The organism is Rhodococcus sp. 06-470-2 (assembly GCF_002258235.1).
In the GTDB taxonomy this organism is placed as follows: domain Bacteria; phylum Actinomycetota; class Actinomycetes; order Mycobacteriales; family Mycobacteriaceae; genus Rhodococcoides.
Genome location: NZ_NOYB01000016.1, coordinates 169,556 through 396,935, shown reverse-complemented (window position 1 = coordinate 396,935; position 227,380 = coordinate 169,556). Strand labels below are relative to the sequence as shown.

The following is a 227,380-nucleotide window of genomic DNA, read 5'->3' as shown; positions in this document are numbered from 1 at the left end:
GTTCGAGCACGGCGTCATCGTCGATCAGGGCACCGTGACGATGGACGAGACCGTCCTTGCAGCAGCCGAATTGGGCTACCGCGAACCGGGCAGTTCGACGCTCGATCTCCACAACCCGACCCGAGAGCCGGTGCGACTGCTGCTGCTCGGTGGACCGCCGTTCGGCGAGCAGATCGTCATGTGGTGGAACTTCGTCGGCCGCAGCCACGAGGACGTCGTCGAGTACCGGGCCGCCTACGAGCGCGAGAGCGAGCAGTTCGGCACCGTCGAGGGGTATCCGGGATCTCGACTGCACGCGCCACCTCTGCCCAACAGCCGGATGCAACCTCGCGGCTGAATCACATTGCTATGCAGCAGGAGCCGTGGGTAGTACCCGCTTGATGACGTCGGTGAGCGTGACGATGCCGAGGAACCGTCCACCGGTCTCCACGACCGCGAGCTGAACGCTGCGGTTGCGCATCTGCCGTAGCAACTCGTACACCGGTGTCGATCCGTCGACCGTGTAGGCCTCCCGCGCGTAGTCGGCCGCCGGCTCCCCGACGTCGGCCAGCAACGTGTCTCTCACGTGGACGACGCCGGGCGTCGCGCCGGAGCTGTCGGTGAGCAGTACCCGAAGGTGACCGGAACGCAGCGCGGCCGCCTGCACATCGGAGACGGTGGCACCGTGCGGCACCGAGGTCGCCTCGGAGTCGGGCACCGTGATCGTCTCGACGGCCAGTGTCTCGAGTTCGATCACCCGGGTGATCTGAGTTTGCAGTTCCGGTTCCAGCACACCGACCTGCGACGAGTACTCGACGAGATTGCGGATCGTCTCGGCGTCGCGTCCGCCGACCGCGGCGCTCTCCACCGGCTCCACTCCCGACCGCTCGACGAGCTTGTTGGCAATCTTGTTGACCCACACCAGGAACAGCCGGAAGGGGCGGATGAACGCCCGAGACGGTAGCCCGATGATGGTGGCAGCGAGTTCGGGATGCGCGATGGCCCAGGACTTGGGAGCCATTTCACCGATCACCAGATGCAGGAACGTGACGAGCAACAGCGACAGCGCGAACGCGGCGGTTCCGGCCAACCAACCCGGCACACCCCACGAGGTGAACATCGGCCCCAGCCAGGAATCGACGGCGGGCTTGGTGACGGCACCGAGAGCGAAGGTGCAGGCCGTGATGCCCAGCTGCGCGCCCGCCAACATGATCGTCAACTCGTTCATTCCGCGCAGCGCCGCCCGCACCGATCGGCTCGTTCCGGCTTTCTCCTCCAGTCGGTGCCTTCGGGCACCGAGCAGAGCGAACTCGATGACGACGAAGAACGCACTCAGCGCGATGAGCGCGACCGTCACGGCGACGACGACCCATGCGTTCATCGGTCCGTCTCCTCGTCCGACTCCGGCGAATCCTCGCTGCCGTCCGGCGAATTCTCGTGGAGTCTGATTCTCAGCTCACTCGGCACGTGCCGATCGACCTCGAGCACCTCCACCTCCAACGACGGACGCGGCGGCACCTCTTCCATGAGGTCGGCCCCGAACACCGCGAGGTCGATCCGCACCGTGTCTCCGACCTCGGGCAGATTTCCGCCCTCTGCGATGAGCAGGCCGGCAAGTGTCTCGTAATCGCCTCGCGGCAACAGCATGTCGCGACCGATGGTGCGTTCGACCTCGTCGACATGGACGTCGCCGTCCATGAGCCACACTCCGTCTTTCCGAACCTCAACGCCGACGATGTCCTCGTCGTGCTCGTCGGTGATCTCGCCGACCAGCTCCTCGGCGAGATCCTCGATGGTCAGCACACCGGCGAATCCGCCGTATTCATCGATCACGCATGCCAATTCGTTCTTCGTGCTCGACAACAGCTCCAAGGCATCCTCGAGCGGCATCAGCTCCGGCACGATCAGCGGTGCTCGCATGATCTCGGTGACCGAACGCCTGTCGTCGGGGGCAGCGGCCAACACCTCGGCCAGCTGCACCACACCGATCGGCTCGTCACGGTCGCCGATCACCGGGTATCGCGTGTGCGCACGCACCATCCGCGCCCGCATCTCGCCGATGGCGGTGGCGGGGGTGACTGCGTCCACCCGACTACGCGGGATCATGGCGTGCTCGACGTCGCGTTCCGGAAAGTCCAGGATGCGGTCGAGCAGCAACGACAGATCCTCGGTGAGATCTCCGCTGGCCCGGGAATCGTCGATGATGCTCTCGAGATCCTTGGCGGTGGCACTGCTGTCCACGTCGTGCACCGGTTCGACGCGCAGCAGACGCAACATCGCGTTGGAGGACTTGTCGAAGAAGGTGATCAGCCAGCCGAACGCGGCCAGGTAGATCAGCGTCGACCGGGCGAGGCGTCGGGACAGCGGATCGGGGTTCGCGATCGCGAGATTCTTCGGATAGAGCTCGCCGAAGATCATCTGCACGACGGTCGCGAGCACGAGGGCAGCCACCGTGCCGATCGAAATTCCCACCGCGATGGGAACTCCGGCGCTGCTCAGCAGCTCGCCCAGCGATTCGCCGATGAACGGCTCGGCCACGTAGCCGACCATCAGACCGGTGACCGTGATGCCCAGCTGCGCGCCCGACAGCATGAACGAGGTGCGCTTGGTGACCTTCAGTGCCCGCTCGGCCGACGCGTCGCCCTTCTCGGCTCCGGTACGCAGCGTCGCCCGGTCGACGGACATGTAAGCGAACTCCTGAGCCACGAAGTATCCGTTGGCCGCGATGATCGCGGCGGTGAGTACGAAGCCGAGGAGCAACGACAACAGCGCGGTGATCACCATGCGATCACTCGAAATCGGACGGCCGAAGCAGTGACCTCTGATGGAGCAGCGGCCACGGGCGGCCCAGGGGGATCTATGGAGTGCACAGTGCTCTCGACGCCTCCGGTATCGGACAATCCCGAAATGAGTGGAATGTCGTGATCCTACCGAGTACCGGTGGACGATTCCGACGTCCAGGCGAATGAGCGATCAGAACAGAGTGGGAACCGCGTCGTCGGACGTCGACGTCTTGCGCGCAGCCGGGGCCTGGACCGGAGACGACGGAACTGCATCCGCCGGGGCCGGTGTCGATTTGTCGGTCGCGTTCTTGGCCGGCGCTGTCGGACCGCCTGCGGCCACGGCGCGTGCCGCCTCCCCTGCCAAGGCGTCGGCTGCTTCGTTGAAGTGATTGCCGACGTGTCCGCGGACCCACCGGAACCGGACCGGACCTTCGCGTTCGGTGATGGCTCGCTCGATGCTCTGCACGAGCTCGAGGTTGCGTACCGGGGAACCGCCCGCAGTTTTCCAGCCCTTGCGCTTCCAGCCTGCGAGCCACTCGGACGCGCACTTGATGGCGTATTGCGAGTCGGATTCGATCAACAGCGGCTCGGGGCCGGGGTGCGCCAGCACCGCCTCCAGCAGGGCCCTGAGCTCGGCGACCTGGTTGGTGCCCGAGGGCTCACCGCCGGAGTTGCTCGGCCCCGTGTGGTTGACCCACGCCCACCCGATTGCTCCGCCGGGGTTACGCAGACACGAGCCGTCCGTACTCACGATGATCACGGTCTCAGACCCTACGTCGGGGCACCGACAAAGCCCGGGTGACTCGCGCACGAACGCCGCGGGACTTGCCCGATGGGTCCGAGGCACGACCGACCCCGCGTATCAGGGCACGCGAGCGGCCCGCGGTTTCCTACCGTCCACGGTGAGCAACACGAACGCCAGTCCTGCCAACACGGCGATCACGGCCGAGAACAGCACCCCCGCCGCCACCAGTCCCCACTCGCTCGCCGCAGCTCCCGCGCCGATGACCGGGACCGAAATGGCGACGTAGAGCACCACGAAGAACGTCGACGTCACTTCTGCTCGACGGTGCGGCGGAAGTTCCGCGTCGACGGCCGACATGCCGTTGCTGAACGTCACACCCTGCCCCACTCCGCACAGCACAGCCGCAACGATCAGCATCGTCAGCGACGCCACCAGCAACGACACTGCCAGGCACACCAATCCGAGCATCAGGACCACGCAACCCCACCGCTGCGCCGACGTCGGGTCGGCCTTGCGCACGGTGATCTGCGCGGTCGCCGATGCGGCGAAGACTGCGAACACCACGGCACCCGTCACCGCGTGGTTGTCGATCTGCAGCACGCCGGCGATGAATCCCGGTGAGACCGCGGTGAACAGTCCGAGTACCGCGAACCCGGCGAAGCCACCGATCGAGGCGCGCAGAAACGTGCCGCGGACATCCGCCGGTACGGACAAGCGCTGCATGTGCGGCCGGGCACCGCGTGCGACCCTGACGGTCTCGGGCGCGAGGAACACCGCCACCGCTGCCACGACGAGCAGGACGATATCGACGAAGAACGTCAGGCGCAGCGGTTGGGGAAGGTACTCGGCCAACAGTCCCGCAACCAACGGACCGAGGCCGAGTCCGCCGATGTTGGCCGCGGTGGCGATGGCCGGGGCTCGGTCGCGCCACTTGTCCGGTACCAGTTCGATCAAGGTCACCGTCGCGGTGCCCACGAAGATGCCTGCCGATATTCCGGACAGCAGGCGTCCGATCACCAGGGCTGTCAACGACTCGGCGAACACGAACACCACGGCGCTGACCAGTCCGAAAGCGATGGCGGCCAACAGCATCGGCCGACGCCCGAGCGAATCGGACCAGCGGCCGAAGGCCAGCAGGGCACCGAGTACACCGACCGCGTACGCCGCGAACACCAGGGTGACGACGAAGACGGAGAAGCCGAACTCGATCTCGTACAGCGCATAGAGCGGCGTCGGCATCGTCGTGCCCATCATCGCCACGACGAACGCGTAGGCAACTCCGACGAACGCGGCTGCGCGCGATCGAGTCACGAAGAACCTCCTGATGGTGTCGATGGAACCGGACGCGGCGAGGGAGTCCGTGCGGTGATCCCGCGTTCCGCGGGGCACTATGTATCTTGCCGTCGGTACTGCGATCGTGCCGATCGACGCCCCGCCGAGGACCCATTCGGGCCACACGGCCACGACCCTTCGGAGGTGAAGAACCGATGCCCGACGACGCCGGTTCCGACGGGGTGGTCCGACTCGTCACCTCCGAACAGCGGATCGACGTTCGGATGTCGGTGTCGCCGCTGCGTCGAGGCCGAGGTGATCCCACGTACGAGTCGACGCCGGACGGCGGGATCTGGCGCACGTCGCGCATGAGCTCCGGTCCGGTGACGTACCGCCTGACCCAGACCTCGCCGACGAGTGCCCAGGTTCGAGCGTGGGGCCCCGGTGCACCCGACCTGTTGGACGCGGCACCCGCGCTCCTCGGAGTGGACGACGATGCCTCCACGTTCGCACCCGAGCACCCGATTCTCCAGGAAGCCCACCGGCGGCTGCCGCACCTGCGACTGGGTAGAACGGGGCTGGTGCTCGAGGCCCTGATCCCGGCGATCATCGAGCAACGAGTACACGGACTTTCGGCCTTCGGGTCGTGGCGTTACCTGGTGACCAAGTTCGGCGAGAAGGCACCGGGTCCGACGCCGAAGCCGATGTTCGTCTTCCCGACACCCGACGTGTGGCGCCGTATCCCGTCGTGGGAGTACCACCGCGCCAACGTCGACCCGGCCCGGTCCAAGACCGTCGTCCGCGTTGCCTGCGCGGCCGGTCGTCTGGAGGAGGCGTCGGGAATGACACCCGAGGACGCTGCGCGCAGGCTGCGGGCCATCCCGGGCGTCGGCGTCTGGACGGCGGCCGAGACCGCGCAACGCGCCCTCGGGGATCCCGACGCATTGTCGGTGGGCGACTATCACTTGGCGTCGGTGGTGGGCTGGTCGCTGTTGGGTAGGCCGATCGACGACGCGGAGATGGTCGAGTATCTCCGACCCCTGGCACCGCACAGGCATCGCGCGATTCGGCTGCTGTATCTGAGCGGCAAGGCCACCAAGCCCAAGTTCGGTCCTCGCACCGCGCTGGTGGATCACACGTGGCACTGAGCCTTCGCTGCTCGTACAGTCGAGTTGTTCGCCAACGTAAGGGGTTTGTCTGTGGTTGCCATCGGTAGTTCCGATCTGGAGATCTTTCCGCTCGCACTGGGCGGGAACACGTTCGGCTGGACCAGCGACGAGGCCGAGTCGTTCGAGATCCTCGACGCGTTCACCGCAGGCGGAGGCAACTTCGTCGACACCGCAGATTCGTACTCGGCATTCGCCGACGGCAACTCCGGCGGTGAGTCCGAAACGATCATCGGCAAGTGGACCGGAGCCCGCGGAAACCGGGACGATGTCGTCATCGCCACCAAGGTCAGCCAACATCCCGAGTTCCGCGGACTGGCCCCGGAGAACATCCGTGCCGCCGCAGACGCGTCGCTGGCTCGGCTGCAGACCGACCGAATCGACGTCTACTACGCGCACTACGACGACGAGAAGACTCCGCTGGTCGAGTCCCTCGCCGCGTTCGACGCATTGGTCCGGGCAGGCAAGGTGCGGTACGTGGCCATCTCGAACTACACCCCGGCGCGGGTGCGTGAATGGCTCGACCTCGCCCGAGACAACGGTTTCTCGGCACCGATCGCACTGCAGCCGCACTACAACCTGGTCGCCCGCCGTGACTACGAAGGCGAGCTGCAGAATCTGGCCGTCGAGAACGATCTCGGCGTGTTTCCCTACTTCTCCCTCGCCGCCGGATTCCTCACCGGTAAGTACCGCACCCGAGAGGACCTGGCCGGCAAGCAACGCGAACGTCTGACCACGGGGTACTTCTCGGACGCCGGTCTCGACGTGGTGCAAGGCCTACGTGAGATCGCCGACTCACGTTCGGCGGAGATTTCGAGCGTGGCCCTCGCGTGGCTGCTCGCGCGACCGGGCGTCACCGCCCCGATCGCCAGCGCGAGCAAGATCTCCCAGCTACCGGCTCTGCTCGACGCACCCGCATTGGCTCTGACCAGCCAGGAAGTGGAGAAGCTGACCGTACTGTCCGACGCCGTGGCATAGGACACGAAAGTTGTAGTCAGCAACCGGGAACAGAACGAGTACCCCGGTTGCTGAACGTCGGGTGGCCCAAGCACCGAACACGACAGCAGCCGAGACACCCGTAGCACCAGCGACGAACACCTCTCCCGAGCCGACGTCGAAGGAACGCCTGCGGGTGATCCTGGTTCTCGGCGCACTCATCGCGCTCGGTCCGCTGACCATCGACATGTATCTGCCGGCTCTTCCGGCCATCGCCGACGACCTGAACACCCCGTCGTCGGCGGTGCAGCTCACCCTCGCAGGCACGTTGATCGGCCTCGCCCTCGGACAGCTCGTCATCGGGCCGCTCTCGGACATCGTCGGCCGACGACTACCGCTCATCGTCGGTACCGGAGTGCACATCCTGGCCTCCGTCGCCTGCATCGCGGCTCCCAACATCGCCGTTCTCGGTGGCCTACGCGTGGTGCAGGGTCTCGGTGCCGCCGCCGCTGCAGTGGTCGCGATGGCCATCGTGCGAGACCTGTTCAGCGGCCGCGCGGCCGCAACCGTGCTGTCCCGGCTGATGCTCGTCATGGGCGTCGCACCCGTGCTGGCGCCCTCGCTCGGCGGTGCCGTGCTGCTGGTGGGATCGTGGCGTCTCGTGTTCGCCGCGCTGGCAATCATGGGTGTCGCCCTGATGACACTGGCGATCGTGTCGCTACGCGAGACGCTGCCGCCCGAGCGCCGTCGCGCGAGCGGAGTCATGCCGGTGTTGCGCACCTACCGCTCTCTGCTGCGCGACGCCCAGTTCGTGGTGCTCGTTCTCGTCGCGGCCCTCGCGATGTCCTCGTTGTTCGCGTACATCGCCGGCTCGTCGTTCGTTCTGCAGGAGGAATTCGGCCTCGACGAGCAGCAGTTCGCCATCGTCTTCGCCGCCGGTGCGATCTCGCTCATCGGTGCATCTCAGCTCAACGTCCTCCTGCTCGGACGCTTCGCTCCGGTGCAGATCGTGCTGGCCGCGCTGTCGTTCGCCGTGCTCGCGGGCGGAGTCATGGCCGTGCTGGCGATCGCCGAGATCGGTGGGATGGCCGGCTTCGTGATTCCGCTGTGGTTCGTGCTCGGTGCCGTCGGATTCGTCATGCCCAACGCACCTGCGCTCGCGCTGTCCAGGCACGGTGAGGCCGCAGGCGGTGCCGCTGCCCTACTCGGAGCAGCTCAGTTCGGGCTCGGTGCCATCGTCGCGCCGATCGTCGGTGCCCTCGGCAACGACGCCGTTGCCGTGTCCACCACGATGGTCGCGACCTCTGCCGCCGCACTGGCAGCTCTGGGTGTCATCACCGCACGCACGTCGTCGCGACTGTGAGCTCGGAGCGGGCCACCACCCGCTAGGGTTTCCGCCATGGCCGAACGTGAACGTGATGCGCACGGTAAGCCCCTGAACGCCAGGCCTCGGGACGGTCTCGGGCGGCCCCTCGCTCGCGGCGGCAACGGAACTCCACGCGTGCCCGACGACCTCCGGCTTCCGCCCGCCGCCGCACTCGTCGAAGCCCAGAGATTCCTCGACGCGAACATGCCGTTCCATGCGCACGAGGTACTGGAAGGCACGTGGAAGAGCTGCTCGCCCGACGAGCGTCCGTTGTGGCAGGGACTGGCCCAACTCGCCGTCGGGTTGACCCATCTGATGCGTGGCAACCGCGTCGGTGCCGGTTCGCTGCTCCGGCAAGGACACGACCGGCTCATCGGTTTCGAGGCCGACCCTCCGCATCGTGTCGATGTCGCCGGTCTGCTGACCTGGTCCGAGGGCCTGCTCGGCGAGCTCGAGACCGGAAGGTTACCGGCCTCTCCCGGCATTCCGGCGCTGCGCACCACCGACCGAACCGATCCCGACGGGGGCGTCCTGGCGTCCGATTCCGGCTCGAGTTAACCTGAGCAAGGTTAGGTAAGGCTAGGACAATCCGATCGGAAGTGGGGTCGCCGGCATGAGCGTGTTCGGACCGCTGAGACTCGTGCACCGCGAGACGATCAGCCCGGCCCAGCTCGGACGCACTCTCTGCACCGAGGTAGCCGAACAGGTCCCGTACTGGGTCGCCGTCCTGACCCCGGCGGAGCGACCGTTGCTCACCGAACAGTTCACGACATTCGAGCAGACGTCGATGACGTTCGCACTGCCCGACGGTCCGCATCGCCGCCGCGTTCTGCTGCTGGCCGCCCTGGGCTCGGCCGTATCCACGTGGCAGAGAAACAACCGTCGCGGCTCCTCGGCCGGCGCGTTGGTCGACCTCGATCTCGATCGCACCGGTGCCGTTCACCCGGTCCGACTCCCCGCGGTCCACACCGACGCCCTCACCGTGCCCTCCCACGCCGAACACCTTCTCGACGATGTCGCGAGGCGGCTCGCCGCGGTGCCGAACGCCGGCCGCGACTATGCGCTGACCCGCAACTATCCCGCGCTGGCCTGCCGCGCGGGAGCGCAGATCATCGTCCGTGACGCTGCCCTGGCCGAGCCCAGCCGCGACCACGCCATCGACATCGGAATCACAGTGACGGACACAGGCATTGCCCTGGCACGAATCACCTGGGCGCACGGCCTGCAGGGAGCCGACGAGCTGATCCGACTGTGGTCGGACACCGTTCGCCAGTTGGCGACGACGACGCCCGCCGCTACAGGCTCTTCAGCAGCCTGACGTCGTCTTCGATCCCCTCGGGCGGAGTCTCGAGGATCACCGGCGCGTCGGCCGCCAGCGCGACGGCCGTCAGGATCTCGGCGTCGATCGTTCCGGTGCCCAGATTCGCGTGCCGGTCTCGCGCCGAATCGAACTCGTCGCGTGAATTGTTCAGATGCACCAGATCGATTCGTCCGGTGATGGCCTTGATTCGGTCGACCACGTCGACCAGATCCTCGCCCCCGGCCCACGCATGGCAGGTGTCCAGACAGAATCCGGCACCGAATTCACCGATCGCGTCCCACAACCGGGCGATGTCGTCGAAGTGGCGTGCCATCGCGGAGTCTCCGCCCGCGGTGTTCTCGACGAAGATCGGCACGGCGAAGCCACCCTGCTCCGCCTGGCGCTCGAACAGCTTGCGCCAGTTGTCGATTCCCTTCGCGGTGTCCTCGCCCTCACGAACGTGGCCGCCGTGGACGACCAGACCGATGGCCCCGATCTCGGCCGCGGCAGCAGCCTGCTCGACGACGGCCTTGCGCGAGGGAATGCGGATCCGATTGTTCAAACTCGCCACGTTGAGCACGTAGGACGAGTGCACCACCACGTCGACGTCGCCGGTCAACAGCGCCTCGCCCTGGGGGTGCGGGGAAAGTTTGTTCCACTTCTGCGGATCGGTGAGGAACATCTGGACGAGGTCGACGCCGAGCGCCTCGGCGGTACCGAGAGGGTCGCTGCTGTCGCGGACGTGGGCTCCGATGCGCATGACGCCCATCATAGGGGTGGTGTTCAGGGTCTCCCCTGATAGCGACGGGCGCGGAACGCTGGAACACTGGCACGCATGAGCGACATTGCCGCACGTGCGGTCGACGTATCGAAGGTTTACGGATCCGGGGACACCCAGGTTCACGCACTGTCGGGGGTGAGCGTCGACTTCGCGCGCGGCGAATTCACCGCCATCATGGGACCGTCGGGTTCGGGCAAGTCGACGCTGATGCACTGCCTGGCCGGATTGGACAACGCATCCTCGGGCACGGTGACCATCGGCGACACCGAGTTGACGGCACTCTCCGACAAGGAGATGACCGGATTGCGCAGGGACCGAATCGGATTCGTGTTCCAGGCGTTCAATCTGGTGCCGACACTGACCGCGCTGGAGAACATCACGTTGCCGCTCGACATCGCGGGCCGCGCAGCGGACCAGGCCTGGCTCGACACCGTGGTCGACAAATTGGGCCTGCGCGACCGCCTCGATCACCGTCCCAGCGAACTCTCGGGCGGGCAGCAGCAGCGAGTGGCGTGCGCGCGTGCGCTGGCGGGCAGGCCCGACATCGTGTTCGGCGACGAGCCGACCGGTAACCTGGATTCTCGCTCGTCCGGCGAGGTGCTGTCGATTCTGCGCACTGCCGCAGACGAATTCGACCAGACCGTCGTCATCGTCACGCACGATCCACGCGCGGCCAGCTACGCCGACCGCGTCGTGTTCCTCGCCGACGGTGCGGTCATCGATCAGCTGAACTCGCCCACGGCCGACGCCGTACTCGAACGGATGAAGAAGCTGGAGACGGTCCGATAATGGCGCATTCCGTTTCCAACAAACCTCCTCGACAAAAGCCGTCGGGCAATCCCATGCGCAAGGTGTCGTTGAGAAACCTTGCAGCACACAAGGTTCGGTTGGCGTTGACCGTGCTGTCCGTCGTGCTCGGCACGGCGTTCGTCGCGGGTTCGTTCGTCTTCACCGACACCCTCCAGCGCACCTTCTCCTCGCTGTTCGCCGACACCGCACAGGGCGCGGACGTTCGAGTGAGCCCCGAGGACGCGCGCTCTTCCGGCGTGCCGAACGAGGACATCGCAGCAATCTCGGCGTTGCCGAACGTGCGCGCCGTGTCCCCGTACGTCGGCGGACAGTTGGTACTGCTGGGCTCGGACGGTGCCGCCGTCCAGTCCGGCGGCGCACCGACCATCGGTGAGTCGTACCTCCCGGACGACCAACGACTCGGCGATCCGACCACCTTCGTCGACGGTTCGGCTCCCACCGCTCCTGGTCAGATCGCCATCAATGCCGGTGGCGCCGAGCGCGCAGGCCTGAAAGTGGGTGACGCAACCCAGGTCCTCGTGCCGTCCAAGGGCATCACCGACGTCACCGTCAGCGGAATCTATTCCACGGCAACCGAATCCGGCGGCTACATCGGAATCCAGTTCGTGCAGAGCCAGGCGAACGAGCTGTTCACCGACGGCGCTCACGTGCAGTACATCGACGTCGCGGGCAACGATCTCGCCGCACAGGGATTGGGTCAGAGCGATCTTCGCGACGAGATCGCCGCGGCATTTCCCGATCTGAAGGTCCAGACCGCCGCGGACGTACAGGCCGAGACTCAGGCCGAGGTCGAGTCCGCGCTGTCGTTCATCAACTACTTCCTGCTCGCCTTCGGCGGGATCGCCCTGCTGGTCGGCACCTTCATCATCTACAACACGTTCTCGATGATCGTCGCGCAACGCGTCCGCGAACTGGCACTGCTGCGCGCCATCGGAGCCAGCCGCGGACAGGTCAGCCGGTCGGTCGTCCTCGAAGCCCTCGTCGTGGGCGTCATCGGCAGCGTCCTGGGCTTCGTCGGCGGAGTCGGGCTCGCCTACGGCCTACGAGCACTGCTGAACGCCTTCGACCTGGGCCTGCCGTCGGGACCGCTGGCACTGGAGCCGCGCACCGTTGTCGTCGCCTTCGCCGTCGGAATCCTCGTCACCGTGCTGAGCGCGTACGCACCGGCCCGACGAGCGGCCAAGATTCCGCCGGTCGCCGCGATGCGAGAGGAGTTCGCCTCTGCGGGCGACACCCTGCGCACCCGGACTTTCGTGGGCGTCGGCCTGGGAATCGCAGGCGCAGCCGCACTGATCATCGGCGCGCAGTCGACCGGCGGGGCTGCCGCTGCCACGGTCGGCGCGGGAGCCGTCGCGCTGATCGTCGCCACCGCACTGGCCGCACCGTCGCTGTCACGGCCGGTGGTCGGCGCGCTGGGTGCCGTCATCACCCGTCCGTTCGGCGCGATCGGACGCTTGGCCAGGACCAACTCGGTACGCAACCCGCGACGCACCGCGGCCACCGCCTTCGCCCTGATGCTCGGACTCATGCTCGTCACCGTCATCGGCGTGCTCGGATCCACCGCCAAGGCCAGTGTCGACTCCCTCGTGGACACCGGCGTCGAGGCGGACTACATCCTGTCCGGTCCGCAGTCGATCGGTGTTCCGACCGGTGCAACGACTGCAGCACAGCAGGTGACCGGCGTGGACCGCACAGCGGTACTGCACCCTGTATTCGTCACCATCGCCGGCCAGGAGGAGTACGGCGCCGCCATCGACGGCTCACCCGAGGGACTGCTCGAGCTGTCGATGGTTCAGGGCACTGCAGACCTCGACAGCGAGGGATTCTCGGTGTCGGAGACCGAAGCGGCGACGCGCGGGTGGACGGTCGGAACCGAGGTCACCTTCGACACCGTGGACGGGGCGTCGGTCCCGGTGACCGTCACCGGCGTGTTCACCGACAATCCGCTCATCGGGAGTTGGATCGTCTCGGGCGACATCTACCAGGAGGTGACGCCGTCCATCACCCGGTCCGACATCCTGGTTCTGGTCAAGGCCACGCCCGGAACAGACCTGGACACGCTGCGGTCCGACCTCGAGGCCGCGACCAAGCCGTTCGTCGTCGTCCAGGTCCAGGACGTGGAGGAGTTCAAGGGTAGCCAGGGTCAACAGATCGACACCCTGCTCGCCGTTCTGTACGGATTGCTGGCACTGGCCGTCGTGATCGCCGTGCTCGGCATCGTCAACACGCTGGCCCTGTCGGTCGTCGAGCGGCGTCGGGAGATCGGCATGCTGCGCGCGATAGGCATGCAGCGGCCTCAGGTACGACGCATCATCTATCTCGAGTCGCTGCTCATCGCACTGTTCGGCGCGATCGTGGGCGTCGTCCTCGGCATCGCGTTCGGGTGGGGATTCGTGCAGACTCTCCGCGACGAGGGCCTGGGCACCATGACCGTGCCGTGGGGCCAGGTGGTGGCGATGCTGCTCGGATCCGCTGTCGTCGGTGTGTTGGCGGCGCTGTGGCCCGCCGTTCGAGCAGCACGCACGAAGCCTCTCGAGGCCATCGCGGACCTGTAGGGGCGTACCCGAAACCGACCGGACATTCCGCAACGTCACCCGATTGTTGTGGAATGTCCGGTTTTCCGCTTGCGTAAAAAGGCTGTTCACGTCTACCTTTGGAGCGGTAAAACAGTCTCGGAGCCGGTTTAGAGGTATCAAACCGACTTCGCAATCACGGGTCGGGCTCGTGCAAGGAGAATCATGTCTATTCAGGACATCGATGCGCCGACCCGACTGTCGCTGGCCCCGCTGTGTCGGCCGGAACGTCGCGACACCCTGATGGCCCGCTACCGCGAGGTGGCCCACGCTCTGCCGCACGCCATCGCACTCGACGTCGACGGCACCTCACTCACCTTCGACGAGCTCCTGCATCGCGCCTACTCGTCGGCACGGAAGATCGCCACGCTCTTTCCCACCGATTCTCGGCCGCTCGCCGTGGAGACCGACGCGACGACGCATTCGATCGAGTTGATGCTCGCCGTCGTCGCAGCGGGCCATCCCCTGGTTCCACTGGACCCCATGCTTCCCGCCGAGCGTCGCGCCACGATCATCGACCAAGCGGGCGCGACAGCGTTGGACCCCGCCACCGTCGCCGCAGCCATCGACTCCTGTGTTCCACTGCCGACGCTGTCGGGCGACCACACTGCGGTGATCAATTACACCTCGGGATCCACCGGCACCGCCAAGGGTGTGATCCTCAGCCACCGCATGTGTCTGACCAAGACATACGAGGTCGCCACCGCGTTGGCACTGAGCCCACACGACCGCGTCGGAAACTCCCTTCCGGTCAGCTTCGGTGCCGGCTTGAACACCCTGTTCGCGGGGTTGCTCAGCGGTGCCGCCGTGTACTGCCGCGACCCCAGGTCCGGTGTCCCCAGCAGCACCGTCGAGTGGGCAGCCGAGCATTCCCTGACCACGCTGCACTGCTCGTCGTCGCTGCTGCGCGCAGTCTCCGGAGCCGATCACGGACCCATCGGGCGCGGGGCCGTGTCCACGCTGCGGGTGGTCGTCACGTACGGGGAATCCCTGCACTCCGACGATGCCGACGGCTTTCGGCGGCGATTCGACAGCCGCGCCACGGTGGTCAACTGGTACGCGACCACCGAAGCCGGTGCCGTCGCGTACAGCGAATACCCGCCCGAACGAGCGCTGCCGTCGGGCTTTCTCCCTGCAGGCAGACCCATCACGGGCAAGCTCGTCGAAGTCGTGACCTCCGACGGTTCCACGTGTGCACCGGACGTGATCGGCGAAGTACGGGTGACGGCGAGCTGCCTGGCCGACGGCTACCTCGGCGGCGCCGGTCTGGACTCCCAACGATTCACCGCCCTCGGCGACGGTCTGTTCCGGTATCGCACCGGCGATCTTGGCCGACTCGACGACCACGGGACGCTGCACCTGGCCGGACGCATCGACGACGCGGTCAAGGTGCGCGGATACCTGGTGGAGCCGGCCGAGATCGAGGCAGCACTGCGCGCCATGCCGGAGATCGGCGACGCAGCGGTGATCGGTCGGACCTCCGGCACGGACACCGACCTGGTCGCCTACGTGTGCTCGGCTCGTTCCGGTCGGCGACCGTCCGTGGGCGAGATTCGAGCGTCGCTGCGCCGGACGCTGCCGGAATGGATGGTCCCCACCCACATCGTCGCGCTCGACGCGATGCCGCGAAACGAGCGCGGCAAGCTCGACCGAAGTGCACTGCCCGAGCCCGCCGATCGACGCGTCGAGCGCACGGCGGTCGGCCCGACCGAGTACATCGTGGCCGAGGCCGCGCGCACCGCGATCGGGCTGGACACCATCGGCCGGGACGAGGATTTCCTGGCGCTGGGCGGCAACTCGCTGACCACAACGGCGATGCTGGCTCACCTTCGTGAGAGCCTGAAGATCGATCTGACGCCGGAGGACGTGTTCACGGCGACCACCGTTCGAGCATTGGCCGTGACAGTCGATGCTCGCCTGGAGGAAGCAGCGACTGCGCGTCGGCGTACAACCGGCGAACACGATGTCCTCGTGCCGCTGCGCACCGAGGGCAGCAAGGCACCGATCTTCCTGATCGGCGGTGCAGGCGTCGGTGCGATGGCCTTTCTCAACCTCGTCAAGCACATCGACGATGACCGCCCGGTGTATGCGCTGCAGGCGCACGGCCGAGGCAAGCGCGGACGCCCGGACCGAACGATTCGGCGAACCGCGAAGCGCTACGTCGACGCTGTTCGGACGGTCCAACCCGAGGGCCCGTTCCATCTGGTCGGTCACTCGCTCGGCGGCTGGATCGCCATCGCGATGGCGGAGGAGATCCGAGACTCCGGCCTCGGCTCCCCGCACCTGCTGCTTCTCGACACGCGGCTGTTCCGGCATCTGCTGGACAGGTTGCCCGGTGGTACCGAGGTTCCGGCTGCGCCGCCTGCTCGTACGCGAGAAGAAGCAGGCTTCCACCTCGGTCGCATCGGCACCGCCGCCCTCTGGGTGCGGATGCAGTTCGCCGGGCTGCTGCGGTACCCGACGACAATGGAATGGTTGGTCTTCGCAAGCATCGGGTACGTGGCGTTGAACAAGCACGTGCCGACACCGTGGTCGGGTTCGATGACCGTGGTTCGCACAGCGGAGAACGTGAAGGATCTCAGGTCGTGGCAGGCGGTCGGCCGTGGTGAGCTGAGTTTCGTCGACATCCCCGGAGATCACGTCGACATGTTGCGCGAACCGATGGCCGAACACTTGGCCGAGACGATCGCGAACACCTTCGACGAGGCGGGGCTCGCGCGCTGACCGAGGGTCTGTCGCAGTGTCGGCTCAGCTTGTACGTTTGTGCCAGCGGCTCGCCGAGCCACGCGACGATCCGGGAATCACACGACGAGGAGGTCGACCATGAGTTCATCGTACGAATTGCAGTCGGTAGAACTACACAAGGACGTCCTGCGATACGTGGACATGGGCGACGGCCCTCCCGTGATTCTGGTGCACGGCCTGCTCGGATCGCATCAGTCCTGGGGCACGCAGCTCGAACGTCTGTCGCGGAAGTATCGGGTCGTCGCGCCCGACCTGTTCGGCCACGGTGAATCCGACAAGCCCACCGGCGACTACTCGCTGAGTTCGCACTCGGCCACCATTCGCGACCTCATGGATCACCTGAACATCGACTCGGCCCCGATGGTCGGTCACTCGCTCGGCGGCGGCATCGTCATGCAGCTGACGTACCTCTTCCCCGAGCGGGTCGATCGCCTGGCGCTGGTCAGCAGCGGCGGCCTCGGCCCGGAAGTGAGCCTGCTCCTCAAGGCCGCGACGCTGCCCGGCAGTGAGCTGGTACTGCCACTGCTCGCATCGGACTGGTTCCGCAAGAACACCGAGGGCGCGCTTGCGCAGCTGGGCAGATGGGGTCTGCCGGTCAAGCCGGGTCCCAGCATGGCCGAGACCTGGCGGTCGTTCCGGTCCGTGGCCGACCGCTCCACCCGCGGCGCATTTCTGGCATCGACGCGTGCCGTGGTGGGCCCGCGTGGTCAGACCGTCAGCGCCAAGCAACATTTCGAGAAGTTCGAGTCGATTCCGTCGCTGCTCGTCTGGGGCGGCAAGGACCGGATGATTCCAGCCAAGCACGCCGACAACATTCGACGCGAGGTCCCGAACAGTCGCGTCGAGATCTTTCCCGACGCCGGCCACTTTCCCCAGCTCGACGAGCCGGACTTCTTCTTCCGACTGCTCGACGAATTCCTGGACTCCAACCGGACCGAGAAGAGCGCAGCCGAGGCGATCGCCCCGGCGGCTGTTCCGTTGCAGCACCCGTGAGCGTGACCCCGATGTTCCCGCTCGGCAGCGTGCTGCTCCCCGGCGAACGTCTGCCACTGCACATCTTCGAGCCGCGCTACCAGGCTCTGGTGCACGACTGCCTGAAGCAAGAAGATCCGAGCTTCGGTGTGGTGCTCATCGCGCGTGGGCACGAGGCCGGCGGCGGCGACGTACGGCACGACGTGGCGACGACCGCACACATCATCGGGCACGAGTCCATCGGCAACGGCCGATATCTGCTCGAGTGCGTCGGCGGTGAACGGATCAGAATCGACGCCTGGCTGCCGGACGATCCGTACCCACTGGCCGACGTCCGAGCGTGGCCGGACGAGGACACCGACGCGGTGATCGCCGACACCGAATTCGACGCCACCTGGGCGCGGGTCGAAGATCTCTACGAGCTGATCGGTCGACTCGAATCGGCGGAAAGCGTTGTCACACCCGGTGTTCCGGACTTCCTGGGCCTGCCCATCTCGGCCGCCGAGAAGATCTGGTCGCTGGCAGCACTGATTCCGATGGGGCAATCCGATCGACTGGACATCCTGTCTGCGCCGGACGCCCGAGCACGCATGACCGCTCTCGACGACGCCATCGAGAATGTGACCGCTGTCGTGCAGTTCAGACTGCAGCCCTGATCGACGAACCCCGCGGCACCACAGACGAGGGCACCACAGACGAGTCAGGCCCGACATCATCGATGTCGGGCCTGACTCGCGTAGTAGCGGGGACAGGATTTGAACCTGCGACCTCTGGGTTATGAGCCCAGCGAGCTACCGAGCTGCTCCACCCCGCGTCGGGTGTTCACCACGCTACATGCCATCTCGGCAGTCTCCCAATCGCCTGGTCAGCCGCACGCTCTACGGTTCAGGTATGCCCACCGAGCCTTCTCCTGTCCTGACCTTTCCGCACGCGGCGGTCGCCCAGATCACCTTGAGCAACCCGCCGGTGAACGCGCTGACCCGACCGGCGACGCGTCGACTGCGCGCCGTCCTCCGAGAGTTGGCCGACGATGCCGCGGTTCGGGCGGTCGTTCTCACCGGCGACCGGGTGTTCAGCGCCGGTTCGGACATCACCGAGATGCCCGAGATGCAGAACGACGGTGACGTGCTGGCCCGCAAGAGCAATCTCGAGAACGCCACCCTGGAATTGCTCGACGATCTGCCGCTGCCCACCGTCGCGGCAATTGGCGGATTTGCGTTGGGCGGCGGTCTCGAGCTGACACTGTGCTGCGACCTCGTCGTCGCCGACGCGGGAGCTCGACTCGGATTCCCGGAGATCGACCTCGGTGTGATCCCCAGCAGCGGCGGCTCCATGCGTGCGCTGCGTCGGGTGGGTCAGGCCCGCGCCGCCGAGCTGGTGTTGCTCGGCGAGCCCGTATCGGCCGAGACTGCTCTGGAGTGGGGCCTGATCAATCGCGTCGCTCCGCGTGGACAGTCCTTGTCGATGGCCCTGGACTTGGCGCAGGCGCTGGCGCGAAAATCCCGCTCTGCTGTTCGGGCGAACAAGCAGGCCCTCGCGCTCACGTTCGGAGAGTCCCCCGGCCTACCGGCGCGACGGGCGTTGCCGGTGTTCGAGGAGGCGTTCGAGTCGGCGGACGGCAGGGAGGGTGTGCGCGCCTTCCTCGCCAAGGAGTCACCCGACTTCGGATAGGCGGCGCTTGGCCAGAACCGTTGCGCCGGTGACGATCTCCCATCCGATGATGGTGTAGACCGAAATGCGCTCGAATGTTCCGCCGCCGAGGATTCCGGTGTCGGCGAGAAACAGGGCCAGCCCCACCAGGCCTGCAACTCCTGCGGTCGCACTGCTCACGGTGTACCAACGCGGCGCGCAGACGCGGCCGCCGTATCGGCCCGCCGCCAGCAGTACCAGATTGCCGCCGACGATCGCCATGCCCGCACCGACCGCATGGGGCGTAGAGGCCCCGTCGACGGAGGCGTGAGCGAGCCCGACGACGATGCTGCCGACACCGTGCACAACGGAGGTGCCGGCCACGATCCACCGCGCGCGGCCCTCGAAGAGAACCGCCAGTCCCAGCCCCGCCAGGACGAACAACGTGCCGTCGACGACGAAGCCGGTGTTCATCACTGCGTGCAGCGGCGAGATGTCCGGGATACCGAGGTCGCTGATGTTGTTGCGGGCGTAGCTGTACGGCCGATCGGTCCACCCCAGCGCGGCGACGGCCTCGGCGGCCAGATAGGTCAACCCGCCGACGAGGAACGCACCAGCGGCCAGGACGGTCGTTCTCTTCACAGCTGTACGACCCATCTCGGCTCGACCCCGATGGGTCATTTCGCAGGCTTCACTCCCGGAGCCCCGATACACCTGGCGTGTACCGATTGGTACAGTACCGGCTCATGAGCGATCGCCACAACGTGGTGCCGATACTCGCAGGGGTGTTCCGCGACCACGGATTCGACGGATCGTCCCTCGCGGTCATCAGCAAACGGACCGGCCTGGGGAAAGGCAGCCTCTACCACTACTTTCCGCGGGGAAAGCAGGAGATGGCCGAGGCTGTCCTCGACGACGTCGAACTGTGGTTCCACCACAACGTGTTCGAGCCGTTGCGACACGGCACCGATGCCGCGTCGACCACCCACGAGATGTTCGAGCAGACCGCCCGATACTTCCGGTCCAATCGACTGGTGTGCCTGTTCGGAGCGTTCACACTCGGTCTCGACCGTGCCGTGTTCTCGGGCCGCGTCGCAACGCATTTCACCCACTGGATCGACGCACTCACTCCGGTACTGAGCCGTCTGGGACACGGCGACTCGGCCGCCGAACTGGCCGAGGAGATCGTGGCCGGAATACAGGGCGCGTTGGTGCTCTCGCGCGCCTCCGACGACGCCACCCGGTTCGATCGACTGCTGGCGCGCCTGGAAGCCTCGGCGGCGCGGGTTCCTGCTGGGGTGAACGCATGACGCCCGAGCCCCTGACACCGAAGCCGGCACCCGAGCTGAGGAAGTTCGGGGTACGAGAACTGTTGCGGCTCATCGTCATCGGCTCGGTGTTGGCGTACTTCCAAGTCGTCGCGATCGGCCGCTGGGTGCGCGCGCCGCGGCGCGGGTGGCCGCTGCACGCCTCGGAGGCCGTCGTCGACGCCTTCTTCGTTCTCGGTCCCACCTTCGTCAAGGTCGGGCAGTTGATGGGGTCCTCACCGGGGCTGTTTCCCAAGGTCCTCGCCGACACCTGTCTGCGCTGCCTCGACGAGGTGCCACCGTTCCCCGGGGCACAGGCGCGCGCCGTGATCGAGGCCGATCTGGGCCGCGGAATCGACGAGCTGTTCTCCTCGTTCGACGACGTGCCGCTCTCGTCCGCCTCGGTCGCTCAGGTGCATCTGTGTGTGCGCCGCGACAACGGCCGTGAAGTGGTCATGAAGGTGCAACGACGAGGCATCTACCACCGAATGAAGATCGACCTGCGTATCGCGTACCTCATCGCCCGCGGACTCGAGAACTTCATTCCGTTCTTCGCCACGGCCAACGCGTCGGCCATCATCGTCGACCTGCACGCTGCCACCTTCGCCGAACTCGACAGCGCCGTGGAAGCCAAGCGTCAGGACAGCTTTCGCGCGGCAATCGGCGCGTTCGGCGACAACGAGCACGTCACCGCTCCCGAGGTTTTCCTCGACTACTGCGGTGGCCGTGTCATCTGCATGGAGCGCATGCACGGTTCCCCACTCGACCGCTACGAGCCGGGGGATCAGTCCGAGCTCATCGTTCGTCGCGCAGCCAAGGTCTGGATGGAAGCCCTTGTGCTGCACGGCCTGTTCCACGGCGACGTGCATGCGGGCAACGTCTGGGTTCTCGACGACGGCAGGGTGGCGTTCCTCGACTTCGGAGTCATGGGCGAGGTGGACGAGCAGTGGCGCGCGCTACTGCTCGACCTGTTCCACGCCACCGTGATCGACGGCGACTTCACCCGACTCGCCGGCACCGTCAAACGCCTGGGAATCGTTGCCCCACAGATGGGTTCGGACGCCGAAGTCGGTGCGATCCTACAGTCGGTCTTCGCTCCGATGCTCTCGGCAACCCTCGCGCACTTCAGCCTGGCGGACTTCATTCGAGCGCTGGTCGGCATGGGCAAGCAGTACAAGACGTCGAGCCCGGAGGAGTTGATCCTGGTGGCCAAGCAGCTCGGCTACTTCGAGCGGTACGCAATCGAACTCGCGCCCGACTGGGCTCTGGGAACCGATCCGTTCGTGTTCAAGAACGTCTTCCCTGCCGAGATCGCAGCCCTGGCCGAGGCAAGAGGCGTCGAGCTGCCGGAGTGAACCGGCAGCCCGACCGCAACTCAGCGCGTGAAGTCGAGCACCACTTTACCTGCGGCAGTGCGGTTCTCCAGTGACGCGATAGCGGCGGCAGCGTCGGCGGCCGGGAACATCGACGGCTCGGGTGCGCTGAGCGATCCATCGGCGAGCAGCGGTTCGATCTCGGCCCACTGCGTGGCGAGGTAGCCCGGGCGCGTCATCCACCATGCACCCCAACCGACTCCGACGACGTCGACGTTGTTGAGCAGCAATCGGTTGACCTTGACCGTGGGGATCTCGCCACCGGTGAAGCCCAGCACCAGGATTCGGCCCGACGGAGCGAGCGAGCGAATGCTGTCGGTGAACCGGTCACCGCCGACCGGGTCGACCACGACGTCGACGCCACGGCCGCCGGTCAGTTCCTTGACCGCGTCCTTCCACCCGTCGACGAGCACCACGTCGGTGGCTCCGGCGGAACGGGCGATGTCGGCCTTGGAATGCGAGCTCACGACGGCGATGACGCGAGATGCCCCGAGTACCGGAGCCATTCGCAGTGCGGAGGTTCCGATGCCCCCTGCTGCGCCGTGCACCAGGACCGTCTCGCCCGCAGCCAGACGGCCGCGTTCACGAAGTGCGAAGTGCACCGTCAGGTCGTTGAACAACAATCCTGCCCCCGCGGACAGGGACACCGACTCGGGTAGCGCGAAGACGGTGTCGGGTGAGACCACGGCGACCTCCGCCATACCGTCGCTCAGTCCAGTCAGCGCCGCGACGCGATCCCCGGCCGAGAAGCCGGACTCCGGCGGTGCCGACCGAACGATGCCGGCGATCTCGCTGCCGGGGACGAACGGCAACTCGGGCTTGTACTGGTAGAGGCCGCGGGTGAGCAACGCGTCGGGAAAGGCGACGCCGGCGGCATGAACCTCGATGACCACCGATCCGTCGCGCGCGGCAGGCTCGTCGACGTCGACCACGGTCACCGAATCGGGTCCGTCGAGGCTGGAGATCTGTACCGCACGCATGAGTTGTCCTCTCGGTCGGGATCGTTCCCTGCACGCCACCGTACAAAACAGCGAGTCCGACCGACGCTACCGGCATGTACTACGTGCGGTGTGCTCCAATCGAGGGATGAACACCACTCCCCTCACCGTCGTTCGGCCCGATGGTGATGCCCGCGGCGGCGTCATCGTCATCCAGGAGGCCTTCGGGGTCACCGACCACATCGTCGACGTCTGCAATCGCGTCGCGGCCGCAGGGTGGGTCGCGGTCGCCCCGCACCTGTTCCACCGGCAGGACGGCGTCACCGTGGTCGACTACTCGGACATGGATTCGGCCATGGCGGCCATCGGAGAACTCGAGGCGGACGAGGTGGACGCCGACGTGGACGCAGCGGCGACCGCACTGGCCGAACTCGGCTTCGAGCCCTCGTCCATCGCGATCGTCGGCTTCTGCATGGGTGGCAGTGTGGCGTTCCAGACTGCTGTTCGACGCCCACTCGGTGCGGCCGCGACGTTCTACGGCGGCGGAATCACGCAGGGCCGCTTCGGCTATCCCGCGATGACCTCGGTGGGCGACGCACTCCAGACGCCGTGGCACGGGTTCTTCGGGGATCTGGACGAGGGCATCCCGTTCCAGGATGTGGAGACGCTGCGCGAGATCACCGCGACGGCACCGGTGGCCACCGAGATCACTCGCTACGCCCATGGCAAGCACGGATTCCACTGCGACGACCGCCCTGCCGTGTTCGACGCCGACGCCGCCGCCGATGCCTGGGGCAAGACTCTCGCGTGGTTCGACGCCCATGTCGCACGCTGAGCCGCCACGCTCCGACGCCGAACTTCTCGACGAGACCGAACGGATCGTCGCCTTCTGGACCGAGCTGTCCCTGCCCGGCCTCTTCGACGTCCACACGCACTTCATGCCGAAGAACGTGATGGACAAGGTGTGGAGCTATTTCGACAGTGCCGGTCCACTGACCGGCAGCGTCTGGCCCATCTCCTACCGGTTCGCCGAAGAACAACGACTGGAGGTCATTCGGGGGTTCGGAGTACGGCGGTTCACGTCGATGATCTACCCACACAAGCCGTCGATGGCGGCCTGGCTCAACTCGTGGGGTGCCGACTTCGCGGCCCGGACCCCCGACTGCCTGCAGACCGCCACCTTCTATCCCGAGGACGGGGCCACCGAGTACGTCGAGCAGGCGTTGACGAACGGTGCTCGAATCTTCAAGTCGCACATCCAGGTCGGCAACTACTCACCGAACGACCCCTTGCTCGACGGTGTCTGGGGTGCCATCTCGGACGCGCAGGTACCCGTGGTGATCCACTGCGGTTCGGGCCCGGCACCGGGCACCCATACCGGACCGGAGCCCATTGCCGGACTGCTGCAGCGGTTCCCGACGCTTCCGCTGATCATCGCGCACATGGGCATGCCGGAGTACAGCGACTTCCTCGATCTGGCCGATCGCTACCGGAACGTGCGGCTGGACACCACGATGGCGTTCACCGACTTCTCCGAGGCGGGCGCACCGTTCCCCGAACACGAGCGGCCACGGCTGCTCGAACTGCAGGATCGCATTCTGTTCGGCAGCGACTTCCCCAACATCCCGTACCCGTATCTGCATGCGCTGCAGGCCGTGAGCCGACTCGATCTCGGTGACGACTGGGTGCGTTCGGTCTGTTGGGGAAACGGCGCTGCACTGTTCGGCTAGAGAGGTCCTCTAGACCCAGAACTCGGCGATGCGTTCTGCGATGGCATTGCCCTGCGCTCGTCCGGCCACGGCTGCAGCCGATCGAACTGCGATGTCGGTGGCATCGGGGCCGATGGCGGCCGACGAATCGGCGTCGGGGGCAACGACCTCCACCTTCGAGCCACCCTTGATCAGCCGCTCTCGTTCGACGTCGAAGGGGTCGTGCTCCAGATCGAGGGCACCGACCCTGAACACCAGCACCTTCTCGAAACCGACTGCCAGATCGGCGTTCTCGCTCGCCCGGATACCGCCGTCGACATAGCGGTGATCGCCTATGGTCACCGGCGGCCACATTCCCGGGATAGCGCAGCTCGCGGCCACTGCGTCGATCAGCTGGACGCCCGAGCCACGATCGAGTACCCGATGCCGACCGGTCACGGCATCGACGGTGACGATCCGTAGATCGCGATTGGGCCACGTGTGCGACGGCAGCCGGCGTTCGATGATCGCTCTGCGCTCACGCTCGGAGATCGTCGAGGCCGCCAGAGCTTCGGTGCCGATACGCCGACGCGTGTCGATGGCACTGCCGTCCGAGTTGTGGGCCGCCCGAGCCAGCATGGCGACCAGCTCGTCGATCGTCGCCTCGGCATGCGGTTCGTGGTCCTGCTTGGCCTCGTCCGCCTGACGCTCGAACAGCTCGGCCAACGTGGCTCCGCTCGAGATCTGGGCTGCGACCGAGGACCCGGCCGAGGTCCCCAGCAGCATCTCGGCGTCGCTGACGTCTGCTCCCGATTCGGCCAATCCCAGTAGGACACCCGTCTGCCACGCAATACCTGCGACTCCGCCGCCGCCCAATACGAGTGCTCGCCTGGTCATGGTCGTACCCCCTTCTTCGAAAGATCCGTCAGGAACTTACAGCGCCGGTGTGTACACGGGGACGTAGCCAAGCGATGAGGTCGTCGAGTACGCGCTCCTTCTCCGGTTCGTTGAACACTTCGTGGAACAGTCCGTCGTACTTCTTCAGGGTCAGGTCGTCGGATCCGGCGCGCTCGGCGATCAGTTCACTGCCCGAGACATCGGCCAATCGGTCTGCAGTTCCGTGCTGCAGCAGCACGGGAATTCTTAGCGCAGGCAGTCGCGTCGGGAAGGTCTCACCGACGCCCAGCATGGCTGCGGCCAGGCCGGCCGAAACCGCGCCGTGGTAGCCCAGCGGATCGGCGACATAGGCATCGACGACGTCGCGATCGCGGGAGACGAGAGCGGGGTCGAGCTTCAGCACGGGAACTGCCGGTACGAAACGTCCGAGGACCTTACCCACGGCCACCAGGGCTTTCGGCTGACCGACACTGGGGGCCACCGCGGGCCCGGACAGCATCAGGCCGTCGAGGTCGTCTTGGTGGTCGAGGGCGTACGACAGTGCGATGGCGCCACCCATGCTGTGGCCGAGCAGGAAGGTGCGCTGATTCGGATGCTCGGCGGCGGCGATGCCGAACAGTGTGTGCAGGTCGTCGGTGAAGTCGGACCACTTCTCCAGCGACACCCGTTTGCCGCCGGATCGTCCGTGGCCGCGGTGGTCGGGTGCATAGACTACGAGCCCGAGGGAGCCGAGTCGTTCGATGACGTGCCGGTACCGGCCGGCGTGCTCGGCCAGGCCGTGAGCCAGCACCACGATCCCGGTCGACGTGGTCTCCGGTGTCCAGACGTCGTAGACGATTCGGGTTCCGTGAACGCCGACGAACGACGACTCGACATGCTTCATTCGGTCACCGTACAAGGGCGGCGGGGCCTTCGACGGCTCATCGGCGAACCCACAGATTTTTGCTTGGGTAACTATCATCGTGGAACGGGCGATGTAGTTGTGACACGCCACTACCGATCAGTCCTCGCACCCCGGGGGCACGGCACCGACCAGGAGTGAAGAATCAAGAATGCGTGACGAGTCCGCCACGAGCACGTCGCCGCGGTGGCGCGACCCCAAACGCTACCTGTGGCCGCTGGGGTTGATCATTCCTCTGAGCCCGTTCCTGGCCTGGGGGCTGGTATCTCTCCTCGGCCCCGGGGCGTTCTGGACCCTCGGCCTGATGATCATGGGTGTCGCCCTACCGCTGGTGGACAGGTTCGCCGGGGTGGATCGCAGCAATCCTCCGGACGAGGCGATCGCCGCGCTGGAGAACGATCCGTACTACCGCTGGTGCGTCTACCTGTTCCTGCCGCTGCAGTACGCGGGGCTCGTCGCGGCCTGTTATCTGTGGGCGCACGGGCCGTTGGGAGTTCCCGAGCGAACCGGCCTCGCGATCACCGTCGGAATCGTCGGTGGAGTGGGCATCAACGCCGCACACGAACTGGGTCACAAGCGGGCGCGCCTCGAACGTTGGCTCTCGAAGGTGACGTTGGCGCAGACCCTGTACGGCCACTTCTACGTCGAACACAACCACGGACACCATCTGCGTGTAGCGACCCCGGAGGACCCGGCATCGGCGAAGTTCGGCGAATCGTTCTGGAAGTTTCTGCCGCGCACCATCGTCCACGGTCTGCGCTCGGCCTGGACGCTGGAATCCCGACGCCTCGCCCGGCAGGGCCTGTCACGGTGGTCGTACCGGAACAATCTTTTCAACGCCGGGGCGATGAGCGTCGCCCTGTTCACCGTACTGATCGCCGTCTTCGGCACCGTGATCGTTCCGTACCTGCTGATTCAGGCCGCGATCGCCATCGTGCTGTACGAGGCAGCGAACTACCTCGAGCACTACGGATTGCTGCGACAGAAACGGCCGAGCGGCCGCTACGGAAAGCCGACCCACCGGGACAGCTGGAACAGTGACCACCTGTGGAGCAACCTGTTCCTGTACCACCTGCAACGACACAGCGACCATCATGCGAATCCGGTGCGCCGATACCAGTCGTTGCGCACCGTCGACGAATCCCCGCAGCTACCGGCCGGCTACGCGGTGATGATCTTCTGCGCGCTGGTTCCGCCGCTGTGGCGCACGGTGATGGATCAGCGTCTGGTCGACTTCTACGACGGTGACGCAGACCTCGTCAACGTCGATCGGTCCGACCCGAGGGCAGTGCGGAAGCTCGAGCAGCTGTGTGTCGAGCGAGCCGAGGCCAGATTCCCCGCGCCCTGATAGGCCCGCGGGTCGAGGGACAGCGGCTCCTAGCCGAAGTCACAGGCTGAAATCACACTCGGTAACGGGGCAGTGCTACCTTGACGTGATGGTTGAGCGGACGACACGTGAGCAAATCGCCGCATTCGTCGCCGAGCGCGATTGGTCCCAATTTCATAGCCCGGAGAACCTCGCCAAGAGCATTGCAATCGAAGCCGGCGAACTTCTCGAGTGCTTTCAATGGAGCTCCGAAGCAGATGAGGCCGATGTTCGCGGTGAACTCGCTGACGTCTTGACTTATTGCCTACTCTTGGCCGACAAGCTCGGAGTGGACCCTGATCAGATCGTCCAGAACAAGCTGGCCATCACCCGTGAAAAATATCCGGTTGATAAGGCCTTCGGGCGCAGCGAGAAGTATGACGCCCTTTGAGATCCAGCGCTTGGACTTCACTACGGCCTCGATAGTCGACTGGACACCGCCGAACCCTCGGTACAGAAACTGGCCAGTCGTGTACGTCATCGACGGTGACGCGCTCCCAGGCCGAGGCGAACTGCTCCGCAATGTGTACGTCGGCGAAACCCTGAATGCCGTCAGCAGGATGAGACAACACCTCGAGAATTCAGAGAAACGACAACTCAGCAGTGTGCGAATCATTCTCGATGACAAGTTCAACAAGTCAGTATGCCTTGACCTTGAGTCCTACTTAATTCGCCTACTTGCGGGCGATGGAACCTTTCGAGTACTTAATCGGAATAGTGGCGTCGTCGAGTCGGATTACTTCGAACGTGACTCATACCGGACGAGCTTCAAGGATGTCTTCCAGTCACTTCGCGACGATGGAATGTTCACGCGATCGATCGCTGAGATCGAAAACAGCGACCTTTTCAAGCTGTCGCCATTCAAAGCCTTGACGCACGATCAGGCCGTTGCCGTCGAGGGAATTGTCGAAGGGCTACTCGAAGATCTTGAGTCGCCCAAGTCGAACAGCATGAGTGTCGTTCAGGGATCGCCCGGGACCGGCAAGACCGTCGTCGCAATCTATCTACTGAAATTGCTTATGGATATCGCTTTCTCACGCCCCGAGGACATAGTGGGCAACAACTCGATATTCTCAGAGTTCTTTGTCGACGAAAATCGGGAACGACTCAGCCAAGTCAAAATTGGTCTCGTCGTACCGCAGCAGTCTCTGCGTACATCGATTCAACGCGTGTTCGGAAAGACCCCCGGCCTACGACCCGACATGGTGCTGACGCCGTTTGATGTGGGAAAAGCGAAAGGCAGCTACGATGTCTTGATAGTTGACGAAGCACACCGGTTGAACCAGCGAGCGAATCAACCGTCAGGTGGCCAGAACAAGCTGTTCTCAGAGATCAACATCGCATTGTTCGGGTCCGACGATCCCGCCAAGACCCAACTCGACTGGATCAAGGCCAAAAGCGATCATCAGTTGCTACTCGTCGACGGCGCGCAACGTGTGCGACCCGCAGACCTGCCACTCGCGAGACTGCAGGCGTTGACGATCGATGCGGAAAAAGATATGCGGCTCTACAAACTCATGTCGCAAATGCGAGTCCGCGCGGGGGAAGACTACGTGTCGTACGTCCGCAGAATTCTCGGAGCAGAAACCAACCTCAAACAACTACGGCCAGAATCCTTTGCCGACTATGACTTTCAACTCTTCGATAGCCTTTCCACTATGCGCGAAGAGATCCACAAGCGCGATGCAGAGGTAGGGCTCGCTCGACTCGTCGCCGGCTACGCGTGGAAGTGGAAGTCCAAAAGAGACAAAGCGGCTTGGGATATCGAGCTGGATGGGGAGCAGTTGCGTTGGAACGGGAAGCAGGTCGATTGGATTGCGTCTCCCGGTTCATTAGCCGAGGTCGGCTCAATCCACACCGTCCAAGGCTACGACCTCAACTATGCAGGCGTCATTGTCGGCGCAGACCTGCGATACGAACAGGGCAGGGGACTATTCATCGATCGCGACTCGTATTTTGACTCGAAGGGCAAGGAGAATAACGCCAAGCTCGGCATCGAGTACAGCGACGATGATCTTCTGCAGTTCATCACGAACATCTACGCAGTACTGCTGACACGCGGAATGCTGGGCACGTACGTCTACGTTGTAGATTCGGGTCTACGCGAATATTTGGCTCGCTTCATCCCGCCGCACAGCCACGAATAGTCTGGATCGGGTTGGGCCACTTGTTGCGCAGTTGCACTGACAGCTCACACCGCTGCAGGTTCGTCGGTCTGCGCGCGCAGGTAGCGGCCGAAGTGCGGCACCGTGAAGGCGATGGTTCCTCGTTCGGCCGAGTAGATCAGGCCCTTCTTGATCAGTCCGTCCCGCGCAGGCGACAGTGACGCCGGCTTGCGCCCCAGCTCGGTCGCCACGGCCGAGGTCGGTACCGAGCCGTCGTCCACCGACAGTTCGGCCATCGCACGCATGTATTCGCGCTCGGCCGGCGTTGCCCGTTCGTAGCGAGAACCGAAGAATCCGACGGCCAGTTCCTCCTCCGCCGTCGGGGCGGCGACGCGCACGTCCTCGACGGTGATCGGGGTGTCGGCCGCGAGGTCCCACGTCGCCTTGCCGTACGCCTGGACGAAGTACGGGTAGCCGTCGGCGGCCGCGTACAGCGCATCCAGAGCGTCCGGAGTGAATTCGACATCCTCCCGGTCGGCCGGGGCGATCAGGGCCAGATCGGCCGCCGCTCGTTCGAGTCGGCCGATCCGGTGGTAACTGAACAGGCGCTCCGAGTAGCTCTTGGACGCCGACAGCACCGCGGGCAAGTGCGGCAGCCCGGCCCCGACGATGATCAGCGGCGCGGTGTCCTGGCTGAGCTCGTGGCAGGCAGCACACAGCGCGGAGATATCGGCTGGTCCCAGATCCTGCATCTCGTCGATGAAGATGGCGATGCCCACGCCCACGTCGCCGGCCAGCGCGGAGGCGTCGAGCAGCAGTTCCACGAGGTCGATCTCGATGTCGCCGGAGTCGGCGCGGCCGGTCTTGGCCGGGACGTCGATGCCGGGTTGCCAGCGTTCCCGCATGCCCTTGTCCGCGGTGGCGCGCAGTGCGAAGGCCTTGAGCACGCCGAGGAACTCGTCGACGCGTTCGGGATCGCGGTGCGAGGCCGCAATCCCACGAACCGCCATGTGCAGCGCCGACGACAGCGGTCGACGCAATTCCTGGTCGGGGCGAGCCTCGATCTTGCCGGTGCCCCATCCGCGGGCGATCGCGGCGGAGCGGAGTTGGTTGAGCAGCACCGTCTTCCCGACGCCTCGCAGCCCGGTGAGTACGACGCTGCGTTCGGGTCGGCCGCGGGTGATGCGTTCGAGCACGACGTCGAAGGCGTCGAGCTGCTTCTTTCGGCCTGCGAGCTCGGGTGGGCGCTGGCCGGCGCCGGGAGCGTAAGGGTTACGCACGGGGTCCATGGGGCCAAAGTTACAACGAATCGTGCGATATATGCGGACATCTAGCTCGTGTCCTAGAGATCTGTATTCGCTCGATACTTGCGCGCCAGTCCAGGTCGCGGCTAAGTTCGTCGCTGTGAAGCGCATTCTCGTAGTACGCCGCCGTAGCGGGGTCTGATTCGGACCGACCCCTCGCTGCGGGTCGTCGTGCTATCTCGGTCCTCCCTTCACACCCGGAAGACCACTCCCATGAATGCACTTGCTTCTTCTTTCGCCACAGATCCTTTCGACGCCCGTTTCGGCTGCGCTCTGCCGCGCACGATGCGGGACCAGATCGCCGAGTCCACCTGGCACTCCATGACGTGGACGGCCTTCACCGACCGCTTCTCGCCCACCACCGGGCCTCTTCGGCTCGGATCGTGGACCGGGACGAAATCCACCGGTTGCAAGATCGAGTTCGACGCCACCTTCGGCATCGGCGACACGATCATCGCCTGTGCTGCAACGACATACGGTCCGATCGAGGCGTTGACGTCGATGCTCCACGACGCCGGATTCCGGATCGAGATCCTCTCGTTCCACCAGCAGATCATCGGCGACGAGACGGCAACCTTCATCCTCGCCGAGCACGACGGTCGTCGCGAATGGTCGATGGGCATGGCTGCCGACGCCGACCTGTCGTCGATCAGGGCCGTCCTCGCCGGGGCGAACATCCTTTATCGGTAGCGCTTTCTTCCCCTGTCTAGCGCTCGTGCTAGACAGGGGAAGATCTCGCTAGGGCATCTCGATCGTCTCGGCTCGGTGGACTTCGGCCAGTGCACGGCGCAGATAGGTCTCGGCGCGACCGCGACGCACCGCGAGTAGGTCCGCGACCACCAACAATGCGTGCGCAGACCTGGGCTTCGTACGTGATTGCTGTTCGACGTCGGCGACGCCCAAGGCTCCGGTGAGCACCTCGACGAATCCCGCGATGTCCAGATTCGGCAGCCAGTCCGCGCCGCGCACGGTCCGGCCCAGTACCTCCTGGACGTTCTCGCCGGTCAATCCATCGCTATGTACCTCTTCGAGCAACGTGCGTACCATTTCGGCATGCACGTGCCCGGCCTGCGCCGAGTCCGAGCGGCCCAGTAGTTCGACGGCGTCGTCGAACGCGATCGGATCCCGCGCCGCAACGGCGGCGAGGGCATCGTTCGTGGCATCGGCGATTCTTCGGACCTCGACGGGCCATTCGGCAGGCCAGGCGATGGGGACGCGACTCGGGGGAGTCGACGCCGGGGCAGGGGGAATCGACACGGGGGAGGAGTCGGTCATCACAGCAGTCTCTCACTCGACTCCGACACGGTTCCTTTTACCTGTAACTGGTGTTTATACTAAAGCGCGCACTGTGGCATCGGCCACACATGCGGATGTGGAGGAAGTGGCTCGATGAACGAACGGAACACCGTCGCCTCGGATCCCGGCGAAGTGATGCTGCAGGCCAGGAACGTGAAGTTCGACTGGACCGATCTGCCGATGCACTGGGTGCCGGGTGACCCGTACACCACGCACGTTCTCAACGTGCTGCACCTGTTGCTGCCTGCCGGTGAGCACTGGTTCGTCGACACGTTCAAAGAGGCCCTGCCGTACATCGACGACGAGAAGCTGCGCGACGACGTCATCGGCTTCATCGGCCAGGAGGCCGTGCACGCCGAGGCCCACACCGGCGTACTCGTTCACCTCGAGGCCAAGGGGCTCGACCCCAAGCCTTTCACCGATCAGATGGAATGGACCTTCGGCAAGGTACTCGGAGCCGATTCGGTGACGAGTCTGCGGGCGAAGAACAACCTGGTCGAGCGCTTGGCCCTGATCGCAGCCATCGAACACGTGACGGCGTTCCTCGGCGACTGGGTGCTCAACGCGGACGGTCTCGACCGCGCGGGCATCCACCCCACCATGCTCGATCTGCTGCGCTGGCACGGTGCCGAAGAAGTCGAGCACCGCTCGGTCGCCTACGACACGCTCCGATACTTCGACAAGCGCGAGGTCCGTCGCCTCCGAACCTTCGTGCTGGTCGTGCCGTTGATGGCGTACATCTGGATGCGCGGGATCATCTTCCTGATGAAGAACGACCCGGAGCTGCAGTCCGCCCCGAGATCCGTGCGCAAGCCTCGGTCGGCTCTGTGGCGGAAGTCGGTCAGACGCGGCACCCTGCCCGCGTTGACGCACGTCGGTCGCAGCATGTCGCGCTACCTCAGGAAGTCGTACCACCCCAGCCAGGAGGGCTCGACAGCGCAGGCCGTCCGATACCTCGCGTCCTCGCCGGCCGCGCAGGCTGCGGCGAGGTGAAGCTCACCTCGCGTCGCGTCCCGCGGCTGCTTCCCAAGGATGCGCCGCCCGATCTGCGCGGACGGGCACATCCCGATCGGTCGATGCAGCTTCTCGGCACGTTTCTCAACGGATACATGCGTGCGGCTGCCGGTGCGGAGTACGACGAGGCCGTCGCCGGCCACAATCCCGATTCCGCGTTGACGTTGGTCGTCACCGAACGCGAGATCGTCGCCGAGGACAACGATGTCGCGGCCATCACGCTCGCCTCGCCGACGGGGGATCAGCTGCCGATCTGGCATCCGGGCTGCCATCTCGATCTGCACCTGCCCTCCGGCCGCCGCCGCCAGTATTCGTTGTGCGGCAACCCGGCCGATCGCAGCTCCTACCGAATCGCGGTACGTCGAATCCCCACCGGCGCAGGTGGATCCATCGAGATGCACGGGCTCGAGCCGGGCACCGAGGTCACTGTTCGCGGGCCGCGCAACGGTTTTCCCTTCGTCGGCGAAGGCAGTGCCCTGTTCATCGCCGGCGGGATCGGCATCACTCCCATCATCGCGATGGTCAGAGCTGCACGAATTCTCGGCATGGATTGGCAGTTCGTGTACTGCGGTCGATCTCGCGACACGATGCCCTTCCTCGACGAGATCGAGAGCTGGGAGTCGGACCGCGTGTTCGTCCGCACCGACGACGTGCACGGCTACCCCACCGAGGGCGAACTACTCCAGCGTGCACCCGCAGGAGGTGCCGTCTACTGCTGCGGCCCCACCCCGATGCTCGACGCCGTGCGCCGCGATTTTCGCCAGTGCCCGGCCACGGCACTGCATTTCGAGCGTTTCGGCCCGCCGCCCATTCTCGACGGCACTCCGTTCGAGGTGCAGCTGATCAGCACCGGTACCGTGCTCGACGTCGCGGCCGACGCGTCGGTGCTGACCGCGGTCAAGGAACAGAAACCGAACATCGCATACTCGTGCCAGCAGGGCTTCTGCGGTACCTGCAAGGTTCGGGTGCTCTCGGGTGAGCCCGAACATCTCGAATCTCGGCTCACTCCCGAAGAACAACGTGATCACATGCTCATCTGCGTCTCCCGGGCACGCAGCGGGCGTCTCGTACTCGATCTATAGAACGGAAAACACTGTTGAGCAGCAACGCAGTTCGGACGACGGTCGTCAACGAGGGGATCCGCCTGGCGGTGTTCGAGAGCGGCAACCCCGACGGTGATCCCATCGTCCTCGTCCACGGGTGGCCCGATACCCACGATTTGTGGAGCCACATCGTGCCCCAGCTGGAGGACCGCTTTCGGGTGATCAGCTACGATTCCCGCGGAGCAGGCGAGAGCACGGTTCCCACCGAGCAGTCCGCCTACAAGCTGGCGCGTCTGGCCTCGGATTTCTACGCTGTCGCCGACGCCGTCAGCCCCGACGCCCCGGTACACGTGCTCGCCCACGACTGGGGTGCCGTGGAGGTATGGGAAGCCGCGGCCCAGCCGCGTGCGAAGGACCGAATCCGCTCGTACACATCCATTTCCGGCCCGAACCTCGATCACCTCGGCAAGTGGTCGCAGTCGCGGCTGCGCAAACCCACCCTCACCGGTATCAAGCAGGTGCTCGCCCAGGTACGCGCGTCGTGGTACACCGTCACCTTCCACATCCCCCTCCTCGCCAAGCTGCGGATCAAACGGCAGTTCGCCAAGGGATGGCCCGCGTTTCTCGAAGAGTTCTCGGGCGTCGATCCCTCCCTCGTCACCCAGAACCCCACGCTGTGGTCCGACGCCACCAACGGCACCAATCTGTACCGCGCGAATATTCTTCCCATTCTGGGCAATCCACGCGACCGACACATCGACATCCCGGTCCACCTCATCGTCAACACCGAGGACGTCGCCGTGCGGCCGTACCACTACGACGACACCGGCAAGTGGGTGAAAGACCTGACCCGCAACGACATTCCGGCCGGACACTGGTCGCCGATCTCCCATGCCGACGACATCGCAAGGTTGACGCGAGAATTCATCGACTCGCTGGACGCGCGAGCCGGTCAGGGGACCAATATCAGTTTGTGACGGGTGAGTGGGGCTCGCTTCCACGCGCTCGCCACCTCGGCCAGCGGGACGTTCTCGTACTCCACGGTGATCTTGCCTGCCACGGCCCACTCGGTCAGGGTTCGGTAGGCCTGCGCCGTGGCATCGGGCCCGTAGTGCAGCGGCATGAAGCCGACGACGGTCGCCCCGAGCGATCGAAGGAGCTGCGCTGGTAGGGTGACCTCCGCACCGGCTCGGTCGCCGACCTGAACCAGACGAACGAGCCGATTTCCTGCGCGCAGTGCGGCCAGAGCGACTGTGCCCCAGGTGTAGTCGACCACGACGTCCGCGCCGGAGGATGCGTGCCGAATGGCGGACGACAGTTCGTCGACGCTCTTGTCGCCGACGGCCACCGTCGCTGTGGCACCGAGTTCTCGGGTGGCGTCGAGTGCACTCTCGTCGCGGCCTACCACGGTGATCGATCCGGCCCCGAGCAGCGTGGCGGCCTGCACGGCCAATCGTCCGACGACCCCGGTGCCACCGAGAATCACCACGCTCTCCCCGTCCTTCATCCGGCCGCCGTGGGTCAGCGGCATCAGCGCTGCCAGTCCGGCGTTGCCGAGCGTCGCGGCGGTCGAGAAATCCAGCCCATCGGGTAGTTCCACGAGCGACGCCGTCGGTACCAGCGCCTGCTGGGCCATCGAACCGTAGGGCGGGACCGGCGGGCAGAAATAGACTCGGCGACCGTCCTGCGTGGTGCCCGTTCCTTCGATACCGCTCACGGTCGGCAGTGACTGCGGGCTGAGGTAGTGGGTGCCCGCGGCGATGATGATGTCGACGGCATTGAGTGTCGCCGCCGCAACGTCGATCACCTCCATGCCGGGTGCCGGTTCCGGGTCGGCGTGGTCTGCGTACGTGGGCACTCCGAATTCGGTCAGAACTGCGGCTTTCATCCGTCCCCCTAGGAAGCGAATCGATATTCACTGAATCAATATTCAGTGTGTATCGTGACGGCAGAGGTGTCAACAGGGAGGGTGTGACGATGGCGGCCACGAGCCGGGCGCAGCAGGCCGAACAGACGCGCATCGAGCTGGAGAACGCTGCCCGCGTCGTGTTCGCCCGGTCCGGTTACCTCAACACCAAGATCGTCGACATCACCCGGCAAGCCGGCCGCGCAGCGGGGTCGTTCTACAACCATTACTCCGGCAAGGACGAACTACTGCTGGCGTTGGCCGAGCAAATCGGTGTGGATGCCGACATCATCGTCGCCACTCAGGATCCGACGGCCCGCGACCGCCCCACGATGCGGCCACACGTGGAAGTCTTCTGGCAGTTGATGACTCGACACCGCGTGGTGATCGATGCCCTCCGCGACGCCGCACTCGTCAATGCGGACTTCGCCGAGCGAGTGCACCGATTCACGCAGGTCCAGTTCGAGCCGTGGGTGAACCGCCTCGCGAATTTCGAGAAGGCGGGCGTCGAGCTACCGGCATCCCCGGCCACCACCGCGATGCTGATCGGCGGTGCGGCGGAGAACTTCGCCCGGCTGTGGCAGGGCTCGCCCGAGCAAGGACTCGACGCTCTGGTGGCGTTCGTCGATCGGGGTGTCTTCGGCGCTCGGTGAATCCACTCAGTGAGCCAGGTGCCCACGCAGCGTCGACGCGGTGTACTCCGATCGAAAGAGACTGCGCTGCTGCAATATAGGGACCACCTGATCGACGAAGTCGACGAGCGAGTCCGGGTAGCGAGGGCACATCAGATTGAACCCGTCGGCACCGCGACCGATCCACGACTGCATCTCGTCGGCGACCGACTCCGGTGTACCGATCATCGTGGCGTGTCCACCACCCGCCGCGAGGGTGCCGAGCAACTCTCGGACCGTGGGGGCATCCTTCTCGATGATCCGCAGAATCGTCTCGTAGCGCCCCTGCGGTCCGGTGAACTCCGCTGCCGGTGGCAGCGTCGGTACCGGAGCATCGAGTTCCCAAGCAGCGCAGTCCTGCCCGGTGAATGTCGACAGCATCGCCAACGACTGCTCGGTGGGGAGCAGCCGATCCAGTTCGGCTTTCTTGCGGCGGGCTTCGTCCATGGTCGAGCCGATATAGGTCACCAGACCTGGCATGATTCCCACCGTCGCGCTGTCGCGACCCGCACGGTCGATCCGCGTCTTCACGTCCTCGTAATAGCGTTGCGCTGCCACGAGATCGTAGGCGACGGCGTAGATCGCCTCGGCATACTTGGCCGCCAGTTCGCGGCCCGGTCCCGACGCTCCGGCCTGAAACAGGACCGGACGACCCTGCGGCGACCGCGGTACCGTCAACGGACCGTCGACCCGAAAGTGCTTGCCGTCGTGATCGATCGAGTGCACCTTGGCCGGATCGGCGTAGTTGCCACACCGATCGAGTGTCAACGCGTCGGCATCCCACGAATCCCACAGCGCCAGAGCCGTATCGACGAATTCCTCGGCGCGCGCGTAGCGCTCCTCACGAGCCGGAATGACGTCCATTCCGTGATTGCGGGCCTCGGCGTCGAACATGGAGGTGACCACATTCCAACCGGCCCGGCCGCCGCTGATGTGATCGAGCGACGCCAGCATTCGCGCAGCATGGAACGGGGTGTAGAACGTCGACGACACCGTGGTGACGAGCCCGATGCGCGTGGTGGCCCTGGCCATGGCCGACAGCGCGGTGATCGGCTCGAGGAACCAGGTGCCGGCCCCGGCGGGATCGCGAACCGAATGTCCGTCGGCGAAGAACACGGCGTCGAACATTCCCCGTTCGGCGAGCTGCGCGAGTTCCTCGTAGTACGAGATGTCGCCCAGGTCCTCCACCCGCGAATCGGGGTGCCGCCACGCCGCACTGTGGTGCCCGCAACCGTAGAGAAAAGCGTTGAGGTGCATGTCAGTCCTTGACCAGGCCGCCGTCGACGACGAGGTTCTGACCGGTGACCGACCGCGCCCACGGCGAGGCGAAGAACAGCAGTGCATCGGCGAATTCCTCGGGGGTGGTGACGCGTTGCAGCGGAGTCGACGCAGCAATGAAGTCGAACACTTCGGCCGGAGTGGCCGCGCTGGCGTCGGTGGTGCGCAGCAGTCCACCCGAGACCATGTTGACGGTGATGTTGTCCGCGCCCAGATCGGCGGCAAGAGTGCGGGTCAGGGAGAGCAGAGCCGCCTTGGACGCCGTGTAGTCGTGGTACGGCACCACCGGATTCTGGAACAAGTTGGTGCCCACGTTGACGATTCGGCCGAACCCGGTCTCGCGCATACCCGGCAGTGCAGCTTGGGTGGTGAGCAACGCCGCGCGGACGCTGCCTCGCAGTTGCGCGTCGAAACGCTCCCAGGTGATGGTGTCGGCCTTGGGGCGGGCATCTCCGTCGAAGGAGAAATCGGCAAGTGCGTTGTTGACGACGGTGGTGATCGGGGTGCCGAAGTGCTCACGTGCAGTGCCGAACAGCGCGGCGACGGCCGACTCGTCGGTGACGTCACCCTGCACTGCGATCGCGTTCTCGCCGAGCCGGTCTGCCAGCGCCTCGGCAGCATCTTTGCTGTTGCGGTAATCGATCACCACACGTGCACCCTCACCGGCGAACGCCGCGGCGATCGCTGCTCCCAGTCCGCGTCCACCGCCGGTGATCAACACTGTCTGCTCGTCGAATTTCATGCGCCTCGCCTCTCGTTCGAGGTCGGGACCGTCACGAGGGGACAGGAATACCGAACGTCACGACATTCCCTTCGCTGGTCCTAACCAGATCAGGTTCGACGGGTGTGTTCTCAGCCCCTGGGGGCACCCCGTGTCGCGCTCGACTGTACCCACCGGTCTTGGCAGGACGCTGCATTGCCGTCGATACGGCTCTCTAGCTCAGTTGATAGATACCCGAATACGACGATGACAAGTTACTGTGCCGCCATGGCCGAACGCGTCTACCTGGAGTATCGCCTCGACGAGAACGTCATCTTCGTTCTCGACCACCGCACCGTCGAGGTGTTCGACGCCGCCGTGAGGATCGCATCGGGCGGGCGCTGTCGGTGGCATGTGGATCAGCTCGGCGTGGACGCGAAGCCGACCCGGGACGGCACCAAGATCGTCCTCGGTCTGCGAACATCCGACGGCAGCATCGGCTACTCGGGCGACCGAATGAAGTTCACTGTCACCGACGAGCAGTTGCCGCACCTGCTGGCATTCTTCGACCGCGCGAAAGCGGCCAGGGCCCTCAACCGATGACCGCCCAGCCGTGCGGCGGAACGTTCACCCGCCCGTCGTTCAGGCCCGCTTCCCCGGCCAGCACCTCCCTGCCCTCGACCGCGTAGTCGATCGCGTCGTCGCCGAGATTCAGTGCCACGGTGATCGACTCGCCGTCCGCAGAAGCTCGGTAAACGAGTGCGGTGTTGGTGAGCTCGAGAGTTTCGGTGCGGGCGGAGTACAACCACGGGCTTCGGCGTCGTAACCCGATCAGCTCCTGGTGAATTCGGAACACGGGCCAGCCGTACGGGGCCAGATCGTCCGGGGATTCGGGGTACTCCGGACGCACGTCGTCATCGCCGCCGACGCGGTCTTCCTTGATGCCGCGGAACGCTTGCTCGTCGCCGTAGTAGATCATCGGCATACCGCCCACGGTGAACAGAACCACCAACGCGTGCAGCAGATGTCGCTCGTCCTCGATGACGCTCGCGATGCGATTGACGTCGTGGTTTCCGACGAATGTGGCAGGTACGAAGGCGTCGAGCCAGCCGTTGTGCCGCTCCAATGCATGCGAGAGCTCGAAGAAGTTCTTCTCGCTCAGACCGCTCCAGATCGCCTTCCACAGCTCGTACTGGGTGACCGAATCCAGCGTGGAGGCCGAGACGATTCGGTCGTAGTCACCGTGAATCACCTCGCCCAGAAAGTATGCGTCCGGGTGCTTTTCGCGAACCTTCGGCAGTACCGCCGCCCAGAAGCGCGGCGACACCGCATAGGCCGCGTCGAGTCGCCAGGCGTCGACGCCGCGTTCGAGCCAGTGCGAGAGCACGTCCACGACGTACTGCTGCACGTGTGGGCTCTCGTGGTTCAGCGCAACCAGTTCGTCGTGCCCCTCGAAGTTGCGATGCGTCGGCTCGTCGCCGGACCAATCCAGATGGAACCACCCTGCGGCCTCGGAGTCCGGCCCCTCGGCCAGGGCCTGACGGAACTTCGGAAAGCTCTGTGCCACATGGTTGAAGACGCCGTCGAACATGATCTTCAGGCCACGGGAGTGCGCTGCGGCGATCAGTGAGTCGATGTCCTCGTCGGTGCCGAGCCTGCCGTCGACGTGGTGGTAGTCGACCGTGTCGTAGCCGTGCTTCTCGGATTCGAAGATCGGACCGAGGGCGATGCCCGACGCGCCGAGCTCGAGTGCGTAGTCGAGCCACTTCTCGATTCTGTTCAGCCGGTGCAGCTCCGCTTGGGACTCCCCGTCCCAGCCGTGGACCGGTGCGCCGGTGAATCCGAGTGGGTACAGATGCCACCAGATGGCGTGCTTCGTCCACTCCATCAGGACTCCATGATCGAGTCGCGGCCGAGCTCGCCCGCACCGGTGTGGCCGGACAGGCTGGTCACCAGGTCGAATTCGGCCAGCAGGCAACGCAATACGTGCGCCACGCCCTCCTGTCCACCGAGTGCGAGTCCGTAGAGGAACGGTCGGCCGAGCAGTACCGCATCGGCCCCGAGCGCGAGGGCCTTGGCCATGTCGGCTCCGGTGCGCACGCCCGAGTCGAACAACACTGTCAGTTGCTCGCCCACGGCGTCGACGATCGAAGGCAATGCGTCCAGTGATGCTCTGGCCCCGTCGATCTGACGACCGCCGTGATTGGAGACGACGATGCCGTCGACTCCGTGTGCGGCCGCCTCCCTGGCGTCGCCCACGGTGCAGATCCCCTTGAGCACGATCGGGCCGCTCCAGTGCTCCCGCAGGAACGTCAGGTTCTTCCACGAGAGACCGGGGTTGGGGAACATCTGCGCCCAATGCATCGCGGCGGCAACGGGGTTCTCCTCGACGGGCTGGGCCAGCCCGGCCTGGAACGCCGGATCGCTGAGGTAGTTCTCGATGCCGAGGTTGGCCAGGAAGGGAAGATACCCGCGGTCGAGATCGGCGGGCCGCCAACCCAACAGGGTCGTGTCGAGGGTCAGCACCAGGGCGGTGAAGCCGGAATCCTTGGCGCGCTGCAGGAAGCTCAGCAGCACCGATTCGTCCGTGGGCCAGTACAGCTGGTACCAGCGGGGAGCGTCGCCACCCGCCTCGGCGACCTGCTCGAACGAATGCGATGCCTGCGTCGAATGTATGTACGGCACACCGAGTTCCGCAGCTGCGCGGACGGTGGCGAGCTCGCCGTCGGGGTGGGCGAGGGTCTGGATCCCCACCGGTGCGATCAGCAACGGAGCGGGCATGTCGGTGCCGAGCACGGTGCACGCGTGGTTGCGGGCCGCTGAGCTCCGCAGCATTCGCGGCGTGATGGCCCACCTGTCGAAGGCGACCCGGTTCGCACGAGCCGTCGAGCCACTGCCCGCACTGGCGACGATGTAGCCGAGAGCCTCGGGCGAGAGCTTCTCGGCAGCCTGATCCTCCAGCCGCGCCAGGTTGGTGGTGATCGACGGTGTCTGCTGCGCGAACATCCCGGCGGCGTAGATGCCGAGTTGGTGATCGCTGAAGTTGCTGGGCCTGGCCTCGGTCATCGTTCGACCCTACCGGGGCACCGCCGAGGCTCGGGCGAGAAACGAGTCCAGCAGAGCCGAGCACCGCAACCGAGCTGCAGGTTCGGCGTCGGCGATGGCTCGGCGAATCTCGTGCACGTCCACCTCGTGTTCGACGCCGTCACGGTCCCATGCGGCCGCCCACGCGTCGTACGTGTCGAGGTCTATTTCGGGGTGGAACTGCAGTCCGAGGTGCGGTCCGTGTACGAACGCCTGTTGTGCGGCCCCGTTGCGGGCGATCACCGTCGCCTCCGGGGGAGCGACGAAGGTGTCTCCGTGAAACTCCATCCACGGGCCGACGGCGACGAGCTCGGGATCGGACGACTCGACGTCGACGAAACCGTACTCGGGATGCTCGGACTTGCGCACGCTTCCGCCGAGCACCCGAGCGAGCAACTGACCTCCGAAGCAGACACCCAGGATCGGGACCTGCGCGTCGACGGCCTGCCGTACGTATGCGATTTCCGGCGCGAGCCAGGTCAGCGTGTCGTCGTACGCAGCGTCCGGCGAGCCCATGACCACCAGCAACTGCGCCTCGGACAGCGACGGCGGCGCGGTGTCGGGGCTGTGATCGAAGGAGTGCACGTCCAACTGGAAACCCCTGCTGCGCAATTCGGCGTCGAGGGTGCCGATGTCGCGTCGCGCGAGAGCCGGGTCCCGGTCGTGGACGAGTACTACGGCGCGTGGGTCGTTCGTGTATGTCACAGGGCTCCTTTACGGTGTTCGTGCACACCGTACGACAGACTGGATCCGATGCCACCTCGTAGACGCACAGCCCGATCCACCACTGCCCGCACCGTCAAGGCCGGGCAGAGCAGCGCTGCGCGAAAGTTCGCGGCCGCGAAGAACGGTGAGCCGGCACCGAAGAAGGCCGCTGCTCCGAAAAAAGCCGCACCACGCAAGCGGGCCGCTCCGCGCAAGACCTCGCCGCGCAAGACTGCTGCCCCCGATCTGCGGGTACCCGATCCCGGTGAGCGCGTCTGGGTGCTGGACGTGCCGTTCGAGGATCGGTCGGCGGCAGGCGCTGCCGGAGCGCGCTGGTATCCGGGCCCTCGGGTGTTCGCGTACTACGGCACCGAGTTGCCGGAGTATCTGCAGCCGTACGAGTCGATGCCGTACAGCCTGCAGCGGTGGCTCGAGGACGACGCGAACGAGAATTGGCGTGACGAAGCTGTGCGAGAGCGGGCGATGCAGCCTCGCGACACCCAACTCGAGTCCGTCGGGCGCCATCTCGCCGCCCTCGAGGCCGGTTTCCCGTACTTCGCGCAGATGGATTCGACGGGTCTGGGCAAGACGCTCGCGGTGTGCGAGGCCGTCCGGCAGATGTCGGCGGCCGAGATCGGCACGGTGCTGGTGGTCGCACCCAAGGGCGCGCTGCCGGGGTGGCGTCGCACCATCGCAGACAGCGAGGCAGACATCGAGCCGTCCGAGCGCAAGCGTTGGCTGCTGATCACCTACCAATCGACGAAGAAGCTCCTGTCGGTTCCGCCGGAGACCGATCTGGGCAAACGCAAACGGACACAGAACAAACGGACCATCTCGCTCGGTGAATTGCGGTTCGACATGGACGTGGTGATCGCCGACGAGTCGCATGCGCTGATGAACATCGAATCCCAACAGTCGCAGATTCTCTGGCGGTATCAGGAGGCGGCCCGTTCGGTGGTGTGGATGTCTGCCACGCCCGGCTATCAGCCGCTGCACTTCGCGTACATGGCTCGGGCGGTGGAGCGCAGTCGCGGCGTCGAGATCCTGGGCGACGAGGAGTACCTCGGGTACGCGGTGACGATGAAGTGGGCCGAGTTCCTCATCGAATCCGGGTTCGCCGTGAAGGCGGGCAAGGCGACGACGGGGTTGACGACGTGGCGCTGGGAGCCCGAGGACGCGGCCCGCCGCGCACGTGACATCGCGGCCGTACACGGCTGGCTGTCGGGAGGCACTGTGCCGTGGTCGATTTCGCGTCCCTCGCCACCGACGCCCCGCGAACCGCTCGGACAGGAACTCACTGCCGCCCAGAAGCGGCTGTACAACTCGGCATGGGTGGACTATCGCAAGGAAGTCGGGCTGCCGATCTGGAAGGCCGTCGGCGGAAAGCGCGTGCTGCAGAAGAACCCGAGTACTCGCGCGGCGACGCTGCGGTTTCGCCAGAAGTGCTCGTACTTGCGCATTCCCGCGTCCGCGGACCAGGTACGGACGTGGGTCAAGGCCGGCAATCAGGTGTTCGTCTCGATGTTCTACCGCGAGTCGGTCGCCGCGCTCGCGCAGACTCTGCGGGACGAGGGTCTCGATGTCGCCGTGGTCGACGGCTCCATGAGCAGCCCCGAGCAGGAGGCATCGATCAGACGTTTCCAGACCGGGGCGGCGTCGGTCATCGTGTCGACCACCACCAGTGCAATCAATCTGCACACCAACGAGTTACTGCTGCCCGAGGGGACGGTCTCGACCCTGGCCCCGCGCGTGACGCTGATTCACGACCCGAGGTGGACACCGATCGACATTCGCCAGATCGAGGGGCGTGCGAACCGAATCGACAAGGACCACAACCACACGACCTCGACCTGTTACTACGGTTACGCCGAGGGCACGGTCGAAGAAGAGATGGTTCTCACCGGCATCGAGCGCATAGCAGACCTGGGATCGATCGTGGGGCAGGCGGATCTGATCGACCCGGAGGCCTTCCTCGCGGCGAAAGTCGACGCCGGAAAATAACGGCAATCGTGATCGATCCTCCACCTGACGCGGGTACGTTCGGTCCCATCGGCATTCGTCGGTAGCGGGCTCACAGATGCACCAGGAGTAGTCATGATCGTTCTCGGAATCATCCTCGCACTCATCGGTTATTTCGCCGGCATATCCATCCTGACGACTATCGGCATCATCCTCGTGGTCGTCGGCGCGGTTCTGACACTGCTCGGTTCGATGGGGCGCGCAGTCGGTGGCCGCAAGACGTGGTTTTGACCCACACGTTAGAACACACGTTCGATTTCTGTTAGTCTGAGCGTGCCCCCGGAGTTGGCGATGCGGCCAGCGGAGCCACTTCGGGCGGTCCAGAGCGGACTGTACGGATTCTCGAAGGCGGTCGCACGCAATGGCAGTCGAACCCGAGCCTGCGGCCGGCTCGCTCTATCGCGTCGGGGATCGATGGGCCGAGAGAGCACCGAAGCGTTGTGGCAACGGTCATCGGCTCGTCGCAGGGTCGGTTCTCGTCGGTTCGCGGGCATGTTCGTGTGAACTCGGACATCACCGGACGCATCAGTGCCAGTCCTGTGGCGTCGTGAGATTCACCCCCGAACTGGGCCCGTCGTGCAGTGATGCAAGCTTCGATTCGCGCGCCGCGCGCGCCCGACCTGCCGTCGTGGACAATCGTGTTCATGAACGAGGTCATGAAGAACAGTGAAACCGCGGTCGACCTGGGTCGACTCAGGCACGATTTCACGCGATTCATGATGAGCTACAAGTTCGGGATCGACGAGCTGATCACCAAGATCAACATCCTCAAGCAGGAATTCACCCACATTCACCGCTACAGCCCCATCGAACACGTCTCGTCGAGGTTGAAGACGCCCGAGAGCATCATCGACAAGGCGCAGCGCAAGAAGTGCTCGCTCAATCTCGACGCGATCCGCGAGAACATCTTCGACGTCGCGGGTGTGCGCATCACCTGCAGCTTCATCTCCGACACCTACCGCATTGCCGACATGCTCAGTAGCCAGAGCGATGTGCGCGTCGTCGAGACCAAGGACTACATCGCAAACCCGAAACCAAACGGCTACAAGAGTTTGCACCTGATCGTCGAGATTCCGGTGTTCATGTCCGACCGCGTCCAACCGGTGCTCGTCGAGCTGCAGATCCGAACCATCGCGATGGATTTCTGGGCAAGCTTGGAACACAAGATCTTCTACAAGTACCGCGGAGAAATTCCGCCCACTCTGCTGGCCGAACTGACCGAGGCCGCCGAGAGCGCGAACAAGCTCGACGAGAAGATGGAAAGACTGCACGACGAGGTGACGGAGCTCAACGGCGATGCCGAGAACTCCATCACTCTCGGTTCGATGCCACCGTTGGCATTGCCGCCGGAGTTGTTGCACATGCTGCTCACCGCGCAGGCCGACGCGATCGACCCGGAGTAGAGACCCGCACTACGACAAACCCCGCTGCTCGACGGGTGAGCAGCGGGGTTCGTCCTGCGTGACCTATCCGATGTGCACCGGGGTGTCGCCGACGGGCAGGTCGTCCTTCTTCGCGCGGACGAGCACCAACACGACCGGGCACACCAGCGCGACGAGGATCGCGGCGGTCCCGAAGGCCCAGGCGTAACCCGAGACCTCGGCTGCGAAGGCGTGGTCGATGGTGGCCAGCACGAAGTTTCGGATCGGCTCCGGCAACGCGGCCAGTACCTCGTCGCTGGGGATCTCCTGGCTCGCGAGAGCCTCGGCAGGAACTCCGGCAGGCGGAGTCGGTGCGGGGTTCTCGGCCAGGTACGTGGACTTGGACGAGGTGTACACCGTGGTGAACACCGCCGCGCCGAGTGCGCCGCCGACCTGCAGTGTGGCGTTGATCAGCGCGGATGCGGCACCTGCGTCGTGATCGGGCACTCCGATGAGCGCGACGTTCTGCATCGGCACCATCAGGAGGCCGAGACCGAGGCCGAGCAGCACGACGCCCGGGAGGACGTGCGTCCAGTACGAGGTGTCGACACCGATCTGCGTGAGCAGCAGCAGGCCGATCGCGGAGACGACGGGACCGACGGTCATCAGCGGCTTGGGCCCGATCTTCGGCAACAGCGCGGAGGCGATTGCAGCGGTGATCAGGATTCCACCGGTCATCGGCAGCGACGCGACGCCGGCGATCACCGGGCTCATCTCGAGCACGATCTGGAAGTAGAACGTGAGGTACAACGTGCCGCCGAGCAGTGCGGCACCGATGACGGCGGATCCGATGTACGCGGCACCGCGGTCCCGATCGAGCAGCACACTGAGCGGAAGCAACGGGTTGTCCGACTTCGACTCCACCACGACGAAGGCCGCGAGAAGAGCGAGGCCGAGGGCGATGAAGGAGATGGTCGGTACCGTCGCCCAGCCGTCTTCGGCTTCGGTGAAGCCGTAGACCAGCGATGCCAGCCCGAGTGCGACGAGGATCGCGCCCGGCAGGTCGTAGCGAGTGTCTCCGTGCGCCTTGCTTTCCTTGACCAACGGCACCGCGGCAGCGATGGCAACCACAGCGACCGGAATGTTGACGAGCAGGCACCAGCGCCAGTTCGCGTATTCGGTGAGCACTCCGCCGAGAAGCAGGCCGACGGCTGCGCCGCCACCGGCGATCGCTCCGAACACACCGAACGCCTTGGCGCGTTCCTTGGTGTCGGTGAACGTGACCGTCAGGATGGCCAGTGCTGCCGGTGCGAGCAGTGCGGCGAAGACGCCCTGGCCGGCGCGCGCGATGAACAGCTGCCAGCCCTCCTGGGCGAGTCCGCCGATTGCGGAGGCAACTGCGAAGCCTGCCATGCCGACGATGAACGAGCGCTTGCGTCCCCAGTAGTCGGCGATGCGTCCGCCGAGCAGCAGAAGTGCGCCGAACGACAACGCGTAGGCGGTGATGACCCAGGCGCGGCTGCTGTCGCTGATACCCAGGTCCAGCTGAGCCTGCGGCAGCGCGATGTTGACGATGGTGCCGTCCAGCACGATCGTGAGCTGCGTGATGGCGACGATGCAGAGCACCAGCCATCGGCGCTCGTAGTTCGGGTTGAGATCCGGCGATTCTCGCTCGGAGAGCTGCGACATGTTTCTACCCCACTCGTACTCGTCGATTCTCGGGCACGAAAATGTCCCGATCGAAAAGGTAGGCGATGCCGTCCGAGGTGTCAAACGAACTAGTTGGTAGGCGGTATCGTGGCCTTCATGAAGCCTGACGCCAGCGCAACCCGCGCCCGCATCGTCGCCGCCGCTCGCGCAGAATTCTCCGAGCACGGACTGGCCGGAGCACGAGTGGATCGCATCGCCGTCTCCGCCAAGGCCAGCAAGGAACGCCTGTACGCCTATTTCGGCGACAAGCAAGCTCTGTTCCGAGCCGTGATGGAGGACGGATTCACCCGATTTCTCGAATCGGTTCCGTTCACCGCCGACGATCTGGGGCGATACGCCGCCCGCGAGTATCTGCACTTCGCCGCGCACCCCGAGGAACACCGATTGCTGCTGTGGACGCAACTTCAGGGCGGCAAGGGCGCGGCAGGCGTGGAGAAGGTCCGATCGGTATTCGCCGAGCGACGAACGGCTGTGGCCGCGGTACAGAAGAAGGGGACGATCTCGGACGCGTTCACCGTCGACGACCTGTTCACCATGATCTTCGGCATCACCTCGTCGTGGATGACCGCGCCGGGTAACGACTGCGGAGCCGTCGACGACACCGAACACCAGCGTCGGGCGTCGATCATCGAGGGCGCAGTACGACGACTCTGCGCTCCGTAGCGTTGTCTATCGTTCTCTAGCTTTGGGTCGAGAGTGGCAAATAGTGAGGTAGCGGGGCCGGTTTCCCCGCAAACGCGCGCGCGTTTGTCAGACGCGCGCGATTTCGACACCGATCCTGTGGCAATTCCGAACGCGTCCGACGATTCCGCGCGCGTCTGCCGAGTTCACCGCCCCGCCAGAATTGCCGCCTCACGCTCGGCCGAGAGTCCGACGGGCGGCCGATCGTCCCTCATCGGCGTCCGTCCGTTCAGCGACTGCAACCACATCCACGTGTCGGCGATGGTCTCCTGAATCGGACGAGTCCGGAGCCCCGCAGCGAATGCCTTCGAGACATCGGATGCATGCAACGAATCGTGATCGACCCCCGGCGGAATCCAGATCGGGAGCTCCGTCCACGGCTGCACGCCTGCAGCGCTGAGTACGTCCGGCTCCACCCAGCACAGCCGAGCATCGGAGCGGGTGGCTTGGATGCAGGCCTGCAGAACGTCGTCGATCGTGGCATGACCTGGCCGGCTCACCACGTCGTACGCGCCCCCGAGACCCCGGGCCGCTGCATCCAGACTCCAGGCAACGAGATCGCGGGCATCGACATATTGCAGTGCCAGGTCGGCGGGACCGGGCGCGAGCACATCGCCAGCGCGCTCGATTCTGTTCAGCCACCAGGGAAGTCGGCCGATATTTTCGTAGGGTCCCAGGATCAGCCCGGCGCGGACCAGCAGCGCTCGAGCGCCGAACGCTGCAGCAGCGGCCTGCTCACCGCCGAGTTTGCATCGCGCATAGTCCTCGCCAGGCCCGTGGACCGTCGGCCAGGTCTCGTTCGCTCCTGCCTCGGGCGCGTCGTACACGGATCGGCTCGAGACGTAGATGTAGCCATCGACTCGACCGACGAGCGTCGCCGACGACCGCTCGACGGCGCTCGGCTCCCATGACCAGGTGTCGAACACCATGTCCCAGTTACCTTCTCGAATCGCATTCAGCCCACCGGTCGCGCGTCTGTCTCCACGGAGTTGGTTGACCCGGGGATCCGACGGGGTCGTGCCGCGATTGAGTACCGTGACGTCCCACTGCAGATCGAGGGCGTGTTCGACGGCGCATCGCCCCACGAAGTCGCTTCCGCCGAGGACCAATAGCTTCATGTACCCAGTGTGCCGGTCATCCGGTCCGCGCTGCCGTCGACCAGCCTGATGGGATCGCTGCTGACAGCAGAGCAGCTCCAGCTACACGGGGAGCGTGCTGTGTCCCGTCTCCTTGATGGTCAGCACCGTCGCAACACCGATGGCGCACACGCCCATCACCCAGTACGCCGGTGACATCGCGTTGCCGGTCGATTCGACCAACTGTGCGGCGACGTACGGCGCAGTTCCGCCTGCGGCGATCGTTCCGATGTTGAAGCCCAACGACACTCCGGTGTAGCGAACCGATCGCGGGAACAGTTCGGTGAACAGCGGGAACGCCGGAACCTGTACGACGCCATTGAGCACCATGTAGACGAAGTAGACGACGCCGACGATCAGAATGCTCGACGTGGCACCGAGAATCATGAAGACCGGTAGCGCGATGATCACGTAGGCCACATAGCCGAACAGCAGTACCGGTTTGCGGCCGAATCTGTCGGTCAGCATCCCGCTCAACGGAAAAGTGGCGCAGGCCAACGCAATTGCCACCGCCGACGTCCAGTACACCGAGTCCTTCGAGAACCCGAGGTCGTTGATCAGGTACACGCTGAAGTAGGTCAGTCCGATGTATCCGGATCCGTTCATCGCGATCGCGATGCCGACGACGCGGAGCACCGACCACGGTTGCTTCCTCACCACGTCACTCAACGGGCTCTTGGCTACCTCGTTCTTGGCTGCCATTTCCTCGAACTCCGGGCTGTCCTCCAGCTTCAGCCGGACACGGAGACATACGAACGCCAGGGGCAGAGCAAGCAGGAACGGGATGCGCCATCCCCAGGACGACATTTGTTCGTCGGTCGTGATCAGAGCGACGACCCCGACGACGGCGGCAGCGACGGCGAAGCCGAGTGTCGATCCCACCGGCGTGAACGAACCGAAGAATCCACGACGGTTCGGCGGTGCCGATTCGGCGATGTAGGTTGCGGCACCGCCGATCTCACCGCCCGCCGAGAACCCCTGGGCGAGCCGGACGATGACCAGCAGAACCGGGGCCAGCACGCCGACGCTCGAGTGCGTCGGCAGCAGGCCGAGAATGCCGCAGGCGACGCCCATGCACACCACGGTGATGACGAGGGCGTGCCGACGACCCTTACGGTCTCCGAGTCTTCCGAAAAAGATTCCGCCGAGCGGACGGGCGACGTAGGCGACGCCGAAGACCGCCAAGGTCGCCAGTATCGATACGCCGGGGCTGGTGGATGGGAAGAACAGCGGTGCGATGACGACGGCGAGGAAGCCGTAGACCGCGAAGTCGTAATACTCGATGAGCGTGCCGACACCTCCGGCGAGCGCAGCTCGGCGCGCGGTCGTGGTGTCCGCCTTGGGCGGTGCGACTCCTGCGCGGGAGTGTTCGGTGTTCGTCATCGCGCTGATCCTTCTGTGAGTGGTTGCTTGCTTCGGTGTTCGGAGAGAAGCAGTTCGTACGACCCTCCTGCTTCGATGACGGCGACGGTGCGGGCATTGGGTGGATGACCGGTGATCGTGGTGCCGTCCGCCTTCGACACCTCGGCCCGACGCCAGTCGAGTCCGACTACGTCACCGACGGCCACCGCGTCCGATATTCCGGGGACGGTGATCAGGGGCATACCGTTGAAGGTCTCGCCGCGCCAGAATCCGGGCGAGAACGATTCCGCCACAACGGCACTGATGCCCAGGTTGCGCAACGCCACCATCGGCGGATAGTGCGGATGTCCGTAGCCGAAGTTCCGCCCACCGACGATGATGTCTCCGGGGCGAACTCGATCGACGAAATCCGGGTCGTACGCCGCCATGCAGACCGATCTGAGGTGATCGGGGTCGTAGGACTTGATGTTCGCGACACCCACCACCAGATCGATGTCGAAGTCGTCGCCGAATATCCACGCGACTGCACCGTCGATGACGTCGGGCGGGGGCGGGTATGCGCTCATGACCCCACCTGCGCGATCGTCCCGGCGAGGGCGCTGGCCGCGACGGTGAAGGGTGAACCCATGTAGATGTTGGCGTCGGAGCTACCCATTCGCCCTGAGATGTTCAGCACCCCGGTGGAAATACAGTTCTCGCCTGCCGCGAGGGGCTTCTGGTATCCGAAGCAGAAGTCGCAGCTCGACACCGCGATATGCGCGCCCGCCGAACGCAGGATGTCCAGCAGCCCTTCGCTTTCGGCTTGATCGTGCACCTTCTGCGAGGTCGGCACCACGTTCAACTCGACCCCGGGTGCGACCGTCCGCCCGTCGAGCACCAGAGCCGCCGCGCGCAAGTCTTCGATGCGGCCGCTGGCACAGGACCCGATGAACGCCTTCGTGATCGGTATTCCGGCCAGATCGGCGGCGGTATGCGTGTTGGCGGCACGGGCCGAGCCGGGCTGCACCACCTGCGGAACGATGGTGGACAGGTCGATGGTGTGGCGGGCCGCGTAGGTGGCGCCCTCGTCGGGGAGCACGGGGCTGAACGCGTGCCGGGCGACGTCGTGGGCGTAGGCGAGCGACAGCTCGTCGGGTTCGAAGATCGCCGAGACCGCTCCGGTGAACATCGCCATCCCGCACAGTCCCTGGCGGTGGTCGATCTTCATCGACCGCGCTCCGGGACCACCGAACTCCATGACCTGGTGGGCGCACCCGTCCGCACCGACCAGGTCGATGATCGTGTGGACGAGATCGCGACTGTCGACGCCGGGGCCGAACTCACCCACGAGGTCGAACCGGGTGGTGGCCGGGATGTCGACGTACAGCTGTCCTGTCACCCATGCCTCGATCAGATCGCGCCGGATGCCCCAACCGAGTGCGCCGAACGCACCGATTCCGCTGATGTGCCCGTCGAAGTGGACGAGAAAGTCTCCTGGCGTTGCGAGTCCGAGTTCGGCGGTGAGTTGATGACCGATGCCGCGGCCCTCGTGCAGTTCGATGCCGTAGAACTCGCACCAATCTCGCGTGATCTGGTGCACCTCTTGTTCTTTGGCGTTCTTCTTGGTGAGCATGTGGTCGATGAAGACGACGTATCGCGCCGGGTCGTCGAGTTCGGTGATGCCGAAGTCCTCGCGCATCTGCCGGAACATCACGTCGGTGTAGCCCGGGAAGTCGTAGGCGATCATCCGAGCGGGTCGCACGGCATGATTCTCTCCGGCGTGCACCACATCGGCATCACAGGTTCGGCCGAGGATCTTCTCGACCATCGTCAGTGCGTCGGGACTCATACCGATCACACCTTCGAGTCGGCGGGAAGGTACTTCCGTTGCGCTGCTTCGACTTCCGGAAAACCGATGAGATCGACGAACTCGTGGTGCTGCAGCGCGTCGGCGCTCACCTCGGCCGGGGCTTCTCCGCCTGCGAGTCGGCGCAGAGCCTCACGAGCAGCTCCGGTGGCAGCCATCAGCACCTGGGTCGGCAGTAGAGCGAGTCGAACGCCGATCTGCTGCAACACCTCCGGGGTGAACTCGCGCTCGGTCCACGTAGACGCGGTCAATGTCGCCATCAGTGGGACACCGACGGCGTCGTGACAGCGAGCCCACTCGTCGGCGGTCTCGAAGGTCTTCGTGACCGGCATGATCATGTCGGCACCGGCGTCGACGTATGCAGTCGCGCGTCGGATCGCGTCGTCGCCACGCGCATCGGTGCGGGCAATCATCAGGACGTGGTCCGGCAGCGAATCCCGCACTGCTCTGACCTTTCCCGACGCTTCCTCGATGCTGATGAGGTCCACGGGCTCGCCCACGCAGATGGGGCACTTCTTGGGCGAGAGCTGATCTTCCATGAAGACGCCCTGGACACCTGCGACGGCGAATCGACCTGCGGTCCGCGCCGCGTTGACGGCGTTTCCGTAGCCGGTATCGATATCCGCGACCAACGGTAGTGACGACGCCTCGCCGATGGTGCGCACCGCCTGGAGGTTCTCGGTCATCGTGTACAGCTCGGCGTCGGGGAGTCCGAGTGCGGACGACACGGCGAAGCCGGAGGCACACAGGGCCGAGAACCCGGCTTGTTCGGCCAGCTTTGCCGTCAGTCCGTCCCATACGCCCGGGGCGTACACCAGGCCCTGTTCGGTCAGATCTCTGAGTGTCGCGGTCATGAGCACCATCCATTTCGTAATGCGGAACGTATTCCGAATTTAGAGTGGCTCGGATCACAAGTCAACACCGGTCGGTGCACTCACCGGTTCCGATCGCTTCGTAGGATGGCGTCGACGCTTCAGCCGACCGGAAGGAACAACACGTGGACGTTCCCACCGAGTCCGATACCCACGCCGGCCGCGACATCGTCGGCGCCGTCGTCAAAGCCTGCACATTGCTCGATCACTTCGATACGACGCATCCGGTGTGGACGCTCAACGACCTGACGACTGCAAGTCGAATGAACAAGACGACCGTGCACAGACTGATGACCACGCTGATCCATGCCGGTTGGGTGGATCGAACGGCCGAAGGCTCGTATCGAATCGCCATGCCCGTGTTCGAGATCGGGTCGTCGGCACTGACCCAACTCGACATCCGCGGTGCGGCGCAACCATACCTGTCGGAGATTGCCGAAAAGTTCGGCGACACTGCATATCTCATGGTCCCAGCGGACGAGGGCGCCGTCTGCATCGATCGCCACGAAGGAAGCAATCCCCTGGTGGTTGCGGGCATTTCGATCGGTTCGGTACTGCCGTATCACGCCACTGCAGGCCCGATGGCCATGCTGGCGTTCTCCGCCCGGATACGCGACCGGTGGCTCGCCGATGACCTACCTGCGTTCACGGATCGAACACCGACCGCGCCGGAAGAGTTGCTCACCCGTCTCGAACAGATCCGGTCTCAGGGGTACGCACTGAGCAACTCGGATTACCTCACCGGTGTCGCGGCCGTCGGAGCACCGATCCTCGGACGAGACGGTGCGGTCGTTGCATCGATCAGCGTGGGCGGCCGAGCGGAGACCTTCGAGGGCGATGCCCTGCGAGAGAAGGTGGCGACGGTTCTGGCCTCCGCACAGAGCTTGTCCCGTGTGGCAGAAGCGCTACCTGTGCCAGGACGAGAACATTGAGCTATTCGCATCTCTACTCGATCAGCTAGAGAGCCGAATACTCATCTACCGATTCGCTCGATCAGTCTCATGGCATCGAAGGGTGCGTGTCCCTTGATGTCGTTGTCGAAATACACGTGGACGTCTCGGCCCGTGGCCGTCCAGTCCGAGATCCTCGCAGCCCATCGGTCGAGAGCATCATCGGTGTAGCCGCTCGCGTACAGCTCCTGGTCGCCGTGCAGGCGGGCGTACATGAAATCGGCCGTCGGAGTGTCGACGTACGGATACTTACCGGCAGTATCGGCGACGACGAACGCAATATCGTTCTCTCGCAACAACTCCACGGCTTCATCGGTGGCGAAACTCTGATGCCGAGCTTCCACGCAGTGCCGAAGCGGCCGAGACGATGGCGGAGGCAGCAACACTCGATCCTCGGCGAGTTTGTCGTCGCGAGAATGGGCCAGAGTGACTGCAGCAGACACTGTTCGGGGCAACACGGCGAAGAAATCCGCCATCTTCTGCGCGTCGAATTCGAGGTTCGGTGGCAACTGCCACAGGAACGGTCCGAGCTTGTCGCCCAGCGTCAACACGCCGGTGGCGAAGAAGTTCGCGAGCGCTGCCTCGACCCCGACGAGCCGTTTGATATGGGTGACGTAGCGACCGCCTTTGATCGAGAACACGAAGTCGTCCGGGGTCTCGTCGTGCCATTTGGTGAAGCTCGACGGCTTCTGCATCGCATAGAAGGTGCCGTTGATCTCGATCGACGACAGTTTCTCCGACGCGTACCCGAGCTCCTTGCGATGGGCCAAGCCCGCCGGATAGAAATCACCTCGCCACGGCGCGTACGTCCACCCGGAGATACCGATCAGAACTCGAGGTCGATGCGACGCGGACATGAGCAGACTGTAGACGGGCAGTTCCCAGACGTTCGGCGCAATCAGCTGCAACCAGCTGGCACCACCATCACCGTCGGACCATAATCGGTTCCTATGCGGTCGGGTGGACGAGCGGTGGTGCTGACGCTGGTCGCTGCCGGCGTGTGGCTCTTCGCGACGCCGCAACTCGATCCAGGAACCGCAGACTTCGTGGCCACGCCGGAGCCCATCGCGCCGGCTGCTCCCGCCGTCGAACCGCCGCCGCTGACGCTCGACGAGCTCTCGGCTCGGGTCGATCCCACCGTTGTCACACTGTCGGCATCGGCCGGCTTCACCGGGGTCGCGGGCACCGGCTTCGTCGTCGCGCCGGATGGAATCGTGGTCACCAACTTCCACGTCGTCGAGAACGCCACCGAGATCAGCGCAGTGCACATGGGCAACGGACTGATCTACGACGCCACCGTGCTGGGTTACGACAAGTCCCGTGACGTGGCGGTCGTGCAGTTGATCACCGCGGCCGACCTGCCGGTGGTCGAGCTTGCCCCGGACCCACTTCCCGAGGTGGGTGATGCGGTGACAGCCGTCGGGAATGCCTCGGGTGCAGGGGTACTGGTGCCTGCGCCGGGAGCGGTGACCGCCCTCGATCAGCAGGTGCGTACGCGCAGTTCGGTGGACGGCTCACGAAATACGTTGGAGCGGATGATTCGCGTCGATGCCGATGTGCGAGCGGGGGATTCGGGTGGGCCTCTGTTCGACGCCTGGGGCCGTGTGGTGGGCGTGAACACCGCCGGGTTGTCCGACGAGGCCCGCAACGGCACCGAATTCTCGCCCCCACAGGCACCCGAGGCGTATGCCGTCCCCATCGCCGAGGCGGTCTCGGTACTCGATCAGGTACTCGCCGGGCAATCGGGCGGCACGGTCCACGTAGGCCCCACACCGTATTTCGGGGTCTCGGTACGCGATGTGTCGGTCTTCGAGAACAGGCCGGCGATCGGAGCGGCCGTCGTCTCGGTGACCTCCGATTCCCCAGCCGAGTCCCTGGGGTTGTCCGCCGCGGACGTGATCGTGACGTTCGACGGCACGCAGATAGAATCCTCGTCGGACCTGTCGCAGGCACTCATCGGACGACGCCCAGGCGATTCCGCCGTCGTCGAATGGGTCGACGATGCGGGTGTCACCAGCTCCGGCACAGTCACTCTCGACGCCGGATTGCCGACGGCGTGAGGTCGTTCCGCAGGCTCCACTCCCGACGGCGTGAGGTCGTTCCGCAGGCTCCACTCCCGACGGCCCGAGTTCAGCCCTGCAGCACCGACAACACATTGCCCGCCGGGTCGGTGAACCATGCGATGAGCGGGCCGCCGTGTCGAAAGATTCCTTTCTCGTCGGTGCCCATGTCCGGATACTGCTCGAACACAATCCCTTTGGCGATCAGTGTGTCGACCGCACTGTCGATGTCGGCAACCGGGAAGTTCAGAATCGTGTACCGAGCGGGCACGTGCCCGGGACGTGGATAGATCAGCACGATCGCCCCGGCGGCGAGGTGCAGCTCGAGCATGCCCATCTCGTTCTCGGTGACCGTCAGTCCGAGGGTCTCGCCGTAGAACGCGCGCGCCGCCTGTAGGTCGTCCACCGCGAACCCGGAGAACGGCTGCCTGGTCAATTCCAAGATTGTCATCGTCGAATTATCGCGCTCTCACGCGTGCCAGGGGCCGATATCCGAGTAGCGTGGATCTCGTGACTATTCGCCTCGGTTACCAGATGCCCAACTTCAGCTACGACGGTTCGGTCGCAGAGCTCTTTCCCCAGGTCATCGCGCAGGCGCGCGAGGCCGAAGCGGCCGGGTTCGACACCGCATTCGTGATGGATCACTTCTACCAACTTCCCGGAATCGGCAAGCCCGACGAGCCGATGCTCGAGGCCTACTCCGCGCTGTCCGCCCTCGCGACGGCCACCGACACCATCCAGCTCTCCGCGCTGGTCACCGGAAACACCTATCGCAATCCCGCGATCCTGGCCAAGACCGTCACCACACTGGATGTCGTCAGTGGCGGTCGCGCGATCCTCGGTATCGGTGCCGGCTGGTACGAGCTCGAGCACCAGAGCTTCGGACTCGAGTTCGGCACCTTCACCGACCGTTTCGAGCGACTCGACGAGGCCCTGCAGATCATCGAGCCGATGCTTCGCGGCCAGCGCCCCACGTTCGACGGCCTCTGGTACCAGGTGGAGGACGCGATCAACGAGCCTCGCATCCGCGACGATCTGCCGATCATGCTCGGTGGCGGCGGCGAGAAGAAGACGTTCGGACTGGCCGCACAATTCGCCGACCATCTCAACATCATCTGCGACGCAAACGAATTGCCCCGCAAGATCGCTGCCGTCCAAGCGCGCTGCGAGGAGGTCGACCGCGACCCGAAGGACCTCGAAACGAGCTTCCTCGCGTTCGTCATCGTCGACGAGGACGGCGACAAGGCCAAGGAACTGCAGCGCGAGTTCGTGCTGAAGCAGGGCCTCGACCTGACGAACCTGTCGGAGGAGGACGCGGCGAAGGCCACCGATCGCCACTTCTGCGGAACCCCCGACGACGTAGCCGAGCAGGTGCAGAAGCGCGTGCTCGATCACGGCATCGACGGCATCATCATCAACCTGATCACCAACGGACACCAGCCGGGAGCCGTCGAACTGGCAGGTAAGGCCCTGAAGCCGCTCGTCTAGATTTTTCTCCAGCGGTAGCCGCGGGGGCGCGTGCAGTGGCATAGTTCCCCCGTGGCTCAGCTGAGGATGAACGGGCACCGTGTCTTGGTCGCCGACCTGACCGGCGATTCCCTGCGCGCGATGTCGGGTTCCATGGTGGCGTACGAGGGTGACGTCACCTTCAAGAACGCAGGCATGGGCGGCGGCGGCGGATTTCGCGCCGCACTCAAACAGAAGGTGACCGGCGAGTCGCTGTCGCTGATGGACGTGTCGGGCAAGGGCACCGTCTACTTCGCCGTCGACGCTCAGGACATCACTCTCGTCGAGGTCCAGGGCGACAACCTCCACGTCGAATCCTCCCAGTTGCTCGCTCTCACAGGGCAACTGCGCACCGACGTCAAGTTCTCCGGCCTTCGCGGTGCATCGTCGGGGCAAGGTTTGTTCACCACCGTCGTCAGCGGATCGGGAACGGTGGCATTGCTGTCGAAGGGTGGGCCGATCATCGCCCTCGCCGTCGACCCCCAGTATCCCTTGGTCGTCGATCCCGACGCGTTCGTTGCCCACCGCGGCCAACTGAATCAGAGCTTCGTCACCGACGTCACGTGGCGCTCCGCCATCGGCGGCGGCAGCGGCGAGGCGTTCTCCCTCCGTTTCGACGGCCAGGGCGTCGTCTACATCCAACCCGAGGAGCGCTGACGTGCCGCTCGAACTCGTCAACAGCAAAGTCGTGAAATCCGTTCTGGCACCCAATCAGAGCGTGCTCGCGCGTCGTGGATCGATGCTCTACTACACCGGCGACGTACGGTTCGTTCCGCACTCGATGGGCGGTTCGGCCGGAGCCATGCCGGGCATGGGCGGCATGGCGGGGATGGCAGGCCGGATGATGGCAGGCGAGCACGTGGCGATGATGGCCGCCGAGGGTCAGGGTGAGGTCTTCTACGGCCACGCCGGGCTGTACATCGAGGTGATCCATCTCGACGGGTCCTCGATGCTCACCGTCGAAGCCGATCGACTTCTGGTGCACGACGGCTACCTTCAGAGTTCCATCGTGGCCCTGACCTCACAGGGCGGTGTTCGCGGAGCGGTGCGCGGCGCGATGACCGGGCAGGGTTTGTTCACGACCCAACTGACGGGTCAGGGCAGCGTCGCGGTTCTCTCGCACGGCGGCGCGACGCCGCTGCAGGTCGGACCGAATCACCCTCAGGTCGTGGTGGATCCGCAGGCGTACGTCTGCCACATCGGCAACATCAACGTCGACATCTCGGCGAACGTCGGGTGGCGAGACGCCGTCGGCAAGGGCAGCGGTGAGGCGATTCAGCTGAAGATGACCGGTATGGGCACCGTGTGGGTGCAGGCGTCCGAGCAGAAGTTCTGAGGAGCAATCTCATGGGTCTCGAAATCCACACCCCGTACACGCTGCCGGTCAACGACAACGTCCCCGGCAACGACTACGCATTTTGCGTCGAACTGGCAGGCCAGCCGTGGTTCACCTCGAAGGGCGCGATGATCGCCTACTACGGCAACGTTCGCTTCGAGCCGCTCGGGCAGACCTCCATGCCCGCCATCGTCGCGGCACGGTTCTCGTCTCCGCTCTACTCGAACGACTGGGTACTGGCGCAGGGCCAGGGCAAGCTCATCCTCGGCGACCGAGGATTCAACATCAACAGCTACGACCTCGACGACGGCAACCTCACCATCCGGGCGTCCAATCTCCTTGCGTTCGAGCCGACTCTGGATCTCAAGCAGTCCATCGTCCCGGGATTTCTCACTCTGCTCGGAACCGGCAAGTTCCTGGCCTCGTCCAACGGCACCGTCATGTTCGCCGAGCCGCCGCTGCGCATCGACCCGGAAGCGCTTGTGGGATGGGCTGATTGCCCGTCACCCTCGCATCACTTCGACGCCGACTGGATGCAGAACTTCCTCGGCGCGGCGCGTGGATTTCTCGGTGCCAACAGCGGCGAGGAGCGCCAGTTCGACTTCACCGGTGCCGGCACGGTTCTGATCCAATCGAGTGAGAAGGTTCTCGACGATTCACATCTGTTGCGGTACGTCGAGTCGCAGACGGTCTCGCTCGGCCAGAACTCCCTGAGATCTCTGCACAACTCGATCGGAGCACGACTACAGCAGGGCGGCGCGTAGTACCTCGACCACACCGGCAGGGTTGTCGGCCATCATGACGTGCCCGGCATCGGCGACTCGTACGACCTCGACTCCAGCGCTGATCAGTTCGGCCTCCCGACTCGGCGGGCCCGTGCGATCTCCGTACACGAATACCCTCGGACCAGTTGCCGACTCGAGCATGGACCGAATCGTCGGCTCCGGTCCCACACACAGCCCGACCGCAGTGCGGTGAAGGGCGACCGGATCGGCAACGCGCAGGGTGGACGCCCACTCCGGATCGGCGTCGACGATCAGCTCGGCCACACCGGTGTCGACGAACTCGCTCTCCGACTGCCGGGCGATCTCCACGCTCGCGGTGCCGTCCCACGGCAGCAGATTGGGTTCGAGCACGATCAGTCGACCCACCAGATCCGGCCTCCGGTACGCGAGCACGGTGGCGATCGATCCACCCAGGCTGTGGCCGACAAGGTCGACCGAGGTCAGATTCCGCTGATCGAGCAGGCCGGCAACGGCAGCAGCATGGTCGTCGAGAGAGTAGCCGATGTCGTGCGGACGGTCGCTGAATCCGAACCCGAGCAGATCCGGCAGTACCCGTTCCCTGCCCTCGAAAGCAATGTCCGCGGCGATCGCCCCGAACGCCGGGACGCCCGCCGAGCCGAGCCCGTGCAGGAACACCATGGCCGGATCGGTGCTGCCCGGCAAGGTGAACGTTCGGACGCTCGGCGGCTGTTCGGGAAAAACGCGCATACTGGAGTATCACCTGAGGAGGTACAGCCATGGCCAACCAAGGACCCTTCGGATTCGGATCCGACGACTTCGACAAGTTCGCCCGTGAGGCAACCGAGGGCCTGCGTGAGGTGGTCGGCTCGCTGTTCGCCTCCGGCACCGGGGCACCCAAAGCTCCGCCGGAGCCCGAAACCACAGGTCAGAAAGGTGACGGAGTCTGGGCGATCTACAGCGTCGACGACGCCGGCTCACCGCAGATCGATCAGCTCTACGCCACCGAACTCGATGCCCTCCGTGCACACAAGGACAACACCGACCCGCGTCGACGCGTCCGATTCCTGCCGTACGGCGTGAGCGTCAGCGTTCTCGAGGACTGAATCGGGTGCATCGGGCCGCGCTAGGCGCGGCTGGCTGCACCGGATTCACGCAGGCTCGACTCCAGCGAAGCCAACGACGCTTCGAGGAACTCGGCTGGTACCGCCGGAAGTCCACCGACATGGGCGCGGACGGCCTCCGGGGTGTCGGTCCAGTCGTAGGTGAGAGTCACCGTCGTTCCTTCGTCCGCCGCCGCCAGGTCGTAGCGCCACCACCACCCGCCATGGTCGACGGACCCATCCTCCCTCCGCGCTCCCGGCAACCACGCGATGGTTCGATCCTGCACGTACGCGATCACCAGGTTGTGCACCACGTAGTGGCCACCCGCAATCTCGTGAAACATGTTGACCGCGAAGACTTGTCCCATTGCCGTGATGCGACCGACATCCACCGCCGACCGCACCCAGTCGCCCGGTTCGGTGTCCTGATGTCGGTTGGGGTCGGTCAGCACGGCAAAGATCTCGGCGGGGCTCGCGGCCATCGTTCGGCTCACGACAAGACGCTCCCGGACGGCGTTCATGCGAGCCCCTCGCGCAACGCCCTCGCGAATTCGCCGGGATTCTCACCCGTGAAGGCGGAGTGGTCGCCAGGAAGCACCGCCGCTTCGGTGCCGAGGAGTGCCGCGACGGCGTAGGCGGCGCGAGCAGCGATCTCCTCGTTCGATTCCGCACCGACCGCGATGACGACGCGGGTGTTCGCGGCCTTCACAGCGTCGACGTCGGGCAGGAAACTCACGACCCCGCCGCGCATGTTCGCCATCAGCGGGTCGGTACGGTGGCCGTCGTCCTCGGTGGGCAACCCGAACTCCGACGGATCGGGCGCAGGGCGCTCGAGGTACTGCGAATCCAGTTCTCCTCGGTGCATCACCAGTGCGATGAACTGGGCCATCGCCGGTCCGATGCCGGAGGCATCGTAGGTGGCGACGATCCTCTCACACACCGCGTGCAGTGCATCGTGGTCCGGAAGTGCTCCTCCCGCAGGCGGTTCGTGCGCTACCAACGTGCGCAGATCTCTCGGGTAGCGCGCGACCAGGGCAAGTGCGTTGACCGCCCCTCCGCTGGAGGCGAACATATCGACCGGCCCCACTCCCAGGTTCTGCAGAAGGACGTGGAGATCGTCGGCGTGCTGCGCCGGCGTCACCGCCGACGTGGGATCGTCCCGCGTGCTTCGACCGGTGTTGCGCGGGTCGTACGTCACCACCGTTCGATCCTGGAACTGCGCGGCGAGAGCGGCGAAGCCCCCGGCATCCATCGGCGACCCGATCAACACCAGTGGAACCGAACCGGCAGACAGGTCTCCATGAACGTCGTAGGTGACGGTTGCCCCGGGAACATCGATTGTGAATGTGTTCATGCAGAGACAGACCACTCCTGGGCCTGAATCTCATCGGTACCGATCGCCGACGCAAACCGCGATCCGGCAATGCGAGTCGCTCTCGAACGGAGGATTCGCAGGTTTCCCGATTGCGTCTGCGGCTCTGCGCCCGAAAAGTGCCAAACGGTCTATTTTGAGGCAGACTCTGATCCGAACGATGCCACTCGACGACGAGGATCCTTCATGCGAACGACATTGCGCACCTTGACCATTGCTTCGGCCTGTGCAACCCTGGCCCTTGCTGCCCCTACGTCGGCCCTTGCCGCCGAGCCCGGAGACATCACGTTCTCGTTCGCTGTCGACGGAACCAGCGTGACCAACACGATCACCAACACATCGGGCACGGTGATCGGTTGCGGAACATCCTTGGCTCCCGCCCCGAACGGCATACTGCCTCCGGTCGGCGAGGTGATCGGAAACGGTCAGTCGCTGTACACCAACGGGGACACTCAGCCGGGCACGACGGTTCAGACGATCGCCGATGTTCCGGCGGGCTCGTATGTCGCCCTCGCATCCTGCACGTCCACCGAGGGCGAGACCACAACCGCGTGGATCTCCGACTACCCCGGGCTCGACGAATTCTTGACTCCGCTCCCGTGGACCTCGTACAAGGTGCAACAGGAATCCACCGTGGTCACCGTCGAGACCGCCTCGTCGTTCCCCGGCAGCGGCAGCGCGTTCGACTGAGGTCAGCCGAGGAAGGCCTCTACCGCATCCGCGGCCTGGTCGACGCCTCCGTGTGATCGCACCTCCGCACTGATCTCGGCTGCGCGCGAGGTCAATTCGCGCGCGCCCGCGACAGCGCCTGCGAGGCTCGCGGCGGTCACCTTCTCGAATTCGAGGTGTACGCCGACGCCGAGTTCGGCGAGCATCGCCGCGTTGCCGAATTGATCGACCGCCTGCGGGACCGCCACGGTCGGTACGCCGAACCACAGGGCCTCGGTGCACCCACCCATGCCGGCGTGGGTGATGAACACCGTGGCCGAATCGAGCACGGCGAGCTGCGGAAGATGTTCGTGCAGTTCCACATTGGCAGGAATCTCGCCGAGCGCGGCCGGATCGACGCGTCGGCCGATGGAGATCACCACGTGCCAGTCGGTGTCGGCGAAGGTCTCGATACACAGTCGGTAGAAGTCGGGTCGCTCGTTGTAGCCCGTACCGAAGGAGATGTACAGGATCGGTCCTTCGGGCGCGGTCCAGCTGCGGTCGTTCAGGCGTACCGGATCCAGGCACGGTCCGACGAACTGCACCGAGTCGGCCACCCGATCCGCGTTGGGTTGCATCACTCGTGGAATCAGTGACAGGCAGTGCGTCGGATAGGTGATCCAATCCCAGGGATCGGCGTCGATGTCGTTGTCTCGCAACCACGATGCGTAGGTGTCGCGATACGCAACGCCCGTTGTCGACTCCCGAACAGAGGTCATCGCATCACCGAGATCCGCGACGTATCCGTCCCACGCCACGTAGGTCGGCGAGAGTTGTACGGCCTTAACGCCGTAACGCACGCCGAGTACGGGAGCGGTCATTCCGCCGATGTCGTAGAGGAACAGATCCGGCTGATCGTCGTCGTAGAACGCGGTGAGCACGGGATACGACGCAATGGCCTCGTCGAGGAAGACCTGCATCGCCGCCGCCGGATCGTCCGGCCACGAGCCCTCTCCGTCGGGAAGTATCGAGGAGAACGGCACCACCTCGACGCCCGCGGGTTCGACCACATGCCGCAGAGAGTCACCGACGGCATAGGTGACGCGATGCCCTCGCCGGACCAGCTCGGCAATCACGGCCAGCGATGGGTAGATGTGACTGGGGGCAGTCGTGCCGATCATGGCGATGTGCATGATTGCCACCGTAGAGCCCACTCGGGGCAGCGAGCTAGTGGATTTCGTTGGCGATCAGATCCAGCAGGCCGGGGAATCGATCGTTGAGCTCCTGGCGTCGCAGCGTCACCTTGCGACTGTTGCCGCGGTCGACCTGGAACACCAGACCCGCTTCGCGCAGCACGCGAAAGTGATGCGTCAGAGTCGATTTCGTGACGCCGAGCTCGAACGACATGCAGGTGCGCTCGGCACCGTCGTCGTCGCCGACGAGTTCGGTGACCACCTTGCGGCGCAGTGGATCCGCCAGTGCAGACATCACTGCACCGAGTTGCATCTCGTCGGGTTCGGGGTGCCCGTTCTCGTCCGCCATCGACGCCACCTTTCGCTAGGTACGACTTGCGTCGTACCTTCAAACCTGTTCTAGTACGAAAGTCATCGTACCTACGTCAGCGCAGGGGGATCCATGAGAGCGGTTCTGCCGGTCGTACTCGCGGCACAGTTCGTCGTACCGATGTCCATCTCGGGCACAGCCATCGCGATCCCGGTGATCGCTGCCGATCTCGGCTCCGACCCGACGCAGCTCCAGTGGGTCGTCAACGGCTTCAACGTCGCGTTCGCGCTGTTCACCGTCGTCTGGGGTGCGGTCTCGGATCGCATCGGACACCGCACGTCGTTTCGCATCGGCGTCGTGCTGACCGCCGTCGCCAGCCTGGTCAGCGCTCTGGCGTCCTCGCTGCTTCTGCTCGACGCCGCGAGGGTCCTCGCCGGCACGGGTGCCGCGGCTGTCCTGGTGGGCTCGACGTCGATTCTCTCGCTCCATTTCCAGGGGACCGAACGAGCAACCGCGTTCGCCCTGTTCGGCACCGTGAACGGACTGGGGTTGGCACTCGGGCCGACCATTTCCGGACTGCTGATCGCCGTGCTCGATTGGCGAGGAGTGTTCGCAGCTCAGGCCCTCGTTCTGCTCGTCGCGGCCGTCGGGACGCTGGCTCTTCCTGCCGTGCGAAGCACATCCACACCATCGAAACTGCCGGATTTCGGCCTGCTGCGAAACCGCCGCTTCCTCGCCCTGTGCCTGGTCCCGGTCGCCGGAGCCATCGGATTCGTCACCCTGCTCACCTACTTGCCCACCGCGCTCGGTGCCGTCGCGTCCCTGACTCCCGGACGAGCCGGACTGTTCATGCTGGCGATGACGATTCCGGTGCTGATCGCTCCGCTGGCGGTCGCCAGGTCCATCGTCGTCTTCGAGGCCGTCACCCCCGACCGTGTGATCCTGACGAGCCTCGGCTTCCTGGTTCTCGGGAATCTCGGCATGCTGGCCCTGCAACCCGGCCTGTCGCTGGCCGCCGTCGTGGTCCCGATGATCGTGTTGGGGCTCGGTTTCGGGCTCCCGATCGGTCTGGTCGACGGCGAAGCGCTCGCGGCAGTTCCGCCGCACAGCAGCGGCACCGCAGCAGGAGTACTCAATCTCTTCCGCATCGGTGGCGAGGCCGTGATGGTCGCCGGCTACGCCTGGCTGCTGGCGATCTTCGTCCGGGACCGGGTGCCCGACGACGCCGACGCCGAGGCAGCGGCGGCCGGCAGGCAAGGGTTCGCCGACGCCTACGCCCATGCGTTCACCGAAGTGATCGCCCTCGTCGTGGTGGCCGTTGCCGTCACAGCAGCACTGATCTTCGCGCTTTCCCGGACGGGCAGATCCGACGTATCGTCGGCGAATGTCCTTTCTGCAGCCGGTGACCCTCACTGACGATCTCGTGACCCTCGAGCCGCTGAGCCACGATCACCTCGAAGGTCTGTGCGACGCCGCGCGCGACGGCGAGCTGTGGAACCTCTGGTACACCAGCGTCCCGAAGCCCGAGGAGATGGCGGCCGAGATCGACCGTCGACTCGGGCTGCTCGACGCGGGCACGATGCTTCCGTTCACACTGCGCCGCAACGACACCGGGCAGATCATCGGAGCGACGACATTCTGCAACGCCGACGCCACCAACCGTCGCGTCGAAATCGGATACACCTGGAATGCCCGCTCCGCGCACGGAACCGGCACCAATCCCGCGAGCAAACTGCTGCTGTTGACGCATGCGTTCGAGGAACTGGGATGCATCGCCGTCGAATTTCGTACCCACTGGATGAACCTGCAATCGCGGACGGCGATCGCGAAACTGGGTGCCAAGCAGGACGGGATTCTGCGCAATCATCAACGCATGTCCGACGGTTCGTTGCGTGACACCGTCGTGTTCTCGATCATCGAATCCGAATGGCCAACCGTCCGCAACGAACTCCGCAGGCGTACCGCACGGTAGGTTGACCCCATGCGTGTGGATGGGCGGGACATTCCCGTAGCGGGAAGCCTGCTTCAGCCGCTGGTGCGAAGAACCAGCGACATCATTCGGGTCGTGTCGGCCTCGGCTCTGCTGGGCGTGGTGATCGCCGGTTCGCTGATCACCAGAAATCAGTGGGATGCGCTCGAGCAATCGGTGTCGAACATCGTCGGTGTGCTCAGCCCCGACCAATCCAATGCGGTCTACATCGTCTACGGGGTCGCCATTCTCGCGCTTCCGTTCGGCGTCCTGATCGGACTGATCGCGGGCCGCAAATGGAAACTGCTCGCCGGGTACGCGGCCGCGGCACTGCTGGCCGCGCTGGCGCTGTCGATCACCGGAACCGGGATCTCCACTCCCACCTGGGACCTCGACGTTCCCGAGCGGCTCGACACGTTCCTCGCGCAGTTCCTCGACGATTCGCGCTGGATCGCGATGTTGGCTGCGGCGCTGACGGTCTCCGGCCCCGGTCTCCCCGCGAAGTGGCGTCGGGCATGGTGGACGCTGTTGCTCGCGTTCGTACCGATCCACCTGGTCGTCTCCACCGTGGTTCCGGCTCGCTCGATGCTCGGACTCGCGGTCGGCTGGCTCGTCGGAGCCGTCATCGTGTTGCTCGTCGGCACACCGGCGCTGGAGGTTCCGCTCGACGCGGCGGTTCGTCTGTTCCACAGCCGCGGTGTCACCGTTCGCAGCTTCACCGTCGTCCGTCCGGCCGGTCCCGGCCCGTTGGTGCTGAACGCGCACACTCCCGACGCCGATGTGGTGGTCGAGTTGTACGGGCAGAATCAGCGCAGCGGCGGTGCCCTGCGCCAGTCCTGGCGGTGGATCACGCTGCGCGGCAGCGAGACTGCGCCGTTGCACGCGTCGATGCGTCGGGCAGTCGAGCATCGCGCCCTGATGGGTCTGGCCATCAAGGGGTTGGGAGCGGCAGGCAGTCACCCGTTGGCAGTGGCAGCGCTCGACAGAGGATGGACCCTGTACGCGCACAGTCTGCCCATCGGTGATCCGGTCGAGGCCGAGCACGACGACGCCACCCTGGGCGCTCTGTGGTCGGCCCTGAACACCTTGCACGAGAATCAGATCTCCCACGGTGACCTGCACCGGGGCGAGCTGAGGATCCACGACGGCAAGGCCCTCTTCTGCGGTTTCGGCCACGCCGAACTGGGTGCGTCTGATTCCCAGATGCAGTCCGACGTCGCGCAGTTGTTGCTCACCACGGCAGACCTCTTCGGTTCTCAGCGCGCCGTCGCCACCGCCGTCGACGTACTCGGCTTCGACACCGTGATCGCGGCCTCGGGTCGATTGACCAAGTCCGCCATCCCGCCTCGTATTCGCCAATCGGTGCTCGACGCCGACAAGACGATGAAGGCGGTTCGGCTCGAGGTCCTCGAACAGACCGGCACCGCCAAGATCGAGGCCGAGCAGGTCACCCGATTCAGCCGCAACCAGATCATCTCGCTCGTGTTGTTGATCGGATTGGTCTACGTCGCATATCCGTTCATCAGTGCGGTTCCCGCGTTCGTCACCGAACTCGGTTCGGCCAACTGGTGGTGGGCTCTGCTCGGTCTGTCGGTGTCGGCACTGACGTACGTCGGTGCCGGAGCCGCGTTGTGGGCGTGCGCACTGGGCAAGGTCAGCTTCTGGAATCTGACGGTGATGCAGGTCGCCAACACGTTCGCGGCAACCACGACTCCCGCGGGTGTCGGCGGACTGGCCCTGAGCGTTCGGTTCCTGCAGAAGGGCGGGCTGGGAACGGTCCGCGCGACGGCTGCCGTGGCGTTGCAGCAGTCCGTCCAGGTGATCACGCACGTGAGCCTGCTGATCTTCTTCAGCGTCGTCGCAGGCACGTCGTCCGGGCTGTCGAACATGGTGCCGGGCAACACCGTGCTGTATCTCCTCGCGGGTGCGGCCTTCGGTGTCGTCGGTACGTTCATGTTCGTACCCAAGCTGCGCCGCTGGCTGAAAGTGGCCGTCCGACCGCAGATCAAAGAGGTCCTCGGTGAACTGGGCGAACTCGCCCGCGACCCCAAACGCTTCTCGATCATCATCCTCGGCTGTGCGGCGACGACGTTGGGTGCCGCGCTCGCCTTGTGGGCGAGCATCGAGGCCTTCGGCGGCGGCACCACGTTCGTCACGGTCACGGTCGTCACCATGATCGGCGGGACTCTGGCTTCCGCAGCGCCGACGCCGGGCGGTGTGGGTGCCGTGGAGGCAGCGCTCATCGGCGGTCTCGCGGCCTTCGGCGTTCCCGCCTCCATCGCCGTCCCGTCGGTCCTGCTCTATCGCGTCCTGACCTGCTGGTTGCCGGTGTTTCTCGGGTGGCCGACCTTGCGGTGGCTCACTAAGCGAGACATGGTCTGATTGGTCCGATTCGGGGTGCGTGTACATAGCGAGTGCTAGCGTTCATGCAGGTGGGGGGGCCTTATTCGACGGCGGGCGTTGCGATTTCCGATCTGGGAGAGTTCATCCCCACCGCCGAGGAGCGTTGGGTTCGTCTTTTCATCAGCGGAATGACGCTGACGTTCGGACTGGCCGGGGTGCTGATGATCCCGGCGGGGCAGTTCTCCGGTTCGGCCTCGATCGCGGTTCTCCTCGCGTCGGCCACCACGGTGCCCGTGGCCATCGCCTGGTACCTCCGTCCCTGGACATCCCCACGCCTGGCCATGGCCTACATCCTGTACGCCGATGTCGGCATCGCCTCGGTTCTGTTCGCCTTTCGGACCCACTTCGACGCGATGCCGGGTTGCGCGATGTTCGCGATCGTCGCCGCCTTCATCGTCGTCGGAAGTTCCTACCGGATGATGATGCTGCACCTCGCCGTCGCGACCGTCACTCTGCTGACGCTCGGTGTCCTGGCCGTCGTCGATGGTGCCGATCCATGGTCGGCTGCGTCCCGCATCGTCACCATCGGTTCCCTGTACGCCGCCCCCTTCATGATCAAGGCCTACATCGGGCAGCTCCGACTCAAGGCCGCACGGGCGCTGCGCGACCCGTTGACCGGCCTGTGGAATCGCCGCGGTCTGCTGGACACCGTGGACACCCTCGGCGTCTCGCCTTCCGAGGCAGGCGACGCCGTGGGGGTGACGGTCCTCGACATCGACCGTTTCAAGCAGATCAACGACAGATTCGGGCACCCCTCGGGCGACGCCGTCCTGATCGAGGTCGCCCGACGCCTGTCCGAGGCCGTGGGCGATCGGTCGGCGGTCGCACGACTGGGCGGCGACGAGTTCGTGGTTGTCCGAGCCGGAACTCGCGAGGAGATCATCCAGTCGGACAACAGGATTCGAGCCGCCCTGGAGGAGACGTTCGACGGACCTCGGTTCACCACCAGCCTCGGATCCGCGGTCGAAGCACTCGATTCGGAGACCAGCATTCACGTCCTTGTCAGACGATTGATCGCACTGGCCGACATAGAGATGTACCGATTCAAGTCGCGAACCTCCGGGAACGCGGTGTCGTCCGATCGTCTTCCCGAAACGAACTCGCACGAGCAGACGCGGATCCGGATCGACGAACTCATCGCATCCGGCGGCCCCGATATCTTCTTTCAGCCCATCTGCGAGACCGTCACCGGATCCGTGGTCGGCTTCGAGGCGCTCTCGCGCTTTCCCTTCGGTGCCGGATCTCCGCTGTCGTGGTACCGCGACGCCACCGAGGCCGGCATCGGCCCCCGCCTCGAACGAGCCGCACTCGACAGGGCGCTCGACGCGATGCACGAGTTACCGCCGGGATCGTTCGTCTCGCTCAACGCATCGGCCGACACCATCCGGACGACGAACCTGCTCGATCGACTACGTCCGCACCTGGCGTCGCGGACGTTCTATCTCGAGATCACCGAGCACGAGCGTGTCGACGACTACCTCGCGGTCACCCGAGCCATCGACACCCTCCGCGCTGCGGGAGTGCAGATTTCCATCGACGACGTCGGTGCCGGATTCGCCGGTCTACGTCACGTGATCGAACTGCGCCCGGACATCCTCAAAGTGGACTACGCGCTGGTCCACGGAATCGACCGTGATCCCCTGCGGCGAGCGGCCGCGGCCGCGATCATCGACTTGGCCCGGAAGATCGACGCCGCCGTCATCCTGGAAGGCGTCGAGACCGAAGGGGAACTGCAGGTGGCGAACGAACTCGGGGCCGAGATGGTCCAGGGCTTCCTTACCGGCCGACCGGAACCGGCGTCCGCGCACTCCCACCGACGAGTGGCGACGTGACCGAACCTTCCCGGGATCAGATCGACGAATCGACGGTGAACTTGGTCAACGACGGCGCTGCGGCGAGCAGCGGCGGCAATTCGACGATCTTGCCCGGACCCGCGCGGAACTCGCGGTACTTCGCATCGGCCTCGACCGACTCCCACGTCTCGTAGGCAATCACGTGCGCCTCGTTCTCCTCGTCGACCCACACCTCGACTCCGAGGCAGCCCTCGAATGCGCGAGTATCGGCGAGTACCGTCCGCAACAACGAACGGGCCTCGGCGACGGACTCGGGCTTGAACGTCAGATCCAACAATGCAATGAGAGCCATGACCCCAGTCTATGGGTCGTTCCGCAGGCTCCACTCCCGCCCACACTGGTCATCTGAGCCGAAGTGCCAAGTAGAACTCGATTCTGTCCTCCAGCCGCGACAGATCACGACCGGTGAGTTCCTCGATGCGCTGGATGCGATATCGGACGGAATTGACGTGCATGTGCAGCTGTTCGGCACAACGCGTCCAGGCACCGTTGGTGTCGAGGTACACCGACAGTGTCTCGACGAGATCGCTGTTGTGTAAGTCGTCGTAGTCCACCAGGGGAGTCAGCAGCCGCGAAGTGAACATGCGTCGCACGTCACCCGGAACGTTGGCGAGAAGTATTGTCAGCGTTGCCAATTCGTCGTGTCCGACGACACTGCAGTCCGAGCCACGGCGCTCGGCGAGCCGGCGGGCGTAGCGCGCTTCCTCTATCGCACTTCGGATGTCGGCGGGCGCGGTCGGTGCGCTGACACCGATCGAGGTGCCGCTACCGATCAGTCCGGGCGCCAGCGTGTGGACGGCTCGCCGAACGGAATCGGTTCGGTCGGTTCGCGCCTCCACCAACGCGATGGCCTCGTCGTCGACGATCCCGACCGTGATCTCCCACGGTGCCAACACTTCTCGCAGCAACGGACGTAGCTCACCGAGCCGCAACGGCTCGCCGGATGTGGCCACAGCCACTGCAGCGTAGCGTGTTTCGGTATCGAGTCCGATGACGTCCATCTGGGCGAGGACGTCGGCGGGCGTCGCGCCCCCGACGATCGCGCGCACGAACTCCTGGGCCAGAATTCCCGACCCCGTGAGACGGTCGTCGACGCGACCGCGCTCCACGGCCACGATCGACGCCAGCTGCCCGGCCAGAGACAGCCTCGGTGCATCCCATGTCTGCCAATCGCTTTCGAATGCCACGAACCAATCCACGACCCGCGGTGCAGACTCTCCATCGACGGCGAACACCGACACACGCTGCTCTCGGCAGTACCGCGGCAGCCGCACCGACGTCATGAATTCCTGCGCCACGGCCTCGGTGTCCGGCGGGTTGTCGGATCCGGCGAGTACCCGTCCCGACGCAGTGACCACCCAGCAGTTCATGCCCAGATCGGAACTGACCATCTCCAGCAGCGGGCCCAGTCCGCCGCCCGGGCCTGCGCTCGCCACGAGGCGTCGATGCCGGTCGAGCACGAGACTCAGGTCCGATGCTCTCGCCGTCGACAGTTGTCGAACGACACTCTCGGTGACCGTGGCGAAAGCGATGTCGGCCGGAACACGAAAGAGCGGTAGCCCGTGTTCGAGGCACGCGTCCACCAGATCGTCGGGTACCACGCCGTCGTCGGATGCCGCGAGCGCTGCGATGCCGGCCTTGGACACCGCCCGCACGAACGTCATCGAGTCCTCGGGGCCCGTCCGCCACATCAGACCGGTCAGCACCAGCTCGCCGCCGCTGAGATAGCGGCTCGGATCGAGCATGTCGGTGGTCACGACCCATCTGATCGTCGGATCGAAGTGCTCGGGGGTGACGATCGGCTGCAGTTCCAGATCGGGAAGATCAGCCAGATCACGCAGCCGCACGGTGAATCGACCTCCTCTTCGTAGGATCCTCCAAAACCTACACTGTGATCGGCGTCATACTTCGTCGTTCCTGTCTCTCGCTCGTATCGCGCCCGGCGGCTGTACTGGGTGAACTTGATATGCAGACAGCGAGCGGAGAGCAAAGATATGCAATTCCTGCGACCACAGACCTGGGGCGACGCGTTGGCCGCGAAGGCCGACGACGTCGACGTGGTGCCCATCCAGGGCGGCACCGACGTCATGGTCGAGATGAACTTCGATCTGCATCGTCCGGGGGGATTGCTGGACCTGAACCCGATCACCGAGCTGACCGAGTGGGAGCAGCTTCCCGACGGCACTCTGCGGGTGGGAGCCGGCGTTCCGTACGTACGGATCATCGCCGAGCTGGGAGACAGGCTTCCCGGCATTGCCCAGGCGTCCCGCACCGTCGGCTCGCCGCAGATCCGCAATCGCGGCACCGTCGGCGGCAACCTCGGAGGCGCGTCCCCCGCAGGCGATCTGCACGCACCCCTGCTTGCGGCGGGCGCAACCGTCGAGGTCGAATCGGCCGAGCGCGGCGTGCGCATGATTCCCGCGACCGAGTTCTACCTCGGCGTCAAACGTAATTCCTGCCTGCCCGACGAACTCATTCGCGCCTTCCACGTGGCACCGGCAGCAGGGCCGCAGTACTTCTCGAAGATCGGCACCCGCAATGCCATGGTCATCGCCGTCTGCTCGTTCTCGATCGCACTGTTTCCACAGGAGGGTCGCGTCGGTACCGGTCTCGGCTCCGCTGCGCCGACGCCGCGCCGGGCTTACGATGCCGAGAACTACCTCGCGGCCGAACTCGAGTGGGACGGTGCTCTCGATCCTCGGGTGTCGGAGGAGTTCGGCCGATTGGTCAGTGCGGCAGCAAGTCCCATCGATGACGTACGTGGCACCGCCGATTACCGCAAGCACGCCCTGTCCGTGATGGCCCGGCGAACACTGGGTTGGGCATGGCGGGACCTCACAGCCGCACGGAAGGTGGCCTGAAACATGCGAGTCAATTGCACCATCAACGGTAAAGACATGGAAGCCGACGACGTCTGGGAGGGCGAAAGTCTGCTGTACCTGCTCCGCGAGCGCATGGGACTACCCGGGTCCAAGAACGCGTGCGAACAGGGTGAATGCGGTTCGTGCACCGTCTATCTCGACGGCATTCCGGCCTGCGCCTGCCTGGTGGCGGCCGGTCAGGTAGAGGGCCGCGAGATCCGTACCGTCGAGGGTCTCGCCGAGGGCGACAAGCTCGACCCGATGCAAGAGGCGTTCGTCGAGTGCGGAGCCGTTCAGTGCGGCTTCTGCACCCCGGGACTGGTGGTCCAGGCGCACGACCTGATCGAGCGCGTTCCCAACCCGTCGGACGTCGAAATTCGCGAATCTCTCGCTGGAAACCTCTGCCGCTGTACCGGATACGAGAAGATCCTGGATGCAGTTCGGCTCGCTGCTACACGAAAGGCCGAAGCCGAATGACCACGGTGATCTCGGGTGCGTACATCGCACCAATCGTCGGGGACGAAATCCCCTCCGGATATCTCGTTGTCGAGGGCACCACGATCAGCGCCATCGGCTCGGGCCCCGCACCGGTGATCGCCGGGGCCGAGACGATCGACGCGACGGGTTGCCTCGTCACCCCAGGCCTGGTCAACACCCACCACCACCTGTACCAGTGGGCGTCCCAGGGCCTGGCCAAGGACAACACGCTCTTCGAATGGCTTGTCGCCCTGTACAAGCCGTGGTCGAAGATGGACGCCGAGGTGGTCGGGGGAGCCGCAGCCGCCGGTCTCGGATGGCTCGCCAAGTCGGGCTGCACCACCAGCACCGATCACCACTACATCTTCCCCAAGGGCCGAGGCGATCTGTTCGCCGCCGAGATCGATGCCGCACGACGCATCGGCGTCCGATTCCAGCCGTGCCGCGGCTCGATGGACCGAGGCGTGTCCGACGGCGGGTTGCCGCCGGACGAGGTGGTCGAATCGCTCGACGACATCCTCGCCGCGACGGCCGAGGCCATCGACACCTACCACGACGCGTCCTTCGGTTCGATGCTCCGCATCGCGGTCGCACCGTGCTCGCCGTTCTCCATCAGCAAAGAACTGCTCGTGGAGTCCGCGGGCCTCGCCCGCGCGAAAGGTGTTCGCCTGCATACGCATCTGGCCGAGACCCTCGACGAGGAAGAGCACTGCCTCGCTCAGATGAACTGCACCCCGGTCGAGTACATGGAGCAGGTCGGCTGGCTGGGTGACGACGTGTGGTTCGCCCACGCGGTACACCTGCACGATTCCGATATCGCGAAGATGGCGGCCACCGGTACCGGTACCGCTCATTGCCCGAGCTCGAACGCACGACTCGGCGCGGGCATCGCTCGTATTTCCGACCTGCTCGCCGCAGGCGCGCCCGTCGGCCTCGGCGTCGACGGCTCCGCATCGGCCGAAATGGTGCCGTTGGCCGGCGAAGTCCGTCAGGCGATGTACATGCAACGAGCCAAGTACGGGCCGACCGCACTGACGGCGCGTCAGGCACTCGAGATCGGAACACTGGGCGGAGCAACGGTGCTGGGACGGCAGAGCGAGATCGGTTCGCTCGAGGTCGGCAAGCTGGCCGACATCGCGATCTGGCGCACGGACGGTTTCTACTCGGCCGTGGACGACCCCGTCGTCGCGTTCGCCTACGGACAGACACCACCGCTCGCGCGGTTGATGGTGGGCGGTCGCACGATCGTCGAGAACGATGTCCTGACCAGCGCACCGCAGGACGAAATAGGCCGCGCCGGAGCCGATGCGCACCGTCGCCTGATGAAACTCGCGGAGGACGTGCTGTGAGCGCCCCGACCACCACACCCCGGCAAGCTCCCGCCGACATCCCCGCACCGGGACGCGGTCGCGTCGGAGACAGCCCACTGCGACCCGACGGCACCCTGAAGGTCAAGGGCGAGTTCGCATATTCGTCGGACCTGTTCATCGACGGCATGCTTTGGGGCGCAACGCTTCGCAGCCCTCATCCCCGGGCGAAGATCGTCTCGGTCGACATCTCCCAGGCTCTGGCGACTCCCGGCGTCGAGGCCGTGCTCACCCACGACGACGTGCCGGGACGCAAATGCTTCGGACTCGACCACACGTGGGACCAGCCGGTGCTGGCCTTCGACGAGGTGCGGCACGAAGGCGAACCGATCGCACTCATCGCCGCCGACCATCCCGAAACTGCCAGGCGTGCAATGGAAAAGATCGTCGTGGTCTACGACGTGCTCGAACCCCTGACCGATGCCCGGCGCGCAGCCCTCGACCCGAACTACCCGAAGGTGCAGGAACGCGGCGGAGTTGCCCGCCATCAGCCGGTTCGCGTCGGCAACGTCGCAGCCGCTCGGGCGACCGCGGACGTGATCGTCAGCAGCGACTTCGCCGTCGGCATTCAAGATCAGGCGTTCCTGGGACCCGAATCGGGACTGGCTGTTCCGGCCGAGGACGGCGGCGTCGACCTGTACGTGGCGACCCAGTGGATGCACAACGACCTCGCGCAGATCGGGCCCTGCCTCGGACTGCCCGAGGAGAAGATCCGGATGACGCTCGCCGGCGTCGGAGGAGCATTCGGTGGCCGCGAGGACCTGTCGATGCAGATCCACGCGGCGATGCTCGCCATGCACACCGGCAAGCCCGTCAAGATCGTCTACAACCGCTACGAATCGTTCTTCGGACACGTGCACCGCCACCCCGCGCAGATGCACTACGAGTACGGTGCGACTCGCGACGGCAAGCTCGTGTTCGCCGATGTCGAGATCATCCTCGACGGCGGCGCGTACACCTCCGCCACCCTCAACGTGGTCGGCAACGCCGCCTCTCTGGGCGTCGGACCGTACGTCATTCCCAACATCGAGATCGACGCGTACGGGGTGTACACCAACAACCCGCCGTGCGGCGCTATGCGTGGATTCGGCGCAGTACAAGCATGTTTCGCGTACGAGTCGATGATGGACAAGCTCGGCGAGGCCTGCGGCATCGGTCCGGTGGCAATCCGGCAGATCAACGCCGTCAGCCAGGGATCGATCCTGGCGACCGGCCAGGTCATCGAGGCACCTGCCCCGCTCGCCGAGATGCTCGCCCGAGCCGAGGCGATGGAACTGCCTGCCCCCGTGGACGCGTCGGACATCCGTAATCTGCCGGGTGGGGCATCGCAGACCACCCACGGCGAAGGCGTCGTACGCGGGATCGGTTACGGCGTCGGCATCAAGAACATCTGCTTCTCCGAGAACTACGACGACTACTCCACCGCGCGCGTTCGACTGGAGGTGATCGGTGGCGAGGCAACAGCATTGGTGCACACCGCTGCCGCCGAGGTCGGGCAGGGACTGGTGACGTTGGAGGCGCAGATCGCACGCACCGAGCTCGGCGTCACCAAGGTCGTCATTCACCCCGCCGACACCAAGGTCGGCAACGCCGGATCTTCCTCGGCGTCACGGCAGTCGTACATGACCGGCGGGGCGGTCAAGACCGCCTGCGAGGCCGTGCGCGAGGCGGTATTCGTCCTGGCCGGCCTCTACCTGGGTCGCGCGGTGGCAGACCTGAGCCTCGACGGCGGCAAGATCGTCTCGGCCACCGACGGTGTGCTGGCGACGATCGAGGATGTGCTCGGCGACCGAGTCATCGAGCAGACCCGCGAATTCCACCATCGCCCCACCAGCGGAATGGATCCGGTCACCGGACAGGGCGCGAGCCACACCCAGCTCGCACTGTGTGTCCATCGCGCCGTGGTCGACGTCGACGTCGAACTCGGTCTGGTCAAGGTCGTCGAGATGGCGGCCGTGCAGGACGTCGGCAAGATCCTCAACCGACTTTCGCTCGAAGGTCAGATCCACGGCGGCACAGCGCAAGGACTCGGTCTCGCGGTGATGGAAGAAATCGTCGTCGTGGACGGTCTGGTGAAGAACCCGTCGTTCACCGACTACCTGATTCCGACCATTCTGGACATGCCGCCCATGAAGCTGGACATCCTCGAGAACCCGGATCCCCTGGCACCGTACGGTCTTCGCGGTGCGGGTGAGCCACCCACCCTCTCGTCGACGCCCGCAGTGGTCGCAGCCATCCGCAATGCCACCGGGCTCGCGCTGAACCGCGTGCCCGTTCGACCCGAACACATCATCAACAGCTGATCCGAGTTCCATCACCATTCGACGAAACCTTATCCGGCACAACCGCACCGACGCCAACTCCCCCGGCTCGTCGGCCCGGCCCCACGCTCGACGAGGTTGATCACGCCCTGGGAGGGCCGATCATGACCGACGTACGCACATCCAGCACTCGCCAGAGTGGACGAGGTCGATCCCAGATCGACAAGTTCTTCGACATCACCGGCCGCGGTTCGACGCTCTCACGCGAAGTTCGCGGTGGCGTCACCACATTCGTGGCCATGGCCTACCTGATCGTCCTCATTCCGCTGATCATCGGTGATGCCCGCGATGTCACCGGTGCCACGCTCGATCCGGCTCAGCTGTCGACCATGGTGGCATTGTCGGCCGGTCTGACGACCATCCTGATGGGGGTCGTCGGAAACGCGCCCCTCGCCATGGCGGCCGGCCTCGGGGTGACGCCCATCGTGGTGTTCCAGGCAGCCCCGTACATGACCTGGCCGCAGGCGATGGGACTGGTGGTTCTCGAGGGCGTCGTCATCGTGGTCTTCGCTCTCACCGGCGTGCGGCAACTCATCATGGATGCCATACCTCTGGTCCTCAAACAGGCGATCGGTGTCGGAATCGGTGCATTCATTGCGCTCATCGGACTGGTCGACGCCGGGTTCGTCGGGCACCACGAGTCAGCAGCCACCGCGGTCACCCTCGGCACGTTCGGCAAGCTCGCCGGCTGGCCCGTGTTCGTCTTCTGTGTCGGCCTGATCCTGATGATCATGCTGTTCGTACGCAAGGTGCCGGGTGCGATGCTCATCGGAATCTTCGTGGCCACCAATCTGGCGATCGTCCTGAACTCGGTGTTCGACATCGCACCGGAGGCCTGGGGACCGGTTGTTCCGAAGGTGCCCGATTCCATCGTCGCCACACCACAATTCGACCTGCTGTTCAACGTCGACCTGTTCGGCGGGTTCGCTCGGGCCGGAATCGTCACCGCGTCGGTCGTTCTGTTCACTCTCGTTCTCTCGGGCTTCTTCGACGCGATGGGTACCATCCTCGGAGTCGGTGAAGAGGCCGGACTGGTCGACAAGCAAGGCAGGATGCCCGGCCTGAGCCGCATCCTCACCGTCGACGGCATCGGTGCCATCGTCGGTGGTGCGATCAACGGATCTGCGAACACGGCCGTCGTGGAGTCCGCGGCGGGGGTCACCGAGGGTGCGCGAACGGGTCTCGCCAGCGTCGTCACCGGCGGATTGTTGACGAGCCTGATCTTCTTCACTCCGCTGGCCGGCGTGGTTCCGGTCGGTGCCGCGGCCCCGGCCCTGGTTCTGGTCGGTGCGCTGATGATGACGCACGTACGCAAGATCGACTGGGAGAACACCGAAATCGCGATCCCGGCCTTTCTGACCATCGTGCTGATGCCCTTCACGTACTCGATCACCGTCGGAGTCGCGGCGGGTGTCATCGCGTACACCCTCGTCCGCCTCGCCAAAGGCAAAGCGCGTCAGACGCATTGGCTGCTGTATCTGATGTCGGGCATCTTCCTGATCTACTTCGCCCTGCACCCGATCGAAGAAGCGTTGGGAATCTCGTAACGTGAAAGAGATCGTCGATCGTCTGACCGCCTGGGACCACGCGGGTGTTCCCTACGCGGTGGCGACAGTCATCGCGGTGTCCGGAAGTGCTCCACGACTTCCGGGTGCCGCGATGGCGGTCTGCGCCGACGGTGAGGCCGTCGGCAGCGTCTCCGGCGGCTGCGTCGAAGGAGCCGTGTACGAATTGTGCCAGCAGGTTCTCGAGACCGGCGAGTCCAAGCGAGAGTCGTTTGGCTACAGCGATATCGACGCGTTCGCGGTCGGCTTGACCTGCGGGGGTGTGATCGAGGTCTTCGTCCGCCTCGGCCCTTCGCGGGCGGTGCTCGCGGCCATCGCGTCGGATACTGCAGTCGCCACGGTGACGATGCTCGACGGCTCCGGACAGTCACTTGCGGTCTCGTCTTCGGCAACAATGGGCACGACCGGTTTCGCCGACGTCGACGCGGTGGTCGTCGGCGAAGCGCAGGCGATGTTGGACTCCGGCGGCACCGGCATTCGGTCGGTGCGGTGCAGGCCGGATCTCGACGTGTTCGTGCAGTCGTACGCCACCGCCCCGCGCCTGCTGATCTTCGGAGCCATCGACTACGCCGGCGCACTCGCTCGGGTGGGCAAGTTTCTCGGCTACCACGTCACGGTCTGCGATGCCCGGCCCGTATTTGCCACTGCTGCACGGTTTCCCGACGCCGACGAGGTGGTGACCGAATGGCCGCACAGCTACTTGGCCCGGACTACGGTCGATTCGCGAACGGTGATCTGCGTGCTCACCCACGACGCCAAGTTCGATGTGCCGCTGCTCGAGGTAGCTCTGCGACTGCCCGTCGCATTCGTGGGGGCTATGGGATCGCGCCGGACTCACGACGATCGCGCGGCCCGGCTGCGTGACGTCGGATTGACCGAGCAGGAGCTCGCACGCTTGAAGTCGCCGATCGGCTTGGACCTGGGAGCCAGAACACCCGAGGAAACTGCGCTGGCCATCGCGGCGGAATTCGTCGCCGTGCGACGCGGGGGTAGTGCGCTGCCACTGACACGTACGGCCGGTCCGATTCACCACGACGGGGCGGACGCCAAGTACGCATAGTTCGATGCGCCAGGGCTCGGAGCCACATGCGGTATCGCTGCCGCGGTTCATCGACCGTCTCGCCAAGGCCGCTCGGCCCATTCCTGATTCGGGGCATCCGTAAGCCGACTCCTCGATTATCGGGCTCCGCTCGGCGATCAGAGGTTCTGGTTGTAAAAGTTCGAGAGCCTGTCGACTGCCTGATCCACATACCTCGGCTCGTCGTACATTTCGTAGTGGCCGGCACCGTCGACGATGAGCAGGTCGACGGGGTTCGGGGCCATGTCCCACAATGCCATTCCTGCTTCGTACTGGCCGGTGTTGCCCTTCCGACCGGCGATGATCACTTGGAGGGGTTGGGTGAGCAGCGGATCGACGAGGTGAAATGCGTCGTAGCCCATCAGAAGTGAATCGCTTCGTGACAGTCGGCGGTTGGTAGAACGTTCGTGGCTGCCGCGCGGGGTCCGGTAAAAGGCGATCGCCTGAGTGCTGTCGATGTCCGTGATACCAAGTGCAACGGCATCTTCGGGAGTGTCGGGCAGCCAGTTCACGCGCTCGACCGTACCTGCGGCCACGTGCGCTGATCGGGCCGCGGCGAGTTCGTCGAGGGCTACGGCTGGGCCGTTGAGGGCTGAGCCCGCGCGCCAGGCCGCTCCGATGTTGCTCGCGACGACGGTGCCGACGGCTTTGATGCGGTGGTCGGTGCGGGCCGTGTGGACTGCGTATCCGCCTCCAGCGCAGATCCCGAGGGTTCCGATGCGTTCGGCATCGATCATGTCGAGTTTCGTTACTTCGTCGATCACGTACGAGATGTCCTCGCCCCGACGGTAGGGATCTTCGAGATCGCGTGGTTCGCCGCTGCTCTCGCCTTGGTAGGCGGGGTCGAACGTGATGGCTGCGATTCCCCGGCGGGCGAGCGCTGCTGCATAGTTGGCACCGATCTGCTCCTTGACGCTGCTGCCCGGCGTGGACAGCACGATGAGTGGATGCGGCTGCGTCTGATCGAAATTGCTGGGTAGGTGGAGATCGGCTGCCAGGGTGAGGGTGCCTCGAGGGATGGATAGATGCTCGATCATGAAAGCGTCGCTCGTATTCTTGTTCAGCTTCGCAATGCATGCAAAGCATGAATGTTCGATATGAAACTAGTACGAAACTGTACCAGTTGAGGAGGGCGCATGCAGTCGACCGATTCGGCACAGTTGTGGAAATTGAACCACCGGCTCTTGACGCGAGTGATGAACGCGGCAGCGCCGCAGTTCGACGATCTCGGGATCGAGACCAAGGAGTTCTTCGTTCTCGACGAGGTGGACAACTGCAAACACCCCGCCGAGCTGGCCGCACAATTGATGCTGCCCAAAGCCAGTGTCACGGTCTATCTTCGTGCACTTGTCGCCAAAGGCTTAGTTACCCGAGAGATCGATGAAACCGATCTACGTCGTCATCGACTATCGACAACGACGGAAGGCCGGCTGGTCTTGGAGCGTGCGCTTGCTGCTCTGGCGAAAGAGTTCGGCGCGATGATGGACAAGTTGGATGAACAAGACAGAGCCGACTTTCGGAGGATCCTGCTGTCGATCGTTACGAACGACTAGTCGAGCCAGTCTCGTCAGGAGAACTGTCCGACGCAGTCGGCCCGGGTTGCCTCGCGAGTTCGCTCGGCTTGCGAGACCAGCGCTGCGTGCCGTTTCAGCCGCCGGAGCCGATCACTGGTCTCGGAAGTGCTTGTAACGCAGGGTTTGTTGGACTCAGCGGCGCTCATACAAGCTTTCTGGTGAGCCCCTCGGTTGCCTCGGCTGTGTACGACATCGTGATCCTTGGCGTGACGCCGATCGATCGACCCACTCTCGTGACCAATACGGTTCAGAGATCCAGGAAGACGACGCCCGGTCGTAACCTGATCGCCTCCGGCACGGATCACTTCGCCGGACCCTGCACGAAACAATGCATTCAGCGGCCTTGAACCGCGGGCTTTCGTTTCTTGTCGGAGGGTCGCGATACTCTTTGTTCAGTTCGAACATGCGTTCTGAATTGTTGCTCACCGGGGGGTGAATGGGGATGGCAGTACCGACCGTGTCGCTGGAGGCGTTGACCGCGGCCGCGTGTGAGGAGAATCGGCAGGCGGCCCGCAAGATCACCGCCTGTTACGAGGTTCATCGGAGCTGGATCACCCTCGACGCCGAACACAAGCATTACAGCCGGTACGGACGCACCGAAATGGCAGTCGCGTTGGGGTGCTCGGCGACGGTCGCCGAATCGTACGTCTCGATCGCCGTCGCTTTGCACACCCGATTGCCACTGTTGCGCGCGGCGTTCGAGACCGGTGAGGTCGACCTTGCGCGGGTTCGGACGGTATGCCGGATCCTCGACAACCTGAGCGACGACATCGTGAAGAAGGTCGAGGACGAGGTCGTCGAGGCAGCCCACCGGTTGTCGCCGGGTCCGCTCGAGAAGGAGATCTGGGACATCCTGCTGCGGGTCGCCCCGGAAGAAGCAGCAGCACTACGCGAATTCGCGAAGAGGTTCCGCACCGTCACCTACACCCCGGCCGGGGAACTGGCCCGGATCCGGGCGGAGTTGACCGCCCCGGAAGCTGCCGCTGCGTGGCAGTTGCTCGAGGAGATGGCCGACACCTTGTGCCCGAAAGACCCGCGCGGGAAGAAGGAACGCCTGTGCGATGCGTTCATGGCCCGCATGCACGGCGAACCCCGACTGGCGTGCCTGTGCCGACGGGAGGACTGCCCGAAAGCGGATGCGGTGCTGCCCGATCGGCGGGTGCCGTTGACGATGGTCACCGTCGACATCGCCACCCTGATCGGGCTGCTTGCGAACCCGGCGTATCTGGCCGGGCACGGTTCCATCGACCCCGACCTCGCCCGGGAACTCGCCCGCAACAGTCAGTGGCAGGTCCTGCTGACCGAAGCGATCACCCTCGCCGAATCCCTCGGCCTCGCCGTCCAGAACCCGGAGACAGGGGAATGGGAACGAACACCGACAGAGCAAGAGCAGGAGTCGGACCCAGGGTCGGCAGCGACATCGGACACGGACACCGACAGGTCAGCGCCAGCGGGCGCCGTTCCGGGCACGGCGGCAGGGGCGGTACCGGATTCGGATGCGGATGCCTCTGCGGGTACCGACACGACTGCCGAGACACCCACGGACGCGAACGCAGGTGCAGGTGCAGGTGCACAGAGTGCATCGACGGCTGATTCGAGTGCGGAGACAGCTTCGGCGTCGGAACCAACCGGGCCCAGTTCTCCTGCACCCGAACACAGCTCGCCGGCAGGAGATAGGGTCGATCAGGTCGACAATCCGGTGCCTATCACCGAGCCCGCGACCGACCCGGCAGCAACTACCACCCCAGGCTCAGGCCCAGCCCACAAGCACGCAGCAACAACCGCTTCGGCGGCTATAACCACGCCGCTACCGGAGCCGTGTAAGGCGACCGGCCCAGAGCCAGTGGCGGCACCAGCACCCGCACCGACTTCGTCGACACCTGTCCAACAGAGGCCGACCGCTGATCCAGCGCCAGATACGAACGAAAACCAATCTCCCACTGCACCATCCGATACCACCAGGAACCACGAAACCGGCAGTGACGAGGAAACTATCAGTGGATCCGAGCCCACACCGATCGGTAGTCCGGCACCGAGTACTCGCCCGGATGCGGGTACCGATACCGAGGATCGACCTCCGCGCCGCCTGCAATCGTTGACCTCCGCCGCAGCGCTGTTCTGCACCCACACCCCTGTCGGCAGGGGTACACGGCACAGCTCTGCCCTCGACCTGGCCTCTGCGATCCGGCGCAACAACCGAACGATCCCCACTGCAAGCCACACTCCCTCCGGCCTCTATATCGGCAACGCCTCCCTTGCCGCCGCACTCGAAGCCGCTATCGCCGCCGACCCCACCCTCGGAAAGTCGGTCTCCCGCGACCCCCTGACCGACCGGGCCCTGATCTACCGCCCCGACACTCTCACCACCGCAGCGGTCCGACTCCGCGACAAACACTGCCGCTTCCCCGGCTGCCACCGCCCCGCCGCCCGCTGCCAACTCGACCACATCAACCCGTTCGACCACACCAACCCGCTCGGCGGCGGCTGGACCACCGTCAACAATCTGCAGTGCCTCTGCGAATACCACCACACCGTCAAAACCGCCGGCTACTGGAAAGCCGTCATGCTCCCCGGCGGAGCGATCCTGTGGACATCGACATCGAAGACCACCCGAATCACCCTTCCCGCCAACGGCACCGCCGTCCCCATCCTCGGCAACGACCTCAGACCACACATCCCCACCCAACCGAGAAACTCCGGCATCATCGCCTACCCCAACCCACCCGACAACCAACGGCCCGAGACAGACGACACGGCAGCACCGCCGTTCTAGGCGCGCGCCAACAAACGCCCGGTCGAGGATTCCGATCCCGCGATCCAGGACCGCCGCACCACACCCGACAGCCCGAGTCGGTCGTACGCCGTCACCGGATTACGGTGGTACAGCTGCGCTACGTCGACGGTGAACCGTTCGTCGGGTGCGAACACCACAAGATCTGCAGCGCAACCGATATCGATGCGTCCGCGATCGGCCATACCGACCTGATCGGCAGTATTCGTGGCCATCCACCGCACGATGTCGGTCAGTGCGAACCCACGGGCACGCGCCTCCGTCCACACCGCAGCGAGCGAGACCTGCAACGACGCGATCCCGCCCCACGCATCACCGAAGTCTCCGGTGTCGAACCTCTTCAGATCCGGCGTACAGGGGGAGTGGTCGGTGACGATGGTATCGATTGTGCCGTCGGACAAACCCTGCCACAACAACTCTCGATTGCCGGCCTCGCGGATCGGCGGGCAACACTTGAACTGGGTGGCACCCGCCGGCACTGCTTCCGCATCGAAACACAGGTAATGCGGGCAGGTCTCGACGGTCACCCGCACCCCGTCGCGCTTCGCCGCCGCAATCATCGGCAACGCATCTGCACTCGACAGATGCAGAATATGCACCCGGCACCCCGTCCTCCGCGACAACTCGATCACCTGCTCGATGGCCCGGTTCTCGGCGGCACGTGGACGCGATTCCAAGAATCCCGAGTACTCACGACCCGTCGCCGACGGTGCCTCGGCGATCACCTCGGCGTTCTCGGCGTGCACGATCATCAACCCGTCGAACGACGCGATCTCGATCAGAGCTTTCTCGAGCTCCGTAATCGTCAGCGGCGGAAATTCGTCCACGCCCGACGCGAGCAGAAAGCACTTGAAGCCGAATACCCCCGCCTCGTGCAGCGGCCGCAGCTGCTCGACATTTCCCGGAACGGCACCACCCCAGAAGCCGACGTTGACGACCGACTGATCCGCCGCCACCCGCCGCTTGATCTCCAACGCCGCGACGTCCACTGTCGGCGGGATACTGTTGAGTGGCATATCGACGATGGTCGTGATGCCTCCCGCGGCCGCGGCTCGGGTCGCGCTGGCGAACCCTTCCCATTCGGTGCGCCCCGGCTCGTTGACGTGCACGTGGGTGTCCACCAACCCCGGCAGCAGCACCTCGTCCGGCCCCAGCTCGACCGCCACCTCCGCGGACACGCGGGCATCCACGGAGTCGATGGCCACGATTCGGCCGTCACGAACGGAGATCGAGGCCGCAACCTCCCGTCCGACGATCACCGCCCGCGACGCGCGAACAACCAGATCAGACTGCACTGGAGACACTCTGGAGCTCCGAGGACTTCCACGCGATGTCGGCCGCATCGAGAGCTTCGGCGTCGAGCTCACCGAACAACCGCAACCGGGACAGTCCGCCATCGGGGTACACGTCCAGTCGCAGGTGCGTGTACGCGTCGGCCTCGTTCAGCAGGAACCGGTGGCGCGTATCCGGTTGCACGGCGGTGCGGGGCAGAATCTCGGTCCATGCCGTCGGATCCGTGATGTGTCGGCGACGAGAATCGATGGCGCTGAGCCGAATCCACCCCGGCGCGTTCCCGACGTAGTAGCTGGTGTCGACCTCCGCGTGGCGTGGGGCACCGGGCGATGCGAGAGCGAACACTGCGAAGTCGTTGCCGCCGTTGCGTCGTCGAGAGTTCTCCCAGCCCTCGCCCATGTTGCGAGCACGCCCGGGCAGGATGATGTTGGCCGGCGAGGAGTAGAAGGCGTCGGAGCAATCGGTGAGCCGAGCGCCGTTCTCCGCGGCCAGCAGGTCGACGGTGCCCGCGAGGAACCGCGGATCCTGCACCACCTGGCCGTGCACACGGAACCGGGCGACGCCGCCGTCGGGGTAGATCGACAGACGCACATGCGTCCACCGGTGCCGATCGGCCACCTCGTACCTGTTCGCGGTGTCTCCGGTTGCGGGAGACCTGTCGACGATGCTGTGCCACTCCGCATTCTGCACATCCTCGATGGACGGATAGCCCTCGATCGACGCAGCCTCGACGGACACGAACGGCGGGTAGTTGCCGGTGAAGTGAGCGGTGTCGACCACGACGCCGTGCACGATGCCCGGAGAGCCCAGTCGCACGATCGCCCAGTCGTGACCGCCCTCGTCACGGCGACGGCGAGTCTCCCACCCGTCGTACACCTTTCCCTTGTGGCCGAAGTCCGCTGGATCGAACAGCGGAGCATCGGGCTTGATCAGGTTCTCGCGCTGGGCGAACAATTCGTCGTTCGCTGCGGAGACGCTGCCGCCGAGCGCCCGAGAAGCCAGATCGGTCAGAGTGGTGAAATCGGTTCCGGTCATGAAGTTCCTTCCAAAATGTGTGTGGTGGTCAAGGTTCGGCCCACCTCGTGCAACAGCCTGGCCGCGTCACGCATCGAGATCCGAGGGTCCGGCTCCAGGTCGGTCAGTGCATAGGAGGCGGTGATTCCGTAGGGACGCAATCGATCCAAACCGACGGTGCTCCGTCCGGCGACGGTCATCACCGGGACACCGGCTGCACGTGCGGTGTTCGCGACACCGATCGGTGCCTTGCCGTGCAGGCTCTGCTCGTCCAGCGAGCCCTCACCGGTGACGACCAGATCGGCCGACGCCAGAGCGCTACCGAAGTCGATCAGTTCGAGCACCGTCTCGATCCCCGGCTTGGCCGCGGCACCGAGTACGGCCATGGCACCGAAGGCGGTTCCGCCGGCCGCCCCTGCGCCCGCCAGGCCGCTGAGGTCACGGCCGATTGCGTTGCGCACCAGATGCGACCACTGCCGCATCCCGTGCTCCAGATACAGCAACTCCTGCGGTCCGGCACCCTTCTGCGGGCCGTAGACCGCCGCGGCTCCGGTGACACCGAGCAACGGATTGTCGACGTCACACGCCAGCTCGAACACCGCGTTCCGAGCCGACGGCAGCAATCCGCTCAGATCGAGGTGGACTGCACCGCGCAGCGGACCACCACCGCGCGCCACCTCGCCTCCGCCGGCATCGAGGATGCGCGCACCGAGCGCGACGAGCATGCCCGCGCCGCCGTCGGTGGAGGCACTGCCCCCGAGCCCGACGACGATACGCCGCGCACCCGAACCAGACCCGGCACCTGACTCGAGTGCGTGCGCGATAACGGTACCGAGACCGAATGTACTCGCTCCCAACGCATCCGGCTCACCGCCGGGCAGGAGCTCGAGCCCGACCGCCGACGCCAGCTCGACAACAGCGGTGTCACCGCGACGGGCATACGACGTCTTTACCGGCTCACCCGTCGGCCCCGCACACGTGACGGCCACTCGATCCCACCCGGCGGTGACGGCAGCGTCGACGGTGCCGTCACCCCCATCGGCGACGGGCAGGCACACCGTCTCGAGGGACGAGTCGACCGAGAGCATCCCCGACGCCAACGCCCGCGCGACCTCGGCCGCCGACAGCGAGCCCTTGAACTTGTCCGGAGCGAGCAGAATGCGCGTCATCTCTAGTCCAGCAGAAGCAACGCGGTCGGCGCGTCGGACGAGGTGGTTGCCAGCTCCTCGAACTCGCCGACGTTGTCGATCTCGGTGCCCATCGAGATGTTGGTGACCCGCTCGAGGATGATCTCCACGACGACGGGAACCTTGTGCTCGTTGGCCAGAGTCCTGGCCCGCACCAGCGTCTCGCCGATGAGGTCGGGATCGGTGACGCGAAGCGCTTTGCAGCCCAATCCTTCTGCCACCCGAACATGGTCGACGCCGTAGCCCTTGGGGATACCGGGCTGCGTGTCCTGTGATTCCTGAGTATTGATGTTGTCGAACCCCAGCTGCACGCAGAAGTCCATGTCGAACGCGCGCTGCGCCTGCCGGATCAGCCCGAGGTACGAGTTGTTCACCACCACGTGCACGTACGGCAGGTTGAACTGCGCGCCGACAGCGAGTTCTTCGATCATGAACTGGAAATCGTAATCTCCCGACAGTGCAACGACATTCGCCTTGGGGTCGGCTGCCACCGCACCCAGTGCCGCGGGAATGGTCCAACCGAGCGGGCCCGCCTGCCCGCAGTTGATCCAGTTGCGTGGGGAGTAGACGTGCAGGAACTGACCGCCCGCGATCTGCGAGAGCCCGATGGTGCTGACGTAGCGGGTGTCTCGGTCGAAGACCTTGTTCATCTCCTCGTACACGCGCTGCGGCTTGATCGGCACGTTGTCGAAGTGGGTGCGGCGATGCATCGTCCGCTTGCGGGTCGCACAGTCCTCGACCCAGCCCGAGAGATCACGCACCGTGCCTGCCGCCCGACGTTCTTCGGCAACGGCCACGAACTGCTCGAGGGCGGCCTTGGCGTCGGAGATGATGCCGTAGTCCGGTGCGAAGACGCGTCCGATCTGGGTCGGCTCGATGTCGACGTGGACGAACTTGCGGCCCTTGCGGTACGTGTCCAGTCCGCCGGTATGCCGATTGGCCCAGCGGTTTCCGATGCCGAGCACGAAGTCCGAGGCCAGCAGGGTCGCGTTGCCGTACCGGTGCGCGGTCTGCAGCCCGACCATGCCTGCGGCGAGACGGTGATCGTCCGGGATCGTGCCCCAGCCCATCAGGGTCGGGATGACCGGGACGTCGAGTATCTCGGCGAGCTGGACGAGCAGGTCCGAGGCATCGGCGTTGATGATGCCGCCGCCGGCCACGATCAACGGGCGCTCGGCCGCGAGGAGCATGTCGATGGCCTTCTCTGCCTGTGCGCGCGAGGCGACGGGCTTGTGCACGGGCAGCGATTGGTAGGTGTCGGGATCGAAGTCGATCTCGGCCAGCTGCACGTCGATGGGCAGGTCGATCAACACCGGTCCCGGACGGCCGGATCGCATCAGGTGGAACGCCTGCGCGAACGCACCGGGAACCTGCGCCGGTTCGAGCACGGTCATCGCCATCTTGGTCACCGGTGCGGCGATCGCCGCGATGTCGACGGCCTGGAAGTCCTCCTTGTGCAGCCGCGCAACCGGGGCCTGGCCGGTGATGGCGAGGATCGGAATCGAGTCGGCCATGGCCGAATACAGCCCGGTGATCATGTCGGTACCGGCCGGGCCGGAGGTTCCGATGCAGATGCCGATGTTGCCCGGTGTCGCTCTGGTGAACCCCTCCGCCATGTGCGAGGCACCCTCGACGTGGCGGGCCAGCACGTGGCGGATCCCACCGTGATCGCGCATCGCCGCGTAGAAGGGATTGATGGCCGCACCGGGGAGACCGAATGCGGTTGTGGCACCTTCGAGTTCGAGTATCTTCACTGCGGCATCGGCCGCGCGCATCCTGGGCATATCAGTTTCCCTTACCGGAGAGCCGAGCGACGCCGCGGTACAGCGCCGAATGATCCAGTCCACCATCACCATTGGCGCGGGCCGAGGCCATCAGCTGCGCCAGCACCGCGCCCATCGGGATCACGACCCCCGCCTCACGCGCAGCCGAGGTGACGATGCCGAGATCCTTGTGGTGCAGGTCGATGCGGAACCCGGGCTCGAACGAGCGGTCCAGCATCTTCTGCGCCTTCTGGTTCAACACTGCCGAGCCGGCGAGGCCGCCGCCGAGAACCTCGACCGACGCTGCCAGGTCCACGCCGTACGCCTCGAGGAACGCGATGGCCTCCGCGAGCACCTGAATGTTGCCTGCCACGATCAGCTGGTTGGCCGCCTTGACGGTCTGCCCGGACCCACTCGGACCCACGTGCACGACGGTCTTGCCGACGACGTCGAGAATCGGCTTGGCCGTGGCGAAGTCGTCCGCGCTGCCACCGACCATGATCGACAGGGTCGCGTTCTCGGCACCGGCCTGGCCTCCGGAGACCGGGGCATCGAGGATCCGGAAGCCGCGCGAGATCGCGTCGGCGGCCAAGGTGGCGGTGACATCGGGGCGGATGCTGGAGAAGTCGATGATCAGCGCGTCGCGTCGAGCATTGTCGAACACACCACCCTCACCGACCAGGACGTCCTGCACATCGGGGGAGTCGGGAACCATGATCGCGATGACATCCGCGTCGTGGACGGCCTTGGCGATGGAGTCGGCGGCCGTGCCGCCCGCTTCGACCAGGGGCCCGGTGCGATCGGGAGTCAGGTTGTAGCCGACCACCTGGTGGCCCGCCTTGGCGAGATGAACGGACATGGGGCTGCCCATGATCCCGAGGCCGATGAATGCGATGGTGCTCATATCAATCCCTACTTGGTAGTGGTGCCGGTGGAAAGAGCCAGCTCCAGCCAGTCGAACGTGTCTTGGCGGGTGGCTTTGTATTCGAGTCCGACGTAGCTGTCGTAACCACGTTCGGCGAGGCCGGCGAGCGGTCCGCCGAGGTCGAGCGATCCGGTGCCCGGTTCTCCGCGGCCGGGGGAGTCGGCGATCTGCACGTGCCCGATCAGGTCGTGGTGGGCCTCGAGCGCTGCGGGCACGTCGTCTCCGTTGACGGCGAGGTGGTACAGGTCGGCAAGCAGGCGCAGATTGTGGACGTCCTGTTCACGGGCAACTCGACGGATGGTGGCGACGGCTCCGGCAGCGGACTTCAGCGGGTAGGCGGGTGCGCCGCTGACGGGTTCGACCAGTACGACCGCACCGATTTTCGCTGCGGCCTTCCCGGCTGCGGCCAGGTTCTCGATCGCGACCTCGTCCTGGTCGAGCGGGTCGACTCCGTCGATGCGGTTTCCGTAGAGGGCGTTGAACGTCTTGGTGCCGAGTTGTTCGCCGATTCCGACGGTGGCGTCGATGTTGTCGCGAAAGGCCTGCACCTGCGCTGGATCGGACAGAATCCCGCGGTCGCCTGCCGGCATGTCGCCGGCGGCGAAGTTCAGTCCGGTCAGCTGTACCCCGGCATCGCGGATCGAGGACACGAACGCAGAGACATCGGCGTCCGACGGCACCGGGCCCCCGAACGGCCACCAGAATTCGACGGCGTCGAAGCCGGCATCTCGGGCGCGCTGCGGTCGATCGAGCAGAGGCACGTCGGTGAAGAGAATGGAACAGTTGACGGTGTAGTGAAGCCTGGAATCAGCGAAGGTGTTCATGCACAGTGCCTTTCAGTTCTGAGGTTGCGGCAGGCCGCGGTACCTGCGCCAGCTGCCGGTGTAGGTGATGTCGGTCAGCTCGTCCGGTTGTGCATCGAGCACCCCGGGGCGGAGGCCGACGCCGAGGACCGAGCGCCCGTCCTCGAGCGCGACCACGGTGAGTTCGAGCTCCGGCGGTTCGTCCGGCAGGAACGCCGTGCGGATGTCGTCGAGCGGAATGTCGTAGAGCTCGCCCTCGATGGCCGCACCTGCGGTGTGATCGAGCAGCAGCGCCGGGAATTCGTCTCGTACCGAGAAGAAGCGGTAGTTCGGTGTGGTGCGCACTGTCCCGACGAACGGGTGGGACGAGACGTTGTGGTGCAGGCTGCCGCCCCGCATCGCACCACCGTTGCAGAAAAGCTCCGTCATGAAGTCGTTCCTCTCGGGCTCGATCGGATCGGACTCAAAGTCCGTCATACGGAATAGTGATTCCGTTTTGTGATTCGAGTGTGGCGTGCACCACGTGGATCTGTCAAGACCCGCTCACCCGGACTGCCCGGCCGAAGCGCCGAATGCCGCAGTGCGGCAACACCGAAAGACTCGACGCGGACAGCCCGAGATCAACCCTTGACAGTGGATGTGATCGGTGTCACGCTCGTTTGGTGGAATCAACATTTCGTATAGCGGAATCAGAAACCGACGCTGCAGTCGTCGAGCTGAACGCGGCCTCCGACGCCGATGCGGCACGCAGGCTGTCACTGTGCCTGGACGTACCCCGCTGGATCGAGGGGGTTCTGAGCGCCCGCCCGTTCACCGACACCCAGGCCCTGCGTCACGCCATCCGTCGCGCTGCCCGACCTTTGGCGGCCGAGGAGGTGGCGCGAGCTCTCGCCGTGCATCCGCGGATCGGGGAAAGACCCGACGGCCACGACGCAAGTTCGGAGTACGCGAGCGCCGAGCAATCCGGCGTCGACATCTCCGACGCGAGCATCGAACAACGGCTACGAGCAGGAAACGTGGCCTACGAGAACCGATTCGGACAGGTGTTTCTGATCAGGGCCGCAGGCCGGGATGCCCACGCGGTTCTCGACGCTCTGCACGGCAGGCTCGGCAACGACTCCGAGACCGAGGCCGCCGTCGTCGAACACGAGCTTCGCGAGATAGCCGAGATTCGCGCGACAGGAGGCCTCGGCGATGCCTGAGTCGACGAGCCACGTGACCGCTCACGTGCTCGATGCGGCGAGAGGCGTTCCTGCGCGGGGTGTCTCGATCGTACTGTCCGATGTCCACGGCACCCCCGTCGCCGACGCGGTCACCGACGAGCAAGGACGCGTCGCCGCGCTCGGTCCCAGCGAACTCGAACCGGGCGTCTACCGCCTCACTTTCGCAACCGGCGCGTACTTCGCCGCCCAGCACACCGAGTGCTTCCACCCCGAGGTTCTCGTCACTTTCGAGATCACCGCATCCGACCAGCACTACCACATCCCACTTCTGTTGAGCCCGTTCGCTTTCACCACCTATCGAGGGAGCTAGAACCCATGACCATCGTGCTCGGAGCAAACCAGTACGGCAAAGCCGAATGCAGACTCGTCCGCATCGACCGCGAGACGCCCCGCCACCGCATCACCGACGTCAGCGTCACCTCGCAGCTGCGCGGAGATCTCGAGGCCGTCCACACCGAGGGCGACAACGCCCACGTCGTCGCGACCGACACCCAGAAGAACACCGTGTATGCCTTCGCCCGCGACGGCATCGGCGCGATCGAGAACTTCGCACTTCGTCTCGGGGCGCACTTCACCGGCAGTTTCGACTGGATCACCGGCGGCCGCTGGGAGATCGAGCAGTACTCCTGGTCGCGAATTGCCGACGGTGAAGACGGATACGACCACTCGTTCGTCAAGGCCGGCGACGAGAAGCGGAACACGATCGTGACGGTCGATGGCGACAACATCTCCATCGTCTCCGGAATCAGCGATCTCGTGGTCCTCAACTCGACGGCGTCGGAGTTCTGGGGGTACCCGAAGGACCGCTACACGACGCTGAAGGAAACCACCGACCGCATTCTGGCCACCTCGGTCAGCGCCCGCTGGCGGTATCTCACCACCGAGCTCGATTTCGACAAGACCTTCGACGACGTCCGCTCGATCATGCTCGACGCCTTCGCTTCCACTCACTCTCTTGCGTTGCAGCAGAGCCTGTTCCAGATGGGCAAGCAGGTTCTCGAGGCACACCCGGAGATCGGGGAGATCAAGTTCTCGATGCCCAACATCCATCACTTCCTCGTCGACCTCGAGCCGTTCGGACTCGACAACCCCGGTGAGGTCTTCTACGTCGCGGATCGCCCCTACGGTCTGATCGAGGCCACGGTGCAGCGCGACGATGCCCCGGACGCAGGCCGCGCCTGGGATACCGTGCCCGGATTCTGCTAGGAGCGAGCCGACATGAAGCTGACGAAACGCACTGCGGCCAAGACCCATGCACCACACGACCCCGCCCGTCCCGAGGACGAGCGATTGTCGATCGGTAGGTCGTATCTCTACGGATTGCAGCACATCCTGACGATGTACGGCGGCGTCATAGCACCACCTCTGATCGTCGGCGGCGCAGCGGGGTTGACCGGCACCGAGATCGCGCTGTTGGTCTCGGCCGCGTTGTTCGTCAGCGGAGCGGCCACCCTGCTGCAGACCTTGGGAGTGCCGTACTTCGGCGCAAAACTCCCTCTGGTGCAGGGCATTTCGTTCGCCTCGGTGTCGACGATGGTGGCCATCGCAAGTGGGCCGGGCGGATTGAACTCGGTGTTCGGAGCCATCATCGCCGCCGGTGCCATCGGCATCCTCATCACCCCGTTCTTCAGCAAGATCGTTCGCTTCTTCCCACCGGTGGTGACCGGCACGATCATCACCGTCATCGGTATCTCGCTACTGCCCGTTGCGGTTCGGTGGGCGATGGGCGGTGATCAGCAGGCCACCGACTGGGGCTCGATGTCCAACATCGGTCTCGCGGCCTTCAGCCTCGTGGTGGTTCTGCTCGTCAGCCGACTGGTGCAGGGCACACTGTCGCGGCTGTCGATCCTCATCGGCATCATCGTCGGCACGGTGTTCGCGGTCCTGGTCGGCAAGGCCGACTTCTCCGGTGTCGGTGACGGTGCCATCTTCAGCTTCCCCGAGCCGTTCGCGTTCGGAGCTCCGACCTTCCAGGTGGCGGCGATCCTGTCGATGGTGGTCGTCATCCTCGTCATCATGACCGAGACCACCGCGGACATCCTGGCCGTCGGCGAGATCGTCGGCACCGACGTCGATGCCCGACGCGTCGGCGACGGGTTGCGTGCGGACATGGTGGCCACCACCATCGCTCCCGTCTTCGGCACGTTCCCCGCCAGTGCGTTCGCCCAGAATGTCGGTCTGGTGGCGGTCACCGGAATCAAGAGTCGCTACGTCGTCGCCGCCGGCGGCTCGGTGCTGCTGTTCCTCGGACTCTTTCCCATCCTCGGTCTGGTCGTCGCATCGGTTCCGTTGCCGGTACTCGGCGGCGCGGGCATCGTGCTGTTCGGCTCGGTGGCCGCCAGCGGCATCAGGACTCTGTCCAAGGTGGAGTTCGACGGCAATCTCAACCTCGTCATCGTGGCCGTCGCCATCGGCTTCGGCGTCATCCCCATCGCGGTACCGGGCTTCTATGCAGCCTTCCCCGACTGGGTCCACGTGGTACTCGACTCGGGCATCAGTGCCGCGAGCATCGTCGCGGTCCTGCTGAACATCGCCTTCAACGTCGTCACGATCGGCCAGAAGGCCTCACCCTCGGTGGTGACCGCGGCTCCACCGGTGGCGACGCGGCATCACCAGTAGTGTTCTACCGAGATCGGTGGAAGCTACGAGCATGCGAGGTGGGACTGTGGCGGCAGGTGGCGGGGTGCAGTCCGTGGAGCGCGCATTCGAGCTGCTCGACATCATGGCCGCCTCGGGCGGATCCATCGGGATCAGCGAACTCGCCGAGGGAACCGATCTGCCGATGCCGACCGTGCATCGACTGATCGGGACCCTCGTCTCGCTCGGCTACGTCAGGCGGCTGCCGTCCCGTCGATACGCATTGGGCACCAAGCTCATTCGGCTCGGTGACAGCGCCTCCAAACTGATCGGCGGATGGGCCAAGCCGTACCTGGCCGAGCTGGTCCGGATCACGCACGAGACGTCGAACATGGCATTCCTCGAAGACGACATGGCGGTCTACGTCGCGCAGGTGCCGTCCGAACACGCCATGAGAATGTTCAACGAGGTGGGACAGCGGGTGCTGCCGCACTCCACCGGCGTCGGCAAAGCTCTCCTCGCGCAGTTGGACGACGACGCCGTCCGCGCGATCGTCGGCCGCCTCGGTATGGCACCCCGTACCGTCAACACCATCACCACGCTGGACGCGTTACTCGAAGATCTTGCGGTGATCCGCCAACGCGGCTACGCGATCGACGACGGCGAGCAGGAAGTGGGCGTGCGCTGCTTCGCCGTACCGGTGATCGGTGCACCCACGCTGACGGCGATGTCCATCGCCGGACCCACCGCGCGAGTCACGCTCGAATCGGCCGAACAGTTCGTACCCCTGCTGATCTCGGCCGCCGAGCGACTGGCGAAAGATCTCGCGGGCAACAACCCCGCACCCTAATCTTTCAGAATTCTCGCATCGCGAGCGAAGGACTCGACCTGCTCGGTCAGCCACACATGAGCCGGAACCGCGCCGCCGAGCAGTTCGCGAGCCAACGAGGGGGAATCCCCGATCTGCACATCGCTGCCCGCGATGATGATGTTGCCGTAGCGCCTGCCCTTGAGCATCGCCGGATCGGCGACGATCGCCAGATGCGGAAAGACACTGCGAAGAGTCGACGCCTCCTGCTTCGCGAGCGAAAGATCGCGTCGATCACCGCAATTGACGACGTACATGCCGCCGGGCGCGAGGACGCGTCGAACATGGGCGGTGAACTCGGCAGTCAGCAGCGGGGCCGGAGTGACCGCCCCGGCGAACACATCTCGCACGATCAGGTCGCGACTGTTCTCGCTCAAGGTCTCGGTGACCGCCCGCGCCTCACCGACGCGGATGCGGAGCAGCGGTGCTCGCGGGAGGTCGAACCATTCGCGTACCAGCTCCGAGAGCTTGCCGTCGAGTTCCACGACCACCTGACGCGCACCGGGGAATTCGGCGGTGAAGGAACGCGCCAGTGTGCACGCCCCACCCCCGAGGTGCAGCGCTCGTAGCGGGAAGGTCGAATCCCACTGCGCGCGAACCAGTCCGGAGATCCAGCGCATGTACTCGAATTCGAGAACGGTGGGGTCGTTCATGTCGATGTGCGAACTCGGGACGTCGTTGACATTGACGACCCAGCCGTCGTCGGAGAAGGCGTCGCGGACCAGTTCACAGGTGCCCGAATCGATCTCGAACACTCCGGGTTGCAAAGAGCCGGCCGGTGCCGACGCGCGCTTCCTACCCATTCGCGGGCCCGTCGAGCCGAAAGTCCTCGAAATCGAATCCCGGCGTGACGGTACAGCTGACCAGACTCGGCTCGTCGCCCACCGGACGCGCCCGCTGCCACACCGAGGGCGGCACGATCTGCTGCGGCGCGTCCGGTGCGACCAGCAGCGAAGTCACGGTTCCCGGCTCGTCCCCTGCGCCGCCGAGGTCGAGCTGCACCGGACTACCGCGGTGATACAGCCACATCTCGGTCCCGCGGACGGTGTGCCACGCCGACTGCTGGCCGGGCATAAGCAGGAACAGGATCGCCGTGCCTGCCGCGCGCGGACCGGGATAGCCGTCGGGCAGGAACTCCTGCGGGATGGTGACCTCGCTGCGCCAGGTCTCGCGGAACCAACCACCCTCGGGATGGGGTGCGAGGTCCAGGCCAAGAGCCCAGTGAGGCAGCGACGTCATGGACGCAACCCTAATCCGTAGCGATCTGAACCCGGAACTTGTCGCGCCCGGTGTGCAGGCTCCACAGCTGCTCGGCGAGAGCCTCGGGGCTCTTCCTCGGGTCGCTGCCGTCGATGGCACCACCGATGATCAACTGCGACACCTGGATTCCCTCTTCGGCCAGCTCCTCGTTGAGCAGCTGCGCGTAGGCTGCCTGGCCGGCGAACGCGATGGACGTGCCGGTGACGGTGCGACCCGGCTTGACTGCGGAGCCGCCGTTGACGAACAGGATCGTGCCCTTGTTCTCGCCGAGAAACCGCATGCCCGGGAGCACCTGGTGGACGGCGGCGATCGGTCCGTAGATCGAGAACTCGACCGGGCCGACCATGTCGGCCGGGGTGGTCTCGAGCACCGGCCGCATGAAGTCCTTCTGCGGAAGGGGGCTGTACTGCAGCACCTCGATGGGCCCGAGCGTTTCGGTGACCTGCTCGAGCGCTGCGGCGATCGAGGCCGGGTCACGCACGTCGGCGACGAAGCCCTTCGCGGAGATACCGTCGGCGGCGAGCTGATCGGCCAGAGCGTCGACACGGGCCTGGTTTCGGGAGATGAGGCCGACCGAGAAACCCTGCGCGCCGAACTTGCGCGCCACCGCTGCTCCGAGACCTGCACCTGCTCCGACAATTGCTATGGAAGTCATGACCTGTGCAAGGCGAGTCCATCCTCGACTATTCCGACGACCGACTCGAGCAGGGCCTCTGCGCTCTCGTGCAGCGCCGTGACATCGCCGGTCCAGCCGAGCACACGCAGTGCGGCTGCGGCGATACCGGCGGCATCGGCTGTCGGGTCGCTCCGGCCGTTCTCACGATCGGCCCGCGCGTTCACCACGGTCTCCACCAGTCGAAACGGCAGGTCCTCCGTCCCCGGACGGCGTTGAGAGCCCAGTTGGTCCAGCGTGTCCGACGCGATGGCCGCATACAGGCCCATGAGCAAGTATCGATGGTCGCGGAAAGTCTCGAAGCGTTCGCTGCGCAGCTCGGGCAGCAGATAGAGCGCGCCGAGATTCCAGGTGGACGCACCGAGTTGGCCGGAGTCGAAGTAGGCGAGTGCGTACATCTGGGTCGCGGGCTCGGCCTGTGAGTCTCGGATGCGCTGCGCGACGGCCAGCGGTGCGTCGACCGTTCCGCTGAGCAGTGCGTCGAGGATGTCGTCCTTGGTCGCGAAGTGGTGGTAGAGCGAGGCCTGACGTAATCCGACGGCCTCGGCGATGACGCGAGTCGAGGTGTTGGTGAAGCCGCGAGTGGTGAACAGTTCGGCCGCGGCGTCGAGTATCTCCTCGCGAGCGGTGTCGCCGGGCCGCTTCTTCGTACTCAGCCTTGGCCTGCCTGCTCCGGTCATGACTGCATCTTGTCAGGTCGATATGACGGTGAGATTTCTGTCATCTGATCGACATAGACGAAACGAGCTTGTTGCACGACGGACACGATCCGGGAACGACCGTGCCGAAAACTATCAACTGACAGAAAACCCGCCTCGGCGATGCAGCGGGGTCACTCATCCACCCACCTCGCCCGTAGGAGATCACATGAGCTCGACCACACTGCCCGCGTCGGGTCAGGGGTCCGAATCACCCGCCACCTCGGATCATTCGGACCTGGCCGCCCTGGGCTACGACCAGCAGCTCCATCGCAGCCTAGGCAAGTACGCGTCCTTCGCGGCCGGCTTCTCGTTCGTCTCGATTCTGACCACCATCTTCCAGCTCTTCGGCCTCGGCTTCAGCTTCGGCGGCCCCGCCTTCTTCCTCACCTGGCCGCTGGTGTTCCTCGGCCAGTTCATGGTGGCCCTGAACTTCGCCGAACTCGCTGCCCGCTATCCCATCTCGGGCGCGATCTACCACTGGTCGCGGCGCATGGGTGGTGAGCTGGTCGGGTGGTTCGCGGGTTGGTTCATGATCATCGCGCAGATCGTCACCGCCTCGGCCGCCGCCATCGCCCTGCAGGTGGTACTTCCCAGCATCTGGGGCGGATTCCAGCTGATCGGCGAGGACACCGCACTCACCTCACCGAGCGGTGCCGCCAATGCCGTTGTGCTCGGCTCGATTCTGCTGGTGCTCACCACCACCATCAACTGCATCGGCGTGAACTGGATGTCGCGGATCAACAGCATCGGCGTCACCTGTGAGATCGTCGGAGTCATCGCCCTGGTCCTGGTGTTCTTCACCCACGCCGAACGTGGACCACAGGTGGTGTTCGATACCGGAAGTGCCGGGGCCGATCCCGGCTACATCGGGGCTTGGATCGTCTCGGGCCTGATGGCCGCCTATGTCATGGTCGGCTTCGGCTCGGCAGGCGAACTGGCCGAGGAGACCCGCAATCCCCGACGCGTCGCGCCCCGCACCATCCGCCTTGCACTGTCCGCCTCGGCACTGGGCGGTGGCCTGATGATCGTCGGCGCCCTGATGGCCGCACCGAGCCTGACCGACGGTCAGCTTGCGACACAGGGGCTTCCGTACGTCATCGACTCGATCCTCACCTCACCGTGGGGCAAGGTCCTGCTGATCGACGTCGCCATCGCCGTGTTCATCTGCACCCTCGCCATCCAGACCGCGGCATCGCGGCTGATGTTCTCCATGGCCCGGGACGGACGACTGCCCGCATCGGCAGCGCTGGCGAAGGTCAACTCGCGCACCGGAACTCCCATCGCACCGTCGGTTCTGATCGGCGTGGCCTGCGTGGCGATCCTGGCCGTCAACGTCGGCAACTCCGCGATCTTCACCACGCTGTCCAGCGTCTGCATCGTGTTGATCTACCTCGCCTACATGATGGTGACCGTCCCGTTGCTGATCCAGCGGCTCAAGGGATGGCCGCACGGCGGAGTGCAGAAGGACAGCGACGGCGAGAAGCTCTTCACGCTCGGCCGCCTCGGCCTGCCCGTCAACATCGCAGCGGTCCTCTACGGCGGACTGATGGTGATCAACCTGTCGTGGCCCCGCGCCGAGATCTTCGACCCCACCGGCGAATTCCCCATCCTGCGATGGGCCGCACCACTGACCGTCCTTGCCGTGATCGTCGTGGGCATCGCCTGCCTGCCCCGCGGCAAGGCCCACCCCAAGCCCGTCACGATCGGAGCCTGAATCACCATGAGCACGGCAACCGCAACCACCCACTCGGCCAAGGAACACGCACGCTCCCAGGCCACCGTCGCGCCTGCACCCACTGCGCCGGAGGGCATCTCGGAACTCACCTGGGCCGAGTCGGTCCCCGGCGGCAGCTACACCACCAAGGTCCTCGCTCGCGGAACCCGGCTGCGCCTCGTCGACGTGAACGGTGACGCCTGCGCCAATCTGCTGCTGTACCGCGCCGACGCACCTTGGGAACGGCTCAACACCGCCGACACCGTCAAGGTGCCGTGGCAGGCGTATCTGAGCTCGGGTCATCCCCTGCTCTCGGACCAGGGCCGCGTTCTGGCCACCGTCGTCGGCGACACCTCCGGCCGCCACGACGCACTGTGCGGCACCACCTCGACCGCTACCAACGTCGCCAAATACGGAGACAGCGGACCACATTCGTCGGCTCCGGCCGGTCGAGAACTGTTCACCCTCGCCGCGGCCAAGCACGGACTCGAACCCCGGGACGTCGCGCCGTCCCTGTCGTTCTTCCACGGCGTCACCGTCGCCGCCGACGGCGCTCTGGTCAGCACCGGATCCGAAGGAGCGGGCAAGTCGGTGGATCTGCTGATCCACCTGCCGGTGATCGTGTTGCTCGCCAACACCGCTCACCCACTCGACCCGAGGTCCGAATTCCCCACCACCGCCCTCGACGTGTTGGCCTGGCGGGCACCGGAGGAGCTGCTCACGCTCGACAACACCGAACCCGAATATCAACGCGCAGTGCAGAACACCGAGGACGCATGGAAGGCAGCACAGTGACCACCAGTGCAGTGATCGTGAAAGACGAGATCGCCCCCGCTTTCGGTCCGTGGTCCGCCGTGGTCGAAGCCGGTGACATCCTGACGATCGTCGACCTGTACGGCAATCAAGCCGTCGACACTCTGCTGTATGGCGCGCACGATCGTTCCATCCGATACTCCGCCGCCGCGACGGTCTCCGCGCAACAGAACCTGTTCCTCACCACCGGTTCCGTTCTGCGCAGCGATGACTCGACGCCGCTGATGACGATCGTGGACGACGAGGTCGGCAACCACGACACCGTCGGCGGTGCCTGCTCCAAGGAGTCGAACACCCTGCGCTACGGCCACCACACTCAGCACCAGCACGCCTGCGTCGAGAACTTCCTGATCGAGGGATCCAAGTGGGGCCTCGGCAAGCGAGATCTGGCACCCAACATCAATTTCTTCATGAACGTGCCCGTCGACGCCGACGGGACCCTCGGCATCGTCGACGGTCTCTCGGCTCCCGGGAAGAAACTCTCACTGCGTGCCGAGATCGACACCCTCGTGCTCGTCTCCAATTGCCCACAGATCAACAACCCCTGCAACGGATTCGACCCCACTGCGGTCCGGATGATCGTGACGCGAGAGTCGGCGGGGGCATGAACGCGACCAAGATGACAGTCCACCGGCCGGGAATGCTCACCACGGTGCAGGACTGGCCGGGCCGCATCGGGTACTGGAAGGTGGGCGTACCGCCATCGGGACCGATGGACGACCTGTCGTTCCGGCTCGGCAACGTCGCCCTGGGCAACCCCGAGGGCACTCCGGGACTCGAATCCACCATGGCCGGGCCGGCATTGACGTTCGATGCCGACACCTACGTCTGCGTCACCGGTGCCGCGGTACCGGTGCGCATCGACGGCCGCGCGGCCCCGCAGTGGAAGCCGGTCCTGGTACCCGCCGGTGCCACCCTCGATGTCGGCACCACCACCGGTGCGGGTCTGCGGGTCTACGTGCTCGTCCAGGGCGGCTTCGATGTCGACGACTACCTCGGCAGTGCAGCGACGTTCACACTCGGCAAGTTCGGCGGACATCGCGGCGGCGTGCTCGGCGAGGGCGACGTCATCGCACTGGCCGGCCGCTCCGACAACTCCGCCGTCCTCGGTCCGATTCCCATGGAACACCTGCCGGTGCTGCCGTCGAGCTGGGACATCGCCGTCACCGAGGGCCCACACGGCGCACCGGAGTTCTTCACCCGCGAGGACATCGACACCCTCTACGCCACCCGCTACGAGGTGCACTTCAACTCCGATCGCACCGGAGTCCGACTGATCGGACCGAGGCCGCAGTGGGCTCGGCCCGACGGCGGCGAGGCCGGACTGCACCCGTCGAACATCCACGACAACGCCTACAGCGTCGGGGCGTTGGACTTCACCGGCGATACCCCGATCCTGCTCGGACCCGACGGTCCGAGCCTGGGCGGCTTCGTCTGCCCCGTCACCGTCGTGGCCGCCGAACGCTGGAAGCTCGGTCAACTGAGGCCGGGCGACACCATCCGATTCGTGCCCGTGAAGGCCGCGTCCACGGCGCCGCTGGGTTCACTCGGTCTCGCTCGCCGCGCGTCTCTGCCCGCGGTGTTCTCCGCAGGCGGCGACGGCGACGACGGAGTGATCGCTCGACGCGACGCCGATACGTGCGTCACCTACCGTCGCTCGGGCGACGACAACGTGCTCGTGGAGTACGGCGACATGAAACTCGATCTGGCCCTGCGCGCCCGGGTGCACGCCCTCCATCAGCGCGTCGAGGCCCTCGCGCCCCGTGGCCTGGTGGACCTGACTCCCGGGATCCGCTCGTTGCAGGTGAAGGTGAATCCCGATGTACTGTCCATCGATTCGTTGATGGGTCTGCTGTCCGAGGTCGAGGACGAACTACCCGCGGCCTCGGAGCTCGTGGTCCCCAGCCGCCAGGTTCGGCTGCCGCTCTCGTGGGACGACCCCTCGACCCGCGAGGCCATCCAGCGCTACATGCACGGTGTGCGCGCCGACGCCCCGTGGTGCCCCTGGAACATCGAGTTCATCCGGCGGATGAACGGACTCGATTCGGTGGCAGAGGTGTTCGACACCGTCTTCGCCGCCGACTACATGGTCCTCGGTCTCGGTGACGTGTACCTGGGCGCACCGGTGGCGACACCGTTGGATCCGCGGCACCGACTGGTGACGACCAAGTACAACCCGGCGCGCACGTGGACGCCGGAGAACGCCGTCGGTATCGGCGGAGCGTACCTGTGCATCTACGGCATGGAAGGTCCCGGCGGCTACCAGTTCGTCGGACGAACCACGCAGGTGTGGAACCACAGTGCCGCCTACAGCGGCGGACCGTTCGAGGAAGGCACCCCGTGGCTGCTCCGGTTCTTCGACCGAATCTCCTGGTACCCGGTCGAACCCGAGGAACTGATGGACCTGCGCGCAGATCTGGCAGCCGGCCGCGGCGGCGGAGTGCAGATCACCGACGGTGAGTTCTCCCTCGCCGAGCACGAGAACTTCCTGGACACCAACGCGGACTCCATCGCCGATTTCCGCGCGACGCAGGCCGTCGCCTTCGGTGCCGAACGCGACGCATGGTCGGCAGCAGGCGAATTCGATACGACGAAGGGCAGGACCGATGCAGCCTGAGGTACGAGAACGAGTTCTGCAGGCATACAAGCGAATTGCCGAGTTCGATCGGCCGGAGGTGTGGATCACCCTGCGTGACGAGGACGACGTGCTGGCCGAGGCCGTCGCCCTCGACGAGGCGGTCGCGGCCGGTGCGGATCTACCGCTCGCCGGAGTACTCGTCGCAGTCAAGGACAACATCGACGTCGCCGGCCTGCCCACCACCGCAGCATGCCCCGAATTCGCCTACACACCCGGCATTTCCGCCGTCGCCGTCGAGCGACTGACGAGCCAGGGCGCACTGGTGCTCGGCAAGACCAACCTGGACCAGTTCGCCACCGGACTGGTCGGCACCCGCAGCCCCTACGGCGCGGTCCGCTGCGCCTGGGATCCGACACTGATCTCGGGAGGCTCGAGCTCCGGTTCCGCCGTCGCGGTGGCACTGGGCATCGCGGACATCGGAATCGGCACCGACACAGCCGGATCGGGTCGAGTGCCCGCAGCCTTCCACGGCCTGGTGGGCATCAAGAGCTCACTGGGTATCGTGCCGAACACCGGCGTCGTGCCCGCCTGCGCCGACTACGACTGCGTCACAGTTCTCGCGCGCGATCTGGACAGTGCCACTGCGGCGATGAAAGTCATGACCGGGCCCACCGCCACCGATCCACGCAGCCGGGCCTGGCCTTCCGACGTGCGGCTCGCCGCGTCCCCGCAGCCCCGCGTCGCCGTCCCACGAGGTGAGGATCTGACATCGCTGAGTCCGGCGTACCGTCGGGCATTCGAGGAGACGGTGGCCGGCCTGGCCGAGAAAGGTATTGCCCACGCCGAGGTCGACATCTCGACGCTGCTGGACGCGGCAACACTGCTGTACGACGGAGCGATTGTGGCCCAGCGGTATTCGGCCGTCGGAGAGTTCCTCGACACCGCGCCTGCCGGCGCCGATCCCACGGTGTCCGCGATCGTTCGCTCGGCGGCAACGCCGTCCGCACACCGGTACGTCGACGATCTCGCCGCTCTCGCCGGAGCCGAGACCGCGGCCCGCGCACTCCTGAACGGGTTCGACGGCCTGCTGTTGCCCACCACCACCGAGCATCCGAGCATCGCTGCGGTGCAATCGGATCCGGTCGGCATCAACCGACGCCTCGGTACGTTCACCAACTTCTGCAATCTGCTCGACATGGCCGCGGTGGCCGTTCCCGGAGCCTCGACGCACGACGGCAACCCGTTCGGCGTCATGGTCGTGGTGCCGGCATTCGAGGATCAGATCGCGATCGACCTCGCTGCACAGCTGAGCGGCGTCGCGTCACCCTCGCTGATCGACGACGGTATCGAGGTGTTGGCCGTCGGAGCGCACCTGCGCGGCTTTCCCGTGCACCACCAGCTGACCGATCGCGGTGCACGCTTCATCGGCGAGGTGACGACCACGGCGGACTACCGACTCGTGGATCTGCACACCACCCCGCCCAAGCCCGGTCTCGTACGGCGTGCGGGCCACGGCGCTCCCATCTCGGGAGAGTTGTATCGCATGTCCGCCGCCGCCCTCGGAACGTTCCTCGCGGGATTGCCCGCGCCGATGGGTCTGGGTCCGGTCGAGTTGTCCGACGGTCGCTGGGTCACCGGATTCTGCTGCGCGCACGACGCAGCCGAGAACGGCACCGACATCACCGAATTCGGCGGCTGGCGCGCATACAGGGCTCAAGCCGGGACCGGTCTGCCTCCGTCGGTCGCCACGCGCACGGCGAGCAGTCCGAGTACCGTGCCCATGACGTAGCGCTGGACCCTCAGCCACGTGGGGCGAACGGCCAGGAACTGAGCGATCGATCCGGCCAGCACCACGATCGCCAGATTGACCGCGACTGCCACGGCGATCTGTACGCCACCGAGCGTGAATCCCTGCAGCAGAAGGTGTCCGGCCGCGGGATCGACGAACTGCGGGATGACCGAGATGTACATGATCGCGATCTTCGGGTTCAGCAGGTTGGTCACCAACCCCATCGTGAACAGCCGACGGGTCGAATCCTGTTGCAGCTCGGTCGGTTCGAAGGCCGACACCGAACCGCGCAGCGCCTGCACAGCCAACCAGGCGAGGTAGGCGGCACCGGCGAGCTTGACCGCGGTGTACAACGTAGGCACGGCCGAGAAGACCGCTGCCAAGCCGAGATTGGTGGCGGTGAGATAGACCAGGAAACCGAGCGCGACGCCGGCCAACGACACCAGTCCCGCCCGCTTCCCTTGCGAGATGCTCCGCGAGACGAGGTAGATCATGTTGGGCCCCGGGGTCAGAACCAACGCGAGAGCCACGGCGAACACTCCGAGAACAGCAGAAATCGAGACCATGCGGACAACTCTTCACGCCGACGTACCGACCGAGAAGAGCCAGTTACGGTGTCGTGGTCTCTATCCGGCACGCACGAGGGTGGCCACCCTGTCGGCGATCGCTGCCATCCCGGCTGCCGTCGGGTGCAACGGGGCCGCGGGATTCTGCGGGACGACCCCCTCGAAGTACCGCTGATCGGGGGCCACGCACACATCGTGGCCGACACTCAGCGCCTCGGTGTCGACGAACTCGGCACCGTGCTCTTCGGCCTGGGTCCGCAGGGCCTCGTTCATCGCGGTGATGCTGCCCTGGATGTAATCGGCGTCCTCGGGGAGCATCGGTTGGGTGGGGAAGCAGCCGCCGTCCGGCAGGTAGGTGCCGTAGCCGACCACGAGAATCCGCGCATCGGGCGCACGCTCGGCCACCGCGTCGAGCATCGCACCCCAGCTCGGTGCGCTGTCGGCGATCGCCGCGGCCACGGTGTCGACGCCGCCTGCGGTGAGGCGGTCCCTGCAGACGTTGGTGGCCGAGGTGTCCGCGAACGTCAGGCACTGCACGGCCGTCGAGACCAGCCCGATGTCGTTGCCGCCGATCGTGACCGTCACCAGATCGGTGTCCGGGCTCAGTGCATCGAGTTGCACCGGTACCTCACCGCTGGACGTGCCCTGCGGAGTGGAGACGATGTTCTCGGTGACGGCACCCGAGCAGGTGACGTCGTCGAAGGAGCCCACGGCCAATTCCTCGGCGAGCACGTGCGGATAGTTGGCGTCGGACTGCTGACAACCCGGTGCGCCGACCTGGTCGGGGATCCGTGGGCCGGACGCGGCCGAATCACCCAACGCGACGTAGTTCACCGGCACCGCCGCATCGAACGACCCAGCGGATGCTTCCGACGATCCAGCGGGCGCTTGCGATACCGGTGAATTCGAGGAGCAGCCCGCCAGTACGCAGGCCGACACAGCAAGACCGACGATAGTTCCCTGGCTCCTCACAGCTTCGACGCTACAGCTGCCGGTAATCTCGACCGGGTTGTCCGGGACATACAGTCCATCGCATCGAACAGAGGAATTACATGATCACCGCGTTCATCAACCAGATCCTCAGCGGCTTCGGCTCCATTTCCGCTGGTAGCAGCGGCTTCGAGCTGGCACCGGGAACGCTGCCCTTCGGGCTGTAGAGACCACCGGAACGCTCGCCCGCGCGGGGCCGACGATTGTTTCGGTGCCGCGCGGGTACCCCCGCATCATGACTACCCAGAACGACGACCAGAAGAACGCCGACACTGCCCCCGAGGCAAAACCGGATGTGACGTCCGATCCGGCCGCAGCGGCCGAGGACAACGATTGGTCGAGCGAAGGCGGAGCCGTCGAAACCGGTCCCGCGACCGACGACGAGCGAACCGCCGGCAACTAGCCGATCAGACGGCGGGGAGCGGCCCGCAGCGTGCGAACGTCGCCGTCGGCAACGATGTGTTCCACCGTCTCGCCTCGGGTGCGCATCGACTCGTCGACGGCGAAGTTCACGCGAGCATCGCCGAGCCAATCGACGCCGACGACGATTCCCACCGTTCCCTTCGGGATTCCGCTGCGCCACCGCACGTGGCCCAGATTGCGGACCGTGATCACGGTCTCCCCGATCTCGAAGTGCCCCATACGCCCCCCCGGCTCGATTCTTGCCGACCAGTAGACCTCGAGCGAACCCCCTGTTCAAGCGGTGCATCCGCGCTTACATCGACCTCTCACAGCCTCGACGCCAGTCGGCACGATCACAATTCGGCGATGTACCGATTTCGGGCGATCTTTCACGCCGAGCGGTATTTTTCGCTTTCACCATTTGCTGCTACGGCAATATTTCTTGCCAACCGACAGCCTCTGTCGGACACTGTCCACATGACTACAGACACCGATCGACACACTCCGGTCGACGCGATCATCATCGGCGGCGGAGTCGCCGGACTCAGCGCCGCCGTGACTCTCGGCCGTTCCCGACGCTCCGTTGCCATCGTCGACGCGGGCGATCCCCGCAACGCTCCGGCAGCGCATTCCCACAACTACCTCACCCGCGACGGGGAGTCGCCTCTCGAGCTGGTTCGACTCGGCCGAGACGAGGCGCGGCACTACGGCGCGCGCATCGTCGAGGGCATCGCGACGTCCGCGAATCGCACCGACACCGGGTTCGAGGTGAGTCTCGCCGACGGTTCCGTCGTCCGCGGCGGCCGCCTCCTGGTCACCACCGGTCTCACCGATGTCCTGCCCGACATACCCGGCCTGGCCGGTCGCTGGGGGCGCGACGTGTTGCACTGCCCGTACTGCCATGGCTGGGAGGTACGCGATCGCAGGATCGGCATCATCGGCAGCGCCATGGTCGGGCACCAGGCCCAGATGTGGCGTCAGCTCACCGAGCACGTCACCGTGTTCGCGCACACGGCAACGGAATTGGCGCAGGCAGATCTCGAGCGACTTGCCGCCCGTGGCATCGAGGTGGTCGACGAGGAGATCGCTCGGGTCGATGTCGACAACGACGCCATCGTCGGAGTGACCCTCGCGAGCGGCACGCAGATCCGGCTGGACGCGCTGGTCGTGGGCCCCAACTTCACCTCCCGCGCAGACATCCTGGTGTCGCTCGGGATCGGCACGACCGAGATGGTCATGAACGACCACGTCCTCGGCACGTACGTCGAGGCCGATCCTGTCGGTGCCACATCGGTGCCCGGGGTGTGGGTTGCAGGCAACGTGGCCGCGCCGATGGACACCGTGGTGGCGGCGTCCGCGGCCGGAGTCAAGGCAGGTGCCGCGATCAACGGTGACCTGATCGAGGAAGAGGTCCGCATGGCCGTCGAACGAGCGAAGGCCATCGCTTCCTAGCTACCGAGGGCCGCCGCCAGGCCCTCCTCGATCGCCGGCTTGCGAACTCCGAGCTCGGCGAGGGTGGCGTCCTCGTTCTCCAGCAGTGCCAGCAGAATGTGCTCGGTACCGATGTAGTTGTGCCCCAACCGAAGCGCCTCGCGGAAGGTCAGCTCCAGAGCCTTCTTCGATCCCGCGTCGAACGGGATGAGGGCGGGCAGCGGATCCGCCGGTTCCGGTAGCGTGGCAGCCACGGCCGTGCGGATCCGTTCGGGCGTGAGGCCCTGAGCGCCCAGCAGTTTCACGGCCACTGCCTCGGGTTCACCGAGCAGGCCGAGAATCAGGTGCCCGGTCGTGATTCGGTCGTTCGCTGCGGCCCGCGCCTCGTTCTGCGCGCCGACGACCACGTTGCGAGCCCTCGGGGTGAAGCGCGAGAAACCCTGATCGGCATCGATATCGGCGGGATCGTCGCCCCCCCTTGGCGACGAAGCGCTTCTGCACCGCCTGCTTGCCGACCCCCATGAACGCACCGATGGCAGTCCAGGACGCCCCGGAGCGACGCGCTCGGTCGACGAAATGTCCGATCAGGTGATCGGCAACCTCACCGAGGGCCGGTGAAAGCACAACATCTGTTGAAGTTCTTCGCCCGCCAGGTCCGACTTTGTACCCGAACACGCTGCGCAAAGACGTATATTCACCGATGAAGGTGCCGCGAACAGCCATGCGAACGCCACGCGCGAGAAGGAAGTAGGTCCTTCGATGAACACGAAGGTCGCTGCGCCCTTCGCCATGCACACCAAACGGATCGCCGGACTGGTGGCAGTGGTCGTCGTCGCGAGCACCGTCTTCGTTCTCGGCGACGCCGGAGTGCGGGCCGGTGTCCTCGCGACCGTCGCCGTCGGTTCGGTACTGGCCATCAGCGCCGCGATCCGTCGATACCGTCCCGACGACTCGCGCTGTTGGTGGGCACTGTTCGGCGCCTCGGTGCTGTTCATGTTCGGGGTCTCGCTGCGCAGCGATCCCACCGCACTGAGTCATTCGTTCCCGCTGCTGCCGGATCTGTTCACACTGACCGGGTACGCACTCGTCGGGTACGCACTCTCGCGGTGGATCCGAGATCGTCAGTCGATCGACGACATCACTCCGCTCGTCGACGCCGGCCTGATCTTTCTCGGCACTGTGTTCCTGTCGTGGTTGCTGTTCATCTCCCCGGCCCTCGAATCTCCTCGTTCCTCGGCATCGACGGTGGTCAACGGGTTGTATCCGGCGATCGACGCAGCGCTGATCACCTTGACCACCTACCTGCTGTTCTCGTCCAAGCCCCGTACCGTTGCGCTGCAGTGGGCCCTGATCGCACTCGTCGCGACACTGGTCGGCGACGTCTCGTACGCCTTCGCGGCCACCACCGACGACGCACCGTCCTCGGGATTGCTCGACGGCATCTACCTCTTCGCGTATCTCTCCCTGGCGATGGCCGCCCTCGATCCGTCGATGCGCACCGTCTCGCAGCGGCAGACTCCTGCACCGGCGCACAGCAGCCGCCGCGTCGTGTTCGTGGTGACGCTGCTGGTCGTCTGCGCCACGGTGCCGCTGCTGGGCTCGGCAGTGTCCACCGGAGATCTGATCGTCCGGTCCCTGTTGCTCGCATCGATCCTGGTGGGCGCATTCCTACGCGGCGAGCGTGCGCTGACCCGAGTGCAGGTCGGCGAGGAGCACGCGAAGTACCTGGCCGCTCACGACCTGTTGACCGGCCTACCGAACCGCACGATGCTCGACGAGGAGTTCACCCGGCTCGAGCGGACCCAGACTCCGGGACGCACGTGCGTCCTGTTCGTCGACCTCGACAACTTCAAGATGGTCAACGACTCGTACGGCCACCGCGTCGGCGACGAACTCATCGTCGCCGCAGCGGGACGCATCCGCGCCGCAGTCGGTGCCACCGACACCGTGGTCAGGTACGCCGGTGACGAGTTCGTCGTGCTGACCCGCCGCGATCGCGGTGGAGCGGAAGCGTTGGCCCGACGCATCATCGATCGGACGAACGAGCCGTTCCCCCTGAGCGCCGCGACGGCATACGTCACGGCCTCGGTGGGAATCGCAGACGCGGACCGATTGCACGACGCCATCCGCGAGGCCGACACCGCGATGTATCACGCCAAATCGCTCGGTGCGGCGCGGTACGCGTTCTTCGACGAGTCGCTGCGTGCGCGAGCGACGTCCGCGATCGAGACCGCCACCGCATTGCGCGGCGCGATCAGACGCGGCGAGCTCGAGGTGTACTACCAGCCGATCATCGAGACCACCTCGCGTACCACCGTGGTCTACGAGGCACTCGTGCGCTGGAACTGGCAGGGGCGAGTGCGCACCCCCAACGAGTTCATCCCGATCGCCGAATCGACCAATCTCATCAAGGAGATCGGCGAATGGGTGCTGCGCACCTCGATTTCCGATCTGGTGACACTGCGTTCCAACGGGCAGAAAGTCACCATGTCGGTGAACGTGTCCCCGCTGCAGCTTCGAGACGATTCGTTGCCGGTCATCGTCGCCCGACTGCTCGACACGTACGGCCTCCACGGAGCAGATCTGGCCCTCGAGATCACCGAGAGCGTCCTGATCGACGACATGGGCACGGCGAAGAGCGTTCTCGACCGACTCGCCGCGATGGGTGTGCTCATCGTTCTCGACGACTTCGGTATCGGCTACTCCTCGCTGAGCAGGCTGCGCGCGATGCCGATCGCGCTGCTGAAGATCGACAAGTCCTTCGTTCACGAGATCGGCAGTTCGGAATCGGACACTCAGCTGATTCGCGCCATCGTCGCCATGGCGTCGGCGCTGCCGGTGGCCACGGTGGCCGAGGGCGTCGAGACCGAGGAGCAGGCTGCGATCATCGAGGCTCTCGAATGCCGCTTCGCGCAGGGCTTTCTGTTCGGTAGACCTGCACCCGTCGCACACTGGCTTCTCGAATCCGCCGAGACCCGTCCCGGCAGGTGATCCGGATGTTAGCGTCGGGCGGTGTCTGCAATAGGAGTGCACCGCTCGACTGTCCTTGCCTGTGCCCTGCTGCTGGTGCCGCTCGCCGCGTGCAGTAGCGGCGAGAGCACCGATCCCGACTCCGCGGCCGAGAACAGCTGTGTCCTCGGTGCCAGTGGAGGTACGCCTGTGAACGCGACGCCGAGCGCGAGTCCGGGCGACATCTCCACCAATCCCGAAGTGGCGACCGGGTATCGATCGAACATGAGCCCGGTGGAGACGCCTTCGTACTCCGTCTCGACCGCCAACCCGGTCTCCACCGAGGCCGCGTGTGCGGTTCTGCGCGACGGCGGCACCGCGGCCGACGCCCTGATCGTTGCGCAGACCGTGCTCGGCCTCGTCGAGCCGCAGTCCTCGGGCATCGGCGGCGGAGCCTTCCTGATGTACTACGACTCGGCCACCGGCGAAGTACAGAGCTACGACGGCCGCGAGACCGCTCCGATGAGTGCCACCGGGGACTATCTGCGGTACATCGACGACGTCAATCGCACTCTGCCGCAACCCGATGCCCGTTCCAGCGGGCGGTCGATCGGCGTTCCTGGAGTGCTGCGCATGCTCGAGCAGGCCCACGACGATCACGGGACCAAGCAGTGGGGCGACCTGTTCCAGCCCGCAATCGGTCTCGCCGACAACGGAATCGAGATCAGCCCGCGCATGGCGTCCTCCATTGCCGACTCGGCACCGAAGCTCGCCCTCGATCCCGCGTCCAAGGAGTACTTCCTGCAGCCGGACGGCACCGGCAAGCCGGCCGGGACGGTTCTGAACAACCCGGCGATGTCGAAGACGCTCTCCGCCATCGCAACCGGTGGTGCCGACGCCTTCTACACCGGTGACATCGCGCAGGCCATCGTCGATGCGACCGCCGACACCACCGCAGGCCGTACCCCCGGACAGATCACGCTGGAGGATCTCGCCGCGTACGAGCCCAAGACCCGTACGGCCGTGTGTACCGAGTACCGCGATCACGACATCTGCGGGATGCCCGGACCGTCCTCGGGCGGTATCGCGGTGGCGTCGACGATGGGCATTCTGTCGAACTTCGATCTGGCGCAGTACGCGCCGACGGGGATGGACGCCAACGGCGGAACCCCGACGGCCGAGGGCGTGCACCTGATCGCCGAGGCCGAGCGCCTCGCCTACGCCGATCGTGACAAGTACGTCGCCGATCCGGACTTCGTTCCCCTGCCCGGTGGGTCGCCCGATGCACTGCTCGATCCCGAATACCTCAGCGAGCGAGCAGGACTGATCGACGAGGGCAGGTCCATGGGCACAGCGCAGCCCGGCGACTTCGGCCCGGTGCAGTTCGCCTCGTCCACCGATCCCGAGTACGGCACCAGCCACATCTCCGTCGTCGACAGCCAGGGCAACGCGGCCTCGATGACGACGACCGTCGAGTCGGCCTTCGGCTCGTTCCACATGGTCGACGGCTTCCTGCTGAACAATCAGCTCACCGACTTCGCGGCATCACCGGTGGCCGAGGACGGCACGCCGGTGGCCAACCGCGTCGAGCCGGGCAAGCGTCCGCGCAGCTCGATGGCTCCGACGCTGGTCTTCGACCGGGGTGACGACGGTGCGCGCGGCGATCTGGTACTCGTCGCCGGCTCTCCCGGTGGTTCGGTGATCATCCAGTTCGTCGTCAAAACATTGGTGGGACTGCTCGATTGGGGCATGGATCCGCAGCAGGCGGTGTCGATGGTCGACTTCGGTGCGGCCAACACACCGTCGACCAATTACGGCGGCGAACACCCGAACGTCTCGGGCGAGAACGACCCGGTGGTCGCGGCGCTGCGCGAGATGGGCCACCAGGTGTCGGTCGCAGATCAGTCCAGCGGACTGAGTGCGCTACAGCGAACCGACGGTGGCTGGATCGGTGGAGCCGACCCCCGCCGCGAGGGTGAGGTACTCGGCGGATAGCCGCGAGCGCGGGTAGCGCTCAGGGCACGAATCGGTAACCCATACCGGTTTCGGTGATGAGGTGCACCGGGGAGGCCGGGTCACGTTCGAGTTTCTGTCGCAGTTGGCCGAGATAGATTCGTAGATAGTGCGTTTCGCGCTCGTGGCCGGGTCCCCAGACGGTGCGCAGAATGTCCTTCTGCGACACCAGCTTGCCCTCGTTGCGTACCAGCAGTTCGAGTACACCCCACTCGGTGCGGGTCAGGTGCACGTTCGCACCATCTCGCACAACGGTTTTCGTAGCGAGATCGACGGTGAAGTCCGCGGTGACGACGACGGGGTCGGCGACGGAGTGCGGTCCGCGGCGCAGTGCTGCGCGCAATCGGGCCAGCAGCTCGTCCATGCCGAAGGGCTTGGTGACGAAGTCGTCGGCACCGGCGTCGAGCGCTTCGACGGTATCTGCGGAATCGGTGCGCGCCGAGAGCACCAGGATCGGTACGTCGCTCCAGCCGCGGAGCCCGGCGATCACGTCGATTCCGTCGATGTCGGGCAGTCCGAGGTCGAGAATCACGATGTCCGGGTGGAAGTTCGCGGCCACCCGCAGCGCCTCACCGCCGCTCGCCGCGCTGACCACCTCGAACCCACGCACATTGAGATTGATTCGCAACGCCCGCACGATCTGCGGCTCGTCGTCGACGACGAGCACCCGCACCTTCACCTGCCCGCCGCCTTCAACTCGACCGTCATCGTCAGCCCGCCGCCGACGGTGTTCGATGCCGTGACGGTACCGCCCATCGCACGCACGAATCCCCGCACCACCGACAATCCGAGCCCGACGCCCACCGAGTTGTCCCGATCACCGAGACGTTGGAACGCGTCGAACATCGTGTCCTCGGCACCCTCGGCGATGCCGGGTCCGTGGTCGGCGACGGAGATACTGGCCCACTCACCGTGCGCGGCGGCACTGACGGTGATGTCGCCGACGGGGGCGTAGCGGGCACTGTTGTTCACCAAATTCGCGAGCACCCGTTCGAGCAGGCCCGGGTCGGCCAGTACCTCCACATCGCCCACCTCGACACGCACTCGGTCGTCCGCTCCGACCAGTGCGCCACCGAGCACGTCGTCGACGAACACCGGACGCAGGCTCGGCTGCACGACGCCTGCCTGAAGCCGCGAGGAATCGAGCAGATTGCTCACCAGAGCGGTCAACTGATCGGCCGATTCGTCGATGGTCGCGAGCAATTCGTCGGTGTCCTCGGGCGAGAACTGAACGTCGGTGCTGCGCAGAGACGAGGATGCCGCCTTGACCGCCGACAGTGGTGTCCGCAGATCGTGGCTGACGGCCGAGAGCAATGCTCGACGCAACGCGTCGGCCTCGGCGAGAGCGTTGGCTCGGCTGGCCTCCTCGGCGAGACGGCCCTGCCGAACCATGCCGGCGGCCTGGTTGGCCACTGCCGCGAGTACCCGCCGATCGTGCGCGTGTGTGCGTTCGCCGACGAGCAACAACGTGAAGTCGCCCGCGTCGACCTCGGTGTCGGCCCCGGCACGATCGACGGGAGCCTGCGCACCTGCGCTACCGACGATGGACCCGGACTGGTTGTCCCACAGAGCCACTCCGCTCTGGCGGTACGTTTCGCGGGCGCGTTCGAGCAGGGCGGTCAGGTCGGCTCCGCGCAGCACCGATCCGGCGAACAGCGTCAACAGTTCGGCTTCCTGGGTCGCCCGCCGTGCCTGACGCGTGCGTCGGGCTGCCGCGTCGACGAGGGCAGCGACGGCGACGGCGACGAGGAGCAGCACGACGGTGACGACGAAGTTGTCGGGCTCGGCGATGGTGAGGCTGTATCGGGGGGTGGTGAAGAAGTAGTTGAGCAGGAAGCCCGCGATCAGCGCCGACAGTGCCGCCGGCGCAACCCCTCCCAGCAGTGCGACGCACAGCACCACCATGAAGAACAGAGCGCTCTCACCGCTCGAGTCGAAGTCCGGACCGACCGTGCTCAGCACTGCCGCGGCCAGGCAGGGCACCAGAACAGCGGCGACCCACGCCAGAATGCGGCGCCGTCCCGAGTCGACCTGCACCCCCCATCGCCGGGCCTGCTCGTCGTGAGTAACCATGTGCACGTCGATCTTTCCCGAGTTCTGCACCACTGCCGCGCCGATGCCCTCGTCCAGGATTCGGGCGGCACGTGACCGTCTCGAGGTGCCGATCACCAGCTGGGTCGCGTTGACACCGCGGGCGAAGTCGAGCAGGGTCGACGGCACGTCGTCGCCGACGACGCTGTGAACGCTGGCCCCGAGACCGGCGGCGAGCTTGCGCACCGAACCCATCTGCGGTGCCGACACACCCATCAACCCGTCACCTCGGACGATGTGCAGCACCATCAGCTCCGCACTGGACTTCGAGGCGATCCGACTCGCTCGGCGGAGCAGCGTTTCCGATTCCGGGCCTCCGGTCACCGCCACCACCACGCGCTCGCGTGCCTCCCACGTGTCGGTGATGCGATTGTCCTTGCGGTACTTCACCAGTGCCGCGTCGACCTGATCGGCGATCCACAGTAGTGCGAGCTCACGCAGGGCGGTGAGGTTGCCACCGCGGAAGTAGTTGCTCAGTGCGGCGTCGACCTTCTCGGCAGCGTAGACGTTGCCGTGTCGCAACCTGCTGCGCAGCGCCTCGGGGGTGATGTCGACCAACTCGACCTCGTCGGCGGCTCGAACGACGCTGTCGGGCACCGTCTCCCGTTGCGGCACTCCGGTGATCTGCTGCACCACGTCGTTGAGCGATTCGAGGTGCTGCACGTTGAGGGTGGAGATGACGTCGATGCCCGCGTCGAGCAGTACCTCGACGTCCTGCCACCGCTTGCCGTGCACACTCCCCGGCGTGTTGGTGTGCGCCAGTTCGTCGACGAGCACCACCTGCGGCTGTCGGGCCAGGACGGCGTCGAGGTCCAGTTCCTGCGCCGAGGACCCGCGATAGTGGACGGTCGCCATCGGCAGCACTTCGATGCCGTCGAGTGCGTCTATCGTCCGCGCGCGGCCGTGGGTCTCGACCACCGCGGCCACGACGTCGCAACCACGGCTCCGCAGTCGGTGCGCCTCGCCGAGCATGGCGTAGGTCTTGCCGACGCCGGGTGCCGCGCCGAGGTAGATCCGCAGCTCACCCCTGTCCGCCACAGCCTGTCTCCTCACCCGGCCGGTATGTGTCCCGTAGTGCCAGGTTCAACTCCGGAACGTTCACCGCTTCGGCACCGAGTACACCGTACTGCGGTCCGTGGGTGTACTCGGCGACCAGAGCCTCGACATCGGTCACCGACGCTCCGTTGACCTGCGCCACGCGCGCGACCTGGATGGCCGCATACGCGGGACTGATGTCGGGATCGATACCCGAGCCGGAACCTGTGACGGCGTCGGGCGGTACCGCCGACGGGTCGACGTTCTCGCGGTCGGCGATGGCGACGCGGCGTTGCTCGACGAACGACGCCAGGACCTCGCTGGACGGTCCCTGATTGGTCGGCAGCGCAGCCGCGGGATCCCCGGGGGCGAACGGGTCGTCGTCCGACACCGACCCGGTGACGCGGGTGTGGAAGTACGGATCCGGCTCTCCCGGAGCGACCTGCGGATCGACGCCGATCAGCGAGCTTCCGACGACGCAGCCCTCGGCGTCGCGCAGCGGCGAACCCTCGGCGGAGTCGGTGCCGATGCGGCTGATGCCCCAGACCACGGCCGGGTAGCCGATGCCGAGAATGACGGTCAATGCCAGCAGCACTGCGAAGCCTGCCACGACCTGGCGGAGAAATCCCTGTACGAAGCGCATGGTCAGCCTATCCCTGGAATGTGTCGAACGAGTAGATCGATGAGCCAGATCCCGACGAAGGGGCTGATGACGCCGCCGACGCCGTACACCAACAGATTTCGGCGCAGCAGTGCTGCCGCCGAGGCCGGGGTGTACCGAACACCTTTGAGCGCCAACGGAATCAGTGCGACGATCACCAGCGCATTGAAGATCACCGCCGACAGGATCGCCGATTCCGGCGTCGCAAGATGCATGATGTTCAGTCCACCCAGCTGCGGATAGACGGTGGAGAACATCGCCGGCAGAATCGCGAAGTACTTCGCCAGATCGTTGGCGAGGGAGAACGTCGTCAGCGCGCCACGGGTGATAAGGAGCTGCTTGCCGATCTCGACGATCTCGATCAGTTTGGTCGGGTCGGAATCGAGGTCGACCATGTTGCCGGCTTCCTTGGCCGCAGAGGTGCCGGTGTTCATCGCGACACCGACGTCGGCCTGCGCCAGAGCCGGGGCGTCGTTGGTACCGTCGCCGGTCATCGCGACCAGCCTGCCGCCCTCCTGCTCCTGCCGGATGAGCGTGAGCTTGTCCTCGGGGGTCGCCTCGGCCAGGTAGTCGTCGACGCCTGCCTCGGCGGCAATGGCCTTGGCGGTGAGTGGATTGTCGCCGGTGACCATCACCGTCCGAATACCCATGGCGCGCAGTTGAGCGAACCGCTCGGCGATGCCCGGCTTGACCACATCGGAGAGTTCGACGACGCCGAGAGCGCGGGCAGCAGAACCGGTTTCGCGGATGGCAACCACCAGCGGGGTACCGCCGTTCTGGGCGATGTCGTGCACGGTGGCGTCGAGGTCCGCTGTGCCGCCGCCCTCACGGATCCAGCCGTAGACCGAATCTGCTGCACCCTTGCGGATCTCCATGCCCGGTAGATCCAGACCGCTCATCCGGGTCTGCGCGGTGAAGGCCACGAACTCGCCGCGCTCGGATTCGCTTTCTGTCGTTACGGATTCGAAGTCACGCTCGACCAGTTCGACGATGCTGCGCCCCTCGGGGGTACCGTCGGCCAACGACGACAACCGGGCGGCGCGCGCCAGCTCGACGGCATCGATGCCCGTAGCCGGGTGCAGTCCGGTCGCGCGCCGATTACCGAAGGTGATGGTTCCGGTCTTGTCCATCAGCAACGTGTCGATGTCGCCTGCCGCCTCGACGGCACGGCCGGACATCGCCAGTACGTTGCGTTGCACCAATCGGTCCATTCCCGCGATGCCGATGGCCGAGAGCAGTGCCCCGATGGTCGTCGGAATCAGGCAGACCAACAGCGCGATCAGCTGGATGGGATCCTGCTGCTGCCCTGCGTAATCGGACATCGGACCGATGGCCACCACCGCGAAGAGAAACACGATCGTCAGCGAGGCGAGCAGGATGTTCAGAGCGATCTCGTTCGGCGTCTTCTGCCGAGCCGCGCCCTCGACGAGGGCGATCATCCGATCCACGAACGTCTCACCCTGGGCTGCAGTGATTTTCACGACGATCTCGTCGGAGAGCACGATGGTGCCGCCGGTGACGGCGGATCGATCGCCGCCGGACTCGCGGACCACGGGTGCCGACTCGCCGGTGATTGCTGATTCGTCGACGGTGGCGATGCCCTCGATGACGTCACCGTCACCGGGGATGACCTCGCCTGCCGAGACGATCACCTCGTCGCCGACATTCAGTTCCGCACCGGCCACCTCGGTGACGACGAATTCGGCACCGGAGGGAGTGCGTCGTCGAGCAACGGTGTCCTGCTTCACTTTACGTAAGCTTGCTGCCTGAGCCTTGCCGCGCCCTTCGGCGACGGACTCGGCGAGGTTGGCGAAGAGCACGGTGAACCACAACCACCCGGTGACGAACCACGCGAACACCGACGGTTCGGCGATGGAGAGGACGGTGGTGACGATGGAGCCGAGGAAGACGACGAACATGACCGGGTTGCGGGCCAAGTGCCGTGGATCGAGTTTGCGGAACGCTCCGGGTACGGCCGTTCTCAGTGACAGGTTCATTGCATGGCCTCTGCTATGGGTCCGAGAGCAAGTGCGGGGAAGAAGGTGAGGGCGGCGACGAGGATCGCGGTACCGATCAGCAAGCTGCCGAACAGCGGACCGTCGGTGGGGAGGGTTCCTGCGTTCGGTGCGCTGCGTTTGGTCGTCGCCAGTGAGCCGGCCAGCGCCAGTACGAAGACGATCGGCAGGAAGCGGCCGAGCAGCATGGCGATGCCGAGGGAGATCTGGAACCAGTCGCTGGTCACCGTCAGTCCACCGAAGGCGCTGCCGTTGTTGTTGGACGCCGACGCATACGCGTAGAGCACCTCGGTGAACCCGTGGATGCCGGGATTGCCCTGATAACTCGTGGTGGATTCGAGAATCACGGTGATGGACGTGCCGACGAGCACGAGGATCGGCATCACCAGTACCGACAGCGCGGCCATCGTGATGGCGCGTCGGCCCAGTTTCTTGCCGAGGAATTCCGGGGTCCGGCCGACGAGGAGCCCACCGACGAAGACGGCGATGACCGCGAGCACGAGCAACCCGTACAGACCGGTGCCGACACCGCCGGGAGCGATCTCGCCGAACAGCATGTTCAGCAGCACGGCACCGCCGCCGAGCGCGGACATGCTGTCGTGCGCGGAATTGACTGCGCCGGTGGATGTTCCGGTGGTGGAGACGGCGAACAACGCCGAGGCCGGAATGCCGAAGCGTACTTCCTTGCCTTCCATCATCGCGCCTGCAGCCGTTGCCGCGGCTCCGCGAGTACCGGACTCGGCATAGAGGGTGACCGCCAGCAGGACTCCCCACAGTGTTGCCATCACCGCAAGCAACGTCAGACCCTGCTTGCGGTTGCCGATCATGGTGCCGAAGGTGCGGGTGAGTGCAACCGGGATCAACAGCAGAGAGATGATCTGCACGATGTTGGTCAGCGGGGTCGGGTTCTCGAACGGATGCGCGGAGTTGGCCGCGAGAATGCCGCCGCCGTTGGTGCCGATTTCCTTGATCGCCTCCTGGGAGGCAACGGGCGCAAGCGCATTGGTGACCGTCTGTCCGTCCAGGCCGGTCGAGGTGAAGCCGGTGGAGAAGGACATGATGGTGCCCTGCGTCAGTAGGATGACGGCCACCAGCAGCGAGAGCGGCAGCAGAATGCGCAGCGTTCCGCGGGTGAGATCGACCCAGAAGTTGCCGAGTTCACCGCCTGTGGACACACGTACGAAGCCGCGGATGACGGCGATCGCGACGGCGAGACCGACTGCGGCGGAGACGAAGTTCTGCACCGCAAGGCCCAGCGGCTGCGTCAGGTTCGACAGCGTGGTCTCGGGGACGTACGACTGCCAGTTGGTGTTGGTGACGAACGACGCCGCGGTGTTGAAGGCCATCGCCGGGCTGACCCCCGACAGGCCCCCGTTCAGCGGCAACACGCCTTGGATCCGCTGGAGTACGAACAGGAACACGACGCCGGCGAACGAAAACCCGAGCAGGCTGGTGGAGTAGCCGACCCACGTCTGTTCCGAGGACGAATTCACCCGGGCCACCCGATAGAGCAGACGCTCGACACGCGTGTCGTGGGACGAGTCGAACACCCGGGCCATGTAGTCGCCGAGCGGCACGTACGCCACGGCCAGGACGACGATCACAGCGCAGATTTGGAAGAACCCAACCACGTCAGAACCTCTCCGGATCGAGGAGAGCGACGAACAGGTACACCGCGACGAACGCGGCCACCGTGAGACAGAGCAATTCGGTCATTGCTCGATCCTGGATCCCGCTACCGGCCACAGCCGGTTTCCTTACGCTTTCTTACGACCGCAACCAGCGGCTATGACGCAATATTTACGCCTACCGCTCCTCGATGTCGTCGACGCGTATCTCCACCACATCGCGATCGAGAGTGACGCCGAGCAGATCCGAGACGACATCGATCGCGATGGTCGCCAGCTCGTCTCCCGCAGCCTGCAGGTCGTCGCCGTACACCCCGATCACCGCGACGAACAGACCGATGCAGGCGTGGTCGTCGAGATGGAGGTCGATCTCGGTCGGCTGCGCACCGTGAACGTCCGCCAGAGCACGACGGAGCGTGGTCTTGACGATGTGGTCGCTGACCTGCAGGGAGTCCTGCGGATCGGCGCCGGAGCCGGCAGGAAAGGCGCTGTCGACGGGCCACGTACGCCTGGTCGTATTACGGACCTTCGAGATGATGGATGCGCTGATATCCACCCAATTCGGTTCCTGAGGTGCGTCCCGAAGTTCGGTGGCAGCACGCGCGAGAACCGAATCCGGCTCTACTGGGTTCGCCATGTTGCCAACCTTTCGCTCAATGTTGCTCGTGCTCTGGTCAACTGACCACGTACCGCTCCTGCGGACAACGTCATGATCGCGCCGATCTCCGGGTGAGTCAGGCCCTCGACCTCGCGGAGCAGCCAGCAGGCTCGCTGGCGGTAGGGCAGTTCGGCCAGTGCGACTCCGAGTTCGGTCATGAAACTGTCGGCCTCGACATCCGCCTCGGGATCACTGCCCGCCCCGGTGCTCTTTCGCTCGAATACCCAATCTTCTGCGGGAGGAACGCTGCGACGTCGTCGATGATCGATCACTTTGTGCGACACCAACGAGAACAACCATGTTCGCAGAGCCGAGTCGCCTCGAAAGTTGTCCAGCCCCTTCCACGCTGCGACGAACGCGTCCTGCACCACCTCCTCGGCCGCACCCTGATCGGACAGCATGTTTCGCGCGTACCGAAACATCTCCGGACCGTAGCGCCGGACGATCTCCTCGAACGCATCCGTCTCGCCGAGCGCGGCTGCGCCGACGAGTACGCGGTCCGATGCATCAACCCACTCCATCGGGCCCCCAGTTCACGTAGCGGTCATCGATCACGCATGTCTTCGATACCGGTTTACCAACGGACGTAATCTATGACGTAGATCACTTTATTCGGACGTGCGTTTCGACCATCGAGCTACGACCAACTCCTGTCACACACTCTGCACGACATCCAACGAAGAGAGGCATTCATGAGCTCCACGACGGACACCAAGGCAACCGTATCCGCAGCAGGCGAGGGAAAGACCGACATCACCACCAAGTCGGATTCCGTGCTCGTCAGCTCGCAGGGCCGCACCACCATTGCCGACACCGTCGTCTCCAAGATCGCCGGTATCGCCACCCGTGAGGTCCAGGGCGTCCACGCCGTCGGCGGCGGAGCGAGCCGCGCGATCGGTGCCCTGCGCGAGCGCATCCCCGGTGCCCGCGTCAACCAGTCGCAGGGCGTCTCGGTGGAGGTCGGCGAGCGTCAGGCCGCAGTCGACATCGACATCGTCGCCGACTACGGCGTCTCCATCGCAGACCTCGCAGCGGGCATTCGTCGCAACGTCATCAACGCCGTCGAGCGTATGACCGGTCTCGAGGTCACCGAGGTCAACATCGTCGTTCACGACATCTACCTCGACGACGGCTCGGACGACGAGGAGACCACCGAGGCTCCCTCCACCCGAGTGCAGTGACCGATCCGCACATGACGGAGCGTGACAGGTCCGAGGACATCGCCGACGCCGTACTGGCGGTCGACGGTGTCGTCGGGCTGCACGGCGGCATGTTCGGCGAAGCAGCTACCTACCTTCCCGGACGACGCATCGCCGGCATCCGGATCGGCGACGAAGGCACCGAGGTTCACGTCACTCTCGAGTTCGGGGTAGCGGTACGCGAAACCGCCGACGCCGTGCGCAGCACAGTGGCAGCGATGGTCGACGGGCCCGTGCACGTCACCGTCGAGGACATTGTGCGAGTCTGACCAGGTGAACGAGCATGCAGCGCACGACCGAGCCGCCGCCTACAAGGCGGCTCGGCGCGCTGTGGCGCGCGAACACCACCCGGATCTCGGTGGAGATCCGGCTCGCTACATGGCCGAACTCGCCGAGGTCGACAGACGCTTCGCCGTACTTCCCTCGACTCCGACCAATGCGGCGAGCGCGCCGACGGCATTCCGCGCCTCGCCGATTCCGTCCCCGCTACGCACTCTGCCCAAGCGGATCGCTCGGATCCGCAAACGCGTCACCAGGCGCAACTACTTCGAACTCTGAGTGGAGATCAACACCATGACCACTGCAACCATCGGTTTGTTCGTGGGACTTCTGCTGGCCATCGCCGCAGCGGCCGGCGGTTTCACCGGCTTCCTCATCGCCATCGTGCTCGGCGGCCTCGGATTCTTCGTCGGCCGCTACGTCGACGGCGAACTGGACCTGAACTCGATCATGCGTGGTCGCGGTCGTGACTGAGACAGCTGCTGTAGACCCCGGTGAGCGCGGCTCTCTGGAGATCAAGCACAAGGCCGTCGAGCGACTCGCCGTCCTCGCTGCCCGCAGCACCGACGCGGTCGCCGGACCCCAGCCCGGACTGCGGGTCCTGGGTGGGCGTGACCTACCCAAGGCCGACGTGACGATCAGCGGCTCCCGCGTTCGCGCTCAGGTCGCGGTAGCGGTCACCTGGCCCTCGCCGCTGGCGAAGGTAGCCGCTGACGTTCGCGCCGCAGTCGCACGAGACCTGTCCGAACTGGGCATCTACACCGTCGACCGAGTCGATGTCACCGTCCAATGCGTACCCGCCGAGACCACCCGTGAAGAAGGGAGAGTGCAATGAGCGAGAAGGCAAGCAAGAAGCCGGTAGCCAATCCCACCGCAGCCGTACCCGCAATCCTGTTCGCGCTCGTCCTCATCGGTGCCGGCGTGGTCCTCGGCCGCGAGGCGCTGCTGAACCTGGGTGCCATCGACGGCCCCGAGTGGGTCGGCCCCGCCGCCACGAGCCTGGACGGACTCACCGCGCAGCCGTGGATGCTGCCGGGAGGAATCGCGGCAGTCGTGGTCGGGTTCGTTCTCGTCATCGCTGCACTGCGTCCTCGGCGACGCACCCACCGAGCCCTCTCCGAGCAGGACGTCTGGCTCCGCAAGGGCGACGTCGCAACCGTTGCCCGCACCGCCGCACTCGACAGCGTCGGCGTCGATTCCGCAACCGCCAAGGCCGGCAACAAGAAGGTCACCGTCGCGGTGGCCACCGTCGCCGGCACGGACACCGCGGAGCTGAAGTCCTCGGTCGTCACCTCCGTGGACGACGCCCTCCGCCCACTCGCGTCGGCTCCCAAGGTCCGCACCCGAGTGCGAACGACAGGACAAGCATCGTGAAACGCGCAACCGCTTCGGTCGACCGAACCAGCACCGCCGTCGTCGGCCTCGCCCTGATCGCCCTCGGCGGCGGAGCAATTGCCTGGGAGCAAGGAAGGTTTCCCGGCCGCGAACGTCTCGACGCGGCCTTCGTCGACACCGCCGTCGACGCAGGCTGGTGGCCCTGGGCTCTCGCAGCAGCCGCCATCGTCCTCGTGCTGCTCGGTCTGTGGTGGCTCCTCGCGCACCTGCCGCGACGTTCGGTCGGCACCGTCGCCTTCGCGTCGTCAGCGGATGCAGATGTCGACGGCCGACTCAGCGTCGACCTGGGAACCGCTGCCCGGAGCGCCGCGAAATCCCTGGCCGCTCACGAGGGCGTCGTATCGGCGACCGGCCGTTCGGTGTCCGATCGCGGTCAGAGAGTCGTCGAGATCACCGCGACGCTCGACCCCGCGGTGACGTCCCTCGACAAGGTGGCAGGCGCAGCGGCGCAGACGCGCAACGACATCGTGACGTCCCTCGACGGAACACCGGCGGCCGTCCGAATCCTGCTGCAGTGCGGCAAGTCTCGGAAACAGGTCGTTCGCGTCAGCTGACGCCTGCGGAGAACTCGATCTCCCCGATCAACCCATGGTGGTCCGATCCGGGGAGATCGATTCGTTCCAGAGAACGAGCACGACCGGTGTTGGTGAGAATGTGGTCGATCCCGACGACGGCGGGGGTTCCCTTGTCGGTGGGGTACGTGGGAATCAGCCCCTTCCCCAATTGCGCTGCGACGTCGGAATATCCGGCATCGAGTAGGTTGCGGAACTTCTTGTGCGAATATGTCGTGTTGAAGTCGCCGCTGACGATCACCGGACCGCTGCCCGCCGCCGCCGCCAGATCGTTTCGGAGCGTGTCCAATTCGGCGGTCCAGATGTCGGCCGGGGTGATGTAGGCGGCACCGGGATGCACGGCCAGCAGCGTGACCGGCTCGGAACCGGGGATCTCGACCTCGGTGGCGAGATTCACCGGGCCGTACCCGTCGAGCTCACGGTTGTCCGAGATCGGGTAACGGCTGTAGATTCCGGCTCCGCCGCCGCCTGTCACGTACGGCTGGAGGTAGCTGTAAGGGAAGAGCTCCTCCATGCCGGCGTCGCGGAGGCCGACCACCGACGCGTCGGTCAGTTCCTGGATCGTGACGACGTCGACGGAGTGATCGCGGGCCTGACCGACCACGACAGTCGGATCGGCCAGCCCGATCATCAGGTTCGCCTGCATCACACGCAGCCGCACGCCCTCGCTGCCCGTCGCGTCCTCGGGTGCCGCGTCCGCTATGTAGAGCGGTGCGTAGGCGAATGCGCCTGCGGCAAGCACCAGCGCAGAAACTCCCGCCAGGACCCAGCGCCGACCGATCAGCGCCACCAGGGCACCGACCACGACAGCGATGAACATCAACGGAACGAACGACGCCAGCGCGATCAGGACGTTGACCCGGGTGTCGGTGTAGTAGACGCCCAGTGCGACGAGCCCGGTCACGATGCCCAGAATGGCGATCGTTCCGGTGAGAATTCGTATCCAGGTTCGTTGCATCGAACCGAGGGTAGCTACGCCCGGATGCCGATGACCAACGCTGTGATGGTCGTCCAGGTCAGCGACAACAATCCACGCACCGCCGAGAACGAGAACGCCGTGGACCACACCGTACGCGTCGACGGTTCCTCGACCGGAAGTCCGGCGAATCGATCGGCCAGCCAATCCAGCGTCAGTGGCGCACTGAGCGGGTGCAGCGACAGGTGTTCGCTCAGCCGATCCCGTAGATAGGTCACGTGCGCACCGGCCTCGATGTACCGATCCACCTGCCCGTCCACGTCGTCGACGGCGATGATCTGATCGTGCACCGACTGGACGACCAGCAACGGAGCCGTCGGAGCCGTTCGTCCCGGCTGGATATCCAGGAACACCTGCACGATCTCGGGCAGCGCCAACAGATCGGCCAGCGGAACGTCGATGTAGTGGTCCAGGTCGTGTCGAGCCAGTTTGCTCACCGCACGCACGGTCGTCATCGACTCGACGGAATCGAGAATGCGCATTCCGTCCTCGTTGACGTGCTCGCGAATCACCCGATCGAGCTCGGGGTAGGTGCGCCGTAGGCCCGCCACCACCAGCGTCGGCAACGCTGCGTGCAGCGTCGCATTGAGCCGGGTGAACGCCGACCCCGGATCTCCGACGGGCGAGCCGAGAGCGGCACCGACCACCTCGATCTCAGGCGCGTACTCCGGCGCCATCTCCGCCGCCCAGGACGTCGCGAGTCCGCCGCCCGAGTAGCCCCACAGCGCAACCGGCGTACTCGAATGCAGGTCGAGCGGCTCGAACGACAACGCCGCGCGAACGGCGTCGAGCGTGCAGAACCCGGGTTCCTGCGGCGAACCCCAATGTCCGTCGGGACCCTCGTGATCCGGGATCGAGATGGTCCACCCACGGCGCAAGGCATGAAGTACAAGCAGGAACTCGAACTGCGGAACGGCACCTAACGCCCAGGAACCACGCCGAAGCGCGTACGACGGGAAACACGAGGACGCGACGCCGTCGATCGCACACTGATACGACAGCAGAACCGGTTCGGCGTTGCGCGGACGCAACACCGTCGTGACGCTGGCCTGGGGAAACCCGCCGAGATCAGCGGTGCGATAGAGCAGCTGCCACGCGTCGACGCGCTGGCGTATGCGACCGAACATCGCGACCTCGACCGGCCGCACCTTCAGAATCGTCCCGGGTGGAGCTGCCTCGTATCCCTCGGGCGCTGCATAGAAGGGATCGTCCTCGGGCCTGGTCGCGTCACTGCAGCTCGGTGCTCGTTCCACCGGCCAGGGCTGTTCGTCCCCCAATGATCTGTCGACGCTCATGTCCCACCGCTTCTTGTCCGAGTCTCGTCGTCACACTAACTTGCCCTCGACGACGCCGTTTCATGCAGCCCGCTGCCAATTGGTGATCAGGACATCGGTCGCGTAGCTGAGATCGAGGCCTTCGCCACCCCAGTCCGGAACGATGGCGTCGGGTGCGATACCGCCGTACTGTCGCCTGATTTCGTCGGCGTCTCCCGACATCGCGGGAGCGTGGATGATCTCGGTTCCCGAGGGATGGCGAAACGAGAAGCGTTGATCGCCAAGGGCTTCGATGAAGAAATATCCGTCGTGCAGCGCACGATGGTGTTCGCCGCACAGCAGGACCAGGTTGTCGAGTGACGTCGCACCTCCCCGTGAGCGATAGGTGACGTGGTGAGCATGCAGAAATCGGGTGCGGCCGCACCCGGGTACCGTGCAGCATCGATCCCGAATGATCAACTGACGCAATTGGGTTCGGCTCGGGACTTTCGCCGTCGAACTCCACCGCACAGTTCTACCCAGCCGGCCGTGGCCGACGGTCCGCATGACCGCGGAACACAGCACCTGAGCGAGGGTCTCGTCGTCGAGGCCTGGCCCGTCGTCGAAATGAGCGTCGTCGGACCCTGCTTCGTCGACCCCACCGATGTGCACCAGCACCTCGGCAGCAGGAGAGACGACCGGTGAATCCATCGCAGCGCAGACCATCTCGGCCATGGCAATCATCGCCGGCACCGGGTTGGGCGGTGCCGGGGCCGCCCGGTCACCCTCGGATTCGCCGTCGGTCCTGGTGCGCTCGTAGTCCGCCCTGGTCAATGCAGCGAGAAACCGCTTGCCGTCCTCGGGCCGAAAGCGGGCCGTCAGCACGAGCGAGCCGTCGTCCTCGTCCCAGCGCCACCGCCCAGCGCAAGGGTCGAGGTCGACGCCGTTTCCCTTGGTCGGACGCATCGCCTTCTTCAGACCACGGCAGAGGCGTTCGATGTGCGCAGCCGGGGCGTCGAGCGCCTTCTGCAGCAACGACGCCTCGTTCTCGGCCGTCGCAACGCGAGTCATCGCGCGCACCTTCGAGTACGAGATGGTGCCGTTCAGATACGCCGAGGTGATCAGCGGCAGCTCTCGCATGGCCTTGGCCACGCGCACCTGCTCACGAGCGGTGTGCAGATCGACCCCCGCACGCCACGACAACCAGTGCGCACAGGACCGCACTTCCCAACCCGCCCATCCGCGTCGCGCATCGAACTCGCCCACCAGAATCAGATACTGCGCCGACGCCGCCGCGATCCGACCTGCCAGAGCGCAGATTTCGGTCTCGATTTCCTTCGTCTCGATCCGCCCCGCCTCGGATCCCGCGTCGGCGATGTCGATCATGAACGCCCCCATTCATCGAATGCATGTTCGAGGAATGTACGACGAGGCACCGACAGAAACTCTCCCACGATGCCCGACGCGTCCCCGCGGGGACGTTGTCACGAGGCGATGCGCCGGGCACGGGAGTCGGCCGCGACACATCCGGCACCCTCTGGGCAGCGAATGCCCTACATGGCCGAAGCACGCAAGTCTCTCGCGCGCTTTCCCAGTCCGCTGCGCGGCACGTGGTTGACGTCGCTGTTCGGCGCAGTTCTGCTCGTTTCGCTGCCCATAGTCATCGTGACGGGATTGCTCTCGTACAGCGCGTACGGTCCACAGTTCGGCCAGGCCAGGCCGGGTGCCGTCGGGTGGCTGCGCTTGCCGTTCTTCGACTGGCCGACGAATCCCGCATGGCTCTACCAGCTCACGCAGGGTCTGCACGTCGGACTCGGCCTGATCATCGTGCCGCTCGTCATCGCCAAACTGTGGTCGGTGATGCCCAAGCTCTTCGAACTACCACCGGTGCGATCGCCGGCACATGCGCTCGAACGACTGTCGCTGCTGGCACTGGTCGGGGGCCTGCTGTTCGAGATCGTGACGGGTGTTCTCAACATTCAGTACGACTACGTGTTCGGTTTCGACTTCTACGCCGCTCACTACTTCGGTGCCTGGGTGTTCATCTCCGGATTCCTCGTACACCTCGCGCTCAAGGTCCCGCTGATGTGGAGGACCCTGAGGTCGGAGTCGTTGATGGACGTACTGCGCGCCAGGAACGAAGCTCCGGACGAGCAGAAGAACGACGACCGATCGGCGACCATGGGTCGACGCGGTGCCATCGGATTGGTCGCTGCCGGAATGGGTTTCGTTGCCGTGTTGACAGTAGGACAGACGGTCGGCGGAGTACTGCGCAAGGCCGCGATCCTGCTGCCCCGCGGACGCTCGTACGGCGACGGCCCCAACGACTTTCAGATCAACCGAACGGCCGAAGCAGCCGGGATCACCGAGGCGCAGACCGGGCCCGATTGGCAACTGACGATCAGCAGCGCGGCCGAGGACGCCGTCCCGATCGTGCTGTCCCGCGGCAGGCTGCTGTCGATGCCGCAGCGCACTGCCGAACTGCCGATCGCGTGCGTCGAAGGATGGTCCACCACGCAGACGTGGACCGGTGTCCCATTGGCCGAACTCGCCGCGCTGGCGGGCGTACCCGCACCGCGATCGGCAGAGGTGAGCTCGCTGGAGCAGAACGGAGCCTTCACCCGTGCGGTGTTGCAGGGAAATCAAGCGGCGCACCCGAATTCGTTGCTGGCCTTGAAAGTCAACGGTGTCGATCTCTCGCTCGATCACGGATTTCCCGCGCGTGTGATCGTTCCTGCCCTTCCGGGTGTCCACAACACCAAGTGGGTTGCTCGCATCGTGTTCCGTTCGTGACTTCCAGCTGTGGCTGTTCAAACCTCCGTCGATGGTAAAGAATCGGTGATCGGCGGCCCGTGGGGCCGCCGACGAGGGTCACTCCCTCGCCTGGATGAGTTCCGAAGGTCATGACATCATGCTTGCTTTGTCCAGAAGCCTCCTCGTCGCAAGTGCAGCTTTCACACTGCTGTTCGCCGCAGGCTGTTCATCGTCCGAAGCCGGCAACGCCGTCGCTGCCGACACCACAGCCGCCTCGACGTCCGCCGCTACCAGCACCACCGACGGCGTCTCGGGCCAAGAGGGCATCGACGCCGGCGGCTCCACCGACATCGATGTCGAGATCGGTCAGTGCGTCCAACTCGGCGGGACGATGACGGCCGCCACCATCGACAACGCCGAATGCGGCAGCATGGAATCGAACTACAAGGTGATCGCCAAGGCCGAGCAGAACGAGCAGTGCCCAACCGACGTCAATCAGACCTACTACGAGACGCTCGACGGCGTGGAACAGGGCGCACTGTGCCTCGACGTCGACTGGGTGGTCGGCGGCTGCATGAGCGTGCCCACCGTGGGTATGGACGAGCCCTCACGGGTCGACTGCGGCGACCCCGACGCCACCGACGTCGAACAGGTCACCGAAATCAAGACCGGTACCGCCGATCCCAACGAATGCCCCGAGGGCGGATTCGCCTACGACGCCAGGCAATTCGTCGTCTGCACCACGACGATCTCCTAGTCGAGCTGCGCCGTCACCATCTGCGTGACGTAGCGGTAGTCCACGTAGCCGTGGCGGGCGATGGCCGCGTGCACTGCGCCCAGGACATCGCCGCGGCGCCGGTCGTCCAGGGCGAGATGGCTCGAGTACGTGGCGGCCATGGCGCAGAACTCGTCTGCGGAGTAGCGCTGGACCCACTCGTACGTCGAGGTCGTCCACGGACCGAAGCCGGCAGCGCGCGGCACGTTGGACTCCGGTTGTGTACCGAGAGAACGCACCAACAGGTGCGCCACTTCGGGCTCGGTTGCGTCGTAGGCCTCCCTGACCGCTTCCCATGCCGGGCCCTCGAGGTCGCCCGGCATGTTCCACCACAACCGAAGGGAACCGCCGGGGACCAATGCGCGGGCCGCCACTGCAGCTCCTTGCTCGTGGTTCACCCAATGCCAGGATTGGGCTGCAACGACTACATCGAACGCCGCCGCCGGGGCTGCACAATCCTCGAACCGCGACACCTGCACTTCGACGTCGAGGTTCTCGGTGCGCCGCCGAACCAGCTCTGCCATAGCCGAATCCGGTTCCACCGCAACAACGGACGCGCCGAGTTCAGCCAACGCAACAGTGGCTTTGCCGGTACCTGCCCCCGCCTCGAGCACTCGCATCCCGTCGCCCGCCGCGATGTCCGCGTACAGCTCGGCCGGGTAGCCGGGACGGGCCCGGTCGTAGTTCTCGGCAACCTTGCCGAAGCTCAATGCACGCGATGACTGCTGTCCGTCGGTCACCGCATCCACGGTACCGAGGGTCGACTTGCCAGGAACCGTGCGTTTCGTAAAGAGTGAGACAGGTCACTGAGCAGACCCCGCACGCGAGGAGAATCGATGACCGAGACCACTGCACCTCCGAAGTGGAAGGTGGTCGGCCCCGGACTTGTGGTCGCCGCAACCGGCATCGGGGCTGCCGACCTCGTCGCGACTCTGGTGGCGGGCTCGCGCTACGGCTACGCCCTGCTCTGGGTCATCATCGTCGGTGTCGTCATGAAAGTCGTTCTGGTGGAAGGTGCAGGCCGCTACACGTTGGCGTCGGGCAACACGATCTTCCAGGGCTGGCGTTCGCTGGGAAAGTGGACGACGGCGTATTTCGCTCCCTACATCGTGATCTGGGGGTTCGTCTACGGAGCGGCAGCGATGTCGTCGAGCGCGTTGCCGATCGTCGCACTGTTCCCCGCTTTGGATCTCAAGGTCGTTGCCATCGCGTCCGGACTCCTCGGCTTCGCGCTGATCTGGCTGGGTAGCTACGGATTCTTCGAGAAGATCATCACCGTCTTCGTCGGCATCATGTTCGTGACCGTGATCGGTGCTGCGGTAGTGGCGGTTCCGAACGTCCCTGCGATCGTCAAGGGCATCGTCCCCACCATTCCCGACGGCTCCATCGTGTACGTCCTCGGCCTTGCCGGTGGCGTCGGTGGCACCATCACGCTCGCCGCGTACGGCTACTGGCTGCGCGAGAAAGGCTGGATCACACCGAAATTCATGCGCGTCATGCGTATCGACAATTCGATGGCCTACGTCATCTCCGGCATCTTCGTTCTCGCGATGCTCATCGTCGGTGCCGAACTGCTGTACTCGTCGCAGATCGCGATCTCCACCGGCGATCAAGGCTTGATCCAACTCTCCGACGTGCTCGCGGACCGCTACGGGACGGTGTTCGGCTACGTGTTCCTCATCGGATTCTGGTCGGCGTCGTTCTCGTCGCTGATCGGGGTGTGGAACGGCGTGAGCCTGATGTTCGCAGACTTCGTCGGCAATCTGAAGGGGCTCGAACAGGGTCACCCGGAAACACGAGTGGGAGGCAAGTACTTCAGGTGGTATGTCGCGTGGCTGACGTTCCCGCCCATGGCGTTGCTGTGGCTCGACCAACCGATCGGGCTCGTGCTCGCCTACGGCGTGCTCGGCGCGGTGTTCATGCCGTTCCTGGCGGTGACACTGTTGGTACTGCTCAACAGTGATCGCGTGCCGAAGCAGTGGCGCAACGGCTGGTTCACCAACCTGACGCTGGGTGTCTGCGCATTCCTGTTCGCCTGGCTCGCCGTCGACCAGGTCTTGGATGCTCTCGACAAGTACGTGTACTAGTCGGCCGCTTCCAGGCGTGAGCGCAGTGTCGACTCCGTGTGCTTGATCGCCTGACCCACAACGGGTTCCACAACAGCGCCGAGCACCTTGCCCGCGATTCCGCCGGGCAGGCTGTAGCGGAACACAACGTCCAGACGGGTTCCGCCGTCTGCCGTATCGGAGAACGACCACGTGGACGAGTTGGACAGGCCTTCGACCGACTCGAGCGTGAGCCTCTCGTTGTGGACCCATTCGGTGACGTGCACAACGGAGGTGAGGGCCTTCGGACCGATCTGCATCGTCGCGTCGTACGTGGCACCGAGCCCTGAGGTGACCTCGCTCGTCGGCTCGAAACGGGTGATGCCGAACATCCATTGCGGGACGTTCCTGAAGTCGTCCATGTAGGCGAACGCCGCCTCGCGACTGGTCGACGCAACGGCCGAACGATTGATTTCACGCACTCGTGCACCTTAGTACACGCTACGGCGTGTTACGCATACTTTGGTCGTCCGTTTCAGCGGCGTACGTACCCCACCTGCTTGTCCACCACGTTCACCAGAGCCGAACCACGGACATATCGATGGAGGTTGTCCTCGAACAACGCCCACAGGCGCTCGGCGAAGTCGTCGGCATCGCCCGCCAAATGAGCGGTCACGATGACGTTGTCCATGTGCCACAGCGGGCTCGTGTCCGGTAGCGGCTCGACCTCGAACACGTCGAGCACGGCCCACCCGATGCCTCCGTCAGCGAGGGCGTCGCACAGGGCTCGTTCGTCGACGACCGGTCCGCGGGCGATATTGACCAGGCCTGCATCGGAACGCATGGCCGAGAGAACCTCCGCGTCGACCAGTGCTCGGGTGGCGTCGGTCAACGGTGTCGCCAGCACGATCACGTCGTACTCACCCGCATACGACGGCAATCGTCGAACGTCGCGGATTCGTCCGAACTCCGAGTCACCGGACCGCTCCGACGTTGCCGCCGCATCGACGCGCATACCGAGTGCGCCGAGGACCCGGCCGATCTCGCGGCCGATCGAACCGGGACCGACGACGAGAGCGGCGCGACCGTGAATACCATTGGTAACTCTGTGTTCCCAGACCCGCTCGCGCTGACGAGCAAGCGCCAGCGGCAGCTTCTTGACCGACGCCAGAATGCCGGCTGCGACGTACTCCGCAATCGCCCTGTCGAGGATTCCGCCGGAGTTCGTCAGAATCCATCGGCCCTCGCGCAGAACCGGATCGAGCAGTCGATCGACGCCGGCACTCGATGCGTGGATCCAGCGAAGATTCTCGGCATTCGGCCACACGGTTCGCAGATCGGCGGTCTCGAACGTTCGGAACAGCAACACCTCTGCCCACGACACCACACCGGCGAGCTCGTCCATCGTGCAGCTTCGGAAGTCGACTTCGTCGATCGCGGGCAAGGACCCTCTGTCCGAACCACTTTCGACCACAAGCACGTTCACCACAAGACTCGCCACCTCCGTACGATGGCACCGTGCTCACCGTAGAACTCGCAACTGCCGCCGACGCAGCAACGATACTCGGCCTGCGGCACGCAGCCGAGGACTGGCTCTCGGACCGAAAAATCGATCAGTGGACACCGCGCGAGGTACCCCTGTCCACTGTCGCGGCGCACATCGAGGCAGGAGAGTTCTACGTCGCCCGGCGCGATCCGAGTGGCCCGATAGTCGGTGCGCTGAGACTGATCTGGGCCGATCCCACAATCTGGCCCGAAGAGGATGGGCTCGCCGGGTACGTGCACGGATTGGTGATCGACAGAAGCGAAGCGGGCACCGGGCTCGGCGCGGCTTTGCTCGAGTGGGCGTCGGAGCAGACCCACCGGGAAGGACGCGCGTTGCTGCGTCTGGACTGCGCCGAAACCAACGGTGCGTTGTGCAATTACTACCTGAATCAGGGTTTCCGCCACGTCGGCCGACACGAGTTCGCCGACGGCAGTGCGTGGTTCAGCGTGGCCCTGTTCGAGAAGTCGACCGATCGGTAGCCTGTCGTCCATGGGCGAGAACCGGGATCGGATGCTGCGCGGAGAGCTGTACCGAGACAGTGATCCCGACCTGGTTGCGTCCCGGGTGGCGTGCGGAAAGCTGCTCGACCGATTCAACGCAACCGAGGCAGATCAGAACAAAGAACGACGCGAGATTCTCGGCGAGCTGCTCGGATCCATCGGAGCGGATTCGTGGATCATGCCCAGGTTCCAATGCGATTACGGCACATACATTTCCATCGGATCCAACAGTTTCCTCAACTACGACGCAATCCTGTTGGACTGCGCACCGATCACCATCGGTGACGATGTATCGATCGGGCCTCGGGCACAACTACTGACGGCGTTGCACCCCATGGAGGATCACGAGGCGCGCCGAACACGCTGGGAGAGTGCTCTTCCCATCACCATAGGGAACAACGTCTGGCTGGGCGGCGGGGTCATCGTGTGCCCGGGAGTCACGATCGGCGACAACTCGGTGATCGGTGCCGGCAGCGTCGTCACCCGGGATGTGCCGTCGCACACCTTCGCTGCCGGCAACCCCTGTAAGGCAATCCGCGCCCTACCGTGAGATGACCTCGTGCAGGATCTCGTCGGAGTCGCCGATGAGCCTGTCGACCGCCATCCGCGCATCAGCAGGGCAGCAAAATTCGTTTGCACAGATAAAAGACTAACCGGTATGGAGCGGATCGTCACGTGGTACGGATTGACCGCGTCGGTACCATCTGGGCATGAATCGCACGGCAGTGGTGACCGGAGCCTCGTCGGGTATCGGACGCGCGGTTGCGCAGGCGCTCGTCGCCCGGGGATATCGAGTGATCGGCACCTCCCGCAATCCGGCCTCGATGACCGACGCGCAGCGAGCCACCGGTGTCGAGTATCGCGCTCTCGATCTCACCGATGCCGACTCGATCCGCACCTTCGTCGCCGATCTCGGGGACGTCGACGTCCTGGTCAACAACGCCGGTGAGAGTCAGTCCGGGCCCTTCGAGGAGCTACCGACCGATGCCATCGAGCGACTCTTCCAGTTGAACGTCTTCGGCGCAGTGACGCTGTCGCAAGGTGTCATTCCCGGGATGCGCGAGCGTGGTTACGGCCGCATCGTGATGGTCGGATCGATGCTGGCCAGCTTCCCGCTTGCCTATCGCTCGTCCTACGCCTCCACGAAAGCCGCCATCAAGGGCTTCTCCGATGCGGCGCGTCTGGAACTCTCGCCCTTCGGTGTGTGGATGACCACCGTCGAGCCGGGCTCGATCAACACCGGAATCAGTGAGCGCCGAACCAAGTACATCGCACCGGATTCGGTCCATCGAGACGACTTCCACACTGCCATCTCGTCGCTGGACCGCAAGGAGGGAACCGGCATCTCCGCCGAGGACGTCGCCGAGGTAGTAGTGAAGGCCATCGAGGCCGACAAGCCGAAACCGTTGTACGCCAGAGGAAGCAATGCACCGGTCGTGTTTCTCGCGCGGCGGCTGCTGCCTGCGACCTTCATGGAGAAGACGATCGCGAAGATGTTCGGACTGAAGAGGTAGTTTGAACCGCTGACCTGCGGGAATACAGCTGGGTGAACTATTTCCCTCTCGACCTACCGTGGTAGAGACACTCGGTCTCGTCCTGGCAGCCACAGGCCTGATCGTCGCCGCACAGGTGATCTCGAAGAAGACGACACTCCCCGCGGCAGCGTTGTTGACGCTCGCCGGCCTGGCCGTCTCGGCGTCGGCGTTGCCCGACATCGTTCTCGACCCCGAGCTCGTTCTGACCCTGGTGATTCCGCCGCTGCTCTACAGCGCCGCTCTGAACTCCTCCCTGATCGCCATCCGCCGCAACGTGTGGACCATCTTGAGTTTGTCGGTCGCCCTCGTCGTGGCGACGGCTGCCCTCGTCGGCGTCGGTCTGTGGTTGCTCGTTCCGGGGATCACGCTGGCCGCTGGTATGGCGCTCGGTGCCGCCGTGGCACCACCGGACCCGGTCGCGGCGCTGGCGGTGGGTCGACGCGCAGGCATCCCACCGAAACTGGTGACCCTGATAGAGGGCGAGGGACTGCTGAACGACGCGACCGCACTGACGATGCTGACCGTGGCGATCGCCGCGATCTCGAGTCAGGACATGACAGCCACTCATGCCGGGGGATTGTTCGTGCTCGCCGCAGCAGGCGGCATCGTCGTCGGACTGATCGTCGCACTGGCGATTCGGCTGATACAGCGGTTCGTTCACGATTCGCTGCTGCTCAACATCGTCTCGCTGGCTACACCGTTCCTCGCGTACCTCGCAGCCGAAGAAGTGCATGCGTCCGGGGTGTTGGCCGTCGTCGTCGCAGCACTGGTGATCGGTCACCACACCCGTCACGCCATCTCCGGAGCCAGTCGCCTGCAGACCAGTGCCGTGTGGAGGCTGATCGATCTGCTTCTCGAGGGCTTCGTGTTCTTGTTGATCGGCGAGCAATTGCCCACCGTTGTCGGCGGCCTGTCGGCCTACTCGGGGACGACCATCGCCCTCGCAGTCACGGTGACGCTCGCCGGCGTCCTGTTGCTGCGGCCGCTGTGGCTCCTGACCACCGGGCTGTCCGCCCGCGAGGCGGTGGTGATGAGTTGGGCAGGCACTCGCGGAGTCATCACCGTCGCTGCCGTCTTCACGTTGCCGCTGACCATCGACTCGGGCGAGCCGTTCGAGAGCCGAGATCTGCTGCTGTTCTGTGCATTTCTCGTCGTGCTGGTGACGGTCATCGGTCAGGGATTGACTTTCGCTCCGCTGGTGCGCAGGTTGAACGTCGTGGCCGATCCCGCCGCAGAGGCACGTCTACGCAACGAGGCACGGGAGGGTTCGACGAAAGCTGCTCTGTCACAGCTGGACCGGATTGCAGACGAGGAGAACCTGGACGACGAGGGTCGCGAGATACTGCGCCGCGAGTTGGAACACCGTATCGACCGCTACCATCGCCGTCTGGATCACCTCGACGAGTCCGAGATCGGCGATGCGGTCATCTCACCCGAGCAAACTGCCGCGATGACCACACGTCGCCGCATACTCGACGTCGAGCGGGAGGAGTTGCTGTGCTGGCGAGACGCCGGCCGGCTGCCGGACAACAGCATGCGGAGTCTCGAGCACGAACTCGATCACGAAGAGCATTCCTTCCGCCCGCATCGAGAGACCGACTAGCCGGCGATCGCCGCGTGCATCTCCCACACGATCACTTCGGCTCCGGTCGCGGTGCTCAGCTTCTGACCGCCGCCTCCGCTGACGCGCACGGCATCACCCTCGGCCAGTGGTCCGACGCCCTCGAGCATCGCTTCGCCCCGGGCGACGAAGATGTGCACGAACGGGGCGTCGGGTATCTCGACGGGAGCCTGCCCGGCCTGCAAGCGCGCCACGTGCATGGCGGCGTACTTGTTCTTGATGCGAATGGCCGCGTGGTCGGCGTGGTGTGCCATTCCTGATGCCACGGGAACCAAACCGCCGCTGAGCAATTCGCCGTCGATCTCGAGCTGCTCGTAGCCGGGGGTGATGCCCTGTTCGTCGGGCACCACCCACATCTGCACGAAGCGAACGGGATCGCCGTGCTTGCCGGAGTACGAGCCGGCGGTCTCCCCGAGTCGCCACGAATCGTTCTTCTCCGAGTGCAGGATTCCCGTGCCTGCGCTCATTCGTTGGGCGAGACCGGGGTAGATGACGCCGGTGTGACCCATCGAGTCCTGGTGCACCAGCGAGCCCTGCAGCACCCAGGTGACGATCTCCATGTCGCGGTGCGGGTGGGTGTCGAAACCCTGGCCGGGAACGACGATGTCGTCGTTGTTCACCATCAACACGCCGTGGTGGGTGTTGCCGCGATCGAAGTGGCTGCCGAAGGAGAAGGAGTGCTTGGAATCGAGCCAGCCGATCTTGGTCTTGAATCGGTCATCGGCTCGCCGGACGTCGAGTGTGCTTGCTGCAGAGGTCATATCGTGTCCCTCGAATTCGTGGAGTGTGGGGTCAGAGGACGTGCGAGCCGTACATCTCGCCGAGTGGATCGGCAATCAGTTCCAGGCGGGCACCGTCGGGGTCGCGGAAGTACAGCGAGACCTCGCTGTGCTCGATCAGTTCGACTCCGGCGTCGATGAGCTTGGTACGCAGGTGCTCCCACCTGGTGGGTTCGACACTGATCGCCACGTGGTGAAGGCCGCCGAGCACCTCGGCGTACGGTCCGACGTCGAGTCCGGGAAAGTCGAAGAATGCCAACAGGTTGCTGTTCCCGATATCGAAGAAGAAGTGCGAAGAGCCCGGGTAGTCACGGTTCTCGATGAGCTCGGTGAGCGGGAACTCGAGCAGATCCTGATAGAAGCGGACCGTTGCTTCGACGTCACTGCTGACCAACGCGGTGTGGTGGAGGCCGCGAGCCGACGACGCCGGCCGTTCGCCTGCGGGCTTGAGGTGCTGAGTACGGATACGGTCCCGCTGCTCTTCGTGTTCCTGCGCGCGTCGTGTCTCTTCGGCAGTTATGTCGTCGGTCATCGCTGCACCCTCCGGGTCAAGTAGTTGCTTCGTCAACTACCAAGAACAGTACACCCAGTAGTTGCGTTGTCAACTACTATGGACTCATGGATTCCCCACGGTGGCTCAGCCAGGACGAACAGCTGGCCTGGCGCGCATACCTCGACGCCACTCGGCTGCTGCTTCGCGATCTCGACAATCAGCTCACGCGCGACTCCGGGATCTCGTTCACCGATTTCGAGCTGCTCGTGGTCCTTTCCGAAGCACCCGATCGCCGACGCCGCATGAGCGAACTCGCCGACGCCGTCACCACCACTCGCAGCGGCGTAACCAGGGCAATCAGCCGACTCGTCGACTGCGGTTGGGTCCGGCGCGTCAAATGCGACGACGACAAGCGAGGCATGTCCGCCGAACTCACCGAAGCCGGACTGAACACCCTCGCCGCAGCCAGTCCAGGGCACGTCGAGGCGGTGCGGAAGAACATGTTCGACCTCGTGGAGCCGAACGATCTCGCGGCCCTGACCCGGACTTTCTCGGCCATGCGGAACCACGCGTCGTGATCAGCCACATTCCCGGGGAGCAGCGCCATCACTGGTGGAACGAGTGGCTCGATTCCAAACAGTCCTTCCCCGCGACCGGTAACTACGACCTGGCGGCCAACGCGCACGGGTTGCTGATGGTGCACAACGAGGACACCGTCTTTCCCGGCGAGGGATTCGACTCGCACGAGCACCGGGACATGGAGATCCTCACCTGGGTGCTCGAGGGCACCCTCGAACACACGGACTCCGAGGGCAACAGCGGGCTGATCCGCCCCGGACTGATTCAACGCATGAGCGCAGGCACCGGCATCCGCCACACCGAACGCAACGCATCGAGTCTGACCAGCCGCGACAAGCTACGCGTCGTGCAGATGTGGATTCCACCGGATACCGACGGACGGGTGCCGTCGTACGACGAACTGGACGTGCGGGACGAGTTGGCATCCGGCGAGCTCGTCTGCGTCGCATCGGGAATGCCGGGCAGGACAGGAGTACGCATCGGCAATCGCTTTGTGTCGCTTCATGTTGCGCGGCTCGCGCCGGGACAGTCGATCACCGTTCCCGACGCACCGTTCGGTCACGTCTTCGTCGCCGACGGTTCAGTGGTGTTCGAGGACATCGGCGATCTCGACCAGGGTGACGCGGTGCGGCTCACCGGCACCGGCGGACACCGTGTGACAGCATCGACGTCGAGCGAGATCATGATCTGGGAAATGCACGCCGAGTTCGCCTGAGGGAGTGTCGTCCATGCCGACCGTCATCACCGACGATGCCGTCACCCTGAACTATCTCGACGAGGGCAGGGGCCAGTCCGTGGTGCTCATCGCCGGCTTCTGCGCGCCCGCGACCACCTGGTTGCTGCAACAGAAGACATTGGTGGCGAACGGATACCGCGTTCTGGCGCTCGATCGACGAGGGCACGGTGCCTCGGAGGCACCGACACACGTCGCGACCATGGAGCGGCACGGACGCGATGTGGCGAACTTCCTGTCGGCGGTGGGTCTCGACGAAGCCGTTCTGATCGGCGGCTCGATGGGGGCGAGCACCATCTGGTCGTACGTGTCGCAGTTCGGCACCGAACGCGTTCGCGCCATCGTGTCGGTGGATCAGACACCGAGAATGGTCAACAGCGCGGGCTGGGCCAACGGGTTCTACGGACTCACCGAGGACAATCGAACGACGTTCTTCGACAACGGAATACCCGATACCGGTCACGGGCGGCCCCAGTGGAAATCCGTACCGTCGCTGCTGAGGCTTGTGCTCGCATTACGTGCGATGCCGAAATTGGGGTCCCCCGACACCCCACCGATGAGGGCTCTGCTCGCAGATCATGCTGCGCAGGATTGGCGCGCAACCATTGCCGGTATCGACAAGCCGTACCTGATGGTCGCCGCGCGTGACAGTCAGTTCTGGCCTGCTGCACATGCTTTCGAGTCGGTGGACCTGAACCCGCTCGGTCGATCGGTCGTCTTGGAGAGCTGCGGTCACGCCGCGAACATGGACCGGCCCAGTGAGTTCAACGCGGCGATGCTGGAGTTCCTCGACTCGATCGCGTGACGTCAAGACCGGTGCCCGCCCAACGCCTCAGCACACGCAACGAGATTGCGATGCAGCACTTTTCGCTCGCCCATCGACAGTGACTCAATCATGGCCTGCTCCACGGCGGCGACCGCGGCCGACGCTTGCCGCAAGCGCTCTCGGCCCGTAGCGGTCACGTACAGGCGTTGGTCACGACCGGTGCCCTCGATCTCCACCAAGCCGTCGCGCGTCAGCCCGGCCAACAGCTGATGGGTTGCCTGCCTGCTGACGAACACCGCGCGAGCGAGTTCGGCGTTGGACAGGCCCGGTGTGTGCGCGAGGTGTTCGAGGCTCGAGTACTGCGAGACCGTGATGTCGAGTTCGCTCAGAGCATTGTCCATCGCCGAACGCAGGGCGGACGTGGCTCGCTTGAGGGCCAGACCGATGGAGGAATCGACGTCCACTTGACTCATGTCAATATCTTGACATACATTTCCCTCGTCAAGAACTTGACGACCACTCGAAAGGACCCATCATGACCGTTGCAGCCGTTTCCGGACCGAGCTTCCTCTCACTTCAAGTACGCGACCTCGCCGTCAGCGCGGATTTCTACGAATCGCGTCTGGGTCTCGTCCGCGCACCCCAGGCCCCACCCGGCGCGGTCGTCTTCACCACGTCACCGATTCCGTTCGCAGTCCGAAACCCAGCTCCCGGAACAGATCTCGACAGTGGTCAGCCGGGACTCGGAGTTGCGCTGTGGCTCGTGTGCAACGATGCCGAGGCGCTGCACGAGTCACTGATCGCGGCCGACGTGCCCATCCTGACCGCACCCTTCGACGGCCCCTTCGGTAAGACCTTCGTCCTGCAAGACCCGGACGGGTATGCCGTCACCGTGCACAACAGCTAATTCCGAAAGAACTATTGCGAAATATTTCTTTCGGGTTATGGTTGTCGCATGACCCCACCGCCGCCCGACAGGACGCCCCGGAAGCTGACGGACATGTCCGAGCTGAAGGCGCTGACGCATCCCATTCGGCTCCGCCTGCTCTATGCACTCCGCGCCAACAAGTCGATGACGGCGACCCAGCTCGGCGATCTGGTGGACGAGTCACCCGCCTCGGTGAGCTATCACCTGCGCAAACTCGCCGAGCACGGGTTCGTCAAGGAGGTCGAGAACGGATCCGACAAACGTCAGCGCTGGTGGTCGGAGGCCAACGAGGGAGGGTTCAGCTGGTCCGAGAACGACTTCTCGGACTCACCCGAATCGCTGTCGGTCGCCAAGGCATCCATGGATTCCTGGCTGGCGCACCAGTGGTCGCGTCTGCACGACTTCGGGCGAACTTCGGAGTCCTGGGGGCCGGAATGGGTGGCGGCGGCGTTCAGTTCCGACGACGTCCTGCGACTCACCGCCGAAGAGACGAAGACCATGGGGACGGAAATGCGCGCCGTCATCGACAAGTGGCGTCGACACGGCGAGCAATCACCATCGGCGGAGCGCGAACACGTCATGGTGCTGATGCACGGATTCCCCACCACACCATAGGAGTTGGCATGTATCCGTTCGATCCGCACACATACCTCTTCATCGCCGATCAGGATCGCGATCGGAATCTGCTTCTGGCCGAGCGCCGCAGACTCGCTGCTGCGCAGAAGCGCCTCCGCCGAGACGAACTCCGCGTTCGGAGGGCATGGGACGAGTTGACGGCATCCCTCGCCGATGTATCCGCGTCCGAGCGACGGGTACTCGAACTGGCTCGACGCTGATCAGAGCAAGATTGTGTGCAGCCACACCTGGGACGAATGAACGACGGCGAAAGTCGCCGGTACAGCCGCTACTTCGCAGCAGCTCGCTTGGCGAGCGCCTTCGAGATTCCCAGCTGCGCAACCACGATGATGCAACCGACGATGGCACCGATGATCGCCGATGCGAGTGTGTTGACGATCCACGCCAGCACTCCGCCGATGCCGGCGACTCCTCGCACCGCTTCTTCGCCGTGGTGGACGAGTTCGTAAATGGGGTGGAAGCCGAGCTCGTCGATACCCACGAGCAGGATGTGCCCGCCGACCCACAGCATCGCTGCGGTGCCGACGACCGAGAGCACCGACATGACCTTGGGCATGCCCTTGACCAGGCCTCGGCCGAACTTCTCTACGAACCCTGTGGAGCCGTCGGCCAATTTCAGTCCGATGTCGTCCATCTTCACGATCAGTGCGACGACGCCGTAGACGACGATCGTGATGACCACGGCGACGACGGCAAGGATGATCAGACGACTCCAGAAGCCTTCTGCAGCAATGGTGTCCAGCGCGATGACCATGATCTCGGCCGACAGAATGAGATCGGTACGCACCGCTCCGGAGACAACGGCGTCCTCGTCACGCGGCTCGTCCTCGGCGGCCGCGTGATCATCGCCGTGGCCGAAGAGTGCGCCCCATATCTTGTGCGCCGCCTCGTAGCTGAGGTAGCAGCCGCCGAGCATCAGTATGGGCGTGAGCAACCACGGCACGAACTGGCTGAGCAGCAAGGCGATCGGCAGAATGATCAGCAACTTGTTGCGCAGCGAGCCCACGGCAATGCGCTTGATGATGGGCAGTTCACGTTCGGCCGCGAGACCGCGAACGTACTGAGGCGTCACGGCGGCGTCGTCGATCACGACCCCGGCCGCCTTGGCCGTCGCTTTGCCGGTAGCTGCTCCGACGTCGTCGATGGACGCTGCAGCCAGGCGAGCCAGCGCTGCCACGTCGTCGAGCAGGGCTACGAGTCCGCCGGCCATCACAAACCTCCGCGTCGATACGAGAACACCACATGGCTCCTCATGATGCGAGCCCTTGGAACCCTACCGCCCGCGGATGGTCCGTGATCGCCGTCCGGCCTTTCCCTCTGCTACGCGATCTTCCTCTCCTGCTCGTCGTCGAGAACTTTCGCGGGCGGCAGTCCGATGCTCGGGTCGTGTCCCCGGAAGTTCTTCAGCCACCAGCTCCAGTCCTCGGGGACCAGCGAGAACGGATCTCCGTGGCCGAGCTCTCGCGCGGCCCAGACCGGCCAGTGCGGATTGGCCAGTGCCGGACGCCCGAGCAGCACGACATCGATCTTGCCTTCGCGGATGACGGCGTCGGCGTTCTCCGGTACGCCCAGATTCCAGCTGCAGGTCACCGGGATATCCAGCTCACGCTTGACGCGGGCGGCGCGCTCGACCATGAAGCCCATGTCCCCGAACGGAGGGTCGACCATGTCGTCGGTGTTGAAACCGAGGCTGACATCGGCCATGTCCAGGCCATGCTCCTTCATCCATCCGATGGCGATCATGGATTCGTCGAACTGCACACCGTCCGGGTGGTGATCGTCCGAGCCCAATCGCATGGTGAGGGGGTACTTCTCGGGCCACACCTCACGCACCGCGTCGAGCGCCTCCAGGTGGAACCGCGCCCGGTTCTCCAGGCTGCCGCCGTACTGATCGGTGCGCTGGTTGGCCAACGGGGAGAAGAAGCTCGCACCGAGATAACCGTGGGCATAGTGCATTTCGAGCCATTCGTACCCGGCTTCGGCGGCCCGAACAGCTGCATCGGCGTAGCTCTGGTGGATGGCCTTGATCTCGGGCACGGTGAGTTCGTGGACGGGGAACGAGTGGTCACCGCCGTAGGGAATCGCCGATGGCGCCACACATTCCCAGCCGTCGGGATGGTCGGCCGGAAGCTGATGTCCGCCCTGCCACGGTGGGACTTCGCTGCCCTTGCGTCCGGTGTGCCCCAGCTGAATGGCCGGGACCGATCCCATCTCCTTGATCATCGACGTCACGCGTGCGTGTCCCTCGATCTGGTCGTCGTCGTAGATCCCCGCACAGCCAGGAGTCGTACGACCGTCCGGCGTGATCGCAACCTGTTCCGGGAACACCATCCCGAAACCTCCTGCCGCACGCGCACCGAGATACATCAGGTGAAAGTCGTTCATCTTGCCGTCGACGGCGCGGTACATCGTCATCGGCGACATGGCGATTCGATTTCGAAGCGTCACACTCTTGAGGGTGAACGGGCTGAAGAGATCCGGCATGACAGTGGTCCTTTCCTGAGTGATACCACCTCACCACCTGGCACGTTTCGATCGACTACACCGATGCTGCACGTCGGTGACAGTCTTCTCACCGTCCCGATCATCCGAGTGTGAGGGCCCGATGTATGGTTTCCTATACGTATAGCGAGCTATACCTACGATCGGAGCACCCACATGACACTCAGATGGCTGTCGGTCGGCGCAGTCGGCCTTGCCGCCGCCTCGGCAACGGCGTTGCTGGCCTGGCTGGTCTCACCGGTCGCACCGGGGATCGCAGCGGTGGTGTTCGGGTTCACCGCTCTTCCGTTCGGTGCCATGCTGGGCTGGGTGCTCTTCGTTGCCCCGACGACAACCGAGCCGGCGTATGCATCGGGCGAAAGCATCGAATCTCATTGGACGTCGGCCGCATCGAGTGGGATGGCCACCGACCTGGTGTGCACTCTGGGCCTGACGCTGACCGTTGTCTCGATCGCACGAGCCGAACCACCGGCCACCCTCTTGCTGATCGGTCTGCTTCTCGCCGCGTTCGCATCGTTCACCGCGCGGTACACCTACGCGCGACATCGCGCACTGTCCGAGTGAAGAACAGTGTTCGACGGCGTCGCACCGAGCAGGGTTGGTCTCAGCACGAACTGGCCGAGCGCATCGACGTCACCCGACTGACGATCATCTCGATCGAGAAGGAGCGATTCGACCCGAGCCTGCCTGTCGCCTTTCGCCTCGCCGCGGCGTTCGATTGCTCGATCGAGGACCTGTTCGAGCCGGATCAGAGCTGATAGCTACTGCCGATAGGAGCTCATGAAATTGCCCAGGCGGTCGAGTGCCGTCGCGAGATCGTCGACGTTGGGCAACGTGACGAGTCGGAAGTGATCGGGCACATCCCAATTGAAGGCACGGCCGTGACTGACCAGAATTTTCTCGGACTCGAGCAGGTCGAGCACGAACTTCTCGTCGTCGACGATCCCGAACCGTTCGGTGTCCAGTTTGGGGAACATGTACAGCGCCCCCGCTGCCTGGACGCAGCTGATTCCGTCGATCGAGTTGAGCATGCGATGCGCCAGGTCACGCTGCGCGGTCAACCTGCCCGCCGGGAGCAGCAGATCCTCGATCGACTGCCTGCCGCCGAGCGCGGTCTGTATCGCATGTTGCGCCGGCACATTCGCGCACATGCGCATGTTGGACAGCAGTGTGATGCCCTCGATGAAGCTCGCCGCGCGTCGGCGCGGGCCGGTGATCGCCAGCCATCCCGCCCTGAATCCGCACACCCGGTACGCCTTCGACAGACCCGAATAGGTAAGGCAAAGAACATCTTTCCCGGTCAGGGTGGCGAGGTTGGTCATCACCGCCCCGTCGTACACGATCTTCTCGTAGATCTCGTCGGCGAGCAGAACCAGATCGTGCTCCCGTGCCAGGTCGACGAATCGCTGCAGTACCTCTCGTGAGTACACCGCTCCGGTGGGATTGTTCGGGTTGATCACCACGATCGCGCGGGTGCGGGGCGTGATCTTGGCTTCGAGGTCATCGAAGTCCGGGGCCCAATCCTGGTTTTCGTCGGACAGATAATGGACGGGCACACCACCGGCCAGGGCCACCGAGCCGGTCCACAGCGGGTAGTCGGGCGACGGGATCAGGATTTCGTCTTCCGGGTTGCACAGCGCCTGCATCGTCATGGTGATCAGTTCCGAGACCCCGTTTCCGAGGTAGATGTCGCCGACGTCGAGGTCGGTCAGGCCCTTGGTCTGGTAGTACTGGACCACTGCCGTGCGGGCGGAGAACAGGCCCCGGGAATCCGAATAGCCCTGTGCGGTGGGAAGGTTGCGGATCATCGCCATCATGATCTCGTCCGGTGCCTCGAAACCGAACGGGGCAGGATTGCCGACGTTGAGTCGCAGGATGGCGTGCCCTTGCTCCTCGAGTTCCTCGGTCTTGTCCAGAATGCGTCCACGGATGTCGTAGCGCACGTTCTCGAGCTTGCGCGCCTGGTCGATCGATCTCGTCATTTCGAAAACTCCTCCTGCCGAACGGTCGGCGACATCCGGGTCCGGACCGCCACTGTTGCACACACGATGACCGCCGCTCCACCCACGAGCACCGGCCACGTCAAGCCCTCGCGCAGGATGACCGCGGCCCAGCAGATGGTCAGCACAGGTTGGATCAACTGGACCTGGCTGACGCTGGACATCGGGCCGATCGCCAGTCCCCGATACCAGGCGAAGAACCCGAGGTACATGCTCACCACCGCCAGGTAGCCGAAGGCGGCCCACTCGGTTGCCCCCGCTGTCGACGGTTGCTGCCACCACGCGAGCGCAGTCAACGCTCCGGTGACCGGCACGGACACCACCAGCGCCCACGACACCGTCTGCCACGCACCGAGTTCCCGCGCCAGCAGCCCACCTTCGGCATATCCCACCGCTGCGGCGACGACCGCTCCGAGCAGCAACAGATCCGACCACTGCAATCCGGTCAGCTGTCCGCCTTGCAGGGCAGCGAAGCCGACCGCGACGGCGGCCCCCACGCCTGCGACCACCCAGAACATCGGCCGGACCGGTTGCCGTTCGCGGAGAACCGCAGTGGCGGCGGTGGCCGCAGGCAGCAACGCGATGACCACGGCACTGTGTCCCGCCGATGCGGTGGTGAGGGCGTACGACGTCAGTACCGGGAAGCCGACGACGACACCGCCCGCGATCACTGCGAGCCGAATCCACTGCCGTCCCTGCGGGAGCCGTTGTCCCGTAGCGGCGAGCGCTATCGCGGCCAGCGCGGCTGCGACCACGGCACGTCCGCAGCCCACGAAGAGCGGGGACAGGCCTCCGGTGACCGCGACGCGGGTCAGCGGGACCGTGAACGAGAACGCCGTAACGCCCGCCAGGCCCCAGAGCAGTCCGGCGCGCGATAGCAGGCCCGTCCCAGAACGAGTAGCGCTACTATGCTGTGTCATGTCCGACGATAGCAGTTCCCGGATCGTCTCTGCACTGAGAACCTGGATTGCGACTGCCCCTCCCGAAGCCAGGCTGCCGTCCACCCGCGCCCTGGTCGCCGAGCATTCGGCCAGCCCGGTCACGGTACAGAAGGCCCTGCGCACGCTCATCGCGCAAGGCGTCATCGAGAGCCGGCCTGGCGTCGGCACATTCGTCAGGACGGTGCGCACGGCCCGCCCCAACGACTACGGGTGGCAGACGGCGGCGCTGGGAGCGCCGGACAATCGACTACAACTTCCGGCGGCTCTGCAGTCGACGTCGAGCGATGTGATCGCGTTGCATTCGGGGTACCCGGCGCGGGAGTTGTTGCCGGAAAGGCTTGTTCACGCCGCCTTCACGCGTGCATCACGGACCGACTCGGTGATCGCCCGACCCCCCACCGCGGGTCTGCCGGAACTGCGGGCGTGGTTCGCGGCCGAGTTGGGGGCGTCGACACCGTTGGGCGTCACGCCACCGTCGGCCAGTGACGTCGTGATCATTCCCGGCAGCCAGACCGGACTCAGCACAGCGTTTCGAGCACTCGTCGGTGCCGGGCGTCCGCTGCTCATGGAGTCCCCGACGTACTGGGGTGCGATCCTTGCTGCCACGCAGGCCGGCGTCCGTGTGGTACCGATACCCAGCGGCGTCGACGGGCCCGACCCCGACGCGCTCGCACGAGCGTTCGCGCACACCGGCGCTCGGGCGTTCTACGCGCAACCCACCTTCGCCAGTCCCACCGGGGCCCAGTGGTCGCCCACGTTGTCCGAGCGGGTCCTCGACACTGTTCGACGCCACGGCGCATTCCTGATCGAGGACGACTCGGCCCACGATTTCGGTATCACCTCCGAGCCGAATCCGCTGGCCGCACGGGACGACGGCGGGCATGTCGTCTACCTTCGCTCACTCACCAAGACGGTCTCGCCCTCGGTTCGCCTGGCCGGCCTGATCGCCCGTGGGCCCGCCCACGAGCGCATCCTCGCCGACACCGGCGCCGAATCGATGTATGTCAGCGGGATTCTGCAAGCCGTCGCCTTGGACGTCGTCACGCAACCCGCCTGGCGAACTCACCTGCGGAGGTTGCGCACTCAGTTGGCATCGCGTCGAGACTTGTTGGCGAACAGCCTCATCGAGTTCGCACCGCGTGGGCACCTCGACGCGGTGCCCCGAGGTGGGCTCAATCTCTGGATGCGCCTGCGCGACGACTCCGACCTGGAACGCATTGTGCAGGAATGCAAGGCAGCGGGTGTCATCGTCGGCGCGGGCGACGACTACTTTCCCGCCGAACCCACCGGCAAGTACCTACGGCTCAACTATGCAGGCCCCAACCCCGGTGAGTTCGCCGACGCGGCGCGCACGATCGGATCGATCATCTGAGACCGTTCAGTCGATCGAATGACAGCAACCTTTGGGGCACAGCATCTTCGGCCCTGCACGATCATCCGAACAAGGGATACTCGACGCGCGATCACTGTGTCACCATCGCTGAGACGGACAGCCCGTCAATACTTTCGGTGGAGGAATTGTGTCGCGCACGAGTGGAATTCGCAGGAACCTGGTTCGTCGTTCGATGGCAGTCGCCCTGGCAACCGGGGCATGTGCCCTGGCCGTCCCAGCGGCAGCGGTCGCCCAACCCGAACTCGGGCCCATAGTCGACAGTGGCAGCGCGATCGTCGACAGCGGAAGCGCAATCCTCGACGGTGGCAACATCATCGACAACGGTGCCCGCATCCTCGGCAGCGGAAGTGCCATCGCCGGAGGCATTCTCGGCATCGACACCGGTTCGGCCAACGGAGGCATCGCTACGCAGCAGTGCAATGCCTCCACGATGTCGGGTGAGGAGGGCGTGACGGAGACCCTGCACGAGCTGGGCCGAACCGGACCGACCTCGTTCGTGCTCAGCTACGACACCGTCGATGTTCCCGATCAGATCGAGGTCTTCTACCAGGGCGCACCGATCCACAACACCGGCTATGTCGGCGGCAGCACCGGAGTCGGCTCGGTGGTGGTGTCGGTTCCGGCCGGCACCGCGTCCGCTGTCCTGGTCCGCGTCACCGGACCGGTCGGCACAGTCTGGACCTACACCGTGAGCTGCCCGGCCTGACGGGCTGTTCCCGCCCGGCTCCACCAGCTATGTTGATCCCGTGCAGAAGGTCAGGAACGACTACGCCGCGTGGATCGACCTGGGGCCGGGTGGCCTTCCCGCCAACGTCGGTGGCTGGCTGATCACCACTGCCCTCAAACCACTCGCCCGACGCGACACGACGACCGTCGACGGTGCCGGGAGCCCAGGACTGCACTGGCACCTCGATCACCGACTCGGACCTCGTCCGACGATCGCGCCCTACCCGATACCGCACCGGCAACTCACCCACCGTGGCAGCATTGAGCTCATCGAGCGGCTCACGGCAACGGTGGCCGCCGAGGCCCGATCCGGCGGGCCGTTTCACCTCGAGCGCAGTCGATTCGAGCGCAGAGGCGACGCGCTGTACGTCACGGACATCGGTGCCGCTGCGCCCTGGATCTCACGAACGAAGGGTGAAGTTCTGCACGTGCACGACAGTGAGGGCTCGCTGCACGTGGTGATGCAGCCGGACGATGCGCAGACCGTGATCTCCGCGGGTTGGGGTGAACTGCACCCCTTGGCCGGACGCCCGGTTCTCGGACTACCCGAGACCTACGTCTTCGTCTACGCACCCAGAGACGCCGACGACGCAGACCGAATCGAGCAGATCATCTCGCGCGCGACGGCGACTGCAACGACCTGAGCCGAGGACGATGCGGATCTGTTGCTCGACCGGCCACGTACGAAATCGGGTGAACGATCCTGCCGACCGTGTGACGATCGGGACATGACACTCGACGACATCGTGAATCTGGTCCGCAGCTTCGAAGGCACCGTGACGCAGCGGCCTCAAGAGGGAGACGGAACTCCCGAACTCGCCTGGGGCGATGCGTTCTTCTACTACTCGCCCGACGGGTCCATCCCCACGAACACTCAGCCGTTCGCCACGATCGTGACCAAGAACTACCCGGGCGACGAGCTGTCCCGACTGGACCGACCCGACGCGTTCCGCGTCAACATCGTTGCAGGAAAACAAGAATTCCACAGGATGCTGGGAGTGCCGCCCCGCGAAGCGGCCCACGCACCCCAGGCCGACACAGACGATGTCCTCGCTGCCCACCCTCAGTACGGCACCGCAGGCTGGCTGTCGGTGGTCAACCCGTCGTCGCAGACCGAAACGCGTGTCCGGGAACTACTCGACGCCGCGTATCACGGTGCCAAGAGCAGATACGAGCGCCGCCAAGCCTGATCAGCCGAAGAAATCGTCCATCGATCGGGAGAGCCCCTCGATATCCAGGCCGTTGGCCCGATCATGTTGGGCCACCGTGCCGTATTTGCGTCGTTCTCCTGCGTCGACCCCGACTCCCGACACCCGATGACGCGCATCGGCGAGGGCTCTGTTCACTTGCAGCACTGACGTTCCCGCGAGATACGGCTCGACGATCATGACGTCCGGCGCGGTCAACGTTGCCCGCAGCGTTCGGCTGTCGAACGGCCTGATCGTCGACGCATGCAGCACCGTCAGGTCGCGTCCCGAGGCTGCGGCGAGAACCCGGTCCGTCATCGGCCCAACGGAGATCACGGTTCCCGAATTACCCTGTTGCACAATGGTGAACATGCCATCGGGCCGGCCGTATGGACGTTCGTTGCACACCCCGTCGAGCCTGATGTAGACGCGATCGTCGGTTGCCGCCGCGCTCTGCAGCATCCACTCGACCTCGTCGACATGCCCGGGAACATGGACCGTCCACCCGTCCAGGGTGTCGAGGAGTGCGACATCTCGCTGACCGAAGTGTGTCTCGCCGCCCTGCGGCCACCCGTAGGACCCACCCGAGCTCACCAGGATTGTGCCGACGCTCTGATGGCCCAGATCGAGTTTCACCTGCTCGAAGGGCCGCTCGATCAGGAACGGCGGGAAGGTGTGCACGATCGGACGCATTCCGGCCAGGGCCAGACCACCGGCGACACCGATCATGGCCTGCTCTCGAATGCCGACGTTGATCACCCGAGATCGAATACCGGCGGTGAGGTGCGGTTCGAGATATCCAACTCCGATCTCCGCCAGCACCAACGCTGTTCGCTCGTTCTGCGCCAACAGATCGGGCAGCAGGCGGTAGAAGTGCTCGCGTTGGTCCAGCGTTGCATTCATCAGCTCTCCTTCTTTTCGACGTGCGCGACCACCACGTGCGGCCCCTGTGGATGATGGAGGCGAAACGCGCGCCTGAGAGCGGTGTGATCTCGGCCGTCGACGTCGGAAGTGGACCACCCCTCGACCGCGAACCGCGACGCGATACCGCCGGGCCATCCCAGGCCGGCAGAGTCGTTGTCGATCACCACCGCGGTCAGATTGCCCAGATTCGATCGCGCAGCGAATTGAACGGCTTCCATATTGCTGCCCTCGTCGAGCTCGGCGTCGCCGATCAGTACGAAAACTCGGGCAATACTGTTCTGAATCCGCAGCGCAACAGCAGTTCCGGCGGCCAGAGCCACGCCATGACCGAGCGATCCCGATCCGATATCGACCCCGCGTGCCAGCGTGCGATCCGGGTGATTTCCCAGCGGTGAGTCGTAGCTGCCGAACGACGCGAGCTCGTGCGGCGTCAAGAATCCCCGTGCCGCAAGCACGGCGTAGTACGCCATCGGCCCGTGACCCTTGGACAGGTAGAACCGATCACGGTCCGGGTCGTCAGGATCGGCTGGGTCCAGGCTCAGAATGTCGGAGTACAACACCCACAACACATCGAGTGTCGAAGTCGCGCTGGTGCTGTGCTTTTCGTCGCCCGTCATCAGAGTCATGAGCCGAGGCAACTCGTCGAATGTCATCTGCATGACCCCACCCTGCAACCTTGAGCGCACTCGAGGTCAAGCCCTGCGGGGGAGGTGATGTGAGTGTCCGACATTCCCGGGCGGGACGACGATTTCCGCTTCTCGAGCCAAATTGTGGACACTGACGGCACCACCGACCGTAGTCTCCAGATATGCCGCGAAACCCCCTCGCTATAGCGGGGACGTCCATCGACTGCGCCGATCCGGCGGAACTAGCGCGCTTCTATCTCGCGCTTCTCGGCGGCGAGTTGTTGTGGGAGAACTCCGAGAGCGTTGGGATCCGCACACAATCCGGCCTGAACATCGTTGCGCAGAAAGTCACGAACTACATTCCGCCCCAATGGCCGTCGACATCCATCGTGCACTTCGATCTGGACGCTGGAGCCGACCTGGCCGATTCCGTCGCCTTTGCAGTCGAATGCGGGGCCAAGGAGGCAGCAGAGCAGCCGGACCCCCGATGGCGAGTTCTGCTCGACCCCGCCGGGCACCCCTTCTGCATCACCACGGAGGTGTACGACGGTTGACGAGGGCAATAGCCTGAGATGGTGCGCAATCTCGTCATCGTTCTGCTGCTGTTCGGATTCATCGTCGGATTGGTGCCGTTGGGCTGGTACCTGATGGGCGAGATGACCACCAACGCGAATGGCGTCGTGTATTCCGGTGGCTATCAAGCCCTGAACGGTGTCACGATGGACGACGAATTCGTCGGTGACATGAACGATTCGTTCGACCGAAGAACTCGAGGCCTGTCCATGCTGTGGCTGTACGTAGTGCCTGTGTGTACCGCAGCTCTCGGTGCACTGGCCGGATTCGTTCTCGGCAAGTTCGGATTCGTACTCACGCGCAAGCGAACTCGAGAGGCATGAGGTGGCTGGGCCTGCCCAAGTGGAGCTGAGCACCGACGACATTCGACACGTGACGGCCTTTGCGGCTACCTGCGCCCGACGGGCATTACCGATCTACGAGATGGCCCACCCCGGGGATGCGCGTCCACGCTCGGCGATCGAGGGTGCCGAGGCATTCGCCGAGACCGGCCACCGGACGGCGGAGTTACGCAGGCTCGCCTGGGACGCGCACAAAGCGGCCCGCGAACTGCCGACTTCAGCGGCCACGGACGCAGCACTGTCCGCAATGCACGCGGCCGGCTCTGTGTTTCTCCATCCGCTGTACAGCCCCCATCAGATCAAACACATTCTCGGTTCTGCCGTGCACCTGGTGCTCGCCGACCCCGAATCTGCTGCAGAACAGATCGAATGGATCGACGCGCAGTCCGATGCGACTGTGCGAGCGGTTTTGCGTCGGTTTCCGCCACCGATCGCCGGGCGCACGAGGTTCGGCGTGCTCATGGCCCGACTCGATACCGAATTGCGCCGTTGAGCCGTTGCCTCGATTGGAGTGCGGTGACAGCATGGGAAAGATGAAGGCACATGAACGCCCGTGGAAGCGTTATGCAATTGCCGCGTTGCTGGCCTTCCTCGCATTCTCGACAATCAGCGACATCGTGTCCGATCCTTCTGCCTGGAACTGGTCGAAGCTGGCTGTGCTGGCTGTGGCCGCTGTGTTCATCTGGTACGGAGAGCGCCGAACCTGGACGTCTCCGGACAAGATCGGACCCGAAGCCGTACCCGCCGGGGATGTCGAAGCGGTGGTCGCAGAATCCGGCAGAACTGTCCACGCCATCAAAGCGTTACGAGAGATGCATCCCGGTCTCGGTCTGCGTGACGCCAAGAATCTCGTTCGACCGGATCACTGACCGAGGAGAAGGCGATGTCGTCAGTCAGCGGTACACGTGCCGTCCAGGATCCCGCCGGACTGACCGAGGCCGCAATTCTGTTGATCGACTTCAATCGCGAGTACGACTACCCGGTGCCCGAGTCGGATTGGCTTGCAGCTCATCTCGATACTCTGGTGAAATCCGGCGATACCAGCGTGCTGACATTCGGGACTCCCGCCATCGGTGTGGCGATTCTGCGATTTCGGGCCGGCACTCTGAGCGCAGATATCGAGGCCTATCTCGCCGAGTTCTACGTCCGGCCTGGCCTACGCGGGAAGGGCTACGGAACAACCTTTCTCGACGACGTCATCGAGCACGCACGCGGCAGGGGTGCCACCTACATGGACCTCAACACTTCCGAGGACGACGAGGCGGCGCGACACGTGTACGAAAAGCGTGGCTTCGACTGCCACGAAGGCCGTGGCGAGGGACCCAAAGCTCTGTATTACGAACTCGAGCTGAACTGACGCAAGAGATGTAGCCTGGCCATATGGTTAGCCGAGATAACAGCTCTACATCGTTCGGGACCGTCGCCGACGTGTACGAATCTGCTCGCCCCGAATACCCGTCGGCCGCGGTCGAGTGGATGCTTGAACCCGTACTCGAGTCGGGCGGGCGGCCTCTTGTCGCCGACGTCGGTGCCGGGACCGGCAAGCTCACCCGCATCATCGTCGCCGCCGGGTGCGACGCCGTCGCGGTCGATCCTGATCCCGCCATGCTCGACGCCCTGCGCGTTGCAGTGCCCGGAGTTCCCGCCCACGTCGGCACTGCCGAGTCCCTGCCGCTGGATGATGAGAGCGTCGATGCCGTCCTGCTCGGACAGACGTGGCACTGGGTCGAGCCGGTGGCCGCGTCACGCGAGATCGGCCGGGTTCTCCGCCCAGGTGGCACCCTGGGACTCATCTGGAACATTCGCGACGAGTCGCACTCGTGGGTTCGGCGACTGAACTCGGTGGTCTCGCGCGGTGGAGCGCTGACCATGTTCGACGACGGTCCACCGCCGATCGCAGAACCGTTCCGCCGGCTCGACGAGGAGCGGTGGGCGTGGTCGCGCACGGTGAGCCGGTCCCAGTTGACCGATCTGGTTCGGTCGCGCAGCTTCTACATCACCGCGACCCCCGATGAGCGCAACCGCATCGATCGGGATCTCACTGCACTGTTCGACGAATTGGGTCTCGAGGGATCGAGGACGATCGAACTGCCCTATGTCACAAGGGCTTTCCGCACCACGAAGCCGAGCCGGTGAGACGCCCCAACCCCGGGAGTCGCCACATCCGAGCAAAACGAATATGATTCCCAATAAGTGGGTGCAGGTTCGACTTCGAGGAGCTACAACATGGCGTTTCCGATCATCGTCGCGAAAGCAGTATCGACGGTCGTAACAGGCGCAGTCGGCGTCGCCGCGTACAACGGTGCCAAGAAGCTGTACGACAAGGCTCCCGTCCGCAAGGTCGCGGTGTCGGCAACCGAGCTCGGTCTCCGTGCCGCACGAAAGGCCGAAATCCACGCCGAGTCAGCACGTCTGGCCGTGTCCGATGTTGTTGCGGAGGCGCGGGACCGGCTCGGCGAAGAAGTGCCGCCACCCTCGGCCACCGAAGTCGGCCACGGCCACTCGCACTGATCACGGCAGTCGGCCGAACATGACGATGCTCGTCGAACATTCCCTCGATGCAGCTCCCGACCGCGCGGATGGCATCGAGATCCTGTCCGATGCCGCCGGCCGCATGCGGCTTCGCGTCGACTGGCTTCGATCGAGTCCGGGTCGCGCGGTCGCCGTCGAAGATCACGTCGACAAGATTCGCGGCGTTCGAGCTGTCCACGCGTACCCCCGCACCGCATCGGTCGTCATCTGGTACTCCCGCTCGCGCATCGACCGGGCCGAGCTGTTCGATGCCGTGAACGCAGGTCGCACCACCGACTGGGGACTTGTGCCCGTCCGAAGCCCACGCTCTGCGGACGTCACCAGCGGTGATGTCCTACGCATGACCATCGGCGGAGCGGCCCTGGTCCTGCTCGGCTTCCGTCGCTACGCCTTCCGACGGCCGCCCCTCCTCGGACCCACCAGCCGCGTCGTGGCGACCGGCGCCACCATCTTCACCGGCTATCCATTCCTGAAGGGAGCGCTGCGCTCGCTGACCGGAAACCGGTCCGCCGGGACCGACGCACTCGTCAGCGCCGCCACCGTGGCCAGTCTGGTGCTCCGTGAGAACGTTGTTGCCCTGACCGTGCTGTGGCTGCTCAACATCGGTGAATATCTGCAGGAGCTGACGCTCAAGCGCACTCGTCGCGCGATCTCCGATCTCCTGACCGGCACGCAGGACACCGCGTGGATTCGCCTTCCGGCCGGTTCCGAGATCTCCGTCGACGTCGACCGGCTGGAGATCGGCGACGAAGTCGTCGTGCACGATCACGTCGGCGTGCCCGTTGACGGGACCGTCGTAGACGGTGACGCGGTGGTCGACCAATCCGCCATCACCGGTGAGACATTGCCGGTGTCGATAGCTGCAGGCGACAGGATCCATGCCGGGTCCGTCGTTGTCCGTGGACGCATCGTCGTCCGCGCGTCTGCGGTAGGCCGCGATACGACGATCGGCCGCATCATCTCGCGCGTCGAGGAGGCACAGGAAGACCGCGCCCCGATTCAGACTGTGGGAGAGAACTTCTCACGCCGCTTCGTACCCGCGTCGTTCATCCTGTCGGGCCTCACGCTCCTGGTCACCCGCGATGTCCGACGGGCGATGACCATGCTGCTCGTCGCGTGCCCGTGTGCGGTGGGTCTGTCGACTCCGACGGCCATCAGCGCCGCCATCGGAAACGGTGCTCGCCGGGGGATTCTCATCAAGGGCGGATCGCACCTGGAACAAGCAGGCAGGGTCGATGCCTTCGTGTTCGACAAGACCGGGACCCTCACCGTCGGACGCCCGGTCGTCACCAATGTCGTGTCATTCCAGGACGACTGGGAGCCGGAGCAGGTGCTGGCGTATGCCGCCAGTTCCGAGATCCACTCTCGGCATCCGTTGGCGGAGGCCGTGATTCGCAGCACCGAGGAACGCCATATCGTGATTCCTCCGCACGAGGAATGCGAAGTACTCGTCGGCCTCGGCATGCGTACCGTCGCAGACGGTCGGACTCTGCTGCTGGGCAGCCCGTCACTGCTGCGCAGCGAGAACGTCACCGTCTCCGACCATGCGGCCGAATGGGTTTCGCGCTTGCAGCGTGAGGCCGAGACTCCGCTGCTGCTGGCGGTGGACGGCGTACTGGTCGGGTTGATCAGCCTGCGTGACGAGGTCCGATCCAATGCTCTGGACGTATTGAACGCGCTCCGCGCCGACGGTGTGGAACGGATCGTCATGCTCACCGGAGATCACCCGGAGACCGCCGCGGCCGTCGCCGCCGAACTGGGCATCGCCGAGTGGCGAGCCGAGGTGATGCCCGACGACAAACTCGACGCCGTCCGCAAACTCCAAGAAGAGGGATACGTCGTCGCGATGGTCGGAGACGGCACCAACGACGCTCCCGCGCTCGCCGTCGCAGATATCGGTATCGCAATGGGATTGGCGGGCACCGATGTTGCCGTCGAAACGGCCGACGTAGCTCTGGCCAGCGACGACCTGACACGGTTGCTCGACGTTCGCGATCTCGGTCGGCACTCGGTATCGGTGATCCGGCAGAACTACGGAATGTCGATCGCCGTGAACGCTCTGGGCCTCCTGGTCAGCGCCGGTGGAGCACTCTCTCCGGTGCTCGCCGCGATCCTGCACAACGCGTCCTCGGTCGCGGTGGTCGGCAACAGCTCCCGACTGATCCGATACCGAATCTGATCAGTAAAGCTCCGACACGAGGGCGACGTTGTGTCCGCCGAACCCGATCGACGTACTCAATGCATAGTCGATCTTCTGGCTCCGCCTCGAACGAACGACATCGAGATCGATTGCAGGGTCCTGATTGTCGAGGTTCAGAGTGGGCGGCACCACCGAATCTCTGATCGAGAGCATTGTCAGGATCGCCTCCAGTGCGCCGACAGCACCGATGGAATGACCGAGTGCGGACTTCGGTGCGTAGACGCACGCGTGACCCACAGTGGCGGCAATAGCCTTGGCCTCCGACAGATCACCTACTGGAGTCGCAGTTGCATGTGCATTGACGTGACCGATGTCCTGAGCACTCAAACCCGCTGTGTCGATGGCCTTTTCCATTGCCTTGCGAATTCCCCGACCCTCCGGATCCGGTGCCACGATATGAAACCCGTCCGAGGTGATGCCGGCACCGAGAAGGCGGCCGTGAATATGCGCACCGCGAGCTACTGCATGCCGCTCCGACTCCACGATCAGCAACGCCCCGGCTTCACCGAACACGAAACCGTCACGGTCACGATCGAAAGGCCTCGAAGCGCGCGTCGGCTCGTCGTTGCGGGTGCTCATCGCGCGCATCATCGAGAAGCCGGCTATCGGCACCGCATCGATATGTCCTTCGACGCCTCCAGTGATCACGACGTCTGCCTCACCCGTCGCGATCAGTCTCCATGCGTGAGCCAACGCCTCCGAACCCGACGAGCATGCCGACACCGGAGTGAACACCCCCGCCCGCGCGCCGACCTCGAGTCCGATGTGCGCGGCAGGTCCGTTGGGCATCACCATCGGTACCGACATCGGCGACACCTTTCGGTAGCCACCTGCCCTCATGGCGTCGACTGCACCGATCAGAGCGTCGCCGCCGCCCAATCCGGTGCCCACTGCCACGGCAAGTCGATCCGGGTCCATATCAGCGAGCCCGGAATCACTCCACAGACGCCGTCCGAGCACTACCGCCAACTGCCCGACGAAGGACAGTCTCCGCTGCTCCACGCGGGTCAGATGATCGGAGAGCGCCATCTGCAAAACGCCTCCGATGCGAACCGGCAGATCGTATTCCGACACGAAGTCGTTCTCGAGGCGGCCAATGCCGCTCTGGCCGTCGAGCAGACGCTTCCAGGTTTCATCGGCGTCGTCGGCCAGTGCCGTCGAGGCTACGTACCCGGTCACGACCGCATTGCGTGGATGCGTTTGTGTAGCGATCGGTTCACTCATACCCACCATCAGTACATGTAGCGACCGGTACAGTCAACTCATGGCCCGTCCCCTCGATCACGACAAGCGTGCCGAACTGCTCGGCCGCGTCGTCGACTACATCGGCACTCACGGTCTCGACGATCTGACCCTTCGCCCCCTGGCCGCCGAACTCGGCACCAGCTCGCGAATGTTGATCTACTACTTCGATTCTCGTGAGAACTTGATCGTGCAGGCACTGACCAGCCAGCGGCCGGCATTCGCGGAAATGTTCGGCGACGTCGACACTGCCGACCAACTCGAGAGGCGACTGCTCGAATTGTGGAAGTCGATGTCCGAGGGTGAAGACGCGGTCAGCTCACGAATCCTTATGCAGGTCATCGGCATTGCGTCCATCAAGTCCGGCGTTCTCGCGGACTTCGCACGCGAGAGCGTTCGGGCACTGACCGACGCTTTGGCCAGTGCGATGGCACGCTGCGGGATGGACTCGACCGCGGCCTCGGTTCAGGCGACAATCGTCGGGGCCGGATTCCGAGGGCTGCTGCTCGACCGCTTCACCACGGAGGATTCCGCGCGCACCGACGCGGCCGCCGCGATGCTCTTTCGCGCTGCAGCGCGTGTTTGAAGGACCGCCTAGTTACATTGGTGCCGGACTATGACGAGATCTGTATGGCCGCGACTGGTCGCAGCCCCGGACCTGAACGTCGAAGACCGCTATTTCGCGTCGCGGAAGTACGGTTCGACCGTGCCCTTGAGCTTGACGAGCATGGGATTTCCGTAGCGATCCTTCGCGGTGGGGACTTCGACTCGCACCCAACCCTCGGTCACGTTGTATTCGCGAACACTGGTCTTCTCGACGCCGTTGAAGCGAATACCGACGTCCCGGCGAAGAACCTCTTCGTTGTAGAAGGGGCTCCGCGGATCGATCGCGAGGTGATTCGGTGGAACGTCTGTGTGCTGGTCCTCTGACATGAATTACTTTCGTCGAATGCTGAGATAAGGGCTTGGTTGATTCCTGAAGAGAATACGCGACCCAGCGCTGTCGGCCCTAGCCCCGCGCCATGTCCACGAATCTGGACAAGTGAAGTTGGTGTGCCACAGTGATTGTCGCGGTCGGGCCGTTACGGTGCTTACCGAGAATCAGGTCGGCCTCACCGCCACGAGGGTCGTCGCGCTCGATTGCGTCGGGGCGGTGCAGCAGAATCACCATGTCGGCGTCCTGCTCCAGTGAGCCGGACTCACGGAGGTCCGAGACCATCGGCTTCTTGTCGGTTCGCTGCTCCGGGCCACGGTTGAGCTGGCAGACCGCGACCACCGGGCATTCGAGTTCCTTGGCCAACAGCTTGAGCTGACGGGAGAAGTCCGAGACCTCCTGCTGACGGGATTCGACCTTCTTGCCGGACGACATCAGCTGAAGGTAGTCCACCACAATGAGCTTCAGTCCGTTGCGCTGCTTGAGGCGACGTGCCTTGGCACGGATCTCCATCATCGTCAGGTTCGGGGAGTCGTCGACGAAGAGCGGTGCTTCGCTGATCTCGCTCATGCGCCGGGCCAGCTTGGTCCAGTCGTCGTCGGTCATCTTTCCCGAACGCATGTCACCGAGCTTGATCTTCGCCTCGGCGGACAACAGTCGCATGACGATCTCGGTACGACTCATTTCCAGGGAGAAAATGACACTGGGCATGCCGTGCTTGATCGAGCACGAACGCATGAAATCCATACTTAGGGTCGACTTACCCACGCCGGGCCTCGCCGCCACGATGATCATCTGACCCGGGTGCAGGCCGTTGGTGATTTCGTCGAGTTCGGCGAATCCTGTTGGTACGCCGAGGGATATGCCGCCACGGCTAGCGATGGAGTCGATTTCGTCCATCGTGGGCTGCAGCAACTCCTCGAGGGGGAGGAAGTCCTCGGAGGTGCGGCGTTCGGTGACCTCGTACACCTCGGCCTGCGCACGGTCGACCACCTCGGCCACGTCCTGGCCGTCGGCTCCGGCGTAGCCGAACTGCACGATGCGGGTACCGGCCTGCACGAGCCGGCGCAGAATCGACTTCTCCGCGACGATCTCGGCGTAGTACCCGGCATTGGCTGCCGTCGGCGTCGTCTGCGTCAGGGTGATCAGGTACGGGGGGCCGCCGATGCGCTTGAGCTCACCGCGACGGTCCAGCTCGGCCGATACGGTGACCGGGTCGGCAGGCTCACCGCGGCTGTAGAGGTCGAGGATCGCGTCGTACACGTTCTGGTGGGCCGGGCGATAGAAATCGCCGGGACGGAGCACTTCGAGCACATCGGCAATCGCGTCCTTGCTCAGCAGCATGCCGCCGAGTACGGACTGTTCGGCCGCCATGTCCTGTGGGGGCTGGCGACCGAAATCCTCGCCGGGTCCCTCGCTGGAGGAGGGGCCGGAGTAGTCGGACTGTCCTCGATCGTCCACAACTGCCACGCGAACCGGCCGTCCTCTCCCCATTGTCGTCGGCACCGTGGAATATCACCCGGCGGTGCTGTGTAGCAAGTTCTACCCCCGGGCACCGACAGGTCCTGCTCGGCACCGGATACGCACTCTCCGGAGGCCGCTGCACGGCATCGAGAGAGACGCTGCACGGACGTTAAGCGCTATCGGCAGGAGTCACAACATGGCCTGTGGATGGAACTGTGGATGAAATGTGGATGGTGTTGAACAACGGTGTTGACCATCTGTGGACAACCTGGGTATAACTTTCCGGTTTTCAGGTTCTTCGCCAGGTCAAGGGGTGTACATAAAGTTTTCTTCCTGTGCATCGATTCGGGAGCGGCGTGTCGGCCGAATTGACAACTCGGGCGTGTTGAGTAAATGCCAGGTGAACCCAGGGGTGAATTGGGTCACACCGACTGGGATCACTCACAGAAACAGACCACTCTCCCGTTTAGACGCGAGAGGCCCGATCCCATTCTTGGAATCGGGCCCCTCGACACTCACGCCGAGACGTCAGGAGTCACTCTTCTGCGGGCAGTCCGCCGGGTCGAGGACCGTGATCTCCTGGGTACCAATCTGCAGAACTCGTGCCGACGGAATGTCGAAGAAGAGGCCGGTGATTCGTAGGCGCCCCTCGGCGTTGGCACGACCGACGACTCGATGCCGCGTGAGCGTCTGCAGCTGCACTGCGACGTTCACCATCGCCAGTTGGTCCGCCTCTCCGAAACCGAGCTCCGCCGCCTGACGACCGACCACGTGCCCGCTGCGATACGCGTCGAGGCTTGCCATCCCGTAACCCAACCACTCGGCGACGGAGGCGTCCGCGGCGTTCTCAGGGCCGCTGAGTACCGCTTTCATGGCACCGCAGCCCGAGTGCCCACAGACCACGACCGACGAGGTCCCGAGTTGATCGACACCGAACGCCAGCGCCGCCTCCACCGAGCAGTCCTGCCCCTGAGCGGGAACGAGGTTGCCCATGTTGCGGACGGTGAACAGGTCACCCGGGCCGCTGCTGGTGATCGTGTTCGGCATGACTCGCGAATCCACACAGCACAGAAACAGAGTGTCCGGATCCTGGCTGTCGGTCAGTCCCTCGAGGTGCGGACGGATGTTGGGAGCATGCGTGCGGTGGTACTCCGCAACGCCGCTCAACACCGGCCGCAGCGCCGCGGGCGAGTCCTCCTGCGCGACATCGCTCTTGAGCTGCCAGGCGCGCCACGGTGCCAACGAACTGCGTACCGTCGCCGATCCACGCTTGGGTGGCCCTTCGGCAGCCGCCGCCATGGACGCCGTACCCACTTCTTCGACTTTCACTGTGCCGCCGCCGAGTTCGTGCTGACGCATCCACTCGTTCAAGGCGTCGTGCACGGCATGGTCGAGGAAGTCTACGCCGAGGTGGACCGTGACGGCCGTGCCTGCCGGGACAGTGGACAGCACATGCGTCAACCGGGGGAGCGCGAGGAAGCTCAACGACCCCTCGGTGGTGACACGCCAGGTGCCGTCGACGGTTTCCTCGGCCCTGACCTTCGCCCACACCACCCGACGCAGCACGAGGATGATCGACAGTGCCAAACCGATCAACACACCCTCGAGCAGGTTGAGCGCCACCACTCCGACGACCGTGACCGCATAGACCGCGATGTCTCCGGTCTTGTTCGCAATCTTGATGTCCGCCAGCTTGATCAGCTGCACACCGATCATCACCAGCAACCCGGCCAGAGCTGCGAAGGGAACCAGTTCGACGATCGAGATGAACAGTACGGAGAAGATCAGAATCCACACGCCGTGCAGAATCGCCGATGCCCGAGACTTGGCACCGACCTTGACGTTGGTGGCACTGCGCACGATCACCCCGGTGATCGGCAGACCGCCGATGGCGCCTGAGGCCATGTTGCCGGCACCCTGAGCCATCAATTCACGGTCGAAGTTGGTGCGCTCACCGCTGTGCATCTTGTCGACGGCCACCGCGGAGAGCAGACTCTCGACACTGGCGATCAACGCGATGGTGATGACGCCGGTGACGAACGCACTCCACTGCCCGTCGGGCATGACCGGCAGGCTCAAGGACTCGATCAGGTTGCCGGGCAATTCGATTCGTTCGACATCGAGTGAGAAGAAGATCGAGACCGCGGTGGCGGTGACCACTGCGACCAGGGCGGCCGGCACCTTGGTGACCTTGGCCAGCACGCCGGACAACTCGCTCAACCGTGGCCAGGCGAACATCAGCACGACCACAATTCCGCCGACGACGATCGACGGCCACTGGCCGTTCGCGACGGATGTAGGGATGGCGAGGACGTTCTGGACCGCAGAACTTTCGGATTCCCCACCGAGAAGCACGTGAATCTGTTGCAGCGCAATGGTTATACCGATTCCGGCGAGCATCGCATGCACCACGACGGGCGAGATGGCCAACGCACTGCGCGCAATCCGGCTCATTCCCAGCAGGATCTGCACAGCACCGGCCAGGACGGTGATGGCGCACGTTACGCCCCACCCGAATTGGTTGACCAACTCGGCAACCACGACGGTCAGGCCTGCCGCGGGACCACTGACCTGCAGCGGTGATCCGCCGAGTATGCCGGCAAGAATGCCGCCGACCACAGCGGCAATGAGACCGGCCATGATCGGCGCGCCCGATGCGACGGCGATACCGATCGAAAGTGGCACTGCAACAAGGAAAACGACCAACGAGGCCGGTACGTCGTATTTCAGGATCGACCCGACGCGAGACTGCGGCTCGAGTCGGGTCTCGGGACTGGGGTCGGAATCGGGTTCCACGGTCGTGGTCACGGCAGCGTTCCTCCGGGCGTCTAGGCGTCAGGTCGGGTGAATCCAGTTGGTGATGATGTTCGATGTCGCCCCGCCTAAAGAGTACGCAAAGCTTTGCTCACGAACGTCCGAAGAGAGATGCTTCACAAATCGGAACCCATTGCGACAGTTGATCTTTGTGAGAAGACACGAAAAAGCCCCACGAACCGAGGTTCGTGGGGCTTTGTTCGACCGAAACGGGCCGAAAGCTGAAATCAGCTTCCGACGACATCCAGCTTGAACTTGGCGGTCACGTCGGGGTGCAGGTTCACGACGATGTCGTGCTTGCCCGTGCTCTTGACGTGAGCCTTCGGCAGATCGATGCTGCGCTTGTCGACGACCGGGCCACCGGCAGCCTTCAGAGCAGAAGCGACGTCCGACGCGGTGACCGAGCCGAACAGCTTGCCCGAGTCGCCCGCGGTCTTCACGGAGAGCGTGACGGCCTCGAGGCCTTCGATGGCCTGCTTGAGCTCGTTGGCGTGCTCGAGGCCGCGGACGGCACGAGCTTCCTGAGCGCGGCGGATGCCGTCGACCTGCTTCTGAGCTCCACGGGTGGCCTGGATGGCCAATCCGCGGGGCAGCAGGAAGTTACGGCCGTAGCCGTCCTTGACCTCTACGGTGTCGCCAGGCGCACCGAGGTTGTCCACATCAGCGGTGAGGATCAGTTTCATACCAATCGCCCCTTTCTATCGAGCCGTCGCGGCGTAAGGCAGCAGTGCTACCTCACGCGAGTTCTTCACGGCAACGGCCACGTCACGCTGATGCTGGACGCAGTTGCCGGTGACACGGCGAGCACGGATCTTTCCGCGATCGCTGACGTACTTACGCAGCAACGTCGTGTCCTTGTAATCGATCGACGTGTTCTTTTCCTTGCAGAAGGAACACGCTTTCTTCTTGAGCACCTTGTCGCGCAATGGCGGTTTGGGCATGGGTCTTTCTCCGTTACATCTGGTTGTTCTCGATCGAAGGATCTAGAACGGTGGCTCTTCGTCTCCGCCACGTCCGCCGAAGGAGCCCGACGCCGCCGGGGCACTGCCCCAGGGATCGTCTCCGCCGGAACCGGAGTTGGACGAGGAGTTCGAGCGGCCGCCGCTCGATCCGCCGGAGGAACCGGAGCCGGAGCCGGAGTTGAAGCCGCCTCCGCCGCCACCTCCACCGCGGTTGGCCTTGTTGACCTTTGCGGTGGCGTAGCGGAGTGAAGGTCCGATCTCGTCTACCTCGAGCTCGACGACTGTCCGCTTCTCACCCTCACGCGTCTCGTACGAGCGCTGCCGCAGCCGTCCGCTCACGATCACTCGCGAGCCTCGGGTCAAGCTCTCGGCAACGTTCTCCGCTGCCTCGCGCCAGATGTTGCAGCGCATGAAGAGCGCGTCGCCGTCTTTCCACTCGTTCGTCTGACGATCGAATGTGCGCGGGGTGGATGCAACCGTGAAGTTGGCAACCGCCGCGCCGGCGGGGGTGAATCGAAGTTCTGGATCAGCCGTCAAGTTTCCGATGACGGTGATGACGGTCTCGCCTGCCATGGTTCCTCTTTCAGTAGTAAGCGTTGTAGATGCCAGCCTAGAGGCGGGCAACGACAATTACTTGCCCTGTCGCAGGACCTTCGTGCGCAGAACGGACTCGTTGAGTCCGAGCTGACGATCGAGCTCGCTGACGGTGGCAGGCTCGGCGTTGAGGTTCACAACGGCGTAGATGCCCTCGGCATGCTTGAGGATTTCGTAGGCCAGACGACGCTTGCCCCACACATCGACCTTGTCGACGGTGCCGCCATCCTTGCGAACGACGTTGAGGAACGTGTCGAGCGACGGAGCGACAGTGCGCTCGTCCAGATTGGGGTCGAGAATGACCATCAATTCGTAATGACGCATAAGACCTCATCACCTCCTGTGGACTAGTGAAAACGGCCACGGACTGTCCGTGGCAGGAGGGTCGTTGCGTCAGCAACCCCTCGAAGATACACGACAGGGCCCTGACCTGCTAATTCGCGTCGGGCGCACGGTCCGGCCCTCACGCGTCATACTCTTGCACCATGCGATCCGGGGTCCGCGCCAATCCGATGACGGTCGTCGTGGTCGTCGCGATGGCTGCGCTGGGATTGATTCTGGGATATCTGAACAAGGCCCGATGCGCGGTCGCGCCGTTCGACGCCTCCGGACGCAGCACGGTGTTCGACGCCATCAAGGATTCCTCGGTCTGCTACTCCGACATCCAATTCCTGTGGCTCGGCCGAGACATCGACAATCACATCTTTCCCTACATTCACGGTGCCATCACCAGCGACGGGATCCTCACCGGCGGGACAGTGGAGTATCCCGTCCTCAGTGGGTTGCTGATGTGGCTCGGAGCAATCCCGGCTCACACCGATGCACAGTTCCTGCTGACCTCGGCGTTGATTCTGGCACCGTTCGGTCTGCTCACCGCCTGGATGCTCGGGCGGATGGCCGGCTGGTCCGCGTTGCTGTGGTCGATCGGCCCACCTGTGGTGATGTACGCCTTCCACAACTGGGAACTTCCGGTCGTGGCCGCTGCCGTCGGCGCGATCTTCGTCATGACCCTGCCGATGCCGCTGCGGCGCAGAGCGATTCTCGCGTCTGTGCTGTTGGCCGTCGGATTCTGCCTCAAGCTCTACCCGGGAGCTTTCGTATTGCCCCTGATCGCGTACGTGGTCACCGGCGGCATCGACGGGCGCGAGTCCGCCGACACCATCCGGGGTCGCTGGGACGTCCGCGGCGGTCTGATGGTCGCCGGTGCCGCGATCGGCACGGTCGTCGCAATCAACCTGCCGTTCGCAGTGCTCGGTTACGAGGGGTGGCGTGCATCCTTCACCTTCCAGTCGCTGAGGCAGGCAGACCTGACGACCAACTCCATCTGGTACTGGGGACTGCGCCACTTCTACATCAGCGACCAGATGACTCCCGATGCCTACGCGGAGGCCGACGCGTCCTTCCAGGATGTGGTCGATGTCGCGTCGCCGCTGCTGGTGTTCGCCGCGTTCGCACTTGCGCTGTGGCTCGGCTGGCGTCGGGCAAAGGTTTTCGGAACGTACCCGTGGGTCGCGGTGAGCGGGTCGATGCTGTGCGGATTCATGCTGCTGCACAAGGTGCACTCGCCGCAGTACACGCTGTGGCTGCTGCCGTTCCTGGTGTTGCTTCGGGTCCCGTGGGCGCTCGTCGCCGCGTATCTGGTCGTGGACCTGTCGATGGGAATCGGCGTGTTCAAGTACTTCGCCGCATTGGCCTCCGGGGTGGACGCCGAGGACGAGGAGTTCTTCGTTCTGGTGGGGGTGTGGGGACGGGCGCTGCTGCTGGTGGTGCTGTTCGTGCTGTTCATCCGTACGCGCATGCGGATTCCGATGCGCGGCAAAACAGACCGGGAGTCGGTATCATCGCGCCGACCAGCAGCGACATCGCTGACGGGATCACCGGGGCAGTAGGGCGCAGAGCGGGGCGGGGACATGACACAGGTGTCGCGATCACAGGAAAGCACAGAAAATCGGGCCACCGAAGTACGACGTGTCGGCCTCGTCGAGGACCACGAATCGGTAGCGCTCGGACTCAAGGCCATGCTCGCCGACGAACCCGACCTGGAACTGGTGTCCACCGCCGCCACCGTCGCAGAGTTGCTCGCCCAGCAGCCCACACTCGATCTGGTGGTACTCGATCTTCGGCTCGGTGACGGGTCCTCACCCCGCTCCAACGTGGAGCAACTGCACGCCGCCGGTGCGCGCGTCCTCGTCTACACCGGTGCCGAGAACGCCTTTCTGGTTCGCTCGGCAGCTCGTGCGGGCGTACTGGGCGTAGTTCGCAAGTCGGCACCGGCCGCAGCGATCGTCTCCGCGATCCGGCGCGCCGCGAGCGGGGGACAGGTCGTCACGACGGACTGGGCTGCCGCGATCGACGGCGATCCCCAGCTTCCGGACGTGGGACTCAGTCCACGCCAACGCGAAGTACTCGCCCTCTACGCGTCGGGCGAGAAAGCCGGACGCGTCGCCCGCCTGGCCGGACTGTCCGAGCAGACCGTCAACGACTACTTGGTGCGGATCCGCAACAAATACGCCGAGGCGGGGCGTCCGGCACCGACGAAGACCGATCTGTACAAGCGTGCGGTCGAGGACGGCTGGCTCCCCATGCCCGAGCTACCTCCACAGGATTGATGCAGGCCCCACTCGAAAAAATCGCCAGCGGGTCCGGTCTCGATACCGCCGAACGGCAGGCCTGCGGACTTCTCGAAGCAACTCTGCCGGATCGACTGCGGGCACCGGGACTGACGACGGACGAGGTCGCCGCGCACGCGCGGGCTGCCAGGGCACGGGGAGTGCAGGTGATTCTGCTCGACGACGGCGGGCTCACTATGGCTCATCCCACAATTTCGGACAGAGTGAGCACCGCGGTGTCCGACGCGATCAGCGGTGCGACAGGCGGGGTGGTGACCGCTCGGATACTGCCGCCTGGACGCGCGAAGATCGTATTCATCCTGGTCAGCGGCTTGAGCGCCGATGTGCGGATCGAACTCGATGCAGTCGGAGAGAAGTCTGTCGTAGCCTCGTGACACTCTGACAGGACGGTTGACGGTTCAATGCCCCAAATAATAAGGGCAGAAAACCTGCGAATTACCTGTGAGAATCGACCGCATTGGTTTAGTCGGTCTCAACTCACTTCGGCGTCCGGGAGATTAGATGTCTGCACTGCTCGAACCCTTGCCCTCCGCGAACGACTCCGGAGTCCCGACGACGCGCCGTTCACGCGGTCCGATCAGCCTCGTTCCACCCCCGATGCAGATACATCCCGTTCCCGCCGCCACGAGCCCCTTCCCGCCGCGACCGGATCTGACCGGCCGCGAGATCGAGGTGCTGCTCTGCTGGATTCGACACGACTCGAAGACCGAAGTGGCAAAGGCACTGTTTCTCTCGCTCGGCACCGTCAACACCCACCTCACCCGGATTCGGGCCAAGTACACCTCCGTCGGACGGCCGGCACCGACCAAGGCGGCCCTCGTCGCGCGCGCCCTGCAGGACGGGCTCGTCGATATCTCGGAGCTGTGAACCAGGGTCGGTGATGCCGTCGGTCAGACGCTGACGGCAGTGTCCACGCCCTCGTTCTCGAGGCGTTTGTTGCGTCGAATACTGCTCAGCAGGGCGGCCCCGATGAACAGGATTCCCACGAAGCCGGTGATCAGCTCGTTGATGTGTACACCGATCGAAACCAGCAGGATGATGGACAACGCACCGATCGCCCAGTGCGCACCGTGCTCGAGGTACACGTAATCGGACAACGTTCCCTTGCGAACCAGGAAGACCGTGATCGAGCGGACGAACATCGCACCGATGAAGCCCAGGCCGAGCGCGATGATGATCGGGTCTGCGGTGATGGCGAACGCACCGATGACACCGTCGAACGAGAACGATGCGTCGAGCACCTCGAGGTAGAGGAACAGGAAGAACCCGGCCTTACCCGTCGCCTTCGCCAGTTCGCTCGGCCCGCCGGAGGACTCTTCGCCCTCTTCTTCGACGTGGAAGAGTTCACCGAGTCCGTTCACTGCAATGTAGGTGATCATGCCCAGCACGCCGGAGACCATGACGGTGGAGATCTTGTCGTCCTCGGCGAGGAATTCGGCGCTCAGGACCAGCAGCAGGCCTGCGACGACCACGGAGAGCTGATCGAGGCGACCGATGCGGGCGAGCGGCTTTTCGAGCCAACTCAACCAGGTGATCTCGCGATCCTCGAAGATGAATCCGAGGAAGAGCATCAGCAGGAACATGCCACCGAATGCAGCGATCTGCGGATGCGCGTCGGTGAGGAGCGTCTCGTAGCTAGGTGAACCGTCCGGGAACGTTGCGGCACCGTCGGCGGGCGGGTTGAGGGCCAGGTCGATCGCGGCGACCGGACCGAGGCCCGACGCAGCCCAGACGATGACCAGCGGGAACAGCAGCCGCATGCCGAACACGGCGATGATGATGCCGATGGTGAGGAAGATCTTCTGCCAGAACTCGCTCATGCGTCGCAACACGGTGGCGTTGATGACGGCATTGTCGAAGGACAGCGACACCTCGAGTACACCGAGGATGAGGACGAGGATCATCGCCTCGATCCCGCCGTACAGAAAAGCCACGATGACGGACACGATGGTGACCGCGATCGACCATCCGAAGATCTTGACAACCACAGTCGTGGCCCTTCTCGAGACAAAGACGGAAAAACCCCCGCCCATCATGGATGACGAGGCGGGGGTACTCCCAATCTTGAGGAGGCCTTTACTACACGTTTACTCCGAAATCGCGAGCGATTCCTGCGAGTCCCGAGGCGTAGCCCTGACCGACCGCGCGGAACTTCCACTCCGCGCCGTTGCGGTACAGCTCACCGAAGACCATGGCGGTCTCGGTGGAGGCGTCCTCGCTGAGGTCGTAGCGTGCGAGCTCGGAGTTGTCGGCCTGGTTGATGACGCGGATGAACGCGTTGCGCACCTGACCGAACGACTGCGAGCGTGCGTCCGCATCGTAGATGGACACGGGGAAGACGATGGTCTCGATCTCCGGCGGTACTGCGGCGAGATCGACCTTGATCTGCTCGTCGTCTCCGTCGCCCTCACCCGTGGTGTTGTCCCCGGTGTGCTCGATGGAGCCGTCGGGAGACTTCAGGTTGTTGAAGAACACGAAGTGCCCGTCGCTCAAGGCCTTCTTCGTCGAATTCAGAGCGATGGCGCTGGCGTCGAGATCGAAGTCGGTGCCGGTCGTCGTGCGGATGTCCCATCCGAGACCGACCACGACCGCGGTCAGGTTCGGAGCTGCCTTGGTGAGCGAGACATTGCCACCCTTGCTGAGGCTGACGCCCATTGAGAGGTCCTTTCGCAATTGGTTTCCCGTTACGGGGTCAACCGTAGTGGGAATGTCCGGTTCTTGGACGTACTCAGCCAACGACTGCGACATCGCCAGGGTTCCCGTCAGTACTATCGAGCACGTGACAAGTCGCTGGCCTGGGGTGTTCCGCCGGGGTGCCGAATCGGACGCCGCCGCGCGTCGATCCCAGGACAACGCTGTCGCCGCGTTCCTCGACATGGACAAGCGTCAGTCCATCGCGTCGGCCGGCGTCGAGGCCTCCACCGCACTGCGCCCTCAGGATCGACTCGCAGGCCGATGGTCCGACACCGAGAAGCAATGTTTCGACGCCGGAGCCGCCTACCTCGCCGCCGTCGAGCAGTTCGACGGAATCACCACCCCTGCCGCCAGATCGGCGTTCGACCGAGCGACCGCGCTTCTGCACGATGCCAGCACTGCCGTCGATCGGTTCTACGACGCCCATCGAGGCACGCTCGAGCAGGCATCTGCTCAGTTCGCCGCGACCCCGCGCCTGGTCCAGGACGCGTTGGCCGAGGCAGACGCAGCCCGCTCCACCGTCGACGAGCAGTTCGCCGCCTACCCCTCACTTCGCCAGGCGTGGCGCGAACTCGATTCGGCAACAACACAATTGCAGGCCGATCAGCGCGACCCTCTGCGCGCCCGAGAGCACGCCGCCCAAGTCCGCGACCGTGCGGCCGCGCTGCGTGCTGCCGTGGACTCGGCCCCGGGACGCCTTCAGGAGGCCCGAACCGCGCTGGCCTCCGTGCGCACCCGAATCGAGGCGGTGCGAACCAGATCCGAGGGTATTGGGCCTGCCTTCTCGAGCTTGCTTCGTGAATTCAACGCCAAGAGCTCGGCGGATCTGTCCCGAAACGAACGATCCAGTGCGCGCCACATCGAGCAGGCCGACGAGGACCTGCGCGCGGCGCGTTCGGCGCTCGATTCGGGCAATCCCGAGCAGTCACTGGATCTGGTCACCCAGGCGCGCCAACACCTGAGCGATGCCGAACAACTGGTCGACGCGGTCACCGACCGAGTTCGACTGCTGCGCGCGGTCAGGGCCGATCCGAAAGAGACCGAGAACAAGGTGCGGTTCAAACTTCGTGACGCTCAACAACTCGCGATCAATCGTGGTCTGGTTGCCGAATGGGGCTCGGTGTTGGATGCTCAGCTCGCCCGGATCGACAGGGCGAGCACAGCGCTGACGGGTACCCACCCGGACTACTGGTCATATCTGCAGGATCTGGATACCATTTCGGACTTCATCGCAGGCGTGATCGACCGCATGCGAACCTCGCACTGACTACATTCACACGAAGGACAGTGGTGCAACACTTTCGCCATCTCGACGCAGACACTCGCCGACGAGTGTTCTTCATGCAACCGGAAGACATCGAGACGAGCGACGGAAACGACCTCGTGGCAACGGCTCTCGGCGCAACGCTGTACATCCCGGCCACGCGTCCGGACCTGACGGCAACGGTGAACAAACGCACCGACGAGGGTGTGCGGTCCATCGTCATCGATCTCGAAGACGCTGTCGCAGATCATGATCTGGAAGAAGCGTTGGCCAACACCGTGCGAACTCTGAACGAACTCTCGGGTTCGGGATCGCTGGTGTTCGTTCGGGCTCGTACCGCCGCCCACATCCGCAGCATCTGCGACGGCCTCGACCACGGTGCCGTAGGGCTGGCCGGATTCGTCGTACCGAAGTTCACGGCAGCACGCGGAGCCGAGTTCCTCGACGAGATCGTCGCTGCGTCGAAGACACACGGCACCCGTCTGTTCGCCATGCCGGTCCTCGAATCACCGGAGGTGGTGCACCGGGAGACCCGCGACGCGGAACTGGTTGCCATTCGCGAACTGCTCGGTGAGTACCGCGACGTCGTACTGGCGGTGCGAATCGGTGCCACCGACATGTGCGGCACGTTCGGCATCCGCCGCGACCGGGACCTGACGATCTACGACGTCCGCGTCGTCGCCGACGTCATCAGCGCGATCGTCAATCACCTGGGCCGCTACGACGGTTCGGGATTCGTCATCACCGGACCGGTGTGGGAGTACTTCGCAGACCACGAACGCATGTTCCGTCCCCTGCTGCGTCAGACGCCGTTCGTCGATCAACAGGCCGTACGCTTCCGCCAGCAACTGGTCAGCAGCGACCTCGACGCCCTGCTGCGCGAGGTGGCACTCGACCGCGCGAACGGCATTCAGGGCAAGACCGTCATCCACCCCTCGCACGTACCTGCCGTGCACGCACTGTCCGCGGTGACGCACGAGGAATACCACGATGCACTCGACATTCTCTCCTCCGACCAGGGCGGCGTCCAGGCGTCCGGCTACCGCAACAAGATGAACGAGCTCGGCCCGCACCGCAACTGGGCGAAGCAGACGGTGGTGCGGGCCAGGGCGTTCGGCGTCACCAACGAGGGAATCACGTTCGTGGATCTACTGACCGCACTGGCACAGCGATGAACACGAACCCGGCCGACGGAATCGCGCTCACCGACACCGGTTCGTCGTCGTCCTGGTCGGCCACGCAGTTGGTGCGGCCAGGTCTGCGTCGCAATCCCCGCCGCGCCCATCTGTTGGTCTCGACCGTGCTCGGCAAACACATCCCTGTGGATCCGGACGTCGTGATCGCCGCAGGCACCGAACTGGCCGCCCTGGTGCACACCGCGGTGGACGGTTCCGATGTCGACGTTCTCGGATTCGCCGAGACCGCAACGGGATTGGGCCACACGGTCGCAACGGCTCTGGGCGCGCACTGCTACCTGCACTCGACGCGCCGCGGCGTTCCCGGCATGACGGTGCACGGCGAGTTCGAGGAGGGTCACTCGCACGCCACCGACCACCTGCTGATGCCCACTTCGGCCGACCTTCTCGCCGGCGACCTGCCGTTGATACTGGTCGACGACGAGATCTCGACCGGAGCGACCGCATTGGATGCGTTGCGACAGATTCACTCCACGGCCGGGCGCGCGCACTACGTCATCGCATCCCTGGTGGACATGCGCACCGCCGAGCATCTCGCTGCAGCTGCCGCGGTGGCAACAGAACTCGGCGTTCGGATCGACAACGTGAGCCTGGCACAGGGATCCGTCGAGCTGGAGCCCGGACTGACGCAGACGGTGCTGGACCTGCCGGATCCGGTATTCAATCCCATTGCTGCACAGCCTGGTTCGGTTCATCGAGTCGACGCCCACTGGCCGGCCACCCTGCCCGACGGCGGACGCCACGGATTCCTCCGATCCGATTCGGCAGGTTTCGACTCCGCGATCGACGCCCTCGCAGCCACCGTGGATGCGTCGCTCTCCGAATCGACACCGGTGGTCGTCATCGGCCACGAGGAGCTCATGTATCTGCCGCTTCGGCTGGCGGCGGCCCTGCAGAAACTGGGGCACCGTGCGCTGTTCCAGACCACGACCCGGTCACCGGCGTACGTGCTGGACGTGCCCGACTACCCCCTGCGCCGTGGCTTCGAATTCGCTGCACCCGAGGACGAATCGGGACTGCGCTACCTCTACAACGCGTCCGCCCCGCACGAGACCACACTGGTGCTCGTGGCCGACGCCCCCGCCGACACCGACGCTCTCGCCGCCGCGGCGGAGACACTGGCAGCCTCGGGCACCGACGTACTCCTGGTGGTCGTGACGGGAGCCGACCCGGTGGCGCTCGAGGTTTCCCGGCGCGCACGCCCGCTCCGCGGACCCGAATTCGGCTCCTACGCAGCGGACGAAGTCACGTGGCTGCTCAAAGACCTCTCGTCGGTCTCCCTCGAAGCAGGAATCGAGGAGCGGGAGCAGCGCATTCAAGCCGGCGAGGCCCATTACGCCGAATCGCTTCCGGTCGAGTACCAGCCGGATCTGGCCTACCGCGAATTGTTCGAGAAAGTGCTGCAGGAAAGCGCGTCACGGCTGGCGGTCGCGGTCGGAACCGTCACCGAGGTCGTGCTGGCCGAGCGCGGGCACGACATCGCACTCGCGTCATTGGCTCGGGCGGGTACACCCGTCGGAATTCTGATGCGCCGCTGGGCATTCGCGGCCCACGGCATCGAGCTTCCCCACTACGCCGTCTCGATCGTGCGTGATCGAGGCATCGACGCCGTGGCACTGCGCTACCTCGCCGAACACCATGACTCGCGCTCGGTGGTGTTCGTCGACGGCTGGACCGGCAAGGGTGCGATCGCCCGCGAACTCACCGCCGCCCTCCGCGACTTTCCCGGTGCCGAGTTCGACGACGACCTCGCCGTGCTCGCCGATCCTGGCAACTGCGCGCGCACGTACGGCACCCGCGACGACTTCCTCATCGCGTCCGCCTGTCTCAATTCGACGGTCTCGGGCCTGGTTTCACGAACCGTGCTCAACGACAGTCTGATTCGTCCCGGGGACTTCCACGGCGCGAAGTACTACGCCGATCTCGCCCCCGACGACGTCTCGCGGCACCTGCTCGACACCGTCGCTGCGCGGTTCGACGATGTCCGCGGTGAGGTCGATGCCTCGGTGGCTGCGGTGTTGGGCTCCGACCGAACCCCCACCTGGACCGGATGGGCATCGGTGGAGAAGGTGCGTGAAGAGTACGGAATCTCGCACGTCAACTTCGTCAAACCGGGCGTCGGCGAGACCACCCGGGTGTTGCTGCGTCGTGTCCCGTGGCGGGTACTGGTGCGGGACGCCGATGCGCCCGAGCACGAACACATTCGGATGCTCGCCGCAGCCAGGGGCGTGCCGGTGGACGTGGTGCCCGACCTCGCCTATTCGTGCATGGGGCTGATCAAGAACGTCTCGAACGGGGACCCGTCGTGAGCGCTGTCGTCGCGGTGGATCTCGACCGTACGATGATCTTCTCCGAGGGCGCACTCGGGGTTCCCCTGGACGATTCGTTCGAGTGCGTCGAGATGTACGAGGGAAAACCACTGTCCTACATGAGCTCTCGCGCGGTGTCCTTGCTTCGGGAGTTGAGCGAGACCACGGTCGTGGTGCCGACCACCACGCGGACCATCGAGCAGTTTCGGCGGATCGCGTTGCCCGGGGCACCCTGGCGGTATGCCATCACCAGCAACGGGGGCAACATCCTCGTCGACGGTGTGCCGGATATGCAGTGGCGCAGCAGGTTCGAGCTGGATCTGGTAGGCATCGGCGCAGAGTTGAGATCACGGGTCTCCGAGGACTGGGTCCTCAAGTACCGCGAGGCGGACGGGCTGTTCTGCTACCTGGTGGTGAACACGTCCGCCGTGCCCGAGGGCTTCGTCGCGCAGTGGTCGCAGTGGTGCGCCGCTCGGGACTGGAACGTCTCGCAGCAGGGTCGAAAGATCTACACGATGCCCAACGCGGTGTGCAAGAGCTCTGCGGTGGCCGAGGTACGGTCTCGGCTGATCCAGGACGGCACGCTGGAGGCCGACGCTCGACTGTTCGCCGCCGGTGACGGCGCACTCGATGCCGAGATGCTCATGGCCGCAGACTCGGCCGTTCGACCACGGCACGGCGAACTCGAGCTGCTCGGATTCACCCGGCCGGGCTTGACCGTCACCGACTCCTCCGGCGTCCGGGCCAGCGAGGAGATTCTCGAGTGGCTGCGGAACCGAAGTGCCGTGCGCCGCGTCTAACTGTTCGTCGGGGAGACAGGCAGTGGGGCAAGGGGTGGGCATGACGGATCCGTACGAGGAACTCGCAGCGACGATCGACAACATCGTCACCAGTGCGTTCGTGACGCCGGTCGGCCCCGAATTTCTCGGCTCCGTTCTGCAAGCGGCATTCGAGAAGGCGAACGTGGCCCTCGACTACCGCGGCGAGTTCGAGCCGACCGAGGTGGTCATCACCGAGGCGTTCGAGGTGATGCCGCACGAGGAGATCGTGGCCATGGTCGGATCGCTGGGAACCGAGACCATCGGGAACTCGTCCAAGAACTGGAACGACTTGTCCGCTGCCGCTACCACCGGATCCGACGCCTTCCGGTCCGGCATCGAGGCGGCCATGACGTCGGGCTGGTCGGGACCGACAGCCGACGCCGTCCGTGGCGGCGTGGCCGACTACGTGTCGTCTGCGACCGCGCTGTCCACCTCGATGAGCCTGATCAGCAACAAATTACTCGAGGCGCATTCCGGATTCACGCAGACGCAATCGAGGATGCCGCCGGTGGTTGCGGCACCCGTGAGCAGCATGATCGATTCCCTTCTGCCCATTCCCTTCGCCGCGAAGGACGCAGCGTCCGCCCGCGAGGAGCAGCAGGAAGAAGCTCGTCGAATCATGCGCTCGGTCTACGTACCAGGGGTGTTGCAGTCCGATTCCGAGGTGCCGGTGCTACCGGCAGCGCACAACCCGGTCGCAGACAGTGCCCCCTCCAGCGGAGGCTGGGGACTCGGGAACTCCGCGGGGGACGGCAGCCTCGGCTTGAGTTCCCGAAACCGGAGCGCGAACGGAACAGATTCGGCGGCCCCGACGGCTGCAACACAGGCACCACCCGGCGGCGCCGAAGGTGCCGATACGGGTCGGACCGGTACGCCGTCGGAGCAGGCGGGGGCCGGCGGTTCGGGTTCCTTGCCTCCTGCCGACAACTCCGGTGACACTCGGGCCGCATCGGCCACCGAGCCCGGCGCTTCCGGTGGTGCGGGTTCCGGGCTGGGCGCAGGTCCCGGCAGCGGCTACGGCGGAACAGGACCGGGCAGTGGCGGCTTCGCGGGATCCAATGGTTCGGGCTACGGCGGCGCGGGATACCCAGGTGGATCCGGAAACGGTTCCGGTGCCGGATCAGGTTACGGCAGCTCGGTTCTCGGCCCTCCGATCGGCGGCGGGACGGGCGGCGGCGGGGCAGGCAGCAATGGGGCGGGCGGCGGACTCGGCAGCGCAGCAGCGGCCGGCCGCGCGGGAGCGCACGGTATGCCGGGAATGGGTGCCGTGGGCGCACCGGGCACACGGGGAGCGGGCGACAACGACGGCGAACACGCGACTCCCGGTTACCTGGTGGACGTGAGCAACGGCAGCGAACTGATCGGCGATCTGCCCCTCGTCGCACCTCCGGTACTCGGCGGCTGACGATGACGACCTGGACCATGCCCGGCATCGATTTCATGATGCTGTGCAGTCGATTCGGACGCGACCGACTGCCGTACCCCCTGGCGGTCACCATCGACGTCGATACCGTGGACGAACTGCGACAACTGCGGCTCGAGGCGTCGGCAAGGATCGACGCGATGGTGGACGAGGAGCTCGGCGCAGCTGTTCGGAGCGTCGTCGACCCGATGGTTCGTATCGAATGTCGCGGCGAGACAACCGATTCCCCCAACGCAACCGTGCGCAGCCACGCAGCGATTCGCCACGACACGGCCGCGGTACTGACTCAGCAACCGGGGCCCGACGCCTCCTGCGGTGGTGCCGTCACCATCGAACTGACCGGCCCGGCCCGTGCCCCCGCCCTGGTTCTCGGGCCCGTGCCGAGTATCACGGCCGGCCACCGACCGGCCGAGCGACTCGAACGTGCCACTGCCGCAGCGACATCGGGTGGCACGCATCTGTCCACCGCAACGCGAGGCGCGACCGCGGACGAGCAGTTCCGGTCGTTCTTCGACCGCCCACGGTCGGCAGTCGGCGAGATCATCGTCGCGCGCGGCAAGACCTACGACAACCGCCGCGACACCGACGCCGTCTCGTTCTTCTGGATGGACTTCGATCGGGACGGCCGGTACATCGTGCACTCCGCCGAGTCGATCGAGATAGCGCCTGCCGATACCGCCGGCTTGGCGTCGGAGATCGAAGGGCACGTGGCGGTCGCGCTGAGGCAATGACTGCGCGCCCTTGACACCGTATCGATTTTCGATAGGTTATCGATATTCGTTGTTATCGACTATCGATATGGAGGCGGCGGGATGGCATACGGACTGGGCTCGGCACGAGCCAACAAATGGGCTATGGCGTTCTACGCGGCTGCGGCTGTGGTGTGGTCGGGGAGGAGGCTGTGGCAGTACCACTCGTCTGAGGACGTCCTCGCGCGGTTGGAACTGCAATCGGGCACACCACCAGCCGAGTTGTTCGGCGGTCGGTTGGAACCGGGCAACTCGATCGAGCTCAGCGTGCCCAAAGCGGACCTGACCCGACTGATGGGCATCATCGACTTCATGCGCTACGGGTCCATCGTCGTAGGGATGGTCATCATTCTGGTCGGGCTGCTGTTCGTCTACCGATTCTGCGACCGCGTCATCATGGGCAACCCGTTCACCAACGCCGCCCGCACCGACGTGGTGATGATCGGCGTCTGCATCGCCGTCTATCCCGCCATCACCGGCTTCATGAATCTGCTGGGCACGAACAGTGTCGTCGGCGCACTGGAGCTATCGGACGTCGCAACGTCGTCGATATCGACCGTCGGCCTCTACGTTGCAGTCGTAGTAGCGGTGTTTCTGCAGTTCGTCTACGCCACCATCACCCAGGGCACCAAGCTCGCTCGCGATGCCGAGGGCCTGGTCTGATGGTGGAGGAGTTCGTCGACCACCTGGTCGTCTGCCATCTGGGCGAAATTCTCGACGCCCGCGGGATGACGCTCGCCGAGCTCTCGCGTCTGGCCGGAGTCAGCGTGGTCAATCTGTCGGTGCTCAAGAACGACCGCGCCAAGGCAATCCGATTCTCGACCCTCACCGCCGTGTGCCGCGCCCTCGACTGCACACCCGGCGACCTGTTCACCCTGCGCCAGGTCTGACGGCCGCCGAATCCCAGTGACGCCAGTCGGACAAATCGAACAAGTACATTGGAGGGCGGTAACCAGCACTACGAGAGAGAGTCCATCACATTGTCTGCTCCGGCCGGTCAACCGTTGTCCAAGGGTCAGAACGGCCCACTCACCGTCGGTGACGTCGTCGTCTCCATCTCGCTGGCCGTACCCGCGGACCTGTCCGCGCTACTGGTCACCGACGCCGGAAAAGTGCGCACCGACGCCGATTTCGTGTTCTTCAACCAGCCCACCGGCCCCGGTGTACGCCTCGAGCCCGGCCAGGGCGGACCGGCCCGGCTCGCCGTATCGCTCGCCGCAGTTCCCGCCGACATCGAGCAGATCCGCGCTGTCATCACCCTCGACGACGCGTCGAGCAACTTCGGTCGATCCGCCGCTCCCGTCGCCCGAGTGAGCGACGCGACCGGAAATGTGTTGTACGAGTACACGATCGACGGCTTGAGCTCGGAGTCGATCGTGATCGCACTGGAGATCTACCGACGTCAGGGAAGTTGGAAAGTGCGAGCCGTCGGGCAGGGTTACGCAGGTGGCTTCGCCGCACTGGTGACCGACCACGGTGTGTCCGTGGACGACGCCCCCGCACCCGCACCGACGCCTGCTCCCGCACCCGCGACTCCACCGCCGCCTGCTGCGCCTCCCGCACCACCCGCCGCCCCGGTCCGTTCCGAGGCTCCGGAAGTCAGCCTCACCAAGTCCAAGCCCGTCAGCCTCACCAAGGGTCAGAAAGTCACCCTGCGCAAGGACGGCGGGGTGGCTCTGACGGTCATCCGCATGGGCCTCGGCTGGGATCCGGTGACCACTCCGAAGAAGGGCGGACTGTTCGGTGGCGGAGGCCGAGCCGCGAACATCGACCTGGACGCGTCGGCGATCATGCTCGCCGACCGCAACGTCAACGATGTCGTCTACTACGGGCAGCTCGAGGCCAAGGACGGCTCGATCGTGCACCAGGGCGACAACCTCACCGGCGAAGGCGAGGGCGATGACGAGGTGATCGTGGTCGACCTGACGCGGGTACCCAAGCACGTGACCGGCATCGTCTTCACCGTCACCTCGTACCGCGGTCAGACGTTCGAGCAGGTCGCGAACGCATTCTGCCGTCTGGTCGACAACACCACCAACACCGAACTCGCCCGCTTCACCCTGCAGGGCGGCATGCCGTTCACGGGTCTGGTGATGGCCAAGGTGTATCGCCAGGGCAGTGAGTGGAAGCTCCAGGCGATCGGCGACGGCATCCAGGCCAAGCACGCCGGTGAAGCCGTCAAACAGCTCGGCCGCTATATGTAACCTTTCGGGCCCCGGTCCGATCCGAGATGGTCCGATCTGCAGCGCCGTCGAGCACGCCACCGAGCGGGTCGACGGCGCTGCCGTTTCTGATGAGGTCTTCGGACGGTCGGTAGATCTGCCGAACGATCAACGCGCACAATCCGATCACGGCGACATCGCGCACCACGACGGTCGCGGTGAACCACTGTTCGGGAAGGCCCTTGTTCTCCACACCCAGGTAGTAGTACATCCGCGGGAACCAGACGAATGCGTCGATCGTCATCCACGCCAACAGAATTCGCCGATGCGGCAGCGCCAGCACGGCCAACGGAACCAGCCACAGCGAATACTGCGGGCTCCATACCTTGTTGGTGAGCAGGAACCCGGCCACCACCAGGAACACCAGTTGCGCGAGACGCGGCCGCGTCGGTGCCGTCGTACCGATGTATGCGATCAGCGCACACACGATGGCGAACAACACGAGTGTCACGGCGTTGAGGACCAACGGTTTGTCGCCCGGGTAGAGGGGGCCGTCGAAACCGGTCCAGCCGGTGAACGAGGTGACGACGTTGTACAGCGAATCCGGGTCGGCACCGCGCTCGGAATTGAGCCGGAAGAATTCGTACCATCCCGACGGATACAGCAGCGCGAGAGGGAGATTGACCGCCAGCCAGGCACCGAGCGCCGCGCAGGCGGTGATGCCCCACTCGCGCATCTTTCCGGTGCGCCAGCACAGCACCAGCAGGGGTCCGAGGAACAGCAGGGGATAGAGCTTGGTGGCACCGCCGAGACCGATCAGAACTCCGGCCAGAACCGGCCGCTTCTTGGCCCACGCCAGCAATCCGGTGAGAGCGAAAGCCGTTGCGAGAGCGTCGAAATTGGTGAATCCGTGCACGATCACCAGCGGCGAGGCCGCCACGAGCGCGGCATCCCAGATGCGGCGTCCGGCAGCTATCGCGGTGGCCCACACGGTGACCAGCCAGGCGACCGCCAATCCCAGGGCAACCACGTTGAAGTAGACCACGACCGGCAGCGCCTGCGGCAGGAAACTCAGTGAGTTCCAGGCTTTTCCGACGACCATCGAGCCGTACTGGTACAACCCCGCGAGCACCGGGTACTCCATGTACCTGATCTGACTGGACCCGTCCGCCTTGGTTTCTTCCCAGGACTTCTTGTACGGGAAAGCACCTTGATCGAGTCGCTCCGCCCCGTAGAGCGGCACGGTGTCGGAATAGCACATCGCCACGTACTGACGACTGCCACTCCAGTCGAGTCCTAGCTCGCCGCCCGGTCCCACCGGTGCCTGCTGGATACAGGCTGCCTTGGCGAACCAACCGAAGCACAGGAAGACCACCGCCAGCAGCAGAATCACCCGTAGTGCGGTGAACCAGCGCTGCCGACCGATCAGCGCGTGCTTGCCGACCGGCCCGCCGATGACCGAGGACAGTTCCTCGGTCATCGGATCGGTACGACTGGGCAGATCGCGGTCTGCTGCGCTCGCGGGGTCGAGCCGACCGGGGCTGGCCACTGCTCGACCCTTGCGCTCGGGTTCGGTCGTCACCGCTGGAGTCGTTACTGCCCGGGTGCCGCTGGTTCGGGCGCGGCGGGTTCGGGTGCCGCCGGTTCGGGTTCCGCGGGCTGCGCCGGTGCCAGTCCTGGCAGCGGGATGGTGACGCCGGGCAGAATCTCGACCTGCCGCGGAGTGATGACCACCGGCGGCGAGATCTCCGTCGGAATCGGCAGGGTCACCTGCGGCGGAGCTGTCGACGGTGCCACCGTCGCCGTGGGGGCCGGTGCCGAGTACTGCGGCACCCCGGCCTGACCTGCGATGGCCTCCGGCGTCGGGAAGGTCTCGTTCGAGGTGCCCTCCAACGTGCCGTCCATCGTGTCTTTCCAGATGTCCGACGGTATGCCCGATCCGTAGATCGGTCCGCCGTAACTGTTCTCGAGCGGCAGACCCTGCTCGGTGCCGACCCACACGGCCGTAGACAGTGACGGCGTGTAACCGACCATCCAGGCGTCCTTGTTCTGCCCGGTGTCTCCGAGCTGAGCGGTACCGGTCTTGGCCGCCGACTGACGACCGCCGGCGAGGTTGTGACCGTTGGAGTAGCCGGCGATCGGACGCATCGCCGAGGTCACGTTGTCCGCGACCGCGGCCGAGACGACCTGCTGGCCCGCTTCGGGAGCGCGGTCGAGAAGGACCGTGCCGTCGGCGGTGACGACCTTCTGCACGAAGTGCGGGGTGTGATAGACGCCCGACGCAGCCAAGGTCGCGTAGGCCGAAGCCATGTCGATGACGCGAGACTGGTACTGGCCGAGCACGACTCCGTAGTTGGGGCCTGCGTTGTCGGGCTCGGTGAGAGTGGGTCCGACGCCGTCGATCTCCTGCGGGATGCCGAGCTTGTGCGCCATGTCCGCGATGGCCTGCGGACCGTTGTCCATGCCGAGCATCATGCGATAGAAGCTCGTGTTGAGCGAGCGCTTGAGTGCTTCGGCGATGGTGCACGTTCCACAGGAGGCACCCTCGACGTTGCTGATCTCGATGCCGTTGACGTCGAGCGGCGAGCTGTCGTACATCTTCGAGAGCGGAATGCCCTGATCCAGCGCAGCGGCCAGACCGAACACCTTGAACGAGGACCCGGTCTGCAAGCCGGACTGCGCGAAGTCGAATCCTCGTCCGTCCGCGCCGCCGTAGTACGAGCGGACCGCACCGGTACGGGGATCGATGGACACCGAAGCCGTGCGCAGCTCGGACGGTTCGTTCTCGAGATTGCTGTTCACGGCATCGACCGCAGCCGCCTGGGCTTTCGGATCGATGGTCGTCGTGATCTGCAGTCCCTCGGTGTTGAGGTCCTGCTCACTGACCCCGGCAGCGGACAGCTCGCGCAGCACCTGGGCCTTGATCAGACCGTTCGGACCGGCGTCGTCGGCGTCACCGGAGTCCACCTGTGACGTAGGGACCACCACCGGGAACATCATCGCGGCCCGCTGGGTCGCGTCGAGCTGACCCTGCGAGACCATGCCGTCGAGCACGTAGTCCCAACGAGCTTGCGCGCCGGTGGGGTTGGTTTCGGGATCGAGATTGGAAGGCTGCTGAATGACCGCCGCGAGGACGGCACCCTCCTCGACGGAGAGCTGATCGACGGACTTACCGAAGTACGCCGTCGACGCGGCAGCGATACCGTACGCACCACGGCCGAAGTAGATGGTGTTGAGATACGCGGCGAGGATGTCGTCCTTCGACCACTGACGCGCCATCTTCGAGGAGATGACGAGCTCACGCATCTTGCGGGTCAGCGTCCGATCGTTTCCGACCAACGCGTTCTTCACGTACTGCTGGGTGATGGTCGAACCGCCGCCTGCGCTGTCGCGTCCGAGCACGTTGTCACGGAGCGCTCGACCGAAGCCGGTCACCGAGAATCCGGGATTGGAGTAGAAATCGCGATCCTCGGCCGAGAGCACGGCATTGCGCACATGCTCCGGAATCTGGTCGATCGTCACGTCGGTGCGGTTGCCCTCGGGCGGCACCACCTTGCCGAGCACACTCGCGCCGTCCGCGGCGAAGATCGTGGCGACCTGGTTGGTCCTGATGTCGCCGGGACGCGGCACGTCCTCGACGGTGTACGCCACCATGAAGGCCAGGATCGGCACGATCAGACCCAGGGCGATCAACGCGTACATCGTGCGTCGAACGACCCGCCACTTGGACTTCTTCTTCGTTTTCGCGGCGGGACCTCTTTCGGGCGGCTCGGGCGGTTCGCTACCCGAGGAGAGAACTGATGGATCGTTCGGTTCGTAGGGCGGTGGCACGGAGCCGGACCGAGTGACGGCCGTCGGGGCAGCAGACCGAACAGGAGGCGCGATGGGCGGCTCTCCGTAGCGACGTTCTCCGTAAGGACGCTCACCTGCGGGACGTCCACTGACCGGATCGACCGGCGGCCTGCCCTGAAAGGGTCGGCTCTGCGGCGGCATCGGTCGCTGGCCCGGAGGGGGTCCGGGTCGCTGCCCGGGAGGAGGTCCAGGACGTTGGCCGGGAGGAGGCATCGGGGGACGACCCTGCGGCGGCATCGGACGCTGCCCGGGAGGAGGCCCTGGTCGCTGCCCGGGAGGAGGTCCAGGACGCTGACCGGCAGGGGGCATCGGGGGACGACCCTGCGGCGGCATCGGACGCGGGCCGGGAGGAGGCACCGGGCGACGACCGGGAGGATCGGAATGTCGACTGCCGCGCGGCGGCCCGGGCACGTCGGGACGCCGTCCGGAGTCGCTACGGCCCGGTTCGTTGCTACCCGGGTTGTTGTCGTAGGGGGAACTCACGTACGAATCTCCAGTAATTTCGGCGGCCGCGTCGAACTCTCGGTGGATGGGACCAGCGGAGCGATTGTGTCACTCACTCGCTGTTCGACGGTTCGGTTGTCGGGAACCCGATCGCGGACGACGGGGTTGTTTGGGCGCGGGAACGGCCCCGAGGACATAGGACTGGACGAGGTGGTTCCAACTGCACGACCTACACACCTCGACCACATGGACCGAGAACTCCTCCTGGGTCGCCGCGAGGCGGACGAGTTCGTCCGCAGTTCTCGCCGACCCGGACAGCGCCCCGAGCTTCTCGCCGAACACCCAGGACACCAGCGTGAGCTGCTCCTTGCGGCAGATGGGGCACACCACGTCGCTGCCGCGCCCGTGGAACTTGGCAGCGCGCAGCAGGTACGGATCTGCATCACAGACCGCTGCGACACCCGTCTTACCGGAGTAGACCTCGGCCAGCAGCGACCGACGCTGAAGGGCGTAGTCCACCACCTGTCGCTGAAGTCGCACGAGGACCAGAGTACGTGCGGCCCCTCCGATGCGGACCTGCGAACCCCGCCTCGGCGACGAGCAGGTCCCATTTCGGCCTCGAGACACAGTGCTCCACCTGTTGCGACGCGATGATCCGTCGTTCGTGATCATGGACACTGTGCCGATCCTCGCCGTGGGCATCACCGTCCGGTCCCTACACTCGCCCACATGTTCGCCACATCGGGAATACACGTGCGGCCCCGACGGGACGGCGACCTGAGCACCCTCCTACCCATCCTGCAACGTACGCACGAAACACAGCGCTATCCCATGCGCGCAGCCGCGGTGCGCGGCGACTGGCTTGCCGCACCCAACGAACTCGCAGCCTGGGTCGCCGAGCACGAGGGCACCGTCGTCGGACACATAGCGCTGCATCCGACGGCGTCACCGGGACAGGATCCCGGTGCGGACGATGCGAGCGCGCAGTGGCAGCGAGCAACCGGGGTGGCTGCCGATCGACTCGCCGTCGTGTCGCGGTTGATGACCGACGGCTCCGTGCCGGGCAGCGGAACGGCGTTGCTCGCACACGCAGTGAATGCGGCACGGAGCGAGGGACGGGCACCGGTGCTGCTCGTCGATCCGAGTAGCGCCGCTCTCGGCTTCTACCGCCGGCGAGGCTGGCACCGAATCGGGACGGCTGCGCAGCAGTGGGGCGAGTACCGAGTCGACGCGGTGCTCATGGTGGCTCCGGTTCGCTGAACCGATAAGCCACTCCACGTTCACCCGCGCTCGGTCACGCCAACAGAGCAAACAGGGCACACACCACTGCACCGCAGAGACGTACGCGGTCTGCTGATCGCAGTCGACTCATCAAGTGTCCGTTGCGTCCCGCACGCCCTAGTTCGCCATGGACTGGAGCAGCCACGAATGCAGTCGCGAGCGCGGAGATCACTGCGCCGGCAACGCTGATCAGGGCAGCAAGGTGGGTCGAACCGGACACCAACACCCACAGACACGCAGCAGCGAGTAGTCCGTAGACCAGCCCGACTACGAGGGTGATGCGCCGCGAGTGAGCGTCGTGGGCACGCTGCCAGTCGTCGTCCGGCACCTCAGCCAACGCCGGGTAGACGACGGCGGTCACCACCAACTGAAAGCCCAGGTGGAGGGCGGCAGCGGCGGCGAGCGCGTCGACCGGGGTCATAAGTCGCAGGATACGTTCACGGCCGAGTTGTCAGAATATGTATCGGCGCGATACATTCTTCGATAGTGCGGTCAATCGCATCGCCATGATGTGATCGTTGGATTCGAGAAGGGGGAGTTGCATGCTCGAGCTCGCAATTCTCGGACTGCTTCTCGAATCACCCATGCACGGTTACGAGCTCCGCAAGCGGCTGACCGGCCTGCTCGGAGCTTTTCGAGCGTTTTCGTACGGATCGCTGTACCCGGCACTCCGTCGACTTCAAACCGACGGACTCATCGCCGAGGACGCCGGTCCCGACTTGCTCGTGAAGAGACGAGCGAAACGGGTGTATCAGCTCACCCCGCTCGGCAGGGAACGATTTGCCGAACTGGTGGCCGACACCGGACCGCAGAACTACACCGACGACGGTTTCGGCGTACATCTTGCCTTCTTCAGTCGGACTCCCGCGGAAGCTCGAGTCCGCATTCTCGAAGGCAGACGTCGCCAGGTCGAGGAGCGCCGAGAAGGGCTCCGCGACGCTGTGGCCAAGGCGAACGGGACACTCGACCGCTACACCAGGCAGCTACACCAGCTCGGACTCGAATCGAGCGAACGCGAGGTGCGCTGGCTCAACGAAGTCATCGCAGCCGAGCAGGCCGACCCCAACCCAGCACCGTCCCACACAGCACCAAACAGGACAGTCAAGACAGAAGGAGAACCCGACCATGGGTGAGAACAACAACGCAATCCGCGTGGCCATTGTGGGTGTGGGCAACTGCGCCTCATCCCTGGTCCAGGGTGTCGAGTACTACAAGGACGCGGACGAGAACGCCACCGTCCCCGGCCTCATGCACGTCATGTTCGGCAAGTACCACGTCCGCGACGTCGAATTCGTCGCCGCGTTCGACGTGGACGCCAAGAAGGTCGGCTTCGACCTCTCCGAAGCCATCTTCTCCAGCGAGAACAACACCATCAAGATCGCCGACGTACCCCCGAAGGACGTCCACGTCCTCCGCGGACCGACCCTCGATGGCCTCGGCAAGTACTACCGCGAGACCATCACCGAGGCCGACGGCGACGCCGTCGACGTAGCGCAGGCCCTGCGCGACGCCAAGGTGGACGTGCTCGTGTCCTACCTCCCCGTCGGATCCGAAGAAGCCGACAAGTTCTACGCACAGGCCGCCATCGACGCAGGCGTCGCCTTCGTCAACGCACTGCCCGTCTTCATCGCCAGCGATCCCGTCTGGGCCAAGAAGTTCGAGGACGCAGGCGTCCCCATCGTCGGCGACGACATCAAGAGCCAGGTCGGTGCCACCATCACCCACCGCGTCATGGCGAAGCTCTTCGAAGACCGCGGCGTGCAGCTCGACCGCACCATGCAGCTCAACGTCGGCGGCAACATGGACTTCCTCAACATGCTCGAGCGCACCCGCCTCGAGTCGAAGAAGATCTCCAAGACCCAGGCCGTCACGTCGAACCTGCAGAAGGAATTCAACGCCAAGGACGTCCACATCGGACCGTCCGACCACGTCGGCTGGCTCGACGACCGCAAGTGGGCCTACGTCCGCCTCGAAGGCCGCGCCTTCGGTGACGTACCCCTGAGCCTCGAGTACAAGCTCGAAGTGTGGGACTCGCCCAACTCCGCAGGCGTCATCATCGACGCAGTCCGCGCTGCGAAAATCGCCAAGGACCGCGGCATCGGTGGACCCGTCATCCCCGCTTCGGCCTACCTGATGAAGAGCCCGCCGAAGCAGCTGGCCGACGACGTCGCTCGCGAACAACTCGAAGCGTTCATCATCGACGCGTAGGGCCCGCAGCTAGACGCGAACTTCCGCCCGCCGGTCCACTCAATGTGACATTGACCCCCGAAAAGGCCACTGAATGTCACATTGAGTACCGGCGGGCGTTCGTCTATCCGGCCGCGGTGATTTCTCGTGGATCGAAGGTCACCTTGATATCCATGATTCTTCCGTTCTCGATTCGCTGCCAATTGGCGGTGCTCGCCGGGGATGCGATGGACGTATGCAGGTCGAACCACGTCAGTACGTTCGGGCCGTCCACGAAGACGTGGGCGATGTCGATATCGGTGACGATCGTCGACATTCCTTTCAATCCGGCCACACATTCCGCGCCGTTGTCTGCTGTGCCGAGTGGTCCCCGGAACGTCGCGTCCTCGTGCAGGATCGACGCGAGCGTGTCGAAATCCTTCGCGTTCCAGGCCTCGAAGTAGGTTGCTGCAACTTCTTTCGGTGTCTGTGTCATGACATCGAGTCTCGAACGCACCGGACCAGAAGTCCAACAGTTGATAGCGATGATCGATAGAAGTTCTACTCATAGCCGCAGCTGGAGTTCGCGCGCTATCGTGTGCTCGTGGCCATCGACCCCACTTCGAAGCATCCGGTCCTCGAACGTGTTCGCACGATGGCGTTCGCCTATCCCGAGGTGTCCGAGAAGATCTCCCATGGCCGGCCGACCTTCCGCACCGCCTCGGTGTTCGTCTACTTCGGCGGCGGTGTCAAAGGCCGCGACCAATACGACCTCTCGATCCTGGTCAAATGCGAGAGTGCCGAGGAGCAGCGCGCCTGCGAACTCGAACCCCGCTACTTCCACCCCGCGTACCTCGGCCCGGCCGGCTGGGTGGGCTTCGACCTGAGCGACGCCGACGACGACGTCTGGGCCGAGGCAGCCGAATTGATCGACTGCAGCTACCGCGTCACGGCCCCGAAGCGGAATATCGCCAGACTCGACGCCGGTGAGGGCCCGAATCTGGGAGTGCAGCAGTGGAATTGAGACAGTTGGAGTACTTCGTCGCAGTGGCCGAGGAAGCGAACTTCACTCGCGCCGCAGCCAGAGTGCACATCAGCCAATCAGGCGTCAGCGCACAGATCCGCGCGCTCGAACGCGAACTCGGTGCCGAATTGATCGACAGATCCGGTGGCACAGCAACATTGACCACCGCAGGTCAGGCCGCGCTGACACAAGCCCGCGCGACGCTGGCCGCCGCCGGCTCGGTCAGACAATCCGTCGACGACATCGCCGGACTCCTGCGTGGCTCGCTTCGCGTCGGGATGGTCACTGCCTGCACCGTCCCACAACTGTTCGACGCGTTGGCCCGCTTCCATTCGGCGCACCCCGGCGTCGAACTTGCTCTGCAGGAGGGTAATTCCGATCGTCTGGTGGCCGATGTGCGCGCAGGAGAACTCGACATCGCACTCGTAGGTGTCGCAGCTCGGGTCCCGGACGGATTGGAATCGATGGTGGTGATCGACGAACGTATCGTCGCAGCCGTTCCACCGCAGCATCCTCTGGCAGCACAGGGCGAGGCGACGTTGGCGCAGGTGTGCGAGCACCCGATCATCGCCCTTCCTCCCGGCACGGGCATCCGTGCGGTCTTCGACCGGGACTGTGCCGGAGTAGGACTCGCGCCGTCGATCGCGTTGCAGGCCACCGCCCCCGACGCCGTGGCCGACCTCGCTGCCCGCGGCCTGGGGGTGGCGATCCTCAGCGCATCGATGACGACGTCCTACGACGACACACTCGTTGCCGTGGAGCTCACGGACTCGCAGACCGCCGCGCTGCTGGCCCTGGTCTGGCGGCCCAGGATGAACGCGGCACTGACCGAATTGGTTTCGGTGGCAACGCGCAGCTTCAACGAATCTTTTTGACGCAGAACCACAGTGCGATCAACAGACCCAGCAGGGCCACCGACGGCAGCACGCCGGGATTGCCCCCGATGATCCCGGCTACCGCAAAGATCAGCGCCACGAGTGCGAAGAATCCCAGAATGCCCGCCAGCAACTGAAGATGGTCCTGAGCGGTCACGATTTGACGCCGCCCGCCGTCAGTCCGGAGATGATGCGACGCTGGAACAGCAGCACCATGATCACCAGTGGAATCGCCACGATGGTGCCCGCGGCCATGATCGCGGCATACGGCACCACCAACGGATCGTTGCCGGTGAACCGCGCGATGGCCACGGTGACCGGTTCGGTCCTGTCACTCGAGAGCTGACTGGCCAGCAGGTACTCGTTCACGGCTGCGATGAACGCGAGGATCGCGGTGGTGAACAGGGCAGGTGCGGCAAGTGGGAGCATCACCAGGCGGAATGCTTGGAAGCGCCCGGCACCGTCGATCCTTGCGGCTTCTTCGAGCTCCCAGGGCAATTCGGCGAAGAACGCGGCCAAGGTGTAGATCGTCAACGGCAGCACGAACGAGATGTTGGGGATGACCATCGCCTGGTAGCTGCCGATCCACCCGATGTTGGTGAAGAATTGGAACAGCGGGGTCACCAATGCGACGACGGGGAACATCGACGCACCCAGGATGATGCCTGTGACCACGTACTTGAAGCGGAAGTCGATGCGGGAGAGCGCGTATGCCGTGAAGACGCCGATGACCAACGCGATCAGCGTGGTCGCGCCGCCTACTATCAGACTGTTCCCTACCGCACGCAGGAAATTGTTGCCGTTCGCCGTCGACAACGCGTTCTCGAAGTTCTCCCACGTGACGTGCGTCGGCCACGGCGTCGTGTCGAAGGTGTAACGCGGGTCGCGGAATGCGGTGACGACCATCCAATAGAACGGTGCCAGTCCCCAGACGAGGATGACGACGACACCGAGATAGATGCGGGCCTGTTTCATCGCCCGGCCCCCTTGCGCTGATTCTCCTGGGTGGCAACGGCATTGGCACCGAGGAACTTCACCAGGATGAAGGCCACGATGAAGATCATGACGAACGAGATGGTCGACAGCGACGCAGCGCTGTTGAACCCCTGCCGGATCTGCTCCACCACCAGGATGGAGATGGTTCGCGTGGCGGGGTTGCCTTCGGTGAGGATGGCCGGCAAGTCGTACATGCGCAGTGCGTCCATGGTGCGGAACAGAATTGCCACCATGAGCGCCGGCTTGACCAGCGGCAGTGTGATCTTGGTGAACCGCTGCCACGCCGACGCCCCGTCGACGCGAGCAGCCTCGTAGACGTCGGTGGGAATCATCTGCAGCCCGGCCAGAATCAACAGCGCCATGAACGGCGTCGTCTTCCACACGTCGGCGATGATCACTGCAAAACGAGCGGGCCAGGCGTCGCCGGTCCACAGAATGTTCGTTCCCAGAATGCGATTGGCGATGCCGTCGTACGCGAAGATGAAGTACCAGAGCTTGGCGGTGACAGCCGTCGGGATGGCCCAGGGGATCAGGATCGCGGCGCGGAGCAGAGCGCGTCCGGCGAAGGTCTTGCCCATGATCACGGCCATCGCGAAGCCGATGACGACCTCGATGGACACCGTCACGACGGTGAAGAACGCCGTGTTACCGACCGCGCCCCAGAACTGGGACCCGAGAGTTCCCGGGGGGCAGGGCACTGACGTGCCCGAGGCCGAGGTGCACTGCTGCAGAATCCAATGCGTGTAGTTGTCGAAGCCGGCAGATCCGCCGGTGACGAACATGCCGGTGGCGGGATCGAGACCTGGGTCCTTGGAGAAGGACATCACCAGGGCTCGGATCACCGGGTAGACGATGACGATCGCGAGGATCACCATCGTCGGTGCGATCAGCAGCCAGGCCCGACCAGGCGTCAGGCCGAAGCGCTTGTTCTTGGACCGCACATGCCGACCGCGGCCGGGGGACGAGCCCCCGGCCGCGGTGGTTGCGCCGGCCCCACTGGTCACACCAGCAGGTACAGCCATTGGTTCTCCCGAAATCAGTTGGCGCCGGCGGTTTCGATACCGGCCTGCATGTCGGTGATCGCCTGGTCCACGCTCTTCTCGCCCTTGATGGCGGCAGACACGTTGTCCTGCAAAGCCTTCGAGACGGCCGGGTAGAACGGGGTGACAGGGCGCGGGACGGCATTCTCGATGGATGCCTTCAATGCGGGAAGGTACGGCATCGCGGCGATCAGTGCGGGATCGTCGTACAGCGACGAGAGCACGGGCGGCAGAGCGCCCTCGGCGATGATGCGCTGCGCCTTCTCGCCCTGCATGAAGCGCAGGAAGTCGGCAGCCGTGGCCTTGTTCTCGGAGTACGCGCTGATCGCGGCGTTGTATCCGCCGAGCGTCGACGTGCCGACGCCGGTGACCCCGGGAAGCGGTGCGACCGCGTACTTGCCGGCCACAGCGGAACCCTCCTCTGCGGCGGTGCCGTAAACGTACGGCCAGTTGCGCAGGAACAGTGTCTTTCCGTCCTGGAACGCCTGCTGGCTCTCGGACTCCTTGAATGTGGTGTCCTGGGCCGGGATGACGCCGGTCTCGAACGCGGTGACCAGGGTCTGCAGTCCGGCCTTGGCCTCCGGGCTGTCGACGGTGGGGGTCTTGCCGTCTTCGCCGACAATCGATCCGCCGTGCGCGTTGATGATCTCCGACGCGTTGGCCGTCAGACCCTCGTAGGGGGCGAATTGCCCTGCGTAGCAGTCGATGTTGTTGTCGCGCGCGACCTGGCAATCCTCGGTGAGCTCGGCCCAGGTGGTGGGTGCCTCGGGGAGCAGATCACTGCGGTAGTAGAGCAGTCCGCCGTTGGTGTTCTTCGGTGCGGCGTACTGCTTGCCGTTGTAGGTCGCGCTCGCGACGGTCGCGGGCAGAACGCCCGCGTTGTCGAGTGCGAATTCACCCTCGAGCGGCACGAGCCAGCCCTTGGCTGCGAACTCGGCGGTCCAGACGACGTCGAGTGCCATCACGTCGTAGTCGCTCTGCTGGGCCTGGAGCTGTTGAACGAAGTCGTCGTGGGCCTGATCGGCGTCGGCGGACTGTTCCTTGAAGGTGACCTGCTCATCGGGGTTGGCGGCGTTCCACTCCGAGATGATCTGCTGGACGACACCGGTCTCGGTGGTGTCCTGTCCCTCTACATAGGTGATAGGTCCACGGCCGTCGGCATTTTCGGACGCAGCGCCCGAATCGCCGCTCGATCCGCTGTCGCTCGAACATCCGGTGAGCGTCAGCAGCGTAGCTGCTGTCGCAACCACTGCCACCTTCGTGATCAAAGACGCCATTGTTCTCTCCACTTACTTCTACGCGGTGGTATGTGCCCGGAGTTGGGCACGCAGAATCTCGCTGTGATGCTCCCCCTGACACATATGTCGATGGGTACTGTGGCACACATCGCACCGCGCAGTGGTCATTTTTGCCTTCCTGAATCGGTCAACCCGGGGGTGTCGGAGGGGGCCGGTAGCCTCTCGCTCATGAGTTCGGACAAGATGCTGACGCGGATCGGTGGGCTGCTTCGCCAAGCCGAGTCCACCGACAACCCACACGAGGCCGAGGCCTTCATGGAGGCAGCTCAGCGTTTGGCGACGTCGGCATCGGTCGATCTGGCGGTGGCGCGCTCGCACAGTGCGTCCAGGGAGCGACAGGCGACGCCGACCCAGAAGGTCATCCCCATCGGAGAACCGGGCAAGCGTGGACTCAAGACCTACGTTCATCTGTTCGTGGCCATCGCGCACGCCAACGACGTTCAGTGCGATGTGTCTCGATCGTCGACGCAGGTGTTCGCCTACGGCTTCGACTCCGACATCGAGACCACCGAGGCGCTGTATTCCTCACTGTTGATCCAGATGGTGCGAGCATCGGACGCGTACATCAAATCCGGCGCGTACCGGTCCGAGACGGCCATCCGAACCGTCACCGAGATCAAGAATCGCCGACGCTACACCCGACGCGAGGAAGTGCCGGTCGCTGCGGTGACGGCTCGGCTGAACTTCCAGACCGCATTCGCGTCGCGCATCGGTCAACGGCTCGGCGACGTGAAGAAGGAGACCGAGGCCAAAGCCATCGAACAAGAACAACAGGGCGCGGGCACAGCACTGGTGTTGCGCAACAAGGAGATCGAGCTCCGGGACTACTACCGGCAGACCTCGACTGCTCGGGGACACTGGCGCGGCCAGAGCGCGAACGCCGGGTACTCCGAGGGTGCACGAAAGGCCGGCGACCGCGCGGGGCGAAACGCAAAGATCGGCGGTCATGCCGAAATAGACGGAGCAAGCAGGCAGCTGGGACGCTGACCACTGCGTTCGTGGTGAAGACGCGAGAAGTACCTTGCCCGGTGGTCCGGTGGTGTCGGTAACGGTCGCATCGATCTCGGCTATCGACGTACCGAACAATCGGAGCACCACGGCTGTATCGACCGTTTCGAAACCCGCTACGACCGAACCATGTTCGGTGAGTACAGCAGCACAGTCGAGTTCTGCGGGTCCCCGCAGCCGGCGAACCACCGAGCTTCAGGCCTCGCGGATAGCCGGTCGTTCGCGCAAACGCGCGCGCATTCGCCAGGTGCGCACGGATTCGCGTCGAATCGAGGGCGAATCTGCGCGCGGATGACAAACGCGCGCGCGTTTGCGGGAAACCGGGGGCACCGGGAAACTGGGGGCGCGGCGGGAATCGGTGGCAGCGCGGCGGAACTCGGGCGGAGCGGCGGGGTCAGTCGAGGCGGGAGAGCACCACGCGCAGGCCGATGACACTGGCGATGGGGAACAGGGCCGCGACCAGCCACGGGATGGCTGCGCCCCAACCGGTGGCGGGGGATGCGTCGATCACCACGCCGAGTGCGGTCGATCCGATGAGCACTCCGATGCCCCCGAGCGAGGCCATGAAACCGTAGTACGAACCGAGTCGACGTTCGGCGGCCATGCGCGGCACCAGATCCCGCGCTTGGGGCATTGCGATCATCTGCCCCAGCGCGAGCAGCAGCACGAAGAGCGCAGCCGGGATCAGCCCGAGCAGGCCTTTCAACTCCAGAGGACTGAATACCGCCACGAGCGCGAACGATGCTGCCATGACGGCGAATCCGATCGGCAGCGTGATTCGCGGTGATACCCCGGCGACGCGTCGGGTGATGGGCAGTTGCGCCGTCACCACGAGAACTGCCGAGATCGCGAAGAACCAGCCCAGCACGGTCTGCGAGCCCCAGGCGCGTTCGACCTCGAGTGGCAACAGCAGGTACAGCTGGTTGTAGGCCACCAACTGCGCGCTCATCGCCACCGCGAACAGCACGAAGGTCCGGTTGCGCACCACGTCGGTCCAACCCGAGAGCCATGGGTCGTCGCGATGTTCGCCGCGCTCACGCGGCAGCCACCGCACGTGAGCGGCGATGACCAGAACGAAGATGGCCGCAGCCACGAGGCACGCGATCCTGAAATCGACGAGCAACAGTACCGATCCGACGAGCGGGCCGGTGAAGGAGCCGATTTGGCTGCACACCGACATCAGCGCGAAGCTCTCGACGCGCGTGGCTCCGCCGTCGCGTTCGCTCTTGCCCGCTTCGATCGCCACTGCGGATTCGACTGCAGGGGAGAACAATGCGGCTGCGAATCCCACCAGCACCGTGGCGATCAGCACAGCAGGCAGCGAATCGGCGAAGGCGAGACCGACGAATCCCAGCACCCGCAACACACACCCGACGAGTACGACCGGCTTGATGCCCCACCGATCGGCGAGGGTGCCACCGACGAAGAACAGTCCCTGTTGCGAGAAGGTCCTGATCCCGAGGACCACACCGACGAGCGCGGCCCCGAGCCCGAGATCACTCGTCAGGTGCACCGACAGATACGGCAACACCATGAAAAAGCCGATGTTGAAGGTCATTTGAGTCAGGACGAGCAAGCGGACGGTAGGCGTGGCTCGCCGCAGATCGACCAGAAACGACCACCGCCACCGCGTCGGAGATCCGTCGGTCCTCGTGCTCACGTACTGCGTCCTCCTGCGTCGACTTTCTCGATGACGCTACCGGTCTTGCGCACCCGCCCCGAGGTGGCACCGGCGAGCGAGACTGCAAGAACGGCGAGTGCGATCAAGGACGCGAGTGGAGCAGCAGTGACCCACGGTGCCCGCTCGACGGCGGCGACCCCGTCGGACAGTATCAATCCCCAATCCGCAGTGGGGGGTTGCGGACCGAGGCCGAGGAAACCGAGAGCGGCCAGAGCGAGGGCGACACCGGGGAGCCGAATCATGGCGTGCCGCAGCACTACCGGGACGACGCTGGGCACGATGGACCCGAACAGGATTCGCGCAGTGCCTGCCCCGAGTGTCGGCAGGATGGAAATGTAGGGCCGAGCGCGGGTCTCCTCGACGAGAGCGGCTGTGTGCGCGGCGAGCGGAGCCCACGTGACGATGAGGACGGCAACGGCCGCCCCGCCTGCACTCGGACCCCAGATCGCTGCGATCAGAATGCCGGTGACGACGGGTGGTGCCGCATTGGTCACCTCGACCAGCCCACGGGAGGCCCGCGGAATCAGTCCCATCAGCACGCCGACCACCAGCGCCGCGAGCGTCACGGCAAGCGAGAGACCGATGGAACGCAGTGCGCCGTCGGCGACGCGGGCCAACAGATCTCGACCCGAGGCGTCAGTTCCGAACGGGTGGGCCGGCGACGGAGCCGAGAACTTCTCCCGCGTCGTCGCCTGGCCGTCGCGGGGGAGTCCGGCAAGCACCATGACCAGCAGGACCGACGCCGCAGCGATCGGCACCAGCCACCGTCGCGGCGACGGGTGGAAGACGCCGGACGGGATGGGCATCGCCTTCTCGTGCAGTGCGCTACCGAGCAGAAACCGTCGGGCCAGTTCGGCGGAAATCCCCAGAACGGCACTGACGGCCAGCAGTAACAGGATGTCGATCTGCAGGGCGGGCAGATCCTGCGATTGCGCATCGCCGAGGGTGGTGCGACCCAATCCCGGTATGGCGAAGACTTTTTCGACGGCCACAGCCCCGCCGGTCATCGCGACCATGATCAGACCGATCTGCGATGCGAGGCCGGGAAGGGCACGTCGCAGAACCGCACCGGCGATCTGTGGCCGCGAGAAGCCTGCGACCGTCCACGTGATGACCCACCCCTCGGTGAAGGTGACGGCGATCGCGTCGGCGAGCAATCGCCCGATCAGCCCGCCCGCAGGCAACCCGAGTGCGAGCGCAGGCAGCACCGCGTACTCGGGACCGTTCCAGCCGTAGGCCGGAAACGACAACCACACGGCACCGAGAACGACGAGTACCGACGCGAGCAGAAACTCCGGCATCGACGTGAGTGCGGCCGCGACGCCGCCCCCGGTCCGTCTCGGTGTACCGCGGAGCCCGGCCCGAACGCTGGGAACGACCACGAGGGCGGCGGCTGCGATCGCGACGACCATCGCGAACCCCATCAGGGTCAGCGACACCAGCAGCGCATCGAGGGCCCCCGGTAGCACCGGTTCACCTGTGTTCCAGGATGTTCCGGGATTGCCCGACGCGATGCCGGTGAGCCAGTCCCAGAACATCCGCAGCGGTCCGGCATCGAGGCCGAGGTCGCGGCGAATGGCTGCCAGGGCCTCGGGGGTTGCTTCCTGCTCGGCCGAGCGGGCCCGCAGAATGCTCAGTGCCGGATCGCGATCGGACAGCCACGGCAGCATTCCGACGAGGAGGACGACACCGGCGACGGCAACCAGCCGCGAGGCGGTTGTTCTCACTGCTTACCCGAAGGCGGTCTGGTTGGTGATGAGCGTGCGTTCCCTCGGATCGCGGGCGACGCCGGTGATGCCTTCGGATTCGCCCTGGATGACGCGTTCGTGCAGCATCGGCACGGCCGCATCCTTCTCCAGGATCAGCTTCTCGGCGTCCAGGATCGCGGCGCGGCGGTAGTCTCCGGGTTCGGTGGCCGAGGCGTCTGCCAACGCCGCGTCGACCTGCAGGTCGCAGAACTGGGAGATGTTGAACGATCCCTCACAAGCGAAGTCGGAGAACATGTATGCCACGGGGTCACCGGAATCGAGCACGGTGGCGCGGGAGAGAATGAAGGCATCGAATGCGCCACTGAGCGCGTCGGTTTCGATGAACTGGTATTCGCGCACCACCTGCTCGACGACGAAGCCCTTCGCCTCGAGTTCCTGCTGCAGCAGCACGGCGACCTCGGGAAGTTCGGCACGGTCGGTGAACGTGGCGAGCGTGATCTTCTTGCCGGTGGCATCACCCGCCGGTGTGTCGGTGCGGGCGGGACGGCCCGCCGCCCACGGCAGCGCGGGGCCGAGCAGCCCGTTCGCGGCGTCCGCGCGGCCCTCGTAGACCTGCTCGACCAGACGATCCTTGTCCACCGACTCCCGTGCGGCGGCGCGCATGGCCGGATCGGCGAACACGCCGGACGACGTGTTCAGGTACAGGGTGTTGGTACGCGGCATCGGAACCTCGTGCACCAGCGACGGGTCGATGTTGGCGGCCTGCGACACCGGAATCGCCTCCACCACATCGGCGGTGCCGTTGCGGAGCGCCGCTGCGCGGGCCGTACCGTCGGGCACGAAGTCGACGTCGATGCCGGCGAGCGTCGCGGTCTCACCCCAGTAGTTCTCGTTGCGATCCAGCGTGGCACTGGATGTGCCGTTCACAGCGGTCAACACGAACGGTCCGGTGCCGGTTCCGACGGGGTCGCTGCCGCCTGCGGAGTACGCCGCGGGTGCCAGGATGGCGAGCTGAGGGCTCGAGAGTCGTTGCGGCACCAGTGGATCGACGTCCTCGGTGGTCACCTCCACCGAATCGTCGTCGGTGGCGGTCACCGTCAGCTCGACGCCGTCGAGGATGCGCGGCTTCGGCGCGGCGGTGGTGGCAGCGGTCAGTGCGGTGACGACGGCGGCGGAGTCGAGCGGCGCACCGTTGTGGAACCTCACGTCGGGTCGGAGGTCGAAACTCCAGGTGCGCTCGTCGACGCGGTTCCAGGCGGTGGCCAGAGCCGGCTGCGCGTCACCGAGGTCGTCGAGGGTGACCAGGGTTTCGGCGGTGGACCAGCGCGAGAGTTTGAAGGCGTCGTCGCTGAACTGCGAGAGCCCCGAGCGTGGCGGCTGCAGCATCGCAACGCGGGCCCTGTCCGTGGTGTCGTCGGAAGGGGCCGAAGAAAAGCAGCCGGTCAGCGTGAGGGTTCCTACCGCTGCCAGGGTGCCGAGGCGGAAGACGTTGGTGGTCAATGGATCTCCTGTGGTGGTGCGAGCCGGGGTACGGCGTCGATCAGGTCTCGGGTGTACGGGTGCTGTGGGTCGGTGAGAATGTCTCGTACACTGCCGGTTTCGACGATCCGGCCGTCGTGCATCACCGATACCTCGCGGCAGAGTCGTGCGACCGCAGACAGGTCGTGGCTCACGATCAGCAGGGCGCTCGGTAGGCCGGCGAGCACTGAGAGGACCTGCTCACGTAGGTCGGGGTCCAGTCCGCTGACCGGCTCGTCCGCCAGCAGGTACCGCGGTTCGCATGCCACCGCACGCGCAATGGCGACGCGTTGATTCTGGCCACCGGACAGTTCCGTCGGGCGGCGCTGCAGATAGCGCTGGTCCAGCCCGACGGCGGCGAGTGCGGCAGCTGCCTTGGCTCGGTGATCGCCGTCGATGCCGAGCAGTCGCAGCGGTGTGGCCACCAGATCCAGGACACTGCGGCGTGGGTCGAGACTGGTGGCGGGGTCCTGGGGTACGTACTGCACCAATCGGCGAAACCACCGCAGCGATCTCGCGGAACCCGGACGGACGTTGCGCCCCTCCAGTTCCACGGTGCCCGCATCGGGGGAGTCCAGTGCCAGCAGCATGCGCAGCACAGTGGTTTTCCCCGAACCGGATTCGCCGACAACGGCGACGCGACCGGCAGGCGGTAGCGAAAGCGAGACAGAGTCCAGCGCGGTACGAGACGATCCGTGCCGAACGTAGGTGCGCGTGATGTTCGTCGCCGCCAATCCCGCAGTCATCGCGCTACCAGCTGACGAAACGGATCGGCGGCGCGAGCTCGATCGAGCATGCGCACCACGACATCGGACCTGGGACTGTCGAGAATCTCTGCCGTGGAGCCTGATTCGACGATGCGTCCCGAGTCGAGAACCATCAGGTGATCGCACAGCTGTGCGGCGACGGCGATGTCGTGCGTGATCAGCAGCAGCGAGGCCACCTCACGAAGAGCGTCGAGTACCCGCGCCTGGCTGACCACATCGAGGGCCGTCGTCGGTTCGTCCGCGATCACCAGCGGGCTCTCGCGCGCCAATGCGACTGCGATACAGACGCGTTGACGCTGACCACCGGACAGCTCGAGCGGGTGCGCGGCCAGGATGCGTTCGGTGTCGCGCAGACCCACACGCTCGAGCAGCGCGGAGGCGTCGCGCGCGCGGAGTTGCCTGCCGACGGTGACCATCGGGTTCAGCGCGGTGGCCGAATCCTGGAACACCATCGCCGGACGGGCGGTGCGCGGTCGCCGGGGCGTCGGAACCCCGGTGACGTCGTGGCCGTCGACGAGAATGCTGCCGCTGCAGGTGATGCCCGGCGGCAGCGCTCCGACCAACGCCGAAGCGATCATCGACTTTCCCGATCCCGACGCACCCAGAAGGCCGAGGCGTCGACCGGCGGGGATCTCGAAGGACACGTGCCGGACGATGCGCGAGTGTCCGGCGTCGATGCAGAGGTCATCGACGGCGAGCACGGTTTCTCCTGGGCTTGAAGGTGTTTATGAATGCGACAATCGTTGTCGATAGAGGACTGTAGGCGAATCGGGAAGGCGACACAAATTAGGCTGATCCGATGAGCAGGGCGAGGGACGCGCAGCGAGCGGCCGTCTACGACGCCGAGCAACTGGTCCGCACCATGTTCGATCGCGCCGAGGAGCGAGGTCTTCGCATGGTGGAGGTGATGGGTTCACAGATCACGCTGCCGATCGAGCGCAAATTCGCCTCCATCGAGTCGGTGCAGGCGTACGTCGATGCGGTGCTCGGGCTGGATTGGGTCGCCGCCACCTGGCCCGAGGCCGGTCGTGTGATCACCGTCCGGACCCGTTCGGGTTCGGCTGCGGCGCATTACGAATCGGACACCGCCACCATTGCCGTGCCCCTGCATCGGGGCAACAGGGCCTGGGCGCTGCGGGAGCTGGTGGTGTTGCACGAGCTCGCGCACCATTTCGCCGAGGAGAACGAGCAGCAGCACGGCGGCGCATTCGTCGACCGCTACATCACCCTCGTCGGCGAGATCGTCGGCTCCGAGGCCGGGTTCGTACTGCGCGCGATGATGGCCGAGAGCGGCGTCCGCATCGGCTGATCGCATTCGGGTGCATCATGGGAGACGCAGCCCACACGACGAGGAGATGTACATGGCCGTCAAGATCGGTGTTCAGCTTCAGCCCCAGCACGCTCCCGACTATCAGTTGATCCGCGACGCGGTGTTGCGATCGGAGGATGCGGGTGTCGACATCGTCTTCAACTGGGATCACTTCTATCCGCTGTACGGCGACCTCGACGGCGCGCATTTCGAGTGCTGGACGATGCTCGGTGCCTGGGCCGAGCAGACGTCGAACGTCGAGATCGGCGCGCTCGTCACCGGCGGCGGCTACCGCAATCCGGACCTGTTGGCCGACATGGCGCGCACCGTCGACCACATCAGCGGCGGCCGGCTGATTCTCGGCATCGGCGCTGGGTGGAACGAGAAGGACTACGACAACTTCGGCTACGAATTCGGCACGGCCGGTTCGCGTCTGGCCTTGCTGAAGGAGAGCCTGGCCAGAATCCGACACCGACTCGACGTCGGAAACCCGGCTCCCACCCGCGACATTCCGATTCTCATCGGCGGTGGCGGTGAGAAGAAGACCCTGAAGATGGTCGCCGAGTACGCGCACATCTGGCACAGCTTCGCCGACCTCGAGGCGTTGAAGCGCAAGTCCGAGATCCTCGCCGAGCACGGCACCACCGTCGGGCGCGACGTCTCGGGCATCACTCGATCGGTCTCGTGGCCGGGCGCGGACACCGCTCAGGACTTTGTCGACGCCGGAGCCACCCTGTTCACCGTGGGTACCGGAGGCCCCGAATACGACCTCACGGAACTGGGCGAAGCCATCGCGTGGCGGGACGCGCACCGGTAGGCACACGTCACGGCAGTTCGTTGAGCGAAACCCTTGCGCGTCGGCCGTTTGGGTGAGTGGGCCCTGGTCCGCTTAGGGTTTTGTCCATGGTTGCCGTACGCGCTTCACGCGCGCTCGTGGTTCTCGTTCTCGGACTGTTGATGGCCCTCACGCTCGCCGCGTGTGGAACCTCGAACTCCGATGATCAGGCGGCCGCAGGTCCCACCGACCTGTGCGCCCCTCCCGGAGTCGACAGTGCGTCGTCCACGCCGACGAACTTCGACGCTGCCGCAGCGGCCGCGACGGAGGACAGGTACACGACGGACAACGTCACCCCGCTGGACCGCATCGACACGAACGCCTTGGGATTGGCGACGCCGGGAGTGTTGACCGTCGGCACTCTCTCCGACGCCCCGCCGAGCATCTGCCTCGACTCGGCCGGCCAGTACACCGGCTACGACAACGAACTGCTGAAGGCCGTCGCGGACAAGCTCGGGCTGCAGATCAACTTCTCGGGCACCGAGTTCTCGGGCCTGCTCGCCCAGGTTGCGGGCCGCCGCTTCGACGTCGGGTCGTCCTCGATCACGACGACGGACGAGCGACGCAACACCGTCGGATTCACCAACGGATACGACTTCGGCTACTTCTCCCTCGTCGCTCAGACCGGCGGTCCGATCAGCCGCTTCGAGGACCTGAACGCGAGCACCAGGATCGGCGTGGTGCAGGGCACCGTGCAGGACGACTACGTGGTGAACACGCTCGGCCTCGATCCGGTGAAGTTCCCGGACTACAACACCGCCTACGCGAACCTGCGGACCGGTCAGATCGACGCCTGGGTGGCTCCGTCGCAGCAGGCCGAGGGCTTGGTCAAGCCCGAGGACGGCACCGCGATCACACAGAACACGTTCTCGCTGAACAACTTCGTCGGCTGGGCCGTCGCCCGTGACAATCAACCACTGATCGATGCGCTGAACTCCGGGCTCGACGCGGTGATCGCCGACGGCACCTGGGCCACGCTCTACTCCGACTGGGTTCCTCGCGAGCTGCCCGACGGCTTCAAGCCCGGCAGCAAGGCAGCCCCGGAGCCGGAGTTACCCGACTTCGCCGCCATCGCAGCGCAGAACGACGCGAACGCTCCCGAAGCGGTTGCGGTCCAGCCGAAGTCGACGCTGGCGCAGTTGGGCGACACGTTCTTCGACTGGTCGCTGTACAAGTCCGCCATCCCCGACCTGTTCAAGGTGGGCCTGCCCAACACGCTGATTCTGGCGTTGGCGTCGGGCATCATCGGTACGGTCCTGGGCATGTTGCTGGCTCTGGCCGGCCTCTCCCGCACGCGCTGGTTGCGCTGGCCCGCCCGCGTCTACACCGACATCTTCCGCGGACTGCCCGCCGTGGTCATCATTCTGATCATCGGACTGGGCATCGGACCGGTGGTGCAAGGTGTGACCGGCGGCAATCCGTACTGGCTCGGCGCCGCCGCCCTCTCGCTGCTCGCCGCTGCGTACATCGGCGAGATCTTCCGATCCGGCATCCAGAGCGTCGAAGCCGGTCAGATGGAAGCAGCCCGGGCACTCGGATTCAGCCGTCGTCGTTCGATGAACCTGGTGGTCGTCCCGCAGGGAGTCCGACGCGTCCTGCCGGCGCTGATGAACCAGTTCATCTCGCTGATCAAGGACTCGTCGCTGATCTACTTCCTCGGACTGCTCGCCACCCAACGTGAGCTGTTCGCGGTCGGTCGAGATCTCAACGCACAGACCGGAAATCTGTCTCCGCTCGTCGCGGCCGGATTGTTCTACCTGGTGCTGACCGTGCCGCTCACCCATCTCGTGAACTACATCGACAAGCGACTGCGCACCGGCAAGGCCGAGCAGACGCTGGACCCGGTCGAGCAGGCCGTCGTCGTGGAAAGAGGCTGACATGACTTCTGTTTCGCTCGTAGGCAAGGACATCCACCTGTCCTTCGGCACCAACAAGGTGCTGCGCGGGGTGAGCATCGACGTCCCGGCCGGCACGACCACCACGGTCATCGGCCCTTCGGGCTCGGGCAAGTCGACGCTGCTGCGTGCTCTCAATCGGCTGCACGAACCCGAACAGGGCGACATCCTGCTCGACGGCAAGTCGGTGCTGAAGGACAACCCCGACCAGTTGCGTCAACGTATCGGCATGGTGTTCCAGCAGTTCAACCTGTTCCCGCACAAGAGCGTTGCCGACAACATCGCGCTCGGCCCGCAGAAGCTGCTCGGCCTGTCCAAGGAGGCTGCTCGCGCGGCCGCGATGGATCAGCTCGAGTTGGTCGGCCTGGCCAACAAGGCGGATTCGCGTCCGGGCAATCTCTCCGGCGGACAGCAGCAGCGCGTCGCCATCGCGCGAGCACTGGCCATGAAGCCGGAGGTGATGTTCTTCGACGAGGCCACCTCCGCTCTCGACCCCGAGCTGGTCAAGGGCGTGCTGGCGCTGATGGCCGACCTCGCGAAGGGCGGCATGACGATGGTGGTGGTGACCCACGAGATGGGCTTCGCGCGATCGGTGTCCAACAGGGTGCTGTTCATGGATCACGGCAGCGCCGTCGAAACCGGAACGCCGGAGCAGTTGTTCGACGATCCGCACACCGACCGACTGAAAGCGTTTCTGTCGCAGGTGCTGTAGCACGTTAGGGCAACCTCGTTGTCCGCGACTTCACCTGAACGTTCCTTTACTTTCGCTTTTGGGTGACAGCGTGCCCACTCATGAAGCCACTACCCTTGTTCGCGGTTCACGACGGAAGCTCCAAGCGATCGGCATTGACGTGCAAGTACAAGTGCGGCGATGCGTGTTTCCACGAGGTTCCCAACACCTCGAAGGGTGAATACTTCGGCGACATCGTCAAGACCGCGATGTCGCGGCGCGGAGTGATCAAGGGCGGTGCCATGGCGGTGCTCGCGGTCGGTGCCGGTAGCGCTCTCGCCGCGTGCTCGACCGACGAGCCCGCCGCCACCGGAAGCGCAACCTCCAGCGCGTCGGGTGCCGACACCCCGCCGGTCGACGGCGTGGATTTCGTTGCGGTGGAACCGAACACCGAGGACGCCGTCGTGATACCCGAGGGCCACGAGCAGGCTGTCGTGATCCGCTGGGGCGATCCGGTCGTCGAGGGCGCTCCGGCGTTCGACTTCGACAACCAGACCGCTGCTGCGCAGGCGATGCAGTTCGGTTTCAACAACGACTTCGCCGGCCTGCTTCCGGTGGAGGGCACACCGAACGCGTTCCTGCTGGCGGTCAATCACGAGTACACCACCGAGCCGGCGATGTTCAAGGGCTACGACGCGGAGAAGCCGACGCGCGAGCAGTTCGACATTGCACTCGCCGCACACGGCCTGACGGTGGTTCAGGTTCAGGGCGAGGCTGATTCGGGCAAGCTGACGCCGACGATGGGCCGATACAACCGTCGCATCACCGGGACGACGGAGTTCGTCGTCACCGGCCCGGCCGCGGGCAGCGACTTCCTCAAGACCAGCGCCGACCCGACGGGTACCCGCGTGCTCGGCACGTTCAACAACTGCTCGGGCGGTCTGACGCCGTGGGGCACGGTGCTCTCCGGTGAGGAGAACTTCAACCAGTACTTCGGCAACGCGGAGTCGGTCACCGAGACCGTCGCCGCCGATCGCCTCGCCCGCTACGGCATCGAGGGCGCCGCCAGCGATCGCAAGTGGGAAACCTTCGACAAGCGCTTCGATCTCGCTCAGGAGCCCAACGAGGCCAACCGATTCGGGTACATCGTCGAGGTCAACCCGTGGGATCCGCAATCGGCCCCGATCAAGCACACCGCGCTGGGACGCTTCAAGCACGAGGCCGCCACCATCCACGTCACCGACGACGGCACCGTCGTCGCCTACAGCGGTGACGACGAGCGCTTCGACTACATGTACAAGTTCGTCTCGAGCCGCACGATGATGCCCGGCACCGGCGCGGCCGCGATGCGCAACAACCTGACGCTGCTGGACGCGGGCACGCTGTACGTCGCGACCCTCACCGGCGACACTCCCGACGAGATCGACGGCTCGGGCACCCTGCCCGCCAACGGCGAGTTCCGCGGCACCGGAACGTGGATCCCTCTGCTCGAGACCGGCGAGGACGGCCGCGGCACGTCACTCGTCGACGGCATGTCGGCCGAGGAGGTCGCGGTGTTCACCCGCCAGGCGGGCGACAAGGTGGGCGCAACCAAGATGGACCGTCCCGAGGACTTCGAGCCCAACCCGGTGACCGGCAAGGTCTACGTCGCGCTGACCAACAACACCAACCGAGGCACCGAGGGCAAGGCCGCGGCCGACGAGGCCAACCCCCGCAACGCCAACAAGAACGGCCAGGTGCTCGAGCTCGACGACGACCACGCGGGCACGTCGTTCACCTGGAACCTGCTGCTGGTGTGCGGTGACCCGAACGAGGCCGACACGTACTTCGGCGGCTTCGACAAGAGTCAGGTCAGCCCCATCTCGTGCCCCGACAACCTCGCCTTCGACTCGAAGGGCAACCTGTGGGTCTCCACCGACGGCAACGCTCTCGACTCCAACGACGGCCTGTTCGCCGTGGTGCTCGACGGCCCACGTCGTGGTGAGACTCGTCAGTTCCTGACGGTTCCCGCGGGCGGCGAGACCTGTGGTCCCATCGTCTCCGACGAGCGGGTGGTGGTGTGCGTGCAGCACCCGGGCGAAAGCGACGACGCCACCGCCGACGCACCGATCTCGCATTGGCCCGACGGCGGCGACACCCAGCCGCGGCCCTCCGTCGTCGCAGTGTGGAAGTCGGCGTAGCAGTTCGGATCGACAGTGAACCGAAGGGGCCCGCAGTCGAGACAATCGACTGCGGGCTCTTTCGCACTACCGGTGTGGTTGCGAAGCCGACAGGTGGACGGGCGTCACCACCGAGCGAGTGCCCGCAGCGATTCCGGTGTGCCCGCGTAGTGATTGATGTCGGTACGTCCGTCGATTCCGGGAATGGTGCCGCGGTCGGTGAACTGCCAGAACAGCCAGTTCGTCCAGCCGCCGGGCAGCGGCCCCAGCTCGTCGTTGTAGTCGGCGATCCACAGCGGATAGTCGGCGAACTCGTGGGTGTCGGCCATCGCCGTCCGCCAGAAGTTCGGATACGTGTAGATGATCGGCTGACGGCCGGTCAGCGTCTGGACGGTATCGAGGTACCGGTGCGTCCAGTCGATGACCTCGGCAGGCGACCTCCCCTTCGCGTCCTCGAGGTCGAGCACCGGCGGCAGATCACCCGGACCGTTGATGCCCAGCACCAGTGCCGAGTAGTACGCGCCCTGCAACTCGGGTGAGAGCGTCACATCGGCGTAGTGGTACGCCCCGCGCGCCACGTTCGCCGTGCGCATGACGATGGAATCCTCGACGAAGTACGGGTTGACGTAGTCCAGACCCTCGGTGGCCTTGACCATCGCGAATCCGTGGCCCGCCGCCTTGACGGCATGCCAATCGATCGCGGTGCCGTCGATGTGTTGCCACGACGAGACGTCCGGGCCCTGCGGAACGGCCGACGCGATCCCGGGAGCAGCACAGGCGATGACACCGGCCGAGAACAATCCGAACAGAGCACGCGACGTGCGGGAGAAGACCACCCGGGTGAGATTAGGGGCCGGGACCTGGGCACTCAATGGTGAACAGTCACTAATGCGATCGGTCCACAGACATGGTTGAGTCCTCGGTAATGAGACGTGGGTAACACTCACGCCGCCGACAGCGACATACCCAGAGTCGGCACGAACAAACCAATGCAAACACGAACTACATCTCTTGGCTCGGAGGCGCACCCATGACTGTCGTGAACGATCTATCGCATCTGGCTCTCACGGATCTCGACCCGTCCGACTATGCGGTGCCGACCATCGCGCCGATCCGAACCACCGGACACCTCGACCCCGTGTTCTGCATCCACCCGCTGGTGGGTCTGGTCGATTGCTACGCAGGCCTGGCACCTCACGTCGACGACGACCGCCCCATCTACGGCGTTCAGGTACCCGCGTCCGGTGAGCGCGCCGAATCCCTCGCGGCACTGGCGGCGCAGTACGCCGACGACATCGTTCGCATCCAGACCGACGGCACCGTCCACCTCCTCGGCATGTCGTTCGGTGGCGTTCTCGCCCATGCCATCGCCGTCGAACTGCAGAACCGGGGCGTCACCGTCGGCGCACTGACGCTGCTGGACAGCGACCCTGTCCGGGCCCGCGCCGAGGGCGCAGATCTGCTCGGAGCCATGGGTGACGAGATCGATCGCAGCCACGTCGAGGAACTGCTCGCCGTCGCGTCGCACAACGACGAACTCGTCCAGCGCCACCTGCCCGGCATCTACTTCGGCAACGTCCTGGCCGTCTCGTCCCTCGGTACCGACTCCGGTTCCGCGTGGCACCCCTTCGTCTGCGGCACCGTCGCCAAGTACCTCGTGCCCGACGCCACCTCGTTCGACGTCGTCGGCCCTCTGGTCGACAGCTACCTCGGCTGATCCTTCTCGCTACCCCAGCCAGTCCAACACGGCCGCGGCCGTCCAGGATTGCTGCATGCTGCCGAGCGGCTTACCGGTGAACGGCTCGTAGTACTCGGCGAAGCTGCCGTCGCTGGCCTGACGCAACCCTTCGTCGCGCAACGACAGTGACCGCTCCGACCAACCACGACGCGCGAACGCCCACGAGAACAGCCACGTCATCACCGGCCACACCGGTCCGCGCCAGTACTCACGGGCACGGAAATCCTTCGACACCGGGGACGTGGACGGCGGAACGGCGAAGCGCAGATCCGGATGTCCGCAGAACCGCGTGCCCTCGAAGATGCGGATCAAGTTTCGTTCCTGTTCGCGGGGCAGTCCGCCGCACAGCAACGGGGCGAACATCGCGATCGTCTCGGTGCCGATCCACTGGCCCGTCCGCAGATCGAAGTCACGGGCCCCACCGGAGCGCGCATCCGTCGTCGCGATGACTCCCTTGCGGAACTTCTCCGCCCACGACCGCAACTCCCGAACATCGGAGTGGGGACGTGAATGGTCCTCGCCGATGGTCGCGAGCACATCGCATGCCACTGCGAAGATGGCGCTGACGAACACGTCCTCGACGGCGAAGCTCATCTTCGTCTTCAATGCATCGTCGTCGTACCCGACCTGCTTCATTTCCTCCACCAGCCAGATGTAGCGGTCGTACTCGAGATTGCTCGGCCGCTGGGAGGCGTCGGAGATCACCGCCTTGTCCTCTCGGAAGTACGGATCCATCTGTCCGGGAACCACATTCGCATAGGCCGAATCCCAACGGGGCGAATTGTCCATCCCCGACTCCCAGCCGTGGAAGACCGCGATCCGTCCGTTGTCGTCGACATCGCGGGCCTGAGCGAGCCAGCGATGCCACCGCACCAGATCACCCCAGCGGCGGTCGAGGAACTCCTCGGCGACGGCACGCGTCGTACGTCCGTGGCGCTTGGAATGATCGAGGATGCGCTGCACCGCGATCGCGTGCACCGGCGGTTGGGTGATCCCCGAGGTCTGCGGGCTCATCGGTGCGTGCGACGCGAGCGTGCCGGTCGCCCACCGCGCAGGACCGGGGAAGTAGCCGTCGACACCGTTGGCGAAGACGATGTGCGGGATCATCCCGTTCTTCCACTGCGCGGAGAGCAAGGTGTCCATCTCCACCACGGCCCGCTCCACGCTCAGCGGAGCCAGCCCGACCGAGACGAACGCCGCATCCCAGCTCCACATGTGCGGATACAGTCGCGGGGCCGCGCTGGTCATGGTGCCCAGGTCGTTGCCCCTGAGCAGATATGCCGCGCGCGCCGCCAACTGCGTGGAAGTGAAACCTCGATCGCCCATGCAGACAGTTTGCGTCCGCGCGCGTGATTCCGCTCGTTTGAAATCGAGGACCGAATATGTCCTCGATTGTTTCTAGTGTGGGATTCACCAGCCCATCCAGGAGGAAACGATGACCACCGAGAACACCGACATCACCAGAATGCTCGACGAACAGCGCGCGAACTTTCTCATCACCGTGCGCGGCATCAGCGACGAGCAGGCGCGTACCCGCACGACCGCCAGCGAACTCACCCTCGGCGGACTGCTACATCACGTGATCAGCAACGAACGGCACTGGATGAAGGTGATCGCCGAACTCGACGACACGGCCGAGTTCGACATGGAGTCCGCCGGCGGCGAATACGTCATGGCGGACGACGAGACTGTCGCAGGGCTCATCACCGAGTGGGAAGAGGTGGCGCGCTCCACCACCGATGCCTTGGCGACGTTGGATCTGAATCTGTCCGTCCCGGTCCCGACGGCACCCTGGGCACCCGAACGCATCTGGCAGAGCGCACGATTCACGGTGCTGCACATCCTGCGCGAAATCTCGCAGCATGCAGGGCACGCGGACATCATTCGCGAGGAACTCGACGGAGCGAACACCACCCGGACCTGGGCATCCGAGGCGGGGATGAGCTTCTAGATAGTCTGGCTTCATGACTCGTACTGCGCTGGTGACCGGGGCAAGCCGTGGCCTCGGGGCCCACATCGCCCGATTGCTCGCCCCGGATCACCACGTCCTGCTCGGCGGACGATCGGCCGAGTCTCTCGAGGCCGTCTCGTCGGAACTATCGGGAGCGACCCCGTGGCCGGTGGAACTGACCGATCCCGACGCGGTGGCCGCAGCCGCGTCGGGCATCGATTCTCTCGACGTGTTGGTGCACAACGCCGGAGTCGCAGCACTGGGGACGGTCGAGGAGTCGACGGCCGATGATTGGCGTCGGCAGTACGAGGTGAACGTCATCGCCGTCGTCGAGCTGACTCGGCTGCTCCTACCGGCGCTGCGGAAGGCCAACGGCCATGTGGTGCTGATCAATTCGGGTGCCGGCATTCGCGCGAACCCGGGGTGGGGCGGCTACGCGGCGAGCAAGTTCGCGTTGCGCGCATTCGGTGATGCACTGCGACAGGAGGAGCCGACGCTTCGTGTGACCTCGGTTCATCCCGGACGTATCGACACCGAGATGCAGCGCGAGATCGTCGCACACGAGGGTGGGGAGTACGACGGCTCGAAGTTCCTGCAGCCCAGCACCGTTGCCCGTGCAGTGCGCAATGCGATCGATACACCTGCCGACGCTCATCCCACGGAAGTGGTGCTGCGCACCAGGTGAGTGGAGATGCCCTCGGTCGTTGCGCAGGCTCCACCCCGGCCTCGTAGTAGGGGTCGAGTTTCCGCTCACGACAATCGGTTTGGCCCAAGTCTGCTTGTTTGCCGGTTCGACGAACTCGCGCGGGGCATCGGCTACGTAAATTGCATTTAACTCTACCAACTACTGCGGGAGGGACTGGCACACGGCGCTCGATCTGTAGGTGGTGTTTATGGACCAAGCGGCGTACATGCTGGTCAGCCTCACGGTGATGGCCGGCAATCAGTTCGTGAAGGTGAAGGCTGCTTCGTATCCGGGGGCAAGGTCCTCGTAGATTGTGGTCGGGGGCACGCGGTCCCATACGTGACCGAGGAATAACGCAAACGGGCCGTTTGCCACGAGCACGAGGTGCAGAGGTGTGCCGACGAGGTTGCGTCTTATCCAGTCACGAACGGCGACCGCGGCTGCAAGGGTATCGGTGCCAGTGGTGAAGAGGCGCCGGTTGGGCCCGCCCTCGATAGTGAGGGAGACGAGTCTGCTGAGGTCGTCCCTCGTGGCGAACGCGGCCGCGACTTCGTCCCGGCCGATGCTCGACATCTCCACCACGACCGCGACGCCTGCCGCGTCGTTCGAATTCAAGGAGGTGTCGAAGAGCACCTGTACCTGAGGTGTGGGCATTGGTTGTGAGGTTGCAGCCCACAGGTTGCCTCGGTCGTATGCCGCAATGTCGAAGCCCGCGACGTCGCGGAGGGCCGCGCCGACCGCGAACCAAGCAGGCAGTCGCATGGCACCCCGAACGGCAACATCGGCTACCCCGCGCCGCCGAAGTTCTTCGCGAACAATAGTCAGGTCTGCGGGGAGGCGGGTGTGCCATTCCGTCGGGTCCGTGAGTCCGCGGCGCGTTTCTGGCGAGTCGCCCCGGAAACGATCGACCCAGTCCACGGTGATGCCGTCGTCGCCCTCCACAGGGACATGATCGATGGCGTGCACGACCACGAGGGTGCGTGGCCGCCCCGCGCGCAGCCCTAATCGGTCGATCATGGTGCGTAGGTCGTCTGCGGCGCGGACTCCGCGCGTGGTCTTCACCCATTCGCGCATCTCGGTGAGTGCGACAGCGAGAGACGCAGGGGCGGTGCTGACTCCTGCACCGACGGCGGCGTCGTCGACTTTGTCGCGCCAGTCTCTCTCGGTTTGGCCAAGCTGAATCTCAAGGACGTCTAGGAAGTCGAGTATCTCCTCCACGGTGCAGCCGACACTTGCGGCGACCAAGGCGAGTGCGTGTCGTGCGTCTTTACTCGACGAGCGGCGCAGCCGCGTTCCGAGGCGATTGTGTCGGTCGCGTTCGCGGAGGAGAACGTCGTGCGGGTCGATGGGTCGGCTCGTGACCAGCGCAATTCCGTCGTCGGGGCGCCCGAGAGTGTCCCAAGAGGAGTAAAGACGTTTGATGAGTGAGCTAGACGCGGGAGTTGCTAGCCAAGCGGCGTTCACAAGCCCCGCGGAGGACACAGCTGCTTTCACTTGGATGTATCGTCGGCGGCCGTCGGTGTAGGCGATGGCCACGTCGTCAAGGTTGCCGACGTGGTCGACTTCGATGCCTACCGATGTGATTCCTGAACCTGGTGAACAGGCCTTTAAACACCAATACCACGCGATGAGGTGCTGCAAGTCGTCGCCGGTCAGCCGTGCGCCCGAGGGGCTCGGGGGAGGTGTAGCGCCGGTCATTTATCGGTGAACTGCGGTGTCGGCGGGTGCCCTTGAAGCGCGGCAGTCACTGCGGATGCGTCCAACGCGCTATCGGGGTAGGAGGCGAGGACTGCGGCAGGGAGGACACGGTTGACGATGTCGGAGTACGTGTGCCCGTACCCGCGACCATCATCACCAGCCAACTGCGCTATTCGCTCGATATCGTGGTCGGCAATTCCCGCCCCCTCAAGGGCACCCTTGAACAACGCGACGCGTTGAACGTCGTTGGGGCGTTCGAACTGGAACTCGCTCGCAGCGCGTCGCCGGACCGCGGGATCCAGGGAGCTCAACCTGTTCGTACACATCACGACCAAGATGGGGAGTCCCTCGGCTGCCACCGTGTCAATTCCACGGATCAGAGCGTTGACGCCCGCTCTGTCCTCATGGTGCATCTGGCCCAGCTCGCGGGATTGCGCGATCGCGTCGGCTTCGTCTATCACCAAAATCAGCGCATGCCCGGGAGGCATTTTCCGGCCTCGAGAGACGACTTCGTCGAACGCCTCGCCCAGCAGCCTGGTCATCTCTCCGACCGCGCCTGTCCCGCGGGCGCGGAGACTCAAACGCAGAACACTGATTTCGATGTTGCGCTGCTTGGAAATGGGCTGCGCGAAGGACTCTGCCAGCGTGGACTTACCCGTGCCCACATCGCCCGCAAAAATGAACAGTGGTGTGCGTTGGGAGAACGCGGCTACGACCGGCAGCACCGCACCGTGCTGCTTCTGCGACCACGTGCGCAACGAGTCGGGATCGAGCAGCACGGCAGCATTTTGTATCAGTGCATATTTGACGTCGTCGAGTCCAACCAGGGACTCATAGCGACGTTGGGCCCGCGCGTTAGGGAGCTCGAGTTCCTCGTCGAACACATCGGTATTCACCATGTTTTGAATTCCGCTCTGCTCACTCCGGAACCGTTCGACGAATAGGTGTTTCCGAAGGTCCACGACCCACCGGATGTGCCAGGTTCTGCAGCGCCTTTGCGGCGAAACGGAAGCGTTCCAGCGAACACGTCCCATTCCGTTGCGCTCAGTGCATCCTTTTTGGCCGAGTACGTCAGATACGAGTAGAACGATGCGCCGGAGACGTCAACACCACGGGGAATCTGGCCCGCCCGGTCGTCAGCGGCCAGGGTTCCGTTGGCGTTCGCGGTATAGCGGAGAGCGACGATCCAGTCCGTGCCACGCTTGTAGCCGTACATCACGGTCCCTAGATAGCCTTTTGCCAGCATCTGGGCGACTTCCTCACCGTAGTTGTCGATATCGGCGTCATTAGGATGCCCGTAGGCGCGCTGCATCAGTTTGAGGTCGGTTTTGACTTTTGCGCTGACATGTCGTGCGTTGGCGATGGTGAACGTGCTTGTGTTCGTGAAGCTGGACGACATTAGTTACCCCTTAAACCTGGTGCCGAGAACAACCTGCCAGCACGCGACGGCTTCACCTTTGGTGGTGGCGAAGTCCGCCTCGGTGATGGCGTCGAGAGCTCGTTCGGCCGCGTTCACGATACGAAGCCGGTCGGGGTCGGTGTACCGGAATGAGACGTTATTGTCGGGGTTGACCGGGTCGAAGATCTCGACGACTGCTCCCGTGGTACCAGGCAGATCCGATGCAGGGTAGTAGTCGGTGAACGCGATCCGTTCTTGCAGGCCCGAGTCGACGATGAATGAGAACACTCTGGCGAGAGCTTCGGGATAGTCAGCCATGTCTACACCCTCATCGGCGAGTTTCGCGACGATCAACTCGGCCATGAACGACTTGAACTTGAAATTAGAATCAAGCTTCTTCTGTGTGCGCACCCACCACTTCACAAATCGCACCATCTGAGCGAAGTGATTAGGGCTTGCGTTCTTCCTGGCCCGAACGAAGGCCAGATGCTGCGTGACGCTGGTCTTCAGCCGGTCGCCGGTGTCTTTTGCGATAAGGTACCCAACGTCATTGTCATCGCCCTCATACAGGACCGGAACTACGTCGACCGAGAGACCGGACGCGAAGGTGATCGTTGGACAGTGCACGCCCTCTTCGATCTGATCAGGTTTGATCGTTTTCCCGTAAGCGTCGCGGAGCCGCTGCGCCATCCAGGACACCAGCCCTGTTTCGGGGGCGTCATTAGCGCGAACGTAGACGGCAACGTCCAGGTCGTTCACGGTGGCAAGTGCTGTTCCCTTCGCAACGCTTCCTGCGTGCAACATCTTCACCAAGGAGAAGCCTGGGTTGTCTGCAATATGCTTCTCCATGCGGGTACGGAGAACGTTGACTCTGTCCCGTCCCGCTTGTGCTTCGTCGTGCGGCAGGTTCACCGCTTTCACGGCGAAAGCCGCAAGATCGGTCGTTGCGATGATCGCCATATCTCCCCATTCGACGTGGTCACGGTGTGCCGCAAAGTCTACGGCCAGCCACCGACACAGCGGTGCGGCTGCAATTCGGCAAGATCGAGTCGCAACTGCTAACGCCCTCTCGTCGCTACGTCACAGCGACCCGAGACGCCCTAGAGGGCACGCATCGGTATTGTCGGCCTGTTTAGTTGAACTGTCGCTAGACCGGCAGTCCGCGACTTCACGAAGAATTGCTACAGACCGGGTGGCTGGGCCCACTGCTGACACCGATGCAGAGAAGGTGTTGCTAGCACGCATCTTGCTAACTCTGCGTTGTGTCAGCGCATCTAGGAGTCGAGAAGAATCTTGAACCGAAACCGCAGCAACGCGGGCGAGTACCTAGGAGCTGTCCTCTCGGCTTGCACCTCAAGCACGTCCACAAGGCACAGCACGCCCTCGTTGTTCTGCAGTATGAGCTGCTCACCCTTACTTGCTGTGACGGTGCGGCCGGGAGTGAGCTGAGCAGCTAGTTCATGGTGACTCGAGACGCCAGATCGGTTGAGCCCTACGGAGTGGATGTAATCGTTGTATGCGTAGATCGAATTTCCTCCAGCACCCGACACATGCATTGTAAACGCGTACTCGGCGTGTCCCAGGCGATAGTTTCCGTTCGGCGCCTGGCTATAGGGAAATTCAACCTCTCCTTGGGCTGCTGGATTGGCCCAAGCGTTCGGATCGCGCTTCCGGTCAAGTTCTTCCAAGCGATGAGCCCTATCCCGCAAGGTTCGCGCCGAGACCGCATGGTCGCGATTGGCCGGGAGATTTTCCATCCACCGCCAAAGCTCATCCACTTGTTCGCTTCCGGGGAACTTGTCTGTGGCGGGGTGTGCGTTGAATGAGACACCCTTGGGGTTGCGATCGACCAACCAGCTCGGAAGTTTGCAAGCTGGATTGTTTCGGAAGAGTACTGACATCCATGAACCCGGTCTGGAGTCGTACACCTCGGCGAGCGCCCGGCTTTCGATCCCGACTCCAGACTCGGGCATGTTGTCAGACCGGTCCACGTAGTTTTCGTCGACCACAAGAAGAACGTGACGGGACTCAGAGGCCCGCCTCATGAACCCGTTCAACGAGTCCCCGTAGTCGACGTCGGCATCCACAAGTACGTCGTATCCAAGCGCCTTGAGGTTGGCAGCTAAAAAGCGCACCCATTCACGATGGTCAGACGTCGTCCACGCGTATGAAATGAAGAGATCGTCGCTCACTCTCCAATCCTAAAAGAGGCCCAGAATTGCAGTGAAAAGACGCAGTGTTTCGAGCAACCTGACGCTGGCGTCACTACAGACATACACAGAACCGTCAACATCTCTTGACGGTGCGGTAACTGTCGTAGGCCTCGCCCACGTCTCGAGTTCGCCCACAACCACCCGCTGACCCCCACCACTCAGAGGTCGTCGAGTTTCACTATGCCGTCCTGCAGGGCTCTGGCGACGAGTGCGGCCTTCGTCGGCGCAGCTCTACCCACGCGGGAGTATTTGTCTCGAATTCGTGTCAGGTGGGTATTGACGGTTCCCAGCGCGATGTGGAGGCGAGCTCCGACTTCGACTTTGGAGTCGCAGTTCAACCACACCTTCAGGACTGCGACCTCACGCTCGGTCAGTCCGGGTGAAGCGTATGTCTGCGCTGGTCGTGGGATCTGAACCTGCACCGTCGCATGAGTGGAGCGGGTGACGGGCGGCCTCGGACCGAGGGGGTTGCGTACTGTCCTGGGCACCGCGACGCGCGTCTGGGCATTGGGTCGATGATCGATCAATACCATCTGATCCTCCTCGAGATACCGGCCTTGAGGCCGATGTGTATCGGATCACGGCGCTTGAACCCCTTGCAACACAAACTATTTCGAGACCATTGTCTATTAAGTTGCCCGGTCTACACCTATATATAGTTCGCACTACACCATGCGAGCTCGATTGCTGAATTGCTATAGTTCGTGATCCATTCAGGTGCTGTGCAGTCCAGTGAAGGCGGTTGACGTTGAACCCTAGGCCTGTCCCGCGCGAACAATTTCTGTCTGCCGGATACCGACTCCTCAACGAAGCGGACATGACCGACCTAGCCCGGTCGCTATCCATCTCAGCGGTCGTCGACGGTGCCGGGCTGTCGCATCAAACGTTCCACAACACCTACCCCGGCAACTCCCGTGGCGGAGGTACGGGCGGCAAGGAAGCGTTCGTGGCAGATCTGCTCGACAACCTCACTGTGAACTACAGCGGAACTGCAGCCACCGACCCGCCGGCCGGGCTGCTCGATGCGGCCGCCCCCATGTCCGCCTTGTTCGACGACCTGACTTCCGGCCTGATGCGTCGACGCTTGATCGCGACCTTGCTCGCTGCCGACCACGACGGGGCCCGTAAAGCCGTCACCCCCGAATTCGAGCGATTGGATGCCGACCTGCGGACCAAAGTGGGCCAGGCAATCCAGGCTCAGGGCGGGTCCGTCCGCCAACCTATGTCGCTGACCTCCCTGTCTATTGTTTTGGGAGCTCTGCTGGACGGACTCGCATTACGAGAGATGCTGAGTCCGGGTTCCTTCTCCGGGGACGACATCACCGCAACGACGACGTCGATACTGCGATGGGCGATCGATCCACTGCATTCCGATCGACAAGTACCCGACCCAGAACCGGCATATCCTTCCGTTGACTCCGACGCTCTACGGCCGGATCTCGAGGCCGAAGTGATCGACGCAACGGAAGCTCTGTTCGTCGACAACGGATATTTCCGCGTCACGCTGGCTGATATCGCGGCAGCCGCACGCCTCCGACTCGACGACCTCCGACGGCTTTTCCCGAGCAAAGTCGACATCATCGTCGCCGCGCTGAAACCCAAGTTCGATCGCGTCCTGCGATTGCGTCGAGCCGATGAACGCCTCGGCATCGAACCCGCTATTGCTTTGCGCCGCACGATGATCGAGCTAGGTGAATTTGTGATCGACCACCGAGCCATGAGCTCCGGGATGCTGCTTGCCTTGAGCTTCGAGCAGTTCCAGCAGCCCAACACGGTCACCACAGTCTTGGAAAACCTCTACCTTCCATCTGCTGTCGTGCCGATCCTCGAACGGGGGCGCGAAGCGGGCGTGTTCAGCGACGAAGCACCGACCATCGACGCAGCAATCATGTTGACCAACAACGTCTTGTTTCGTTGTCTGACGCGGCCGACCGAGACGGCGATCGAGGTTGTCGACGGCGTTCTCCGACTCCTCATGCCCGGCATCGCATCAAGGACTCCTTAGGGGTGCCGCACCACCGCGTCCATGCCTGCGGCGTGGCGAGGTGAGTGTGACCGAAAAGGGTCTCATGCAATGGGATCGATTGGCACGGCTGTCGGAGCACCTGCTCGACGACATCGAGGTCGGATCCGGAGACGACGGCACTTGGTATGTGAGTCGCGATATCGAGGCAGCGCTGCTACGACGCACGGTCCAGGGATCCGAGCCACAGATTGTCGTCGGTGAAGCCGGGCACGGAAAATCGACACTGCTGTGGTCGCTCCACCGAGCACTACAGGAGCAGGGGTTTGATCCGCTGCTGGTCTCTGCCACCTGGTTACATCCTGGAGACGACGGCATTCGTACAACCTCGACCGCCGAGATCATCTCCGCCATCACCGGTCGACCGGGCGCGATACTGCTGCTCGACACCGCGGACCTCATGCTGCACAGCCGCTCTGCTCGCCACGACATCCTCGACCTGGTCACAGTGGTCGCCCGGATGGCAGTCCCCGTTGTTCTGACGACCAGGCCGCTCGAAGGTCAAATCCTTCCCGCGAACCTGGGGCACAGGATCACACTGGGGCCGTTTTCCTCGAACTCCGAACTTCCGACGGCAATCGAAGCATTGACCGTCGAATTCATCGCCGACGACTCGGTAAAGCCTTCGAATCCGGTGTCGGCGATCCAGACCGCCCTGGCTCGCGGTGCTCTCGTCGACGACGTATGTACCAGCCCCTTACTGCTCAGACTGCTGTTCTCGTTGTCGGCACCACACTTCCCTCAGCTGGAACTCGACGTCACCGGCCTCTACAACCTGTTCTGGTCACGCCGCATCGTCAGCGATCACCGCTCCGGACCGGAGCTACCGGCTGACGACTCTGATGACCTCTCCGCCAGTGCCGGGTTTCTGGCGATCGCCATGCTCGCCTTGGGCACACCCGAACCACCCGTCGACGTCGTTGTTCGTCGCGCGGCGCAGGTCGCCGCATCGGTTGACCATGCGTACGACGACGTGGTCCTGCGCAGACATGTACGGGCACTGACCCGGCGCGGCGTACTGGTCACAACCGACAACCGTGCCCGATTTCTCCATCAGACGTTCTTCGAGTTCGCCGCCGCCAAGGGGCTCGCCAACAGGGGGGCCGAAGGCGAACTACCGAGATTGATCGCTCGGGTTGCACAGACGCCCGACGATCTCTTCGTCGGTGCCGTGGTCGAACAAACCTTGATCATCCTGGGATCAGATCTGCTGGCCAGACCAGCAGTGCGCGCGAGCTGCCAGACCCTCATCCGCACCGGGCTTCCGTATCCCATCTCGATTGCCATGACCGTGTGGGCGCACCACCCGGCACTACTCGAGCTCACCCCTGACATGTTCTCTGCGGTCGCCGATGACCAGCTGCGCCGATACCTGACGACGCTGCCCTTGTTGGACTCACGTCAATTTGCCGAGCGTGCAAGAGATTTCGGCAACCGTCTCGACATCATTCCCAGGGGAACAGGAACGGGAACATTTCACGAAATTCTGTCGCCTCACGACGGCTCGATCCATCCGCCCGATTCGCGGGTGCCCGACGAACTCACCGCGTACCAAGAGCGCCTCGTTCGCGCTCTGCAACGCCTGGAGGCACGGCGGGGCGACCTGGAACGCGCCACGGATGAGGCCTACCGTTCGATTCGACGCGCCGCCGGCAGCGAAGACGACGATCAGCTCGGCCGCACCTTGTTCAGCATTTCCCGATCTGCGTTCTATCGACTGAAAGCCGGTTCCAGTTGGAGCGCACCTGGAAGAAAGCTCTGCGCCGACATCGATGCTCACGGAGACACCATCGGCGAGCGCTTCGACCTCACGCGGTTGCAGGACTCCTATGCGGCCGCGGCTCAGGAGGCGGACGATGCCCGCCATTCCAGGGATTGGCACGGCGGATCCGCAGGTCAATGATGTTCGTCGCCAGTTCCGAGTTTCGCGAGAAGTCGAACAAGCACGCCGCGCGATCGGATCACACAGTCCCCCATGTGATTCCCGTTCACCGCCCGGCCGGCGGTGGACATGATCGAAAGGTCACGCCTTGAACTCAGCAGATCTGCACGACCCCGCACATGCAGCGCTTCGACTTGTCCAATCCATCGCTCTCTCGGTACCTGCGTATCGCCGTCTGCTCCACGAGAACGGGATCGAGGTCGACTCGATCGCAACGATGACCGACCTGACGCAGCTACCGACCACATCGAAAGACAACTATCGCCGCCTGAACACCCTCGTCGATCTGCAATCCGGACAGCCCGAAGATGTCGAAACCATCGCCAGTAGCGCCGGATCGTCGGGCACCCCGACCTTCTGGTCACGCGGGCAGCGCAGCACCGAACACGGAGCAGCCATGTTCGGCGACGTACTGCGGGAAAGTGCCGACACGGAACACCGAGCGACCCTGGCACTCGTAACGTTTCCCCTCGGACCGTACATCGGGGGTGCATTCATGTACGCCATGCTGCTCGAACTCCGTAAACGTGGCCACCGACTGTCGATAGCGACTCCGGGCATGGACCCTGACGTCATCGCGAACGTGGTATCCGAGGCCGCAGACGGGTACCGGCAGGTAGTGATCTTCGCGTACCCGCCGATCGCGCGGGATCTCCTCGACACCCACGGCGACCTGCTTCGTCGACACGACGTCGTCATAATCGTCGGCGGCGAACCCGTCAGTGAAGCGTGGCGCTCCCTCGTCCACGACATGCTGGGCGACAAAGGCGGAGACCGTGTACGAGTGGTGTACGGGGCAACCGACGTCGGATTTGTCGGATACGAAACGGCCGCCACGATCGCCATACGGTCGGCGGCAGCTGAGGATTCGGCCTTGAATCGCGCGATATTCGGCACCGAGTACGCCGAAGGAGATGTCGTGCAGCAACCCGCCTTCGTGCAATACCAGCCCGAATTCACCTACATCGAAGTCGACTCCGAGGGCTACCTGCTCTTCACCGTCGGCGGCGTACTACCGCTCGTGCGCTACCGGGTGAACGACAGGGGTGAAACCCTCGTCGGCAGCGCCGTCCGCGAGCGACTGGCCGACGCCGGCCATCCCGCTCTGGCGCAAAGTATCGACCCGAATGCCCACTACCTCTTGGTATTCGGACGTACGGACGTCGCCGCGATCTACAGTGCCGTCAACATCTACCCCGACTACTTCCGGCCTGCCGTCGAACACATCTCTCTGGCGACGCGGTTGACCGGGCGTTTCATCGCACGCTGCGAGGCCGACAGCGAACAGCGTCAGACACTGACCCTCGATGTCGAGCTTCGCCCCCAACAGCAGCCCGACCCGGAGACCGCCGAACAGGTTCAACAGCTCTCCATCGCCAGTCTTCGGCAATTGAGCGCCGAGTATCGCATTGTTCACGATCAGAAAGGCCGAGAGGCAGAACCTGTCGTTCACCTGAGGCCGTTCCGATCGGACGGTTTTGTCACAGGCGGAAAGCAGAAGTCCGTCGAGTAAGCACTGTTGACCCGAGGGTGCGTCCAGGTCTGGAACTCTGTCTGCGAAAGTCCTACGGTTGTGTCATGGCACTGTCGAAGGCAGAACGCGAAGAATTTCTGGCCGAGTCTCACGTCGCCGCGCTGTCCGTCTCCGCGGGCCCGGATCGCGGTCCGTTGACCGTCCCCATCTGGTACGACTACACACCTGGTGGCCAGGCCTGGGTTCTCACCGGAAAGACGCCCAGGAAAGCCGAATCGATCAGGGCTGCACAGCGTTTCACACTCATGATCGAGCAGACGAATCCGACCATCAAATACGTGTCAGTCGAGGGACCGGTTGCGCGGGAAGAGCCGAGTACGCCGGAGCTACTACGCGCCATGGCTGCGCGCTACCTACCGCCGGAGAAGGTCGACGGCTATCTCGAAATGGCCGACAGCGAGCACGAAGAGAACGTGGTGTTCTACCTGCAGCCGGAGCACTGGCTGTCGGCCGATCTGGGCGCGATCTGAGGTAGCGCGCCGGTAGCGCCTTCCCGAATCAGGTGGTCGGTGTCAGGGCGTTGCCGGGCGGGACGGGCGCACAGTTGCTGCGCGTCGGCCCACCGCCGAACCGCTCGGTCAGGAACTGCAGGCTCTGCGCCTCGAACACCGGGAACGCATCGCTGTGCGTCAGGCCGTCGTACTGTGCGTACTGCACATCGACGCCCCGCCCGCAGTATGCGTACGCCAGCCCCTGCACGTCGCCGGTGATCATGATCGTGTCGCCGATCGGATCGGCGTGCCCGACAGCGAGGAACATCGGCGTTCGCGGAGTGCCCTGACTGCCCATGATGTTGTCGTCGATCGCTGCCACGACCTCGGGTACGTCCAGCAGTGAGGTGTACGGGGCCTTGACCATCGACGCGTCGGTGAGCGTCGGATAGTCGTCGGCGAACTGCGCGATGCACTCCTGATCGACCTGATCGATGACCTCGAGGCCGTAGTCGGAGATGAAACTGTTCAGGTCGAGGCCGTATGCACGTTCGTAGGCGACCACCAGTGCCGGGATGACACCCGCCCACTGCTTGTTTCCGCTGACGTACGGCAGGTTGTGAGCCAGGTCGACCGGCAGCCCGCCGGCCGCCGCACCGACGAGGTTCAGCTCGGGGGCGTACTCGGGAGCGATCTCGGCACCCCACTGCGTCGGCACGGATCCACCGGAGTACCCGACCATGCCGACGGGCGTGCTCGACGGAAGCCCCAGAAAGGACTGGGCCGCACGAACGCCGTCCAGCGCTGCGTAGCCCGACTGCCGCCCGATCGTCCACTCGAGCTCCTCACCCTCGTAATCCGGTACGACGACGGTGTAGCCGGCTGCGAGGTAGCCGGCAATGACCGCCTGTTCCGCGCCGGCAATGGGACTCGTCGACCCGCCGCTGAGCGTGTACGAGGGATTGCACTGAGAGCCGAGCGCGTCGTAGGCCATGTGGTACGAGACGATCCGCGTCGGCCCGGGAACCAAGGGCCGCAGCACAGTTGCGACCGTGACGACGCCGTCACCTTGCTGGTCGGTGGTTCGGTACAGAACCTGGCTACCCGTGATCGGCGTCGGCTGGCTGGGGGTACGGAACGTCATGGGCCTGGACCGAAGCACCGTTCCCGGGGAGACGTCCAGCCCGCCGTCCCACTCGTAGAACGGATCGTCGGCGGGAATCGCTGAGCCCGGCCCCGGATCTGCTTGTGCCACAGGGACACTGACAAGCGACGCGGAACCGAGGAGTAGAACGACCGAGGCCATCAGCCTCATTGCAAAGCCTCTACCAGCCAGTGACATGGAACAATTAAACCCCCGCGAACTCGAAGTCATGGACGGAATCACCGCGATTTTCGTCCATAACTTCGAGTTCGGCGGAGGCTGGGTTACTTCAGGACGATGTTCACCATTCGACCCGGGATCACGATGATCTTGGTCGGGGCCTTGCCGTCGAGCAGGGCCACAATTTTCTCGTCGGCGAGCGCAGTCTTCTCGACGTCGTCCTTCGTCGCATCGGCGGGGACGGTGATGCGGCTGCGGACCTTGCCGTTGACCTGGATGGGGTAGTCGACGGTATCGGCGACGAGCCACTTCTTCTCCACGCGCGGGAAAGGCCCGTGCGCCAACGACTTCTCGTGACCGAGCTTGCTCCACAGTTCCTCGGACAGGTGCGGTGCCAACGGAGCGAGCATCAGGATCAGCGGCTCCACCACCCCACGCGGGGCACCGTCGGGGTACGCCTTGGTGATGTGGTTGGTCAGCTCGATCAGCTTGGCGCCGGCCGTATTGTCGCGCAGCGCAGCGTAATCCGCGTGCACACCGTCGATAACGCGGTTGAGTACGCGCAGCGTGTCCTCGGTGGGCTTGGCGTCGGTGACGCGGACCTCGCCGGTCACCTCGTCGAGCACCA

At 64.9% G+C, this 227,380-nt stretch carries 233 protein-coding genes, 1 tRNA gene, 1 pseudogene and 1 riboswitch (2 of these 236 cut by a window edge); of the genes and pseudogenes, 129 read left to right on the top strand and 106 right to left on the bottom strand.

Going from position 1 to position 227,380, the window contains the following annotated elements:
* A protein-coding gene (locus CH276_RS10960; protein WP_094629159.1) for a pirin family protein crosses the window boundary here: on the top strand, positions 1-337 show its 3' end. The gene continues 548 nt to the left of window position 1, outside the view; 337 of the gene's 885 nt are visible here — the last part of the coding sequence; the start codon falls outside the window, past its left edge; the stop codon is at positions 335-337.
* Between the two features lie 9 nt (positions 338-346).
* On the opposite strand, the gene CH276_RS10955 is transcribed toward CH276_RS10960, so the two are convergent.
* The 4 genes from CH276_RS10955 to CH276_RS10940 all read right to left on the bottom strand — a co-directional run bounded on the left by CH276_RS10955 (position 347) and on the right by CH276_RS10940 (position 4,965).
* On the bottom strand, positions 347-1,360 hold the full coding sequence (locus tag CH276_RS10955; protein WP_094629158.1) for a hemolysin family protein: 1,014 nt from the start codon (positions 1,358-1,360) through the stop codon (positions 347-349).
* Positions 1,357-2,760: a hemolysin family protein gene (locus tag CH276_RS10950; protein WP_094629233.1), complete on the bottom strand. Its 1,404-nt coding sequence runs from the start codon at positions 2,758-2,760 to the stop codon at positions 1,357-1,359. Before CH276_RS10950 ends, CH276_RS10955 begins: the two co-directional genes overlap by 4 nt.
* A gap of 192 nt (positions 2,761-2,952) precedes the next feature.
* On the bottom strand, positions 2,953-3,522 hold the full coding sequence (locus CH276_RS10945; RefSeq protein WP_094629157.1) for a ribonuclease H family protein: 570 nt from the start codon (positions 3,520-3,522) through the stop codon (positions 2,953-2,955).
* 102 nt (positions 3,523-3,624) lie between these two features.
* Positions 3,625-4,965 carry an MFS transporter gene (locus tag CH276_RS10940; RefSeq protein WP_254923870.1) on the bottom strand — a complete coding sequence of 447 codons (1,341 nt, stop codon included), beginning with the start codon at positions 4,963-4,965 and terminating at the stop codon, positions 3,625-3,627.
* Between the two features lie 29 nt (positions 4,966-4,994).
* On the opposite strand from CH276_RS10940, the gene CH276_RS10935 reads away from it, so the two are divergent.
* The 5 genes from CH276_RS10935 to CH276_RS10915 all read left to right on the top strand — a co-directional run bounded on the left by CH276_RS10935 (position 4,995) and on the right by CH276_RS10915 (position 9,565).
* Positions 4,995-5,927: a DNA-3-methyladenine glycosylase family protein gene (locus CH276_RS10935; protein ID WP_094629156.1), complete on the top strand. Its 933-nt coding sequence runs from the start codon at positions 4,995-4,997 to the stop codon at positions 5,925-5,927.
* 51 nt (positions 5,928-5,978) lie between these two features.
* Positions 5,979-6,923, top strand: coding sequence for an aldo/keto reductase (locus CH276_RS10930; RefSeq protein WP_094629155.1), 945 nt, complete (start codon positions 5,979-5,981; stop codon positions 6,921-6,923).
* A 61-nt stretch (positions 6,924-6,984) separates the two neighbouring features.
* On the top strand, positions 6,985-8,244 hold the full coding sequence (locus CH276_RS10925; protein WP_441344203.1) for a multidrug effflux MFS transporter: 1,260 nt from the start codon (positions 6,985-6,987) through the stop codon (positions 8,242-8,244).
* Positions 8,245-8,280: 36 nt separating this feature from the next.
* Entirely contained in the window at positions 8,281-8,805 is a 525-nt protein-coding gene (locus tag CH276_RS10920) for a DUF309 domain-containing protein (RefSeq protein WP_045197506.1), read from the top strand.
* Between the two features lie 55 nt (positions 8,806-8,860).
* Positions 8,861-9,565, top strand: a complete 705-nt coding sequence (locus CH276_RS10915) for a hypothetical protein (protein ID WP_094629154.1) — start codon at positions 8,861-8,863, stop codon at positions 9,563-9,565.
* Here CH276_RS10915 and CH276_RS10910 read toward each other — a convergent pair.
* Complete coding sequence (locus tag CH276_RS10910) at positions 9,543-10,307, bottom strand: deoxyribonuclease IV (RefSeq protein ID WP_045200588.1); 765 nt, start codon at positions 10,305-10,307, stop codon at positions 9,543-9,545. The two genes, CH276_RS10915 and CH276_RS10910, sit on opposite strands and share 23 nt — an antisense overlap.
* Before the next feature lie 75 nt (positions 10,308-10,382).
* Here CH276_RS10910 and CH276_RS10905 point away from each other — a divergent pair, with 75 nt between their 5' ends.
* The 5 genes from CH276_RS10905 to CH276_RS10885 all read left to right on the top strand — a co-directional run bounded on the left by CH276_RS10905 (position 10,383) and on the right by CH276_RS10885 (position 18,084).
* The gene (locus CH276_RS10905) at positions 10,383-11,117 is read left to right on the top strand and encodes an ABC transporter ATP-binding protein (protein WP_032396800.1); all 735 of its coding nucleotides are present in this window, start codon (positions 10,383-10,385) and stop codon (positions 11,115-11,117) included.
* Positions 11,118-11,170: 53 nt separating this feature from the next.
* A complete protein-coding gene (locus CH276_RS10900; RefSeq protein WP_032396801.1) occupies positions 11,171-13,693 on the top strand; it encodes an ABC transporter permease in 2,523 nt (840 codons plus the stop codon).
* A 183-nt stretch (positions 13,694-13,876) separates the two neighbouring features.
* Positions 13,877-16,435, top strand: a complete 2,559-nt coding sequence (locus tag CH276_RS10895; protein WP_094629153.1) for an alpha/beta fold hydrolase — start codon at positions 13,877-13,879, stop codon at positions 16,433-16,435.
* Between the two features lie 99 nt (positions 16,436-16,534).
* A complete protein-coding gene (locus tag CH276_RS10890; protein WP_254923869.1) occupies positions 16,535-17,449 on the top strand; it encodes an alpha/beta fold hydrolase in 915 nt (304 codons plus the stop codon).
* Complete coding sequence (locus tag CH276_RS10885) at positions 17,446-18,084, top strand: LON peptidase substrate-binding domain-containing protein (protein WP_032396804.1); 639 nt, start codon at positions 17,446-17,448, stop codon at positions 18,082-18,084. Before CH276_RS10890 ends, CH276_RS10885 begins: the two co-directional genes overlap by 4 nt.
* An 84-nt stretch (positions 18,085-18,168) precedes the next feature.
* On the opposite strand, the gene CH276_RS10880 is transcribed toward CH276_RS10885, so the two are convergent.
* Positions 18,169-18,242 (bottom strand) — tRNA-Met (locus CH276_RS10880).
* A gap of 77 nt (positions 18,243-18,319) precedes the next feature.
* Between CH276_RS10880 and CH276_RS10875 the strand changes: the two genes are divergently transcribed.
* Entirely contained in the window at positions 18,320-19,099 is a 780-nt protein-coding gene (locus CH276_RS10875; protein WP_176459202.1) for an enoyl-CoA hydratase/isomerase family protein, read from the top strand.
* Here the strand turns inward: CH276_RS10875 and CH276_RS10870 are convergent.
* Positions 19,082-19,699 carry a DUF998 domain-containing protein gene (locus CH276_RS10870; protein ID WP_176459201.1) on the bottom strand — a complete coding sequence of 206 codons (618 nt, stop codon included), beginning with the start codon at positions 19,697-19,699 and terminating at the stop codon, positions 19,082-19,084. The two genes, CH276_RS10875 and CH276_RS10870, sit on opposite strands and share 18 nt — an antisense overlap.
* 104 nt (positions 19,700-19,803) lie before the next feature.
* Here CH276_RS10870 and CH276_RS10865 point away from each other — a divergent pair, with 104 nt between their 5' ends.
* Positions 19,804-20,367 (top strand): TetR/AcrR family transcriptional regulator, encoded by a 564-nt coding sequence (locus CH276_RS10865; protein WP_176459200.1) that lies wholly within the window; start codon positions 19,804-19,806, stop codon positions 20,365-20,367.
* The gene (locus CH276_RS10860) at positions 20,364-21,719 is read left to right on the top strand and encodes an ABC1 kinase family protein (protein WP_094629150.1); all 1,356 of its coding nucleotides are present in this window, start codon (positions 20,364-20,366) and stop codon (positions 21,717-21,719) included. The genes CH276_RS10865 and CH276_RS10860 overlap by 4 nt, the downstream gene beginning before the upstream one ends.
* A 20-nt stretch (positions 21,720-21,739) precedes the next feature.
* Here the strand turns inward: CH276_RS10860 and CH276_RS10855 are convergent, their stop codons facing one another.
* Positions 21,740-22,717: an NADPH:quinone oxidoreductase family protein gene (locus CH276_RS10855; RefSeq protein WP_094629149.1), complete on the bottom strand. Its 978-nt coding sequence runs from the start codon at positions 22,715-22,717 to the stop codon at positions 21,740-21,742.
* Between the two features lie 106 nt (positions 22,718-22,823).
* Between CH276_RS10855 and CH276_RS10850 the strand changes: the two genes are divergently transcribed.
* A complete protein-coding gene (locus CH276_RS10850) occupies positions 22,824-23,510 on the top strand; it encodes a dienelactone hydrolase family protein (RefSeq protein WP_094629148.1) in 687 nt (228 codons plus the stop codon).
* On the top strand, positions 23,497-24,405 hold the full coding sequence (locus CH276_RS10845) for an amidohydrolase family protein (RefSeq protein ID WP_052049911.1): 909 nt from the start codon (positions 23,497-23,499) through the stop codon (positions 24,403-24,405). Before CH276_RS10850 ends, CH276_RS10845 begins: the two co-directional genes overlap by 14 nt.
* 9 nt (positions 24,406-24,414) lie before the next feature.
* Here CH276_RS10845 and CH276_RS10840 read toward each other — a convergent pair whose 3' ends face one another.
* Complete coding sequence (locus tag CH276_RS10840) at positions 24,415-25,260, bottom strand: patatin-like phospholipase family protein (protein WP_094629147.1); 846 nt, start codon at positions 25,258-25,260, stop codon at positions 24,415-24,417.
* 28 nt (positions 25,261-25,288) lie between these two features.
* A complete protein-coding gene (locus CH276_RS10835) occupies positions 25,289-26,143 on the bottom strand; it encodes an alpha/beta hydrolase (protein ID WP_094629146.1) in 855 nt (284 codons plus the stop codon).
* Positions 26,144-26,312: 169 nt separating this feature from the next.
* Here CH276_RS10835 and CH276_RS10830 point away from each other — a divergent pair, with 169 nt between their 5' ends.
* The 3 genes from CH276_RS10830 to CH276_RS10820 all read left to right on the top strand — a co-directional run bounded on the left by CH276_RS10830 (position 26,313) and on the right by CH276_RS10820 (position 29,674).
* Positions 26,313-27,509 carry an alkane 1-monooxygenase gene (locus CH276_RS10830; protein ID WP_094629145.1) on the top strand — a complete coding sequence of 399 codons (1,197 nt, stop codon included), beginning with the start codon at positions 26,313-26,315 and terminating at the stop codon, positions 27,507-27,509.
* An 88-nt stretch (positions 27,510-27,597) separates the two neighbouring features.
* Positions 27,598-27,918, top strand: coding sequence for a nucleotide pyrophosphohydrolase (locus CH276_RS10825; RefSeq protein ID WP_094629144.1), 321 nt, complete (start codon positions 27,598-27,600; stop codon positions 27,916-27,918).
* 79 nt (positions 27,919-27,997) lie between these two features.
* Positions 27,998-29,674 carry a DNA/RNA helicase domain-containing protein gene (locus CH276_RS10820; protein WP_254923868.1) on the top strand — a complete coding sequence of 559 codons (1,677 nt, stop codon included), beginning with the start codon at positions 27,998-28,000 and terminating at the stop codon, positions 29,672-29,674.
* Between the two features lie 44 nt (positions 29,675-29,718).
* Here the strand turns inward: CH276_RS10820 and CH276_RS10815 are convergent, their stop codons facing one another.
* On the bottom strand, positions 29,719-30,921 hold the full coding sequence (locus CH276_RS10815) for an ATP-binding protein (RefSeq protein WP_032396811.1): 1,203 nt from the start codon (positions 30,919-30,921) through the stop codon (positions 29,719-29,721).
* Positions 30,922-31,149: 228 nt separating this feature from the next.
* Between CH276_RS10815 and CH276_RS10810 the strand changes: the two genes are divergently transcribed.
* Positions 31,150-31,626 carry a 2-isopropylmalate synthase gene (locus CH276_RS10810; protein ID WP_094629142.1) on the top strand — a complete coding sequence of 159 codons (477 nt, stop codon included), beginning with the start codon at positions 31,150-31,152 and terminating at the stop codon, positions 31,624-31,626.
* 48 nt (positions 31,627-31,674) lie between these two features.
* Here the strand turns inward: CH276_RS10810 and CH276_RS10805 are convergent, their stop codons facing one another.
* A complete protein-coding gene (locus CH276_RS10805; RefSeq protein WP_254923867.1) occupies positions 31,675-32,211 on the bottom strand; it encodes a hypothetical protein in 537 nt (178 codons plus the stop codon).
* 114 nt (positions 32,212-32,325) lie between these two features.
* Here CH276_RS10805 and CH276_RS10800 point away from each other — a divergent pair, with 114 nt between their 5' ends.
* Genes CH276_RS10800 through CH276_RS10790 form a run of 3 tightly spaced genes read left to right on the top strand, consistent with a single transcriptional unit; the run spans position 32,326 to position 35,266 of the window.
* On the top strand, positions 32,326-33,225 hold the full coding sequence (locus tag CH276_RS10800) for a metal-dependent hydrolase (RefSeq protein WP_032396813.1): 900 nt from the start codon (positions 32,326-32,328) through the stop codon (positions 33,223-33,225).
* The gene (locus CH276_RS10795) at positions 33,222-34,328 is read left to right on the top strand and encodes a PDR/VanB family oxidoreductase (RefSeq protein WP_094629141.1); all 1,107 of its coding nucleotides are present in this window, start codon (positions 33,222-33,224) and stop codon (positions 34,326-34,328) included. The genes CH276_RS10800 and CH276_RS10795 overlap by 4 nt, the downstream gene beginning before the upstream one ends.
* 14 nt (positions 34,329-34,342) lie before the next feature.
* Positions 34,343-35,266, top strand: coding sequence for an alpha/beta fold hydrolase (locus CH276_RS10790; protein WP_094629140.1), 924 nt, complete (start codon positions 34,343-34,345; stop codon positions 35,264-35,266).
* Here CH276_RS10790 and CH276_RS10785 read toward each other — a convergent pair.
* Positions 35,242-36,177: a quinone oxidoreductase family protein gene (locus tag CH276_RS10785; RefSeq protein WP_094629139.1), complete on the bottom strand. Its 936-nt coding sequence runs from the start codon at positions 36,175-36,177 to the stop codon at positions 35,242-35,244. The two genes, CH276_RS10790 and CH276_RS10785, sit on opposite strands and share 25 nt — an antisense overlap.
* 89 nt (positions 36,178-36,266) lie before the next feature.
* On the opposite strand from CH276_RS10785, the gene CH276_RS10780 reads away from it, so the two are divergent.
* Entirely contained in the window at positions 36,267-36,848 is a 582-nt protein-coding gene (locus CH276_RS10780) for a TetR/AcrR family transcriptional regulator (RefSeq protein WP_094629229.1), read from the top strand.
* 6 nt (positions 36,849-36,854) lie between these two features.
* Here the strand turns inward: CH276_RS10780 and CH276_RS10775 are convergent, their stop codons facing one another.
* Entirely contained in the window at positions 36,855-38,123 is a 1,269-nt protein-coding gene (locus tag CH276_RS10775) for an LLM class flavin-dependent oxidoreductase (RefSeq protein WP_094629138.1), read from the bottom strand.
* Between the two features lies 1 nt (position 38,124).
* Positions 38,125-38,886: a 3-oxoacyl-ACP reductase gene (locus CH276_RS10770; RefSeq protein WP_094629137.1), complete on the bottom strand. Its 762-nt coding sequence runs from the start codon at positions 38,884-38,886 to the stop codon at positions 38,125-38,127.
* Positions 38,887-38,934: 48 nt separating this feature from the next.
* Positions 38,935-39,027, bottom strand: a riboswitch (TPP riboswitch).
* A 105-nt stretch (positions 39,028-39,132) separates the two neighbouring features.
* Between CH276_RS10770 and CH276_RS10765 the strand changes: the two genes are divergently transcribed.
* Positions 39,133-39,447, top strand: a complete 315-nt coding sequence (locus CH276_RS10765; protein WP_032396819.1) for a hypothetical protein — start codon at positions 39,133-39,135, stop codon at positions 39,445-39,447.
* On the opposite strand, the gene CH276_RS10760 is transcribed toward CH276_RS10765, so the two are convergent.
* From CH276_RS10760 to CH276_RS10750, 3 genes are read right to left on the bottom strand one after another with little or no spacing between them, the layout of a single operon-like run.
* The gene (locus CH276_RS10760) at positions 39,437-40,732 is read right to left on the bottom strand and encodes an alpha-amylase family glycosyl hydrolase (protein WP_094629136.1); all 1,296 of its coding nucleotides are present in this window, start codon (positions 40,730-40,732) and stop codon (positions 39,437-39,439) included. The genes CH276_RS10765 and CH276_RS10760 overlap by 11 nt on opposite strands.
* On the bottom strand, positions 40,732-41,910 hold the full coding sequence (locus CH276_RS10755; protein WP_094629135.1) for an alpha-hydroxy-acid oxidizing protein: 1,179 nt from the start codon (positions 41,908-41,910) through the stop codon (positions 40,732-40,734). Before CH276_RS10755 ends, CH276_RS10760 begins: the two co-directional genes overlap by 1 nt.
* A 9-nt stretch (positions 41,911-41,919) precedes the next feature.
* Positions 41,920-42,633, bottom strand: coding sequence for a type 1 glutamine amidotransferase (locus tag CH276_RS10750; RefSeq protein WP_094629228.1), 714 nt, complete (start codon positions 42,631-42,633; stop codon positions 41,920-41,922).
* A 48-nt stretch (positions 42,634-42,681) separates the two neighbouring features.
* Between CH276_RS10750 and CH276_RS10745 the strand changes: the two genes are divergently transcribed.
* From CH276_RS10745 to CH276_RS10735, 3 genes are all read left to right on the top strand, one after another.
* The gene (locus CH276_RS10745; RefSeq protein ID WP_254923866.1) at positions 42,682-44,634 is read left to right on the top strand and encodes a helicase-related protein; all 1,953 of its coding nucleotides are present in this window, start codon (positions 42,682-42,684) and stop codon (positions 44,632-44,634) included.
* 93 nt (positions 44,635-44,727) lie between these two features.
* The gene (locus CH276_RS28450) at positions 44,728-44,883 is read left to right on the top strand and encodes a DUF6131 family protein (protein ID WP_094611554.1); all 156 of its coding nucleotides are present in this window, start codon (positions 44,728-44,730) and stop codon (positions 44,881-44,883) included.
* Positions 44,884-45,296: 413 nt separating this feature from the next.
* A complete protein-coding gene (locus CH276_RS10735) occupies positions 45,297-46,055 on the top strand; it encodes a GTP pyrophosphokinase (RefSeq protein ID WP_052050039.1) in 759 nt (252 codons plus the stop codon).
* A 63-nt stretch (positions 46,056-46,118) separates the two neighbouring features.
* Here the strand turns inward: CH276_RS10735 and CH276_RS10730 are convergent, their stop codons facing one another.
* The gene (locus tag CH276_RS10730) at positions 46,119-47,702 is read right to left on the bottom strand and encodes an MFS transporter (protein WP_094629134.1); all 1,584 of its coding nucleotides are present in this window, start codon (positions 47,700-47,702) and stop codon (positions 46,119-46,121) included.
* A gap of 117 nt (positions 47,703-47,819) precedes the next feature.
* Between CH276_RS10730 and CH276_RS10725 the strand changes: the two genes are divergently transcribed.
* Positions 47,820-48,386, top strand: a complete 567-nt coding sequence (locus tag CH276_RS10725) for a TetR family transcriptional regulator (protein ID WP_032397298.1) — start codon at positions 47,820-47,822, stop codon at positions 48,384-48,386.
* Positions 48,387-48,550: 164 nt separating this feature from the next.
* Here the strand turns inward: CH276_RS10725 and CH276_RS10720 are convergent, their stop codons facing one another.
* The 5 genes from CH276_RS10720 to CH276_RS10700 all read right to left on the bottom strand — a co-directional run bounded on the left by CH276_RS10720 (position 48,551) and on the right by CH276_RS10700 (position 53,611).
* Complete coding sequence (locus CH276_RS10720; protein ID WP_094629132.1) at positions 48,551-49,522, bottom strand: NAD-dependent epimerase/dehydratase family protein; 972 nt, start codon at positions 49,520-49,522, stop codon at positions 48,551-48,553.
* Between the two features lie 81 nt (positions 49,523-49,603).
* Positions 49,604-50,923 (bottom strand): MFS transporter, encoded by a 1,320-nt coding sequence (locus CH276_RS10715; protein WP_032396826.1) that lies wholly within the window; start codon positions 50,921-50,923, stop codon positions 49,604-49,606.
* Complete coding sequence (locus CH276_RS10710; protein WP_045197542.1) at positions 50,920-51,468, bottom strand: 3-isopropylmalate dehydratase; 549 nt, start codon at positions 51,466-51,468, stop codon at positions 50,920-50,922. Before CH276_RS10710 ends, CH276_RS10715 begins: the two co-directional genes overlap by 4 nt.
* Positions 51,465-52,730 carry a 3-isopropylmalate dehydratase large subunit gene (locus CH276_RS10705; RefSeq protein ID WP_441344202.1) on the bottom strand — a complete coding sequence of 422 codons (1,266 nt, stop codon included), beginning with the start codon at positions 52,728-52,730 and terminating at the stop codon, positions 51,465-51,467. The genes CH276_RS10710 and CH276_RS10705 overlap by 4 nt, the downstream gene beginning before the upstream one ends.
* Before the next feature lie 5 nt (positions 52,731-52,735).
* Positions 52,736-53,611 (bottom strand): isocitrate lyase/PEP mutase family protein, encoded by an 876-nt coding sequence (locus CH276_RS10700; RefSeq protein ID WP_094629131.1) that lies wholly within the window; start codon positions 53,609-53,611, stop codon positions 52,736-52,738.
* Between the two features lie 134 nt (positions 53,612-53,745).
* Between CH276_RS10700 and CH276_RS10695 the strand changes: the two genes are divergently transcribed.
* On the top strand, positions 53,746-54,552 hold the full coding sequence (locus tag CH276_RS10695) for an IclR family transcriptional regulator (RefSeq protein ID WP_094629130.1): 807 nt from the start codon (positions 53,746-53,748) through the stop codon (positions 54,550-54,552).
* 41 nt (positions 54,553-54,593) lie between these two features.
* On the opposite strand, the gene CH276_RS10690 is transcribed toward CH276_RS10695, so the two are convergent.
* Complete coding sequence (locus tag CH276_RS10690) at positions 54,594-55,427, bottom strand: DUF72 domain-containing protein (protein WP_094629225.1); 834 nt, start codon at positions 55,425-55,427, stop codon at positions 54,594-54,596.
* A 93-nt stretch (positions 55,428-55,520) separates the two neighbouring features.
* On the opposite strand from CH276_RS10690, the gene CH276_RS10685 reads away from it, so the two are divergent.
* Entirely contained in the window at positions 55,521-56,630 is a 1,110-nt protein-coding gene (locus tag CH276_RS10685) for a S1C family serine protease (RefSeq protein ID WP_094629129.1), read from the top strand.
* A gap of 70 nt (positions 56,631-56,700) precedes the next feature.
* On the opposite strand, the gene CH276_RS10680 is transcribed toward CH276_RS10685, so the two are convergent.
* On the bottom strand, positions 56,701-57,081 hold the full coding sequence (locus tag CH276_RS10680) for a VOC family protein (RefSeq protein ID WP_045197551.1): 381 nt from the start codon (positions 57,079-57,081) through the stop codon (positions 56,701-56,703).
* A 59-nt stretch (positions 57,082-57,140) separates the two neighbouring features.
* On the opposite strand from CH276_RS10680, the gene CH276_RS10675 reads away from it, so the two are divergent.
* From CH276_RS10675 to CH276_RS10660, 4 genes are all read left to right on the top strand, one after another.
* Complete coding sequence (locus CH276_RS10675; protein WP_032397300.1) at positions 57,141-58,118, top strand: LLM class F420-dependent oxidoreductase; 978 nt, start codon at positions 57,141-57,143, stop codon at positions 58,116-58,118.
* 66 nt (positions 58,119-58,184) lie between these two features.
* A complete protein-coding gene (locus CH276_RS10670) occupies positions 58,185-58,793 on the top strand; it encodes an AIM24 family protein (RefSeq protein WP_032396833.1) in 609 nt (202 codons plus the stop codon).
* Between the two features lies 1 nt (position 58,794).
* Positions 58,795-59,472: an AIM24 family protein gene (locus CH276_RS10665; RefSeq protein ID WP_032396834.1), complete on the top strand. Its 678-nt coding sequence runs from the start codon at positions 58,795-58,797 to the stop codon at positions 59,470-59,472.
* 11 nt (positions 59,473-59,483) lie between these two features.
* Positions 59,484-60,236: an AIM24 family protein gene (locus tag CH276_RS10660; protein ID WP_094629128.1), complete on the top strand. Its 753-nt coding sequence runs from the start codon at positions 59,484-59,486 to the stop codon at positions 60,234-60,236.
* On the opposite strand, the gene CH276_RS10655 is transcribed toward CH276_RS10660, so the two are convergent.
* A complete protein-coding gene (locus CH276_RS10655; RefSeq protein WP_094629127.1) occupies positions 60,216-60,965 on the bottom strand; it encodes an alpha/beta fold hydrolase in 750 nt (249 codons plus the stop codon). The genes CH276_RS10660 and CH276_RS10655 overlap by 21 nt on opposite strands.
* 29 nt (positions 60,966-60,994) lie before the next feature.
* Between CH276_RS10655 and CH276_RS10650 the strand changes: the two genes are divergently transcribed.
* Positions 60,995-61,321, top strand: a complete 327-nt coding sequence (locus CH276_RS10650; RefSeq protein ID WP_032396836.1) for a hypothetical protein — start codon at positions 60,995-60,997, stop codon at positions 61,319-61,321.
* Between the two features lie 20 nt (positions 61,322-61,341).
* On the opposite strand, the gene CH276_RS10645 is transcribed toward CH276_RS10650, so the two are convergent.
* A complete protein-coding gene (locus CH276_RS10645; protein ID WP_094629126.1) occupies positions 61,342-61,839 on the bottom strand; it encodes an ATPase in 498 nt (165 codons plus the stop codon).
* Positions 61,836-62,672, bottom strand: a complete 837-nt coding sequence (locus tag CH276_RS10640) for an alpha/beta fold hydrolase (protein WP_094629125.1) — start codon at positions 62,670-62,672, stop codon at positions 61,836-61,838. Before CH276_RS10640 ends, CH276_RS10645 begins: the two co-directional genes overlap by 4 nt.
* Before the next feature lie 204 nt (positions 62,673-62,876).
* Between CH276_RS10640 and CH276_RS10635 the strand changes: the two genes are divergently transcribed.
* Positions 62,877-63,380, top strand: coding sequence for a hypothetical protein (locus CH276_RS10635; protein WP_094629124.1), 504 nt, complete (start codon positions 62,877-62,879; stop codon positions 63,378-63,380).
* A 2-nt stretch (positions 63,381-63,382) separates the two neighbouring features.
* Here CH276_RS10635 and CH276_RS10630 read toward each other — a convergent pair whose 3' ends face one another.
* Together CH276_RS10630 and CH276_RS10625 are read right to left on the bottom strand one after the other, a co-directional pair.
* The gene (locus tag CH276_RS10630) at positions 63,383-64,531 is read right to left on the bottom strand and encodes a macrolide family glycosyltransferase (RefSeq protein ID WP_094629224.1); all 1,149 of its coding nucleotides are present in this window, start codon (positions 64,529-64,531) and stop codon (positions 63,383-63,385) included.
* Positions 64,532-64,565: 34 nt separating this feature from the next.
* On the bottom strand, positions 64,566-64,880 hold the full coding sequence (locus CH276_RS10625) for an ArsR/SmtB family transcription factor (protein WP_032396840.1): 315 nt from the start codon (positions 64,878-64,880) through the stop codon (positions 64,566-64,568).
* Between the two features lie 93 nt (positions 64,881-64,973).
* On the opposite strand from CH276_RS10625, the gene CH276_RS10620 reads away from it, so the two are divergent.
* From CH276_RS10620 to CH276_RS10605, 4 genes are read left to right on the top strand one after another with little or no spacing between them, the layout of a single operon-like run.
* Positions 64,974-66,257, top strand: a complete 1,284-nt coding sequence (locus CH276_RS10620) for an MFS transporter (protein WP_094629123.1) — start codon at positions 64,974-64,976, stop codon at positions 66,255-66,257.
* Positions 66,226-66,813 carry a GNAT family N-acetyltransferase gene (locus CH276_RS10615; RefSeq protein ID WP_032397303.1) on the top strand — a complete coding sequence of 196 codons (588 nt, stop codon included), beginning with the start codon at positions 66,226-66,228 and terminating at the stop codon, positions 66,811-66,813. Before CH276_RS10620 ends, CH276_RS10615 begins: the two co-directional genes overlap by 32 nt.
* A gap of 9 nt (positions 66,814-66,822) precedes the next feature.
* On the top strand, positions 66,823-69,192 hold the full coding sequence (locus CH276_RS10610) for a lysylphosphatidylglycerol synthase transmembrane domain-containing protein (RefSeq protein WP_094629122.1): 2,370 nt from the start codon (positions 66,823-66,825) through the stop codon (positions 69,190-69,192).
* 50 nt (positions 69,193-69,242) lie between these two features.
* Entirely contained in the window at positions 69,243-71,045 is a 1,803-nt protein-coding gene (locus CH276_RS10605) for an EAL domain-containing protein (RefSeq protein WP_254923865.1), read from the top strand.
* Between the two features lie 16 nt (positions 71,046-71,061).
* Here CH276_RS10605 and CH276_RS10600 read toward each other — a convergent pair whose 3' ends face one another.
* The gene (locus tag CH276_RS10600) at positions 71,062-71,358 is read right to left on the bottom strand and encodes a putative quinol monooxygenase (protein ID WP_032396844.1); all 297 of its coding nucleotides are present in this window, start codon (positions 71,356-71,358) and stop codon (positions 71,062-71,064) included.
* A 49-nt stretch (positions 71,359-71,407) separates the two neighbouring features.
* Positions 71,408-72,913: a PucR family transcriptional regulator gene (locus CH276_RS10595; protein ID WP_254923864.1), complete on the bottom strand. Its 1,506-nt coding sequence runs from the start codon at positions 72,911-72,913 to the stop codon at positions 71,408-71,410.
* 147 nt (positions 72,914-73,060) lie between these two features.
* On the opposite strand from CH276_RS10595, the gene CH276_RS10590 reads away from it, so the two are divergent.
* From CH276_RS10590 to CH276_RS10565, 6 genes are all read left to right on the top strand, one after another.
* The gene (locus CH276_RS10590) at positions 73,061-73,927 is read left to right on the top strand and encodes an FAD binding domain-containing protein (protein WP_094629121.1); all 867 of its coding nucleotides are present in this window, start codon (positions 73,061-73,063) and stop codon (positions 73,925-73,927) included.
* Positions 73,928-73,930: 3 nt separating this feature from the next.
* The gene (locus tag CH276_RS10585; RefSeq protein WP_032396847.1) at positions 73,931-74,404 is read left to right on the top strand and encodes a (2Fe-2S)-binding protein; all 474 of its coding nucleotides are present in this window, start codon (positions 73,931-73,933) and stop codon (positions 74,402-74,404) included.
* On the top strand, positions 74,401-75,753 hold the full coding sequence (locus tag CH276_RS10580; RefSeq protein WP_176459198.1) for an 8-oxoguanine deaminase: 1,353 nt from the start codon (positions 74,401-74,403) through the stop codon (positions 75,751-75,753). Before CH276_RS10585 ends, CH276_RS10580 begins: the two co-directional genes overlap by 4 nt.
* Positions 75,750-78,074: a xanthine dehydrogenase family protein molybdopterin-binding subunit gene (locus CH276_RS10575; protein ID WP_254923863.1), complete on the top strand. Its 2,325-nt coding sequence runs from the start codon at positions 75,750-75,752 to the stop codon at positions 78,072-78,074. The genes CH276_RS10580 and CH276_RS10575 overlap by 4 nt, the downstream gene beginning before the upstream one ends.
* Before the next feature lie 122 nt (positions 78,075-78,196).
* Positions 78,197-79,639, top strand: coding sequence for an NCS2 family permease (locus CH276_RS10570; RefSeq protein ID WP_094629120.1), 1,443 nt, complete (start codon positions 78,197-78,199; stop codon positions 79,637-79,639).
* Between the two features lies 1 nt (position 79,640).
* Complete coding sequence (locus CH276_RS10565) at positions 79,641-80,717, top strand: XdhC family protein (RefSeq protein WP_217901359.1); 1,077 nt, start codon at positions 79,641-79,643, stop codon at positions 80,715-80,717.
* A gap of 137 nt (positions 80,718-80,854) precedes the next feature.
* Here the strand turns inward: CH276_RS10565 and CH276_RS10560 are convergent, their stop codons facing one another.
* Entirely contained in the window at positions 80,855-81,772 is a 918-nt protein-coding gene (locus tag CH276_RS10560) for an alpha/beta hydrolase (protein ID WP_094629119.1), read from the bottom strand.
* 99 nt (positions 81,773-81,871) lie between these two features.
* On the opposite strand from CH276_RS10560, the gene CH276_RS10555 reads away from it, so the two are divergent.
* Both CH276_RS10555 and CH276_RS10550 read left to right on the top strand, forming a co-directional pair.
* Positions 81,872-82,288, top strand: coding sequence for a MarR family winged helix-turn-helix transcriptional regulator (locus CH276_RS10555; protein ID WP_094629118.1), 417 nt, complete (start codon positions 81,872-81,874; stop codon positions 82,286-82,288).
* Positions 82,289-82,751: 463 nt separating this feature from the next.
* Positions 82,752-85,082 (top strand): HNH endonuclease, encoded by a 2,331-nt coding sequence (locus tag CH276_RS10550; protein ID WP_176459197.1) that lies wholly within the window; start codon positions 82,752-82,754, stop codon positions 85,080-85,082.
* Here CH276_RS10550 and allB read toward each other — a convergent pair.
* Genes allB through CH276_RS10515 form a run of 7 tightly spaced genes read right to left on the bottom strand, consistent with a single transcriptional unit; the run spans position 85,079 to position 92,514 of the window.
* The gene (gene allB, locus CH276_RS10545; protein WP_094629116.1) at positions 85,079-86,443 is read right to left on the bottom strand and encodes an allantoinase AllB; all 1,365 of its coding nucleotides are present in this window, start codon (positions 86,441-86,443) and stop codon (positions 85,079-85,081) included. The two genes, CH276_RS10550 and allB, sit on opposite strands and share 4 nt — an antisense overlap.
* Positions 86,385-87,428 carry an allantoicase gene (alc, locus tag CH276_RS10540; RefSeq protein ID WP_094629115.1) on the bottom strand — a complete coding sequence of 348 codons (1,044 nt, stop codon included), beginning with the start codon at positions 87,426-87,428 and terminating at the stop codon, positions 86,385-86,387. Before alc ends, allB begins: the two co-directional genes overlap by 59 nt.
* Positions 87,425-88,576 carry a glycerate kinase gene (locus tag CH276_RS10535; RefSeq protein ID WP_094629114.1) on the bottom strand — a complete coding sequence of 384 codons (1,152 nt, stop codon included), beginning with the start codon at positions 88,574-88,576 and terminating at the stop codon, positions 87,425-87,427. The genes alc and CH276_RS10535 overlap by 4 nt, the downstream gene beginning before the upstream one ends.
* 2 nt (positions 88,577-88,578) lie before the next feature.
* Positions 88,579-90,378, bottom strand: a complete 1,800-nt coding sequence (gene gcl, locus CH276_RS10530) for a glyoxylate carboligase (RefSeq protein WP_094629113.1) — start codon at positions 90,376-90,378, stop codon at positions 88,579-88,581.
* Between the two features lies 1 nt (position 90,379).
* The gene (locus CH276_RS10525; protein ID WP_032396854.1) at positions 90,380-91,261 is read right to left on the bottom strand and encodes a 2-hydroxy-3-oxopropionate reductase; all 882 of its coding nucleotides are present in this window, start codon (positions 91,259-91,261) and stop codon (positions 90,380-90,382) included.
* 8 nt (positions 91,262-91,269) lie between these two features.
* Positions 91,270-92,106, bottom strand: coding sequence for a hydroxypyruvate isomerase family protein (locus CH276_RS10520; protein WP_094629112.1), 837 nt, complete (start codon positions 92,104-92,106; stop codon positions 91,270-91,272).
* Between the two features lie 12 nt (positions 92,107-92,118).
* Positions 92,119-92,514: an allophanate hydrolase-related protein gene (locus CH276_RS10515; protein WP_032396855.1), complete on the bottom strand. Its 396-nt coding sequence runs from the start codon at positions 92,512-92,514 to the stop codon at positions 92,119-92,121.
* A 233-nt stretch (positions 92,515-92,747) separates the two neighbouring features.
* Here CH276_RS10515 and uraD point away from each other — a divergent pair, with 233 nt between their 5' ends.
* The 5 genes from uraD to CH276_RS10490 are packed head-to-tail and all read left to right on the top strand — an operon-like array spanning position 92,748 to position 96,735.
* Entirely contained in the window at positions 92,748-93,287 is a 540-nt protein-coding gene (gene uraD, locus CH276_RS10510; protein ID WP_176459196.1) for a 2-oxo-4-hydroxy-4-carboxy-5-ureidoimidazoline decarboxylase, read from the top strand.
* Positions 93,280-93,618: a hydroxyisourate hydrolase gene (uraH, locus tag CH276_RS10505; protein ID WP_094629110.1), complete on the top strand. Its 339-nt coding sequence runs from the start codon at positions 93,280-93,282 to the stop codon at positions 93,616-93,618. The genes uraD and uraH overlap by 8 nt, the downstream gene beginning before the upstream one ends.
* A gap of 5 nt (positions 93,619-93,623) precedes the next feature.
* On the top strand, positions 93,624-94,514 hold the full coding sequence (pucL, locus tag CH276_RS10500; protein WP_094629109.1) for a factor-independent urate hydroxylase: 891 nt from the start codon (positions 93,624-93,626) through the stop codon (positions 94,512-94,514).
* A gap of 12 nt (positions 94,515-94,526) precedes the next feature.
* Positions 94,527-95,927: a nucleobase:cation symporter-2 family protein gene (locus tag CH276_RS10495; protein ID WP_094629108.1), complete on the top strand. Its 1,401-nt coding sequence runs from the start codon at positions 94,527-94,529 to the stop codon at positions 95,925-95,927.
* A 31-nt stretch (positions 95,928-95,958) separates the two neighbouring features.
* Positions 95,959-96,735 carry an IclR family transcriptional regulator gene (locus CH276_RS10490; RefSeq protein WP_045197588.1) on the top strand — a complete coding sequence of 259 codons (777 nt, stop codon included), beginning with the start codon at positions 95,959-95,961 and terminating at the stop codon, positions 96,733-96,735.
* Here the strand turns inward: CH276_RS10490 and CH276_RS10485 are convergent.
* From CH276_RS10485 to CH276_RS10470, 4 genes are read right to left on the bottom strand one after another with little or no spacing between them, the layout of a single operon-like run.
* Complete coding sequence (locus CH276_RS10485; protein WP_094629107.1) at positions 96,732-97,556, bottom strand: spermidine synthase; 825 nt, start codon at positions 97,554-97,556, stop codon at positions 96,732-96,734. The genes CH276_RS10490 and CH276_RS10485 overlap by 4 nt on opposite strands.
* The gene (locus CH276_RS10480; protein WP_094629106.1) at positions 97,549-97,992 is read right to left on the bottom strand and encodes a cupin domain-containing protein; all 444 of its coding nucleotides are present in this window, start codon (positions 97,990-97,992) and stop codon (positions 97,549-97,551) included. Before CH276_RS10480 ends, CH276_RS10485 begins: the two co-directional genes overlap by 8 nt.
* A gap of 10 nt (positions 97,993-98,002) precedes the next feature.
* On the bottom strand, positions 98,003-98,668 hold the full coding sequence (locus CH276_RS10475; protein ID WP_032396861.1) for an SDR family NAD(P)-dependent oxidoreductase: 666 nt from the start codon (positions 98,666-98,668) through the stop codon (positions 98,003-98,005).
* Positions 98,665-99,366: a TetR/AcrR family transcriptional regulator gene (locus CH276_RS10470; protein ID WP_094629105.1), complete on the bottom strand. Its 702-nt coding sequence runs from the start codon at positions 99,364-99,366 to the stop codon at positions 98,665-98,667. The genes CH276_RS10475 and CH276_RS10470 overlap by 4 nt, the downstream gene beginning before the upstream one ends.
* Before the next feature lie 187 nt (positions 99,367-99,553).
* Here CH276_RS10470 and CH276_RS10465 point away from each other — a divergent pair, with 187 nt between their 5' ends.
* From CH276_RS10465 to atzF, 5 genes are read left to right on the top strand one after another with little or no spacing between them, the layout of a single operon-like run.
* The gene (locus tag CH276_RS10465; RefSeq protein WP_045197596.1) at positions 99,554-101,101 is read left to right on the top strand and encodes an amino acid permease; all 1,548 of its coding nucleotides are present in this window, start codon (positions 99,554-99,556) and stop codon (positions 101,099-101,101) included.
* Positions 101,102-101,107: 6 nt separating this feature from the next.
* Positions 101,108-101,896, top strand: a complete 789-nt coding sequence (locus CH276_RS10460) for an urea amidolyase associated protein UAAP1 (protein ID WP_094629104.1) — start codon at positions 101,108-101,110, stop codon at positions 101,894-101,896.
* Positions 101,878-102,522, top strand: coding sequence for an urea amidolyase associated protein UAAP2 (locus CH276_RS10455; protein WP_032396865.1), 645 nt, complete (start codon positions 101,878-101,880; stop codon positions 102,520-102,522). Before CH276_RS10460 ends, CH276_RS10455 begins: the two co-directional genes overlap by 19 nt.
* Positions 102,519-104,531: a 5-oxoprolinase/urea amidolyase family protein gene (locus tag CH276_RS10450; RefSeq protein ID WP_094629103.1), complete on the top strand. Its 2,013-nt coding sequence runs from the start codon at positions 102,519-102,521 to the stop codon at positions 104,529-104,531. The genes CH276_RS10455 and CH276_RS10450 overlap by 4 nt, the downstream gene beginning before the upstream one ends.
* The gene (gene atzF / locus CH276_RS10445) at positions 104,521-106,281 is read left to right on the top strand and encodes an allophanate hydrolase (RefSeq protein WP_094629102.1); all 1,761 of its coding nucleotides are present in this window, start codon (positions 104,521-104,523) and stop codon (positions 106,279-106,281) included. Before CH276_RS10450 ends, atzF begins: the two co-directional genes overlap by 11 nt.
* Here atzF and CH276_RS10440 read toward each other — a convergent pair.
* Both CH276_RS10440 and CH276_RS10435 read right to left on the bottom strand, forming a co-directional pair.
* Positions 106,206-106,847, bottom strand: coding sequence for a LysE family translocator (locus CH276_RS10440; RefSeq protein WP_094629101.1), 642 nt, complete (start codon positions 106,845-106,847; stop codon positions 106,206-106,208). The genes atzF and CH276_RS10440 overlap by 76 nt on opposite strands.
* A 60-nt stretch (positions 106,848-106,907) precedes the next feature.
* The gene (locus tag CH276_RS10435) at positions 106,908-107,819 is read right to left on the bottom strand and encodes an SGNH/GDSL hydrolase family protein (protein WP_176459195.1); all 912 of its coding nucleotides are present in this window, start codon (positions 107,817-107,819) and stop codon (positions 106,908-106,910) included.
* A 253-nt stretch (positions 107,820-108,072) separates the two neighbouring features.
* On the opposite strand from CH276_RS10435, the gene CH276_RS28445 reads away from it, so the two are divergent.
* Positions 108,073-108,240, top strand: a complete 168-nt coding sequence (locus CH276_RS28445; protein WP_176459194.1) for a hypothetical protein — start codon at positions 108,073-108,075, stop codon at positions 108,238-108,240.
* On the opposite strand, the gene CH276_RS10430 is transcribed toward CH276_RS28445, so the two are convergent.
* Positions 108,237-108,479 (bottom strand): hypothetical protein, encoded by a 243-nt coding sequence (locus CH276_RS10430; protein WP_052049922.1) that lies wholly within the window; start codon positions 108,477-108,479, stop codon positions 108,237-108,239. The two genes, CH276_RS28445 and CH276_RS10430, sit on opposite strands and share 4 nt — an antisense overlap.
* 237 nt (positions 108,480-108,716) lie before the next feature.
* On the opposite strand from CH276_RS10430, the gene CH276_RS10425 reads away from it, so the two are divergent.
* Entirely contained in the window at positions 108,717-109,691 is a 975-nt protein-coding gene (locus CH276_RS10425; RefSeq protein WP_094629099.1) for an NAD(P)/FAD-dependent oxidoreductase, read from the top strand.
* Here CH276_RS10425 and CH276_RS10420 read toward each other — a convergent pair.
* A pseudogene (locus tag CH276_RS10420) lies at positions 109,688-110,303 on the bottom strand (Clp protease N-terminal domain-containing protein); the annotation flags it as partial. The gene CH276_RS10425 and the pseudogene CH276_RS10420 overlap by 4 nt on opposite strands.
* 126 nt (positions 110,304-110,429) lie before the next feature.
* Between CH276_RS10420 and CH276_RS10415 the strand changes: the two are divergent.
* Complete coding sequence (locus CH276_RS10415) at positions 110,430-112,661, top strand: putative bifunctional diguanylate cyclase/phosphodiesterase (protein WP_094629098.1); 2,232 nt, start codon at positions 110,430-110,432, stop codon at positions 112,659-112,661.
* A 21-nt stretch (positions 112,662-112,682) separates the two neighbouring features.
* Complete coding sequence (gene ggt, locus CH276_RS10410) at positions 112,683-114,614, top strand: gamma-glutamyltransferase (RefSeq protein ID WP_094629097.1); 1,932 nt, start codon at positions 112,683-112,685, stop codon at positions 114,612-114,614.
* 19 nt (positions 114,615-114,633) lie between these two features.
* On the opposite strand, the gene CH276_RS10405 is transcribed toward ggt, so the two are convergent.
* Genes CH276_RS10405 through CH276_RS10370 form a run of 8 tightly spaced genes read right to left on the bottom strand, consistent with a single transcriptional unit; the run spans position 114,634 to position 123,241 of the window.
* A complete protein-coding gene (locus tag CH276_RS10405; RefSeq protein WP_032396871.1) occupies positions 114,634-115,311 on the bottom strand; it encodes a response regulator in 678 nt (225 codons plus the stop codon).
* Positions 115,308-117,761, bottom strand: coding sequence for a sensor histidine kinase (locus tag CH276_RS10400; RefSeq protein WP_094629096.1), 2,454 nt, complete (start codon positions 117,759-117,761; stop codon positions 115,308-115,310). Before CH276_RS10400 ends, CH276_RS10405 begins: the two co-directional genes overlap by 4 nt.
* Entirely contained in the window at positions 117,745-118,401 is a 657-nt protein-coding gene (locus CH276_RS10395) for a potassium-transporting ATPase subunit C (RefSeq protein WP_094629095.1), read from the bottom strand. Before CH276_RS10395 ends, CH276_RS10400 begins: the two co-directional genes overlap by 17 nt.
* Positions 118,402-118,403: 2 nt before the next feature.
* Entirely contained in the window at positions 118,404-120,416 is a 2,013-nt protein-coding gene (gene kdpB / locus CH276_RS10390) for a potassium-transporting ATPase subunit KdpB (RefSeq protein ID WP_094629094.1), read from the bottom strand.
* A complete protein-coding gene (gene kdpA, locus CH276_RS10385; RefSeq protein ID WP_094629093.1) occupies positions 120,413-122,065 on the bottom strand; it encodes a potassium-transporting ATPase subunit KdpA in 1,653 nt (550 codons plus the stop codon). The genes kdpB and kdpA overlap by 4 nt, the downstream gene beginning before the upstream one ends.
* 1 nt (position 122,066) lies before the next feature.
* Entirely contained in the window at positions 122,067-122,180 is a 114-nt protein-coding gene (locus CH276_RS10380; protein WP_230596946.1) for a potassium-transporting ATPase subunit F, read from the bottom strand.
* 60 nt (positions 122,181-122,240) lie between these two features.
* Entirely contained in the window at positions 122,241-122,699 is a 459-nt protein-coding gene (locus tag CH276_RS10375) for a hypothetical protein (protein WP_045197616.1), read from the bottom strand.
* Entirely contained in the window at positions 122,684-123,241 is a 558-nt protein-coding gene (locus CH276_RS10370) for an RNA polymerase sigma factor (protein WP_094629092.1), read from the bottom strand. The genes CH276_RS10375 and CH276_RS10370 overlap by 16 nt, the downstream gene beginning before the upstream one ends.
* Positions 123,242-123,412: 171 nt before the next feature.
* Here CH276_RS10370 and CH276_RS10365 point away from each other — a divergent pair, with 171 nt between their 5' ends.
* Genes CH276_RS10365 through CH276_RS10335 form a run of 7 tightly spaced genes read left to right on the top strand, consistent with a single transcriptional unit; the run spans position 123,413 to position 126,147 of the window.
* Positions 123,413-123,901, top strand: a complete 489-nt coding sequence (locus CH276_RS10365) for an Asp23/Gls24 family envelope stress response protein (protein ID WP_032396878.1) — start codon at positions 123,413-123,415, stop codon at positions 123,899-123,901.
* An 11-nt stretch (positions 123,902-123,912) separates the two neighbouring features.
* Complete coding sequence (locus tag CH276_RS10360) at positions 123,913-124,188, top strand: Asp23/Gls24 family envelope stress response protein (RefSeq protein WP_032397315.1); 276 nt, start codon at positions 123,913-123,915, stop codon at positions 124,186-124,188.
* A gap of 4 nt (positions 124,189-124,192) precedes the next feature.
* Positions 124,193-124,477 (top strand): hypothetical protein, encoded by a 285-nt coding sequence (locus tag CH276_RS10355; RefSeq protein WP_032396879.1) that lies wholly within the window; start codon positions 124,193-124,195, stop codon positions 124,475-124,477.
* 15 nt (positions 124,478-124,492) lie between these two features.
* On the top strand, positions 124,493-124,672 hold the full coding sequence (locus tag CH276_RS10350) for a hypothetical protein (RefSeq protein ID WP_032397316.1): 180 nt from the start codon (positions 124,493-124,495) through the stop codon (positions 124,670-124,672).
* The gene (locus CH276_RS10345; protein WP_158462582.1) at positions 124,665-125,033 is read left to right on the top strand and encodes an Asp23/Gls24 family envelope stress response protein; all 369 of its coding nucleotides are present in this window, start codon (positions 124,665-124,667) and stop codon (positions 125,031-125,033) included. Before CH276_RS10350 ends, CH276_RS10345 begins: the two co-directional genes overlap by 8 nt.
* Complete coding sequence (locus CH276_RS10340) at positions 125,030-125,572, top strand: DUF6286 domain-containing protein (protein ID WP_094629091.1); 543 nt, start codon at positions 125,030-125,032, stop codon at positions 125,570-125,572. The genes CH276_RS10345 and CH276_RS10340 overlap by 4 nt, the downstream gene beginning before the upstream one ends.
* Positions 125,569-126,147: a hypothetical protein gene (locus CH276_RS10335; protein WP_094629090.1), complete on the top strand. Its 579-nt coding sequence runs from the start codon at positions 125,569-125,571 to the stop codon at positions 126,145-126,147. Before CH276_RS10340 ends, CH276_RS10335 begins: the two co-directional genes overlap by 4 nt.
* Here CH276_RS10335 and CH276_RS10330 read toward each other — a convergent pair.
* From CH276_RS10330 to CH276_RS10320, 3 genes are read right to left on the bottom strand one after another with little or no spacing between them, the layout of a single operon-like run.
* The gene (locus tag CH276_RS10330; RefSeq protein WP_094629089.1) at positions 126,140-127,123 is read right to left on the bottom strand and encodes an endonuclease/exonuclease/phosphatase family protein; all 984 of its coding nucleotides are present in this window, start codon (positions 127,121-127,123) and stop codon (positions 126,140-126,142) included. The genes CH276_RS10335 and CH276_RS10330 overlap by 8 nt on opposite strands.
* Positions 127,124-127,137: 14 nt before the next feature.
* Positions 127,138-128,436 (bottom strand): lipase family protein, encoded by a 1,299-nt coding sequence (locus CH276_RS10325; protein ID WP_094629088.1) that lies wholly within the window; start codon positions 128,434-128,436, stop codon positions 127,138-127,140.
* A 60-nt stretch (positions 128,437-128,496) separates the two neighbouring features.
* Entirely contained in the window at positions 128,497-129,780 is a 1,284-nt protein-coding gene (locus CH276_RS10320; RefSeq protein ID WP_176459193.1) for an HNH endonuclease signature motif containing protein, read from the bottom strand.
* Positions 129,781-129,942: 162 nt separating this feature from the next.
* Between CH276_RS10320 and CH276_RS10315 the strand changes: the two genes are divergently transcribed.
* Both CH276_RS10315 and lppU read left to right on the top strand, forming a co-directional pair.
* A complete protein-coding gene (locus CH276_RS10315) occupies positions 129,943-131,187 on the top strand; it encodes a molybdopterin-dependent oxidoreductase (RefSeq protein WP_094629086.1) in 1,245 nt (414 codons plus the stop codon).
* A 118-nt stretch (positions 131,188-131,305) separates the two neighbouring features.
* Positions 131,306-131,905, top strand: a complete 600-nt coding sequence (gene lppU, locus CH276_RS10310) for an LppU family putative lipoprotein (protein ID WP_254923862.1) — start codon at positions 131,306-131,308, stop codon at positions 131,903-131,905.
* Here lppU and CH276_RS10305 read toward each other — a convergent pair.
* Positions 131,902-132,663, bottom strand: a complete 762-nt coding sequence (locus tag CH276_RS10305) for a class I SAM-dependent methyltransferase (protein WP_176459192.1) — start codon at positions 132,661-132,663, stop codon at positions 131,902-131,904. The genes lppU and CH276_RS10305 overlap by 4 nt on opposite strands.
* Before the next feature lie 96 nt (positions 132,664-132,759).
* Here CH276_RS10305 and CH276_RS10300 point away from each other — a divergent pair, with 96 nt between their 5' ends.
* Positions 132,760-134,010, top strand: coding sequence for an Nramp family divalent metal transporter (locus CH276_RS10300; protein WP_032396884.1), 1,251 nt, complete (start codon positions 132,760-132,762; stop codon positions 134,008-134,010).
* Here CH276_RS10300 and CH276_RS10295 read toward each other — a convergent pair.
* Together CH276_RS10295 and CH276_RS10290 are read right to left on the bottom strand one after the other, a co-directional pair.
* On the bottom strand, positions 134,007-134,450 hold the full coding sequence (locus CH276_RS10295; RefSeq protein ID WP_032396885.1) for an SRPBCC family protein: 444 nt from the start codon (positions 134,448-134,450) through the stop codon (positions 134,007-134,009). The two genes, CH276_RS10300 and CH276_RS10295, sit on opposite strands and share 4 nt — an antisense overlap.
* 53 nt (positions 134,451-134,503) lie before the next feature.
* Positions 134,504-135,412, bottom strand: coding sequence for a D-2-hydroxyacid dehydrogenase (locus tag CH276_RS10290; RefSeq protein ID WP_254923861.1), 909 nt, complete (start codon positions 135,410-135,412; stop codon positions 134,504-134,506).
* 74 nt (positions 135,413-135,486) lie between these two features.
* Here CH276_RS10290 and CH276_RS10285 point away from each other — a divergent pair, with 74 nt between their 5' ends.
* From CH276_RS10285 to CH276_RS10270, 4 genes are all read left to right on the top strand, one after another.
* Complete coding sequence (locus tag CH276_RS10285) at positions 135,487-135,993, top strand: GNAT family N-acetyltransferase (RefSeq protein WP_254923860.1); 507 nt, start codon at positions 135,487-135,489, stop codon at positions 135,991-135,993.
* A 10-nt stretch (positions 135,994-136,003) separates the two neighbouring features.
* On the top strand, positions 136,004-136,564 hold the full coding sequence (locus CH276_RS10280) for a sugar O-acetyltransferase (RefSeq protein WP_094629082.1): 561 nt from the start codon (positions 136,004-136,006) through the stop codon (positions 136,562-136,564).
* Between the two features lie 160 nt (positions 136,565-136,724).
* Positions 136,725-137,528: an SDR family oxidoreductase gene (locus tag CH276_RS10275; protein ID WP_094629081.1), complete on the top strand. Its 804-nt coding sequence runs from the start codon at positions 136,725-136,727 to the stop codon at positions 137,526-137,528.
* A gap of 58 nt (positions 137,529-137,586) precedes the next feature.
* Positions 137,587-139,152: a Na+/H+ antiporter gene (locus CH276_RS10270; RefSeq protein WP_094629080.1), complete on the top strand. Its 1,566-nt coding sequence runs from the start codon at positions 137,587-137,589 to the stop codon at positions 139,150-139,152.
* Here CH276_RS10270 and CH276_RS10265 read toward each other — a convergent pair.
* Together CH276_RS10265 and CH276_RS10260 are read right to left on the bottom strand one after the other, a co-directional pair.
* Positions 139,149-139,931: a pirin family protein gene (locus CH276_RS10265; protein ID WP_094629079.1), complete on the bottom strand. Its 783-nt coding sequence runs from the start codon at positions 139,929-139,931 to the stop codon at positions 139,149-139,151. The genes CH276_RS10270 and CH276_RS10265 overlap by 4 nt on opposite strands.
* Before the next feature lie 31 nt (positions 139,932-139,962).
* Positions 139,963-140,481, bottom strand: a complete 519-nt coding sequence (locus CH276_RS10260) for a VOC family protein (protein WP_094629078.1) — start codon at positions 140,479-140,481, stop codon at positions 139,963-139,965.
* Between the two features lie 86 nt (positions 140,482-140,567).
* Here CH276_RS10260 and CH276_RS10255 point away from each other — a divergent pair, with 86 nt between their 5' ends.
* The 3 genes from CH276_RS10255 to CH276_RS10245 are packed head-to-tail and all read left to right on the top strand — an operon-like array spanning position 140,568 to position 142,559.
* Complete coding sequence (locus tag CH276_RS10255; protein WP_094629077.1) at positions 140,568-141,020, top strand: MarR family winged helix-turn-helix transcriptional regulator; 453 nt, start codon at positions 140,568-140,570, stop codon at positions 141,018-141,020.
* Positions 141,017-141,736 (top strand): pirin family protein, encoded by a 720-nt coding sequence (locus tag CH276_RS10250; protein ID WP_032396896.1) that lies wholly within the window; start codon positions 141,017-141,019, stop codon positions 141,734-141,736. The genes CH276_RS10255 and CH276_RS10250 overlap by 4 nt, the downstream gene beginning before the upstream one ends.
* A 13-nt stretch (positions 141,737-141,749) precedes the next feature.
* On the top strand, positions 141,750-142,559 hold the full coding sequence (locus CH276_RS10245; protein WP_094629076.1) for an alpha/beta fold hydrolase: 810 nt from the start codon (positions 141,750-141,752) through the stop codon (positions 142,557-142,559).
* A 2-nt stretch (positions 142,560-142,561) separates the two neighbouring features.
* On the opposite strand, the gene CH276_RS10240 is transcribed toward CH276_RS10245, so the two are convergent.
* Entirely contained in the window at positions 142,562-142,993 is a 432-nt protein-coding gene (locus CH276_RS10240) for a MarR family winged helix-turn-helix transcriptional regulator (RefSeq protein ID WP_094629075.1), read from the bottom strand.
* A 62-nt stretch (positions 142,994-143,055) separates the two neighbouring features.
* Between CH276_RS10240 and CH276_RS10235 the strand changes: the two genes are divergently transcribed.
* The 3 genes from CH276_RS10235 to CH276_RS10225 are packed head-to-tail and all read left to right on the top strand — an operon-like array spanning position 143,056 to position 144,284.
* Entirely contained in the window at positions 143,056-143,427 is a 372-nt protein-coding gene (locus CH276_RS10235) for a VOC family protein (RefSeq protein WP_094629074.1), read from the top strand.
* Positions 143,428-143,475: 48 nt separating this feature from the next.
* Entirely contained in the window at positions 143,476-144,063 is a 588-nt protein-coding gene (locus CH276_RS10230; protein ID WP_045197648.1) for a winged helix-turn-helix domain-containing protein, read from the top strand.
* Positions 144,064-144,071: 8 nt separating this feature from the next.
* Positions 144,072-144,284 carry a hypothetical protein gene (locus tag CH276_RS10225; protein ID WP_094629073.1) on the top strand — a complete coding sequence of 71 codons (213 nt, stop codon included), beginning with the start codon at positions 144,072-144,074 and terminating at the stop codon, positions 144,282-144,284.
* Between the two features lie 68 nt (positions 144,285-144,352).
* On the opposite strand, the gene CH276_RS10220 is transcribed toward CH276_RS10225, so the two are convergent.
* Positions 144,353-145,294, bottom strand: a complete 942-nt coding sequence (locus tag CH276_RS10220) for a DUF808 domain-containing protein (protein WP_045197652.1) — start codon at positions 145,292-145,294, stop codon at positions 144,353-144,355.
* Positions 145,295-145,404: 110 nt separating this feature from the next.
* Positions 145,405-146,568 carry an NADH:flavin oxidoreductase/NADH oxidase gene (locus CH276_RS10215; RefSeq protein ID WP_032396902.1) on the bottom strand — a complete coding sequence of 388 codons (1,164 nt, stop codon included), beginning with the start codon at positions 146,566-146,568 and terminating at the stop codon, positions 145,405-145,407.
* A 174-nt stretch (positions 146,569-146,742) separates the two neighbouring features.
* Here CH276_RS10215 and CH276_RS10210 point away from each other — a divergent pair, with 174 nt between their 5' ends.
* Complete coding sequence (locus CH276_RS10210; RefSeq protein ID WP_032396903.1) at positions 146,743-147,150, top strand: hypothetical protein; 408 nt, start codon at positions 146,743-146,745, stop codon at positions 147,148-147,150.
* Positions 147,147-147,344 (top strand): helix-turn-helix transcriptional regulator, encoded by a 198-nt coding sequence (locus CH276_RS10205; protein WP_094629072.1) that lies wholly within the window; start codon positions 147,147-147,149, stop codon positions 147,342-147,344. The genes CH276_RS10210 and CH276_RS10205 overlap by 4 nt, the downstream gene beginning before the upstream one ends.
* A 3-nt stretch (positions 147,345-147,347) precedes the next feature.
* Here the strand turns inward: CH276_RS10205 and CH276_RS10200 are convergent, their stop codons facing one another.
* Entirely contained in the window at positions 147,348-148,568 is a 1,221-nt protein-coding gene (locus CH276_RS10200; protein WP_094629071.1) for a pyridoxal phosphate-dependent aminotransferase, read from the bottom strand.
* Positions 148,565-149,506 (bottom strand): DMT family transporter, encoded by a 942-nt coding sequence (locus tag CH276_RS10195; protein WP_094629070.1) that lies wholly within the window; start codon positions 149,504-149,506, stop codon positions 148,565-148,567. The genes CH276_RS10200 and CH276_RS10195 overlap by 4 nt, the downstream gene beginning before the upstream one ends.
* Between CH276_RS10195 and CH276_RS10190 the strand changes: the two genes are divergently transcribed.
* The 4 genes from CH276_RS10190 to CH276_RS10175 all read left to right on the top strand — a co-directional run bounded on the left by CH276_RS10190 (position 149,505) and on the right by CH276_RS10175 (position 152,836).
* Positions 149,505-150,899 (top strand): aminotransferase-like domain-containing protein, encoded by a 1,395-nt coding sequence (locus tag CH276_RS10190; protein ID WP_032396909.1) that lies wholly within the window; start codon positions 149,505-149,507, stop codon positions 150,897-150,899. The genes CH276_RS10195 and CH276_RS10190 overlap by 2 nt on opposite strands.
* A gap of 193 nt (positions 150,900-151,092) precedes the next feature.
* The gene (locus tag CH276_RS10185) at positions 151,093-151,626 is read left to right on the top strand and encodes a hypothetical protein (protein ID WP_094629220.1); all 534 of its coding nucleotides are present in this window, start codon (positions 151,093-151,095) and stop codon (positions 151,624-151,626) included.
* Between the two features lie 40 nt (positions 151,627-151,666).
* Positions 151,667-152,290 (top strand): luciferase domain-containing protein, encoded by a 624-nt coding sequence (locus tag CH276_RS10180; RefSeq protein WP_094629069.1) that lies wholly within the window; start codon positions 151,667-151,669, stop codon positions 152,288-152,290.
* Between the two features lie 84 nt (positions 152,291-152,374).
* Complete coding sequence (locus tag CH276_RS10175; protein WP_094629068.1) at positions 152,375-152,836, top strand: DUF6194 family protein; 462 nt, start codon at positions 152,375-152,377, stop codon at positions 152,834-152,836.
* Here CH276_RS10175 and CH276_RS10170 read toward each other — a convergent pair whose 3' ends face one another.
* Positions 152,837-153,736 carry a transketolase family protein gene (locus tag CH276_RS10170; RefSeq protein ID WP_094629067.1) on the bottom strand — a complete coding sequence of 300 codons (900 nt, stop codon included), beginning with the start codon at positions 153,734-153,736 and terminating at the stop codon, positions 152,837-152,839.
* Positions 153,736-154,416, bottom strand: coding sequence for a thiamine pyrophosphate-dependent enzyme (locus CH276_RS10165; RefSeq protein ID WP_094629066.1), 681 nt, complete (start codon positions 154,414-154,416; stop codon positions 153,736-153,738). Before CH276_RS10165 ends, CH276_RS10170 begins: the two co-directional genes overlap by 1 nt.
* Positions 154,417-154,565: 149 nt before the next feature.
* Here CH276_RS10165 and CH276_RS10160 point away from each other — a divergent pair, with 149 nt between their 5' ends.
* From CH276_RS10160 to CH276_RS10125, 8 genes are all read left to right on the top strand, one after another.
* A complete protein-coding gene (locus tag CH276_RS10160) occupies positions 154,566-154,937 on the top strand; it encodes a VOC family protein (protein WP_094629065.1) in 372 nt (123 codons plus the stop codon).
* A 21-nt stretch (positions 154,938-154,958) separates the two neighbouring features.
* A complete protein-coding gene (locus CH276_RS10155) occupies positions 154,959-155,279 on the top strand; it encodes a hypothetical protein (protein ID WP_141214689.1) in 321 nt (106 codons plus the stop codon).
* A gap of 1 nt (position 155,280) precedes the next feature.
* Positions 155,281-155,790: a putative immunity protein gene (locus CH276_RS10150; protein WP_217901358.1), complete on the top strand. Its 510-nt coding sequence runs from the start codon at positions 155,281-155,283 to the stop codon at positions 155,788-155,790.
* A 40-nt stretch (positions 155,791-155,830) separates the two neighbouring features.
* Positions 155,831-156,166: a hypothetical protein gene (locus tag CH276_RS10145; protein WP_141214688.1), complete on the top strand. Its 336-nt coding sequence runs from the start codon at positions 155,831-155,833 to the stop codon at positions 156,164-156,166.
* Between the two features lie 14 nt (positions 156,167-156,180).
* Positions 156,181-156,654: a GNAT family N-acetyltransferase gene (locus CH276_RS10140; RefSeq protein WP_094629061.1), complete on the top strand. Its 474-nt coding sequence runs from the start codon at positions 156,181-156,183 to the stop codon at positions 156,652-156,654.
* A 119-nt stretch (positions 156,655-156,773) separates the two neighbouring features.
* Positions 156,774-157,433, top strand: a complete 660-nt coding sequence (locus CH276_RS10135) for a class I SAM-dependent methyltransferase (RefSeq protein WP_217901357.1) — start codon at positions 156,774-156,776, stop codon at positions 157,431-157,433.
* Between the two features lie 90 nt (positions 157,434-157,523).
* Positions 157,524-157,808, top strand: a complete 285-nt coding sequence (locus tag CH276_RS10130; protein ID WP_032396920.1) for a DUF1490 family protein — start codon at positions 157,524-157,526, stop codon at positions 157,806-157,808.
* 25 nt (positions 157,809-157,833) lie between these two features.
* Positions 157,834-160,008, top strand: a complete 2,175-nt coding sequence (locus CH276_RS10125; RefSeq protein WP_094629219.1) for a heavy metal translocating P-type ATPase — start codon at positions 157,834-157,836, stop codon at positions 160,006-160,008.
* Here CH276_RS10125 and CH276_RS10120 read toward each other — a convergent pair whose 3' ends face one another.
* Positions 160,009-161,253, bottom strand: coding sequence for a KasA/KasB family beta-ketoacyl-ACP synthase (locus CH276_RS10120; RefSeq protein ID WP_094629218.1), 1,245 nt, complete (start codon positions 161,251-161,253; stop codon positions 160,009-160,011).
* Positions 161,254-161,293: 40 nt separating this feature from the next.
* Between CH276_RS10120 and CH276_RS10115 the strand changes: the two genes are divergently transcribed.
* A complete protein-coding gene (locus CH276_RS10115) occupies positions 161,294-161,857 on the top strand; it encodes a TetR family transcriptional regulator (RefSeq protein WP_094629059.1) in 564 nt (187 codons plus the stop codon).
* A gap of 89 nt (positions 161,858-161,946) precedes the next feature.
* Here the strand turns inward: CH276_RS10115 and CH276_RS10110 are convergent, their stop codons facing one another.
* The 7 genes from CH276_RS10110 to rpsF all read right to left on the bottom strand — a co-directional run bounded on the left by CH276_RS10110 (position 161,947) and on the right by rpsF (position 168,363).
* Positions 161,947-162,204: a DUF3297 family protein gene (locus CH276_RS10110; protein WP_032396922.1), complete on the bottom strand. Its 258-nt coding sequence runs from the start codon at positions 162,202-162,204 to the stop codon at positions 161,947-161,949.
* A 76-nt stretch (positions 162,205-162,280) separates the two neighbouring features.
* Positions 162,281-163,675: a replicative DNA helicase gene (gene dnaB, locus CH276_RS10105; RefSeq protein WP_032396923.1), complete on the bottom strand. Its 1,395-nt coding sequence runs from the start codon at positions 163,673-163,675 to the stop codon at positions 162,281-162,283.
* A gap of 522 nt (positions 163,676-164,197) precedes the next feature.
* A complete protein-coding gene (locus CH276_RS10100) occupies positions 164,198-166,477 on the bottom strand; it encodes a SulP family inorganic anion transporter (protein WP_032396924.1) in 2,280 nt (759 codons plus the stop codon).
* 233 nt (positions 166,478-166,710) lie between these two features.
* On the bottom strand, positions 166,711-167,166 hold the full coding sequence (rplI, locus tag CH276_RS10095; RefSeq protein WP_032396925.1) for a 50S ribosomal protein L9: 456 nt from the start codon (positions 167,164-167,166) through the stop codon (positions 166,711-166,713).
* A 15-nt stretch (positions 167,167-167,181) separates the two neighbouring features.
* Positions 167,182-167,424, bottom strand: coding sequence for a 30S ribosomal protein S18 (gene rpsR, locus CH276_RS10090; protein WP_032396926.1), 243 nt, complete (start codon positions 167,422-167,424; stop codon positions 167,182-167,184).
* Positions 167,425-167,466: 42 nt separating this feature from the next.
* A complete protein-coding gene (locus tag CH276_RS10085; protein WP_032378699.1) occupies positions 167,467-168,018 on the bottom strand; it encodes a single-stranded DNA-binding protein in 552 nt (183 codons plus the stop codon).
* Positions 168,019-168,075: 57 nt separating this feature from the next.
* A complete protein-coding gene (gene rpsF / locus CH276_RS10080; protein ID WP_008711385.1) occupies positions 168,076-168,363 on the bottom strand; it encodes a 30S ribosomal protein S6 in 288 nt (95 codons plus the stop codon).
* A gap of 161 nt (positions 168,364-168,524) precedes the next feature.
* Between rpsF and CH276_RS10075 the strand changes: the two genes are divergently transcribed.
* The 4 genes from CH276_RS10075 to CH276_RS10060 all read left to right on the top strand — a co-directional run bounded on the left by CH276_RS10075 (position 168,525) and on the right by CH276_RS10060 (position 171,536).
* Positions 168,525-169,928 (top strand): glycosyltransferase family 87 protein, encoded by a 1,404-nt coding sequence (locus CH276_RS10075; RefSeq protein WP_094629058.1) that lies wholly within the window; start codon positions 168,525-168,527, stop codon positions 169,926-169,928.
* A 21-nt stretch (positions 169,929-169,949) separates the two neighbouring features.
* The gene (locus tag CH276_RS10070) at positions 169,950-170,648 is read left to right on the top strand and encodes a response regulator transcription factor (protein WP_094629057.1); all 699 of its coding nucleotides are present in this window, start codon (positions 169,950-169,952) and stop codon (positions 170,646-170,648) included.
* Entirely contained in the window at positions 170,648-171,043 is a 396-nt protein-coding gene (locus CH276_RS10065) for a hypothetical protein (protein WP_094629056.1), read from the top strand. The genes CH276_RS10070 and CH276_RS10065 overlap by 1 nt, the downstream gene beginning before the upstream one ends.
* A gap of 127 nt (positions 171,044-171,170) precedes the next feature.
* Positions 171,171-171,536 carry a helix-turn-helix transcriptional regulator gene (locus tag CH276_RS10060; protein ID WP_032396930.1) on the top strand — a complete coding sequence of 122 codons (366 nt, stop codon included), beginning with the start codon at positions 171,171-171,173 and terminating at the stop codon, positions 171,534-171,536.
* Between the two features lie 23 nt (positions 171,537-171,559).
* Here the strand turns inward: CH276_RS10060 and CH276_RS10055 are convergent, their stop codons facing one another.
* Positions 171,560-172,657 carry a DUF475 domain-containing protein gene (locus CH276_RS10055; protein WP_094629055.1) on the bottom strand — a complete coding sequence of 366 codons (1,098 nt, stop codon included), beginning with the start codon at positions 172,655-172,657 and terminating at the stop codon, positions 171,560-171,562.
* A gap of 91 nt (positions 172,658-172,748) precedes the next feature.
* Positions 172,749-173,324 carry a TerD family protein gene (locus CH276_RS10050; protein ID WP_032396932.1) on the bottom strand — a complete coding sequence of 192 codons (576 nt, stop codon included), beginning with the start codon at positions 173,322-173,324 and terminating at the stop codon, positions 172,749-172,751.
* Between the two features lie 220 nt (positions 173,325-173,544).
* Here CH276_RS10050 and CH276_RS10045 point away from each other — a divergent pair, with 220 nt between their 5' ends.
* The 9 genes from CH276_RS10045 (at position 173,545) to CH276_RS10005 (ending at position 183,329) form a co-directional block, all read left to right on the top strand.
* Positions 173,545-174,630 carry a hypothetical protein gene (locus CH276_RS10045; protein ID WP_045200629.1) on the top strand — a complete coding sequence of 362 codons (1,086 nt, stop codon included), beginning with the start codon at positions 173,545-173,547 and terminating at the stop codon, positions 174,628-174,630.
* Positions 174,631-174,653: 23 nt separating this feature from the next.
* Positions 174,654-175,802, top strand: a complete 1,149-nt coding sequence (locus tag CH276_RS10040) for an HpcH/HpaI aldolase/citrate lyase family protein (protein ID WP_094629217.1) — start codon at positions 174,654-174,656, stop codon at positions 175,800-175,802.
* The gene (locus tag CH276_RS10035; protein WP_094629054.1) at positions 175,799-178,132 is read left to right on the top strand and encodes a phosphoribosyltransferase; all 2,334 of its coding nucleotides are present in this window, start codon (positions 175,799-175,801) and stop codon (positions 178,130-178,132) included. Before CH276_RS10040 ends, CH276_RS10035 begins: the two co-directional genes overlap by 4 nt.
* Complete coding sequence (locus CH276_RS10030) at positions 178,129-178,932, top strand: HAD family hydrolase (protein ID WP_176459189.1); 804 nt, start codon at positions 178,129-178,131, stop codon at positions 178,930-178,932. Before CH276_RS10035 ends, CH276_RS10030 begins: the two co-directional genes overlap by 4 nt.
* Positions 178,933-178,972: 40 nt before the next feature.
* A complete protein-coding gene (locus tag CH276_RS10025) occupies positions 178,973-180,358 on the top strand; it encodes a PPE domain-containing protein (RefSeq protein WP_094629053.1) in 1,386 nt (461 codons plus the stop codon).
* Positions 180,359-180,360: 2 nt separating this feature from the next.
* Positions 180,361-181,107: an ESX secretion-associated protein EspG gene (locus CH276_RS10020; protein ID WP_094629052.1), complete on the top strand. Its 747-nt coding sequence runs from the start codon at positions 180,361-180,363 to the stop codon at positions 181,105-181,107.
* Positions 181,108-181,188: 81 nt separating this feature from the next.
* Positions 181,189-181,788: a hypothetical protein gene (locus CH276_RS10015; RefSeq protein ID WP_230596950.1), complete on the top strand. Its 600-nt coding sequence runs from the start codon at positions 181,189-181,191 to the stop codon at positions 181,786-181,788.
* Positions 181,788-182,015 (top strand): helix-turn-helix domain-containing protein, encoded by a 228-nt coding sequence (locus CH276_RS10010; protein ID WP_045197695.1) that lies wholly within the window; start codon positions 181,788-181,790, stop codon positions 182,013-182,015. Before CH276_RS10015 ends, CH276_RS10010 begins: the two co-directional genes overlap by 1 nt.
* A 90-nt stretch (positions 182,016-182,105) precedes the next feature.
* The gene (locus CH276_RS10005) at positions 182,106-183,329 is read left to right on the top strand and encodes a TerD family protein (RefSeq protein WP_254923858.1); all 1,224 of its coding nucleotides are present in this window, start codon (positions 182,106-182,108) and stop codon (positions 183,327-183,329) included.
* Here CH276_RS10005 and CH276_RS10000 read toward each other — a convergent pair.
* The 3 genes from CH276_RS10000 to CH276_RS09985 all read right to left on the bottom strand — a co-directional run bounded on the left by CH276_RS10000 (position 183,304) and on the right by CH276_RS09985 (position 188,123).
* A complete protein-coding gene (locus tag CH276_RS10000) occupies positions 183,304-184,767 on the bottom strand; it encodes a glycosyltransferase family 87 protein (RefSeq protein ID WP_045200639.1) in 1,464 nt (487 codons plus the stop codon). The genes CH276_RS10005 and CH276_RS10000 overlap by 26 nt on opposite strands.
* Positions 184,768-184,880: 113 nt before the next feature.
* Entirely contained in the window at positions 184,881-186,989 is a 2,109-nt protein-coding gene (locus CH276_RS09995; RefSeq protein ID WP_045200640.1) for a transglycosylase domain-containing protein, read from the bottom strand.
* Between the two features lie 702 nt (positions 186,990-187,691).
* A complete protein-coding gene (locus CH276_RS09985) occupies positions 187,692-188,123 on the bottom strand; it encodes a DUF5318 domain-containing protein (protein WP_179273674.1) in 432 nt (143 codons plus the stop codon).
* 189 nt (positions 188,124-188,312) lie between these two features.
* Here CH276_RS09985 and CH276_RS09980 point away from each other — a divergent pair, with 189 nt between their 5' ends.
* Complete coding sequence (locus tag CH276_RS09980; RefSeq protein ID WP_094629051.1) at positions 188,313-188,843, top strand: GNAT family N-acetyltransferase; 531 nt, start codon at positions 188,313-188,315, stop codon at positions 188,841-188,843.
* 34 nt (positions 188,844-188,877) lie between these two features.
* Here the strand turns inward: CH276_RS09980 and CH276_RS09975 are convergent, their stop codons facing one another.
* Entirely contained in the window at positions 188,878-189,285 is a 408-nt protein-coding gene (locus CH276_RS09975) for a hypothetical protein (RefSeq protein ID WP_032396937.1), read from the bottom strand.
* A 121-nt stretch (positions 189,286-189,406) separates the two neighbouring features.
* Between CH276_RS09975 and CH276_RS09970 the strand changes: the two genes are divergently transcribed.
* Complete coding sequence (locus CH276_RS09970) at positions 189,407-189,997, top strand: PadR family transcriptional regulator (protein ID WP_032396938.1); 591 nt, start codon at positions 189,407-189,409, stop codon at positions 189,995-189,997.
* Entirely contained in the window at positions 189,990-191,072 is a 1,083-nt protein-coding gene (locus tag CH276_RS09965; RefSeq protein WP_032396939.1) for an inositol-3-phosphate synthase, read from the top strand. Before CH276_RS09970 ends, CH276_RS09965 begins: the two co-directional genes overlap by 8 nt.
* Before the next feature lie 103 nt (positions 191,073-191,175).
* Here CH276_RS09965 and CH276_RS09960 read toward each other — a convergent pair whose 3' ends face one another.
* Positions 191,176-191,526: a nuclear transport factor 2 family protein gene (locus CH276_RS09960; RefSeq protein WP_094629214.1), complete on the bottom strand. Its 351-nt coding sequence runs from the start codon at positions 191,524-191,526 to the stop codon at positions 191,176-191,178.
* A gap of 108 nt (positions 191,527-191,634) precedes the next feature.
* Here CH276_RS09960 and CH276_RS09955 point away from each other — a divergent pair, with 108 nt between their 5' ends.
* Positions 191,635-192,054: an MmcQ/YjbR family DNA-binding protein gene (locus CH276_RS09955; protein ID WP_369597428.1), complete on the top strand. Its 420-nt coding sequence runs from the start codon at positions 191,635-191,637 to the stop codon at positions 192,052-192,054.
* Positions 192,045-192,929 carry a LysR family transcriptional regulator gene (locus tag CH276_RS09950; RefSeq protein ID WP_094629049.1) on the top strand — a complete coding sequence of 295 codons (885 nt, stop codon included), beginning with the start codon at positions 192,045-192,047 and terminating at the stop codon, positions 192,927-192,929. Before CH276_RS09955 ends, CH276_RS09950 begins: the two co-directional genes overlap by 10 nt.
* Here the strand turns inward: CH276_RS09950 and CH276_RS28440 are convergent.
* Genes CH276_RS28440 through CH276_RS09935 form a run of 4 tightly spaced genes read right to left on the bottom strand, consistent with a single transcriptional unit; the run spans position 192,913 to position 196,242 of the window.
* Positions 192,913-193,086 carry a hypothetical protein gene (locus CH276_RS28440; RefSeq protein WP_176459187.1) on the bottom strand — a complete coding sequence of 58 codons (174 nt, stop codon included), beginning with the start codon at positions 193,084-193,086 and terminating at the stop codon, positions 192,913-192,915. The genes CH276_RS09950 and CH276_RS28440 overlap by 17 nt on opposite strands.
* On the bottom strand, positions 193,083-193,904 hold the full coding sequence (locus tag CH276_RS09945) for a carbohydrate ABC transporter permease (protein WP_032396942.1): 822 nt from the start codon (positions 193,902-193,904) through the stop codon (positions 193,083-193,085). The genes CH276_RS28440 and CH276_RS09945 overlap by 4 nt, the downstream gene beginning before the upstream one ends.
* The gene (locus CH276_RS09940) at positions 193,901-194,947 is read right to left on the bottom strand and encodes a carbohydrate ABC transporter permease (RefSeq protein ID WP_176459186.1); all 1,047 of its coding nucleotides are present in this window, start codon (positions 194,945-194,947) and stop codon (positions 193,901-193,903) included. Before CH276_RS09940 ends, CH276_RS09945 begins: the two co-directional genes overlap by 4 nt.
* A 14-nt stretch (positions 194,948-194,961) precedes the next feature.
* Positions 194,962-196,242 carry an ABC transporter substrate-binding protein gene (locus CH276_RS09935; protein WP_094629048.1) on the bottom strand — a complete coding sequence of 427 codons (1,281 nt, stop codon included), beginning with the start codon at positions 196,240-196,242 and terminating at the stop codon, positions 194,962-194,964.
* Positions 196,243-196,431: 189 nt separating this feature from the next.
* On the opposite strand from CH276_RS09935, the gene CH276_RS09930 reads away from it, so the two are divergent.
* Positions 196,432-197,250, top strand: coding sequence for a DUF2786 domain-containing protein (locus CH276_RS09930; protein ID WP_094629212.1), 819 nt, complete (start codon positions 196,432-196,434; stop codon positions 197,248-197,250).
* Between the two features lie 415 nt (positions 197,251-197,665).
* On the opposite strand, the gene CH276_RS09925 is transcribed toward CH276_RS09930, so the two are convergent.
* From CH276_RS09925 to CH276_RS09905, 5 genes are read right to left on the bottom strand one after another with little or no spacing between them, the layout of a single operon-like run.
* The gene (locus tag CH276_RS09925) at positions 197,666-198,931 is read right to left on the bottom strand and encodes an MDR family MFS transporter (RefSeq protein ID WP_094629047.1); all 1,266 of its coding nucleotides are present in this window, start codon (positions 198,929-198,931) and stop codon (positions 197,666-197,668) included.
* Complete coding sequence (locus CH276_RS09920) at positions 198,928-200,679, bottom strand: ABC transporter permease subunit (protein ID WP_217901453.1); 1,752 nt, start codon at positions 200,677-200,679, stop codon at positions 198,928-198,930. Before CH276_RS09920 ends, CH276_RS09925 begins: the two co-directional genes overlap by 4 nt.
* A 3-nt stretch (positions 200,680-200,682) precedes the next feature.
* Positions 200,683-202,161, bottom strand: coding sequence for an ABC transporter substrate-binding protein (locus CH276_RS09915; RefSeq protein WP_254923857.1), 1,479 nt, complete (start codon positions 202,159-202,161; stop codon positions 200,683-200,685).
* A complete protein-coding gene (locus CH276_RS09910) occupies positions 202,158-202,925 on the bottom strand; it encodes an ABC transporter ATP-binding protein (RefSeq protein ID WP_094629045.1) in 768 nt (255 codons plus the stop codon). The genes CH276_RS09915 and CH276_RS09910 overlap by 4 nt, the downstream gene beginning before the upstream one ends.
* Positions 202,922-203,647: an ATP-binding cassette domain-containing protein gene (locus tag CH276_RS09905; RefSeq protein ID WP_094629044.1), complete on the bottom strand. Its 726-nt coding sequence runs from the start codon at positions 203,645-203,647 to the stop codon at positions 202,922-202,924. Before CH276_RS09905 ends, CH276_RS09910 begins: the two co-directional genes overlap by 4 nt.
* A gap of 98 nt (positions 203,648-203,745) precedes the next feature.
* Here CH276_RS09905 and CH276_RS09900 point away from each other — a divergent pair, with 98 nt between their 5' ends.
* From CH276_RS09900 to CH276_RS09880, 5 genes are all read left to right on the top strand, one after another.
* Positions 203,746-204,255, top strand: a complete 510-nt coding sequence (locus CH276_RS09900; RefSeq protein ID WP_094629043.1) for a TIGR04338 family metallohydrolase — start codon at positions 203,746-203,748, stop codon at positions 204,253-204,255.
* Positions 204,256-204,301: 46 nt separating this feature from the next.
* Positions 204,302-205,072, top strand: coding sequence for an LLM class F420-dependent oxidoreductase (locus CH276_RS09895; RefSeq protein ID WP_179272808.1), 771 nt, complete (start codon positions 204,302-204,304; stop codon positions 205,070-205,072).
* Positions 205,073-205,158: 86 nt separating this feature from the next.
* On the top strand, positions 205,159-206,967 hold the full coding sequence (locus CH276_RS09890; RefSeq protein WP_045197721.1) for an ABC transporter substrate-binding protein/permease: 1,809 nt from the start codon (positions 205,159-205,161) through the stop codon (positions 206,965-206,967).
* 1 nt (position 206,968) lies between these two features.
* Complete coding sequence (locus CH276_RS09885; protein ID WP_045197723.1) at positions 206,969-207,697, top strand: amino acid ABC transporter ATP-binding protein; 729 nt, start codon at positions 206,969-206,971, stop codon at positions 207,695-207,697.
* 80 nt (positions 207,698-207,777) lie between these two features.
* A complete protein-coding gene (locus CH276_RS09880; RefSeq protein WP_032396953.1) occupies positions 207,778-209,835 on the top strand; it encodes a PhoX family protein in 2,058 nt (685 codons plus the stop codon).
* Positions 209,836-209,939: 104 nt separating this feature from the next.
* Here the strand turns inward: CH276_RS09880 and CH276_RS09875 are convergent, their stop codons facing one another.
* Entirely contained in the window at positions 209,940-210,650 is a 711-nt protein-coding gene (locus tag CH276_RS09875; protein ID WP_045197725.1) for a glycoside hydrolase family 25 protein, read from the bottom strand.
* 194 nt (positions 210,651-210,844) lie between these two features.
* Here CH276_RS09875 and CH276_RS09870 point away from each other — a divergent pair, with 194 nt between their 5' ends.
* Positions 210,845-211,531 (top strand): thioesterase domain-containing protein, encoded by a 687-nt coding sequence (locus CH276_RS09870; RefSeq protein WP_032396955.1) that lies wholly within the window; start codon positions 210,845-210,847, stop codon positions 211,529-211,531.
* A 9-nt stretch (positions 211,532-211,540) separates the two neighbouring features.
* On the opposite strand, the gene ggh is transcribed toward CH276_RS09870, so the two are convergent.
* Positions 211,541-212,878 (bottom strand): glucosylglycerate hydrolase, encoded by a 1,338-nt coding sequence (gene ggh / locus CH276_RS09865; protein WP_094629042.1) that lies wholly within the window; start codon positions 212,876-212,878, stop codon positions 211,541-211,543.
* A 109-nt stretch (positions 212,879-212,987) separates the two neighbouring features.
* Between ggh and CH276_RS09860 the strand changes: the two genes are divergently transcribed.
* Entirely contained in the window at positions 212,988-213,503 is a 516-nt protein-coding gene (locus tag CH276_RS09860; protein ID WP_032396957.1) for a DinB family protein, read from the top strand.
* A gap of 13 nt (positions 213,504-213,516) precedes the next feature.
* The gene (locus tag CH276_RS09855; protein WP_094629041.1) at positions 213,517-214,188 is read left to right on the top strand and encodes an SDR family oxidoreductase; all 672 of its coding nucleotides are present in this window, start codon (positions 213,517-213,519) and stop codon (positions 214,186-214,188) included.
* 258 nt (positions 214,189-214,446) lie between these two features.
* Here CH276_RS09855 and CH276_RS09850 read toward each other — a convergent pair whose 3' ends face one another.
* The 6 genes from CH276_RS09850 to CH276_RS29285 all read right to left on the bottom strand — a co-directional run bounded on the left by CH276_RS09850 (position 214,447) and on the right by CH276_RS29285 (position 220,031).
* Positions 214,447-215,886, bottom strand: a complete 1,440-nt coding sequence (locus CH276_RS09850) for an SAVED domain-containing protein (protein ID WP_141214687.1) — start codon at positions 215,884-215,886, stop codon at positions 214,447-214,449.
* Positions 215,883-216,770: an AAA family ATPase gene (locus tag CH276_RS09845; RefSeq protein WP_176459185.1), complete on the bottom strand. Its 888-nt coding sequence runs from the start codon at positions 216,768-216,770 to the stop codon at positions 215,883-215,885. The genes CH276_RS09850 and CH276_RS09845 overlap by 4 nt, the downstream gene beginning before the upstream one ends.
* An 8-nt stretch (positions 216,771-216,778) precedes the next feature.
* Positions 216,779-217,285 carry an HORMA-1 domain-containing protein gene (locus tag CH276_RS09840; protein WP_094629038.1) on the bottom strand — a complete coding sequence of 169 codons (507 nt, stop codon included), beginning with the start codon at positions 217,283-217,285 and terminating at the stop codon, positions 216,779-216,781.
* 3 nt (positions 217,286-217,288) lie between these two features.
* A complete protein-coding gene (locus CH276_RS09835) occupies positions 217,289-218,245 on the bottom strand; it encodes a CBASS oligonucleotide cyclase (protein ID WP_094629037.1) in 957 nt (318 codons plus the stop codon).
* A 314-nt stretch (positions 218,246-218,559) separates the two neighbouring features.
* Positions 218,560-219,477: a toll/interleukin-1 receptor domain-containing protein gene (locus CH276_RS09830; RefSeq protein ID WP_094629036.1), complete on the bottom strand. Its 918-nt coding sequence runs from the start codon at positions 219,475-219,477 to the stop codon at positions 218,560-218,562.
* A 179-nt stretch (positions 219,478-219,656) separates the two neighbouring features.
* Positions 219,657-220,031, bottom strand: coding sequence for a helix-turn-helix transcriptional regulator (locus CH276_RS29285; RefSeq protein WP_094629035.1), 375 nt, complete (start codon positions 220,029-220,031; stop codon positions 219,657-219,659).
* 284 nt (positions 220,032-220,315) lie between these two features.
* Between CH276_RS29285 and CH276_RS09820 the strand changes: the two genes are divergently transcribed.
* The 4 genes from CH276_RS09820 to CH276_RS09805 all read left to right on the top strand — a co-directional run bounded on the left by CH276_RS09820 (position 220,316) and on the right by CH276_RS09805 (position 225,467).
* Positions 220,316-221,503 carry a TetR family transcriptional regulator gene (locus CH276_RS09820; protein WP_094629034.1) on the top strand — a complete coding sequence of 396 codons (1,188 nt, stop codon included), beginning with the start codon at positions 220,316-220,318 and terminating at the stop codon, positions 221,501-221,503.
* Between the two features lie 46 nt (positions 221,504-221,549).
* Positions 221,550-223,424 carry an ATP-binding protein gene (locus CH276_RS09815; protein WP_141214686.1) on the top strand — a complete coding sequence of 625 codons (1,875 nt, stop codon included), beginning with the start codon at positions 221,550-221,552 and terminating at the stop codon, positions 223,422-223,424.
* Between the two features lie 127 nt (positions 223,425-223,551).
* Complete coding sequence (locus CH276_RS09810; protein ID WP_094629032.1) at positions 223,552-224,976, top strand: phenylacetate--CoA ligase family protein; 1,425 nt, start codon at positions 223,552-223,554, stop codon at positions 224,974-224,976.
* A gap of 65 nt (positions 224,977-225,041) precedes the next feature.
* On the top strand, positions 225,042-225,467 hold the full coding sequence (locus CH276_RS09805; protein WP_094629031.1) for a pyridoxamine 5'-phosphate oxidase family protein: 426 nt from the start codon (positions 225,042-225,044) through the stop codon (positions 225,465-225,467).
* 28 nt (positions 225,468-225,495) lie between these two features.
* On the opposite strand, the gene CH276_RS09800 is transcribed toward CH276_RS09805, so the two are convergent.
* The gene (locus tag CH276_RS09800) at positions 225,496-226,734 is read right to left on the bottom strand and encodes a lipase family protein (RefSeq protein ID WP_176459184.1); all 1,239 of its coding nucleotides are present in this window, start codon (positions 226,732-226,734) and stop codon (positions 225,496-225,498) included.
* 122 nt (positions 226,735-226,856) lie between these two features.
* Positions 226,857-227,380, bottom strand: the end of a protein-coding gene (gene leuS / locus CH276_RS09795) for a leucine--tRNA ligase (RefSeq protein WP_094629029.1). 2,299 nt of this gene lie beyond the right edge of the window; only the last 524 of its 2,823 coding nucleotides appear in the window; its start codon lies beyond the right edge, outside the window; its stop codon occupies positions 226,857-226,859.

Bases quoted from the DNA above. Each gene is read 5' to 3' on its own strand.
- CH276_RS10440 (WP_094629101.1), bottom strand. From the start codon at position 106,847: ATGGTCTCGATTTCTGCTGTTCTCGGAGTGTTCGCCGTGGCTCTCGCG.
- CH276_RS10115 (WP_094629059.1), top strand. From the start codon at position 161,294: ATGGCCCGTCCCCTCGATCACGACAAGCGTGCCGAACTGCTCGGCCGC.
- CH276_RS10715 (WP_032396826.1), bottom strand. From the start codon at position 50,923: ATGACGAACACCGAACACTCCCGCGCAGGAGTCGCACCGCCCAAGGCG.
- CH276_RS10570 (WP_094629120.1), top strand. From the start codon at position 78,197: ATGACCGACGTACGCACATCCAGCACTCGCCAGAGTGGACGAGGTCGA.
- CH276_RS10635 (WP_094629124.1), top strand. From the start codon at position 62,877: ATGCGAACGACATTGCGCACCTTGACCATTGCTTCGGCCTGTGCAACC.
- CH276_RS10465 (WP_045197596.1), top strand. From the start codon at position 99,554: ATGAGCTCGACCACACTGCCCGCGTCGGGTCAGGGGTCCGAATCACCC.
- uraH (WP_094629110.1), top strand. From the start codon at position 93,280: ATGCCTGAGTCGACGAGCCACGTGACCGCTCACGTGCTCGATGCGGCG.
- CH276_RS10755 (WP_094629135.1), bottom strand. From the start codon at position 41,910: ATGACCGAGGCCAGGCCCAGCAACTTCAGCGATCACCAACTCGGCATC.
- CH276_RS10840 (WP_094629147.1), bottom strand. From the start codon at position 25,260: ATGACCAGGCGAGCACTCGTATTGGGCGGCGGCGGAGTCGCAGGTATT.
- CH276_RS10580 (WP_176459198.1), top strand. From the start codon at position 74,401: ATGACCACGGTGATCTCGGGTGCGTACATCGCACCAATCGTCGGGGAC.
- CH276_RS10495 (WP_094629108.1), top strand. From the start codon at position 94,527: ATGAAGCTGACGAAACGCACTGCGGCCAAGACCCATGCACCACACGAC.
- CH276_RS10260 (WP_094629078.1), bottom strand. From the start codon at position 140,481: ATGACCGACGACATAACTGCCGAAGAGACACGACGCGCGCAGGAACAC.
- CH276_RS10560 (WP_094629119.1), bottom strand. From the start codon at position 81,772: ATGATCGAGCATCTATCCATCCCTCGAGGCACCCTCACCCTGGCAGCC.
- CH276_RS10245 (WP_094629076.1), top strand. From the start codon at position 141,750: ATGCCGACCGTCATCACCGACGATGCCGTCACCCTGAACTATCTCGAC.
- CH276_RS09970 (WP_032396938.1), top strand. From the start codon at position 189,407: ATGCTCGAGCTCGCAATTCTCGGACTGCTTCTCGAATCACCCATGCAC.
- CH276_RS10190 (WP_032396909.1), top strand. From the start codon at position 149,505: ATGTCCGACGATAGCAGTTCCCGGATCGTCTCTGCACTGAGAACCTGG.
- CH276_RS10920 (WP_045197506.1), top strand. From the start codon at position 8,281: ATGGCCGAACGTGAACGTGATGCGCACGGTAAGCCCCTGAACGCCAGG.
- alc (WP_094629115.1), bottom strand. From the start codon at position 87,428: ATGACCGGAACCGATTTCACCACTCTGACCGATCTGGCTTCTCGGGCG.
- CH276_RS10745 (WP_254923866.1), top strand. From the start codon at position 42,682: ATGCCACCTCGTAGACGCACAGCCCGATCCACCACTGCCCGCACCGTC.
- CH276_RS10215 (WP_032396902.1), bottom strand. From the start codon at position 146,568: ATGCCGGATCTCTTCAGCCCGTTCACCCTCAAGAGTGTGACGCTTCGA.
- CH276_RS10890 (WP_254923869.1), top strand. From the start codon at position 16,535: ATGAGTTCATCGTACGAATTGCAGTCGGTAGAACTACACAAGGACGTC.
- CH276_RS10515 (WP_032396855.1), bottom strand. From the start codon at position 92,514: ATGACGGAGCTTTTCTGCAACGGTGGTGCGATGCGGGGCGGCAGCCTG.
- CH276_RS10230 (WP_045197648.1), top strand. From the start codon at position 143,476: ATGACCCCACCGCCGCCCGACAGGACGCCCCGGAAGCTGACGGACATG.
- CH276_RS10085 (WP_032378699.1), bottom strand. From the start codon at position 168,018: ATGGCAGGCGAGACCGTCATCACCGTCATCGGAAACTTGACGGCTGAT.
- CH276_RS09835 (WP_094629037.1), bottom strand. From the start codon at position 218,245: ATGGCGATCATCGCAACGACCGATCTTGCGGCTTTCGCCGTGAAAGCG.
- CH276_RS10730 (WP_094629134.1), bottom strand. From the start codon at position 47,702: ATGTCGCAGCTCTCCGAGCGAGAATCGCCGGATCTCAACCCGAACTAC.
- CH276_RS10825 (WP_094629144.1), top strand. From the start codon at position 27,598: ATGGTTGAGCGGACGACACGTGAGCAAATCGCCGCATTCGTCGCCGAG.
- CH276_RS10130 (WP_032396920.1), top strand. From the start codon at position 157,524: ATGGCGTTTCCGATCATCGTCGCGAAAGCAGTATCGACGGTCGTAACA.
- CH276_RS10320 (WP_176459193.1), bottom strand. From the start codon at position 129,780: ATGATCGACATCGCCGACGCGGGATCCGAGGCGGGGCGGATCGAGACG.
- CH276_RS09965 (WP_032396939.1), top strand. From the start codon at position 189,990: ATGGGTGAGAACAACAACGCAATCCGCGTGGCCATTGTGGGTGTGGGC.
- CH276_RS10035 (WP_094629054.1), top strand. From the start codon at position 175,799: ATGAACACGAACCCGGCCGACGGAATCGCGCTCACCGACACCGGTTCG.
- CH276_RS10125 (WP_094629219.1), top strand. From the start codon at position 157,834: ATGCTCGTCGAACATTCCCTCGATGCAGCTCCCGACCGCGCGGATGGC.
- CH276_RS10110 (WP_032396922.1), bottom strand. From the start codon at position 162,204: ATGTCAGAGGACCAGCACACAGACGTTCCACCGAATCACCTCGCGATC.
- CH276_RS10275 (WP_094629081.1), top strand. From the start codon at position 136,725: ATGAATCGCACGGCAGTGGTGACCGGAGCCTCGTCGGGTATCGGACGC.
- CH276_RS10830 (WP_094629145.1), top strand. From the start codon at position 26,313: ATGCGTGACGAGTCCGCCACGAGCACGTCGCCGCGGTGGCGCGACCCC.
- CH276_RS10910 (WP_045200588.1), bottom strand. From the start codon at position 10,307: ATGCGCATCGGAGCCCACGTCCGCGACAGCAGCGACCCTCTCGGTACC.
- CH276_RS10735 (WP_052050039.1), top strand. From the start codon at position 45,297: ATGAACGAGGTCATGAAGAACAGTGAAACCGCGGTCGACCTGGGTCGA.
- CH276_RS09890 (WP_045197721.1), top strand. From the start codon at position 205,159: ATGGTTGCCGTACGCGCTTCACGCGCGCTCGTGGTTCTCGTTCTCGGA.
- CH276_RS09960 (WP_094629214.1), bottom strand. From the start codon at position 191,526: ATGACACAGACACCGAAAGAAGTTGCAGCAACCTACTTCGAGGCCTGG.
- CH276_RS09820 (WP_094629034.1), top strand. From the start codon at position 220,316: ATGACCGACCTAGCCCGGTCGCTATCCATCTCAGCGGTCGTCGACGGT.
- rpsR (WP_032396926.1), bottom strand. From the start codon at position 167,424: ATGCCCAAACCGCCATTGCGCGACAAGGTGCTCAAGAAGAAAGCGTGT.
- CH276_RS10020 (WP_094629052.1), top strand. From the start codon at position 180,361: ATGACGACCTGGACCATGCCCGGCATCGATTTCATGATGCTGTGCAGT.
- CH276_RS10610 (WP_094629122.1), top strand. From the start codon at position 66,823: ATGCGTGTGGATGGGCGGGACATTCCCGTAGCGGGAAGCCTGCTTCAG.
- CH276_RS09850 (WP_141214687.1), bottom strand. From the start codon at position 215,886: ATGACCGGCGCTACACCTCCCCCGAGCCCCTCGGGCGCACGGCTGACC.
- CH276_RS10450 (WP_094629103.1), top strand. From the start codon at position 102,519: ATGAACGCGACCAAGATGACAGTCCACCGGCCGGGAATGCTCACCACG.
- CH276_RS10555 (WP_094629118.1), top strand. From the start codon at position 81,872: ATGCAGTCGACCGATTCGGCACAGTTGTGGAAATTGAACCACCGGCTC.
- CH276_RS10615 (WP_032397303.1), top strand. From the start codon at position 66,226: ATGTCCTTTCTGCAGCCGGTGACCCTCACTGACGATCTCGTGACCCTC.
- CH276_RS10170 (WP_094629067.1), bottom strand. From the start codon at position 153,736: ATGAATGCAACGCTGGACCAACGCGAGCACTTCTACCGCCTGCTGCCC.
- CH276_RS10475 (WP_032396861.1), bottom strand. From the start codon at position 98,668: ATGACTTCCATAGCAATTGTCGGAGCAGGTGCAGGTCTCGGAGCAGCG.
- CH276_RS28450 (WP_094611554.1), top strand. From the start codon at position 44,728: ATGATCGTTCTCGGAATCATCCTCGCACTCATCGGTTATTTCGCCGGC.
- CH276_RS09870 (WP_032396955.1), top strand. From the start codon at position 210,845: ATGACTGTCGTGAACGATCTATCGCATCTGGCTCTCACGGATCTCGAC.
- CH276_RS09995 (WP_045200640.1), bottom strand. From the start codon at position 186,989: ATGTACGCGTTGATCGCCCTGGGTCTGATCGTGCCGATCCTGGCCTTC.
- rpsF (WP_008711385.1), bottom strand. From the start codon at position 168,363: ATGCGTCATTACGAATTGATGGTCATTCTCGACCCCAATCTGGACGAG.
- CH276_RS10225 (WP_094629073.1), top strand. From the start codon at position 144,072: ATGTATCCGTTCGATCCGCACACATACCTCTTCATCGCCGATCAGGAT.
- CH276_RS10770 (WP_094629137.1), bottom strand. From the start codon at position 38,886: ATGAAATTCGACGAGCAGACAGTGTTGATCACCGGCGGTGGACGCGGA.
- CH276_RS10160 (WP_094629065.1), top strand. From the start codon at position 154,566: ATGCCGCGAAACCCCCTCGCTATAGCGGGGACGTCCATCGACTGCGCC.
- pucL (WP_094629109.1), top strand. From the start codon at position 93,624: ATGACCATCGTGCTCGGAGCAAACCAGTACGGCAAAGCCGAATGCAGA.
- CH276_RS10725 (WP_032397298.1), top strand. From the start codon at position 47,820: ATGAAGCCTGACGCCAGCGCAACCCGCGCCCGCATCGTCGCCGCCGCT.
- CH276_RS09940 (WP_176459186.1), bottom strand. From the start codon at position 194,947: ATGGCTGTACCTGCTGGTGTGACCAGTGGGGCCGGCGCAACCACCGCG.
- CH276_RS10425 (WP_094629099.1), top strand. From the start codon at position 108,717: ATGACTACAGACACCGATCGACACACTCCGGTCGACGCGATCATCATC.
- CH276_RS10075 (WP_094629058.1), top strand. From the start codon at position 168,525: ATGCGATCCGGGGTCCGCGCCAATCCGATGACGGTCGTCGTGGTCGTC.
- CH276_RS10325 (WP_094629088.1), bottom strand. From the start codon at position 128,436: ATGAGCGTCGACAGATCATTGGGGGACGAACAGCCCTGGCCGGTGGAA.
- CH276_RS09910 (WP_094629045.1), bottom strand. From the start codon at position 202,925: ATGACTGCGGGATTGGCGGCGACGAACATCACGCGCACCTACGTTCGG.
- CH276_RS10685 (WP_094629129.1), top strand. From the start codon at position 55,521: ATGCGGTCGGGTGGACGAGCGGTGGTGCTGACGCTGGTCGCTGCCGGC.
- kdpB (WP_094629094.1), bottom strand. From the start codon at position 120,416: ATGAACCTGTCACTGAGAACGGCCGTACCCGGAGCGTTCCGCAAACTC.
- CH276_RS10660 (WP_094629128.1), top strand. From the start codon at position 59,484: ATGGGTCTCGAAATCCACACCCCGTACACGCTGCCGGTCAACGACAAC.
- CH276_RS10810 (WP_094629142.1), top strand. From the start codon at position 31,150: ATGAATGCACTTGCTTCTTCTTTCGCCACAGATCCTTTCGACGCCCGT.
- CH276_RS10480 (WP_094629106.1), bottom strand. From the start codon at position 97,992: ATGACGTCGCTGCCTCACTGGGCTCTTGGCCTGGACCTCGCACCCCAT.
- CH276_RS10220 (WP_045197652.1), bottom strand. From the start codon at position 145,294: ATGGCCGGCGGACTCGTAGCCCTGCTCGACGACGTGGCAGCGCTGGCT.
- CH276_RS10585 (WP_032396847.1), top strand. From the start codon at position 73,931: ATGCGAGTCAATTGCACCATCAACGGTAAAGACATGGAAGCCGACGAC.
- CH276_RS09935 (WP_094629048.1), bottom strand. From the start codon at position 196,242: ATGGCGTCTTTGATCACGAAGGTGGCAGTGGTTGCGACAGCAGCTACG.
- CH276_RS10775 (WP_094629138.1), bottom strand. From the start codon at position 38,123: ATGCACCTCAACGCTTTTCTCTACGGTTGCGGGCACCACAGTGCGGCG.
- CH276_RS09805 (WP_094629031.1), top strand. From the start codon at position 225,042: ATGGCACTGTCGAAGGCAGAACGCGAAGAATTTCTGGCCGAGTCTCAC.
- CH276_RS28445 (WP_176459194.1), top strand. From the start codon at position 108,073: ATGACTACCCAGAACGACGACCAGAAGAACGCCGACACTGCCCCCGAG.
- CH276_RS10175 (WP_094629068.1), top strand. From the start codon at position 152,375: ATGACACTCGACGACATCGTGAATCTGGTCCGCAGCTTCGAAGGCACC.
- CH276_RS09900 (WP_094629043.1), top strand. From the start codon at position 203,746: ATGAGCAGGGCGAGGGACGCGCAGCGAGCGGCCGTCTACGACGCCGAG.
- CH276_RS10525 (WP_032396854.1), bottom strand. From the start codon at position 91,261: ATGAGCACCATCGCATTCATCGGCCTCGGGATCATGGGCAGCCCCATG.
- CH276_RS10935 (WP_094629156.1), top strand. From the start codon at position 4,995: ATGCCCGACGACGCCGGTTCCGACGGGGTGGTCCGACTCGTCACCTCC.
- CH276_RS09885 (WP_045197723.1), top strand. From the start codon at position 206,969: ATGACTTCTGTTTCGCTCGTAGGCAAGGACATCCACCTGTCCTTCGGC.
- CH276_RS10200 (WP_094629071.1), bottom strand. From the start codon at position 148,568: ATGACGAGATCGATCGACCAGGCGCGCAAGCTCGAGAACGTGCGCTAC.
- CH276_RS10765 (WP_032396819.1), top strand. From the start codon at position 39,133: ATGGCCGAACGCGTCTACCTGGAGTATCGCCTCGACGAGAACGTCATC.
- CH276_RS10860 (WP_094629150.1), top strand. From the start codon at position 20,364: ATGACGCCCGAGCCCCTGACACCGAAGCCGGCACCCGAGCTGAGGAAG.
- CH276_RS10360 (WP_032397315.1), top strand. From the start codon at position 123,913: ATGACGGAGCGTGACAGGTCCGAGGACATCGCCGACGCCGTACTGGCG.
- CH276_RS10280 (WP_094629082.1), top strand. From the start codon at position 136,004: ATGGGCGAGAACCGGGATCGGATGCTGCGCGGAGAGCTGTACCGAGAC.
- CH276_RS10350 (WP_032397316.1), top strand. From the start codon at position 124,493: ATGACCACTGCAACCATCGGTTTGTTCGTGGGACTTCTGCTGGCCATC.
- CH276_RS10235 (WP_094629074.1), top strand. From the start codon at position 143,056: ATGACCGTTGCAGCCGTTTCCGGACCGAGCTTCCTCTCACTTCAAGTA.
- CH276_RS10460 (WP_094629104.1), top strand. From the start codon at position 101,108: ATGAGCACGGCAACCGCAACCACCCACTCGGCCAAGGAACACGCACGC.
- CH276_RS10625 (WP_032396840.1), bottom strand. From the start codon at position 64,880: ATGGCGGACGAGAACGGGCACCCCGAACCCGACGAGATGCAACTCGGT.
- CH276_RS10680 (WP_045197551.1), bottom strand. From the start codon at position 57,081: ATGACAATCTTGGAATTGACCAGGCAGCCGTTCTCCGGGTTCGCGGTG.
- lppU (WP_254923862.1), top strand. From the start codon at position 131,306: ATGCTTGCTTTGTCCAGAAGCCTCCTCGTCGCAAGTGCAGCTTTCACA.
- CH276_RS10490 (WP_045197588.1), top strand. From the start codon at position 95,959: ATGCGAGGTGGGACTGTGGCGGCAGGTGGCGGGGTGCAGTCCGTGGAG.
- CH276_RS10805 (WP_254923867.1), bottom strand. From the start codon at position 32,211: ATGACCGACTCCTCCCCCGTGTCGATTCCCCCTGCCCCGGCGTCGACT.
- CH276_RS10520 (WP_094629112.1), bottom strand. From the start codon at position 92,106: ATGAACACCTTCGCTGATTCCAGGCTTCACTACACCGTCAACTGTTCC.
- CH276_RS10050 (WP_032396932.1), bottom strand. From the start codon at position 173,324: ATGGGCGTCAGCCTCAGCAAGGGTGGCAATGTCTCGCTCACCAAGGCA.
- CH276_RS10185 (WP_094629220.1), top strand. From the start codon at position 151,093: ATGGCAGTCGCCCTGGCAACCGGGGCATGTGCCCTGGCCGTCCCAGCG.
- CH276_RS29285 (WP_094629035.1), bottom strand. From the start codon at position 220,031: ATGGTATTGATCGATCATCGACCCAATGCCCAGACGCGCGTCGCGGTG.
- CH276_RS10265 (WP_094629079.1), bottom strand. From the start codon at position 139,931: ATGACCTCTGCAGCAAGCACACTCGACGTCCGGCGAGCCGATGACCGA.
- CH276_RS10120 (WP_094629218.1), bottom strand. From the start codon at position 161,253: ATGAGTGAACCGATCGCTACACAAACGCATCCACGCAATGCGGTCGTG.
- CH276_RS10535 (WP_094629114.1), bottom strand. From the start codon at position 88,576: ATGACGCGCATTCTGCTCGCTCCGGACAAGTTCAAGGGCTCGCTGTCG.
- CH276_RS10140 (WP_094629061.1), top strand. From the start codon at position 156,181: ATGTCGTCAGTCAGCGGTACACGTGCCGTCCAGGATCCCGCCGGACTG.
- CH276_RS10485 (WP_094629107.1), bottom strand. From the start codon at position 97,556: ATGGGTAGGAAGCGCGCGTCGGCACCGGCCGGCTCTTTGCAACCCGGA.
- CH276_RS10700 (WP_094629131.1), bottom strand. From the start codon at position 53,611: ATGGTGCTCATGACCGCGACACTCAGAGATCTGACCGAACAGGGCCTG.
- CH276_RS10370 (WP_094629092.1), bottom strand. From the start codon at position 123,241: ATGGAGTGGGTTGATGCATCGGACCGCGTACTCGTCGGCGCAGCCGCG.
- CH276_RS10855 (WP_094629149.1), bottom strand. From the start codon at position 22,717: ATGCGTGCGGTACAGATCTCCAGCCTCGACGGACCCGATTCGGTGACC.
- CH276_RS09880 (WP_032396953.1), top strand. From the start codon at position 207,778: ATGAAGCCACTACCCTTGTTCGCGGTTCACGACGGAAGCTCCAAGCGA.
- CH276_RS10240 (WP_094629075.1), bottom strand. From the start codon at position 142,993: ATGAGTCAAGTGGACGTCGATTCCTCCATCGGTCTGGCCCTCAAGCGA.
- CH276_RS10145 (WP_141214688.1), top strand. From the start codon at position 155,831: ATGAAGGCACATGAACGCCCGTGGAAGCGTTATGCAATTGCCGCGTTG.
- CH276_RS09975 (WP_032396937.1), bottom strand. From the start codon at position 189,285: ATGACCCCGGTCGACGCGCTCGCCGCCGCTGCCGCCCTCCACCTGGGC.
- CH276_RS10690 (WP_094629225.1), bottom strand. From the start codon at position 55,427: ATGTCCGCGTCGCATCGACCTCGAGTTCTGATCGGTATCTCCGGGTGG.
- CH276_RS10340 (WP_094629091.1), top strand. From the start codon at position 125,030: ATGAGCGAGAAGGCAAGCAAGAAGCCGGTAGCCAATCCCACCGCAGCC.
- CH276_RS10470 (WP_094629105.1), bottom strand. From the start codon at position 99,366: ATGACCGGAGCAGGCAGGCCAAGGCTGAGTACGAAGAAGCGGCCCGGC.
- CH276_RS10850 (WP_094629148.1), top strand. From the start codon at position 22,824: ATGAACACCACTCCCCTCACCGTCGTTCGGCCCGATGGTGATGCCCGC.
- CH276_RS10315 (WP_094629086.1), top strand. From the start codon at position 129,943: ATGCCCTACATGGCCGAAGCACGCAAGTCTCTCGCGCGCTTTCCCAGT.
- CH276_RS10375 (WP_045197616.1), bottom strand. From the start codon at position 122,699: ATGGCGAACCCAGTAGAGCCGGATTCGGTTCTCGCGCGTGCTGCCACC.
- gcl (WP_094629113.1), bottom strand. From the start codon at position 90,378: ATGCCCAGGATGCGCGCGGCCGATGCCGCAGTGAAGATACTCGAACTC.
- CH276_RS10815 (WP_032396811.1), bottom strand. From the start codon at position 30,921: ATGGACCCCGTGCGTAACCCTTACGCTCCCGGCGCCGGCCAGCGCCCA.
- CH276_RS09840 (WP_094629038.1), bottom strand. From the start codon at position 217,285: ATGTCGTCCAGCTTCACGAACACAAGCACGTTCACCATCGCCAACGCA.
- CH276_RS10455 (WP_032396865.1), top strand. From the start codon at position 101,878: ATGGAAGGCAGCACAGTGACCACCAGTGCAGTGATCGTGAAAGACGAG.
- CH276_RS10670 (WP_032396833.1), top strand. From the start codon at position 58,185: ATGAACGGGCACCGTGTCTTGGTCGCCGACCTGACCGGCGATTCCCTG.
- CH276_RS10210 (WP_032396903.1), top strand. From the start codon at position 146,743: ATGACACTCAGATGGCTGTCGGTCGGCGCAGTCGGCCTTGCCGCCGCC.
- CH276_RS10875 (WP_176459202.1), top strand. From the start codon at position 18,320: ATGCCCACCGAGCCTTCTCCTGTCCTGACCTTTCCGCACGCGGCGGTC.
- CH276_RS10300 (WP_032396884.1), top strand. From the start codon at position 132,760: ATGACCGAGACCACTGCACCTCCGAAGTGGAAGGTGGTCGGCCCCGGA.
- CH276_RS10900 (WP_032396801.1), top strand. From the start codon at position 11,171: ATGCGCAAGGTGTCGTTGAGAAACCTTGCAGCACACAAGGTTCGGTTG.
- CH276_RS10710 (WP_045197542.1), bottom strand. From the start codon at position 51,468: ATGAGCGCATACCCGCCCCCGCCCGACGTCATCGACGGTGCAGTCGCG.
- CH276_RS10630 (WP_094629224.1), bottom strand. From the start codon at position 64,531: ATGCACATCGCCATGATCGGCACGACTGCCCCCAGTCACATCTACCCA.
- CH276_RS10255 (WP_094629077.1), top strand. From the start codon at position 140,568: ATGGATTCCCCACGGTGGCTCAGCCAGGACGAACAGCTGGCCTGGCGC.
- CH276_RS10015 (WP_230596950.1), top strand. From the start codon at position 181,189: ATGGCATACGGACTGGGCTCGGCACGAGCCAACAAATGGGCTATGGCG.
- CH276_RS09980 (WP_094629051.1), top strand. From the start codon at position 188,313: ATGTTCGCCACATCGGGAATACACGTGCGGCCCCGACGGGACGGCGAC.
- CH276_RS10655 (WP_094629127.1), bottom strand. From the start codon at position 60,965: ATGCGCGTTTTTCCCGAACAGCCGCCGAGCGTCCGAACGTTCACCTTG.
- ggh (WP_094629042.1), bottom strand. From the start codon at position 212,878: ATGGGCGATCGAGGTTTCACTTCCACGCAGTTGGCGGCGCGCGCGGCA.
- CH276_RS10845 (WP_052049911.1), top strand. From the start codon at position 23,497: ATGTCGCACGCTGAGCCGCCACGCTCCGACGCCGAACTTCTCGACGAG.
- CH276_RS10010 (WP_045197695.1), top strand. From the start codon at position 181,788: ATGGTGGAGGAGTTCGTCGACCACCTGGTCGTCTGCCATCTGGGCGAA.
- allB (WP_094629116.1), bottom strand. From the start codon at position 86,443: ATGCGGCCGACATCGCGTGGAAGTCCTCGGAGCTCCAGAGTGTCTCCA.
- CH276_RS10000 (WP_045200639.1), bottom strand. From the start codon at position 184,767: ATGACCGAGGAACTGTCCTCGGTCATCGGCGGGCCGGTCGGCAAGCAC.
- CH276_RS10955 (WP_094629158.1), bottom strand. From the start codon at position 1,360: ATGAACGCATGGGTCGTCGTCGCCGTGACGGTCGCGCTCATCGCGCTG.
- CH276_RS10705 (WP_441344202.1), bottom strand. From the start codon at position 52,730: ATGAGTCCCGACGCACTGACGATGGTCGAGAAGATCCTCGGCCGAACC.
- CH276_RS10835 (WP_094629146.1), bottom strand. From the start codon at position 26,143: ATGAAGCATGTCGAGTCGTCGTTCGTCGGCGTTCACGGAACCCGAATC.
- CH276_RS09895 (WP_179272808.1), top strand. From the start codon at position 204,302: ATGTACATGGCCGTCAAGATCGGTGTTCAGCTTCAGCCCCAGCACGCT.
- CH276_RS10865 (WP_176459200.1), top strand. From the start codon at position 19,804: ATGAGCGATCGCCACAACGTGGTGCCGATACTCGCAGGGGTGTTCCGC.
- CH276_RS10070 (WP_094629057.1), top strand. From the start codon at position 169,950: ATGACACAGGTGTCGCGATCACAGGAAAGCACAGAAAATCGGGCCACC.
- atzF (WP_094629102.1), top strand. From the start codon at position 104,521: ATGCAGCCTGAGGTACGAGAACGAGTTCTGCAGGCATACAAGCGAATT.
- CH276_RS10915 (WP_094629154.1), top strand. From the start codon at position 8,861: ATGAGCGTGTTCGGACCGCTGAGACTCGTGCACCGCGAGACGATCAGC.
- CH276_RS10415 (WP_094629098.1), top strand. From the start codon at position 110,430: ATGAACACGAAGGTCGCTGCGCCCTTCGCCATGCACACCAAACGGATC.
- CH276_RS10065 (WP_094629056.1), top strand. From the start codon at position 170,648: ATGCAGGCCCCACTCGAAAAAATCGCCAGCGGGTCCGGTCTCGATACC.
- CH276_RS09860 (WP_032396957.1), top strand. From the start codon at position 212,988: ATGACCACCGAGAACACCGACATCACCAGAATGCTCGACGAACAGCGC.
- CH276_RS10330 (WP_094629089.1), bottom strand. From the start codon at position 127,123: ATGCAACGAACCTGGATACGAATTCTCACCGGAACGATCGCCATTCTG.
- CH276_RS10195 (WP_094629070.1), bottom strand. From the start codon at position 149,506: ATGACACAGCATAGTAGCGCTACTCGTTCTGGGACGGGCCTGCTATCG.
- CH276_RS09800 (WP_176459184.1), bottom strand. From the start codon at position 226,734: ATGGCCTCGGTCGTTCTACTCCTCGGTTCCGCGTCGCTTGTCAGTGTC.
- CH276_RS10060 (WP_032396930.1), top strand. From the start codon at position 171,171: ATGTCTGCACTGCTCGAACCCTTGCCCTCCGCGAACGACTCCGGAGTC.
- CH276_RS10165 (WP_094629066.1), bottom strand. From the start codon at position 154,416: ATGCAGATGACATTCGACGAGTTGCCTCGGCTCATGACTCTGATGACG.
- CH276_RS09855 (WP_094629041.1), top strand. From the start codon at position 213,517: ATGACTCGTACTGCGCTGGTGACCGGGGCAAGCCGTGGCCTCGGGGCC.
- rplI (WP_032396925.1), bottom strand. From the start codon at position 167,166: ATGAAACTGATCCTCACCGCTGATGTGGACAACCTCGGTGCGCCTGGC.
- CH276_RS10785 (WP_094629139.1), bottom strand. From the start codon at position 36,177: ATGAAAGCCGCAGTTCTGACCGAATTCGGAGTGCCCACGTACGCAGAC.
- CH276_RS10760 (WP_094629136.1), bottom strand. From the start codon at position 40,732: ATGGAGTGGACGAAGCACGCCATCTGGTGGCATCTGTACCCACTCGGA.
- CH276_RS10905 (WP_032396800.1), top strand. From the start codon at position 10,383: ATGAGCGACATTGCCGCACGTGCGGTCGACGTATCGAAGGTTTACGGA.
- CH276_RS10645 (WP_094629126.1), bottom strand. From the start codon at position 61,839: ATGAACGCCGTCCGGGAGCGTCTTGTCGTGAGCCGAACGATGGCCGCG.
- CH276_RS10895 (WP_094629153.1), top strand. From the start codon at position 13,877: ATGTCTATTCAGGACATCGATGCGCCGACCCGACTGTCGCTGGCCCCG.
- CH276_RS10800 (WP_032396813.1), top strand. From the start codon at position 32,326: ATGAACGAACGGAACACCGTCGCCTCGGATCCCGGCGAAGTGATGCTG.
- CH276_RS10135 (WP_217901357.1), top strand. From the start codon at position 156,774: ATGCTTGAACCCGTACTCGAGTCGGGCGGGCGGCCTCTTGTCGCCGAC.
- CH276_RS10550 (WP_176459197.1), top strand. From the start codon at position 82,752: ATGGCAGTACCGACCGTGTCGCTGGAGGCGTTGACCGCGGCCGCGTGT.
- CH276_RS10045 (WP_045200629.1), top strand. From the start codon at position 173,545: ATGGACAAGCGTCAGTCCATCGCGTCGGCCGGCGTCGAGGCCTCCACC.
- CH276_RS10640 (WP_094629125.1), bottom strand. From the start codon at position 62,672: ATGAACACATTCACAATCGATGTTCCCGGGGCAACCGTCACCTACGAC.
- CH276_RS10430 (WP_052049922.1), bottom strand. From the start codon at position 108,479: ATGGGGCACTTCGAGATCGGGGAGACCGTGATCACGGTCCGCAATCTG.
- CH276_RS09945 (WP_032396942.1), bottom strand. From the start codon at position 193,904: ATGAAACAGGCCCGCATCTATCTCGGTGTCGTCGTCATCCTCGTCTGG.
- CH276_RS10720 (WP_094629132.1), bottom strand. From the start codon at position 49,522: ATGAAGCTATTGGTCCTCGGCGGAAGCGACTTCGTGGGGCGATGCGCC.
- CH276_RS10365 (WP_032396878.1), top strand. From the start codon at position 123,413: ATGAGCTCCACGACGGACACCAAGGCAACCGTATCCGCAGCAGGCGAG.
- CH276_RS10600 (WP_032396844.1), bottom strand. From the start codon at position 71,358: ATGGCTCTCATTGCATTGTTGGATCTGACGTTCAAGCCCGAGTCCGTC.
- CH276_RS10590 (WP_094629121.1), top strand. From the start codon at position 73,061: ATGCAATTCCTGCGACCACAGACCTGGGGCGACGCGTTGGCCGCGAAG.
- CH276_RS10620 (WP_094629123.1), top strand. From the start codon at position 64,974: ATGAGAGCGGTTCTGCCGGTCGTACTCGCGGCACAGTTCGTCGTACCG.
- CH276_RS10025 (WP_094629053.1), top strand. From the start codon at position 178,973: ATGACGGATCCGTACGAGGAACTCGCAGCGACGATCGACAACATCGTC.
- CH276_RS10780 (WP_094629229.1), top strand. From the start codon at position 36,267: ATGGCGGCCACGAGCCGGGCGCAGCAGGCCGAACAGACGCGCATCGAG.
- CH276_RS10650 (WP_032396836.1), top strand. From the start codon at position 60,995: ATGGCCAACCAAGGACCCTTCGGATTCGGATCCGACGACTTCGACAAG.
- CH276_RS09930 (WP_094629212.1), top strand. From the start codon at position 196,432: ATGAGTTCGGACAAGATGCTGACGCGGATCGGTGGGCTGCTTCGCCAA.
- CH276_RS10395 (WP_094629095.1), bottom strand. From the start codon at position 118,401: ATGCGCTTCGTACAGGGATTTCTCCGCCAGGTCGTGGCAGGCTTCGCA.